Genomic DNA, 230,686 nt, shown 5'->3' on the forward strand with positions numbered 1-230,686 from the left:
GTTTGTGGGTCAAGGGATTACGGGCGTGCGGGATTTATATGAAATTGCGTTTTATGCCAATGGGGGGTAAATGCCCTCAATTCTCACTCCGTTGCAGGGCTTTTAATTGAGTCTGAACATCAAGGGCAATTTGTACGGCATTGCTGAGATAGTCTTCAATATCAGTGGCTTGGGCTTCGAGTTGGAGGGTTTGCAGCGAGGTGAGGGCAGGGATGAAGAGTTCCGACGGATTGAGGGCCAGTTGATCCACTAAGTCCCGGTTTTCGCGCAGAATGCGTTCAGTTTGGATTGCTTGCCTCAGATCTTGGCGCAGCAGTTTTAAGGCAGCAAGGAGACGTTGGCGGGTGGGGGGTGCGAGACCGGGATTGCCGACGGCTTGGAGTTGGTCGTTGAGGTGGAGCGATCGCACCATCGTATTAAAATTTTCCACCTCCGCCGTGAGCGCGTCCAAACTCTCCCGCGCCATCGGGTCAAGCTCTAAATATTGCACCTGTCCCGCCGTCCAACTCCAACCCACAGTCTCCCCCAAAATTCGCACCCCCACCACCCCCAAGGGCAATAGCCCCAAGCCAATATCTAAAAGGGGCTGCCGGATCACCGTTTCCGCGAGAAAAAACACTCCAAAGGCGGCAAGGACGGAACCGAGGAGCGATCGCACTCGCCTCCCTTCCCCCGCCGCAATCTGTCCCGCCGGAAACACCACCCCCGACCATTGGGCCAAATCCTTCGGGGTAATGCGCAGTTGCTGTAAATCTCGCCGCATCGGGAGGTTGGGTCTATTCATCCGGCAATGATGCGCCCCCAAAACGAGTCACCTTTAACGGCTGGGCATCCCCAGGCTCAAACTGTGACCACGTATCGAGGTCTAAGGTCACGGGATAGTCTCGCCCATTGTCACCTTGGAACAGGATGGTATAGGTGGCGGTGCGATCGCCTTCCCGTTCTGGATCGCCTAACTCCAGGGTCGGCCATTGGGGATTTTGATCTAGCCCCGAAACCGTCGGAGTGCGATTCACCACCCAGCGATCGATCTCGTAGGTGTATTCCGTATCATAAACGGGTTCATCACGATAGATCGGCTCCTCGTAGGTTTCCGTGTGGGTGCGCGTTTCATAGACCGGACGAGTGCAGATTTCATCTTCAAAATACCCATTGCCTAAATCCACCGTGCCGCAGGTGTAGGACTCACTCCCCACCTGCACCTCTTCGGAAACCTCGCGGGTGCGGGTTTCATATCCTTCTAAAACTTGTTCATAGGACCGAATCGCCTCCTGTTGGCTGAGCACCCGTCCCCCGGCTGGCACATCCCAGCCCGTTTCGGTAAAGGTGGTGAGGCGTTCGACTGCGATCGATCGCTGCCAACTCATTTGGGTCACCGTGGCATCGATCTGCATCGGCAGCAGCCCAATCACCACCACCAAGATCACACTCACCAAGCCACTCCAAAACGCCCACCGCAGCACGCCCAAGCGACGATGAAACCGGACGAGGAGATGGGGTGATCGTGGGGATTGGGCGCGATCGCGCCGGGATGGCGTGGGCAGTTGAGGCGTTGAGGGGGCCGCTTGAGGCGTTGAGGTGGGCGGCTGAGGATAGGTTTGCACGGCTTGGCGTTGTTCCCCTGGGGGCGCACCACATTCAACGCATTCAGGTTCTGGGGCGCGGTTGCTAGCACCGCAATAGTCACAAATCCAATCGGCTCCGGCTTTGGCGATCGCAATCTGCTCCGCCGCCTGCACCACCGCCGCATTTTCGGGTAAATAAAACCGAATGCCTTCCGGGCGGGGTGCGCCACAATTATCACATTCGCGATCGCGCCCCAGCAACCCCTTCACCCCACAAGTGGGACAATCCCAACGCCCTTCCCGAATCGCCATAGTCTCTTGTTAATTCTGCCTAAAGTTTGGTTATAGCAAGTCTTGGACCTCATTCCAGGCCAACGTCAGCAACGCATTAATAATCGCTGCCGCCACCGGTGATCCCCCCTTGCGTCCCTGGGTGTAAATGGAGAGAATCCCCGACTCGATCAGACGTTGTTTCGCTTCCACCACCTGGACAAACCCCACCGGCACACCAATCACCAAGGGCGGCATTTGTCCCGTTTTTGCCACCGCATCACAGAGGGCTAACAAGGCCGTTGGTGCGTTACCAATCCCATAAATTGCGTGGGGATATTGCTCAAAACAGCGTAATAATCCGGTTTCGGTGCGGGTTTTTCCAGGTAACGCTTCCGTTGCAAAATCTAACGCCGTCAGAATCGGATTTTGGAAGGTTTGCGCCACTTTACGTAAAATTCCCTGCCGTACCATCGTCACATCCACCACCAAGGGCCGCCCCCCGATCAGGGCCTGGATTCCGGAGGCGATCGCCCCTTCACTCCACCGCACCAACTCCAAAAACTCAAAATCCGCCGTACTATGAATCACCCGCCGCACAATTTCATATTCCGCCGCACTCAGATCATGCACCCCCACCTCTTGATCAATCAGGGCGAAACTTTCATAGACAATCGGATGGTCAAGCAGTATCGTCATCGGGTTCTAGCACTAAAAACAGACCGGGCGGCTTTAGCCCCTTGCTCCTAGAGTAAGCCGAGATCAGGCCGTTACTCCAGAAAATCACAAGCACAGACAAGGCCGCTTCAGTCCCTGGCTCAAAAAGATGAGACAGGATTTCATCATGAGGGTTAAGATGCGATCGCGCTTAAATGCTCCAAATCCACCCCCGCGAGTTTTTCCTGAATATAGGCTTGCTCTTCCTCTGAAAACAGGGTAAAAAACTTCGTCGCATTGGCATTTTGAATCTGTTCCGTCACCGCTGGTTCACAGTTTTCATAGCGGTTTTTCATCAGCGGCTTGGCCGTCACCTTGTAATCTTCGAGCATCGTTGGTTCAAAGGGAATCGCTAAAAAGTCACAGAGATCCCGCATCGACTGTTCCGGATTCGCCACCAAAGACTCATACCGCACCAGCGTATGGTTCGGCTTGGCTAAATACTGCTGTGTCACCTGAATATCCGTCAGCCACCGCTGCACACATTGCTCAATCGTACCGTGTTCATAGCCCCACTTTTGCGGATATTTCCGCGCTGCATCATAGAGCGAAGCCACTACATCCGTCCCACTGCGCACCAGATGGATAATTTTTACATCCGGCACATAACGTTCAACATACTTTAAATAATGGAGATGTTTCGGGCTTTTTTCGAGCCAAATATGATGTCCAGTTTGGCGAGTAATCGTGTCGAGATCATGAACAAATTTTTCTGCTTGCCAGGCGATGGGAAGGGGATATTTTGACCAACTTGAGGCTAATTCCGGATGTCCCATATCCTCGCAAAACTGAGTAATCCAAGGATGAAATTGCTGCGAGGTGAGACCAAACATTAAGCGGCGCGGTTCATGGGTGGGAATGAGATATTGAAAAAACTTTGATTCTGGGACAGAAAAGATATCGGAATGGGCGGCAATTAAGCATTGTAATAACGTGGTTCCCGATCGCCCACAGCCGACGAGAAAAATACGTTGTTTAACAGAGGTAATCGTCATTTAACTTCTGGGGATGTAGGTCTATGAACAATAAATGCCTGTCCAAGATGATCTTGATGGGATGTAATTCGGGATTTAAAATTATTCCTGGATAGTGTGACAGATTAAAAACTGGCCGACTCAAATCACGAAAATCATCGCATTTTCCTGCTTTTCCTCCGCGCTTTTGGAACTTATTGGAGCAATTTTGGTTCTGACAAGATAACGCCATTGGTTTCAGTTCCTCTCATTGCTCAATACTCAGCCATGTTTAACCTTTTTCAAACCACTCAAGGACAATCTCCATTACGTCAACGTCTACAAAATTGGTGTGGAGAAGCGATTGTGGAGCGGGCGATCGCACCTCGCCAACAGGGTCGGGTTAAGTTTCGCGGCAGCTATTGGTTTGCTCAATGTATTGATGGTAGCAGCTTCAATCCTGGCATGATTGTATATGTAACGGGACGCGAAGAACTCACCTTATTCGTGACGGCTAGCACCCAGTAATGGCGATGGATTGACCTAACTCGAATTATTTCGTAAGCGAGCGCGGGCTGCTTTGTTCTGGCGCAGCAGTTCTTCGGCTTCCCGTGCCTCTGCTTTTAATTTCTCCTGTTCTTGGGCATCAATATTCGGTAAGTTAAACATTACCCCAATAAAAAACCAGTAATAAACCGCCACAGGGTCAGTGTCGAGGGGATACCAATAGGGGAAAAAGCTAATAATCAAAATAAAGACCCAAAAACTAGAGGCGAAATTGCGCACGCTGGGGGTTTTGAGCGATCGCGTAATTCGATGGGTCACCCAAGTAATATTACCCGTGAACAGAATGAAGGCAAGCAGTCCCGGATACCCCATCTCATAGAGCAATTTCGGGTGAAAGGTTTCCACGAGGGCCGTTTCGCCAAAGATGCGGGTGGAATTGGTGGCTTTGCCCAAACCGCGACCCAAGAAGCCCCGCTGTTCCTCCGTGGCCCAGCGGAACTGCTCCATGATGAACGCCTGAGGGGGTGAGGCTTCGGCACGGCTTTGGAAACTGTCGATCCGTTCTTGGATTAACTCCGGGTTAGAGGCGATCGCCACACTCAGCACCAGCGCCAAGCCAATCCCAATTGGTAAAAACCGCTTCACATTCGCCAATTGACCCGTCAGCACCAACAAAATCACCGTCACCACCGGCACCAACGCCAAGGCAATCCGCTGCCCCGAAATCACCGCATTGACAAACACCAACCCCATCCCCGCTAGCCCCCCCAGCCGCCACCACAGCGAGGTATCACAAAACGTCGTCGTGAACGTCAGGGCACTATTAGAAATCAAAAACCACGACCAATGCCACGGCGAGGCAAACGTCCCCGGCAGCCGAATAAAATTCTGTGATGGACTATAGCCCAGCGATCCCCCTACCAAACATTTCGCTTCGACGCTGGCTTTAAACAACGCATCCCCCACCTCATTGCGTGTCCCCTCACAGCTACCACTTTCCAGCATCAAATACTGCAACACCCCCAGCCCACAGCAGATCAACGCCAAAATCAAATGCACCCGACAGAGCCACAACAGGCCTTTTTTGTCGCGGACAAAATAGTACGCACAAAAAATCAGAGGGATATAGCCCATCAAGACTTTCAAGCCTAGAACCCCCTGGGCGAGGGGAATTCCTTCTTTACAGAGCATCCCCCGGCCGCGTCGGGGCAAACTCGAACACATGGGCAAAATAAACTGCATCGAGCCGTTGACCGCAATCAAGGTCAAGCAAGCACAGAGGGTCAAAATTCCCAGGGTGGCCATGATTTCTGATTTCACGAAAATCGGCTTTTTCTCCCGTTTACATTTCAAAACCAAGGCAATCAACGCTGGGATGAAAAACGCATCTTTGGCCAGGTTAAACAGCGCATTGCCCCCCACCACCTGATAAATCACCGTGCCGCTAAAGGGCATATAAACCAGAAACAGCCATAGGGCACTGCGGGGATATTGATACGACCAATACATGACGGGTACGCCTGCCCCCAGGGCCAGCCCAATTTTTTCGTTAATCAGGATCAGGGGTAGCCCCACGACGAGGAGAAAGGCGATGCAGATCCCATTAACCTGAATTAATTTTTGGCGGTGTTCTTTGGCTTGCCGTTTTTGGGCGGCTAGTTCTTTGGGGGTAAGGGGGGGAGCGGTGGCGGCGGCGTTTTTTTTGTTGGTTTTGCGGCGCTTGGATTTAACCATGAAGAGGTGCAGAAATTAGCGGTCGAGACGATGCCCTGGCGAATGAGGGGGGAGCGATCGCGCTCCATCCGTTTCCCTAATAATTAATAATTGTGGCATTTTCCCCCGCCCCGTCACCCCGCCATAAAATTTATTTAGGCGGTAGGATTGACAGACGAAAAACCCTTTGCTACGATAAAGAACCGTGCGCAAATAAAGAAATTATTCCAAGCACAGGGGTCGCTAGCTCAATGGTAGAGTACTCGGCTTTTAACCGATTTGTTCTGGGTTCGAGTCCCAGGCGACCCATAAACATCTATGAATCGCAACTCAAATTAACAAAAGTTCTTAGGAGTCTGATAGACTAACTTAAGATTCTGATCACGATTGAACTGCGACCCATCCGAATGATGGTACGTGGACTGACAACATTAAAGAAAACGATAGGAGGATGATTTATGGCGCTCGTACCCATGCGGCTACTGTTGGATCACGCCGCTGAAAACGGCTATGGCATTCCTGCATACAACGTCAACAACATGGAACAGATCTTGTCGATCATGCAGGCTGCGGATGAAACCAACAGCCCGGTGATTCTTCAAGCGTCCCGTGGTGCTCGCTCCTACGCAGGTGAAAACTTCTTGCGTCACCTTGTCTTGGCTGCGGTCGAAACCTATCCTCACATTCCCGTGGTCATGCACCAAGACCATGGCAACAGCCCAGCCACTTGCTATTCAGCAATTCGCAACGGCTTCACCAGTGTCATGATGGATGGTTCCTTGGAAGCGGATGCGAAAACCCCCGCCAGCTTTGAATACAATGCCAGCGTCACCGCTGAAGTGGTGAAAGTGGCTCACTCCGTTGGGGCCAGTGTTGAAGGTGAACTCGGCTGCCTCGGTTCGTTGGAAACTGGAGCCGGTGAAGCGGAAGATGGTCATGGTTTTGAAGGAACCTTGAGCAAAGATCAGTTGCTCACTGATCCCGATGAGGCCGTGGCATTTGTGGAGCAAACCCAAGTAGATGCGCTCGCGGTGGCGATCGGCACCAGCCATGGGGCTTACAAGTTCACCCGCAAACCGACGGGCGAAGTGTTGGCCATTAGCCGCATTGAAGAAATTCACAACCGCCTGCCCAACACCCACTTGGTGATGCACGGATCTTCTTCCGTTCCCCAAGAATGGTTGGACATGATCAACCAGTACGGCGGTAAGATTCCTGAAACCTATGGTGTTCCCGTTGAGGAAATCCAAAAGGGAATCAAGAGCGGTGTGCGCAAAGTGAACATCGACACGGATAACCGTTTGGCAATCACGGCGGCGATTCGTGAAGCGGCGATGAAAGATCCGTCCAACTTTGACCCCCGCCACTTCATGAAGCCCTCGATCAAGTACATGAAGCAAGTGTGCTCCGATCGCTACCAACAATTTGGTGCCGCGGGCAACGCCACCAAGATTAAGCAAATCCCCTTGGATGAATTTGCGAAGAAATACGCATCGGGTGAACTCAGCGCCAAGACCAAAGGCGCAGTGGCTGTTTAATTAAACGTTAATTCAAACGCCTGGTGCGATCGCACCTTCTACCCCGAAGGACGATCAGCGCAATAAAGCGGAGACTCGCTTACAGAGTCTCCGCTTGTTTTTTGGAAAAAAATTGATTCTTTTACCGCTCAACCCCGCAGAGAGACACGCCAGATCCTAAAATAGCGAAGGATACGATCGCAAAAGAATCAGGAGAAGGCGGCGTGACAACGCGAGTAATCATCGTGCGACATGGGCAAAGTACCTACAACGCCCAGAAACGCATTCAGGGCCGGTGTGATGAATCTGTTTTGACGGAACGGGGGCAACAGGAAGCGGCGAAAGTTGCAGCGGCATTGCAAGGCATTCAATTAACAGCGGTTTACCATAGCCCCTTAAAACGGGCTGCCCAAACGGCGCAAATCATCACCCAAACCCTTGAATTAGATGATCCACCGATCGCATCGCCCCAGTTGCTCGAAGTGGATTTACCCCTCTGGGAAGGGATGAAGCGGGACGAGGTGCGCGATCGCTTCCCCACTGAATATCACCAATGGCATGAGCAGCCGGCTGAATTTTCCATGGAGGTCAACGGCAAGGCTCATTACCCGGTGCGATCGCTCTACCGCCAAGCCCAAGAATTTTGGCAAAGTTTCCTCCCCCACCACGACGGTCAAACGGTGCTGATCGTCGCCCATAACGGCATTAACCGCTGTTTGTTAATGAGTGCGTTGGGGATGGATTGCAGCCGTTATCAATCCTTGCAGCAGTCCAATTGTTGTATTAATGTCTTGAACTTCACCGGGGGCTGGGGTGATCCGGTGCAGGCGGAATCCCTCAATCAGGTGTCTCACATGGGGATAGTGCTGCCCTCGCCGCGACCGCCCCATAATCAACTGCGGATGTTGTTGGTGCGCCATGGTGAGACCGATTGGAACCGGGAGGGGCGTTTCCAAGGTATTAAAGATATTCCCTTGAACGATCGCGGCCGGGAACAGGCCGGAAAAGCCGCCGCCTATTTGCAAGGGGTGCAGATTGACAACGCCGTCAGCAGCCCGATGTTGCGCCCCAAGGAAACTGCTGAAATCATCCTCCAACACCATCCCCAGATCACCCTCGAAACGGACCCGGAACTCTGCGAAATTGGTCACGGTCTTTGGGAAGGGAAGTTAGAGACGGAAATTGAGACGGCCTATCCGGGGTTGTTGGCTCAGTGGAAGGTTGCGCCGGAGACGGTGCAAATGCCGGAAGGGGAAAATTTACAGCAGGTGTGGGATCGGGCGGTGGCGGCCTGGACTGCGATCGCCGCCCGCTTCAGCAGCGGTGAGCCGAAAACCGTCCTTGTGGTGGCCCATGATGCGGTGAATAAAGTAATTCTTTGTTCTCTGCTGGGCTTGGAACCCAAGGATATTTGGGACATTAAGCAGGGAAATGGCGCGGTTACGGTGATTGACTATCCCCACGGGGCCGACAGTCAGCCCATCCTCCAAACTCTGAACCTGACCACCTATCTAAGTGCGGGGATTTTGGATCAAACGGCGGCTGGGGCCTTGTAGCACCACGGCAGGGCTAGAACGGGAGCGAAAGCGTTACATTGAGGGGAAAGATTGGAGCTTCAGTGACGGAGGATAACGGTTTGGATGAACTGCGTGCGGCCCTGGATCTCGCGACGGATGAGGAATTAGGACAACTGACCCATATTTTGTTTTGTCGGCGGTTTAATCCTCTGGACTATTTTCAGACCCCAGCGGTGGCTGAGGTGCAGCAATGCGATCGCACCACCCAACTGGCGATGCTACAACAGCGGTTTTTCTTCCTCGCTGCCGATGGCATGACGGTGCTCCGGGGTCGTAGCCACGCGATCAGTTATCACCAAGTCCTGATCCAAGTCTGCCGCTATTTAAAAATCCCTCATGCAGCTTCCCTGTCCACGCTGGATCTAGAGGCGGAAATCTTTCTGCACCTCATGGGCCAAGCGTGGCAGAAACTCCCAGCGGCTGAACAAAATTCCCTCACGGTGAAGATTCAGCGATCGCTCACCCGCACCGACTTTGCCGAACCCCTCCCGGCTCAACTACAACACAACCCGATGCAGTTTTTGCTCAAAGGGGGCGGTGTCGTGGCAATTAGTGCCGTGGTGCGGTCTTTGGTGTTGAACCATATCGCCCGCCAATTTACCCTCCATTTTGCCCAGTACCAAGCCACCCAGGCCATCCTCCGCCGGGGCGGTGCGATCGCCGCCGGTCAACTCCAGCATCAGATCGCCCTCCAAGCCGCCCGCCGAGGCATGGTCACCACCGCCGCCCGCCATGGGGCCGCCCGGACTCTCTTCGCCGCCCTGGGGCCGATTCTCTGGGCTACCTTTTTGGCGGATCTTGGCTGGCGGGCCATTGCGACGAATTACGGGCGAATCATTCCGATCATTTTTGCGATCGCGCAAATCCGCCTCACCCGTGCCGCCATCTGGGAACCCGTCCTGTCGTAGTTTGTGATCTCCGCCCGCCCCGACTAATCTCGCGCCAACGCTGGAAACTGTTCGCGATCGCGCAGACTGTCAAAATCAGGATTCGTTTTGGCTCGTTCCGCGTAGCTGGTTTGCAGCGCGATCGCCCGCGTTAGGTTTTCAAGGGCGCGATCGGGTTGATTGCTGCGGGCGTAGGCCGTGGCCCGGTTGTACCAGGCTGAGGCATAATTGGGTCGGATGCGGATCGCTTGGTCATAGGCGGCGATCGCCTTGGCATAGTCTTCCTGTTGCTGGAAGGTTGTGCCGAGATTGTTATGGGCGGGATGGTATTCCGGTCGGAGGTTAATCACCTGCTCAAACGTGGCGATCGCTTGGGCGCTCTTGCCCAAAGCCTGCTGAGCTAAGCCCAGATTATTGATCGCCGGGTAATAATCCTCTTTGGTATCGATCGCATCTTGATAGGCAGCGATCGCCTCTTCATAGCGCTGCAATTGAAACAGCGCATTTCCCTTGCTGTACCAGGCGAGGGTATTGTCATCGCGCAGCGCCAAAACTTGATGATAGGCCGCGATCGCCTCCTCATACCGCTCCAAATTGTAGAGCGCACTGCCCCGCCCATACCAAGGCTCCGGGCGATCCGGCTCTAAGGGAATCGCCTCATCATAGGCGGCGAGAGCGTCTTCGTATTGTTGTAACTCAAAAAACTGGTTACCTCGCTCCAGCCAGGTTTGAGCGGTGGCGTTTTCTAACTCACTCCGCGTGGCCAGATAATCCCGATACAGAGCAACGGGAATCGCCCATTCGCGATCCGCCTCCACCGTTGCCTCTGCAATCTTGCCCTGATGAATCCCCAATAATTTACCCTGCCGATTCACCACCGGACTACCCGACAGAATCTCTAACGGCGACTCATACCCCAACAGATAAACCCCCGGCAAGGATGAATAGCGCACGTTGGCGATCGCCACGGTTTCGAGGGGAGCGGTCATAAAATTATCTAGGGTTTCTGGGGTGGTGGCTTGCAGATACACCCAATCGTCCGAGCGCAGATCATCAGGCTCACCCAAGGCCAACTGCGGATAGGAGCATTGGGGATTGTTTTGTTTGAGTTTCAAAAGCACCATGGCACTTTTCGGCAAGGCTTCCACGATATCCACGGGCCGGGGGGGGGATTGGCGCAGGGAGATGGTGACATTTTCGCCGCCGGCGATCGCCGCCTCCGTCGTCAAAATCGTGCAGGCATAGGGTTCCCCCTCCACCACGACCCCCACCCATTGCTGAGCATTGTCCGGTGCTTGAATCACCACCGTACTCGCTTGCACCGTGGCACTCACTTGATCCAAAGAGGCTTGGAAGAGTCCGAGCGATCGCGCCCCGACCACTGCCATCCCTGCTACCCCCAGCACGCCCGCGCCACCCGCGATCAGTTGCACCGTGCGGCGGGACAGGGCGAAACGACGACGCTTGACAGTGGCGGCAGTAGGGGGGCGATCGTGCAGGGTCGCCGAGTTGAGGTCTAAATGCTTAAACGCCGCCAGGGCCGGAATCGCCGACTCAAAACGCTGCCGGAAGTCATAACAAACCATCCGATCCAAAAACGCCTTGAAACCCGGCGTGAGCTTCACCAAATGATGCCATTGCAATTCGCCGCTTGTCGGATCATCGGGAATATGTTCCGGATCGAGGCCGGTCAGGGCTTGGAGCGCGATCATCCCCACGGCGTAGATATCACTGCTCAACTTCGGCCGGCCTTGGGTTTGCTCACTCGGTGCGTATCCTGTTGTGCCAATGGCCACCGTCACTTTGGTTTTGCCATCAAGGGAGGTTTGCTTACTGATCTGCTTCACGGCCCCAAAGTCAATCAAGACGAGCCTGCGATCGCTCACCCGCCGTCGGATATTCGCCGGCTTCAAATCCCGGTGAATAATCCCTTGGGCATGGATCACACTCAGCACCTCTAGCATTTCATACACAAGCTGCCGCACCGCTGCTTCCGGGAGTTTCTTCCCCGGCGGTAATTCCGTTTCCAGATCATGGCCGTCAATAAATTCTTCGACTAAATAAAACTCTTGATCTTCTTCAAAATGAGCCAAAAGCTGCGGAATCTGAGCATGTTGCCCCAAACGACTCAGCACATCCGCTTCCCGTTTAAACAGGTGTTTCGCAATTTTGTAGGTTTTATCGGTGTGTTCTTTGAGCTTGAGCTTTTTGACAATGCAAGTGGGTTGGCCGGGAAATTGCTCATCAATGGCAATATAGGTTTCTCCAAATCCCCCCCGGCTGAGGGGACGCACCACCCGATAGCGATGGGCTAAATACAGCGCGGTGGGGCTGGATTCTGGCGGTTGAGCCGTGAACAGCGGCGGACTCTGAGCCGCTTCGCCATCCCACTCCGTCACAATCCGGGAATGCTCAATCTCACTGTCTAGGGTTGCATTGGTGATGATGGCCAAGTTCTGATCGGGAGGGCCGTCAAGGTCAGGGTCACACTCGCTGTGTCGTTGGCCTAAGCCGGCAACGGCTGAGGGGGCGGTGTCTGAGGTGGCCATGTCGAGCCAGTCATGGAGTTCTGTGGCGGAGGAAAAATACTGGGTAATGATGAGGTTGATCAGATGGGCGAGGCGATCGCTAACGACGGTCGTTTTGCGCCAATCTTGGGTGAGATTCACCGGCTCAATCCCCGTCAGGCCATGGAGAATCGTCACCCCCAAACAGTAAAGATCGCCCCCCACCGTCGGCGGCACGATCGCATCGGGTGGTAAATAGCCAGCCGCCGCGATCGCCGCCTGGCCCGCCGGAATCCGCTCATGGGCATAGGTTGCCCCAAAATGGGTCAGCCACCAACGCCCCGCCTCGGCACTGTAGAAAAAACTGTGGGGCTGAAGATTGCCGTGGATCATGCCGCGATCGTGGATCGTGGTGAGCGTCGGTAAAATATCCTGGAGCAGTTGTACCATATCCTGCTCGGACATCTGTCGCCCTGCTTGCAAATGTTGATTTAGGCCATACCCATCGCCGCCCCCATAGACCCAGCAGAGATCGCCCCCATCTACGCACACAGCGTCAAGGGGTTGCAATGCCGTGTCGCGCTGGAGTTCCAGTAACGTGGTTTGGGTTGTTTGAACCTGGGGCGACAGAGACAGGGCGATCGCCTCTGTTCCGTTGACGCGATGCAGCCACAGCGACCCCTTTTCCCCTTGGTGAAGATCCTCGACCCGAAACGTCTGGCTGAGGGCATCCTGAGCCAGGCATTCAACAATTTGATATCGTCCTTGCACACAGTCTCTGCTCATCCTGCCAACCCCTATTCCCCCTCAACCCTGTGCCCAGACCTTAACAACACGACTGAATTGAATCCCCTGGCTTTGCAATGACAACGACAATCTCCCCGGTTGTGTGACCGTTGCGATCGCGGTCATGTTCCCATCTTTGGGGGACACTTTACACATTGTCACATCTGGGTCAGGCGATGCTACTTGTTATTGTAGGAAATTTTGGGGGTTAACTCTGCTAAATGCCTGGGCGCGATCGCCGTCCCGTTACGATTGCCATCCCCGATGAGCCTGAGGCCTAACCCATCAACACAATCCACGACACTAGCGAGGTCTCGCCCACGAGCAACGCGGTCACGAAAAGCCCACAACTACCAAAATTCTGCCCTGGCCAAGGCTCTAAAACTTTCCTCATCCCTTAGGGTAAGAAGATGGGGGGGGAAACCCCTCGTTCACCACCCCTGATCGGGGACTGTGCTGCAATTGCGATCGCCACAGTCTCGACCGCTCTTAATACCGTCATCCGGCACAATACAATCACACGATCCACACACCATCCATGCTCATGACTGTTGCCCTCGGACTTAGCACCATGCTTGGCGTTTATCTACTCATTTGTCTGGCGTTGCGACAATGGCAAACCCGCCTCACCTTCCTCCCCTCGCGCCGAATTAAATACACCCCGGATCACTACGAAATGCCCTACGAAGAGGTGTGGATTCCGGTGGATGCCGACAGCCAAGCGCAATTAAACGGCTGGTGGATTCCGGTAGAGGGAGCCACCCAAGCGGTCTTGTTGCTCCATGGCAATGGGTTTAACATTGGCGCGAATTTACCGCAAGCCCAGGTGTTTTATCGGTTGGGCTACCCTGTGTTGCTGATCGATTATCAGGGCTATGGCAAGAGTATCGGTCGCTTTCCCACGGAAACCCAGATCTATGGGGATGCACAGGTGGGACTGAACTATTTGCGATCGCAGCGGGGCTTTAGTCCAGAGCAAATTATTGTGTTTGGGCATTCCTTAGGCGGCGCGATCGCCATTCATCTCGCCAGCCAAAACCCCCACCTCGCCGCCTTAATCATTCAAGGCTCATTCACCAACATTCGGGACATGGCCGAGCATGACGGCTTTGCCGCAGTGCTGCCCATTAACTGGATTTTGCGCCAATCCTTTGATTCGATGGCGCTGCTGCCTACCCTGAGGATGCCGATTTTCTTTGTCCATGGGGAGTGCGATCGCCGCGTCCCCGCCTGGATGAGCCAAGCCCTCTACGCCAGGGCCACCACCGATCACAAAGACCTGTACCTCCTGCCCGAAGGCGATCACAACCATGTCCCGGAAATTGGCGGCCAGGCCTATCAAGCTGCGATCGCGCAATTCCTCGCCACCATGTCCCACACCGCCCAAGCCACGGCCCCATCCTAAAATAATCAAATTCGCCCCGATGATTCGGCTTCGTCCCTGGTTTAGCTTAATCGGCGGGAAGCCCCGCACTCTACGCGAAGCGTGAGTGTCGGGATGAAAACCGAGGCGATGGAGTGGAACGGAGTCGCCATACTCCTTCGCTATTTTCTAGGGAACCAATCGTCTTCCCAAAGCTAAACTAGGAACATGCTTGTATTGACCTACTCATACCGGATTTATCCAGACCTTGAACAGGAACTCCAGATGCTTAATTGGCTGGAAACTTGTCGCAAGGTCTACAACTATGCGGTCGGGGAGCGCAAAGACTGGATCAACAGTCGGAAGTGCCCGGTCAATGCTTGCAGTCTCCAGAAGGAGTACATCATCCCAGCCGACACCCCCTATCCCGATTACTATCGCCAAAAGAAGGCGCTAACTGAAGCCAAGAAAACCAACCCTGAACTCAAAGCGGTTCATTCTCAGGTGCTTCAGGATGTAATTGGGAGAGTCGATGCTGCTTTCGTCGCTTTCCACCAACAGCGAATCGGGTTCCCTCGGTTCAAGAAATTTGGCCGGATGCGGTCGTTTCTATTTCCGCAGATGAAGGGCGAAGCGATTGATGGTAACACCATTAAGCTACCCAAGCTCGGCCCAGTGCTCATCAATCTGCATCGCCCCATCCCTGAAGACTTCGACCTGAAGGCTGTTCGGGTCGTGCGGAAACATTCTGGATGGTACGTCATGCTGACGCTAAAAGCTGACGTTGATGTGCCCGACATCCCACCAGAAGGCCATGCCCTGGGACTGGATGTTGGTCTGGAGTATTTTCTATCCACCTCTGATGGTGAGCAGGTTTCTCGTCCTCGTTTCTTCAATAGGCTGCACCGCAAGCTTAAATCGCTGCAACGTAGGCTAAAAGGGAAGCAGAAGGGGTCGAAAAACTGGCTCAAGTTAATCAAGCGGATCGGTCGAGTTCACGAAAACATTGCGAATTACCGTCTGGACTGGCAGTTCAAGCTAGCCCATCATCTCTGCAACCAAGCCGGGATGATTTTTGTGGAAGACTTGGACTTCAGGACACTCGCCAAAGGCTTTCTCGGCAAACACATGGTTGATGCTGGACTGGGTCAGTTCGTCAACATTGTGTTGCCGTGGGTGTGCTGGAAGCGTGGGGTTTGCTACGGAAAGGTCAACCCTAGGGGCACCAGTCAGGAATGCCCTGACTGTGGGACTGAAGTCCTTGACACTCCCCGGCCTAAAGGCACGGGGATTCTTGGCTCACCGAGTCCACTTACCTAGGATTCCTTGCGAAGTCCTACATAGAGGTGGTTCTCTCCCCAAGCGTTACTTTCGGTGTGCCCCACCGTAGTTGGATTGCTCCAAAGTTTGTTTGGATTGGCAGCAATATTTGCCAAAAACTGATTCGTCTAGTCCCTGTGAATCTTTTATCTACTTGCAGGGAGGTCTAGAACAATGAAGTAGAACCCCATAGATTCAATTGCCAAGGTTCAGTAGCTACGAGTTAGGTAGCATCGGGTTTTTAAAGCGGTTGATTACCCTATCCGCTATGCTAATCATAAACCATAAAAAGCCGTCCTGGAAGGACGGGGCTTTAGACCCATGAATTTTGGTAAAGAATTAAAAGACCGCATTCACCATTGCGGTGAATGCGGTTCAATTAAGCCCAGAGATGTTGCCAGCGGTCAAGTTATTCGCAATCGTGGCCTCTCAGCCGTGGGTCTCACGACTGATGAAATCGCCTGTGGACGGGTTCTGTCGGGGGCTTTGCCTAGACAAGACCGAACGAAGCAGGTAGTCGCTGGAGCAATCTAGTGAAGCCCGCGCTGTACCGTTGGCGAAGCCTGCGCGAAGCGCATAGGTCAGCGTCGGGAGAACGTCACCATGGAATAACCCTTGATCCCCTCTGCACCGTGGAGCAATCACCGTGGCACTTCCTTCTATTTCTGTAATCATCCCCACCTACGGGCGCGAAGACCCCCTTAAAGACTCCATCGAGGATGTTCTTCAGCAAGACTATCCGGGAGATGTGGAAATCATCGTCGTTGACCAAACCGCCCACCACACCCCCGCCGTAGAGCAATACCTCACCCAGCAAGCCGCCGCCGAAACAATTCAATGGTGGCGCGTCCAATGGGCGAGCTTACCCGGAGCGCGAAACTATGGGGTACGGCGGGCCACGGGGGAAATTGTCCTGTTTATTGATGACGATGTGCAGTTACCACCGGGCTACCTCGTCGCCCATGGGAAAAACTACGATCGCGCCGACATTGGAGCCGTCGCCGGTCGCGTCTTCGACCGGATGAAACTCGCCGATGCCAAACCCGGCTTAGAAATTGAAGACCTCCCCCCCCAAGCCAGTGATCCGGGGATTGCCTGGTATCATCTCGATCTCGTCCACACGGTGAAACCCCAGCCGATTATCTCAGCACGGGGGTGTAATATGTCCTACCGCCGCGAGGTGTTTACCACCTACGGGGTTTGGTTTGATGAGCGGTTTCGGGGTTCGGCGGTGCGGGAAGAGTCGGATTTTTGCCTGCGGTTACGACGCACGGGCTATCAGATTTGGTATGACCCCGCCGCGCATTTGGTGCATCTGGGCGAAGAAACCGGGGGCTGTCATGATATCAGCACGCGATCGCTCAGTTATCAAGTCACCTTCTACCACAATCATTTCCTGATGGCTCAAAAAAACCTCACATTGGGCCAACAACTACGCCTCTACGCGAAACTTTTTGATTGCCATGTGCTCGGCCATCCCCCTTGTTACAAAAGTGGTTCCCCGATCAAAGTCCTATCGCGGGGCGTGTTCTACACCATCGGATTTTTTGATGCGATCAAATCCCGCCTTATGACCCTGTGGAATGATGGCCAAACTCAGACCCAAACCGATGAAATCCTCCAACCCTAACCCCGGTGTGAGGTAGCGATCGCTCACCCCCACCCCACCCACTTGAAATCCATGATCAGCCCTTAACCCTGATGCGAATTCTGATTGCTAGCCACTCCTATATTGTGGATCTCAACTGCGAAAAACTGCGTCAATTAGCCCGCCTTCGACCCGACATTGAAGTGACCGTGATTGTGCCCCAACGTTGGCGACCCGGTGGCGTTCAAAATCGCATCATTGAAGCCCCCCCATGGCAGGATCATCGCTTTCGTCGGATTCCCCTACCGAGCTTGAGTGAAAATAACCAAGGTCTCCTCACCTTTGGCGGGTCAATCATTCAACTGTTGCGTCAATTCAAACCCCACATTATCCACGTCGAACAGGGCGCAAAATCCCTCGGCTATGCCCAACTGATTCTACTCAATAAACTCCTCGGTTTACGGGCCAAAAATTGTTTTTTCACCTGGTGGAATTTGCCCTATCACAATAAATTTCCGATCAATCTTTTAGAGGCATTTAATTTACGGAATACCCAGGGATTGATTTCAGGAAATCAGGATGGGGTGGATATTTTACGCGAGCATGGCTATCGCAATGCGGCGACGGTGATTCCACAATTGGGCGTGGATGAGCAGTTATTTAAACCGGAACCCCAGCCCAAACTCCGGGCCGAGTTGCAGATTCCGGCAGATCATTGTGTGATTGGGTTTGTGGGGCGGTTTGTGCCGGAAAAGGGGATGATGACGTTGTTGGCGGCGTTGGCATTGCTGGGCGATCGCCCCTGGACTTTGCTTCTCCTCGGACGGGGAGAGTTGCAAGGGGAGATTGAAGCCCAGGCAGCAGCGGCGGGATTGCGTGATCGCCTCCGGATCGTAGCATCCGTTCCCCATGCCGATGTGCCCCGCTACATCAACGTGATGGATGTGTTGGTGTTGCCGTCGGAAACCAGTGGGCAGTTTAAAACCCTGACTGCGGTGGGGTGGAAGGAGCAGTTTGGCCATGTGTTGATTGAGGCGATGGCCTGTGGTGTGCCGGTGGTGGGGTCAGATTCGGGGGAGATTCCCCATGTGATTGGGGCGGCGGGGTTGGTGTTCCCGGAAGGGGATGCGGCGGCGCTGCGCGATCGCCTTGCGACCTTGATCGATTCCCCGGCTGAACGGGAACAATGGGCCGAACTCGGCTATCAGCGAGCGATGGAGCGGTACACAAATCTCGCCCTGGCGCGGCAACAGTTGCAGTTTTACGAGTCGCTGCTCTCGCCCTGAGCCACAAGCGGTTTCACCAATAGAAAATCATCCATCACAAAACCGCCCCCGATATCCGTGACGATCGCATCTTCCACCTTGAACCCCAATTTTTGATAGATCGCGAGGGTTAACGTGTTGTGTTTATTGACGGTTAAGGTGATGCGATCGCAACCCTGTTCCGGGGCGATCCGTTCAATTTCTGCCATGATCTGCCGTCCGTAGCCCTGACCCCGCTGCCCCGCCAGGACATAAAACTTACTCAAAAATAATGATTCGCCTTGGGGCTGGACGGCAAAATAGCCGATCTCGCCTGCGGCTCCCGTCACGAGGCGATAGTGATACCCCTCTTGGATCTGGGCAGCGATCGCCCTTGGGGATTGGAACCGATCCAGCATATAGTCCACCTGCGCCGTGCCGATGATGGCGGTGTAGTGGTGTCGCCAAATGCGATCGGCAAGGGCTGCGATCGCGGCACAGTCCGCCTCAGTGTAAACAGGGTGAAAGGTCAGCATTCTAGAGTCTAAGCCTCTTATATAAAGTTTATTGGCCAAAATATAACGATTCACAACGCGATCGCTGCAAAACGCCGATATTCCACAGATTGTTAGAGAAATACTGAAACATCATCCACACGTACCGCAGGGGAATCCCATGGCTGACAGCATTATTCAATGGGTTGAGACCTTACCCGCCGATAACATTACGGTTAAAGTGCTCAAGGCGATCGACTTTATCACGCCCGGCCAATGGGAAAATGTGACGGATTTTGATGCCATGATCGCCACTGTCACGGGGGAAAGCAATCCGCGCACCATCGCCCGCATCCGCGATCGCGCCCAACGCCTTGCCCTCGACCCCCAACAGCCCTATCAACGCACCCTCACCCTCTACAAAACCATCGATAAAGCAGACGGGGCCCTCGCTGCCGCTGCCTTAGCGAATAAGGTGGGAGAAAAAATCAGCTTTCTCGGCTTCCTCAACACCATTACCCCCAAACCCGACACCGTCCAAAGCATCGATCTCCTCCTCAAAGTTGCCGTCGAACTGATCGCCTACTGCCAACTGAACGGCCTACAGCCCAACCCGGTGCAATTTGCCCAATCCTTAGGCGAAAACTATCAAGATGCCGCCCTGATGCGGATGAAAGCACTGGTTTGTATTGATGCTCTCCTACCCTTGGGCACTGATTTTCTCACCAAAATCCATCAGGTAATCCAAGGAACCGACACCAGCGGCATCACCCAAAACCCGGTATTTTTAGCCGTGAATCAATACCTCCCTGGCAATAATCCTCAGGATAAGGTGGGATTTCTCAGCCAGAGTTTTACGGCGGTGGAAGGGTGGATGTCGGGGTTTGTGGCAAAAACAGGAATTACGCCCGAAAGCATTGCCCAAAGTTTAGGGAATTTTATCCAGATGGCCGATGGCAAACTCGATGTGATTGCGGCGTTGTTGGATCAAACCACTAACTATTACGAACATACGGGAATTCAAACCGTGGCGCGGGCGGTGATTCTCGCGGCCCATGGGCAGATCAAAGCCGAACCGGAGGAAGCGATCGCCGCAATGCAGTCCCCCGAATCAGCAGCATCTGAGGGCGATTATCAAGTCGGTCACAGCGTGGAGGTGTGGGATGAGGACGAGGAAGAATGGTTTGAGGCAAAAATCATTAAAGAACGTCTCAAGAAAAATGTGACGCAATATAAAGTTCACTACGTGGGCTATGACGAAGATGAGGATGAATGGGTGGATGGGGATGAGTTGCGATCGCCCGTGGCTGGCCCCCTCGACGATCACGGATATGGCATTGGTCAAACGGTGAAAGTGTGGGACGACGACGAAGAAGAATGGTACACCGCTGTGATTCGCCAAGGCCGTGAGGAAGAGTATTTTGTCCATTATGTGGGTTACGGTTCTTCGGAGGATGAATGGGTTGATCTCGATGAAATCGCCTAGGGCGATCGCGATGCCAATGGGGGTAAGGTCTTGGCCCATCGTTGACGAGATCATTGCCCTTGTTTTTGGAGTACCGTATACCCCTAAAAATTCCTGATGAACTCAGCCATTTTATCGATCAATTGCAGAATTCTGAGCAGGGGCGATCGCCCCGAAAAAGCGGTGCTACAATGGGCAGGTGAGTATAAGAGAATCGGTAAATTCAGCTTGCTTTCAACTTGACAGGTTTTCCCCCGGCTTTTGATAAGCGTCGCTCCGCAATCTTGGCTCTCTACATTTCACTTGATCTAGGAGATAGTTTCTCAATGTCCATTTATGTTGGTAATCTTGCCTACCAAGCAACAAAGGAAGGGATTACCGAAGTCTTTAGTGACTATGGCACGGTAACGCGAGTACATCTTCCCACTGATCGCGAAACCGGCCGGATACGCGGGTTTGCCTTCGTTGAAATGCAGAACGAATCAGAAGAAGCCAAAGCAATTGCTGAGCTTGATGGTGCAGAGTGGATGGGTCGTCAGTTAAAAGTCAATCCGGCCCGACCCCGTACCTAGACTGATGTACCGATGCTCCCCAGGGGAGTAGGGTTAATGATTAACGGTGATCCTCACTAGCGATCGCAAAAAATGCACAGGATACACCTCTTTTTTGGGCGGTGCTGCCTGTGCATTTTCATCATGTTGAGACGTTAAATGATGCTGTTTCGTTTGCGAATACACTGGCTCGGACTTTTGTTCCTAGGCGGCTTGATCCTTAGTTTTGGGCTACGAATGAATGCTCCTGTTTTCAGCACCTCTTCCCCAGAAATTCTGTGGGATACGTGGGGTGTCCCGCATATCTACAGTCAAACCCGGACAGAATTGGGCCATGGCTTTGGGTATGCCCAAATGCAGAGCCACGGTAATTTAATCCTGAGACTATACGGCCAAGCGCGGGGCCGGGGGGCGGAATATTGGGGCGAAGACTATCTCGCGGGCGATCGCCTCACCCATACCATGGGTATCCCGGCTCGTGCCCAAGCCTGGGAAGCAGATCAAACCCCGAAAATGCGCGATTACCTCACGGCGTTTGTGGCCGGCATGAATACCTACGCTACGGAACACCCCGACGCGATTTCGCCCCAATATCGCCCGGTGCTGCCGGTGACGGTGACCGATGTGCTGGCCCACCTCAACCGGGCGATTCACTTTCATTTTGTGGTGGGGCCCTCGGTGGCGGGGTCGAATGGCTGGGCGATCGCACCCTCGCGCTCGGAATCGGGCCATAGTTTGCTTTTGTCCAATACCCATCTGCCTTGGGGTGGGCTGTTTTTGTGGTACGAAGCGGATCTACACCTGCCGGATCTGAACCTGTACGGGGCGGCGTTGGTGGGGATGCCGATGTTGGCGGTGGGGTTTAATGATCATCTGGGGTGGACGGCCACAGTCAACACCTATAAAGGCTGGACAGACTATGATCTTTCCCTCGCAACAGGGGGCTACCGTTGGGATGATGCGATTCAGCCCTTTGATGCCGAGGACATCATCCTGAAGGTGAAACAGGCCGATGGGACACTCCGGGATGAACCGTTGACTGTGGAGCGATCGCGCCATGGCCCGATCATTCAGAAAACCGAGAACAGGGCTACGGCGCTACGGGTGGCAGGCTTGGAAAAGGCGCGGATGCTCGATCAACTGTGGGCGATGGGGACAGCAGGCGATCGCGCCGAATTTGAAGCCGCCCTCGCCCAACAGCAACTGCCCATGTTTAATTTTTTGACGGCAGACCGCAACGGCGAGATTTTCTATATTTTTAACGGGTTAGTTCCCGTGCGCGACGGGGGCAATTGGCGCGACCATCAACAGCCACAACCCGGCAACACCGCCGCCACCCTCTGGACGGACTACCACCCCTACGCTGACCTGCCGAAGGTGGCCAACCCGGCTAATGGTTGGCTCCAAAACACGAACGATCCCCCCTGGACGACGACGATCCCCGCCACCTTAGACCCGGAGGATTTCCCCGCCTACATTGCCCCGCCGGATCTGACGGGGGCGTTTAATCTGTTGCGGACACAGCGATCGCTCCACCTGATCCAATCCCAAGACCGCTGGAGTTTGGCCGAACTCGCCCAGGCTAAATTTTCGACTCGGATTGAATTGGGCGATCGCCTCGTCGATGCCCTGATTGCCGCCCTCCCCACCGACCCCGATCCCCTCCTCCAAACCGCCGCCACCGTCCTCCAAGGCTGGGATCATCATGCCAACGCCGACAGTCGCGGCATGGCCCTCTTTGCCCAATGGTGGGCGGCCATGCCCCCGGATGCCTTCGCCGTCCCTTGGGATGCAGCACAACCGTTAACCACCCCGGCAGGCTTGGCAGACCCAGCCACCGCCCTGGCGACACTCCGGGATGTTGCCCAAGCCATGCAATCCCATTGGGGGCGGCTGGATGTACCCTGGGGAGAGTTTATGCAGCTTCGAGTGGGGGATCGGGTGCAGCCGGGCCGTGGGGCAGCGGGAGCCGTGGGGAGTTTTGCGGTGATTGATAGCATTCCGGGGTCGCAGCCGGGTGAGCCGTGGCGGGCGGTGGGGGGTGATAGTTTCATTGCGGCGGTGGAATTCAGTGACCCGGTGCGGGCATTGGTGTTGAACCCCTACGGCAACGCAACCCAGCCAAATTCTCCCCATCGTGGCGATCAGTTGGCCCACTATCATCACGGGAAATTGCGGGAAGCTTGGCGCGATCGCCCCACCATCGAAGCCCACCTCGCCCGCCGCACTGTCCTCGATTCACCCTCTCCAATGCCCTGATGTTTCTCTTTCTCTCGAAATTACTGCCGGTTTTCGTTTATCCCTTGGGGTTGGCCTGTGTGCTGATGGTGGTGTCGTTGGGGCTGGCCTGGTGGCGATCACGCTGGACGGCGCTGCCAATTGTCCTGGCCCTCGGCATCCTCGTCATCGCCACCAATCCGGGAGTCAACACCGCCCTGCTTAAATCCTTGGAATGGCACTATGTGCCGGAAGGACGATTACCCAAAGCTGAAGCGATCGTCATCTTGGGGGGCGCGTTGAAGTTCCAAGAAGCCCCCCGCCGTACTTTGGAAGTGACGGAGCGGGGCGATCGCATCCTCTACGCCGCCACCCTCTACCACGACGATCGCGCCCCCCTGATCATCGCCAGCGGCGGGCGTATCGGTTGGCATGGCGACGAACCTCCCGAATCCGAAGATATGGCGATCCTTCTGCGTCGCTTGGATGTCCCTCAAGGCGCGATTATCGAAGAACCCCGCTCCCTCAACACCTACCAAAATGCCCTCTACACCAAAGCCATCCTCGACAAAAAAGGGCTGAATCGGATTCTCCTCGTCACCTCTGCGTTCCACATGCCGCGCTCGGTGGCTATCTTTGAAAAGCTCGGCATTGACGTGATCCCCGCCCCCACAGATTTTTACATCACCGATGGCAGCGTCACCGGAACTCAACGCACCCTCGTCGGCAACATCCTCGATCTCGTTCCGGAAACGGGCCGCCTCGCCTCCACCACCGAAGCGATTAAGGAATACATCGGGATTTTGATCTATCGTCTGCGGGGTTGGGCGTAGGATTGAGGCCTTGGAGACGATTACGGGGGCGGGGGTTGGAGTTCTTCGAGGATGGTGAACCGAACATGGTTAATCGCCAAATCGCCGATGGAAAGCTGCTCTTTCGTTGTCGCAATGTCGTTGATATAGAGTTTCTCGAAGGGAACGCCTTTCCCCATTTCGGCGTGATACCAGGCTAAACCCATGAAAAAGCGCGTGGGATAGGGGCCGCCTTCCACCACATCATCGGGGTTTGATTCCATCGGTAGCCAGCCGTAGCCCGGTAGATAGAACTCCATCCACACATGGTTAAAGTCCGGTTCGAGGAGTTGGCCCCGTTCGAGGGCTTTGGCGGGGCATTTATAGCGGCCCACGGTGCGGCAGGCGATGCCGTTGAGGCGGGCGAGGGCCAGCAACACCCCTAGATATTCACCACAGGAGCCAACCCCCCGCGCTAGGGCCACGTCGGGGGTATCAATATGGGGTTTGATGCCGTAGGAGAGGCGATCGTAAACATAGTTACGGATGTTGTACATTTTCCGCAGCAGGTTCGTTTCGTTGCCGATCGCTTCCTTGGCGGCCCGTTGAATAATCTCCTTATCCATGGCCAGATTGTCGTTGTCCACCAAATACCGGGTTTGGAATGCTTCGGAGAGTTCGGGCACGTTTTCACCATCTTGGGGGCCAAACTGGTATTTGATGCCCCAGACTTCGAGGGTGGCTTTCCAACCGAAGATATAGCGTTCGCTGGATTTGAGGGTGTCAAATTTAAACACCGCGAGGCGTTGGCCGTCGAGTTCCCGTTCTTCAAAGGGCAGGCCGACGGCTTCGATCGAGCGAATTTTTTGGCGGGGGGTTTCGGCGGGGAGGGCCATGCGCCACTCTAAATCCTGCACTTCTACGGGGTCGAGGGGGGATAGTTCCTCCACGTAGGACATTTCCACGAGATAACCGTTGGAGAGGGCGAGGTTTTGATCGGGATAGTAGGCGAAGTAGAGGGGATGGATGAAGGTGCGATCGCGGTATTGTAGTTCGTGGTTGGGGTTGGCGTTGGGGTTGTCGCGCAGATAGGGTTCCTCTTGGGCGTAAGCCACGTAGAGGACATCCTCGTTAAACGCCAGGCCGGACGGGGCATCAAAGGGGGTCAGGACATTGAATTTCATTTCCCCCGTGGCCCGGTCTAAGCAATAGACACTTTGTTCGATATTGTCCGTGAGCCAGAGTTCCTCGCCATGGACGGTGATGTTTTCAAGACCAATGCCGGGGGCGTAAAAGCGAGTAATTTCGCGGCGCGTTTCCCGACTAAAAATGAGAATGTGGCCTGTACGTTGACAGGTGACGTAGATTGTCGATTCCCACACAGCAATGCCGTTGAGGGGATAATACAGACTCAAGAAGCGATGGGGATGGAAGCGATCGGCATCGTCTAAGGAACAAAAATAGATATCTTCTCCTCTGGTAAACCAAAGGGTGTCATGGGCGATCGCCAATCCCGTTGCACCTACAAAATCTTGCCAACTGTGGGGATTGATAATCCGAGTGTTGTGGGTGTGGGCTTGAATCTCCAAGAGATACCCTGTCGTGGAATCCAGGGCGTATAACACATCTTTGTGAAAGGCAATGCCATGGATGGACGCTGCTGCAAGAGGATGAATCGTCTGAGAAGACGGAGCAGACGCTGCCAAAGTAGAAAGGGACGAATCGGGAATCATGCTCAGTGGGCGTGAAGAAACAGCAGTAGATTCACTGTCAGAAAGTGACGTTGACGGTAAACCCCCAAGTTAGCAGATACTCCCACGCTCTCACTGCTTAAAGTGAACTTTCTCTCGTTGGACGTTTATTCTCCAGTTCAGTTACAACAAGACTAGAGAACGATCAGGGTGCTATGAGCGTAGGATTCACGAGTCCACTTTATTTTTTCTGTCTGATTCCGATACTTTATAGGGACAAACATAGGTCATGCCGTATTTAAACCGTACATCGCGCCGAATTTCACGGGCTATTCTCGGAGGTAGTGTTGCCCTGATGACCCTAATCGCTCCGGTGGTTGTTGCCTCCGAGGGCGCGATCGCTCAAAACTTACCCAGCCTAGAACAATGGCAAGAAGCCGGGTTCACCCCCGCCGTCGATACTTCTCCCCAACGCAGTGATGTGGGCGGCACACGCGGTGGCCCCACAGAAACTGCTACCCCTGCCACAGAGGCCACCGATTTGATGGCCCTTGTGCCCAACTACAATCGGTTCGGCGTGACGGTACTTGATAATCCGCACCTCTTGGTCTATCTACCGAAGGCCAGCACCAATCGGATTGTGCGCCTTGAAATCGAAGCCGTCACCGTTGCAGACTCCGAAAATGGTGGCACCACCCAACATCAATTTGTTCATGCCCAAGAATGGGAAGTGGGGCAAAACGGCGGCATTATGGATTTGAGTTTGCCCTCCTCCATTCCCCATGCAGAGCATCCCCAAGCTCAGCGATCGCTCCTCCAACCCAACACAGACTATCGTTGGGTCGTCTTGGTTTACGACAACACCGACGCGATTACCGGTAAAGTAGAAGGCTACATTCGCCAAATTGAAGTAGACCAAGTCCCATGGCGCAATGCAGACCCTAACACCCCAGTTATTGCCGACTACCTCAGCAGCCTATCCCCCCACGACCAAGGCACATTCCTGTTTCAGAATTTTGTGTGGTATGACGCAGTGAAGGCCCTAGCCAACGCCTACCAAGATGATCCAGTCGCCACCGAAGCCGATTGGAAGCAAGTCTTGAAATTGACCGGCTTAACGGATGCCCAAATCAACACCGTACTCACACAAATGTCCCAAAATCGCGACTTCATCCAAGGAGATGCTCTCCTGTGATTTAAAAGTCCCCCGTTCTGAAGCCGGGGGATTTTTAGCTAATCGGTGGGAAGCCCCGCGCTGTACCGACAAGGTCAGTGTCGGATGGCTGTGGAATCATTGCTTGGCTGTGATGACGGAAACGTACAAAACGACTGGCCAGGGTGTTTCTGCGTTCACGATGAAGAAACAAATTCCTCTGCTCAAAGCGGAGTAAGTAGCTCAGGCAAGAAAGAGTGAACTATGTAACAGAATATTGAGGTTGTCGCAGATTGACATATTCAGTGGAGTGAGCGTTTTGTTGTGCCCGAGCATCAAGTCCAAAAATGACCTCACAAGCCAACTCCTTCTCTGACTCAAACATCTGACCAACCAACTCATCTCGCTTGAGATGCTGCCACTCCAACTCAATAGGATTCATCTCTGAACAGTAGGGGGGCAGGAAGAAAAGATAAAGCCCCTGAGCTTGCCAAGTAGCAATCTGGGCTTGAACAAGCTTGCTGGTATGAATGGAGCCGTTGTCCAGCACAATGACCCTTATCCGTCCGGTTTTCGAGAGGATGTCAGCGGCACTCTGGGCTTGCTGGTTCATCAAGGCGATGAAGTCATCGCTCTTAAAGCTGCCTAAAACCAGAGAGTAGATGAAGGTGACCAATGGCTGCCACAAACCGATGATGCTGAGCCTCTTGCCTCGCTTGCGAGTCTGCTCCTGTCGTTTTTGCTCACCTCGGAAGTAATCGCTGTAACTGGCGGCACTCCATAAACAACTGCCGGATTCGTCGCCGTAGAGCAAGTCAATCTCCCCTGCTGCCGCAGAGAGTTCGAGCATCTCTAAGTCTGCTTGCTTAATCGCCCGCGTTGCTGGGTCTTGGCGCTCTCGGTGACTCTGACGTGTCCGCTTCCATATCACCCCCTTTTTTTGAGCACCTGACGCAGATGGTCTGGGCTCAAGGTAATGCCTCTGTATCGTTTGAGTTTCTTGGCTAACTGTACGCTGTTATAGGTTCGCTTTTCTTCACGCAAACAGGTTTCTAGGTACACCATGTCGGCTTCTGTCCAGGTGCTCTTTTTTCCTCTTCCTGGTGCATCCCAGAGTCCGCCTAAGCCCTTTTCCTGCCAACGTTTGAACGTTTTCCTCACTGTCCCTACATTCCAGTGCAAGTGTTGGGCTATCTTTTCGACGTACCATCCTTGATGGCTGAGTCTCAGAGCTTCTGCACGGTCTTTGACTCTCTGTATTACTGTGGTTGCTTTCCTTAGCTCCCACAGGGTTCTTTCTTCCTCTGGGCTTAGAAATACTCTCATCCTTGCTCCCATAAGTACACCTGTTCTTTATACTCACTCTTTACATCTCTCAATCTACCTCTCTTTTTCTACCCTGGCCTACTTATGAATGGCTGAAAGCATGCTATTCGCAATGTTTGCAGCAGTCGGTAAGCTAATCGGCATCTAAATTGCACCCTAGTTTTTCTAAGCCCCTTTGTACAAGGGTTTCAGCGTAACTGGCACAATGTAGTTTGAATGCCGATCAGCTTACTGAATCTGTCTCAGGCATTCCAACACTTCTTTGTCGGCAGAGCACAGTATCCCAATTTCAAATCTAAGCATCGTCGGCAGTCAATTCAGTTTCCTCAAAACGTATTATTGGTGTCTGATGCCGCCATTAAATTCCCCGGTTCGCTCGGTGTTGTTGTGGCCAAGATTCACCGACCGATTGAGGGGACGTTGAAGACTGTCACGGTGTCCAGGTATCCAGATGGGAAATACTTTGCATCGCTGCTGGTCGAAGATGGTACAGCCAAGCCGGAGTTGTCTAGCACGGGTAAGGTGATTGGACTTGACTTGGGATTAACAGACTTCGCGATCGCGTCTGATGGTTCCAAGTTTCCTCATCCACGTCCTCTCAACAAGTATGAACGCAACCTAAAACGGAAGCAACGTAAACTTGCCAGACGCAAGAAAGGCAGCCAGAACCGGCACAAAGCACGCTTAAAGGTTGCCAAGGTTCACTCTAAAATCGCCAGAGTCAGGGAAGACTTTCATCACAAACTATCCCGCAAGATAGTGAACGAAAACCAAGCCATTGTGGTAGAAGATCTAGCCGTTAAGAATAGGGTCAAGAATCACAATCTAGCCCAAGCAATCAGCGATGTTGGTTGGGGTCAGTTCTGCACCATGCTCAAATACAAGCAGAGTTTGAAGGTAAGGTGTACCTGGAGATTGGGCGATTCTTCCCCTCTTCCCACCTCTGCTCAAACAGGCTGCTACCGCTAGAAAAGATGGATCTTTCGGTGCGCTCGTTTGTCTGCCCTTACTGTCAGGAACGGCATGATCGAGACATCAATGCGGCAATTAAGATTCAGACAGGAAGGCTTGCGGATTTTGGCCTCAGGAAGTGGGGCTTCTGCTCTAGGACGCGATGTCAGACCACAGGGAGGGAGGCGCAAGTCTACCCTCTCCGAGGCTGTCGCGGTTGATTAGAGAAGCCCGCGCTGTATGCAGAGCATCAGCGTCGGGTACTTCACCCCAGCCCCCTCGAATCAATGCAGCCAGATTGGGATGAATGCGATCGCCCCCGCTGGCTTCAGTTTAAAACTTTTGGTGAAAAAGACAGTTTCTCCCACCGTCTCACCCTATGCTTAACAAGATTACGGGGTTTAGCCCCGTTGCTTCGTCATCATGAGGAACAACAATGCTCGATAAACTTGAAGCGGTTATTGAAGAGATCAACGCCAGAGAAATCCTCGATTCTCGCGGTCGCCCCACCATCGAAGCCGAAGTCCTGCTCGACAGCGGAGCCTTCGGCCTCGCCCAAGTTCCGAGCGGTGCGTCCACCGGCAGCTTTGAAGCCCACGAACTCCGGGATGGAGAGAGCCGTTACGGTGGCAAAGGTGTCCTTAAAGCCGTACGCAACGTCAACGAAAAAATCGCCGACGAATTACGCGGCATGGATGCCCTAGACCAAGTGGCGATCGACCACTGCATGATCAGCCGTGACGGCTCCCCCACCAAATCCAACCTCGGAGCGAACGCCATTCTTGCCGTCTCCCTCGCCACCGCCAAAGCTGGCGCAGATCACCTCGGCATTCCCCTCTACCGCTACCTGGGTGGCCCCCTCGCCAACATCCTCCCCATCCCCTTCATGAACGTGATTAACGGCGGATCGCACGCCAATAACAACGTTGATTTTCAAGAATTCATGATCGTTCCCGTCGGAGCGCCCACCTTCGCCGAAGCCCTGCGCTGGGGCGCGGAAGTCTTCGCCTGCTTGAGCGATGTGCTGAAAAAAGATGGGTTACTCTCTGGGGTGGGGGATGAAGGGGGCTACGCGCCGAACCTCGCCTCCAACAAAGCCGCTTTGGATTTACTCGTGGCAGCGATCGAACAAGCCGGATACAAACCCGGCACTGAAATCGCCCTGGCCATGGATGTCGCCGCCAGTGAATTCTACAAAGATGGTCAATACATCTACGACGGCACACCCCACAGCCCCGCCGAATTCATTGACTACCTAGCTGAGTTAGTGGCGCAATATCCGATCATTTCCATTGAAGATGGCCTCCACGAAGACGATTGGGCTAGTTGGAAAACCTTGACGGAAAAACTCGGCGACAAAGTGCAACTCGTCGGCGATGACCTCTTCGTCACCAACCCCACCCGTTTACAAAAAGGGATCGACGAAAATGCCGCCAACTCGATTTTGATCAAACTCAATCAAATCGGCTCCCTGACGGAAACCCTCGAAGCGATCGAACTGGCCCACCGTAACCAATACGCCTGCATGATTTCCCACCGTTCTGGGGAAACCGAAGACACAACGATCGCCGATCTCGCTGTCGCCACCCGTGCGGGCCAGATTAAGACAGGCTCCCTCTGTCGCAGCGAGCGGGTTGCGAAGTATAATCGCCTCTTGCGCATCGAGGAAGAATTGGGCGATCGCGCTCAATACGCTGGTGCGATCGGTATGGCCCCTGGTGCATAGCCCCAAAAACAACACCCATCGTGATCTGCACCATGATCATTAAAACAAGGGGCTTAGTCCCCTTGTTTTCCCATCTTCATCTTTGTATTGATCAACTCGCCTGATTGCCCACAACACCATGATTCAAAATGACATCTGGATTAAACAAAAAGCTGCCGAAGGATTAATTCAACCCTTTGAAGCCACTTTAATCCGCAAAGTCGATCAACTCCCTGTCATTTCCTACGGACTCAGTAGCTACGGCTATGATATCCGCCTCAGTCCCAACGAATTCCGCGTTTTTCGTCATATTCCCGGCACAGTTGTTGATCCGAAATATTTCAACCCCCACAACCTTGAACCGGTGGAATTACATCATGATAAAAACGGCAATTTTTTCATCCTCCCTGCCCATTCCTACGGCTTGGGCGTTGCCCTAGAAAAGATCAACGTTCCGGATTATATTTCCGTATTATGTATTGGAAAATCAACCTACGCACGTTGCGGAATCATTGCAAATCTTACCCCCGCTGAAGCCGGTTGGCGCGGACATTTAACCCTCGAATTCTCTAATTCTTCTAGTGCAGATTGCCGAATCTATGCAAATGAAGGAGTAGTACAGCTACTCTTTTTAGAGGGTGAAGAATGTGAAACGAGCTACAACAAACGTCAGGGAAAGTATCAAGATCAGCCCGAACAAGTGATTGTTTCACGGGTTTAGAGCGTAACTCCTATTCTTTCATCATTGTTTGAAATCCACAATAATTTCTAGATTGTACGCTTGGCATCATGGATAAATTTCGAATTGAATTACTCGCTGCAACACCTAACCCTCAGCAACTCATTTGGGCAGCGATGCACCAAGATTACAGCGAAGACTGTGTCTACGATCAGCAGGATAAATTCCCCAGCGAAGAAAAAGCAGGCGCATTAATTATCAAATATTTATTAGCAGGAAATAAGGGACATTTTGGCCCCCTTGAACATCCTCAAATCACCGTCAATGCTTGTGCATTTCCTCATTCTATGATGCAGCAGGTGCGGACTCATCGCGTCGGCATCAGTTTTGACTGTCAGTCAAATCGGTATACGGGGCAGCGCATTCTAGATGTGGTCACCGGAAAACGAACGGTTGAAGATGTGTTTTATCTGCGTCCGGTGGGGAATTATACGAACCGACAAGGGAAGAAGTATTTCTATTCCGAAGAACAGCGCAATACAGATTTAGAGTGGTGTTTTGCAGCGTGTCAGCGATATGCAGACCAGTTAGCAGCGGGGATGTCGGAAGAACATGCGCGGGGGACAATTCCGTTTGATGTGCGGCAACATTTTGTGTTGAGTTGTAATGTGCGATCGCTGATGCATCTCCTCGATTTACGGTGGAAAAAAGATGCCCAACTCGAAGCGCAACAATTTGCCGAATTGCTCTTTAAGCAGTTTGAACAATGGTGTCCCGCGATCGCGCAATGGTATCTAGAAAACCGTGCCCAAAAAGCAAGACTCTCTCCTTAAACTATGTGATCGAATGGTAAGGATTCAGGTGGGGGGGGGTTGACAAATCAGAAAAAACAGCTAAGTTAGCACAATGAAGCCCATCGAGATTCCCCCAGCCGTCGAACGAGAGCAACTGAGACAAGCATCATCAGAGGTGCTGGTGGAACTGGTGTTGCGGCAACAAGAGATTATTCAGCAACTAGTGTCCAGTCAACAATCAATTGACGGATAGAGATGTTGTAATTTCAGCCTGGCATCAGCCGTTGTAAATCGCCAATCAATCCATGTTTCCTGATGATTGCGCTCGTCTTGCCAGGCATCCACTTCACGCTTGAGTGTCTCCTGATCAGGAATCCGGCGACTTAAGCACTGACGACTCAAAACACTCAGTTCAATCTCGGCCATATTCAGCCAACTGCCATGTTTGGGGGTATGGCAGAATTCCAATCGACTCAAGATGCGTTGTGCTTCTGCCGGTTCAAAGGCTTTGTAGAGTGAGGCCGGGGAATGAGTATTGAGATTATCCTGAATGACAATGATTTTTTGGGGTTGGGGCGTAATCGATATCCACTAACGTTTTGAGCAAGTGGGCATAATCTACTGCGGTGCGACGCTCTGTGACCGTCACGCGCCGCCACCCAATCATCGGTTCACAGACCATAAACAGGTTGGCTGTCCCGTTGCGCTCATATTCATAATCCACCCGTTCGGGCTGCCCCGGTTGAGCCGGAATGGGTAGGCGGGTTTCTTTGACTAACTGTTTGCCCGCTTCATCAATGCAAATCACAGGCATGTTTGGGGTGTAATCCGTCTGATAGACCGTCAAGACTGCCTCCATATACCAGACAAACTCTGCGCTTTGGCTCGGTGGAATTACCCAACAGCTTTGTCGCCAGGGTTGGAGTTCGTTTTTTTTAGTCAGTTGCCGCACGCTTTCATGGCTGATGTCATCGACATAGTCCAACTCCACCATCTGCTGTGCTAACAAACGTAACGTCCATCGCCCCTGACCTGCGGGCGGTTCACTACAGCACAACGCCACTAAGTGTGCCTCCGTTGTGCCATCCAACTTTCGGGGGCGACGGGGATGGGGGCGAGGGCTTAAGGCTGCCTCTAGCCCCTCTTCGACAAATCGTTTCCGCACTCGCTCAATAGTTCTCAGGCTAATATCAAGGGCTTCTTTTATATCCTGATCTCGCCAACCGGGGGATTGCTGGCAAATCGGCTTTGAGGAGAATTCGGGCATGATTGATCAGAGCCGCAGCTCGTTTCCCCGTGGTGACAATTTCCTGGAGGTCTTGTCGTTCTTCGTCACTTAAGCGCACAACGTATTTTTTGACCATGTCAGCCTTGGTTTGAACACTGACTTCATCTTACTCTTCTCACTCGGCACTATCTCTTTGACTAAGCACTAGTCTGGGAAATAGAGCGGCTCAAGAACAACGCCAACAGCGATAGCGAGAGTTCATCGAAACCCCCATCAAGCGACATCCACAAACGCTCAGAACACCAACCCCCAGAAAAAGAGCCACCAAGCCAAGGAAAACGTAAACCCGGTGGGCAACCCGGTCATCAGGGAAAAACTCGCAAAGGGTTTGGCAGAATAGACCGCTACGAAATGGTGCGAGCACAAGTGTGTGGGTACTGTGGGAGCCAAGAGTTGAGCCTAGTCCCCCGAAAAACGCGCCGCCATGAAGTAGCCGAGTTAATCCAACCCGCCATAGAAGTAGTGGAGTATGAGCAGCAGTGCTGCTGTTGTAGCCGATGCGGACAGGAAACATGGGGAGAGTTACCGCCGCAAGTGCTGGGAGGTCAAAGCTTAGGAGTCGGGCTGCAATCCCTGTTGGTGTGGTTGGGGAACTACGCTCACATGAGCTATGAAAAGCAGCAGGAATTCCTAGAGGAACTGGGGAATATCACCGTGGGAGTAGGGACATTACAAGCGACCAACGAAAGGGCATCCCAAAGCGTTAAGCCGACAGTAGAGGAACTGGGAAACTGGGTGAAACACCAAGACTACGCCCAAGTGGATGAAACACCATGGCTAGTCAAGGGAGTGAAAGAGTGGATGTGGGTAGTGTGTGGGGTGGGTTTTTGCCTCTTCCACGCCGCTGATACTCGTTCAAGGGCGGAATTAGAGACCCTATTAGGTCGAAGCTTTGATGGTGTACTCGTCTCTGATGACTTCAGTGTGTACAACGGTTATGAGGTGAAAGCCCAGCAGAAGTGCTTGGCTCATCTAAGGCGGCACTTCAAGAAAGTCTGCAAGCTCAGGCATGGAAAAAATCCAGAGTTGGCGAAGGCATTCCTGGATTTGATTGACACAGCCTTTGAGCAGCATCGTCAGTGGCGTGAAACCGAGGATGGGGCTGCCTATCATCAATGGGCGGCGGGCTTTATCTATGAGGTGAAGGCGGCTGTGGAGCATTGGCTCCCCCTGGCTGGGCATGAGGCGGGCTTGTTATTGCGCTCTCTACGCGATAAGGCAAATCAGTGGTGGTATTTCCTGTCCCATCCAGAAATTCCCCCGGATAATAATCGTGCGGAACGCTCGTTGCGGTTGGCTGTAACCAAGCGTAAGGTTTGTGGTGGCTCGCGTTCGATGGCAGGTTTTGCCCAGACGGCAAGGTTACTGAGTGTGATTCAGACTTGTCGGACTCAAGGGCGTTCGGTGTTGAGTTTCTTGAAACAAGCTTTGATGGCGACGGCTTCTCCTGAGCAAGTCTCCATGCCTTCCCTCATCCCTGCTACCTGAATCCTTACATCGAATGTAATCATTTATCGCAAAATGTAAGGAATTCAATCCAATCGTAACAACCGGATCAAGGTGTCTCACCTGACTTTTAAAATCAGAGTGAAATGATTGAAGGTATGGGCTATGAGTCAGGTTTTAATTCGGGGTGGGCGGATTGTGACGGCGGTGGATGATTACCATGGGGATCTGTTGATTGAGAATGGGCGAATTGAAGCGATCGCACGCCATCTTGACGTTCCCGACGCAGAAATTCATGATGCCACCGGGTTGCTCGTGATGCCCGGTGGGATTGATGTGCATACCCACATGGAAGGCGAGCAAGGCCCCGCCATGAATTGTGATACCTACGCTAGCGGAACAGTTTCGGCGGCCTTTGGGGGAACAACGACCATTGTTGATTTTGCCTATCAAAATAAAGGGGATGGGGCAAAGAAAACCGTTGAAGAACGGTTAGCATTAGCTGACCCGCAGGTTTGTATTGACTATAGTTTTCATCTGATTTTAACCGATGTCAATCCTGATACCTTGGCCGAACTTCCTGATCTGATTAATACCGAGGGAATTTCGAGCTTTAAAATGTTCATGGCGTATCCGGATATTTTGATGGTCGATGATGCGTCAATTTATCGCACCATGAGCCGAGTGCGGGATCATGGCGGCATGGTGAATTTGCACGCGGAAAACGGGGCAGTGATTCAGGTCTTGATTGAGGAGGCCTTAGCCGAAGGCCGCACCGATCCTAAATATCACGGTTATACCCGACCGCGTCTCATGGAAGCCGAAGCCACCCATCGGGCGATTCGCTTGGCAGAATTGGCAGAAATTCCGGTGTATATTGTCCATCTGTCGGCTCCTGAAGCGTTGGAAATGGTCGTGCAAGCCCGCGATCGCGGCGTTCATGCCTTCGCTGAAACCTGTCCCCATTACCTCTTTTTAGACAAAACTGAATACGATCGCCCCGGTTTTGATGCCGCCAAATATGTGATGACTCCGCCCTTACGCGAGCATGATTGTCAACATCATCTCTGGCGGGGTTTACGGTTTGATGATCTGCAATTAGTCGCGACGGATCACTGTCCGTTTTGCTTTAATGAACAACCCCTCGGTTTGAAGTATTCCAAACGCATTGGAGCCGACGACTTTTCCAAAATTCCCAACGGTGCGCCGGGGGTCGAATTACGCCTTGTTTTGCTCTATGATGGCGGCGTAAAAACCGGCAAAATCAACCTCAATCGCTTTGTTCAACTCACCGCCACCGCTCCGGCTAAAATGTTTGGCTTATTTCCCCAAAAAGGAACCATTGCTGTGGGCAGTGATGCCGATCTCGTCCTGTTTAATCCGGAGAAAAAACAGGTTTTGAGTGCAGCGACTCATCATTCTCAAGTGGATTACAGCCTTTTTGAAGGGCGAGAAGTAACGGGAAAAGTCGAGAAAGTCTTTTCACGGGGTCGGTTAATTGTGGACGGCGATCGCTTCCTCGGCCAGGCCGGCCAAGGACAATTCTTAAAGCGAGGCGCATCGGGGCGCATTCTTTAAAATTGTGTACTTCGCTCAACTGTTTCGCGCTTAATCTGGATCGGCAAAAGCACTTTAAAGGTACTTCCTTCCCCAGGCACAGACTCCACTTCTAGCCTGCCACCATGCTTATCCACAATAATTTGATAGCTAATGGATAACCCTAAACCCGTGCCCTGACCCACGGGTTTTGTCGTGAAAAAGGGTGTAAAGAGTTTCGTTTGGATGGCTGCATCCATGCCATGGCCATTATCAGTAATGGCGATCATTACCGTTTGATCATCCACCCAGTCAGTCGTGATCGTTAAACACGGTTCCAAGGGTTGATGATCATCAATGGCATCAATGGCATTCGCCAAAAAATTCATCAAGACTTGATTGATTTGACCAGCGTAACATTCCACTTGAGGTAAATCACCATAGTTTTTGATGACTTTAATATCTGGACGGTGGTTCTTTGACTTGAGACGATTATTTAAAATCATCATTGTACTGTCTAAACCATCATGAAGATTGACCGCTTTAATTTCAGATTCATCAAGACGCGAGAAACTGCGCAAGGATGTCACAATTCCACGAATCCGCTCTGCTCCCACATGCATTGACTTGAGTAGCTTAGGCAGATCTTTAATGAGAAAGTCAAGATCCACATTTTCGACCAATTCTTCTAAATCACCTGTGATGTTTGGATAGTGTTGCTGATAAGCATGAATTACTTCGAGTAAATTTTCGGTGTATTCATTGGCATAGCGCAGATTACCATAAATGAAGTTAACAGGATTATTAATTTCGTGAGCAATCCCGGCTACTAATTGGCCTAAACTTGACATTTTTTCACTCTGAATCAATTGATTCTGGGTGTGATGAAGTTCAGTTAGTGTTTTTTCTAGGTTATTGGTATAGTCACGTAGTTTAGCTTCAACATGAATGCGCTCTGTCATGTCAACGGCTAACCCGACTAAGCCAGTGACTTCGCCCTCTTGGTTTTTTAAGCGAATTTTTAATGTTTCAAGATGATGTAAATTCCCGTCTACAAAGGGGAAGACTTCCGGTGTAATGTATACCTCATCTTGCTGGAGACAAATGGCATCAGAGACGAGACAATTGCGCACGGCTTCTTCGCCAAAGGCTTCTTTGTAATGCCCCACATTGTAAACGGCATCGGGGGTAATGCCGAGGTCTCGACAAAAGGTGCGGTTAATGAAGTGCATATGTCCGTTAACATCTGTTTTCCAAATCCAAATCGGGGCATTTTCCACGATCGCCATTAACATTTGTTCGCGATCGGCCAGGGTTTTGGCTGCTTGTTTTTGGGCAGTGATATCACGGACAATGGCTTGAAGACAATCAACCCCGGCTAGATGAACTCGAAATAACGAGACTTCCGCTTCAAACAGAGTGCCATCACACCGTTGATGAAGCCATTCAAAACTGACGTTGCCGTCTGTTAAAGCGGCTTGAATGTAGTGGTTGGCGAGTTGATCGGAGGGTTCTTGATTGGTTTGCTGGGGAGGTGAAAGTTGACTGGGATGGTAGGCACAAAATTGATCGCGATCGCTACACCGAAAAAGCTGCAATGTGGCTTGATTACAATCTAAAAATCCTTGGGCATCGAGGAACATCACCGCCGCTGGATTGAATTCATAAATGGCACGTAATGCAGGCTCATCAAAATGCAGTGTGTGGCGCAGGTTGAGCCGAGGCTGAGTGGGGGAGGTCGCCGCAGCGGGGGAATGTTGCGCCATAATCATCCCGTCCCAAAGGGTAGCACCGTCGGTTTGGCGTTCTGGGTGGGCGGAAACCCAAACATCACAACGACCTTGGGGCGTTTGGAGCCACCCTGACCAGGTTAAGTGGGTGTGATGGGTGGCGGAATATGCGATCGCAGCGTGCCAAGACCGCAATTGCTCACCCTGCCAGGCGGCTAACCATTGATCCCCCTCCCAGGACTCACATCCCAGTAGCCGCACACTATTCCCCACCAGCGATCGCAGGGATAACTGCCCGGTTGGTGTGCGGTGCAGTTGAAACAGACAACCAGGGAGGTGCTCATACCAACGGTGCTGATGTGCCTCAAATTGCGCAAACTGTTGCGGTAATGGATCTGGGGCAATGGCGGGGTGGAGCGACGTGCTTAAATCAGATTGTGGTGATTGGAGTGTCATAACCGTTTGATTACCAATGGACAGGATGCAATCGTTACGCAAGTCGAGAGAAGCGCTGCAATAGTTTTATTCTAATCGAAGTTTTTTAGGTGTCTCGGCCCTATGCGGTGGAGTAGGAAGCTCCCACCACAACGCACCGTGCCCTAGCACAATCGCGCCAAGGTTAATTCTGGTATTCATCGCCTCAGAATATCGATTGTGAGGTCGCAGACTTCACGATTAATCCTGCCTATCTGCTCCTATAGCGATCCTAAATCAATCGGAGATCTTATCTCCTCATCCATAAGGGGCTTAAGCCCCTTGCCTGTTCATAAATCAAATAGGATTGCTATCGTATTACAATATTTTTCTGTAAAAAGGGCATTGTTGAGTAGCGATCGCCCCCATTTTTTCAGCACAATGATACAGCCAAAGAGCCGTATTATTTAAACAGTAATTCTGCTCAAATTTGATAGCAAAATCACCGTTTGGTGCAATGTCGATCTATTCAGTGAGAATCTGAATTTTGAATTACGATTGAGCACCCTGCAAAGATTCAGCGGTTTTAAGCTGAGTCGGTAATGTAATCAAAAATGTAGTGCCAGCACCCACCTCAGATTCACAGGTGATTTGACCCGAATGCTTATCCACAACAATTTGATAACTAATGGATAAGCCTAGTCCTGTTCCTTTGCCAATGGGTTTTGTGGTGAAAAATGGGGTGAACAGTTTTTGGCGAGTTTCAGGGTTCATTCCTTTGCCTGTATCTGCGATCGCGATCGTCACGTTTTGATCCGCAGTCGATTGTGTGGTGATTGTAATCTGACTGGGGTGAGCTGCCATTTCTGCCGCAGTGCGATCGTGATCATACTCTTCAATAGCATCAATAGCATTCGCCAAAAAATTCATAAAAACTTGATTAATTTGCCCCACATAGCACTCTGTTAACGGTAAATCTCCATAGTTTTTAATTACCTTAATCTCTGGGCGTGTTGGCTTTGCTTTGAGTCGATTATTAAGAATCAAGAGTGTGTTATCAATCCCCTCATGGAGATCCACAGCTTTTAGCTCCGCTTCATCCAAACGAGAAAAATTACGTAACGAAAGCACAATATCTCGAATCCGATTCGCACCAATCTTCATCGAGTTAAACAGCTTAGGTAAATCCTCTTGTAGAAACTCAAAATCGATTTCATCCACTCGATTTTCGATTTCGAGATCGTGATCAGGATAACGCTCTTGATAGAGAGTGATCAGATCGAGCAAATCATTTGTATAACCCTGGGCATGCACTAAATTACCATAGATAAAATTCACCGGATTATTGATTTCATGGGCAACCCCTGCAACTAACTGCCCCAGGCTAGACATTTTTTCACTCTGAATCAATTGACTTTGAGCTTGTTGGAAATTGTGCAAGGCTTGCTCTGCATTTTTTCGCTCTAATTTTGCAACTTTCAAGAGGTCTTGCACCTGTTGAATCATTTGATTAAACGCTTGGGCGAGGACACCTAATTCATTTTTCGCCTTAACCTGCACGGTGGTATTAAGATTGCCTGCACTAATTGCGATCGCTGCATTAGTTAACCGTTGTAAAGGAGAGACAATAGACCGAGCAATGAGTAGCCCGATCACACCACCGATCAAGGTAATCATTAACAAAACAACTCCCCCAACCCCAATAGAGCGACGGAGAGGTTGATAGATCTCCGTAATAGGAAGTTCAACAACCACATACCAATTCGTACTCGCAATGTGGGTAGCATCACCTAAGACAGACTCTGTATTAAGTCCTTGATAGGTAAACAAATGATCCGCTTGAATGGCTAACTCAATTTCTGAAAATAACGCCTCATTATCGAGAGGCTGAAGATTGAAGTTCTCAACCGTGATACCTGTTCTTGTGATCAGATTTTGATCATCATCAACAACATAAATGTAACCAGACTGCCCCACATTAATTTGAGATAAAATAAACCACAAAAATGAAAGATTAATATCTGCAATTAATACCCCTGCTACATTGTTTTGAGCATCCCGGATAGGGGTAGCAAGGGTTGTCATGGGTCGCAAGGTTTGGGAATGAGAACTCACCGGAGAGGTGTAGTCTTCCTGCTGTTTGAAGGCGCGGTTAAACAAAGGCGTATCCGCAATGGATTCTAGATCTACTGTTTCATAGGGAGAAACAGAGGTTATGATAGCGCCGGTTTGGTCTGCGATCGCAACATATTCATAGGCATCATTATGCTGTGTCAAGCCCAACAGTAATTGTTGCTGCACTGCCTGATCCATTTCCACCAAACCTTGCACCCGCGCTAAATAGCCTAGCTTTCGCTGTAAATCATCAAGATATAAATTAATAGATTCTGCTGCATTATTGGCACGAGCCTGTTGTAATTCTTTGATTTGGACAATATACTGTTGCCAACTGAGATAAATCTGAATACCTCCTGACAGCATCACACTAGAAAATGCAAGCAGGACGAATCCTAGTCGCAATCGAGTAATCAGTGAAGTATGTTGATTATTTTTTTTATCTTTGCTTTTTTTAAGTAACATTTAACTTACTCTAAACACAAATATCGTGCAACGATATTGATTGTGAAAAAACTCAAGAATCAGGAAAACATTCACTGTATAAGTTCAAACAATGGTGCTCGTGAAAGATCACCCTATCTTTCACGAGTCATCACATTCAAGATGCTGAATTAAAAATGATCATGAATAATCCAAACCACAAAATCTAAAATCTAAGGAGAAATGTCAATATCACCACTGATAACCTCTGCTTTTAACTGATTGAACTGATCTTCTATTTTAGACGGTACTGAATCACGGAACGGAGCAAAATCATAAATTTTTTCTTGTAAGCCAAACTTATACAGTTTACCTTCCCAACGACCCTGTTGTGTCAGAGTGGCAGAATTAAGCACGAGGGCTGGGATATCTTGTAAAACGCTGGTGAGGATCTGATCCGGTGCAAGTTCATATTGATCACTAGTCCAGCCGATGATCTTCACCTCTGGATGCTCTGTTAGGACTTCAATGGCGGCAACTCCTGCCTCATCTGCATTAATCGCAATCACATCAACGCCTTGCTCTAACATATCTTGCACAACGTCGATCGCTACTTTACCATCTGTCCATGTCCCTAAAAATTTAGTGAAAACTTCAACCGCATCATTGGTTTCGGTAGCACCCCGTCGGAATAGGGTTTCTTCTTCCTGATAGACTGGGTAGTCATTTCCTACAATGTAGCCCACTTTATTAGAGGTTGTTGTTAATGCGGCTAATGCACCGGTCAAGTAGCCCACTTCACCAGAACGAAATGCAACAGCACCCAAGTTTTTATTATTGCCGCTATAGGTTGTTACGACTGCAAATTTAGTGCGAGGAAATTCACTGGCAACGATTTCCGATGCTTCAATAAAAGAACCACTGTGGGCAATGATCAATTCATAATCTTGATTGGCATATTGACGCATTACATCTTCTGCTTCTTCATCACTCACATATTCTGTGAATTCGACTTCTGCGTTATATTCTTTTTCAATCTGTATTAATCCTTCATACCCCCCTTGGCTCCAACTTTTATCTTCATGAGATCCCGTCAAAACAAGTGCAACTTTTAGACCACTGGATGTTGCTGTTTCAGGGGCTGAGTCGGTGTCTATATTCGGTTGAGCTTGACAAGCGATCATGAGAGAAAAGCTCATGAAGCTGAGTAAAAGGGTCTGCAAGAAGGAACGATGTTTGATCATGATTTTTAGATTTTTTCCTGAATGTTAATCCTGTTTTTGATGCTGCCTGCTTGATTGAATGAGTTGAGCTTTACTCAAGACTGCAAAGTAAAATAGCGATCTTCAATCAATCGTAAATCTATAATCCCCGCCAACAAGGGGCTTAAGCCCCTTGCCTGTTCATGAATCAAATAGGATTCCTAGAGTAGCTACAGCATAACCAAATAAGAGAGACTAAATTACTGGTGAAACATGATAAAATTTGAAGGATAAAAAACTTTAATTGGCTATGAATTATACCAAAGTGACTTATCGCGGTTTTCATGAAATTAAGGTAAAAAGATCTCCCTCAAAAAGGGGTGGCGTTCTCATCTTTTCGCAATCTGCTATATTATAACTTTGATGTGTCTCACTCATTTATGGGATTAATGAATATTTAAAAAGATATTTTTGATGTTCCTCACGGTTTTAATACTTTTTTAATAATTTTTTTGGATTTTGATTGCTGAAATAGTCCAATGACATTGGAAGCATGAGATTGTTGGTCTACAGAAACAAGGTGAGATGTTTCGCGATCTATGTTTGCAAATGTGTCTATTCTGAATTATGGCCATGATGTTATTCCTAGGTTGGTATTCTGGGCTTGGGATCTGATTTCGGGAGAAAAGAGGATGAGTTATCAAGGCTTACGGCGTGGGTGTTGGATGATGACCTTGGGAAGCGTGCTGATGTTTCCGGGGCTGAGGGCTGAGACGCTAAGTCTGATGTCTGTGTGTTATGCGGATGCGTATCCGATGTATGAGATGGAGGCGAATGAGAATACGCGGGTGGCGGTGCGAGAGGTGGCGGTGTATTTTGCGACGGGAACGACGTTTACTTGTGCTCAGGCGCGGGGGGCGGATCATGGGGTGGGGACGGGGGAGGCGAATTTTTTTGCGGGGCTGGAGGTGGTGGGTTTGTCGGGGGTGGAGGCGGTGGAGCGTTTGGTGGAGCGGTTTCCGGTGTATGAGTTGGAGATGCGACAAATGGAGCCGGATGAGTTTTGGGTGTTTTTTTGGGCGGGGTTGATGGAATATCGGTTGCAGGTGCGGCAGGGTCGGGTGGTGGCGTTGCGGTACGGGACATCGGGGCCCTAGTGGCACGATCGCACGCCATTTTCGCGACATCTAAAAAGATTCTGAGCAATGGTGGGGCTGGGGTGCGATCGCCTCTAGCCTGGGGGTATGGATGCAATCCCTAGGGAAGTGATGACCCAGCTTGTGATTGGCTATGGTAATACGTTGCGTTGTGATGATGGCGTGGGGCAGTCTGTGGCGGCGGCGGTGGCGGCGTGGGCGTTGCCGGCGGTGGTGGTGCGATCGTGCCATCAACTTACCCCGGAACTCGCAGCGGAGATTGCCGAGGTGGAGCGCGTTATTTTTATTGATGTGTTTCCCGTCCATAACGAAATGCCCACTGAACCTCTGCGAGTTCTGCCCATCGAACCGGAGGAGGGGACAGGGGCGATGGGTCATCACCTCACTCCGCAACGTTTGCTTGCGTTGACCCAGGCGCTCTATGGTTGCTGTCCTGCTGCGCTGTGGGTGTTGGTTCCGGGGATGAATTTTGAATTTGGCGAAACCTTCTCACCCTTGGCGGCGAGCCGTCACACTGAAGCGATCGCAATTCTGAAGCCTTTGTTAATGCCATAACCGGAGCGATCGCGCCTCTCTACCCCCCTCAATCTCACCATGCACGAACTCAGTCTCATTGAACAGACCCTCGAAATCGCTCTCCGCAACGCCCAGCAGCAAAACGCCACCCGGATTCACCGTCTCACGATGCGGATCGGGGCGGCCTCTGGTGTTGTCCCCGATGCGCTCCATTTCGCGTTTGATGTGGCAACCCAAGGCACGATCGCCCAAAATGCCCAATTCACGATCGAAACCGTCCCCGTTTCCTGTTGCTGCCCTCAATGCCACACCACGTTTCATCCTCCCGACTGGATCTATGAATGCCCCACCTGTCACACCTTTGTCAGTCAAGTTCTGACCGGCCGGGAAATTGAACTCACGTCCCTAGAAGTGTCCTAGGCATTCCAAAAAATCTGCCCCTAGACTCCTCTGGCCGTGGTTGCTCGACGCAATCTTTCGATAAGATATGGGGTGATTGTTTGAGATAGAAAAAGTTATGCAAGGTGTAGCGGGTTTTGTGATTGGTGCAGCGATCGCCAGTGCTGTGGGTGTGGGGCTACAGCGTCGGAAGCTCGAAATAGTCCAGGCGGCCCATACAACGGAATTGAGCACCCTCCGGAAAACATTGGAACAGGACTATGAGCGACAGTTGAAAACGGCTACAGATGCGCTGAATGTTGGGCAACAGCGCCAAACCATCGCCCTAGACCAGGTGAACCAAGAGATGCAGCAACAGTTCGCCTACGAGCAAGAAAACGCAGTGCAGGCGGTGCGATCGCACTACGAAACCCAACTCGCGGCCATGACCGCCCAACATCGTGCCGAACTCGCAGCCCTGCGCCAAACCCTCACGCCAACGGTTGCCCCATCCCTAGCTGACCTCGCAAAAACGGCAGCGATCGCGATCGATCGAACCCAAGCCCTCAACCACCCCGACCCCCTCTATCGTTGCCACGCCGCCCAAGAACTCCACGCCCTCGTTCGCGCCCAACCTGTTCGCGCGGCGGCTGAACCCTGGCTTGCGGATTTAGCCTGTCTCAGTCAAGATCCAGAACCGGCCGTGCGTCAGTCAGCGATCGCCGCGATCGCTGACGTAAAGAGCGATCGGGTCATCCCCTGGCTAGAACAAGCCCTCCGCGACCCCGATCCCCACGTCATCCAAACCGCCGCCCACGCCCTCAATGCCTTCAAAACCTACACCCTTCAACCCTCCCAACCCCTGCCCAAAAACGCCGCCTACAACCCCGAATAATACGTTTTCAAAACCAAGCAACACCAGTCTCACTGACAATCAGCCAACATTCATCAACATCCCAAAAAACATCCCTGAACACCTTCATTTTTTCCATTCATCTTCATGTCTACCTCATTCCCGCCCGCTCTCGATAAAATCGTCCAACGCTTTCAACGGCGCACCGACCCCAAGCAACGCTATCAACAACTCCTCTGGTACGCCAACAAACTCGAAGCCATGCCCGACACTGCCAAAACCCCAGAAAATCAAGTCAAAGGCTGCGTTTCTTTGGTCTACATTACCGCCGACCTTGACGACGGCAAAGTCACCTATCGAGGCGATGCCGACGCTCAACTCGTCAAAGGACTAGTCGCCCTCTTAATCGCTGGATTAAACAATCTCACTCCCGCCGAAATTCTCGCCGTTGAACCGAATTTCATCGAAATGATGGGCTTAAACGCCAGCCTCACCCCCTCCCGCGCTAATGGTTTTTTCAACATCTTTCAAATGATGAAAAACAAAGCCCTCGCGTTCCAACTCGCCGCCAGCGGTGAATCATAGCAAATTTCATCCATGTCCAGGGCAAACAGCCCAGGTTTGCCGAAACACTACCAAATTCCTGGAATCAGTTGCTTGGTGTTTGTGCTGTATTCAGGATAATCAGCATATTTTTCCTGCATAGGAACTCGTTTTTCTTTGATTCGGAATAAATACATGATAAAAATAAGCCCTGGAAGAATATAACTCCAGAGCGAACCCGAAATAATCGCAAAACTCAGATAACGCATGAGATCACCAAAGTAGTTGATATTTTGGGAAATACGCCAAATCTCATCCTTGACTAGACCTGAGTTGTATTTTTTTGCAGTGAGTTTTTGAATGTCGGCGGTTGCATTGATTAAACTACCAATCATAAAAAGTGGAATGGAGAATGCGATCGCTAAGTAGCTAACGACAGTCGTATTGATGCATGCTAAATAGCCAGGCAATGAATAGATACCCCCTACAAACATCAAAATGCTCAATAACGTCACCCAATCCACCTGATCTTGAAAAATCTGCTGACGGCGACTAGGAAATAACCATTGTTCAATTAACCACCAAACACAGTACGTGATGTGAAGGCACAGGTAAATTATTTGTCGAACACCATTGATTCCAAAATAGAGCGCATAGCTGATCAGCAATACAATGGTTAGAGCTTTCGCGATATTGATCGCATCTAATTGGGTTAGGGGAAGTTTCTGTGTAATTTGATGATCCTGGGTCATAATTATTAGTCTAAAGCTTCAGATTTCTGCATGATATAGCGTTTTCGCGACTCATGAGAACCCTACTTCCCCCTTTTTAAGGGGTATTGAGGGGGATCTCTGGGGGATCTCTGTACCGCATGGCTCTAGAAATTGCTATATCAAAATCTGAATTAGGGCAGAGGAAACGTCGATCACCCAATATAGAAAGCCGCCCATCGGGGCGGCTTTCTTAAACTCGTTGTCTAGAGAATTTTGTTGAGGGCGGCTAATTAACCGTTAATCGCAGGAGCGGTCAAAGCCACAGGCGCAGACTCAGCAGAAGCTAAATCTAAGGGGAAGTTGTGGGCATTGCGTTCGTGCATCACTTCAAAACCGAGGTTAGCGCGGTTCAGGATGTCCGCCCAGGTGTTGATGACGCGACCTTGGCTATCCAACACAGATTGGTTGAAGTTGAACCCGTTCAGGTTGAATGCCATCGTGGACACACCCAAGGCGGTGAACCAAATCCCAATCACGGGCCATGCACCTAAGAAGAAGTGCAGAGCGCGGGAGTTGTTGAAGGAAGCATATTGGAAGATGAGGCGACCGAAGTAGCCGTGGGCTGCAACGATGTTGTAGGTTTCTTCTTCTTGTCCGAATTTGTAGCCGTAGTTTTGGCTTTCGATTTCGGTGGTTTCCCGCACTAGGGAGGAAGTCACCAAGGAACCGTGCATGGCGGAGAACAAAGCACCACCGAAGACACCAGCCACACCGAGCATGTGGAAGGGGTGCATCAGGATGTTGTGCTCGGCTTGGAACACCAACATGAAGTTAAAGGTTCCGGAGATACCCAAAGGCATACCGTCGGAGAAGGACCCTTGACCCATGGGGTAGATGAGGAACACGGCGGATGCGGCGGAAACGGGTGCAGAGTATGCAACACAAATCCAAGGACGCATACCGAGGCGGTAGCTCAATTCCCACTGACGACCCATGTAGCAGAAGATGCCGATCAGGAAGTGGAAAATCACCAGTTGGTAGGGACCACCGTTGTACAGCCACTCATCGAGGGAAGCGGCTTCCCAGATCGGGTAGAAGTGCAAGCCGATCGCATTCGAGGAAGGCACAACAGCACCGGAGATGATGTTGTTGCCGTAGAGCAAGGAACCGGCCACGGGTTCACGGATGCCGTCGATGTCCACGGGGGGAGCAGCGATGAAGGCGATGATGAAGCAGGTGGTGGCGGTCAAGAGGGTGGGGATCATCAAGACACCAAACCAGCCCACGTAGAGGCGGTTGTTGGTGCTGGTGACCCATTGGCAAAAGCGTTCCCAAACGGAACCGCCTTGTTGGGTTTGAACTGTGGTAGTCATCTTTGAAATAATTGCGACTAAATGAATATCTGCAAATGCATTACATCTCAGTATATTCACACTTCTTAGAGATCACCGGTGTTTTTGATTGGTTTTGCTGAACTATGTGTTCAGGTTTAGTTATTTGTGGGGAGACGGTTGGGCAATTTACGATCGCACCTGCCTAATTTTGGTAGATTTCACTATAATTAGAGCACTATTGCTGACCTACCCCCGGATCACTGCCGTGTTTACTGCTGCTGCGCCTTCTGCCCCAACGTCCCTGATACCGAATGATCTATTTAGTGCGATCGCTGATCTCAAGCACGACCTCAATGCCATTGTCCTCGCCCATTACTACCAAGAAGGGGACATTCAAGATTGTGCGGACTACGTGGGGGATTCCCTCGGCTTGGCACGGCAAGCCGCCGCAACAGATGCTGAGATAATTGTCTTCGCTGGCGTTCACTTCATGGCGGAAACAGCCAAGATTCTCAACCCCCATAAACAGGTGCTGTTGCCGGATTTAGACGCAGGTTGCTCCCTAGCAGACAGTTGCCCCCCGGATCAATTCGCCCAGTTTAAGGCCCAGCATCCCGACCATTTGGTGATTTCCTACATCAATTGCACGGCGGCAATCAAAGCCATGAGTGACATCATTTGCACCAGTTCCAACGCCGTGCAAATCGTCGAGCAAATTCCCCCAGAACAGCCTATTTTGTTTGCCCCCGATCGCAACTTAGGCCGCTACGTGATCGAACAAACCGGCCGCGAGATGGTGTTGTGGCAAGGTAGTTGCATTGTCCATGAAACCTTTTCAGAGAAAAAACTCGTGCAGTTGCGGGTTGAACATCCCGACGCTGAAATCATTGCCCACCCTGAATGTGAGCCGCAAATTTTACGCCATGCAGACTTCATTGGCTCTACCACTGCCCTGCTCAACTATGCCCAAACGAGTCAAGCCCCTAGCCTGATCGTCGCCACAGAGCCGGGCATCTTGCACCAAATGCAAAAAAGTTGCCCGCGTCAACGCCTGATTCCTGCGCCCCCACTGAATAATTGCGCCTGCAATGAATGTCCTCACATGCGCCTTAACACCTTGGAAAAACTCTACCAAGCCATGCAAACGCGGCAACCAGAAATTACGTTACCTCTGGAAACTTGTGCGGCTGCCCTCAAACCGATTGAGCGGATGTTGGCGATGAGTCATTAAGGGTAGGGAAGACTTTGGCAAAATTCAGACGGGGGATCGGACGGTGCTCCTCTAAAATTATTGAGGCATTATTAAGCCCGTTAAATCCATGACTGAACTGATCAAACAGGTGCGAGTCCTTGACCCGGAGAGCGAAACGGATATTGTGGCGGATGTGCGCCTGGATTCTGGCCAGATTGCCGCGATCGCACCCCAACTATCGGATCGGAGCGAAGATCTAACCATCACCGACGGCCAAGGGCAGATCCTCGCCCCCGGCCTCGTTGACCTCTACAGCAGCAGTGATGAACCGGGCTACGAAGACCGTGAAACCCTGGCCAGCCTCACCGCTGCCGCCGCTGCGGGAGGGTTTACCCGTCTTGCCCTGTTGCCGAACACCAATCCCCCCCTTGATAATTTGCCCAGTGTGCAAACTCAGCAGCGCCGCTACTCAGGATTGCCGGTGCGCTGCGCAACTTGGGGGGCAATAACACCGCAACTCGCCGGCAAGGGGATGGTGGAATATCAAGAGCTAGCCCCCCAAGTGGTGGGGTTTAGCGACGGAACCGCCATGCCGCCTCTCGATCTGTTGCGCCGTATTTTGGAATATCTGCAACCGTTGGGCAAGCCGATCGCGATCGCGCCGGTTTTGCCGCAATTGCGAGGCAACGGTGTGATGCGCGAGGGGGATTGGTCAATTCAATTGGGACTACCCGGTGATCCAAGCTACTCGGAAACCGCCGCCCTCGCCGCCTTGCTCGAATTGGTTGCCGCCGTGCCCACCCCCATCCACCTCATGCGCATCTCCACGGCGAAAAGTGTAGACTTGATCGCCACCGCCAAAGCCCAGGGATTACCGATCACAGCGAGTACCACCTGGCTACATCTGCTCTACGACACCCGCGCCCTGACCTCCTACGATCCCACCTTGCATCTGGCAACTCCCTTGGGCAACCCGGCGGATTGCGAGGCGTTGCGGGCGGGGGTAAAAGCGGGCGTGATTGATGCGATCGCCGTGGATCACACCCCAATCAGTTATGAAGATAAAACCGTCAGCTTTGCCGAATCCCCGCCAGGGGCGATCGGGCTACAAACGGCCCTGCCCTGTCTGTGGCAACAATTGGTGATCAGCGGTCATCTTACAGCCCTTGAATTGTGGAACGCCATCAGCACGCAACCCGCCCGTTGCCTCAGGCAAGCGCCGCCCCGCTGTGCTGTGGGTGCTGCCGCTGAACTGACCTTATTTGATCCGCAGCGGGTTTGGACTGCCGATGCCCCAGGATTGCGATCGCTCAGCACCAACAGTCCTCTGTTTGAGCAGCAAATTGTCGGGCAAGTTGTAACAACGTATTCACAACATCACAACCAAATCGTTTAAAGTTTGCTTTAATCAACGAAAATTTGACCCATTTATTGTCATTAACCGTAACCACGTAGTAATACCCCATGATTCAACGTCGTCGATTTTTAATTACCCTCACCTGCTGTGCATCACTGATTTTGAGTCTTGGCGCAGGGTGTAGCTCCACTCCCTCGGAAACCGATAGCGCCAGCGAAGACAGTGCTGCGGATAGAACCCTAGTGATGGCCACCTCTGCCGACTATCCCCCCTACGAATTCTATGAAACCGCACGGGGGGAAGGAGAACCCATTGGGTTTGACATTGACATTGCCAATGCGATCGCTGAAAAACTAGGGTACGAGATTGAAATCAGTGATATGGATTTCAACGGCATTATTCCCGCCCTCCAATCGGGCCGCGCTGATTTTGCCATGGCCGGCATGACCCCCACCGAAGAGCGCAAAGAAAATGTATCGTTCTCAGAAATTTATTACGATGCCAAAAACACCATTGTTACCGCTACCGATTCAGGCTTTAAAACCTACGACGATTTAGAAGGTAAGACTGTAGGAGTACAACTCGGCTCCATTCAAGAAGAAGAAGTCAAAACCAAAGTGGAAGAAGGGGCATCTTTTACCATTGAATCTCGGAATAAAATCAGCGAGTTGATCCAAGAAATCAAAGCGGGTCGGATCGATGCTGCCATCATTGAAGATACCGTTGCCAAAGGATATATCAACGCCAACGAGGATTTAGAATTCACAGAACTTGAATCCGATGAAGCCGCCGGTTCTGCGATCGCCTTCCCCAAAGATTCCCCCCTCGTTGATGAATTTGACGAAGCCCTCACCGAATTAAAAGAAAGCGGTGAACTGGATGCCCTGATCACCAAATGGTTTGAAGACTATTACAACGAACAAGCTGCTGAAGAATAATAGTGGAAGGGTGACACACCTGACAGCCTATTTCATCTACTGCGATCGTCAGAATGTTTAAAAAGCACATTGAAAATTAATCTGAGCAAAAGGCTTGGTTGACTGACAAAATTAGCCAGATCCCGGAAAGCCCTCACCCTAGTTCTCTCCCTAGGGGAGAGGGAACTAGAAAAATGGATCGGCTCCCCAACCCCTCTAGGAGAAGGGTTAGGGGTGAGGGCTATCAAGTCAGTCAACTAGGCAAAAGGCTATAGCGAACTGTGAAAAGATGAAAACGCCACCTCTCCCTTTTTAAGGGGGATTAATGGGAATCTTTTCACCTCATGCTGATGAAAACTGCTATCAAGCCATCCTATTTTCTCAGGGTTATGACTTCAATTCAGCCTTTAAACATTATCAGACCACAGAGTACTAGAAAATCAAGATCCTCACCCGATCTTGATTTTCATACGTTCAATAGTGCATCTTGTTCCATTCATATCCTCAGCCCATAACCGCAATGAATTCCCTCAGCCTCGACTTTGAAAGTATTACACCCTCAATTCCGTTTATTTTAGGAGGCATTGCTGTCACCTTAAAATTCACGGCATTATCTGCCGTTATTGGTTTTATTTTCGGGGTATTACTCTCCTTTTGTAAGATTTCCAGTTTTAAACCGCTGTATTGGTTTGGGATGGCCTACACGTCTGTTTTTCGGGGTACACCCTTACTGGTTACGCTATCCTTGATTTACTTTGCAACTCCTCAACTGACGGGGTATGATATTTCCGGATTTCAAGCCGGGATTATTACCTTTTCCCTCAACTCTGCGGCCTATATTTCGGAAGTGATTCGGGCGGGAATTTTAGCCGTCGATCGTGGTCAAACCGAAGCGGCGCAGTCTTTAGGGGTTCGCTATCAACCGATGATGTTAGATATTATTCTGCCCCAAGCAATTAAAAATATCTTGCCAGCCTTGGTGAATGAAAGTATCGCCCTCTTGAAAGATTCCACCTTAGTATCAACCATTGGCGCACAGGATTTACTCCGTCGAGCGCAAATTGTTGGGGCTGAAAAATATGTTTACTTTGAACCGTTATTAATTGTGACGGTGATTTATTACGCCATGGTGATGATCCTGACGATCACCTCAACATTCCTAGAACAACGCCTGCGTAAGAGTAGCTAATTCCCAGTTTAAATGCCTTAGTCCATTCACCATTGGAAGTCTCAGAAACCATGCAAGATTTAGTCAAACAACCGAAGCCCGTTGCTGTCAAAATTGACCGTCTTTATAAGTCGTTTGGCGAGTTGAAAGTGCTGCGGGATATTACCACAGAAATTTATCAGGGGGAAGTGGTGGCGATGATTGGCCCCTCTGGTTCGGGAAAATCAACATTTTTACGATGTTTAAATCTCCTGGAAATGCCTACATCGGGCACGATTATGATTCAGGGGGTGGAAATGACAGACCCCAAAACTGATGTGATGGCAATGCGGCAGCATGTGGGGATGGTGTTTCAACATTTCCATTTGTTTCCCCATATGACGGTGCTGAAAAATATTATGTATGCGCCGATTAAGGTGAAGAAAATGCCGGAGGCGGAGGCGGAAAATAAGGCGCGGGATCTGTTGGCGCGGGTCGGTTTAGCAGAAAAAGCAGATGTGTACCCGTCGAAGCTTTCCGGGGGGCAAAAACAACGGATTGCGATCGCTCGCGCCTTGGCTATGGAACCGCAATTGATGCTCTTTGATGAACCCACGTCCGCCCTTGACCCGGAAATGGTGAAAGAGGTGCTCGATGTGATGAAGGTGGTGTCAGAATCGGGGATGACGATGGCGGTGGTGACCCATGAGATGGGGTTTGCGCGAGAGGTGGCCGATCGCATCTTTTTCTTGGATGGGGGGCGGATTGCCGAAGAAGCGACCCCGGATGAGTTTTTTAAGCAACCGAAAAGCGATCGCGCCCAGCAATTTCTCGCCAAAATGCTTTAATCAATCAAAATATCATCGGCATTATCGTCCATATCCCATTCAAGATTGGGCATGGTTAAAAAGGCATGGCGCAGGGATTCTTCCCACAATTTGCGCATCTTCGCCAGGTAGGGCGAACCGAGGCGCAATTGGAGACGATGACGGACGGTAAAGGTATCCCGTTCGTACATAATTAAGTTAATCGGCGGGCCCACGGATAGATTGGATTTCATTGTGGAATCGATGGATAGTAATGCACATTTGGCCACCGCATCAAGGTCGGTTTCAAAGCGGAGAGTACGGTCTAAAATGGGTTTGCCATATTTGGTTTCGCCAATTTGCAAAAAGGGTGTTTCGGGGGTGGCTTGAATGCAATTTCCCTGGGCATAGACAAGATAGAGTTGTGGTGCTTCACCTTTGATTTGACCGCCCACGAGGAAGTTACATTGAAAATCAATGCCATCTCGTTCGAGCCAGGTGCGATCGCGGTCTTGCACTTGGCGAATTTTATCGCCGATGTAACAGGCGGTATCATAGAGGGTTTTTTGAGTGTGAAGATTGACCGCAAAGCCCTCTTTGATTTCCCGCTCAATGATGGTCAAAATACTTTGAGTCACGGCTAAATTTCCCGACGTGCAGAGAATGACAGCGCGTTCACCGGGTAGGGAAAAGTCGAAGAGTTTGCGATAGGCGGAAATATAATCAACGCCCGCATTGGTACGAGAATCCGCCGCAATGACTAACCCGGAACGGTTAATCACGCCTAAACAATAGGTCATAACAGGCTGAGATGAAGAATAATGAGCTTTGTGATTTTACCCTGGTAGACGCGCTTAGGTGGTGAGGGATTGGCCGCAGGCGCGACAGAAGCGATCGCCCCCTTGGCTTTTGTGACCACATTGGGGACAAAATTGCGCGGCTTGGGATGCGGGAGACCCAGGGGAGGGGGTGGCGTTGTCCATGCGCAGTTCCATGTTGCCCATTTTCATCTGCATCGGGTTCATCGTCATATTACCCATGGTCATGGGTTCCATGGGTTGCATGGGTTCCATGGGGGGCATCGGGGCAGGATCGGCGCGGCGTTGGAGGGGAATCACATCCGCATTGGGCAAGGGGGGCAAACGGTCGAGGGGGGCGATCGCTTGCCCCTGGAGGTGCAAAATTAACGGGGTGTCGCTTTCGATGCGGAGGATGACGCGATCGCCGTCGCGCCACAGGGTCGGGGGCGTTAACCAAGGCCCTGTGGTGTAGCTGGCGGATTGGGCTTGTTGTTGGCTGCTGTGGCTATTGGTCAGGGTGATCACGGTTTGGCGATCGCGGTTGATCAGTTCAATCTCTTGATGGGGCGTGAGGCGGGCAAAGTAAGCCATAGGTGCAAATAAAAGTTACCAGGGTTCTCTCTTCAGCCTATCGAGTTTTGCGGTGGAATGACCGGAGGGGAGGGCGCGATCGCGGGGGTCGTTGGGATCGTGGGATGGGGTGAGATCGCGCTGCCGGGCCGGGCTGAATCCCTTGGCGTCTCGTGCCGTGTGATCCTGCATCGGGTGGCTGGGCAATGTTGGCATTGTTTGGGCAAATGGTGACAATGGGGGCCGATGAAACCAAGCGCGATCATGTAAATTCTTAAGAAAGGTTTCAAAAACGTTTTATAACTTATGGATTACACGCTTTGGCCCGGCCAATCCTATCCGCTGGGTGCAACATGGGATGGTGCAGGTACGAACTTCGCACTGTTTAGTGAGCATGCCACAGGAGTGGATCTCTGTCTCTTTGATGCACAGGATCATGAAACCCGCATTCCTCTTGTCGAGCGCAATCACTTTGTGTGGCATGGCTATCTTCCCGATGTGGGGCCCGGTCAACGCTATGCCTATCGCGTTTATGGCGGCTTTCTCCCCACCCAGGGCCATCGCTTCAACGTCAATAAGTTGTTAATTGATCCCTACGCCCAAGCGATCGCCGGCGATATCATCCACGACGAAGCGATCTACAGTTATCCCTGGCATACCGACGATGAAGACCTCGGCTTCAATGACCTCGACAGTGCCCCCTACATTCCCAAATGCGTTGTTGTTGACCAGGAATTTGACTGGGAGGGCGATCGCCTCCTCCGCACTCCCGCCCACGAATCAGTCATTTACGAAATCCACGTCAAAGGCTTCACCAAAGCCCACCCCGACATCCCCCCCGCCCTGCGCGGCACCTACGCCGGACTCGCCCACCCCGCCGCGATCGCCTATCTTAAATCCCTCGGCATCACCGCCGTCGAACTGCTCCCCATTCATCACATCTACATCCACCAAGGCCACCTCGTTGACAAAGACCTCCACAACTACTGGGGCTACGACAACATCAACTACTTCGCCCCCTACTCCGGCTACAGTGCCAGCGGCATCGCCGGAGAACAGGTCAAGGAATTTAAAACCATGGTGAAGGCCCTCCACGCCGCCGGTTTAGAAGTGATCCTCGATGTGGTTTATAACCACACCGGCGAAGGCAACCACATGGGGCCCACCCTCTCCCTGCGTGGCATTGATAACTTCTCCTACTACCGCACCCTCGAAGACGACCCCCGCTATTACATGGACTTCACCGGCTGCGGCAACTCCCTCAACGTCCGCCATCCCCAGGTGTTGAAACTAATCACCGACAGTCTCCGCTATTGGGTGGAAGAAATGCACGTTGACGGCTTTCGCTTTGACCTCGCTTCGGCCCTGGCGCGGGAACTCTACGATGTGAATAATCTCTCGGCATTCTTTAACATCATTCACCAAGACCCGGTACTCTCCACCGTGAAGCTAATCGCCGAACCCTGGGACATTGGCGAGGGTGGCTATCAAGTGGGCAACTTCCCGCTGCTCTGGTCGGAATGGAATGGGAAATATCGCGACACGATGCGGGACTTTTGGATCGGGATGGAAAGCAGTGTGGGAGAGTTCGCGTTCCGGTTTACCGGGAGTTCCGATCTCTACGAACTGAGTGGCCGAAAACCCAGTGCGAGCATCAACTTTATCACCGCCCATGATGGGTTTACCCTCAATGATTTGGTGAGCTACAACGAGAAACATAACGAGGATAATGGCGAAGAGAATCGAGACGGGGATGACCATAACCGCTCCTGGAATTGTGGGGCAGAAGGGCCGACGGATGACCCGGAAATTTTGGCTTTGCGGGAACGGCAGCGGCGGAATCTCCTCGTGACCTTGATGTTGTCCCAAGGGGTTCCGATGCTGCTGGGGGGCGATGAGTTGGGGCGTACCCAGGGGGGGAATAATAATGCCTATTGCCAAGATAATGAGATTTCTTGGTTTGATTGGTCGCTGACTCAGGGGAATCAAGATCTGCTGGAGTTTACGAAAACCCTGATTGCGTTTCACCATGATAATCCGGTGTTTCAACGCCGTCAGTGGTTCCAAGGGCGGGCGATCCATGGTTCGGGTGTCCGGGATATTGGCTGGTTTAACCCCGATGGCTTGGAGATGACCGATGAGCAATGGACTCATGGCTATATTAAGACGTTGGCGATTTTCCTGAATGGGGAAGAACTGGGCAAGGTGAATGAGCAGGGCGATCGCATCGTCGGGGATAGTTTTTTCCTGTTGCTCAATGCCCACCATGAGCCATTGATCTTTGCAATTCCTGAAATGCTCCAGCCGTGGCAATGGCAGGTGGTGATTGATACCACTCAACCGCAGTTTTTGATGGCGGGCACGATCTACCAACATGATGATGAAATCGAGTTGTCCGATCGCTCCCTCTTGCTCTTACGGCGGGGTGAATCCGTACCGCCCCAGCCGCCGAAACCCCAGAAAAGTGCGATCGCACCTTCCCCCAAACTATCCAATTAACGCCCCAGGGCTATAGCACATCTTGATTAGTGGATTAGACGGCTTAAAATCCTGCCATCACTGCAATCTAGTCATCCGCCGTAACCCACCGATCAACGTATGTCACGCCCCTAGGACTCCTCGCGCCGCCGATACTCCTCTGGCAGTTCAATAAAGACCCGCTCCCCTTCCTCTAAACCACTGATAATCTGCGTCTGATCCTCCAGGCTGCTGCCGAGGGTCACCGGGCGAAATTCCGGTTTATTGTTCGCATCGGGAACCATCACCCCCGTTTCCCCATCCTCGGTGACGATCGCCACCGTCGGCACCACCACCGTCCGCGCCAACTGCTCACCGAGGAACGTGAGATCCACATTCATCCCCGGTAACAGGGCCTCGATCGCCTTCGGTTCCAACAAAATCCGCACCTCAAAGGAGGTGACATTTTGCTCGACGATCGCTTCCGGGGCAATCAAGCGCACCCGACCCCGAAACGACTCCTCCGGATAGGCATCGGCGATCAGTTCGACAAATTGGCCCGGCTCCAGGTCGGGAATATCAATTTCCGGGACTTTCGCCACCACTTCTAAGCCTTCCGCGAGGGCAAGGATCGAAGTGGCCGACGAGGAGGCCGACGTGGAACCGGAGGTGGTGGGGGTCACAAACGCGCCCGGTGTGGCGAAGCGTTGGGTGATGATGCCCTCAAAAGGGGCGGTGATCAAGGTGTTTTCAAACTGGACGCGCACTTCTTCGACGGCAGCGCGGGAGGCTTCCACGGCAGCCTGTTGGCTGGCGATTTCCGCTTGGCTGCTGCGCTCGGCTTGGGCGAGGGCGGCTTGGGCTTCGGCGAAGCTGGCTTCGAGTTCTTGAATTTCGGGGCGGGCGGTTTGGGCTTCGCGGCGTAGGGCTTCCTCGGCTTGGCGCACATCGGCCTGGGCCCGGCGCAGGTCAACGAGGGCATCATCATAGGCATTGCTCGAAATCGCCCCTTGTTCCGTGGGGATGGTGTAGCGTTCGACGCGGGCTTGGGCGCGATCGCGCCGCTCCATCGCCGCCCGCACCTCTGCCTTTGCCTGTTCAAATTCCGTCGGGACGCGGGCCCGCGCCGCCTCAAGACGAGATTGGGCTGCGATCGCCCGCGCCCGCGCCTGTTGGATCGCCGTTGGAGCGCGTAATTCCGCCTCTCGTAAATTCGCCACCGCCTGTTTAAACCGGGCTTCAGCTTGGGCTCCCTGGGTGAAAATGGCCTCATTATCCATCACCGCCAAACGTTGCCCTTGTTCGACCCGCATCCCCTGATCAACCAGTAACTGCTTCAGTTCTCCGGCTTGGTTAGGGCTAATATTGACGCTCCGAATCGGCACGACCGTACCACTGGCGGACACCTGTTGGCGGAGGGATTGGGACTCAGCCAGCACAGTGTATTCTTCCAGGAAGGTGGCAGCAGGGCCGAGCATCGCGTTGTAGGTAGACACGCCGATCAACAGAATGCCACCACCCGCCAGGCCAACGATCCAGGGTAATGGGTTTCGGGGGTTGAGAAAGGAGGGCAAGGCCATAGCAGGTAATTACTGAGAACACATTAAAAATTACGGACAGAGAAAATCACAATGGCGGCAAACATTTTCAACAATACTCGTCAATCCTCCCGTTTCGATTAGATTATAGATAGAATCACTGACGAAATCTCGATATACGATTGTGCCCAAGCGAAACTGGATCTTCTCAATTTTAGCGATCACCGGACTGTGCCAACTGAGCTTACCCGCTCAGGCCCAGGCACTCCTTCCCTACCGTCTCAATCTCAACAGCGAGGATTTTGAAGAACAGGGTTTAGGCATCTTACAAGATGCCGTGCAGCTCACCCGGTTTGAGCAATACGATTTAGCCTTTCCTCGGGCCAAGCTAGCGGCTCAACTCGTGCCCCAGGAATTTCGAGCCTGGTTTCTCTTAGGCAGTTTACAGCTTCAAAACCAAGACTACTCAGGCGCGATCGACTCGTTGGAAACGGCTCAAACCTTGATGCCGTCTGCCGAAGAACTCCCGGAGCGTTCGGGTCTATTGTTTATGTTGGGGTCGGCGTATTTCCAAAATGAGCAGTATGTCGAGGCGAAACAGGTGTTTAAGACCGGCCTGACAGAAGATGACGAGTCGATCGAAGCCTGGTTTGATTTGGGCAATACCCATTACAAACTGGCGGAGTACGGTGATGCGATCGCCGCCTATCGCAAAGCCCTCGCCCTGGAAGCCGACTTTTGGCCCGCCATTAACAATATTGGGCTAGTGGTTTATGAACAGGGAGACAGCAAAGCAGCCCTAGAGGCCTGGCAAGAAGCGCTCAAAATTGACGAGAATGCCGTTGAGCCGATGCTCGCGATCGCCGTCGCCCGCTACGCACAAAACCCCTCTGAAGAAGCCATCCGCCTCGGTCAACTGGCCCTATCCCTCGATCCGGCCTACGGTGATCTTGATTTTCTGATCCTCAATCTTTGGGGCGATCGCCTCATCGCAGACACACAGCAATTCTTCGCCCTCCCCGCCATTCAAGATCAACTCAGTCAATTTCCTTAACCTCTATCTCACGCCACCCCCACTTCAAAAGGGCTGGTCAAGCAGCCCTTTTGAAGTGGGAAGTCGTTAGGGTTGAGCGATCTAAGGATTGTGTGGGTTAACTATCTGCATCGATGGGACTGGGTTCAGGCAAGTTTGATGCAGAAGCTTGCACACCTTGGGTGAGATAGTGATTAATTTGCAGCACAAAATCATGATGGTCTACCACGGGTTTGGGAATGTAACCATCGGCTCCGCTTTGCTTCAGGTAGCGATCGCGATCGCCCGGCATATTAAACGCCGTCACCAACACCACCGGCAAATGCGCCGTCTCCGGGTTCGCCTTCAAAAGCTGGGTAATCTGCACCCCATTGACCGCCTTGCCTTGGTAATAACTATTGGGCAAACCAATATCCATCAACACAATATCCACATTCCCCGCCTTGGCCGTGTCGAGCACATCATCCACGTCCTCCGTACACCGCACCTCAAACTGACCCCGCTTCGTTAAGACACGCGAAAATACCAAGCGGTTCATGGGATCATCTTCAACAATTAAAACCTTTGACATAATCTTCGGGGGCAAATGACGGAAGTATCGATGGAGCAGTCTGTACTATCAACACACCACACAAATCACGGTACACTGTCCTCTTGGTAAGACGAGACAAGCCCAGAGCACCATCACTGCAATACTCTAAACACAGCATACCTAGAGATCTTCACCCCAAGGAAACCAAAATCAGTGACTTAATTGCATCACTCTCTTTTTCCATTTTGACATCCTCCCCAACCCAAATGCGTGGGGATTCCCAGTCCAGCGAGCCAAATAACCCACTTCCCAACAAATAGGCCGCTCCATGTGGAGTCTGACACACTCTCCCTGCCCATTTGCAGCGCGACCCCGCCTCGGCGCAAGACACACTCACGTAGCCTGTGCGAAACACATCAGAACGCACACCAAGACAAACGCCGTAGGTTTGCCCAACTCCGACGGATTCGATATTCTTTGCGCTATTCTATCGAAAGTCACCCTAGAAGGGCGAAGCTTATAACCCGTGTCCCTGCGACAGCTTACCCATGATTAGTCCTTCCCACTGGGCGCAGTAAGACGAGTCGAGGGAACCAGAACCTTAATCCCCCTGCCTTCATACACAAAAGAAGGATTGACCGGAACTTTATGTCAGTCTTTTTACTATTGTTTAGGAGATTTCATCTCGTTTTTATAGAGTTATTAAAAGGAGAAATAGATGAAAGCCTCAGTCTTTTCGATCATGGCTGGCATTCTTATTTTTGCAGCCTGGTATGTATTTTTTGGGATAGAGTCATACTTTTTTCTTTGGCCGTCTATCGATACACAATATTCAGAAATTTATAATGAAGAGAATTTCAATAAAATTACAATAGGTATGTCTAAAAATGATGTAGACCAACTGATGGGGGAACCGTTGAGCATCTATCAAATCGAAAATGGCACTGTCACCTACTCTTATTCATCAGATGCACGATTGAAGATATTAGATTTTGCTTGGTTTGGGAGATCGGTCACATTCAGAGACGACAAAGTGATCGCAATTGAGAAAGAAATTTATTACGACTAAGTTGGTGGGCTGTATTAAATGTGAGATTGGGTAACTTGTGTATTCTAGTCCTATTCACTTATTTTGGCCCCAACGATTCAGTAACGATTCAGCAATGATTCAGCCGCCACAGTTGTATTGTGGGGCTTGATCTGAAGTGCGATCGCGCTCTTACCGGTCCATTGAAGGGAGTGGTAAAGAAGTAGTGAATTACTTTATCAAGTAGCATCAATAATCGCATTATGATAGTATATGAAATACCATAATACTCCTTCATAATTGAAGAACTTCTTAGAATAAGATAATCCTTTTCTCACCAACCGTGAGCATCTTTGCCTCAGCGTATTGTTGAATCTCTCGATGTGATTAGTCTCACCCTTCTCTTTGGTCTTCGGTTGATGAATCTCTTTGGGAATTACTTCACAATATGACTCTAAACCATCCGTGTAGACCACACTACTTCTTTGCCAACTTTCGGGGATCGATTCCCATAACTTCTTCGCACTCTCTCTACTTCTATTCCCAATGTAAGCCCCCACAATTCTTCGGCTTTTTCTCTCCAGAGCTAACCAAATCCATTCCTGATTTTCTTTGCTCTTTGCGTAAGACCATAGCTCATCACATTCTAGGATAATTTCTGCTCCGGGAGGTGCTTCGATACTGATTTGGCATGGAGTTGACACTAAAACACTATTCACAAAACTTTGGGGTCACGTCTTTGAAACCTTCAACACTCTTGCTATACCAGCTAGTGAAATACGTTCAAGTAGTAGATCTTTGACGGTGGTCTTTTGCTCTTCAGATATGATTTTCTTTTGAGGATTCTCGATGAACTGACGGCGACAGTCTTTACAGAGAAACTTTTACTTTTGCCCTCGCTGCTCATCCATCGTGACCCCCCTCGAACCAAAACGATTGGCCCTGTTCTAACATCGCATCGGCTCCACCCCCCATCGACGATCTGAGAGCTTAAGATTTCGGGGCGGGTGTGACCCATTCTTGATAGAGGTGTTCTAAGCCGATCGCTTCCCGGTGGAGACCTTCGAGACTGAGGCCGGAAAAGCGATCGCACAATGTGGAGAAATCCGGATCATCAGGAAGCCACACCAGAAACTCGCGGGGGGTTTCGTGGTAGTGATAGCCGAGGGTTTGGCAATAATGGGCGGCAGCAGCGCGATCGCACGGGTAAAGACGGACAACACTTTGCGCCCCGCTGCGTTGGCGCAACTCTGCGAGGGTTCCCGATGCCACCAATCGCCCCTGTTGCAAAATGCCGAGGCGATCGCAAACCCGTTCCGCCTCATGGAGGAGATGGGTGGTGAGGAGGATCGTCATCCCCTCGGCTTGGAGGGTTTGCACTGTTGCCCAGAGACGTTGACGGGCGGCGAAATCGAGGCCGACGGTGGGTTCATCAAGGATTAACAGTTGCGGGCGATGGATGAGGGCGATCGCTAAATTGAGCCGCTGTTTCATCCCGCCACTAAGACCTTGCACCGGTTGGGTCGCGACCTCCGTCAACCCCACCAATTCTAGACAGGTTGCCACCCGTTGCCGTCGTTGCGATCGCCCCAATCCATAGAGCCGCCCGAAAAACTGTAAATGCTCCCGACCGGAGAGCGACGGATAGAGTAACTGACCTTGGGGTGCAACACCGATCACCCGGCGGGCAACCTGGGCAATGGGTTGACCTTGCCATTCAATTCGCCCCTGTTCCGGGACGAGCAGATGGCAGATCAGATTAATTAAGGTGGTTTTCCCTGCTCCATTCGGCCCCAGCAGGCCGTAGATTTCTCCAGGATTGAGGGTGAGGGTGACGGCATCCACTGCGAGGCGATCGCCGTAGCGTTTCGTCACCTCGGTTAAGGTCAACATCAGGGCTTAATTGTGGCTGGGAGCGTCGCGCAACAACACACCATCTTCGAGATAGGAGATGCGATCCGCCACATCGGTAATTCGGGGATCATGGGTGACCATCACCACCGTTGCACCTTCGTCTTTGGCAAGGCGGCGCAGGATGTCGATCACGGCGTGACCGCTTTTAGAATCAAGGGAGGCGGTGGGTTCGTCTGCCATGATCAAACAGGGATGACCGACGAGCGATCGCGCGATCGCCACCCGTTGCTGTTGTCCACCGGACAGATCGCGGGGGAAGCTGTGAATCTTATGGCCGAGGCCGACTTTATCGAGAAGTTCGGCGGCTTCGGCGTGCCGGGCTTTGCTGTTGGGCTGCGTGCCTTTCATTTTGAGGGCGAGTTCCACATTTTCCACGGCGGTGAGGGCGGGAAAGAGGTTGAACCCTTGGAAAATGAAGCCAATTTGATGCAGACGAAACTGCGACAATTGCGATCGCGTCATCTTCGTGATGTCATGACCCAACAGCATCACTTGTCCGGCGGTCGGGGTCAGCAGTCCAGCGAGAATCGTAAGGAGGGTAGTTTTGCCTGACCCCGATGGCCCCATCAGGAGTTGAATATCACCCCGTTTGACGGTGATATCAATGCCATGCAACACCTGAACATGCTGGGAACCACTCTGAAAAATCATCTCGATACCCCTGCAAGCGATCGCTTCCTCTGTGGAAAGCTGCGTGCAAAGGGGAGTTTGGATCGAGGAGCGTTGCAATTTTAAACGAGACGTGACCATGCCAAGGGCGTGTTAAACGTAGGTAATGCCATTATCTTAACGGCAGTCCGTAGAATCGCGGTATCGAGTAGGTCACTTTTTCGGTTGCCATACTCATGTTGGGCTGGGTATGGATCTTGATAGGGATAACCTACCTATCTTTGATTCCACCGGCAGCGAAGCCTGCTGATTAAGACAGGATTAAGACAGCGCACCCTAATTTTAGAATGTGGAGCGGGGTGAATCCCGTTGATAAAGCCAGGCAAGATCGGAGTCTTCCATCTCATGGGCGGGACGGTCAAACCCGATCGTACCCGATCGCATCCCTAAAATGCGATCACTGAATTCCCGCGCCAGTTCCACCTGATGCAGATTGCACAAGACCGTGATGCCGTCGGTTTTGCAGAGCGATCGCAGCAGATGCAACACCGATCGCGCCGTGGTGGGATCAAGGCTGGCCACGGGTTCATCGGCGAGGATGAGGCGGGCGCGTTGGGTGAGGGCGCGGGCGATCGCCACCCGTTGCTGTTGACCGCCGGAAAGTTGATCCGCCCGTTGAAAGGCATGATCGAGTAATTGCACCCGTTCCAAGGCCGCGAGGGCCTCCCGTTGGAGCGCACGGGGAAATTGATTCGTCAGACACCGCCAGAGGGGGAGTTCCGACAAACGGCCACCGAGACAGTTTTCTAGGGCGGTGCGGCGGCGGACGAGGTTGAACTGTTGGGCGATGGGGGCAATATGCGATCGCGCCCGTCGTAACTCCTGGGAGGAACAGCGGGTCAAGTCTTGATCGTCCAGCAGCACCGTACCGCGATCAGCCGAAGTGAGGCGGAGAATACAGCGAAACAGCGTCGTTTTTCCCGCCCCACTGGCCCCTAGAATCGTCGTAAAACTGCACGGTTCCAAGGCAAAATCTACCCCCCGCAACACCGATACCGCCCCATAGGTTTTATCCAGTTGACGCACCGTTAGCATCAGACACCCTCAAGGAGAACCTAACCGTTGTAGCAATTGGCGGAGGTGGTGGCAGCCGCGCCGATCTGCTGGATCGGGTTCCAGTTGACCCAGCAAAGGGATCACCTCCGTATCAAAAGCCGGGCGAAACCGCGCCATCGGCCACACCACATCCGGGCAATCGTTCACCGGATACACCACTTCATCCTGCACCAACACCGTAGGCCGTACCCAGCAGGTTTGCCGTTGGGGGATGACTTGGATGATTTCCGCGTAGAGTTGAGCGCGATCGTCTTCGAGGCAGACGATCTGATGGGCGTGGAGGGGGTGAGACGATGCCTTATCCATCCTGCAATCCTGCTAACTAGCGGTGGCGGTGGCCTCGGAACTGACCATTTCCCGGAACCGGATCACATCATGGCGCGGATCGGCGGCGCTGACTTGAACCCCAAGGCGATCGCCCAAGGCAATGGAACGATTAAAGCGATGGGGCAATTCTAACCCCAAATCTTCAAGCAAAATTAACCCCAACTGCTCATCTTCCCGCAGCCAGCGTAAAAGCTGCACTTCCCACACCGTATCGGCATTGCGGCGCAGATATTCCAGTGTCCAATAGCGGTTGGTTTGGCGTTCGACGAGGATCGCTTCCTGGGCGGAGGCGGTGACGCTGAAGATGATCGCCTGGAGTTGATCCGGGGGGAGGGGTGGGGTTTCGCCGCGTAAAAAGGCTTTGATTTGAAAATGGGTGAGGAGGTCAGTGTAGCGGCGGATTGGCGAGGTGGCTTGGGTGTAGACGGGCAAGCCAAGACCGGCATGGGGGGCGGGGGTGATGCCCATTTCACTGCGGGGCATACAGCGGCGCATCGCGCAGTAGCGCACGGGGCCGGCGGGGAGTTTCATTAACTCTTCGTCGGGGGGGAGTTCGGGCTGGGGTTGGCCGCGGAAGGGGACGGGGATATTGTTGGCTTGGGCAAAACGGCCGGTAACTTCCCCGGCGAGGATCATCATTTCGGCGACGAGTTGGCGCGATCGCGCCTCGTACAGCACCTCAATACTGATATCCTCTTCACTTTTGACCTTGATCGAGGGTTCCGGCATCCGAATTTCAATGGAGCCTTGGGAGCGTCGCCACAGGCGGCGCAGTTGGGCCGCTTCGTTGAGGGCGGTGATTTCCGGCTCGGCTTGGATCGCCAATTCCAGCATTTCATCTACATCAAGATAGGTGAGGCGATAGGTGGGTTTAATCCGGCTGGCATGGATGCTGAAGTCAGCGATCGCGCCCACCTCATCCAAAATCACCCCAAAACTCAACGCCCCGCATTCCTGCCCCTGCACCAAACTCATCGGCCCCACGGCCAACTCCTTCGGAAACATCGGGATCATCCCCGTGGGCAGATACATCGTCGTGCTGCGGCGACGGGCTTCAAGGTCAAGCTCATCGTTGAGGGTGACGAAGCGCGTCGGGTCGGCAATGTGAATCCAGAGTTTGATGCGCCCATCGGGGAGAATTTCCACACTCAGACCATCATCAATTTCCTCGGTGCTTTCATCATCAATGGTGTAGACCTTTAGATGGGTGAGATCGAGGCGATCGCGATCGCGATCGGGGGGGAAGGAGTAGAGACGAGATTGGGCCACATCGATTACCTTTTGGGAAAATTGGACAGGGTAAGAACTGCGCCGGAGAGATAGGTTTTCATGGCTCGACCACCAACCCACCTGCACCAACAACTCAAAGGCCTCTTCCGGGGTTGTGGGACGCTGAAGCGAACTTAAGAGATCCTGAGCCGCTTTGTGGGTCTGCTCCGGGTAAAGAACGTATTTTTCCAAGGCTTCGAGCCGGGGGCGATCGCTGTCCTGCCACTCCACCTCACCCGCCGCCAGGGCCGCCTGAAGCCGCGCCAAAAATGCGTCCCGCTCCTGTTCTCGCTGGGCGGCGACGGCGATTTGATGTTTCAATTCCTCCACTTGGCTGCTGGGGCGGGGTTCATAGACCTCGCCTTTTTTCTTGAAATAGAGGCGATCATCGGCGAGGAGCATATGGGCGGCATAGCAGACGGGCGGCTCTTGGCTCTCATAGAGCAGTTGCGCCAAGTCTGCCGGGGTGACCGCTTCGCCCGCTTCCACGAGCAATTCCCAGGCTACCTCTAGATTAGAGGGGTCGAGATAGTCTTGAATCGAATCGAGAAATGCCGGAATCTCTGTAGCGTCGTATCCCGGTGCGATTTCGTAGTCGATGCGTTGGGGCTTGAGCGTGTGGGATTGGCCCCGCTCATCGATGAAGACCCAATTTTTTTTCCCTTCGGGACGTTCGGCTACCGCGAGTTTGCGATCGCCTTGGACCCTAAATTCCACTAATCTACCCTTTTCCACCCGGCCCGCCTGATCCCAATCGCTGCATCTGTTCACTACCGTAGCATAGGTTGCTCAACCGCTCGCAACGTCAATTACTACAGGGGGGAGGAGAGGCGCGATGCTGAGACTGCGCCTAGTCCTAGCCTGTGTTGTGATGGGCATGCTGCGCAGAGTTTAGTCAGCGTTGACGTAGGGCAGCAGCGCCACGTAGCGCGAATGCTTGATCGCGGTGGTTAAGTCCCGTTGTTGCTTGGCGGTGAGGTTGGTGATCCGGCGGGGCAAAATCTTGCCGCGTTCGGTGATGAACTTGCGCAACAGTTCGGTGTCCTTGTAGTCAATCGGGTCGCCGGGTTTAATCGGAGAGAGTCGCTTACGGAAATAGCTCATGGTTTCGGTGAAATTCGTTAACTAAACTTAAAGGTGAGATCGATACAGGGGCGAGGCACAGGGAGTGCGATCGCTACTTGGTTTCTTTATGAATCGTGTGGGTATTGCAATGGGTGCAGAACTTTTTCAGTTCCATCCGGCCGGTGGTGTTGCGCCGATTTTTCATTGTGGTGTAGCGCGAAACGCCCGCCGACCGCTTGTCGGGGTTGCTGCGACACTCGGTGCATTCGAGAGTGATGATGATTCTAACGCCCTTTTTACTTGCCATGATTGTGAGGTTGCCCCTCCATCCAAAATAAAGACACAATTAGTCATCTTCGCACACGGCGGCGGACTTCATCAAGGCCACGGCGGATCAGAATGTCAAGGGAACAGCCGCGCTTGGTTTGGATCATCACCGTATCAAAGAGGCGATCGTGAACGGCTTGGTTGTATTGTTCATCGGTGTAGGCGATCGCGCAATCCGCCACCAAGGGCGACACCAGCAACAGCGTACTAAAGGGATTGATGAAAAATGCGTTAAACCCCGCCATCGCCAACACGGCCCCAAACCCGATCACCCCTTCCCGTTTCGCCAAGGTATAGACATCGGGCACTCGCCGAAACCGTAGGGCAATCACTTTAATATCCATACACCACATCCCCAAACTCTGCCCCTGGTTGCGATCCACCACCACCACCCGCACCACCAGCCACAATAAAAAAAACACAATCCCCTGCACCAACCCCGTCCCTGCGAAGCTACTCCCCAGCCAGACGGTGACAAAATCAATCAAGAAGGCATAAAAGCGACGCTCAAAGGGAACGCGAGGAAAGCTTTTCGGGACGGGGCGATAGTCGGGCGATCGCATGGTGTCAACTCAGTTAAACGGGTGTTCCCATATTGTACGGGAGCAACTCACCTCCCTCTACTCTTCTTCTAGCGGCGCGATCGCACCTTTGGCCTGTTGTTGCCAGGCGATCGCATTCAGAATCAGTTGACCGTGGCCCGTACATTGGGCTTGATAGTCCTCCTGGGACGCGATCACGGCTCCCATCCGTTCGATCACTTTGCCGTATTTGCGTTCTTTGGCGAGTTCGCGCTCTTCCGGGGTGAGGGGACGAGTCCGAGCCAGGACGGCTTCAATGATTGGGATGTAGGGGGCGGCTTCGTCGGCAGCATCTTGGGCTTCGAGTTGCAGTTTCGTGAGTTGGATGATTTCCTGTGCGCCTTGGACGATGGGGGAAAGTGTGGCGGGGTTGAGGGGTTCGGGATTGTCGTCAGGAACGTAAAAAAGATTATCTTGGGTCACACCATCGGGAAAATGCTCGGCAGCAATTTCGCCATCTTCCCACATCCGATTCACCAATTCGAGGGCTTTTTCCCGATTGGTGGCAGTGTCGCCGCCCCGGCCTTCGACGGTGACGAGGATGCCTTCTTGATCGGTGGCAGGTTTGGTAATATCGCTCACGGCAACAAAGTTTACGGTGGATTTACGCCGTCCCATGTCGGAGGTTCCTTGGGTTCAAAAACACTACTTTTCTAGTGTAATTCGGTGAGGGATGAATGGATTGTCGGATCTGGTTCAGGGGATTCAACAAGGAGCGAGACGATCTTGAACTGCTAGGGAGCGAGACGCTCCCACTCCATCCATAATCCAAGGATTTAAGGAGTGCGGGCATCTTGCCCGCTAGAACAACTCTTGAACTGCTAGGGAGCGAGACGCTCCCACTCCATCCATAATCCAAGGATTTAAGGAGTGCGGGCATCTTGTCTGCTAGAACAACTCTTGAACTGCTAGGGAGCGAGACGCTCCCACTCCATCCATATCCAAGGATTTAAGGAGTGCGGGCATCTTGTCTGCTAGAACAACTCTTGAACTGCTAGGGAGCGAGACGCTCCCACTCCATCCATAATCCAAGGATTTAAGGAGTGCGGGCATCTTGTCTGCTAGAACAACTCTTGAACTGCTAGGGAGCGAGACGCTCCCACTCCATCCAATCCAAGGATTTAAGGAGTGCGGGCATCTTGCCCGCTAGAACAACTCTTGAACTGCTAGGGAGCGAGACGCTCCCACTCCATCCAATCCAAGGATTTAAGGAGTGCGGGCATCTTGCCCGCTAGAACAACTCTTGAACTGCTAGGGAGCGAGACGCTCCCACTCCATCCAATCCAAGGATTTAAGGAGTGCGGGCATCTTGCCCGCTAGAACAACTCTTGAACTGCTAGCTGTACCGCAACGCTTAGAGGGGGTTGGGGTGGGCGATCGCTCCCAATCCTGTTTTGGTTCGGCTAAACTTATATTTTGTCAACCCCCAAAAACCGTACTTGATCATTCGGTCACACGGAGTTTACAACACTACAGTTTTGAAAAAATGGTTTCGCTAAAATACCGCCCAAGCGAACTGTTGCTGATTCGTCTTGTTTGTGAGTGAAATTGCCATGAGCTATACCTTCGATATTGTTGGGATTGCGCCGATTTTGACCGCCTTTGAATATCAATACAGGGCGGCGGAAAAACCCCGTCCCAGCAAAGCGTATCTCAATAGCCCCCATTGCACCCTTGATAGCTTGATTCAGTCCACGGAGTTGATCCCCAGTAAGCCCCACTGGAATTGGGATGAGGTGGTGGCTCGGATTGTGAATTTTTGGCTGAAGCATGAAGATCGGGTCACCTATTGGCAGCAGAAGCTAGCGATCGCAGAACAAGACACTGTGATCGTCGCCCGTGTGGCCAATGTGGAAACTCTCCGCTCTGAATTTGAAATCCTGCTCGGCGGTCATTCCTAACGGATCAACGGATCACCCGACCTGCGATCGCCACATGCCACGGGGCTGAAGCGAAAGGATCGGGTTAGGATGGGAGAACATTTCACACCCTGGACTCAAGCGAGCACAGCATAGTTATGAACGGGAACGGCTTTAACCACAATCAAGACTCAAATCAAGCCGGACGCACGGGCAAATTTGTCACCCTGCCGCCGCTCCCGTCCACCCAAGACCCTAGCCCCTCCTCCTCCGCCCTCGTTCCCCAACGCGCCCCGGAACAGTCCACCGCCCTGGTCTACCCAGAATTTGATCAGCCGGTGGTGTTGCGCCAATCGCCGCGCTGGTCGCGGATGATTATTTGGACGGTGGTGGGGGTGGTGACCTTTGGCGTGGGCTGGGCCTGTATTGCAGAAATTGAACAGGTGGCCTCTGCCACGGGACAACTGAAGCCGGAAGACGCGGTAAAAGAAGTACAAGCCCCGGTGGAAGGGGTGGTGCAGCAGGTGTTTGTGGAGGAGGGCGATCGCGTCGAACCGGGGGATCTGTTGGTGCGGTTTGATTCCGGGGATGCGGTGGCAGAGTTGCAGTCTTCGGTGAAAGTGCGTCAATCCCTCCTTGAGGAAAATCGCCTCTATCGTAGTGTGCTCGCCGAGGGCAATTCGGCGCAATTGGTGCAGTCCATTGTTAAGTTAAACCTGCCGCCGGATGTGCTGCAATTGACCCGCAATCGGGAAGCGGTGCTGGCGGAAAATCGGTTTTATCAAGCGGAACTCAGCGGCAACGGGGCGGGTTTAGGAGCGTTGGATCAGGCGCGGTTACAAACGGCCAATGCTGAGTTGCGATCGCGCTCCAATGCCTCCCAACTGGCCACCGCCCAAATCCGCCAAGAACTCGAACAAACCCAACTTCGTCTCCAGGACACCCGCGCCGCCCTCACGACGGATCAGCGCGTCCTCCAGGAAATCCAAGCCCGCAACCGCAGCGCGATCGCCCAAGCCCAAGAATCTCTGCAACTCGAAGAGGGCATCCTCGCCAACATGGCCCCCTTGGCGAATCAAGCGATCGCCAATGTCCAAGTGGAGCAACAGCGGCAACGGGTGAATGATCGCCGCGCCACCCTCCAAGACCTTCAGCGCAACGATCGCATCGAAGTCCAAGAACAACAGCAGCAGATCGCCACCCGTCGCTCCGAAATCGACCAACTCCAAGAAGAACTCCGCCGCCTCCAACTCGATATCGCCCAAGGTCGCGAAGAATCCGCCAACACCACCATCGCCACCCAAAAAAATGTCCGAGATGCGATCGCCACCAACAACAAACGCCTCGCCGACATTGACAGTCAACTGACCCAATCCGTCCTCAATGTCATCGTTGAAAATGAAAAACAAGTGGCGGAAATTGACAGCCGCATCGCCCAAATTCGCCAACGGCTCCGCTACCAAGAAGTCCGCGCCGCCGTCGCAGGCACTGTCTTTGATCTCCAAGCCTTCAACGGCTTTGTGGCGAATTCGAGCGAACTTTTACTCTCCATTGTTCCTGAAGATAATCTCGTCGCGGAAGTCTTTGTCACTAACCAAGATATCGGCTTTGTCCGCGACAATATGCGGGCTGATATTCGGATTGATTCGTTTCCCTTTAGTGAATTTGGGGATATTAAAGGTGATGTCATGTCCATCAGTTCTGATGCGTTACCGCCCGATGAAATTTATCAATATTTTCGTTTTCCGGTGACGGTGCGCCTCGATCAACAGATGCTATCGGTGGCAGATCGTGACATTCCCCTTAAGTCCGGGATGGCGGTCAGTGTGAACATTAAAGTCCGCGAAAATCGTAAAGTGATTAGTCTGTTTGTTGAACTCTTCACCGATAAAGTTGAAAGTCTCAAACAGGTGCGTTAAGGCTGGTTGACTGACAACATTAGCCAGATCCCGAAAAGCCCTCTCCCTAGGCTAATTCTGTAGGGGTTTGGGGTGAGGGTAATGAGTGAACAGGCTGCCAATCAATCACAGCATCTACCACGGGCTACCAATCAGGGTGAAGGCACTCCAATAAAACGGATGGGTAAAGTCCACATCGCCCAGTGCGGCAAGTTGTGGGGTTAAGGGGATGATGCGATCGCCGCTGATCAGAGTACCGTCGCGGAAGATAATGTCACCGTTGAGCATGGCTAATTGGGTTTGGCGGAGGGCTTCGGCTTTGATGGGGGCTTGGTGCAGTTGCGGGTAAAATTGGCTCATCATGCCGAGGGTTCCGGCATCACTGACATACCACAAACTCCCCAACACGGATTTAGCCCCGGCCTGCACGGCCAAACCACCAAACCCTAATTCTGCGGATTCATCTCCTAAGGCAGTTTGGCAGGCACTCAACACGAGGAGTTCTAGGGGCGGATTGTTAAAGCCGAGGGTACGGATTTGATCGAGGGTGATGCGATCGCGCCCCATCGCCAGGAAAGAATTTTGCGCCGTGCCCCCTTGAAATTCGCCATGGGTTCCTAAATGAACGACTTGATAGTCTTGACGATGCTGGCGCAGGTTCTGCATGGTAAAGGCATCATTTAAAAACATTTCGCCGCCTTGGGACGTGGTGATCAATTCAAGTTCTAGGGGGACAGCGGGGAGGTCTGCCAAGCCGTCAAAGTGGGACGCTCCCATGGCGAGCACGTCGCTGTTTTGAATGTTTTGATAATCAGTATTGGTGAGGGAAACGCTGGGCATTAACCCCAGGCTGTAGCGTTCGACGAGGAAGGTTTCGCCATCATAAAGAGCGGCAAAGGGCAGCGATCGCAGTCCCGCATCGGCAATAATCGCCAGGTTATCAATGCCGCGATCATTCAAATCCGCCTCCAAGGGCGCGATCAACCATTCATTTAACTGCTGGGCGGCTGACCAATAGGCATTGTCCTGACGGGTAATGCTCCGGGTCAACCGACGAGTGATCGCAAGGACTTGCGATCGCGTCACCCCTCGCACCCGTTTAAAAATCGGTTCTCCCGTCGCCGTCACCACCACCAACTGCAACTCATCCGATTGCGATCGGTTTTGAGCCGCCATCGGGGCCAATTCCGGCCCAAGCCCCGCTAGGCGCGTACTGGCTAGGAGCGATCGCGCCATCACATCGGCATCACTGTCATCAACCGCTATGGGCGTAAAGGTGAAATACACCACCGCCGGATCTTGCCCCGTGGCGGCGGCAATGGTTTGTAGCGTTGCCTGAATCTCACCTAAACTCGGAGCGCTGACCTCACCCAAATTGTAATACCCGGCATAGTCTTGGCTCACCTTACTATCCAATTCCTCCACCACCGGATCGAGTAAACTGGTCCCCTCGCTCGGTTCAGAGGTCAGCATGTCAGGATTAATCAGCCGCTCTGCATCTTGATCCTCACAGTAGGGCGGACACCCATCGGGTTGCGGGGCGGACGGGAGGGGGGCAGGGGGCGGGGTCGGGGTCACTTGCAATTCAAACGCCCCCAGATCAACGCGGCTATTACTAATTCGTGGATTGCCTAACTGATCCGTTGTGACCGTAGTTAAATCGTTGTTCCCGGCATCGAGGGCGGGACTATTGGCGGGGAGGGCGTGGGTTTGGGTGGGGCCGCCGTTGTTTTGTAGGGGGCCAAGGAGGGGGTTGATTCCGATTAAGTTTGTGTTGGAGAATGCCCCGGCTCCTGATGCCAAACCAATTAAGTTAGATTCGATCGTGCTTTGGGCAAAGATGGCCGGTGTGAGGGCTAAGTCTGCGCCGACGGGAGCGATATTTTGCGAAATAATCGAGTTGGTGGCGGTGAGAACAGCGGCGGCATTGTCGAGATAAATCCCACCCCCAGCGGCAGTGGCTTGATTGAAGGCGATCGTGCTGTTGCGGACGGTGAAATTATTGGTGACGGATGCGCCGCCGCCGCTGGTCGCAACATTACCGGAGAGGGTGCTATTGATCAGTGTGGCATTTTGGGCTGAGAGTCCGCCGCCGCTGGCATTGCTGCGGTTGTTGTTCAGGGTGGAATTAATGATCGTGACGGCATTGGCGGCGGTGTTTTCCGAGATAATCCCCCCGCCATTTCCCACCGCAATATTATTGGCGATCGCACTATTCCGCACAGTCATCACCGATGTTGCATCACCAAAAATCCCCCCGCCTTGCTGGGCCACAGTATTGTTGGCAATTTGCGAATTTTCCAAAATCAGCGTGCTATTGTTGCGCAGGCGGACACCCCCGCCAGACTGAGCGCCGACAATCCTAGCGTTTTGGAGCGTGATGTTTTGGAGGGTTAGATTGCTACTGCTGAGATCAAAAATCGAATTTTGTTGGTTGCCGTCGAGGGTAATTTGATTGCCGCCATCAATGGTGAGCGTTCTGTCTTCGATGATCAGGGAGCTGGCATCAGCACCGACAAAGGGAAAGTCAAGGATGATGGTTCCGGCTACACCAAAGACGATGGAATCCCCCGATGCGGCGACATTATCGATGATGTCACGTAAGGAACCCGTGCCGGTGTTGGCGAGGGTGGTGACGGTTTGGGTGGCGAGTTTGCCGTCCCAGGTGGTGAGGGTGTCGGCGCGGAAGGGGGTGCGGGGTTGGATCGGTTGGGTTTGATACTCCAAGTTCCAATCACCGCCATAGTTGGCGCTGCCGGTGGCATTGGTCGAAGCCGCGATCGCTGTTCCTGTGGACGTTGCGATCGCATTGACAAAGGCTTCACCCGTCGCCCCCAAGGCCGTAAAACAGCTATACAACAACAAACTCGCTTCCGGGGTCAACGCTTCCCCCCATTGCTGTAACTGAGCGTGATAGTCCCCCACATTGGCCGCCGTGATCCAGGTATCGCCCAGCCAAATATTGCCCTGATTGCCTTCCGTGACCAGGTTGAGTTGATCCACCGGGTCAGGAACGCGATTGAGGGTGGTTTGGACGGCATCGAGGCCAGAGCGATCGCGCCCCACCATGCGGCTAATCGTGCCCGCCGTTCCCCCGTATAGCAGTGCGTAGGGATCATCCACCCGTACATCAATCATTGACACCGCCCAAGGATCACCCAACTTTTCCGGAAATAGGGCCACGGTGGGATAATAGCCATCCTCCGTGATGATCAACTCAGGATCGAGGGTTGAAACCCGCGTGGCAGCCATCAGATCAACGGTTTGGCCGCGAATCTGGCCCGTATTCTCCACCGTCCCCGCTGCACCCGTCAGCCATTGCGCCATATCCACCGATCGAATCAGCCCTGAAGCCGCGATCGCATCCCGCTCCAGTTCCACACTCAACAACATCCCCGGCTCCGACAAGCGCACCCGACTCGTTCCCGGCACTGCCGCGATCGTCACCTGCTGGCCGGCGATCGCGCCTTGGTTCGCCACCGTCCCCCCCAAAAGTTGCACAGTCCCCGGTGCGCTTAGGGTTCCCAGGTTAACAATGCCCCCCGGTTCCGTCTGCAAAAAGGAAAATTGCTTGGGATTTCCCGTCAACGCCCCGTAATCATTCGTCCCCGTCGCGTTAAACCAACCCCCCGCAAACCCGATCCGATCCGCCGTCGTCGCGGTAAAACTCCCCGGCACATCCAGCCGCGCCCCCGCCCCAAACACAATCCCCGCCGGATTGAGCAGATATAAATTCGCACCACTGCCCACCACTTGCAGCAGGCCATCAATGCGGGACAGTTCGCCTCCAGTGACGCGCCCCAAAATATTTGTGATCTCACTGGTGCTGAGAAATTGCGCGATCGCCCCCGCATCCAACCCCAGCCGCTGAAAACTATGGAACAGATTCGCCCCGGCTTGGGTTCCCCCCAGGATTTGGTAGGTTTGCCCGTTCTGCTGCACCACCGTCCCCGTCCCGTCTGGAGTCGCGGTGATCGTCTGGGCGGCAACGGGCAAGGGGAGCGCGATCGCCAGTCCCAACGACGCGATCAACCAGGGTCTGAGGTGCGATCGTAAATCGATTAGGGATAGATTCGCGTCCATGAAAAGTCCCGATAACAACTAGCAACACAACGATGTCACTCTCTTCTGATCCATTCAGTTCACGTTCAATTCACAAGTAGACCAGATGTGTCTACGAAAATTGTAAGTCTGCACCAAACGAACAGCAGGATACCCTCACTATTCTTTGCACATCTCCATCACAGCAACGGTGGATTGAGGGGCAAACAGACGGTAAACGTTGTGCCTTGGTTGAGATGGCTTTCACAGCTAATCGTGCCGTGATGCAAATCTACAGCTCGCTTGACGATCGCCAATCCTAACCCTGTCCCCGGAATATCACCAACATTTTTGGCCCGGTGAAACGGTTCAAATAAATGAGGTATCGCCTCAGGAGGAATCCCAATTCCTTGGTCTGAAATAACCAGTTGTAAATGATGCTCAGTGATCGTTACAGTTAGCGTCACTGGCTGATGATTAGTCGCATATTTAAACGCATTACTCATCAAATTCACCAAGATATGGCGTAAAAGGCCTTGATCGACGGGGGCATAAACAGAGCCATCAAATTGCAGTATGAACGGAGGAGTCTCACGAATTAAACTCAAAAGATCGCGACTAATAGTTTCGCAAAATTCTTTAACATTGAAACACTGAGGCACAGCATTCAAGGCATCAGCATCGGCTTGGCTAAAGACTAAAATATCCTCAAGGAGAGATAGAATCCGCTGACTATTGCGTAAAATTCGCTCGTATTGTTCCCGCCGTTGCTCCGCATTGAAGCGATGCTCAAACTGGTGCATCAGTTTTGTCGCTGCGATGATCACCGTTAAGGGGGTGCGAAACTCATGGGATGCGATGGTGATAAATTCAGATTTAAGGTCAAGGAGTTCTTTTTCTTTCGCGATCGCATTGAGCATATTTTGTTCGTCACGCTTACGATCGGTGATGTTTCGACCGATGCCAATAATACCTAAAACATCACCATTTTTGTCCATAAAAGGCGTTTTGATGATGTCTAGTAACAATTGTGTATGTGTGTTATCGCGATATATTGCCCATTCTTCATAATGTTGGGTCGTTCGCGTTTGTAAAACCTGTTGATCTCGTTCTTGGAATCGTTGAGCCGTGGCATCCGAAAAAAAGTCTTGGTCAACACAGTTCAAAATCTTGTCTTTTGGGTGATTCAAATAGTCGGCAAAGGCTTGATTACAGCCTAAATAGCGGCTCTCTCGATCCTTGTAAAAAATCAAGTCGGGGATGGAATCCATCAAACATTGCAAAAAAGCCCGCTCTTGGGCGAGAATATTGCGATCGCGAACGCGATCGCTCACATCCCGAATAATTATCAAAACTTCATCATCACCGCACACAACAATCTGCGCTTCTTCATGACAAACTTTTCCCGATGGTAGTTGCAGGCTATAGTCATACCTTTGCATTTCGCCTGTGTCCAAGGCTCGATGAATGTAGAAAAGTCGCTCCTCCGCTGCCTCTAATGGAAGAACTTCATGGGGAGTTTTTCCCTTTAATTGCTGGATGGGACACACGAGTTCAAGACTGCTACTATTCACCACATCTAAAATAATGCCTTCCCGATTCATGTGAATCAATAAATCTGGTAGCACATTGACCAGGGCCTGTAGTTTTGTTGTGCTCTGTTGCAAGGCGTGGCTTTGATGATGAATCTGAAGTTCTAGGGCTTGGATTTGTTGGTAGAGTTTGAGATCTGCCGTGGCCCATTGGTTGGACTCCTCAGACCACAAAAGCATTGTGGTGTTGGCGGATTCCGCTGGCACATTATCTTGAATCAGGGCAAACAGGGCGTTCTGGGGAATGATGCTCGTGAGTCGAGAGGCTGCGTCTACAATCGGCACACTGGGGAGATCGTGGGTGCTGAACCAGCGGGCGAGGGCAGCGGGGGTTTGGGCTTCGGTGGCAGTCAAGGCTGGCGGGGGCTTGGCCATAAGCGCGGCAACGGGGGTGGTGGCGATCGCTGTCATATCGGGCTGTTGTAGTAGCCACTCTAGAATGATCCGCTCGGAAATCATCCCAATCAGTTGGTGTTCAGGCGTGGTTACCCAGAGTAATGGGTGATGTAATTGATGCATGGTTGCGATCGCCTCTGCTACGGAGCAATCAGGCGCAAAAGTTGGAGGGGCAGGGTGCAATAATGAATCGACAAACATTAAACCTTGGTTCAGCCACAATGATTAGCTCACTCTATCTACGTTAATTCATGAACCCTGAAATGTGGTAAATTCAAGCATAATGGATAAGTCTTTTCAAGATTAGAAATAATACTCAAATTGTTTCATGAAGAGAGATAATCGAAGAATTTGCCAACAGTCCTAATTCTCGTGAGAAGCAGGAGCTAGGGAGTGGGGGGATGTGCCTCAATTAGGCTGTCCTCATTTTTGAGACTGTGCGCTTTGGGCTACTGCTTATCCACAACTTTTCACTGTTGACCTAGTCTGCCCTTGATCCCTCTCTCCATCAGGGTAGCGAGCGAGACGCTCGCACGACATTGGATTCCAGGTAGGGTAGTGTCAGCCTCTGGCTCACGCCTCTCAACCCAAGACTCGCTCCGTGGGCTAGGGGAATTGGGGGTGAGGACAATGGGTTAAGCCACGGGTGAACAAGCTGTAACGTTTCGTGTCATTTAATTTTGCCAAACGTAACAAATTCCAAACACTAGGTGATCAAGGTTAGGGTTCAGTTTTACACTGAATATGTAGCCAAAAGAACAGAAATTATTTTCAAATAAGGGTCAGTCTTCATTTCGGTTCTGCTGGTCTATGGTACCCATGCGTAGAAGGAGTTTATTTGTGACAACTCGTTTCAGCATTTTTCGATGATATTCGCGTTGATCGCACCGTTCGGTCGAATGCAACGATTGGTTTTAAATGTTGCACTTTAGCGATCGCTGGGTATGATCCGCAGTCCAGAATCCGCTTCAACATTCTTGGGATGTTCTGCTTGTTTCGATGGATTCTGGTGTGATTCGTTGAGTTGCGATCGCAACCTGATATGTTGCTATCTGCTCAAGTTTGGCTGGTCACCAGACTCGTTTTCGTTCTCTCTGTTGTAATTTTTTAGTTTACGAATACTCAAATTAACCCATTACTTGAAATAGTTGGATTGGTTCTGCTGGAGCTAGGCAGCGATCGCTATTTCGAGTTCCATCGGGGTTGTGACAGATTGGGTCTGACCTGCTCAGACTGCAATTGTGGGATTCTTCGTCTGTTTTGAGACGATCATTGCAACCCCAATAATCTTCATTCACTCACCATTCCTGTCAGGAGTTGTTATGGTACATTCTGTAGACCAAGTCCCCCAAGCCTCCCGCGATCAAGCTCTGATTCTCTGGTTTGATGAAGTCGGTACCGCAGATGTCGGCTTAGTCGGCGGTAAAAACTCATCGTTGGGTGAAATGATCCAACAGTTGCAACCCAAAGGCGTGAACGTGCCTACCGGTTTTGCCACCACGGCCTATGCCTATCGCTACTACATCAAGCAAGCGGGTTTAGAAACGCAGTTACGGCGCTTGTTTTCTGACCTGGATGTCAACGATATGCGGAACTTGCAAGAACGGGGCAAACAGGCGCGGACGTTGATTCTTCATACGCCGTTCCCCCAAGACTTGCAAGATGCGATCGCCCTCGCCTATAGCAAACTCTGCCAACGCTATGGTTGCAGTCCGTCCCTCTGTGAACGCTTCGACCCCGAATATCGCGATATCTGCGTCAGTCAAACCCAAGATACCGATGTGGCGGTGCGATCGAGTGCCACCGCCGAAGACCTCCCCGAAGCCAGTTTCGCCGGTCAACAGGAAACCTACCTCAACGTCCAAAGTGTGAAAGGTGTCCTCGAAGCCTGCCACAAATGCTTCGCCTCCCTCTTCACCGATCGCGCCATTTCCTACCGCCAACACAACGGCTTTGATCACTTCACCGTCGCCCTTTCCGTGGGGGTGCAAAAAATGGTGCGTTCCGACGTGGCAACCTCCGGCGTGATGTTCTCCATCGACACGGAAACCGGCTTTAAAAATGCCGCCCTGATCACCGCTGCCTATGGGTTAGGGGAAAACGTGGTGCAAGGTGCGGTCAACCCCGATGAATACTTGGTGTTTAAACCCACCCTCAAAGATGGTTTTACTCCGATCCTGGAAAAACGCCTCGGCACCAAAGCGATCAAGATGGTCTACGATGTGGGCGGTTCCAAACTGACGAAAAACGTGGAAGTGCCCGAACCCGAACGGCAAAAGTTCTGTATTTCCGATGGGGAAATTCTGCAACTGGCGAAATGGGCGGTGCAAATTGAAGACCACTATTCCGCAGTGCGTGGCCAATATACCCCCATGGATATTGAATGGGCGAAAGATGGCTGCACCGGTGAACTCTTCATCGTTCAAGCTCGCCCGGAAACGGTGCAATCCCAAAAAGCGGCGAACATCCTCGAAAGTTATGAACTCAAGGATCACGGCGCGGTGCTTACCGTGGGGCGCAGTGTGGGGGCAGCGATCGGGCAAGGCAAGGCCCGCGTCATTCATAACGTCTCGAATATTAACCAGTTCAAATCGGGTGAAGTGTTGATCACCAACCGCACCGACCCGGATTGGGAACCGATTATGAAACAGGCGAGTGCGATCGTCACCAACCAAGGCGGGCGCACCTGTCACGCGGCGATTATTGCGCGGGAAATGGGCATTCCTGCGATCGTTGGTTGCGGTGATGCGACGGAATTGGTCAAGAGTGGTCAAGAGGTGACGGTGTCCTGTTGTGAAGGGGAAGAAGGCCGGGTCTACCAAGGTCTGCTGCCCTTTGAGGTGCATAAAACCCATCTCGACAACTTGCCCACGACCCGCACCCAAATCTTGATGAATATCGGCAACCCGGAACAAGCGTTCTCCTTAGCGGGGATTCCGGCGGCGGGGGTTGGCTTGGCTCGGTTGGAATTCATCATCGCCAACAACATCAAAGCCCACCCGATGGCGTTGATTAAATACGACGAACTCGAAGATGACCTCGTCAAAGCCGAAATCGATCGCCTCACCCAAGGCTACGATCGCAAACCGGAATTCTTCGTCGATAAATTGGCGCGGGGGATTGGCACGATCGCAGCGGCGTTCTATCCCAAACCGGTGATCGTGCGGATGTCGGATTTCAAATCCAATGAATACGCCAACCTCCTCGGCGGTCGTCAGTTTGAACCCCATGAGGAAAATCCGATGATCGGCTGGCGGGGTGCGTCGCGTTACTACGACCCCAACTACCGCGAAGCCTACGCCCTCGAATGCCAAGCCTTCAAACGGGTACGTGATGACATGGGGTTAACCAACGTGATCCCGATGGTGCCGTTCTGCCGTACTCCTGAAGAAGGCCAGCGCGTCTTGGCGGAAATGGGCAAACAAGGCCTAAAACGGGGCATCAATGGCTTGCAAGTCTATGTGATGTGCGAGTTGCCCAGTAATGTGATCTTGGCGGATCAGTTTGCCGAGGTGTTTGATGGCTTCTCGATTGGGTCGAATGACTTGACGCAACTCACCTTGGGCTTGGATCGGGATTCGTCCTTGGTGGCGCACCTGTTCGATGAACGCAATGAAGGCGTGAAACGAATGGTTAAAGAAGCGATCGCCACTGCCAAAGCCACCGGTCGCAAGATCGGCATCTGTGGTCAAGCGCCGAGTGATTACCCTGAATTCGCCCAATTCCTGGTCGAACTCGGCATCGACTCGATCAGCCTGAACCCGGATTCTGTGCTCAAAACGATGTTGATGGTGGCGGAGGTGGAAAAAACCCAAGCCTAATCGCAATGCTCCCAGGTGTTTAAGTTGTCCTCCTTGAGAGAACGATCCCCACGAACCGACCCAGTTCGTGGGGTTTCTTCATGACTTCGACGGGGGAATTAATTTTTTAGCGGCTGAGGTGGTGCTGCCCATCGGGGCGAGTTCCTTGGCGCTGGGGGATGGAGGGGATGGGGGCGGGGTGACGTTGCGATCGCCCCCTTGGCTCGGATAGCTCACCCCCGCTTCCTTCGCGAGATTAGCGATCGCCCCCAATACCGGCGTATTCGCCACCGCCAACTCATAGAGCGACTGTTCCAACGCCGACCGTTTCACCGTGCCCAAGCCCGCCACCAACAGCAAACCATCACTATGGGCAGCCAACAAATGAGCATCGGCCAGACCCGCCAAGGGTGGCGCATCATAGATCACCAAATCAAACTGCTCCCGCAGCGATCGCATCAACTCCTGCATCTTCTGGGACGAAATCAAGCGAATCGGGTCGGGCGGCAACATCCCCGCCGTCAGCACAAATAAATTCTCATCCAACACCGAAGCCTGAATCGCATCCTCCGCCAAGAGATCCCCCGACAGCACATCCGTTAAACCATCCCCATTCACCAAGCCCAACCGCTGATGAATTTGCGGACGGCGCAAATCCGTATCCACCACCAACACCCGCCGATTCATCCGCGCCACCGCCTGGGCCAGATAGGCTGCGATCGTCGTCTTCCCTTCCCCCGCCGTCGCCGACGAAATCACCACCGCCCGCACCGGATCATCCGCATCCAACAGTCGCACATTCGCCGCCAACGCATGAAACGCCTCACTAAACACCGAACGGCTCGAAGCTTCTACCTCATGAGTGCCATTAGACTGCACCAAATGCGCAAAGGGTGTTCCCTTTAAGCCCCACCCCAGGAGATCCCGCACCGGGTCAAGCCATGATCCCGCTACCGTCGGCAAGTCCAGCACATTATCCTGGGCGGCAGTCTGCTCTACATAGGCATGGGTCAAGGAAAACGGCGCAAGATCCACCGCTGGTGCAAAATCGCTTAAATCCCGTTTGCGCGGAATAATCCCCAATAGAGATAACTGGGTGATTTTTTTCACTTCCTTCGGGGTATGGAGCACATTACTGAGGCTATCTAGGGCCAAGGCTGCCCCACAGCCGAGCATGAAACCAACGATCGCCCCCAACACTAAATTACGGGCCGCGCTCGCGGTGGAGGGTTTCGGCTCTGCCACGGGTTCGAGGAGTCGCCACGGCACTTGGCGTTGGGCGATTTCAATGCGCAGTGCCTCCCGTTTGGTGAGAAATTGGTTGAGGTTTTCCGTCGCAATTTGCAGTTCCCGTTCAATATCTGTGAACGAACGATTCACCACCGACAGCTCCTTCACTCGGTCTTGAAACTGATTCAGCGTGCCGCCTAAGGCGACATCGCGACGCTCGATTTCTTGGATTTGGGTGTCCAGTTCTCGGATCGTGCGCTGCACTTCTTGGGCGAGGAGGGGCAGGAGGCGATCGCGCTGCTCATTGAGCAATTTTATTTCAGGACTTGCTTCGAGTAATAACACCGAATCCCGCGCAATTTGACTATCAAGGGTCTGCAGTTGATTCAGCAATGCTTGATAGTGAGGATTATTTTTGAGAGCCGATGACGAGACATTTTCCGGCGATTGGGTGGCGAGTTCGTCCCGCAGTTCATCCCGCAGGGCGAGAATTTCATTCCGTTGAATCTGGGTCTCTAGTTGCTGTTCTTGAACTGTGCTGATTTGGGTGGACAACTGTTCCCCGGTGGTGGTGGGGTCAATGAGGTTATACCGTTGGCGTAGGGCTTGCAGTCGTTCTTGTAACTCTTCGACCTGGGCGTTGAGTTCGGGCAATTGGTCGTCCACAAAATCAAGCCCCTGCTGAATATCGGCCTTGCGCTCGTTCAAACTGTAGTTGAGATACACCTCAGACACCGTGGACAACAGATCAGCCACCAGGGCTTGATTGGGGTTTTGAAAGGACACCTCAAGCACATTAGTTTGACTGGCTTTAATCCCCAGACCATATTTCAGCAGGTCGTAGGTGAGTTCTGGGTAGTCGCGTTGGAGGATTTCCACCGCCGGATCTAGCACTTCGGGGCTGCGCAGGACTTTGATTTTGGTTTCATCGAGGGTGAAGGTATCGGCTTCGTTGGCGCTCACACTATCGGCAACGGAAGAAATAACCTGGGTTTCTACGGTCACGGGTTCGGTGAGTATTTCAAACTTTGACGCATAGATCGGGCGATCGGTGACGGCTTTGTACGTGCCGGCTCCGGCCATTAGAAAAGTTAAGCCCGCGATCAGAAAAATCTGCCGATACAGAGCTTCAATAACCCGGCCGAGTTCTAGCCCCCCTTCATCTTCAGGGAGTTTAATATTATGGTGATCCGAAGCTGATGATTGTGGAATGGGTCCAACGTGCATATTGAGTTTCCGCTGGGCTGCTGAGGTAAGACTCTCAGAATTTTTTCAATTGTGCCACATCCCTTTTGAAGCTGCCTAAGACCAAAGGGCTGGAGGTGCGATCGCCCTCCGATCTCCCCCCATCTTTGTGATGATCCCAAGGGCATTGAGGGATTGTTCAAAGCGGCCAGTCTAGAAGGGTCGCCACCTGTGCAGCGAATTGGAGCGGTTCGATCAGCTTTGACAGCACGCCTTGCACGTCATAGCCTTGGAAGACCTCGTATTCGGTGGGGTCTTTGGCGGTGAGGAAAATAACCGGGACGGTTTGGGTTTGGGGCTGTTGGCGCAGACGTTCCAGGGTGGCGATGCCATCGAGATCGGGCATCATCACATCGAGCAAAATCGCATCAAAGGGATGGTGGGCAGCGATCGCGCATCCTTCCATCCCAGAACTGGCCGCTTGGACAAACCAGTCTTGGCTCATTTCCAGGCATAATTTAACAACGCTTCTAACATCTGCATCATCGTCAATGAGAAGAATTCGCCGCTTCATCGTAAATTTAGGGTCACAGTCTATGTAGGGATGGGTCGTGTTTTAGTGTAGCGAGTCTGGGCGAAATTCCCCTGGGCTGTGTGGCGGGAATGCTTGGAAGATTGCCGCGAATCTTCTAGGATTGCTGTTATCGTCACCTTCAACGCTCTTGAGGCTCAAGTAAGACCATGACCGATGCTGGGGTTCCGGAAACAACGATAGGGTTGACGCTCCAACGGGGCGGGGAAGAATTAATGTTGCTCAAGGTGGGCGATCGCTTCACCGTGCAACTCACCGCCCCCGATGCCCCACTCCCGGATAGCCTTAGCCGTCTCAATCGCCATCTGTTGCCCCAAACGGCCCTGTGGGAATTCATCATCGCTCCGGCCAGCTTAGAAACCGCCATGACCGCTGCTCGGCAGTCGGACTCGGTCACCTTTGCTAGCCATGTGTATCAGTTGCAAAACAGCCCCGAAACCTTGGCCTATTTGACGGAGGAGTTGACGGTGCAGTTTGCCGCCGGTCTGAGGGAGACGGAACAGAAGGCCTTGACGCAGCCCCTGGGGTTAGAGTGCGATCGCCCCCTCGCCGGGATTCCCGACACCTATATCTATCACCTCACCCCCGCCGCCACCGAAAACCCGATCAAGGTCGCCAATCGGCTCATGGCCCATACTGCCGTGCTGACGGCTGAACCCAATATTATCTTTCTGCGCGAATCCTTCTATCGCCCCCAAGATACCCACTACGACCAGCAATGGTACTTAAACCACAACGGGGGCCATCAACTGGCCCCCACCTCCCATCTTGACTGCGAAAAGGCATGGGATCTACAACGGGGGACGCGATCGGTCGTCGTGGCGATTATGGATGATGCCATTGACATCAACCACCCTGATTTTCAAGGCGCAGGCAAGATTGTCGCCCCCTATGATTTTCGCGATCGCGACTTTGCCCCCCTCCCCACCAACACCCAAGAAAGCCACGGCACCGCCTGCGCTGGGGTCGCCGTCGCTGAAGAAAACGGCCAGGGGGTCGTTGGGGTCGCTCCCGGCTGTGCCCTGATGCCCCTGCGCACCACCGGCTACCTGGATGACCGTTCCATTGAAAGCCTGTTTAATTGGGCGATCGATAAAGGAGCCAGCGTCATTTCCTGTAGTTGGGGCGCGGCTTCGGTGCATTTTCCCCTTTCCCTGCGGCAACGGGCCGTGATTCACCGCGCCGCCACCGAGGGCCGAGGCGGTAAGGGCTGCGTGGTGGTGTTTGCCGCCGGAAATGCCAATCGCCCGGTACAAGGCACGATCTACGAACGGGGTTGGCCCAATGATCTCCTCAGCGGGCCGACGGATTGGCTCAGTGGCTTTGGAACCCATCCCGATGTGATCACCGTGTCCGCCTGCACCAGCCTCGGCACCAAGTCCAGCTACAGCAATTGGGGGACGCATATTTCCGTCTGTGCGCCCAGTAATAACGCGCCGCCGGGGATGTGGTTCCCGAAAACCGGCTTCGCCCAAACCGCCCCGACGATTAACTACCGCTTGCCGGGGTTGGGGATTTTTACGACGGATCAACTGGGAAGTTTGGGCTATGACCGGGGCGATTTTACCCGTGATTTTGGCGGGACTTCTAGTGCTTGTCCGGTGGTGGCGGGGGTGGCGGCGTTGGTGCTGTCGGCGAATCCTAATTTAACGGCGGTGGAGGTGAAGGAGGTGTTGCAACAGACGGCGGATAAGATTGTGGATCGCGATCGCGATCCGCAACTGGGGTTACAGTTGGGAACCTATGACAGCAAAGGCCATTCCCAATGGTTCGGCTACGGCAAGGTGAACGCCTACGCAGCAGTTAAGGAAGCCCAGCGCCGCCTGCCCCAACGCAATACCCCCGTCCCCACCCGGCAGAAAATTTCCCGCCGCAGCAGTACCGCCGCCCCGATTCCCGACCATAATCCCCAGGGTCTGTTGAGTAGTTTGGAAGTGTCCCAAGCGGGCGCGATCGCTGCCCTCACCATCACCATTGATCTGGTCCATGAGTTTCTCGGTGATCTGGAAATCAAACTCCGCAGTCCCCACGGCATCACGGTCTTACTCCAAGGGCGCACCCTCGGCAGCCTCACCCACCTAAAACGTACCTATACCCCTGCGATCGCCCCCGTCCTGCAATCCTTCCTCCAACAACCCGCCCAAGGGACTTGGCAACTGTGGGTCATCGATCGCGTCTTGGGCGATACCGGCACGCTCCAAGGCTGGGGCTTAGATCTCGACATTCTCGCACCCTAAGGTGGGTTACGGCGGATGGACGGATTGCAGTGATGGCAGGGGTTTAAGCCGCCTAACCCACCCTACGGAGTTACTAGACGCGATTGAACCGGAGCGAAACGCGATTGAACCGCTAGGGAGCGAGACGCTCCCACTCCAGTCACATCCAAGGATTTAAGGAGTGCGGGCATCTTGCCCGCTGCTTGTTATCCCCATCTTGCCCGCTGCTTGTTATCCCCATCTTGCCCGCTGCTTGTTATCCCCATCTTGCCCGCCAGTAGAGCGAGACGCGATTGAACCGCTAGGGAGCGAGACGCTCCCACTCCAGTCATATCCAAGGATTTAAGGAGTGCGGGCATCTTGCCCGCTGCTTGTTATTCCCATCTTGCCCGCTGCTCATTATCCCCATCTTGCCCGCCAGTAGGGTGCTGTTAGCGCAGCGTAACGCACCGTCCCATTGAGCTATTGTTGACTCTGCACGAGGATCAGCCTGGGGTTCTGCCTTGGTTTTCCCGTTGTTTAATTAACTCAGCACTGCGGGACGTACCCAGACGGGTGGCTCCGGCCAGAATCAGCGCGATCGCATCATCAGCGGTACGAATTCCCCCCGATGCCTTAATCCCCGCACTGCCCCGCGTCACCTCCCGCAACAGGCTCACCTGTTCCACCGTCGCCCCCCCAAACCAGCCCGTGCTCGTTTTTAAAAACGCCGCCCCCGCATCGAGGCAAACCGTCGCCGCCAAACGTTGCTCCTCTGGGGTTAACAGGCCCATCTCCAAAATCGTTTTAATCGGTTGTCCCGTTTCTTCGACAATTTGGGCGATTTCCTGGGCGATCGCATTCGCATTCCCTGCCTTCACCCACCCCAGATTAATCACCACATCTAATTCCGTCGCGCCATGGCTAACGGCTTCTTGGGCTTCGTAGAGTTTGGTGGCCGTAGTGCTCGCGCCGCTGGGAAAACCAATCACGGCACAGACTTGGGGGCGTTGATTGTGCAGCAATTCTGTGGCGGTACGCACTGCGTGGGGATAGACACAAACAGCGGGCAGATTGTAGCGGTTGGCCACTTGGCAGCCCGCTTTCACCTCGTCGAGGGTGGCGGTAGGGTGCAAAATAGCATGGTCAAGGTAGCGGGCGAGGTCAATTTCAGCGGGGTCCATGGGGTATTTTCAGGAGAGAAATGGGAAGCGCGATCGCCAAACATCAGATCACGGTGATGTCTTTTTGTTCAGCATGGGTCAGGGCTTGATACTGATCTTCATCGATCCGAGCCGCCGCATAGAGGGTTTCCGTAATATCCGACAGAGTTAAGACCGCATGGGTCCGGTAGCCAGCAGCGGCGATCCGATCCGACACACCCTGCTCATGGTCAATAAACACCACAATATCATTGACCACCAGCCCGGCAGAGGTCAGTTTTTCCGTACCTTCGATCGCACTCTTGCCGCTGATCAGCACATCATCAACCACCACCACCGTTTCCCCCGGCTCAAAATGCCCTTCAATCACCCGCCGCGTCCCGTGGGCTTTCACTTCCTTGCGCGGGAAAATCATCGGTCGGCCCAGGATCATCGATAACCCCGTTGCGGTGGGCAATGCCCCGTAGGGCAGGCCAGCAATGCGGTCAAAGGTGAGGGGTGTGAGCAGTTCCGCATAGGCGTTGAGCATTTGGTGAAAGACTTGGGGATTGGAAATGACCTTCCGCAGATCAATGTAGTAGGAAAACGTCGCCCCCGACGCTTGGACATAGTCTCCAAACAAAATACATTCGAGGTCAAACAGTTGCAAAATCAGGTCTTGCTGGGGGTGTTGTTCTAGGAGGCAAACGTTCGTAGTCCAGAGTTGACAGTGGTGGTGGGGTTGATTTTGCTGGTGTTGGTAACAGTGGTGGTTAATTTCTTGGTTGAGGGCGGCGATCGCGGTTACCGGATCGTCGTAACTGAGATAGTCTTGGGGCACAGGCAACAGCAGACCGCTCCCGTTAGCGTTTAACCCCGCGTTAATAATCGCCGCCAGGCTTTCTTGATGCTCCCAAATACTCCGAGCCAGGATTAAGCGTTCGGGGGCCAGGTTGCGCACCTTGGCTAAAACTTCCGGGTTACTCGTGCCAATTTCTAAACACACCTGCTCCGGCGGCCCCCAGGCGGACACTTCCGTCACCAGATGCAGATACAGGGGCGCATCGGGCATCGGGTAATCTTGGATCGCGATCGCCCCCGGATTCGAGGTGCGACAGACCATAAAGGCCGCTTTATCGGGATAGACCAAAAAGGGCGCGGCCTGGTCATGGCCAGCAAATGGGGTGAGGGTGACCGCATCCACTTGCCATTGTTCAAAGAGGGTGCGAGCTAAAAAGCTACTGCTGTTGAGGTCGCTATGCTTCACATCCAAAATGATTGGAATATGGGACGGAATCGACAGCAACACCTGTTCAAGGAGTTCAATCCCCGGCGCACCCAAGGATTGATAGAAGCCGAAACTGGGTTTATAGGCACAGACGTGATCCACTGTGGCTGAGATTAAGTGATTGAGCCAATCGCCGAGTTCATCGGTGAGTTGGCTATGGCTCGCGGCATATTGGGCCGGGAGCATTTCAGGATTGGGGTCAAGCCCCAACACGAGAATGCTATTGTTGCGATCGCAGGCAGCATCCAGTTTGGTTAAAAAGCTCATGGTGTGGGGCTGACAATGGTTGAAAACATGAAAGGCTCTCGCTGATCAAAAAATAATCGCCAACAAGGACACCTCATCCTTTTTATAGTACGACCTAGGTTCTATCGGTGGAGCAGAGTCTGGATTTGACAGGAGTGAGCCAGAGGCTCACACTACCCTGCCTAGAATCCTTTGGAGTGCGAGCTTCTAGCTCGCTGCCTTGACTAACTAGCTCGCTGCCTTGACTAACTAGCTCGCTGCCTTGACCAGGGGGATCAAATACTGACATATCACCCAAGTTGCGAGTCTGGATTTGACAGGAGTGAGCCAGAGGCTCACACTACCCTACCTAGAATCCTTTGGAGTGCGAGCTTCTAGCTCGCTACCTTGACTAACTAGCTCGCTGCCTTGACTAACTAGCTCGCTGCCCTGACTAACTAGCTCGCTGCCCTGATCAGGGGGATCAAACACAGGCTCGGTCAACATTTGCACGTTATGCATCGGCAGTAGTAGTTGGGTGGAGGGTAACGGGACTTTATAATTAAGCTCACAAAGCTTAAACCTTAAACGCATGACAGCCTATATCGAATTTGCCCGAGGAATTACCGAAGAAGCCGTTCCCGATGTGCGCGTCACCCGCTCCAAAAGTGGCAACAGCGGCACCGCGACCTTCTACTTTCAAGAACCCAAAGCCCTGATGGACAACAGCATCGCCAATGACATCACGGGGATGTACTTGATCGATGACGAAGGGGAACTGATGACGCGGGAGGTGAACGCTCGCTTCGTCAATGGCCAAGCCGCCGGGATTGAAGCCGTGCTCATCATGCAAACCGCCGCAGAATGGGAGCGGTTTATTCGCTTCATGAATCGCTATGCTGAGTCTGCGGGCTTAGAACTGAATCGGAACGACTAATCCCATTGCACCGCCAGGACTCCGGTGCGATCTGGCTCCATGACCCTCGCCCCCTCTCCGGATCGGTCGATCCTTGCCTGTTATGGATTAGCGGGAGCCGCTCGGCCTGGGAGTTGATCGCCCTGCTCCAGGTAGCACGGGGACGCAACGGCGATCGCTTGAGATTCAAACGGGCCACATTTCGATGCAATTCTTCATGTTTCACCATGCACCCCCATCCTGATTCCCGGATCATTACGGCTCGTTGTGCGGTTTTGACGGTGAGTGATACGCGCACGATCGCCACCGATCGCAGTGGTCAATTGTTACAAAGTCTGCTCGATCAGGCTTACCACACCGTGGCCGCCTACGCCCTTTGCCCCGATGACCCGGCCCAGATTCGTCACCACCTTGAACAGTGGGGGCAAGATCCGGCAATTGATCTGGTGATCACGTCGGGGGGGACGGGGATCGCGCCCCGCGACACCACCTATGAGGCGATCGCGGCTCTGCTCCAGCCGACGTTGCCGGGGTTTGGGGAATTGTTTCGGATGTTGAGTTTTGAGGAGATTGGGTCGCGGGCGATGGCATCACGGGCGATCGCGGGAGTCTATCACCAAACCTGGGTGTTTGCCCTGCCGGGTTCAAGCAACGGGGTACGGTTGGCGATGGAGCGCTTAATTTTGCCGGAACTTAATCATTTGCTGACCCAGTTGCGCCCAGATTTTCCTGCCGCGCCAACAGTACCGCCCCCGTAGCCGCATCGGCCTGGGGCGGGACGAGGTGCGATCGCATCTCATCCCCTAGATACGGTTCCAGGGAGGAAGCCAGGCCGCCGAGGAGACTACAGGGAAGGGGCTGCTGTTGTTTCGCCACCAAGGCCCGCCAAATTTTTTCGATTTCCTGCCCCGCTGCGGTCATCAGGGCGATCGCACTTTCATCCCCCGCTGCCGCCGCCGTGATCACCACCGGGGCCAGTTCGGCAAACTGTTGCGACCCCGCCCCATTGGCCCAGAGAATGAGGCGATCGCCGTCTTGGTCAAACCGTGCCATCACGCCCCGAATCAGCGGGGTCACCGCCCGGCGACCATCCCACCATTGCAATGTGTGCTGAATCGCCGCCAGCCCCAGCCATGCGCCGCTGCCCTCATCCCCCTGGGGAAACCCCCAGCCGCTGACCCGCGTCACCCGTTCGCCCTCAATTTGATAGGCCACTACCCCCGTTCCGATCGCAATCACCGCGCCATCTTGGCCCCGATGGGCCCCTAGGCAGGAAATATAACCATCGGAATGGAGGTGCAGCCGGGTGAAGCGATGACCGAGGGCGAGAAAGCGATCGCAGGCCGCCGGGACCTGGGTTCCCGCCAAGCCTGCCCCCCCATACCAGCGATAGCCTGCCACCTCCGAGGGAATGGCAAACTCCGCTAAGGCCTGGGCGATCGCTGCCCGAATCGACCGCCACGCCCCCACCGGATCAAGGCGAATATTCGCCGGGCCAGCTTTCCCGACCCCCAACAGTTGACCCTGGGCATTTTCAACGCGGGCGATGGTTTTCGTTGCGCCCCCATCAATGCCCACAAATAGCTCCCGACCTACCACCCGATCAGCCATATTCCTTTACAATGCGTAATGAAAAGAGGAGTAACGACATATTGCGCTACTCCTACCCCAAATGAACGGAAACCTGCAACAAGGCTGTCTAGTACGCCAATCCCATACTGCGGGTGGTTTCGGCTCCTAGATAGACTCGAACGCTGAGGAAATCCGTAGGGCAAGCCGTTTCGCAACGTTTGCAACCCACACAATCCTCGGTACGCGGTGATGATGCGATTTGAGATGCTTTGCAGCCATCCCAAGGCACCATTTCGAGTACGTCTAGGGGACAAGCCCGTACACATTGAGTACAGCCAATGCAGGTGTCGTAAATTTTTACGCTATGAGACATTGAGTGATCGACTCCTTAGCGAGCGTGTTTTATTGGTTAATTAGAGTTCTGTTGACTCAAGGCATAGTTTACCCTAGCGACTTCGTCCCACTCGAAAAACGGTAACGAAGCTTCAAATTCTGTAACACTTTTGCCGCAATCTCTCAGATGTGCGATCGCATCTGAGACCCATAAAGCACCCATAACTGATCGAAAAAAAAGGCATTGGGGTCTTATTGTGTACTTCGTGCGCCGGAGGATCACCCGTATGAATACCACCTCGATCCCTGTGTCGTGCGAGCGTCTCGCTCGCTGATCTAAAACTCCGTGCGCCAGAGGATCACCCGCATGAATACCACCTCGATCCCTGTGTCGTGCGAGCGTCTTGCTCGCTGATCTAAAACTAAGCCTGCATTATTCATGACCCCCATCACAATTTTTGACATTCTCGGATTTTATTCAGTACCGAGCAAGATGCCCGCACTACGGCTCAGAACATAGCCATAGAACAATTTGGGACGGTTAGGCTTGGGGTCAACACGAGCCACACAGCACGGTGATCCAGCCGGTGTGCGTCGGCACGTATCGACAAAAGACTCGACTTTTGGAGAATAGAGAAATCCGGTCAGGTTCGCTACAGTAGAAACTCCCCTGACCCTCGCGCCACCATGCCTAAATCGTCCCTTGCTCATATTGGCACTAGCCCCGCCTTTCCCCTTTCCTGTACCGTTCAGGGCGGCTTGCAGATGAGCCGCCAAGATCACAACGTGGCGGAGTCGATTCGGTTGATTTTGGGGACTCGCCACGGTGAGCGGGTGTATCGCCCTAACTTTGGGTCGCGTCTTTCGGAATTGGTGTTTGCGCCGATGAATAGCCAAACCCTCCTCCTGACGCGGCTCTATGTGGAAGAGGCGATTCGCCAATGGGAGCCCCGAATTGAACTGGATGGGGTGTTTACCCAACCCGATCCCGTGCGGGGACGGCTAGACATTATCATTCAATATCATTTCAAAGACACCCACGATTCCCGTAGTCTAGTGTATCCGTTCTATTTGACCCCTCCGAGTTAATCGGTCTGCCCTTTTCCGGAAGCTGTTATGGAATTCGATTTCCTGCCCCAACTGCCTAAATCCAACCTCGACGATCGCAAGTTTGAAGACCTCGTCGAAGAATGTTTGCTGCGGATTCCGCGCTACTGCCCAGAGTGGACGAACTTCAACCCCAGTGATCCGGGGGTGACGATGATTGAGCTATTTGCCTGGCTCTCGGATCAGATGTTGATGCGGTTTAATCGGGTTCCGGAGCGCAACTACATTACCTTTTTAGAACTCTTGGGGATTCGGCTCCAGGCTCCGCGTCCGGCCCAAACCCACGTCACGTTTTATCTCAGTGCATCCCTGCCGGAACCCTACACGATCGCAGCCGGGGTGGAAACCGCCACCAATCGCACCGAAGCCGAAGAAGCGATCGTCTTTAGCACGGATCATCCCCTTACCATTGGTGTGCCTCGGATTCGCCACCTCCTGACGGCGGATAGCGTGGAAGAACGGCCCCAAATTTTGCGCGATCGCTTCAGTGGCACTTGGACGATGCTACCTAGTGGCGATTGGGAAGGGCGCGATCTAGAACTGTTTAGCGAACAACCCAGCGAAGGGAATTGTTTTTATCTGGTGTTTGATCCCCAACAGGAGATCAGCGGCAATGTGGTGGCGGTGAACTTTCGGGGTGAAGCGGCCACCGCCACCGGGATTAACCCCGAACACCCCCCCCGCTCTTGGGAAGCCTGGACAGGAACCCATTGGCAATCGGTGCTGTTGCGGCCCCAGGATGACCATACCGAAGGGTTTAGTTTTAGCGAAGTGACCCGCAACGGTGGCAACCCCCTCCAAGGGGAGGATGTGATTTTTCACTGTCCGCGCCAATGGCCGGTGGAAACCTTCGGCACCTATAACGGACGCTGGTTACGGTGTACCTATCGCAAGGTCACGGTAGACCAACCGGGGTATTTAAATTCGCCGCGCATTGTGGGGATGGGCTGCCGGGCCTTGGGGGGAACGGTGAGCGCGACGCAATCGATCGCGATCGCCAACGAAATTCTCGGCGAAAGTGATGGTATGCCTGGTCAACAGTTCCGTCTCCAAGGTGCGCCGATTTTACCCCGCAGCGAGGGGGAATATCTGCGCGTTACACCGCCGGGGGGCTTGCCACAGCGGTGGCAGGAAGTGGAAGATTTTGCCGATTCGGGGGCAGAGGATTTACACTACACCCTCGATTCGCGCACGGGCGAACTTCAGCTTGGCCCGTTGATCCGTGAATCGGCTCAATTGTTAGATCAAATGGATCAATGGCGACAGCCGCAACTCACCGCTACAGCTCCCGATCCGACGGCGATCGCCCGCAAAACGGGAGAGCGTCAGTATGGGGCCGTGCCGCCGAGGGGGGCAATGTTAACGATGGTGTCGTACCGGACGGGGGGCGGTCAGCAGGGGAATGTGCAGCGCGATACGATCCGGATTGTTAAATCTGCCGTGCCCTATGTGGCTCAGGTGACGAACCATGAACCGGCTCGCCATGGGTCCGATGGGGAAACCTTAGAAGGGGCGGTGTTGCGGGTTCCGAAGTTGCTGCGCACCCGCGATCGCGCCGTCACCACCGAAGACTTTGAAACCCTCGCCCTCCAAGGGGGGCAAGGGGCGATCGCCCGCGCTCGCTGTCTCCCTACCGTCAACAAAGAACAGGCCGGCACAGTGGAACTCGTCCTCGTCCCCCAACTCGCCATCCAACGGATTACCGAAGGCTACGGCACATCCCCCGCCGAACTCAGCCTCACCCCTGCCTTAATTGAATCCACCCTGGCCTACCTTGACGATCGTCGCCTCCTGGGGGTGGAAGTCCGCTGCCGCGAACCGGACTATGTGGGGGTTTCCGTCCATATCGAAGTTGCCCTTGAACCGGAGTATCGCGAACCCCTGGCCCAGCAACATATCCGCACCAGTTTAGAATCCCAACTCTATCGCTTTCTCAACCCGGTGATTGGGGGGCTAGAGGGCCAAGGATGGGAGTTTGGCCGGCCTGTGTATGCTTCGGACATCATTAATTTGTTTCAGGCGCAGGTGGGGGTGCGGTATCTCGGTACGATCCAACTGTTCCGCCTGACCCGCACCGCTGATGGGTGGGAGCGCACCCTTGCCCAGGAGTCCCATGTGGCACCGGGAGCTTTGGGGTTAATCTGTTCTTGGCGGGATGAGATGTTGCGTTCTAGCCATGTGATTAGCGTCATTTAGCCGGTGATTGTCTTGTGTTTTGCCCTATGGATTGATTGGTTATGACCCAAACCCGTGATACATTTCCCATCCGGATGCAACTGACGGCGATGAAATTGCCGGAGGGTCGTCATCAAGCGATCGCCGCCAGTCATGATCAACGGTCTCAAATCACCCTAGCCGCCCCCACGGAAGAGACCACCCCCCAAGCTTGCACCTTGGTCATCTATCCCGGCGAACCCAGTGAACTCCTCGTGCGTCTCGAAAACCTCACGGCAGACCCCCTCCGAGTTGCCCTAGATGTGCTCGGAAATTTTCCGGCCCACTGGTGTCAGGTGGGGGGCGAAGGCAATGAAATTCCCCCCGCTGGCCGGATGGAGGTGGTGCTGTATTTTCAGGTGGAGGCGGATTTTTTTGAGTCGCCCCTGGGGCCTCCAGCCGGAACCCCCTTACAATTGGACTACGCGGGTCAGTTTGTCGCCACCTACACCACCACCACCGGGGGACAACCGACCCAGCAGGCGGCGGAGTTTCAAGTGTTGGTGCGGCCGCGGAGCTTGTATTTAGATTTCTTGCCCGATGTCTACCGGGAGGTGGATTTTGTCGGCCGGTTTCTCAAGATTTTTGAGCAGGCTTTTGAGCCGGATGTGCAGATCCTCAATAGTTTGTGGGCGTATTTACATCCCCGCACAGCACCGGATGCGTTGATTCCGTTTTTGGCCTATTGGGTGGGGTGGCCGTTGACCCCCCAACTTTCCCTGGCCACCCAGCGACGGTTGATTGCGGGGGCTTTGCAGTTGTACCGCTGGCGGGGAACGCGGCGGGGTCTCAAGTATGCGATTCACCTGTTTACCGACTTGCCGTTCGAGGGGAATGGGGGGGAAGATCCCGCGATTCAAATTACAGAGATCGGAGGGCGGGGCTTTGTGCTGGGGGAAACGCGCTTGGGTCGGGGGGCGACAATGGGGGGAGGACAGCCCTATCATTTTGTGGTGGAGTTGCGATCGCCTTCCGCTAACCCGATCGATCCTGACCTCGTTCGTAAAGTTATCGAACAAGAAAAACCAGCTTTCTGTAGTTATGAACTATACATAATAAGTGAAGATACGGAGGCTTAACTGGATTTGTATGGGTCGAACAAATGCAGGGTGAGGATCAAGGCAGAGCAACAGTGAACAAATATATCAGTGGTGATTGCCCCAGGTTTGTGTTGGAGAAAAAGGTATGATTTCGGATTGGTTTCCCCCACCCCTACAACCGTTTCAGCGGTTACAGGTCACCGATGGCTTGCTGATGAATGCGGAGCGATGGCAACTTGCCCACCGTTACCATCGCCAAAGCCATAGTTTTCACTATCAATCGCTGTATCAAGCCGGGATTGTCTATGGTCTGGGGGTGCGGGTGATCGTGGCTCCGACGGAGGTGCGATCGCAATATCAAGATGGTCGTTGGCTCGAAATTCAGCCGGGGATGGCGATCGATCTTCACGGTAATTTTGTTGTCGTCACGGAACCGATTTCCTTCCGCCTCGCCTCGGAAAACTTCACCCCCACGCCCCTACCGGTCTATCTCACCATCCGCCATGTAGACCCCGATTCCCTGACCCGGAAATCGGTTTCCCCCCTGGTCAAAGAAACCTTCCGCATTGATGAAAAAACCACCGCCCCCCAAGCCAACGAGATCGAACTCTGTCGGCTCCTCTTGCCATCGAGTGGGCAAACGGTGACGCTGCAAAATGCCCCGGATGTGTTTCGTCCCCAGATTAACCAACCCAACTTGCTCCATCGGGTGTTAGTGCGGGCCCGCCCCCACGGGAGTGTAGTCCTGGGCCGGGGGGAGCAGACCCCTGATCCTGATTTCCAGGCGTTTGGGGATTTTCTCGCCAGTGCCGTTTACCAATACCCCCACCTCAACGGCCATCTAGATGATGCTCCCCACCCCCTCCACCCCGACCATCCTCCCACCTGTGATTTTCTCTATGTCCGCAATCCAAACCCCTGGAGTGAATTAGAGATCGGGGGACTGAGTCGGCATTTGGAAGCGGGTAAGTTGCTCTGTGCGGAGTTGACGCAGTGGGATGATGACTTGAGCGCGTTGATGGGGCTTTACGGGGAATTGCAGCGGGCGATCGCCGAAGCGGAACAAGACCCCAGCTTAACCTCCGTCCGTCACGAACTGGCCACGGAATTTCAGGCGATCCAACACCAAATCCTCGCCCAGCTTCAGGTCAGCTATCCGGTGGTGGCGGATCTCGCGGCCCAATTTCACACCCCCGTCCAGGCCATCTTGAGCACCGCCCATCCACTCCGGTGTGAACCGTTTACCTTTGCACTTCTGCCCACAATTGAGGGTCAGCCGATCTTCATGGCGGCCGGGGGTGGAATTGTGATTATTCTGGGGGATCTGACCTCTGCTTGGCGGCGCGATCGCACCTTCCCCCTGAGCACAGCCACCCTCCGCGAAACCCAAGAACTCGGCATCAACCTACTCCACTTCGCCTGGCGACGACAGCAACTGATGGAATGGCAACAGCACTTCAACGTCTCCGTGCCTCCTGCTCTGACTCAAGATGCGATCAACCCCCTCCTCGCTAGCCTTGAAAAAATCACGGAGTAATTTGAGCCTGACCCTATGCCTGTTCTTTCCATTCGTCGCACCTTACCGATCCTGATCGTGACCCCGATTCTCGTCACGATCGTTTTGAGTGGCTTTCTCTCCTATGTCAATAGCCGCAAAGCCGTGGAAACGCTGGCGCTCAAAATTAGCCAGGGGACAACCGACTCCATCAAGGAATATCTTCGGGCTGTTATGGATAAACCCCAATCGGCCCTCAAGGCTTCCACCGCAGCCCTGACCTCGGAGCAGTTTCAAACCCCCGATTTAATTATCCAACGCCTGTGGGATGTGACGAACCAACCTAATCTTGTGGATAATTTGTATGTGGGTCAAAGTAACGGTAACTTTTTAGGGATTTTTCCCTGGTCGGATGGCAGTCCTTCCCTCGAAGTCCGAACCCAGGATACGGCACCGCAGTTGACGGTCTATCGTCTCAATGCGCTTGGGGAACCGGCAGATCTCCTTGAAACTCGGAACTACGACCCCCGTGAGCGTCCGTGGTATCAGGCCGCCTTACAGTTAGAGGCAGGCACGACGGGATGGAGTGAGGTGTATCCCTATGCTGCTACGGCAGAACTGGGCATCACGGCGATCGCACCGCTGTACGACGAAAATCGTTCGCTCTATGCCGTCTTTGCCATTGATGTCAGCCTGTCGGATATCCAAGGGTTTCTGCAAACGTTAGATATTAGCCCGTCGGGGGAAGCGTTCGTGATCGATCGCGATGGCCAGATTATTGCCACCTCAACGGAGCAATCCACGGCGCTGGAAACCGGCGATGAGCTTGAACGGGTCTCAGCTCTTGAGTTGAATGATCCCAATCATATCGGTCTGATGTCGCAACTTCAGGCACATCTAGAGGAGGACTGGTCGAATGCTGAGACGGCGGAGTATTTTCCCTTAATGGTCAATGGGGTCAAGCAGTTTGTGGGCATCGTTCCCTTTCAGGACGAGCAAGGGTTGGATTGGCTGATGGTGGTGGCAATTCCGGAGACGGATTTTCAGGATATTATTTTGGCGAATACCCGATCCACTGTTTTGATTGGGTCGATTATTGCGGTGTTGGCGATCGCCCTCGGACTCGTGGTGGCGCGTTGGCTTGTCGTTCCCATTGAACGCCTCAACAATGCGGCCCTGTCGATCGAAAATAACACCTTTCAAAGTTTTACCCTGGATGCGATCACCAAGCGTCAAGATGAACTGGGGACTTTAAGCCAAGTGTTTCAACGCATGGGCCAAGTGATTATGTCCAGTCAGGCCAGTTTGCGCGAACAGATGGACGAACTTGAAGCGGAGGTGGCGAAGGCGAAGTATCAAGACAAAACGAAGCCGGGTGCTTTTAGCCTGGGGACGGTGGAGGGTTTATTGGCGCGATCGCGTCAGCACCGCGCCACGATCAGCCAAAATCAAGACATTGACCTCCCGGCACTCTTGAAAAATGTCCCCTACTTTCACCATCTTGAGGCCGCCGATATCAACACCCTAATCACCCTGGGGGAGCGTCAAACCCTACCAGCCAAAACGGTCATTTTCCGCGAAAATGAACCCGGCGATGCCTTTTTCGTGATTCTGTCCGGCGAAGTAGAAATCTATGTCGAAGCCCTCGATAAATTTCTCACCACCCTTGCCCGTGGTACCTTTTTCGGTGAACTGTCCCTCCTGCTTGGTATTCCCCGCACCGCCACCGTGCGCACCACCCAAGAAACCACCATGTTCATCTTGAAACAAACCGGACTACGCTACCTGTTGCAGAAACATCCCGAAATCAACGAACAGATTATCCAAGCTCTCCATACCCACAAAGCAGAGTTGGAATCCCGCAAGGATCTGTTGATGACCGATGAAAACGATGCTGCCAACTTTACCGCCAATCCCATGACCTGGATTCGCGATCGCATGCACCGCATTTTTGGCTCCTCCTCGACCCCATCCTCCTAAACCATGGCAGAAAATTTAATTGATACCTACATTTTCCCCAAGGAAATTGACTTTCAGCCCGGTGGTCCGCCCTCCGGATTTGATGTGGAAGTGGTCAATGACAGTGCCGTCTTTGCGGGCTTTCAACTCGAAGTGCAAGCAGCGGGCGCAATCAGCAATCGCCGTCCCGATTGGTATCAAATTTCCCCCGAAGTCAGTTCCAAAACGCCCCCAGGGGATGCGACTCGGTTCCATATCACCCTCATTGACAGTCCGGTGCCGGGATTTGTAGGGTTGATGAACATTACGGTGCGGGTGTTTTCCTTGGAGTTACCCGATGAAGACCGGGAGGTGATTCGGGTCAATGTGCAGCAGGGCAATATCCCGATTCCGTTGCAATTGAGCCTTCCCATTCAGGACTTTCGCACTGATCCGGGGGAACAGATCGAAATTCCGGTGAAGGTGTATAACCCCAGTCAACTCACGACCCTGGCGACGGTGCGTCTTCAGGGGCTAAATGCCAGTTGGTTACGCCAAGGCAGTGAACGACAGGTGGACATTGGCGCGGGTCAAGCAGGGACGGTGACGTTTATTTGTCAGTTGCCCGACACGGTGCAGACGGTCAGCCGGGACTATCCCCTCACGTTTACGGCTACCCATAGCCAAGGGCCACCAGCAGAAGCGATCGCCACCCTCGATGTGAGCCCCTCTGGAAAACTCCTCTTTCGCACCACCCCTGAGGAGCGACTCGTGCCGGCGAAGTGGGGATGGCTGCCGGGTTGGTATGCGCCATCGGTGCAATATCAACTCGAATGGCAGAACAGCAGTAATTTAAAACAGGACGTGCGGGTGCAGTGGCACAACAGCAGCGAATTTAAAGGAATTCGTTGCCAGATGACCCCGGAATTGTTAGCGATCGCCCCCGGTGAAAAAGGCACGATCACCCTTGAGGTCAAAGCTCGCCGTCCCCTCCTGGGCTTGAAACGCCTCCGCAATCTCGAAATCGGCACCCTCCTGTCTGACCAACGCTTAGGCACCTCCACCCCCGGCCGCAAATACATCAAACTGCGAATCACCCCGATGATTCCGCTTTGGACATTTCTCGGAGCCATTCCGCTGCTGATTTATCTCCTCTGGGCGCTGTCGTGGTTAAATCCGAATAATACCCGCTACGGCCATCAGGCTGCGGTCAATACCGTTGCCCTCGACGGCCTGGGGAATAAAGTGATCAGCGGCTCGACGGATCAAGATATTCGCCTCTGGCGAGTGCCGGGCTTTCTCTTGCCCTGGATTCGTCAGGATATGGGCAAACTGGGGGAAACAACGAAAGCGGTGCGGGTGGTGAAATATCGCCCGGTGGATAATAACCAGGTGGTGGCGGGCTTAGAAAATGGAGATATTCAAATTTGGGATGTCTTGGCTGTGGGCGACCGACTGGATAGTTTTTTCTATCGCAAAGATGACCGGGTGTTGGCGTTGCAATATAGCCAGGACTCGCGCTGGCTCTACAGTGGCCATGGCAGTGGCTTGGTGTTGCAGTGGGATGTGGATCATGATTGGGCGGAGTTTGCTCGCCTGGAGCCGGGGTTCCGGGAGCCGGAGCGATCGCGCCAATTTGACTTTGCCGTGTATGGATTGAGTTTTGTTGATCAGGCAGATGACCAATTAGCTGTGGCCGGTCGGTTTAATCAACTGGTTTTGTGGGATTTGACCACGGACGACCTCAAAACCCTGCCCTACCGGGAAGGGGGCAAGGACGACTATATTCTCAGCATCGACAGTGCCGAATTCCGCCCCACGCTCCTCGCCACCGCAGACAATCAAGGCTGGATCACCCTCTGGGATCTAGAGACCTGCCAGACGAGCGATCGCCCCTGCGAAATCATTGATCAATGGCCCGACGGCCATGGCGGCAAAGCCGTGCAGAGCGTTGCCTTGAGCGACAATGCCTGTTACCTTGTCAGCGGCGGGGCCGACGGTCGCGTCATGCTCTGGCCCCTCAACCCCAACGGCACTCGCGCCAATCAATACAACCAAGGCCTCGAAATCGATCGCTCCCTTCCCACCCGCCAAGGCAACCGCTTTTGGGGCGAAAAACTCTATCCCACGGTGCGCGGGGTGGCGATTCAACGATTGCAGTACTCCTTACTGGTGGCCAGTGGCAGTGAAGATACCCAAGTTCGCGTCAGTGAAACAGAGCACATGCCCCAACTCGGCTGTGATCTTCTGCCGCACTCGGCAGGAGAAGACCAGTCATGACCATGGAAGACCTCACCGAACAGCGGCGGAACCACCTCAACACGATCGGCGGCCCCTTTGGGATTATTCTCAACCCGTCCGGGGACATTGTCGCCATGGCAGGCGGGACTTGTACCCTGAGTGTGACGCTGATTAATGAAGGGGGCAGCAATCCCTTGGTCAATGTCATGATTGACGAAACCTCCCAACCGGTGCGGCAATGGTGTGTGAATCCGGAACAGCGGTTGGCCTTGGGCGATCGCCAAAGTAGCGAGATCATCTTTGACATTCAACTCCCCCTCACGATCGCGCCGGGCTATTATACCTACGTCCTCGTCATCGATGCCCCCGATCACTACCCCGAAGATACCCCGATTCTGATCGACGGGCGCATCCAAGTGCAGCCCTACGTCCAGGAAGTCCACCTCGCCAGTGATCCCACCTTTCTGATTCAGCCGTCCACCTCCGCGATCAAGCCGGTTCCCCTCCAACCCGGCCAGAGTCTAGAGGTGCTGGTCTTGGTGCAAAATCGTTCCGATCGCGTCGATCGCTTTCGCCTAGTCTGTCCGGATCTCGACCCATCCTGGTACGAGATTGAATATGAAGAGGGTGTGTCCGTGGGGGGCATCATCAGCACCGAAAGCAGCCTCGAACTCAACCCCAATGATCACGGGGAAATTCGCTTGATCATTACACCGTCATCCGACACCAAGGCGGGGGTCTATGCACCGACAGTCTATATCCGCTCGGCCAATCAACCGGATTTAGCCCTCCTCGATGTGATCTATTTCCGGGTGTTGCCAGTGTATCTGCTCACCACTGAGTTAGTGGTGATTGTGGGCAATATCAGCAAAATGAATGGGCAATATGTGCTGTTCCTCAGTAATGAAGGCAACACCGATCGCACCATTCGCACCCAGATCAGCAGTGTCAAAGATGAGGCGGTCTGCACCTTTACCCTGTCGCCGGAACAGGTCTTTCTGCCGCCGGGCGGGTCAGCGGCGATCACCCTAGAAATTGAACCGAAATACCGCTGGAAACAGCCGTTTTATGGCCGGGTGATTGATTTTGCCCTGGAGCTTGAAGACCTCAATGAGCATCCCCTGCTAAACGATCGCTTTGCTGGAACGTTGGTGTGGGATGGTCGGCCCTGGTGGCAGTTTTTATTGGTGATCCTGACGGGGTTGGGGCTGTTGGGGGTTTTGATCTTTACGATTTGGCTGCTCTTACCCCGGCCGCCGCGATCGCCCGATATTCTCGACTTCTATCCCCAACGCAACTACTACAGCGAAGAAGACAACAAAGCCGTGCGCCTCAACTGGCAGATTGCCAACCCCGAACGCTTGATGACGATCCAAGTCGAGGGAGCATCCCCCGATGGCTTAATTCTCAGCCGCGCCGTCACCTACAACTTCACCGCCGGGATTCCGGAAGCCCTCACAGACTACTGCACCCTAGAAGAAGTTTTGCTCTGCGCCAATGTGCCCACCGATGCCCGCGCCGCCGGTGACTATATTTTTGAATTGACCGCCACCCCCATTCCCCAACGGCGACGGAGCTTACTCAGTCGGATCTGGCGCACCACGCTCCAGGCCGCCAAAGAGCAAACCAATGTGATCCGCATTACCGGCATTCCCATTCCCCGCGTCATTCAGTTTGGGGCAACGGCGACGAATTATACTGCGATCGCCCAACCCCCAACCCGTCCGAACACCGCCCCATCGCCCGACGACCCCCCGGCGGAGAGTCCCATTAACTTCAGAACCCCAATCTTCAGCATTCAACCCCCCCGCAATGCCAACGGCGACCCCAACGTCATCGTCAATCCCCCAGAACCCGCCCCCCCCACCGCCAATTCCCCCGACCCCCCGGATGATCCGCCGCCCCCCTTCGATGGCATTCGGCTCAATTGGTCGATCACCGCTCCCCGCTACATTAAAGAACTCCGCCTCGTGGGTCGTGATGGGGAAGGCGTGCCCGTGACGGACTCGATCACCTACGATTTTCGAGACGGTATCCCCGCCGCCCTCACCGATGTCTGTGGGTTCACCACGCCCCCCCCCGATCCCGCTGTCCCCAATCAACCCGCCGCCGCTCAATTAGTCTGCCAATCCGTCCCCACCGCCGTCCGCAAGCCGGGAACCTACACCTTTGAACTCACCGTCATTTCCACCCAACCCACCCCAGACCCCCCCCAACCCACGGTGACCGATCCGATTCAAGTCCTAGCCGCTCCGATTACGATTGCTGCCTTGACGATCAACGGTGAAGAAGCGCTGCCGAAATATGTGCTGGCGTTGCGGGCCGGTCAGCCGCTCCTCCTCACGATTGGGTGGGAAGTAATCGGCAGTGAAGATATTGCCGTCGAACTTTTGCCCTCGCCGGGCAGTGTGCCCAATGTGGGGGCGATCGCCTATCCCCTCAGTCAGGAGCCGGGTACAGAGGTGATTACCCTCCAGGCCACCAATGGGGCGGGGGATGCCGTGAGTCGCACCGTCACTATTGAAAAAACCTTGGTCGAAGCGGCTCCCGGTGAATTGCCGGGTGCACCGGGCGCACCGGGCGCACCTGCGGGAGCACCCGCGCCGGGAGCGCCCCCGGCTGCACCGGGCGCACCGGGTGGGGGCCCACCCACACCGCCATCGGATGAAGCGCCGCCGTTGCCCACACCCCGGACGGGTTCGCCGCCAGTCCCCCCCGGTCGGAATGCGCCGCCGCCGTCGGAACTTCCCCCCACCCTATATTGAGGAGCTTGGAGTCCCCTATGTTGCGCCGCTTACGATCGCTGTTTTTGTTTAGCCTCACTGCCCTGCTGATCCTGTTTTGCCACAGTGCTGCCAGTTGGGCCTATAAAAAATCCCACCTCGCCCAGGTGATCGACACGAAAAGCTGTATTGGCTGTGATCTGAGATCGGCTCCCTTGGGGGGGCGGGATCTGCGGGGCGGTGATTTGGAAGATGCGGATCTGCGCCAAGCCGATTTGAAAGGGGCCAAGCTCGAAGGCATTAACCTCTTGGGGGCGAATCTGTTGAGGGCTGATTTTCGCAATTCCAACCTGGGGGCGGCCAATTTGGCAGGGGCGGATCTGACCGAGGCCCTGCTGCCGGGGGTGTATATGTACCGGGCGGATCTGGAAAATGCCACCCTTGACCGGGCGGACTTGGAGCGGGTGAATCTGACCGGCGGAAATTTGCAATCCGTGGATGCGATCGCCACCAACCTCGAAGACAGCACCCTGAAAAACACCGACCTAACCCGCGCCAACCTCCCCGAAGCCAACTTACGCAACGCCAATCTCGAAGGAGCCAATGCCACGGGTGCAAATTTTGTCGAGGCCGATCTCAGTAACACCACCTTCAAAGATGCCACCCTCAACGGCGCATTCTTCGGACAAGCCACCCTCTTTCGCACCAATCTCAAAGGTTCCACGCTCAACAGTGAAACTGTCCTCGACAGTAAACATCTTTTAATTTGGGAACTGGTGAACGATCGCATCCTCGGCCGCGATTTGGCCCGTGTTGATCTCAGCGGCGCAAATCTAGAAGGAATCAACTTAGTCGGGGCTGATCTCACCGCCACCGACTTTTCTACGGCCTATCTCTTCATCGTCAACGCCCAAGCCGCCCAAGCCCCTGAATCCCAATGGTCCGAAACCTCCCTCAACTACGTGGATTTGCAAAATGCAGCGTTACAAAATAGCAACTTTTTCGGTGCGGAAATGCGCAACTCGGATCTGCGCGGAGCGAATCTGCGGGGAAGTGATTTGAGCAATGTCCGCTTCACTGCCACGGATTTGCGGGGGGCAAAACTGGAACTTGTGAACCTGAGGGGGGTGAACTTTGAACCCGGAACCTTGGTGGATGCGAAATGGCAAACGGTGGCGGATTTGGTCAGTCGTGGAGCGGAAGGTCGTAGCATCCAAGACCTGGATCTGAGCGAGGCGAATCTCGCGGGGATGAACTTTCGCGGTGCGCTCCTGAATCGATCCAATTTGCGCGGGGCGAATCTCCAAGGGGCAGATTTCACCAATGCTCGCCTCACGGATGTGGACTTAACGGGAGCGGATTGGCAGGGGGCTGTGTTGAAGAACACCTTTGTCTGTCGGACGCGCTTACCGGATGGTGTCGAAACCCCTTGTGAAGCTCGAACATTGACGATTCCGATGGACGAGGCAGAGTAGAGTTGAGACGCATGAGGAGAGGGACGATGAGAGCAAGCTATGGTTTGGGGGCTGGTGTGGTGGCGATCGCACTTCAGGGCATGACCCTGATCGGGATCGCCCTCCCCACGAATGCCCAAGAAAAGCTTGTGGACTTTGACTATTGGGCCAGCCTCTGCCAGACCCTGCGCGTCTCAGCGGACTACGAAGACGCGCTCGCAGCCTGCGATCAGGCCGTGGGACTCTTTCCCGAAGACCCCGAAGCCTGGAACGATCGCGGCGATGTCCTCTTTGCCCTGAATCGCTTTCCCGAAGCCCTCGTTTCCTATGAACAGGCCCTGCGCCAAAGCCCGACGGACTCCCTGATTTTGGCCAAACGCTGCGCCACCCTGACGGCCCTGAACCGCAACGATGATGCGATTACCGCCTGTGAAAATGGGCTAGAAATTGATGGGGATTGGCGGGACGAAACCCCGGCGATCGCCTGGTACCATCGCGGCGTTGCCCTCAGTCAGTCCGGGAAAATCGCCGAAGCCCTCGAATCCTACGATTGGGCCCTGCGCAGTGACCCCGCCTATTCCCCCGCCCTCGCGGGCCGCTGTCTCGCCCTCGGCAAGCTCAAGCGTTTTGAATCCGCCCTCGCCGCCTGCGATCAATCCCTCCAAGCCAATCGCTGGGGCACAGAAAGCCCGGCCTTGGGGTGGCTGAATCGGGGGCGCGTCTTAGCAGAAATGGGGCAATTACAAGGGGCCCTCGATGCCTATAATGATGCCCTCGCCCTTGACCCGGATAATGAGTGGGCTTGGACAGAGCAGGGGGTCGTGTTGGGGCGTTTGGGACGGCAGACGGAATCCCTCGCGTCCCATGATTGGGCCCTGGGCATTGCCGAAAACCATGCCTACGCGCTGACGAATAAATGCACGAGCATGAATCGGTTGGGGCAATATGAAGAGGCGTTGGCGGTGTGTGACCAAGCCTTGCAGGCGGGCGATCGCCAATGGGGTGAAGACGGCCCCGCCCTGGCCTGGAATCAACGGGGCAACTCCCTCGCCGGTCTCGCCCGGTACGAAGAAGCCCTCGCCTCCGTCAATCGCGCCATCTCCCTCCGAGCCGACTATACCGAGGCTTGGATTAACCGGGCCGTGATCCTCTGGCTGTTGCAACGCTATCCCGATGCCCTCGCCGCCACTCAATACGCCGTCCAACTCGATCCCCAATCCTCCCGCGCCTGGTACAATCAGGGGCGCATTTTGGTATCCCTGGAATCCTTCGGGGAGGCCGCCGCCGCCTATCGCGCTGCCTTGGTGGGGGATGTGGCCCTTGGGGGGCAACCCCAGGCCGAAGATATTTGGGTGAACTTGAGCGCGGTGCTGTGGCGGTTGGGGAATTATGGGGAAGCGATTAGTGCGGCGGATGCGGCGATCGCCCTCGACCCAGAATCCGCCCTCGGCTGGTACAACAAAGCCCTCGCCCTGATGTCTAGCCGTCAATACGATGCCGCCATTGATGCCTATCAGCAAGCTCTCCAGTTCAACCCCAACGATGCGAATCTCTGGGCGGGGATTGGCATTACCTGGCGACTGTTGGGGCAATATCCCGAAGCGATGGTGGCCCTCCAAAAAGCCCTCGAATTAAATCCCAACCACGACCCAGCCCAAGCTAATCTTGAGGCCGTCATGGAGGCGATCGCCGCCGCCCAAAATCAAGCCACCACCCCCTAACCATGACCGGAACCCTCTACCTTGTCGGCACACCCATCGGCAACCTCGATGACATCACCTTCCGGGCCGTGCAAACCTTGCAAACCGTGGACTGCATCGCCGCCGAAGACACCCGCCACACCGGTAAACTTCTCAAACATTTTCAGATCACCACCCCGCAAATTAGCTACCACGAACACAACCGCCACCACCGCACCCCAGCATTAATCGAACGGCTCCAAGGCGGAGAGGCGATCGCCCTCGTCAGTGATGCCGGGATGCCGGGCATTTCCGATCCGGGCTATGAATTGGTGGCGGCCTGTGTGGCGGCGCAGCTTCCCGTCGTGCCGATTCCGGGGGTAACGGCGGCGATCACGGCGTTGGCGGTGTCGGGGTTGCCCACGGATCAGTTTGTGTTTGCGGGTTTTTTACCCAGTAAGTCCAAGGCGCGGCGCGATCGCCTTGCTGCGATCGCCCCAGAACCCCGCACCCTGATTTTCTACGAATCCCCCCACCGCCTTCTCGCCACCCTGACGGAGATGGCGCAGAGTTTCGGCGCAGATCGCGAGGTAGCGATCGCCCGTGAACTCACCAAGCTCCACGAAGAATTTTGGCGCGGCTCACTCAAGGATGCGATCGGGCAATTTACCACCCATCCCCCTCGCGGTGAATTCACCCTGATCGTCGCCGGAGCCACCGCCACCCCCCTCCCCAGCACCGACACCGAACTCACCGCCGAACTCCACGACCTGATCACCCAAGGCATGACCCCCTCCCAAGCCAGCCGCCACCTCGCCCACCTCACCCACCACCCCCGCCGCCACCTCTACCAACTCGCCCTCACCCTCAAAAGCCCTCAATAAAGTAAGTAAGCTTGATTATGAATCTTGGGCGAAAAGTCAAAGATTTAAGGTCAGTTGTTTAGGTTGCGATAAAAAATTTTCGTTTACAATCGATTGAAACATCTCGATTTCAGTTACATCTAGATATTTATAGCTTTGCGGTGGACGAAATTTTTCAATATCTTTCTTGATGACTTCGAGATGTATTGGGTTTGTGAATTTTTGAGGATTACGAATAAAAATTCCAACTCCTAACAAAGCACCTTGATAATAATCTAAGAACTGCTTTCGGTTTATCCCTGACTTATCCTTTACTTGTTTCCAGAAATCATTTAACTCACTGGGTAATTGCTTGATTTCTGTTCCTTCAACCTCAAAATAACCTACTAGACTTTTTAGAGGTGATGAAACGTAAACAAGCACTAAATCGCCCTTTTCTAATCGAGTACGAATACGGCGAAGCTCTACGGTTTTTTTGCCATCAAAAATTAACTTTGCATACTCTGGTTTAATGGATATCAGTAGAACATTTTGGCACATCATGAAAAACTATATTTTCTACTCCAAACATTAATTCTAAGGTCTATCTTTACCTGATTTTTTTCATTTTCCCTCTTGATATATTATCTTGAAATTTGTATTTAATATTTCTAGAGAGCTTTGCATAGTTACATTTTTTTGTAGAATCTCTTGTACTTTTCGCAATGAAACTGGATCTTCAAAAAGCTCAGTATTTCTGAACCGTAATGCCATAATTTCACGATCAGGATTATTTCCAGCAACTTTCAAGAGATCTTCATAGCCATATACTCCAAGATTTTTGAAAGATTGATAGAGATTTCCAGGTTTATCAGTTTTTATTTCTACTAACTGAGAACAAGCACGGACTGAACACAGATCGGAGTAACCATGATCTTTGTCATTACTGACATACCATAATATCCGGCCGCTATTTCCCGGCTTCATTCTTTTTGGAGATTGTGTTGACTTATAGTAGACAGCTTCTGTATTTAATGCCAACTCGCCACGCCCAAAAAGATTTTCATTTGCTAAATTTTCATCAAATAAATGTTTAGCCCATTCAGGCTTAATAGGAATGATGAAATTGAGTAAGCATGAGTCTATTACTTTTACAGGAAAAAATGAATTTTCAATTTCCAAAGTATTCTGTTTTGTTAACTCAGCAGCATTATCTAGAACATCAATAAGTTGACTATATTGAATAGGAATAAGATTACTTAATTTGTTTTGATCTTGGAGCTTCTTACTTAATTCGCTAGATGTTCCAATTTCATCAATAATCACTCTCAACCAAGATGAATCTGTCTGAATCCAGGAAGATTCACTACGAAGAATATTGATTACAGATTCTTGCAAATATTTTTTAGATAATTCAATGTATTTTTTACCATTTTTTCGTGCTTCGACAACTATTTTAAACAATAAGTGATTAAAGATAATTGTAGAGTATGGAGAATTATCTAAACGAATTAGAGGTATAGTCAAGCAATTTTTATTTTTCCAATCACAGAAAAATAAAATTAGTGAATTGCCATTTTCATCACAAATTTCTTGCCAGTCCATAAAATCATTAATGAACTGATTGATATAGTTTATGATGCTTTTATCAATAAGATCTTCAGTCTTTAAAAACTTATTTTCAATATTTTTAATATGTTTTTTGACTGACGTTTGTGTGATTTTTTGAATACCAGATAACTTTTTAGGTTGGTAAGAGTCTTGAACAGTATCAGTGCTCAATTCTAAGATGAGTTCATCTGGTTTTTTGACGAAAATCGAAAATTCTTCATAAATATTATCTCGCAATTCCAAAAGATCAGAATTCTGAGTGATGAAATATTGTATTTCTGGCAACAAAACTGCTCTAGAAAAGTGTTTTAATTGCAAATCTTTTAAAATTACTTGGTGAAATTCAAAAAAGCTTATAAATGCTGCTATTTTATCACTGATCTCATTGCCCAATGGCATACATTGAATAAATTGCGTGGCAATTTTTCTATATTTTTCGCGCTCTTTAGAATCTTGGAAATTATTATTGATTACGCTTAAAATTTCGTCAGTTATATGAACTTCAACAGTTATATCCCAATCATCATGGCAGATAGAAATTACTTGATCGCAGTCTTCTGAGTTTACTTTTCTATCAAGCAATAAGAACAAATCTATATCAAGAATAAGTTTGATTGACGTATTGTATTGATTTTCGGAAAGCCAAGAAAACAGTGGTCTTTTATGGGCATACCACCATATTGTATTTACTTTTCCCTTTGTTCTTGCATTTTCTTCATAAAGAGGTGAGAACCCAAAGCTAGACCACATTTTTTCTAGACCATAGTCGCGTCTACATTTGATCCGAATCCCATTATATTGAGTTGTTATCTTTTTTAATTTTTCAATTAGTGATTTTGCGATTCCCATTCCTCGACACTGAGGATAAATGCATAACTGATGAAGTGTAACTTGATTTTTTCGAGAAGAAGTTCGATATAGTAAATATCCAAGTAAATCATCATCTTGTGTGAGCGCAATCAATATTGTTCCCAGTCTTGCATGTTTTAAGTATATACACTTTGCCCAGTGGCTAAATATTTTACGATGCTGATCGCCTAATTCTATGACTGAATTCAAATGGGGAGAACTTTCATGAAGAGTAACAATTTTAATATTAGTTGGTCGAGACATTGAATAATAAATCCACAAATACGTAAGGATTCAGGTACTTGAAACGCAGTCACAGCAAGGCTTTCAAAATCGAGGTGAGTTCTAAACTAACAGTTCATTCTCAATAATTACGCAAGACTAGGGGTTACAGCCTTATTTATTGAGAATAACAAAATAGCTCAAAATAGCTGAAACCCATACTGAGCAGTGCTTACAGCCAAATCCTCATGACCTGAATGCTTACACAAATACAACAGTGTTGAGCCAACCTTAGTATACTAGATTGACATATTGATGTCAGTACGTATGAACTTTTCAGAGAATAACTAGTCTTTCGGGGGGGTGCGGATTTGGCCGAGTTGTCTGAGGGCCCATTTGGCGGTGGCTTGCACATCGGGGTCGGGGTCGTCGGTGGCGCAGTAGATCAGTTGGCTGAGTTGGGCGACGAGTTCGTAGATGCGGGTGAGGTCGCGGATGGCGTTTTTGCGGACTTGGGCGTTGTCGTCTTGGAGGGAAAGGGCGAGGGCACGGTTCATGGGTTTGAGGGTGCGCACGCCGATTTGGGAGAGGGCTTCGAGGACGAGGCTTTGCTGCTGGGAATCGGATTCGAGGAGGAGATTCACCAAGGGTTGAACGGCTCGCGAATCGGCGCGTTGGGCGAGGTTCCAGATCACTTGCCGACGTTTTTCGCCGCTGCTGGTTTGTAAATCCCGAATTAATTCTTCGACCACATCGGCTTTGGGGAGGCTGGAGGTGGAGATGGGGAGGGAGGATCGCGGTTGGTAATGGCGGGGGGCGGCGATGTTGGGGAGGACGGGGGAGGGTTGGGAGGGGGGTAATGAGGGCAGGGTTTCTACGTCGTCATCATCCCAAAACTCATCGTCGAGGAGGGGGTCGGGAAGGGGGTCGGGATCGGGGTCAAGATGGGGGAGTGGTTTGGTGGTCGGGGGGTTGAGATTTTCTGGTTCGGGGAGAGGAGCGAGGGGGGGTTTGTGGAGGGGAATGGCGGTCGAGGGGGGAGCGTCGGGGGGGTCGAGGTTGATGGTGTTGATGTTGATGAATTTGGCGCTGCCGTTTTGGGTGGGGGGCGCGATCGCAGGGGATGAGGTGGTGACGAGGGGGTGAGGGGGTGGGGTTGCTTCGGTGGGGTCAGAATCGGCGGGGCCATTGACAAACCGCCAGAGCAGATAGACAATGCCGCCAAATCCTGATAGTCCGACAATCCCCACGGCGAGGATTAAAAGGCGGGTGCGGTGTTTGGCGAAAAATCCGGGAGAGTCCGGCTTTTCGCTGCTGGTGTTTTCTTGTTGGGCTTTGAGGGCTTCAAAGGTATTGAGATCGAAAATTCCGGTGGGTTCGAGGTCGTTTTCGGCTTGAAAGGCTTGGACGGCGGTTTCGGTGGCGGCATCGTAAGACCCGGAAATTTCCCCGTCGTAATAGCCAAAGTCTGTGAGGCGTTCTTGTAGTTCTTTGACCACATCGCCTTCGGAACCGCGTTGCAGTTGGCGACTGTTGGGATCGGGATTTGGGGGCGTTGCAGGGTCGGATTCAGGGGGATCGTCGGCTTGGGCGATCAAGGGGGTGGCGATCGCAGCGTCAGGCAGAACACAATGCAGGGGCAACCCGGTGACATCACTCCAGAGGGCTAGACCGGCGATCGCGCCAACCCACCCACCGCGTTTCAACACAAGGGAAAGCTTTAACATCAGAAACTACAACGGGCTGTGGTGAAAAGTGGACGGAGTCCAAGCATGATGCACCGTTTGACTCACCCTGATCCGGAAGGAGGGCAAAACCAGGGTGAATTGCGGGCCAGAACAGATCATGCAACCAAGCAGAGTTTAGTGATCTTAGGGGCTGTCTCCTTCAACTTTAGCAGGGACTTGGGACGGCTGTTCTGACCGGGTCGGCGCGAACTTCGTTGCAGTCCACTGGGCCAGTCCATCGCGTTGATTGATCAACGTGATACTCACCAAGGTTAACACCACGCCCCACCATTGCACGGGGTTGAGCACTTCGGTTAATAGTAGGTGGCTAAACACCAAGGCAAACACTGGGGTTAAGAAGGTGAGGGAGGTAAAGCTGGTGAGGTTGCCGCTAGAGGCGATCCAAAAAAAGAGGGCGTAGGCGATCGCACTTCCGAACACCGTGGCATAGGCCAACGCGCCCCAATCGGGTCCCGTCAACGCCGCCCATTGCTCCGTTTCCCACAGCCCCGACATTACAAACAGCGGCACACCGCCGAGGATCATATGCCAGCCGGTGGCCACCACGGGGTCTACATGGCGACTGACATAACGAATGCTCACCGTCCCTAGAGCCATCGACAGGGAGGCGAGGAACATCAACCATTGGCCATTGTTAAATAAGGCACTCCACTGAAAGGCGATCGCACTCGGTTCCGCACGGAGCAACACCGCCCACCCATCCGCCGGTAAACCAATCAACGTAATCCCTAGCACCCCAATCCCCAAACCGAGCCACCCCCACAGGCCGATCAACTCCCCAAACAACCAACTGGACAACAGCGCGATCACAATCGGCTGTGAATCAATCATCACCGACCCTAACCCCGCTCCCGTGCGTAACAAACCCTCGGCCAAAAAGCCCTGGAACATCAAGCCATCGAGGAGGGCAAACAGGGCAATCCAAGCCCAGGCTTTTCCAGTTTTCGGCTGTTCTAAGTTCAAAACGACGGTTAAGCCCAAGACCAGCAAGCCAGCAGGCACGAGGCGCACCCCCGCCACAAACAGCGGGGTTGTGTGGAGCATGATCCCCTTCATCGCAACCATGGCGGTTCCCCAGAGGAAAAAGGGGGCGATGAGAACGAGGGGAACGAGGGTAGACGGTGCAGCGGGGAGGGATTTCACGGACATGGGAAGTATTGATGGAGCATCTAAGCGTCGTCCCCATTTTGACACTCCCCGCGCTAAAGCGACGGGGATTCTGGGTTCATCGACCGGACTTAACTCAGCAGGATTGCTCCAACTCAGCCAGAGGCCCAATCTCCCCAAGCGTATAACTTCCCGTGTGCCCCACGGTAGTGAGTCCAAGGCGCAGGATGTTGATGGCAGCATTCACATCTCGGTCAGCCTCATAGCCGCAATGCGGACAGCGATGGGTTCTGACTGAGAGTGCCTTATTGACTCGTTCGCCGCAGTTTGAGCAATCCTGGCTCGTATAGTGGGGAGGAACGGCCACCGTTGCCTTCCCATATTTCCTGCCAAAATACTCCAACCAACGGCGAAACGTTGACCATCCCGCATCACTAATCGACTTAGCCAGATGCCGATTGCGAACCAACCCTTTCACATTCAAGTCTATGCACTTCGTGCAGGCTTCGCCAACATAGGCCACCAAATCGTTAGATTGGATGACGCAGTAGGCGATGCTCTTCGCCCACTCATTACGCTGCCTACTTACCCTTAAATGCTTCCGGGCGTATCGGTTCCTGGCCTTGTGATAGTTCCTTGACTGTGGTTTTGCCCCCTTACGGTACTTTCTGGACTTCTGCCGATTGGCTCTGTTTAACCGCTTTTCGGCCTGGCGATAGAACTGCGGCGTTTCCACCACAGTGCCATCACTGGCAGCGATGAAATGCCGCAAACCGAGGTCGAGGCCAACAGCTTTTTGACTCGGCTCACTCTGCACCTGAACATTAACCTGGATGCAGAACTGAACATAGTAGCCATCGGCACGACGAACGAGGCGAACTCGCTTAATTAGGGATTCGTCATAGCGGGCCAGATCGTAGGTTCCGATTAACCGCAATTCCCCAATCCCGAAGCCATCGGTGAATTTGATGCGCTTCGGCCCCAGCAGTTTCCAGCCGGAGGTTTTGTACTCCACCGAGCGGGAATGCTTCTTGAACTTGGGGAATCCTACGGGCTTAATACCCTTCTTGCAGTTGTCGTAGAAGCGACTGATGGAACTCCAGGCCCGTTCTGCTGCTGCTTGACGGGACATAGAGTTGAGTTTCTTAGCAAAGGGAAACTCCCCAGCCAACGCTTTGCAGAGCTTGCTAAGGTCGTATTTGCCGACATCTTGGCTATCCATCCAATAGCGCAACGCCTTATTACGGACAAACTGAGATGTCCGGATAGCGTCGTCTATAGTGGTAGCCTGGTCAGGCTTTACCCGTGCTTTGAACTCAAGTACAATCATTCCCTTGTACTAGCATATCTGGCGTAAGAATGCGGCTAAAGCCGCCGTTGCTTTTCATCCCTGGGCTAAAGCCACAGGGCTTTCAAGCTATCGTCTATTCCGGTAATCATTTATGTAGTTTTGTTAACGAAATGGCGGGCGGGGGGGAATGATCCGCTGTGCGATCGCCGTTACGTCCAAAGACTGAGGGGTATAATAAACGTCCATATCGACGATTCACCACGAGCAACGCACTATGATCTGGCCGTTTAAGCCGAACAAGCGCAAACAAATTGCGCGAATTGAAATCACGGGTGCGATCGCTTCAGAAACCCGGAAACGAGTTTTAAAAGCGCTGAAAACCGTAGAAGACGAAAAATATCCCGCCCTCCTGCTGCGCATCGACTCCCCTGGCGGCACAGTGGGCGATTCTCAGGAAATCTATCACGCCCTCAAACAGATTCGTAGTCAGGGGGTGAAGGTGATCGCCAGTTTTGGCAATATTTCTGCCTCCGGGGGGGTCTATATCGGAGTGGGGGCAGATCATATCGTGGCCAATCCTGGCACGATTACCGGCAGTATTGGCGTGATTTTGCGGGGCAACAATCTTGAACGGCTGTTGGATAAAATCGGCGTGTCGTTTAAAACGGTGAAATCGGGCCCTTATAAAGATATTCTCGCCTTTGACCGGGAATCGACCCCGGAAGAAATGCAAATTTTGCAGGATCTCATTGATACAAGTTATCAACAGTTTGTGATGACGGTGGCGGAGGGTCGTAATCTGGATGCAGAGGTCGTCCGATCCTTTGCCGATGGGCGTGTGTTTACTGGGCAACAAGCGTTGGAATTGGGACTGGTCGATCGCTTGGGTACAGAAGAAGAGGCCCGCTGTTGGTTGGCGGAATGGGCAGAGCTTGACCCGGATAAGGCGAAAGTGGTCACCATTGAAGAGAAGAAGCCCCTCCTCACCCGTCTTTTGTCGGGACAAACGAACCGCCCGAAGTCTCGGATCGGGACATCCCTAGATTGGGTAGAATTTGAACTGGCTACAGCGGGACAAGCGCTTTGGCTTTATCGGCCGTAAGCTGAACTGCGATCGTAATCTGGAGGAAATCAATCGTGGAGTGGAAAGTGCGGGCAATTCGGGGGGCAACCACCGCCGAACACAACACAGTGGATGCCATTCGGGCAGCGGTGCGGGAATTGATTGATGAAATCGAAGCCCGGAACCAGCTTGATCCCGACGAAACGATCAGCGCCATTTTCACGATGACCCGTGATCTTGATGCGATTTTTCCGGCGGCGATCGCTCGTGAACGCTCCACCTGGGATCATGTGGCGCTCTTGGATGTGCAGCAACTCCATATTGCAGGCAGTTTAGAGCGTTGCATTCGGGTGTTGATTCATGTCAACACGCTCCAACCCCAACGGGCGATGCAGCACGTCTATCTCGGCCGCGCCCGTAACCTTCGCCCCGATTGGAACTTAACGCCCCTCAGTTCCCACCCCGACACGGCTCGATAAACCTTCAATACCTAGGCAAGGGGCTTAAGCCCCTTGTTTCTCAGCGGATCACCCTAAGATTTCCCGGTAAACGGTGTTGATGCGGTGGACTTTTTGCGACCAGGTGTATTCAGATTTGATCCGATCGCGCCCTCCCTGACCGAGGCGATCGCGTAAGGTGCGATCGCTGACAATCTCCCCCATCGCGGCGGCTAAATCCTGAATCACCTGCTCTGGATGCTGGGCCGCAATTTTAAACCCCGTTGCGGCGGTGACTTCCGTGGCGGGCCCCCCCAAATCCAGACAGAGGACGGGCAGACCGGCCGCCATGGCTTCTAAACAGGCCCAGCCGCCGGAATCATGGAGGCTGGGATGGACAAAGGCATAGCTGCTGGTGAGAAGGTCGAGGACGTGCGATCGCGGCTGTCGGCCCAGAAGTTGGACGCGATCGCCCACCCCCAACCGATCAATCAGGCCCTGAAGGGTCGCCGTTTCTGGCCCCGTCCCCAAAAGCCAATAGTCACAATCGCCTAACTGCGCCGCTGCAAAGGCTGCAATGCTGAGGTGATACCCTTTCCAATGCAAGAGCCGCCCCACACTGAGGAAGCGGGGACGAGCAGCGGGGGGGCGGGGTTGGAGGGTGTCGAGTTCAGCGGCGGACAGAGCGGCCTCAGCGAGGATCTGCGTCCGGGGTGCGCCGAGGGTGGTGAGGCGTTGCTCTGTTTCCGGGGTGGTGGCGAAGGCGATCGCACTGCGGCGCACCGTGAGACGGGTAAAGGGGTCTTGTTCGCCGATCCAGCGGGTGAGCGATCGCGCCCATTCATAGAGCCGCGCCTTAAAGCTAAACGCTCGCCAAAACGGGGGCGGAGCCGATTCACCGCCCCCCACCGGGCCGAAGAAAAAGGGCACAGGCAGCAGGGCCAAAAAGCTGGGTGTGGAATATTTAACAAAGGTGATATGGTGGATCGCGTCGAATTTCACAGTGCGCAATAGACGGCGGGCGGTGAAATAGGCCTGAAGTTGCCAAAAATAATAATGAATTTGCATCGCGCCACCACTGCCCCAACGCCACAGCCCCCCGATCAGCGGCGTAGTGCAATAGACAAAATGTAGATTCGGGTTCGGATGCCGGGCGAGTTCTGCGTCAATGTGGGGGCCGCTTTCGTCCGGTCGGGTCAGCACCCACACGTGATGATGGCGAGCCAATTCTACGGCCATATTCCACCCTACCCCCGGCTCCGAACCGCGATGGGGTTCACAGGAATAGGCCGAAACGAGAATAGTGAGCGATCGCATTTCACCCTCCGACAGTGCCTACTCTGCAATTATCGGCTGCTACGCACGCAAAGTACCAACGCAACAACCACCAATCACCCCCCCGCCAAAACCACTAGGTATACCAATGCGTTAAGTCCCGATTGAGCATTGCACCGAGTTTGATAATATCGGGGCGACATTGCGCTTTTAACCGGGCTGCCAACTCTGGAGCTAACGCCTCGCGCCCTTGGGGTTTGGAATTGATGCGATCAAGCCAGTTAATCAGGCGCAATCGGAATTCAGCGGAGAGTAACGCCCGCGTCGGTGCTGCAAATAAACGCTTTAACCAGAGGTGGAGTCGCCAGTTGCGTCGGACTTTCGGTGGATTGATCGGGTTAAATTCAGGGTGAAACTCCTCTAACTCCAGAAAATCAAGGATTTTTCGGTACACAGTGGCGGGGTCAGCCTTAAAGTCATCGTAGAGCACCACATGAATTTGCTCAGGGACAAACACATCCCGATAGCGTTGCAATTGTTCGGCGTAGCGCATCATATCTCGATAAAACAAAAGTTGCGGACAACAGCTACTCACCCCCGCACTGGGCAACCGCTGCCCTTGTTTGCGATCGGCCTCCGCATCAAGGGCAGCAGCAAAATTTTGAATCGGTTCATTGGCCGTAAACACCATTTGCCCGTGCCAGGAATACATTGCTTCCACCGGATTGCGCAAAATCATTAAAATTTTGGCATTGTCTACATACTGGGCAATAGACGCTGCGGCGGTGTGGGAATACAGGGATAAAATCGAGCCGTCCATTAGAAATTTCGTCTCCGGGGTGGGGTCGAACAGTCCCAAATATTCGGCTTCGGTTTTCGGGCCGGGCATGTCGAGATCACGACAGTGAAAATTCGGTTCCTTGATCCGGCAGAGACTAATCTGCGGATGTTGTGCCAAAAAATGACCCAAAGCAGAACTCCCCGCTTTAGGAGCACCCACCAAATATAAGCGAGGCTTTGTCAAGGCATCTAAAGTCATATCTCCACCTTTCCCAAGGTATTATTTTTCTCAGTACGGGACAAAAAATCCGGTTTGGGCTGCAACCCTGATGATTTTGTAGGTAGTGCGGGCATCTTGCCCGCTGGTGTCAGTCAAAATTAGGGAGGGTGTCAGTCAAAATTAGGGAGGGTGTCAGTCAAAATCAGGGAGGGTGTCAGTCAAAATTAGGGAGGGTGTCAGTCAAAATAGGGAGGGTGTCAGTCAAAATCAGGGAGGGTGTCAGTCAAAATCAGGGAGGGTGTCAGTCAAAATAGGGATCAAGATGCTCCCACTCCATCAAAATTAATATTCCTTCAACTTTTGTCCTGTACTGAGATTATTTTTATTCCCAGCGTGGCGTTGATCCCTAGATACTCGTAACCTCGATCTTCTCCACAATCTCAAAAACCGCCACCAAACTATTTCGATGGCTTCCCTAGATAATTTCGCCATGACGATCATTTTCAATGCTTCCGGTCACGTTAACATGCCGCGCTGAGCTTGTCGAAGAGTTGTTTTTAGGGCATCATGCAAGCAATACCAATGCTGCCCTAGGAGGGCAGGGTTTGAACCCATGGCTTGGGTAACGGTTCTTTTAGCTGATGCGATCGCAATGTCTCAAGATCACCCTCGTTCCGCCGCCCCGGCTGAGACCACCACTCCAGAAACGACGGATACAGCCGAAAAAATTCTGTGTCCCCATTGCCGCCGCACGGCCACCAATGGCATTAAATGCAAAGGAATTTGTGTCACCGATAGTGACTATTAAGCGTGATTGTCAAGGGACTCGCGCCCGCTGAATATGTCACTTCAAGTCTTCGAGGCGAATACGCGGATCAACGGCTTGCAGCATCAAATCCGCGAGGAGATTACCCACGATTAACATGGTGGCCCCCATCATCAGACTCGCCATCACAAGGTAGAGATCTTGAGTCATCACGGCCCGCAGAATCAGTTGACCTAAGCCGGGCCAGTTAAAAAAGACTTCTGCGATGAATGAGCCGCTGAGGAGGCTGGCGAATTCAAACCCTAGGATGGTGATCAGGGGGTTGATGGCGTTGCGGAGGGCGTGGACGTAGATAACGCGGTTTTCCGGGAGGCCTTTGGCGCGGGCGGTTTGGATGTAGTCTTGGCGGAGCACGTCGAGGAGTGCGCCACGGGTGAGGCGTTGGAGTCCGGCGAAACTGGTGATGCTGAGGGCGAGGGTGGGCAGGATCATGTGCCAACCGAGGTCGAGGAGTTTGCCGAGGGGGGGGAGGGTGTCATGGCCGATGCTGGTCATGCCGCCGATGGGAAAGAGGGGGGCGAGGTTTTGGGCGAGGATGAGGAGGAGCAGGGCGGTGATGAAGCTGGGGAAGCCTTGGCCGATGTAGCTCAGGACGCGCAGAATCCGATCGCTCCATTGATTTTGCTGCACTGCGCCAAGGATACCGAGGGGAATTGCGATCGCCCAAGTGATAATAATTGACGAAATGGCGAGGAGTAAGGTGGCTAACATCCGCTCGATCAGCAGGTCAGTGACCGGACGGTTATAGACAAAACTTTGGCCAAAATCAAACCGGGTCAACACGCCACCGAGCCAGCGGAAATATTGCACATAGCCGGGTTGATCGAGGCCGAATTGGATGCGGTATTGGTTGAGGGTGTCTGCGGAGATGCTGGGGTCTTCCCGGAGGGTGTCGAGGTAGTTACCGGGGGCGAGTTGGATGATGATGAAGCTGAGGGCGGAGGTGAGCAGCAGGGTGAGGACGGCTTGCAGGAGCCGTTTTAGGATGTAGAGAACTGTTTCGCTGGTGACAAACTGCCGCAGAGTTTGCCAGGGGTGAATGCGATCGCGCAGGGGAAGATTGGCCACAGGATTCCTTTCAAAACAACATCACAACAAGGCAAAGCCCCTTTTTTTAATACTGCACCAAACTCAAAATAGGGGCATCTCCCAGCTTATCCCGACCGTTCAAAAAGAGCAGTTCCACAATAAAGGCGTAGCCGATTAACGTACCGCCTCCCTGGTGGACTAACTGGGCGGCGGCTTGGGCCGTGCCTCCGGTGGCGATTAGATCATCCACGATTAACACCGTTTGACCGGATGCGATCGCATCTTGATGCATTTCGAGGCGATCGGTTCCGTACTCCAAGGCATACTCGGCACTAAAGATCGCCGCTGGCAGTTTCCCCGGTTTGCGCACCGGAATAAACCCCGCCCCCAATTGATAGGCTAAGGTCGGGCCAAAAATAAACCCCCGCGACTCCATCCCCAGCACCAAATCCGGTTTGAGGCCGGCCGCCTCACAGTGGGCAGTGAGTTGTTCGACGGTAGCCTTGAGGCCTTGGGGATCACGCAGCAGGGTGGTAATGTCCCGAAACAAGATCCCCGGTTTGGGAAAATCAGGAATGTCGCGAATGAGTGATTTAATATCCATGGGAATCTATAGTTGTGGCCGTGCGCTATCTTGTCTGGACAAACTGAAAAAATAGTACACTAGAAACCTAACAATACTGCGATGTTAGGGCGATTGGGCTGAGTCCATCCCACCTACGTTTAGTGAACTGATTCTGTAGCAACTGCTCTCAAACCGTCTTTGTCTGCGTCCTACATCCCTGTTGAGCAACCCCCTTTGGCATGAGTCAATCTGCAAGTTTACCCTCTGATTATCAACTTCCCTCCCGTCCAAATCCGCTAATTTTGGACTCGCTTCCCGATCTTCCGAATGTGGATGGCTGTTCGCCCCGCATTCACCAACGGATTGACCTGTTGTTATTGGCGATCGAAGCCTTGGAACTGGGGGGATCTGAATATATGCTGGCGACGGCGAAGGATTTAGAACTCCATAGCATCATTGATAATCGGGTGACGCTGTGGCGCTTGCGCTGTACGAACCCCTGGCGACGCTCCTACACCCGCAGTGGTTTGACGATTCCCCAGGCGAAGGCGTTGGTGGTGATTATCAGCGATCGCGCCCGCCGTCTGACCATGCTCATTCGCCAACTCCTCACCGCCTACAACGACACCCAAGCCAAAGGCCTACCCCTTGAGCAACATTTCCGCCTCTCGGAATATATCGAACGATTCCGCACCCATTTCCGCAGCCGGATGAACCCCCGCCGCGCCAAAGTGGCATTGTATTTAGACCAAGAAGACCTGCTCAATCAATTGGCGATCGCGCTTTTGACCCAACTGCTCTTTTGCACCGGGGTTGCCGGTCGTCAACGTCTCTGGATTAGTCTGTTTGATGGAGAAGTGCTATGAGCATTAAACGGCAATACAACCTCCCCAATGTGCGCCTCCAGCTTGACGGGATGAACCCCAGCATGATCATCTCAGACAGTGCCGCCACGGGTCAGCGTCCCCTGATGTCGATTGTGACCAATGTGGAATGTCATTTCAGCAATTCCGAGCAGTTCCTCAGCGGCGGGCGGGAGTTTCTCGATAGTTTGGTACGGGCGGTGAGTCAGTACGGCCAAGAGGTCTTAAGCGGCATTCCTCACCCGTTGGCCCATGAACCGGCGATCGTGCGGCTGATGAAGGGCGACAAGCCCGATCGCCACCTGTTGGTCAGCGAAACTCCCGACGGCCAAACCGTTAATATTCACCTCAACACCTTGGAACTGTTCGACCTCGTGGATGTGGTGGATCAGTTTTGCTCGGATATGCGCACTCTGCCGGATTTACAATTGACCCTAGAACCCATCAGCCGCCGCCATCGCCTGGCGGATGTGCCCGCCCATGAGCGGGCGATGCCGTTAATGAGTGGAGTGGGGTCGTTAGCGATCGCCGCTGTGCTCCTCTTCTTCCTGCCGGTGCCTGAGGTGACGATTCCGGAAGATCGCCCCGCTGAATCCACGGAACAAACCGACGGCGAGGATCTCGCCACGGACGATCCGCCCTTAACGCCAGAGGACGAGGCCGACGAGGAAGCCGCCGACGAGGAAACCGATGAACTCGCCGCGACGGATGCGGAAGATCCCCCGGCCCAACCCACGGGCGATCGCATCTCCCGCCGTGAACTCGAAGCCCTGCTTACTGATGCCGAACCCATTGAAGACCCTACGGAATTAGATTTCATTCAGCGGTATCTCTTCCGGGAAATTAGCGGTAATTGGGACGATCGCGATGCGGTGACGGCAGATTTAGCCTTTCGAGTCTCCGCCACCATTGACGGCTCGATTGTGGCCTACGAGGCGGTGGACGATACTCCCGCCTCGGCCGATGAGCTCACGCCCCTGCCGGATTTGGAATTTGCCCCCACCCAGGCGGCGATTGAAGCACGGGAAGCGATCGCCGACTACAAAGTCGTTTTCACCCGCAATGGGGTGCTGCAAATCAATCCCTGGGCAGGCTACCAAGGTCGGCCCGGCTACGGCGAAACCATCGACGACCCTGACACCCTGGCTCAAATTCAAGACGACCTGATCGACACCCTCCGCGATGTGTGGGATGAAGACGGGGAAACCTTGGGGAATGACTTAATCTTCCGGGTTGGGGTGACGGAATCAGGCGCGATCGCGGATTATCAACCCCAAAACAACGCCGCCTTTCAACTCGAAGGCAACACCCCCCTGCCGGATCTTCTCACCCCCGAAGCCGCTGGCATCGCTCGTGAGCGAGGCAGCGTGATTCCCTCTGAACCGATGGGACAGTTTCAGGTGATCTTTAAAGAGGGGGGCAGGGTGGAAGTCAGTCCGTTTTAAGCAGCGTGATGGGCGATCGCACTTCCTCTGCTCTATCCCATCAAAATGAATCTCTACCCAAGGATAGGGACACACATCTCCCCTGAGCTAGACGCATCGAGGGGAGGTCTCAGGGTAAGGTGAGTGGCATGTATTCCAGACACCAAGGATTTTTTATGCCCGTCGAGTTTCTAACTCAGTCCTTTTTTAACAATACCCTCGCCGCCTACGGGCTGGCGATCGCCACCCTCGTCGGTGGATTTTTTTTGATTCATGCCGTTCGTGCCGTAGTGATCAGTACCCTGAAGCGGCTCAATCAACGCAGTCAGAAAACCCTTGACTCCCGCCTCGTCCAAATTTTTAGCCGCCCCCTCGTGCGCCTCGCCTACGTGGGAGTGAGCTACATTGCCATTACCAACCTCAACCTCCATCCCATCCTGACCCAGATCCTCCAGTCCCTCGCGGTGATCTGCACCACCGTGATCGGGATTTTGTTCTTGTCACAACTCGCGGAATATCTGGTGCGTTCCTATCTCCTCAAGCGTGGGGATGTGGAACTAGAACAGAGCTTTAGTGCGCTACTGCCGATTTTGCGAGCGGTGTTTTGGGCCGTGGGTGCGGTGTTCTTGCTCGATAACTTGGGCTTTGATATTTCCGCCGTGGTCGCCAGTTTGGGGATTGGGGGGTTAGCGATCGCCTTCGCCGCCCAAGGAGTCCTGCAAGACCTCTTTAGTTACGAATGTAAAGCGTAAAGCCCCCGTTTTCCAAACGGGGGATATAAGCGAAGGGCTGAATTTATTCAGCCGTGATAAGCTAATCGGCATCCAAATCACATATAATAGTACAAAAACAATACCATATTGATATGCCGATTAAAAACTATATAACCACGGAAGAGAAAAAAATATTGCAGCATGAACTCAAGTATCAGGAGAATCCAGATATTCGAGAAAGAATCTTGATGCTCTTATTAAGAAATGATGGCAAAAAATATCAAGAGATTGCCGATTTTTTGGGTTGCTCATTAAGAAAAGTTGCCTACTGGTGTACTCATGGAGATCCGAATAATTTGAAAAGCCTGGTTGACGAAAGAATGAAAGGGAATTTCCATAAAGCTACACCTGAGTATATAGAATTATTGATAGAAATCATCGACAAAGAACCGAAAGAATTTGGGTATGAATATGGAAGGTGGACAGCAGAGAGATTAGCAAAGCATTTAGAGCAAGAGACTGGAATTGAATTGAGTTCTAGTCAAGTCAGAAGGATTCTAAAAAAAACAAATTTGTGTACATTTGGTCAAAATACAGCTTAGAAGATCAGCAAAATCCAGAGAAAAGAGCATTATTTAGAACAAAGTTGAATGAATATGTAAAAATAGCAAAAGAATCGCCAGAACGTCTCCAGATATGGTTTTGGGATGAAGCTGGCTTTGGATTGAAACCAATTAGGGGAAAAAACTGGACAAAGAAAGGAAAGCGAAAAAAGGTATCAGGAAAACGGAGAAAAGGGAGAATCAATGTGATGGGGGGTTTACGCTTGTCTGATAAGAAACGGTATGTAGACTTTCTAAAAAAAGGGACAGGAGAAAACTTTTATCATGTACTAAAACAGTTTTATGAACATCTAAAATATGAATGGGCTGGGGAAGATAAAAATGCAGAAGACTTTGAAAAAGATGGCTGTAAAATTGTTCTTATTTTAGACAATGCAAGTATTCATAAAACAAAAGAGTTTTTAGAAAAAATAAAAAAAGAGATGCCGAATTTAATTATCGAGTTCTTACCAGAGTACAGTCCAGACTACAACTTGATAGAACTGGTGTGGCATTCAGCGAAAGAATTTATCGCGAACCGATTTTTTGATTCGATTCAAGAGTTAGAGATTTTGTTACATAAATTACTAAATGAAGGAGAACTAGTGATTAAGTGGCATCGGAATATCAAAAATAAAGGAAACTCAGTCAATGCAATTTAGATGCTGATCAGCTTACCGAGGTATCATAGCAACCATGAAAACGCTCAAGTTCAAGCTCTACCAGCATAAGCGGAATAGATACCTCAAGCGGACAATCAATGCCGCAGGGCGTATCTACAACCATTGTGTTGCCCTCCACAAACGGTACTACCGAATGTGGGGCAAGCACTTGAACTGTGCCCGACTACAAAACACATCGCCAAGCTCCGTAAACGGAACCCCTGGTGGTTGCAAGTGGGTTCGTCAAGCCGTACAGGATATCTGTCAACGGATTGAGAAAGCCTATCAACTCTTCTTCAAGCACAACCAAAAAGGCGTTCGCCTGCCAAACTTTAAGAAGACCCGAAAGTACAAATCCTTCACCCTCAAGCAAGCCGGGTACAAATTCCTCGGTGGCAACCGGGTCAGGATTGGGAACAAAGTCTATCAATATTGGAACTCTCGCCCCATTGAGGGCAAGGTCAAGACCGTGACGATTAAACGAACTCCCTTGGGAGAACTGTTCATGATTGTCACGGTAGATACCCTGTCAGAACCCCAAGTCAAAACCGAGACAGGTAACATTGCTGGTTTTGATTTTGGACTCAAGACGTTTCTGACCTGTTCTGAGGGGTTCAATATTGATGCCCCCTTGTTCTTCAAGCAGTCACTCAATGCAGTTCGCAAAGCAAGTCGAGAATTATCTCGCAAGCAAAAGGGTTCAGCGAATCGAGAACGTGCCCGATTGAACTTAGCCCGCAAGCATGAAGATATTGCCCATCGACGGCGGGACTGGTTCTGGAAGTTGGCTCACCGCCTGACGAATCAGTTTGATGTGCTGTGTTTTGAAACCTTGAACCTCAAGGCGATGCAGCGGCTTTGGGGGCGTAAGGTGAGTGATTTGGCGTTTCGGGAGTTTCTGCAAATCCTGGAGTGGGTGGCGACGAAGAAGGGGAAGCGGGTGATCTATGTTGACCGCTGGTTCCCTTCGAGCAAGACCTGTTCAAGTTGTGGTCATATTTTGGAGCATCTGGATTTAGAGACTCGCCATTGGCGGTGTCCCAGTTGCTCGGCAGAGAATGACCGGGATGAGAATGCGGCGATGAATATTAAAGTGGCTGGGGCTTCAGCCATTGGGTTAGGTGATGTCAGACAGGCGTTGCCTGCTATTGCTGTTTGATCCCAGAATCCCCCGTTTTCTAAACGGGGGAGTAAGTCAATTCTCCATCGTGCTGGATCGCCCCTTCGGCATTGGTGACTTTATTATCGTCGATGATTTTGTCGGCACTGTTGAACAGATCGGGATTAAAACCACCCGCCTCAAAAGCCTCAGCGGTGAAGCCCTCGTCATCGCCAACACCGACATCACCAACTCCCGTATCCGCAACTTCAGCCCCATGAAACGCCGCCGCGTTGCCTTTACCCTCGGTGTCACCTACGAAACCCCACAAGAAAAGCTCGAAGTCATCCCAACCATCATTCGCGATATCATCAACCACCAAGAGCAGATCACCTTCGATCGCGCCCACTTTGCCAGCTACGGCGATTTCAGCCTCAACTATGAAGTGGTGTACTACGTGGAAAGCAGTGACTACACCCTCGCCATGGATCTCCAACAGGGGATCAACCTCGCCCTGTTTGAAGCCTTTGCCCAACGCGAGATTGAATTCGCCTATCCCACCCAAGTCACCTACCTACAATCCACCCAACCCAATCCACCGACTCCTATGGACACCATGACCCACACGAGCTAAGCGTGCCCAGGCTTGATCCACTCAAGCAGCGATCGCTCATCCCCAAGGGCCAGGGCTTAACCGCCTGGCCCTTTGCCAGATTTAAACCTTTGACTCTGGGACAAATGCAGGATAATGGAGCTAAACCAAAGCCGATTCAGCCCGTTCATGCGATCGCCCCCGCAGCATTGTTTGCTGTAGGTTCTTAAATCCCTGATGCTGTTCAGCGTTTCACGGGATCTTGACCGTGAGCTTACCCAGAATTGCCTACAATGCTAATGATTGAGGAGCAATTTCACTGTTTTTGCAGTCATTCTGGATCTAAATTCCGAAAAATCTCGCTTTTCGCTCATCCGAGAATTTGTTATCACAAACTGTAGTGCCCACCCAACGCAAACCGGAGTAATGGCAATCATGTCTACCCTAAACCCATCCACCCCCAACTGTCGCCAACCCTACCACCCCCCCCAACTCCATCACTATGGCGATATCAAAACCTTGACCCAGAACGTACCGGGCACAGGTGCGTTAGATGGTGCGGGCATGGGTGGGGGTGAATTTGCAGCCAATAAGACGGCGTAATGTATGGGTATCGCCTGTATGGATTGACCGTCACGAGCAATGTTGCGATCGCCGGTCTCACCGCCACGGCTGCCCCATCCCCCGACCTGCACATCCACCTAGAAGCAGAGACAGAACCCTTTCCCCCTCTGCCCCCAGCCAACCCGTATTATCAAAGTCCCGCCCATGATCACAACGGCCAGCCCACTTTAACCGTTTGGACGAATGCGTCCGAATCTGAATATTGGTTTCGCTATGGTGATGGGACTACCTTTTGGCTCACCCTATCCCCCCCACAGATCCGAGCCACTTGGCCCGCGCCGCTAACCCTAGAGGATACGGTGACCTATCTGGTGGGGCCAGTGTTGGCCTTCTGGTTGCGCTGGCAGGGGATTTTATGTCTTCATGGCAGTGTGGTGCAGATGGGCGCAGGTGCGATCGCCTTTGTCGGTGCTGCTGGTGCAGGAAAATCCACCACCGCCGCCTTTTTGTCCCAGGCCGGTTATCCAGTGCTCAGTGATGATGTGGTGGTGATTCATCAGCCCCAATCGCCCCACGTTGCACCGGGTTACCCTCGCCTCCGCCTCTGGCGTTCCTCCGTCGAACTGCTCTACGGTACACCCGACGCTCTGCCCCGCATTGTCCCCACTCACCCCACCTGGGACAAACAATATCTTGATCTCAGCCAGTCCTCACAACAATTTCAACCAGAGCCGATTCCTTTGCGACGAATTTACATCCTAGGGCCGCGATCGCCGCTCCATTCCACCCTCACCCCCATCACACCCGCCGCCGCAGTCCTCGCCCTCACACCCCATTCTTCCGTGCCCTATCTCCTCAACAAAACCATGCGCCGCCAAGAATTTCTAGCCTTAAGTCAGGTCATCCGCCAAACAACTTGCGCCATACTCTCCGTTGCCAGCAATCTCCATAATTCAGAGCAGTTGATGACCTTGATTTCAGACCCGTTCCCCCAGTAGATCAAGGCTCCACGGATCACAATCCCCCTAAAACCAACGAAAACCCACTAAGACTTAATTTGGTGTGATTTGCGGAATAATTGTTCACCCTGTCCAGAACCCCGTTGGGCTAATAATTGTTCTTCGAGCGCCGCAATCCGGTTATAGGCGGCGGTGACTTGGGCCGTTAACCGACGAACCTGTAATTCGGGTGACAGGGCTTGTTCCGTCGTGTTGTAGTCCGGCACATGTTCCCAACCCTGGGTATCCGGCAACACATCTTTATGACTGAGGAGCGAAGCATCAAGACTGTCGGGATCATAAGCCACGGTGTCAGACGTTTCACCCAAAGGCGGGGGAGTCGCAGCGGGTTGATCTATGCCCAACTTTAGCAGATCCGTGGGTACGTTCAACAGAGCAATATTAAGGCGATGACTCAACTGTTCAACGAGCTGATGTAACGCATCAACTTTGCGATCCAAGGCGATTAATTGCTGTTGCAATATATCCATATATATCCCAATCTTCCGTAATAATTTTTCGTACTTTTATCCTATTCTCGTTCGTTGCATTTGCCGGTGATATGCTGATTCATTTAACGATTGCAAAGCCGATGCATCGATTTGCATTCCCTCATCCCTAACGACCTAAATCTGAAACCTAGCTCCTTAGCTCTGACAACTCAGCCCAAACCCTCTACATCGAAGCTCTCAACGGCACAGCCCAGGAAAAACCATGGGTGCATCCCAATTACGCAATCCCTCACCCAACCCTCTCCCGCAGGAGAGAGCTTTTGGCTCCTTTCTCCTGTGGGAGAAGCGATGCCTTGAGCGATGTCGAAGGGGGCTGGGGGTGCTCCCTGGCGAGCCGTGTGAATCTGCAAAAGTGGGATGTACCCAAACCACGGGCTTGGGCTGCATTTTTGAGAAGTTGCGGTTAAATGAGGGGGATGAGACGAGACCGGATCAAACTGGTCGGCAGATGTTGCTGATCCTCGTGGGGGGGAGCCTGAAGGCGATCGCACCCGATTGCACTGTTCGCGGGCTGGGCATCAGTTTGATTTTGCTCATGTTTCGTGCAATTGGCCCTTACCATTCCTAGGTATTTTTGCCATGCTAGAGGCATAATCTAAAAAAAATGTTAAATTCGCATCAGACTAGCGTTCCTGCTCTGCGGTACGGATAAAAATGACCCATGTTTAAGTCATTGAGCTTGCTTTAATGATCCAAAATCTCTTCCTTGACGATAAAGCTGACGGCGATCGAGGGAGATGACATCTCAAAGATCAATCGTTCAAACTCAATCAACCCTCCCAGTTTAGTTATTTACGCTCAAACCCGGTGATGTCATGCTTTATTCTTCAAACTCTCGCCAAGCGATCGCGCTCCTTGCCCTTGCCAGTCCTGAACCCATTCTGCCCGTTGCGGCCGTTCTCGATCAACTCGGCTGGCAAGTGGATATTTTTACCTACAGCACTGATCAGGAGCCGCCCCACTGCATTGTCGAGCATCAGACCTGTCGGGTGGTGATGTTGCCGGAAGCACAGTTTGTTGATACATTCTGTCAGTTTCAGGTGAAACAGGGAACCCATTACCCGCTGATTCACAGCGTTGATGATGCCTCGATTCCGGCGGGCCACGCTCTCCAAGTGGCCACGGGGGCGAAGTGGGTGCATGGTTTAGCGGAGATTGAGTCGCTGGCCACTGAGCGGCCCGGAGCAGACTACGTTATGGGTGACTTTCCCACCCCATTTTTCCCCACCCCCCATCAGCCTGTTCCCCATCGCCAACGCCCGATTCACCTCGACACGAAAACGGCTCGGCAGCAGTTGGGCTTACCCGTGGATGAGCGGATTGCGCTGTTTGTGGGGTCGTTAGCGATTCGTCATGGGGTGGATGTGCTGTTGCAGGCTTGGGCCCGGTTGGGACGATCGCCCCATGTCCCGAAACGCTTAATTTTGGTGGACAATGGCCAAAGCTCAGAGCGCGATCGCCGCCGCATCGAACAGGCCCGCAGCACCCTCACCCTGATCGAAACCGTCGAACTGCTCCCCTACACCAGTCCGGCTCACCTGGCCCTCTATTACCTCGCGGCGGATGTTTGCGTCATTCCCAGCATTAACGAAGCCTTTGGGCAAGTGGCGATCGAGGCGACAGCTTGGGGTACGCCGGTGATTGCCTCGGATGTGGGGGGCTTGCGCTTTAGTGTTGTGCCAGGGGAAACGGGCAGTTTGGTGCCGCCGAATGATGTGGAGGCTCTCTGTCAAGCCTTGGGTCAAGGTTTAACCGATGAACTGCAAGCCCGGCGCTGTTATCTGCCGACTTCGACGGTACAACTGGGCTTGCAATTGAGCGATCGCTACCGGCGACTCTTGGTGTTGTCTCTCTTGAGCCATGCCCTACCCGAACCGAATTGGGTTGTTCCCTGGCAAGTCACGATCCCAGACCCCATTCAGCAGGCTTCATAATCTCTCCGGCTGTTCATCCGCATCCCGCTCTGGCCAGGGTGGGATGTTTACCATCTCGGCACGGAGGCGCACCTGTTGCTGGCCGGCGCTGCGGGCGGCGAAGGTGATCAGATCAAGGGGGGTATTGACGGCATCGAGCCAGCGGCCGCGCAGCAGGGCGGGGGGGAGTTCTTTGGCGGCCCAGCGACTGAGGCGATAGAGGGCTTCGCGGGGGGTGAGCGATCGCATCAACGGCACGCCATGCAATTCATGGAGATAGCGATTCGAGCGGCCATAGCGTCGCCATTGTTGTCGTAGTTCTGCTAGGGTGCAGCGGTGCCGATGTTTGACCACCGCCATCGGTGCAAACTCCCATCGGCACTGGGTTTGTGCCAACAGTCGCCAACAGAGATCCGCATCGCCCCCCGTGCTTAAATAGGGCCGAAACAGACCAATTTCAACCAATAGATCCCGCCGCACACCCAGATTAGCGGTTTGACCGTAGGGGCGAAAGGGATGATTGAGGGTATGGCGTTGGGAGAGGGTTTCATTGCGATCGGCGTAGCGTTCGAGGAGGGAATTCCCCGGCAGGGCGACGACTTCCCCCGCCACTAGGCCCACGTCAGGATCAGCAAAGGGCGCGACTAAATTCGCCAACCAGTCCGGTTCTGGGCGACAGTCGGCATCGGTAAAGGCCAAAATTTCCCCCTGGGCGGCCAAAATCCCAGCATTCCGGGCCGCGTAGGAACTTTGAATCTCAAACTCTTGGAGCGATCGCAACGTCATCCCGTGGGCGGCGAACTCTTGGACGGCCTGCGGCAAGATGACCGATGTGTGATCCTGGCTGTGGTTATCCACGAGGAGATATTCAACGGCGGTGCGATCGTAGGTTTGCGATCGCAGACCCGCCAATAAATCCGGTAAATCCTCAGCCCCGTTATAAATCGGAATAATCACCGAAACCTTCATCACGCCTCCAGGCTGCCGTTGAATCACCCCGTCGCAATCCACAGGGATAATCTTCATTGTGCAATAGATGCGATCGCACCGCTGCGATCCGGGCCATTAATGGGTCAGAGGTTGTTTAAAAAGCGTCTTGAATAGAAAGGCAAGGGGCTTAGGCTCCTTGTTTTCATCTCTCAGGATCACGATTTCGGTTGATAGTCACTGTATTGATCTTGGTTGTAGAAATAGAGGGTACGGATCGGGTAAGGGATGGTGATATTCGCACGATCAAATTCGGCTTTGATCGCCAACATCACCCGCGTTTGAGTGCGCCGCACCGACCCCTGATCCGACGGTGTCCAGTAGCGCAGTAAAAAGTTAATCGAACTATCGCCAAATTCCACAATATCAATCTCCGGCACGGGATGGTCTAAGACCCCTTCAACATTGGTTAAGAGCGTTTGCAGAAGTGCGATCGCTTCCGACAGCGGCGTATTGTAATCCACCCCCACCGCCAAATCAGTTCGGCGGCGATCGAAGGCTGTGCGCACCTGCACCGCGCTGGTGAACACATCAGAATTAGGAAGGAGGATTTCTTCGCCTTGATAGGTGCGAATCGTAGTGGTGCGAATATCAACACGCTCCACTGTGCCTTCATAGTCTCCCACAATAATTTGATCACCTAATTTAAACGGTTCTTGAATCAGGAGTAATGTACCGGCCAAAAAATTCTTAAAAATATCTTGAAATGCAAACCCAATTGCCACGGAACTCAGACCCAACGTGGCAATAATATCCCCTAAGTTCAACCCCGGAAATGCCACCACCGCCGCAAATAATGTCCCCACCACCCACGTTGTAATACTCGTGACTTTGATCACCAAAAGCCGCAGTGAGCGACTTTTAAGGGTTTGATCTCCGATTTTTTGGGCAATATTTCCCGTTGCCTGGGCGAGGTAGCGAGTTAATAAAAGAATGATCACCGCTGTGAGAAAAGCGGGGATCAGCTTGATTCCACCTCCGACTAACTCCTGTAGGCTGTTAATGGCGGTGTCAATGAGTCGATTCATAATCACGATGAGTGCAGTCCAACACGCTGGGGTTGGTGACAATATACCGAATTTTCAGGGAGGGGACGGGTCAGGGGAGAAGGCGCGATCGCACTCTTTCCCTTGACCCATCCCCCCCCCAATGGGGCGAAATCAGCCGAGGCACTCAGACGATTCACCCCGGCTCACTCTCGATATTATTGGAACTTCTCGCCGGCCCGATTCACGGCCTGTTCGAGTTCGCTCCAAGCATTCTCAAACCCGCTTTGTAGATCTTGCCAGGCAGATTCACTCGATTGCTGGATTTCGCCAAGTTTTTGGGATACAGCATCGCGCTTGCTGTTGAGTTCGCTCAACGTGTCATTGTATTGTAGTTTCGCGTCGGCTTTGGCTTGGTCGGCCTTGGCTTTTAGCTCGTCAATTTGAGCGTTGAGCTTATCGAGTTGCGTTTGGACTTTGTTTTCGTAGTCTTGCTTGGACAGGTTTTGCAGTTGTTGGGTCGTCATCAATGAAGACCTCCTAAATGAATGTTTGCAATTGAATCATTTCAATCTGCTTACACTGTAGCGATCGCGCCCCCCTCCCTCACTCCATCATTGGAGGGAACTCCAGATCAGACCTCTTCCCTCAAAAGAGGGACATCCCGCACTCGATTCTAGCCAGTAGCGGGCAAGATGCCCGCACTACGGCTCGGAACTATTACCGTAGTGCAGGCATCTCGCCTGCTTGATGAATCATTGAAGCTAGTCGCTGCCGGGCCAAGGCTCCACCGTTCCGCCCAATGCTGTCGCGATCGCCTCCGTATTCGCCACCAGCATTTTGATATAGCTGTCGCCGTTGCTGCCCGGTGCGCCAATCGAGTCAGAATATAAGGGTTGATCTGCGAGGGTGACTTGGGCTTCCGTGGCGACGGCTTGGATCAGGGAATCATTGATCGTCGTTTCCGCGAAAATAGCCGGCACACCCGCCGCCCGGATCGCATCGGAGAGAGTTTTCACCGTTTGGGCGCTGGGCTGCTCTTCGGTGCTGATCCCGATTAATGTCCCCAACATCGTCAAATCATAGGCCGCCACATAATAGGCAAAGGCATCATGGGTCGTCACCAGTTGGCGGTGTTCCGGGGGAATTGTGGCAATTTGGGCGGTGATCCAAGCGTCGAGGGCTTGGAGTTGAGCGATCAGGTCTGCCGCGTTGGCGGTGAACAGATCGGCATCAGCGGGGGACAGTGTGATCAATTGATCGCGAATCGCTGCCACCATGGCGATCGCATTTTCCGCATCGCCCCACACATGGGGATCGGGAACCCGTTGCCCCTCATAGTCCAAAGCCAACGGCTCCACCACTTCCCCCACCGCAAATCTTGGGACCTGCGCCCCCACTCCTTCGATCAAGCGAATCAAGGCCGGTTCTAGTTGATAGCCGTTATAGAGAATCAAATCCGCCTCTTCGAGGGCCACGGTATCGCGGGGCACGGGTTCATAAATATGGGGATCATCCCCCGGCTGCAAAATACTGATTAATTCAATCTCATCCCCCCCCACCTCAGCGGTCAAATCCGCCAGGATTGTACTCGTCGCCACCACCTGGGGGAGGGAGGAATCAACGGGAACTACAGGGGTACAGCCCCAGAGGAGGGCGATCGCAGCCGCCCATGAACATCGGCTCAGACTCCACTGCATCATTCTTTTCATATTCTTTTCATTATTTCTATCATATTCTTTTCATTTTTTGATAGGCTGAACCATAACCCCCTCGTTAACGTAGCGATATATCGTTGTTTGCCAAACTCCCTATGGATCACGCCTTACCCCTCCCAACCGCCGATCGCACCCTATCCATTCAGCACCTCGCTGTCCGCTATCGCAGCGTCGAAGCCCTCCGAGACATTACCCTTGATGTGCTCCCCGGCCGAGTTACCGGCATCATCGGCCCCAACGGAGCCGGGAAAAGTAGTCTCCTCAAAGCCATGCTCGGCCTGATTCCCACCAGTTCCGGACGGATTGACTACAACGGCAAACCCTTAAAACAGCAACTCGCCCACGTGGCCTATGTGCCCCAACGGAGCCAAATTGATTGGAGCTATCCCGTGACCGTGTGGGATGTGGTGTTGATGGGACGGGTGCGGCAAACGGGCTGGTTTCAGCGGTTTTCGCCCGTCAGTCGCCAAGCGGCGCGGGCAGCCCTCGAACGGGTGGATCTGCTTAAGTTGCGCGATCGCCCCCTCGGACAACTCTCCGGCGGACAGCAACAGCGGGTGTTTTTAGCGCGATCGCTCGCCCAAGCCGCCGCTATTTTTTGTTTTGATGAACCCTTTGTGGGCGTGGATCAAAAGACTGAAACGATTATTTTTGAAATTTTCGCCGAACTCGCCGCCGCCGGTAAAACGGTGCTCGTGGTCAATCATGATCTAGGCGAATCCATTACAGAATTTAATGATTTAATCATCCTCAATCGGGACTTAATCGCCGCTGGCCCCCGCCCCCAAGTGTTTAATGATCAAACCCTGAAGCGGGCTTACAGTGGCCAAGTGATGTTTTTCGATGGGGCGCAACCCTTCGCGGCGTAAGTCTGATCGTTCCGCATTAAATCCACCTTAACCGTGATGCGATCGCGCTCCCTCCCTACACCCTGTAACGCTGACCCTCTGAATCCCGTGGGCAATGCCCACCCTACGAAATCTCCATCTATGCAACCGTTTTTTGAAGCCCTCTGGCTGCCCCTCACCTATGGATTTATGCAGCGATCGCTAATTGTGGCGGTGATTGTCGGAATTATCTGCGCGATCGTCGGCAGTTACTTGATGGTGCAGCGGTTAGCCCTGCTGGGGGATGCGATTAGTCATTCCGTATTGCCGGGGTTAGCGATCGCCTTTTGGTTAGGGGTAAATTTGTTCATTGGAGCCTTCATTGCTGGGGTACTCAGTACCGTATTAATCAATCTGATTCGGACGCGATCGCAAATCAAAGAAGATGCCGCCATGGGGATCGTTCTTTCCGCCTTTTTCGCCCTCGGCATCACCCTAATTACCCTCATTCAAAAAAACAACAAAATCGACCTTAATCATTTCCTATTTGGTAATATTCTCGGTGTAACCAGTGCCGATGTACGCGATACCTTAATCATTGCCATTTTAGTGATCATCAGTGTCGTTTTACTTTACAAAGAATTACTCTTTTACACCTTTGATAAATTGGGCGCTCAAGCCGTCGGGTTGCCCGTGAAATTCCTCGACTTTAGCCTCATGGTGCTTATCGGCATGACCATTGTTGCCAGCCTCAAAGCCGTAGGGGTGATCATGGTTTTGGCCTTGTTAATTACCCCGCCTGCAACGGCCTATCTCCTCGTCACTCGCCTCCATCACATGATGTTTTTGGGGGTTGGATTGGGCATTTTTTCGAGCATTAGCGGTATGTATTTAAGTTACTTTTATAACCTCCCCTCTGGGCCTGCGATCGTGCTGGTGGCCACGGGTCTCTTTTTCCTCGCCTTTCTCTTTAGCCCCAGTCAAGGTCTGCTCACCGGCCATCGGGCGTAAGGTTCACGCGGGTGCGATCGCTGCCCTTCACGGCGTGATCATGCCAGCACCTGATCCCTGCCGTTTGCAAGAAGAACGCTTACACTTGGGAAGAGAGTTTGGCACGATGGTGAACATTGTTGGTTCTGCACTGTTCTGAACTGTAGCTCTCGATTCATAGCCCACGTTTTCTACAGTCGAGCGATCGCCCTCTTCCCCATGTTTAAATTTCCCATCGATCGAAAACGTCTAAAACTCAGTTCAAAATTCACAATCATTCTCGGATTAATTTTTTTATGCGGGAGCGTGTTGAGTTATGGCGTACTGTCTCACCTGCAAAGCCAAAGTGCGCAGCGGATGGTCACAGAACAATCTGTGACGTTAATTAACACCCTCAATGCCCTGCGTGATGAATACGCCGATAATATTCGTCCCCTCCTCAAAGAGGAACTCGACACCACCCCGGAATTCACACCAGAAACCGTACCGAGTTATGTGGTGCGCCAAGTGTTTGAATCCTTTCGAGAACAGGAAGCCTTTAAAGACTACCTCTACAAAGATGCTGCCCCCAACCCCACCAATCCTCGCGACCAAGCCGATGAATTTGAAACAGCACTGGTGAGTACGTTTGAACAAAATCCAGACTTGGTAGAATTACATGGATTTCGGGAGCTAAATGACCAGTCCTTATACTATGTGGCGCATCCTTTAAAACTGACCAATCCTAACTGTTTAATCTGCCATAGTACGCCAGATGTTGCCCCAAAAAATTTAATTAAAACCTACGGCCCGGAGCGCGGTTTTTTTTGGGAATTGGGGGATATTATTGCCACTCAAATCATCTATGTTCCAGCGCAACAAGTACTATGGGAAGCACAGCGAAATACCTTGGTCACGATCTTGATTTTCATGGTGATTTTCGGGATCACATTGCTGATTTTAAATCGTCTTTTAAGGCAGTTGGTGTTAGAACCAATTCGACCAATGGCACGGGTGGCGACTCAGTTAAGCCAGCCGGATCTTGTTTCGAGTTCTGAACTGGTGCAAGCTCAGGATTTAGTCAGCCTCGATCGCATCTCTGGGAGTGGTGATGAGTTGGGGCAGTTGGCGCGGATTTTTCAACGGATGGCGCGGGTGATTGCCTCACGGGAGCAGGATTTATTGGTGCAACTCCAAAACAGCATTAACCAGGTAGAGCCGTCTGCAACAAGGGGGGGGTTAAGCCTCGATGCGGTGAAGCGGTTAATTCTGCGATCGCAGAATTAACCGCCAAACACCGCCGGACTCAGACCCGGATTAAATCACCCCAATCGCGATTATTACCCCCAAAAATATAAATTCTTTATGAAAGATCGTTAAATTTTGTTACTCTAGATACCAAAGATTTGCACCGTCACTTAGAGGAAGAGCCACACCATGACTCAAAAACAAACTGTTGTTTCCCCGTCCATTCTGTCCGCTGACTTTGGCCGTCTCGGCGAGGAAATCCGCGCCGTTGATGCGGCTGGGGCTGACTGGATTCATGTTGATGTCATGGATGGTCGGTTCGTTCCCAATATTACGATTGGCCCGCTGATCGTCGAAGCGGTGCGCCCCCACACCGAAAAGCCCTTAGATGTGCATTTGATGATCGTCGAGCCGGAAAAATATGTGGCGGACTTCGCCAAAGCGGGCGCGGATATCATTTCCGTCCACGCTGAGCACAACGCCTCGCCCCACCTCCACCGCACTCTCGGCCAAATCCGCGAATTGGGTAAGCAAGCCGGTGTAGTGCTGAATCCTTCTACGCCGTTGGTGCTGATTGAGCATGTGCTCGAACTCTGCGATTTGGTGCTGATCATGAGCGTTAACCCTGGGTTTGGCGGTCAGAGCTTCATTCCTGCGGTGTTGCCGAAAATTCGCGATCTGCGCAAAATGTGCGATGAGCGCGGTCTTGACCCCTGGATTGAAGTGGATGGCGGTCTGAAGCCGAACAACACCTGGCAGGTGCTCGAAGCGGGGGCGAATGCGATCGTGGCGGGTTCTGCGGTTTTCAAAGCTCCGGATTATGCAGCGGCGATCGAAGGGGTGCGCAACAGCAAGCGCCCGGCGGGTACTCCGGAACTCGTCACTGCCTAGGGTTTAAGAATTTCACGATAGGACATCACTCTAAACGAAATGCAAGGGGCGCGATCGCGCTCCTTTTTCTGTGGCGGCACGGCTCTAACCTAGATTATTCATAACGCTGATTTAAAAATTGCGAAAAAGCACGATAAAAAGCTCAATTTCATCCCATAGCGGGCAAGATGTCCGCACTACCGAGCATAACGAGGAATACCGTAGTGCAAGCGTTTCGCCTGCCTGATGAATAATCTAGGCTAAAACAAGCGGCGAACTCGGCGTTTGACTTGCTCAACCCACGAAGGGGGAGGCGGTGGGGGGGGATCGGCGGGGATCGCATCGCTGTGGAGATAGCGGTAATGTTTCCAAATTCGCCAATAGGGACAGCCGGGCGTGATCCGAATCCCCGCCCAGTGGAGATATTGCAAGCGTTGACCGTCGCAGTTGGGATCGGCGAGGGCATCATCACCGAGGGGGACAAATTGGGGACTTCCCGCCCAACTGCCGGGCGCACCGCCGGGACGATTGACGAGGTTAAAGCGTCGTTCTGGGGGGATTCGTTTGAGGATCATGTAGTTGATGATCGGCTGGTCGGAAGTTTTTTGGGAAAAGTCGAAATAGTCCGGATGGGCGGCACATTCGGCAAAGGTGTCGTAGAGATCCTGCTCAGAGAGAAGATTTTTTTTCGCGGCCCACCAACCGCCATTGAAAAGACTGGCGCGATCGCGCTCTACCAGCACCCCATCGCTGAATATTTTTGGCGAAAAAACATTACCAATGCCGCCCCGATGTTGATAGTCACAACAGAGAAAGTCGTAGGTTTGCAATGCGTCTAAATTTTGGGCAATGGCTTCAAAAACGACAATATCTGTATCGATGTAGAGAAATTCATCATATTCGCCAAACCAACAGGCTTGTTTCCGAAATTGATTCGGTCGGGCGAAAAAACCTGCCCCAAAAATGTCATAGAGTTTTTGTGATAGCCGCTCAATAAAGGCGAGATCAGCATAGACCTTCACGCCATACTGTTCCTTTAAAAGGGCCGCTACCTCGTGATAGTTTTCGTCGTAGGGAATCAGGGTAATCGACACATCGGGATCATAGTGACGAATACTGTTGAGGAGCGCGATCGCTTGTTCGGTGAATTTATCGTTGGCTGTAATATAAATACCGCGCATTGTTGCTTGTGGTGAGGGTGACGATTAAGCGTTTAAGGGAGTTGATGCACTCGTTTACTGTTCGGTCAAATATTGATAGATTGAGAAGGTGATCCGGAGGTTTAGATCAGCCCCAATATCCTACAATCCGAGCTTCTGGGCAACTCGTTTAAATAGACTCGGTGAGGGATTGAGGGGTTTAGGTTTGCCGCGAAACTGGGGGCGCTGGTCAGGATGATGAAGAAAGCGATAGGTTAAAAAAGTGTCACGATAGGGGCAATCGAGATTTTCCCCGGCACAGAGACGCGCAAACGTAGACGCACCCACGCCGATGTAGTGCAAAAACGTGAGGCAATTGCCGTGATCAAACACGAGGCGATCGCGCTCCTCAAAATGGGTTGAAGTCACTGCGCAACCTGTACTTTGTTCTGTTGGTAATTCCCGCGCAAAATTGTAGATTGATTTGCGCGATCGCATCATCATGTAGTTCAACAGCGACTGATTCGGGGCGCGGGGATAGAGTACCTCCGCGTCTCCCGTGGCTAATTGCTCGACAATCCAGGCTCGTTCCTCGGCAGCAAAAAAGCCCCGATGGGAGGCAAAAAAGCCCGAACAAAAAATCTCATACTCCAACCGCTCCGGGCTGAACAATTCCGTTAATTTCGGTGATTCAACGGTGTAAATATGGGTTGGATCTTTAAATTGAAAATCGTAAATCACCGTATCGCTATGATCCAACTGCTGGAAAATGAAATCCACGGAATTGAGCACCACCACATCCGCATCAAAATAAATAAACCGCTCAAACGGAGCCGCCTCATCAAACGCCGCATAGCGATGATTCGCCCCCAAACGTCGCACCCCTTTGATCCCTTGCTGCCGCCACTGGGCCAACGCGGTCGGATGAGTCTGCCACACCGCCAACGAAAACGTTTCCCACGCCTCGAACAACGCCGGATCATCCAAGAGGGTCACGTTGGGACGGTGGGCAATTTCCGCCGCCACTTGTGCTGTGTTGTCGTCGTAGGCGAACACCGCAACGGGATAGTCGCCCGCGTTGGCTTCCACACTATTGAGAAATGCGATCAATTGATCCAAAACCGCATCATTGGCCAAGGTGTAAATCCCGTCAGTCATGGTAATTTCGGGTGGCGTACGGTTTTCAGTGTACGCGATCGCACTCTTTCCCTTGACAGGGAGGCGTGCATTTCGTCGGCTAGGTCGAGTCATCGCGAACCCCAACAGGCTCCACCAAAATTCATCTTCTGTAGTGCGGGCATCTTGCCCGCTGGGATTTAGACAAGCTTGCCCGCTGGGATTTAGACAAGCTTGCCCGCTGGGATTTAGAAAAATACAGGGAGCAGGATGCTCCCACTCCCTTCAACATTCATTTTCTGTCGTGCGGGCATCTTGCCCGCTGGGATTCAGACTTCAGATTTTGTCGTAATTGCAACCTTTGTCCTGTACTCAAGGCCACAACCATCAATCCGGTTCAATCCAAACAGGTTACAGCCTGATTGACTGACAAAAGATCATGTTTGAATCCCGAAACCCCTTACCAGGAAAGGGGTTTAGCGTTAGAGAATTGGATGCCCCTGATCTTGAGCCATCTCGGTGTTGAGTACAGATCGGCAAAAGCCTTACCAGTCCTTGGTTATGCTTGCTTGCTAGGGTGATCGCTGAAACACCCAGGGGGTAAGGATTTCCAAAGTTTTGTCAGTCAATCAGGGTTACAGCTTGTTCATCCATGGCTTAACCCATTGCCCCCACCCTAAAATTCTCTCCCCAACGCAGGCGAGGGACGTTGAAGGCCGATCCGCCGATTCGATTATTTCTGAATCGGCTGCACCATCCAGAAACAAAATAGTTAAGAAACGATTCAAGTGTTTGTGAAATCTTACAATGGTGATTTTGAATTCTTGAACTATCATAGGGTACAGTCATTTCCCTATTAGCAAGATGAATTAGTATACTTTGCTACACAATACTCCAATCATTCTTTTTTTCAGAGTATGAACACCGCATCGTCCACCCGTCGAATTGTTAAAGAACGGCGCGACTACAATACTTGGGTCGCCAATGAAACCCTAGAAGACTATTCCCTCCGTTATGCGCCGAAATCTTTTCGGAAATGGTCGGAACTCTTAGTCGCCAATACGGCATTGGGGGGGATTTCATTTCTCGCCCTCGAAGCGATCGGCGGATCTTTGGCGATTAATTATGGGTTTTCTAATTCATTTTGGGCGATTCTTGTCGTCGGAGCGTTGATCTTTTTGGCGGGAATTCCCATCGCCTATTACGCGGCGAAATACAACATTGACATGGATTTACTGACGCGGGGGGCGGGGTTTGGCTATATCGGCTCCACGATTACCTCGCTGATTTATGCGTCGTTTACCTTTATCTTTTTTGCCCTCGAAGCGGCGATTATGGCCCAGGCGATTCAGTTATATTTTGGGCTGCCATTATGGCTAGGATATATTCTCTGTTCAGTTATTATTATTCCCCTCGTTTTTTATGGGGTGACGCTGATTAATCAATTGCAGTTGTGGACGCAACCGCTCTGGTTATTTTTGATGATCGCGCCCTACGGATTTGTGTTGGCGAAAGAGCCGGACGCATTGACGAATTGGATACATTTTGCGGGGAATTCACCGAGTGGGGCGGGGTTCGATCCGCTGTTGTTTGGGGCGGCGGCGACGGTGTCGTTTTCGTTGATTGCCCAGTTGGGGGAGCAGGTGGATTATCTCCGGTTTTTGCCGGATCAGGGGGAGAATAATCGGGTGCAGTGGTGGCTGGCGGTGATTACGGCGGGGCCGGGTTGGATTGTCTTGGGGGTGGGCAAGCAGTTGGGCGGGGCGTTTCTCGCGTCATTGGCGATTTCCCAGGGGATTGCGATCGCTCAAGCCAAAGAACCCGTCCAAATGTACCTCGCCGGGTTTCACTATATGTTTGACAATCCGGCGGTGGTGCTGACGGTGGGCACGGTGTTCGTGATTGTGTCGCAGATTAAAATCAACGTCACCAATGCCTACGCGGGATCGTTGGCTTGGTCGAATTTTTTCTCGCGCTTGACCCATTCCCATCCGGGGCGGGTGGTGTGGTTGGTGTTCAACGTGGCGATCGCCCTGATGCTGATGGAGTTGGGCGTGTTTTCCACCCTAGAGGCGGTTTTGGGGCTGTATTCCAATGTGGCGATCGCCTGGGTGGGCGCTCTCGTGGCGGATCTCGTGATCAATAAACCCCTCAAACTCAGCCCCTCCTATATCGAATTCAAACGGGCCTATCTCTACAACATCAACCCCGTCGGCTTTGGCTCGACCGCGATCGCATCCCTGATTTCCATCCTTGCCTTTGTGGGCGCGTTTGGCCCCTTCGCCCGCGCCTTCGCACCCTTCCTCGCCCTAGGCATTGCCTTCACCCTCGCGCCGATCATTGCCTGGCTCACCAAAGGCCGCTACTACATCGCCCGCGAAAACACGATCCGCCTCAACACCGTCTCCGATGCTCTGCTGGAATGTATCGTTTGCAGCCAAGAGTATGAAGTGGCCGACACGGCCTTTTGTCCGGTCTATGACGGGCCGATCTGTTCCCTCTGTTGTAGCCTCGATGCCCATTGCCACGATGCCTGCAAAACTCCCGACCACGGCCACGCCAACTGGACTCACCAGATTGCAGAGATCGCGTTTCGGGGCAAGATCCAGCCTCAGCTTGGGGTGCGGATTGTGCGCTTTGTGGGAATTTTTACCCTCCTCGGTGGCAGTATCGGCACGATCATGGGGTTGGTCTATGTGTTTGTGGCTCCGAACCCGGCGACTAGCGTGGGTCATGCCTTTGTGAATGCGTTTATGCTGCTGCTGGTGGTGGCGGGGATGGGGGCTTGGTGGCTGGTGTTGAGTGAGGAAAGTCGGGAACTGGCCGAAGCGGAATTAGACAAGCAAAACGAACAACTCCAGGGCGAAATTCGCGATCGCCAAACCGCCCAAGCCCAACTCCAAAAGCTCACCCACGATCTCGAAATGCGCGTTGAACAACGCACCGCCGAACTTTCCGAAGCCCTCCGCACCCTCCAGCGGGCCCAGGGTCAACTCGTCCAAACGGAAAAAATGTCCAGCCTGGGTCAACTCGTCGCCGGGGTTGCCCACGAGATCAACAATCCGGTGAACTTCATCCACGGCAACATCAGCCACGCCCACACCTATGTTTCCGATCTCCTCGAACTGATCGACCTCTATCAACAGGAATTTCCCCAAGGCAGCCCCGCCATTGCCGACCTCATCGACTCCATCGAATTAGACTTTATTCAAGACGACCTGCCCAAGCTTTTAACCTCGATGCAAGTGGGAACCGATCGCATCCGTCAGATCGTCCTCTCGCTGCGGGTCTTCTCACGGGTGGATGAATCCGACTGTAAGCCAGTGAATATTCATGAAGGCATCGACAGCACCCTGATGATTTTGGGGAATCGACTCAAAGCCACCGCCGACCGTCCCGTCATTGCCGTGGTGCGCAATTATGGCTCATTGCCGCCGGTGGAATGCTACGCCGGGCAGATGAATCAGGTGTTTATGAATCTCTTCGCCAATGCTCTCGATGCCTTTGAAGAAACCCAGGGCGATCGCACCTATGCCGATCTCGCCAAAAACCCCCAGACGATCACAATTACCACCCAAGTCATCGCCCCCCACTGGATTCGCATCGAAATCAGCGATAACGGTGTCGGCATTCCCAAAACCATTCAGGATCAACTGTTCAATGCCTTTTTTACCACCAAGGGCGTGGGCAAAGGCACAGGTCTCGGACTCTCGATCAGCTATCAAATCGTCGTCGAAAAACATGGCGGCCACCTCTGGTGTCAATCTGAACCCGGCCAAGGAACCACCTTTGTGATTGAAATTCCCACCCATCCCCAAAACACCGCCCAACCCCAGGCGCTGCAATCGTCAGGACTGGCCGCGTCCTAAGGGTGCGATCGCTGATACCCGCCTGATCCTGGGCAGGTCAGAGGGGACATTTATCACACTAGCCAGAGCAGTTAGGACATTCAGAGACTCTGGAACAAGGGGCTTAAGCCCCTTGCCTGTCCTAATGCCCTTGTTGATTGCTATATTAACTACTCGTGAGGCGCGTCCAGTAGCGATCGTACAGTTCGCTGGTGGTGTCATCCACGGGGATTAATCCCTCGCAGCGACCGATCGCCGGATCGGGGGGAAACAGGCTTTGATTGTCCCTGAGTTTGGCGGGGAGCATCTCGAAGGCGACTTCGTTGGGGACAGCAAAACTGAGGCGTTTGCAGATTTCAGCGGCCACATCGGGCTGGAGCATGAAATTAATCCAGGCGTAGGCTCCGGGAACGTTGGGGGCGGTGCGGGGGATGGCGAGGGTATCGATGAAGAGACTCGACCCACTCAGGGGGAGGACATATTCAAGATCCGGATTTTCCGCCATGACTTCATTGGCATCGGAGGAGTAGCACATGGCGGCGAGGAGATCTCCGGTGAGCATTTGATTGCGCCAGGCATCGGAACTAAAGGCGGCGATCGCAGGCTTGAGTTGCTGTAATTTTTCGTAGGCGGCGCGAAGTTCGGCCGGATTGCTGGAATTGTAGGAAAAACCGAGCGATCGCAACGTCGCCCCCATCACCTCCCGCGCATCATTCAGCAGGGTGATCCGTTTATGTAACTGGTCTTGATGCGTCCAAAAATAGTCCCAATCCTGGGGATGGTCATCCAGGAGGGCGCGATTGTAGATAATCCCGGAAGTTCCCCAACTCAGGGGCACACTGTGGCGATTGCTGGGATCATAGCGGGGATCTTGGAAGCGGTCAAACAGGCGGTTCATCCCGATCAATTGGCTGGGGTCGAGGGCTTGGAGAAAATCCAACTCCACCATTTTTTGCACCATATAGTCCGAGGGATAAATAATGCTGTAGCCACCGCCGCCGCTGGCCTGGAGCCGGGCGAGCATTGCCTCGTTGGAGTCGAACACATCCGCCACGGCCCGAATCCCCGTGATTTCCTGGAAGCGATCAAGCAGGTCATCATCGGTATAGCCCGCCCAGGTGTAGAGGTAGAGTTCATCGGTGGCGGTGGACACTGGTTTGGCGTTGACACTGGCGAGCGTCCAACCACAGCCAGAGAGGGCCAAACTCGACAGCGTAGCCGCTGAGGTGGAGAGAAATTGACGGCGCGACGTGGGCATAGGGGTCAGGGGAACGGCGGCGATTAATTTAACTATTCAACTAAGGCGAGACAGTCGGCCGCTGTCCATCCCAAATAAATGGGTGTATCCAATTGCAGATCAAGGCCGGTGCTGTTGGGTTGGAGCACACGCAGGCGATCGCCCGTCTGGTCGAGTTCGATCACCACTTGGACATGGGTGCCGAGATACATCACATGGCGAAGACGACCGCTGAAGGCATTGTCCACCGCTAAGGGGGTGGGGCTGAGGTGAATTTTTTCTGGGCGGATGCAGAGGGTTTGGGTGTCGGGGCTGCCGTAACTGTGGAGGGTGAGGCCGGTGGGGGTTTGGAGCGTGATGCGATCGCCCTCCACCTGTTGCCCATCGCCCTGAAAAAAATTCGTATCCCCGATAAAATCCGCCACAAACGTTGTCCGGGGCCGTTCGTAAATCTCGCTCGGTGTCCCCACCTGCTCAATTTGCCCCGCTCGTACCACCGCGATGCGATCGGACAGCGACAGGGCCTCCTCTTGGTCATGGGTCACCATCACAAAGGTTAACCCCACCTCTTGATGCAAGCGGGACAATTCCACCTGCATTTCCTTGCGCAGTTTCAAATCCAACGCCCCCAAGGGTTCATCGAGCAAAATCACCGTCGGCTCGTTCACCAACGCCCGCGCTAGGGCCACCCGTTGCCGTTGACCGCCGGATAATTGCTGGGGATAGCGTGTCGCAAAGCCTTCCATCCGTACCCCTTGCAGGGCCGTGGCAACGCGATCGCGCACCTCATCCTTGGGCAGCCGTTTCACCCGCAACCCAAAGGCCACATTATCCGCCACCGTCAAATGATTAAACAGAGCATAACTCTGAAACACCGTATTCACCGGGCGACGATAGGGCGGCACACGGTTCATCACCTGCCCCTGAATCACCACCTCGCCCCCCGTCGGCGTTTCAAACCCCGCCAACAGCCTCAGCAGCGTCGTTTTGCCACAGCCCGACGGCCCCAAAATACAGAAAAACTCCCCCGGCCGAATCTGCAAATCCACCCCATTAATCACCACCTCGCGGTCAAATTGCTTGGTCAGTTGCCGCAGTTCAATGTCGTAGGGGTGGGACTGGGGGGATGCAGCGATCGCATCGGCAGAGGTGAGGACGGGAGCGGTCATAGTTGATAATCCGTCGCAGGGTTGTGACTGTTCGCTATTGTAGCAAGCTCTCCCCGCAGGCTCGTAGAGACAGGGATGACGGGGTTGATCCACCGATGCCGATTGTTAATAGACGTAGCTGGTGGGTTGGTTGGGGTCGGGGGCGAAGGCGAGCCAGAGGGGGAATTGCAAGAGGGCGAGGTTGATCACATCTTCGGTTTCGTCGATGACGATCAAGGGGAGTTGCTTCATTTCCACGAGGCGTTCGGCTTTTTGAATCAGGGCTTCGGGGGCTTCAAAGAGGGCCACGCCCCGCGTTGGACCGTAGTCGCTGCGGGAGATGCCGAGGCAGTCTTGCAGGCCTCTGCGCCATTCGCCGAGGCGTTCGGGGGTGTTGGCGAGGACGAGAATTTGGAGGCGATCGCCGTACAGTTGGCGCAGAATAGCGATCGCCGCCGATGCGACCAAAACATTTTGTAACCGACTCCCCAGGGAGCGAATCACACCGCGGCCGCCCTGCTTGAAAAACCAATCCTGGAGGCGATCGGCGTGGATCGGCTCAAAGGTACGGCGCAGTTGCCACGGCGGCCCGTAGTAGTCGGGCATGGTGCGGTATTGGTCGAGAATGCTGGTGATGCGGCGGCGTTGGTCTTGGTAGCGTTGTTTGGTGAATTGGGGGGTGGGGGCTTCGGTGTCGGCGGGTCGGGTTTCGGCGGGGGGAGTGGGGACGCGCACCACCTTCGGCTCTGGCAAATCAATCTGCTCCGTGGCGGCGGCTAGGTCTTGGAGACTGCCCATCAGGTAATTTTTAAACCCTTGGAGGCGGATGGCGATTTCTTCGGATGTGCCGGTGAAGGTTTTGCGCATTTCGGTGTTGATGCGATCGCGCCGCTGCTCCAACTTCGCCACCTCAGCGGTTAACTGCTCTTTTTGAGTGGCTAAATTGCCCAAGGTGTCCTGCACCAGCGCCATCAACAATTCCGGCACGCTCTTGTCTGCATCGGCTAAACGGGCATCGCGGCGGGCTTCGAGATCGCTCACCTCCTGGGTCAACGCGGCGATCTGGCTCTGGAGATTGTCGGCTTGGGCGGTGAGTTCAGTGACGCGGGCTTCGGCGGCAGCGATCGCTTCGGGGTGAGCGTCTTGGGAATCGTCGCTGTCCTCATACATCGCTTCGAGGGCCACCGATGGCGTTTCAGGGTCTTCCGGGGGGGCGGAGTCGCCCCGGTTCGACGGGTCAGATTCTGCCGTCGAGGTGGGGCGATCGCTCAAATTGGGCAGGGGTTTCGCGCCCCCAGGGGTCAATTCTGGCAGGGGTTGCAAATCACGGGAATCTTCGGAGTTTGCGGGCAAATTCGGGTCAGAAATGGGCGTTTCGTCAGCAGTCATGGTTGGGTTCAAACAAAAGGGGCAGCCGTTGCAGCACAGCACGTTAAAACATTGGTTGAGAGCACGGCTGAGGCGATCGCCGGTTCAGTCCCGTGCCAATGTCGCTCAATCCACTCTCGGTAATGGTTCTAAGCAGCGTAAGAGTTGCTCTGGATTAAAGAGCATCGGCAAAAAGTGAATACTGTTCACTTCCCGAAAGTAAAACAAAATGGGCAATCCTGGCCAAAAAACCCGCCAATTTTGCCAATCGGCATAGGGAAAATTCCGGATCAACGTCCCCGAACGATACACATCCAAGGCGATCGCAGTAAATCGGAGGCGAATCGTGGCGGCTTGGATGATCAAGAACAGGCTAAAGACTTCCACAATTCCCCCCGCCCACAGTGAGACAAAGTACAGGGGAATCGCACCAAGAAAAATGGCGATCGGCAAGGCATAGCTGGGGGTGAGTTCAAGATCGGGGCGAGTGGGGATGGAGGTTTGGGTCATTGGGGCCAAGGAAATGTGATCAGCAGATCGCGTTTGGGTGAAGTTGTGATTTATTGTAGCGGTTCGCGATCGCCTCCCCTGCGATTTGCCGCGATCGCCCCTCATCGCATCACACACGGGCTACACAGTGGGCATCAGCCCACTTTCGCTCTGAGCCAAGAACTGAAGTTCCTGGCGGATCTTGAGCCGCCTAACCCACCCTGCTGGACTGTTTTAACTAAGGTGATGCAATAGAATTTTGATGTTTTTTTGCATTGTAGAGGATTTCAGCGATTTTCTAATCCACAGCTTTAGCTGAAACAGTCCACTACCATCAAGCCTTGTTTTGGCTGTGTTACGGCACTAGGCGGAGGATTGGGAGGGTTGGGGGTCGAGGGCGGCTTTCGGGTAGGCGATGCGTTGGTGGTTGTACTGTTGCCAAACACGCACAAACACTTCTGCGATCGTCGGCAGTTCTTCCCAGCGCAGCCCCGATTCATCCAGTTGATGATCTTGCCAGCGGGCCCGGAAAATTTTCTTCACCATGCTGAGGGCGGTTTCTGGGGTGGCATCTTTGAGCGATCGCAACGCCGCTTCGCAGGCATCGGCCAGCATCACGATCCCCGTTTCCCGCGATTGGGGGATCGGCCCCGCATAGCGAAATTGGGCTTCTTCTACATCGATGCCTTCACTTTGGGCCCGTTGCTTGGCTTGAAAGTAAAAATACGAGATCAAAATCGTGCCTTGGTGTTCCGGGATGAAGTCTTGCAGGGCTTCGGGGAGATTGTAGCGACGGGCGATCGCTAACCCTTCGCTGACGTGTTTTTTAATAATCGTGGCACTACACCAGGGATCATTAATTTCATCGTGCTTATTGGGGCCACCCATCTGGTTTTCAATAAAACCGAGGGGATCGTGCATTTTCCCGATGTCATGGTAAAGCGTCCCCGCCCGCACCAATTCCACATTGCAATGCAGTTCACGGGCCGCCGCTTCGGCGAGGGTCGCCACAAACAGCGTGTGCTGGAATGTGCCGGGGGCCTCGGTGGACAGACGTTTCAAGAGGGGGCGATTGGGGTTCGAGAGTTCCGCCAAACGAATGGGGGTAACGAGGTCAAAAAGGCGTTCGAGATAGGGCGACAGACCGAGGGCAACGATGCACCAGGCCAACCCTGAGAGGCCAAAAATAGCCGCAGCCGGCAAAATCACCGACCAAATCACCCCAGCGGTGGAACTCCACATCAAGGTGACCACAAAGTAAACCGTGCCTTGGGTGAGGCCGACAGCACCGCCGAGGAGGGCCAGTTCTTCGCGCGATCGCAACCGACCCGCCACCACAGCCGCCACAATCCCCCCCGCTGCCCCAGCTAAAATCGATTCCCAGGACATCAACGCCGCTGTTGTCCAAGGGGTGGCGCTGAAAATGGATAACCCTGTCATCAGGGTAATGTGGGTGACCGCCAGGGCCGGACTAAAGAAACTACTGCCCAACAGCCCCACGGCCGCGAGATTATTCTGCTGCAAATGCATCATTAAAGGCGTACTGAGGCTGAGCAAACAGAGGAGAATGCGATCGCGACAGCGAAGCCGCACCCCAAACCGCCGCTTCGCCAGCCAGAAAATCCCCATACTACCCACCACGAGGCCGCCCGTTTGCGCCAAGCCCTGCCAATCAACGCCGCGCCGACTCTCGTTAAATTCATCAAGCAAGACAAACTCACGCCGTGTAATCTCCTGGCCCGCCCGCACAATCAATTCCCCCTGCGCCACCATATACACCACCGGCTCCACCGCTTCGGCGGCTTGTTCAGCGAGGCGTTTGGTTTCCCCTTTATCCGTGGTCAAGTTGGGTTTAATCATCTCCGCCAGCAGCGCCGTGGCCAGGGGTAACGTGCCATCGGGCAGCATTGTTTGGGACTGCACCATAATGGCGTTTTGTTTCAATTCCGCCGGCAGGCCGGGGGGAAGGCCTTGGGCCAGCATCCGATTAACAATGATGCGAAGTCCGTCTTGGGTTTCCACCCAGGCTTGATCGCGCATATCGAGGAGGGTCACCTGATAGTCGTATTGAACAGAATCGACTTCATTGCTTTGGAGGCGATTTTGGGCTTGGCGATAGCTATCGCGCACCACTGCAATGGTTTTCAGCAGGGTTTCGATCGGTTGATCGCCCTCCTGTTGGCGGTAGAGGTCGAGTTCAGCGATCGCTTGCTGCATCGCTAAACTCCGCGAGGCATTGCTCGGCGCTAGGGCCGCTTGGGGTTGAGGCATTGACTCACCCGCACTCAAGGAAAGCACCTGACGCAGGCGCGGTAAGGCCGGGCTGGGGCTGGAAACCGGTTCAGCTATGGCTTCTGCTTCGGTCTCGGTGGACTGGGTGACGGAGGACAGCACCATCTGCCAATCCACCGCACTACTCGCCCGTAAAAACCGTTGGGTTGGCAAGGACAGAACATCCTCTTCCACAAAGGGAAACGCGCCCGCCGTGGCCCGCAAGGTTTCCACCTCGGTCAAGAACTTTTCGAGGGCGGTCTGAATCTCTTGGTTGACGGCAGGATCAATCTGTAGCACTTGGACTAACCCAGCTTGGGCGGCTTTGCGCTGTTCATCGGTCAATTCTTGATCCACCACTTCGGCATCATGGCTGGCCCAAACACTTTTGGGGGCGCGGGTTCCTTCTTTGAGTTGCGGCTGGTTGTAGAAGCGATACCCCAGCACACTGGTGAGGGAAATGCCAATGAAAAGCACCATGATCGAGTGGGGAATGGTGGGTTTCGATTCCAGTCGCCGGGCGGGGTGGGGCGGGTGTAACCAGTGGGTGAGACGTTGTTGAAGACTGTGTAGTGGGTTCATGGGGACTACTAAAACCTCAGTAGGATGATAGTTCAGGGGCGATGGATGGGAAGAGGTCTGGGTCTCGAACGTCTTCAGGATTAAACGGTCTTACGCTCCATCCGACGGAAAGGGGCGACGATGTTGATTGTGTAAGCAACCGGCCGGGGCGATCGCTCCCCACTCCCAGCGCTCATGCCATTGCCCCTGGGGGTCTAACCCTGCCCACTGAGCAAAGAGTTGTTGAATTATAGACCACAGGGGATGCTCCTTTGCATGGGGGGCGATCGCTTGCCCGTGGTACAGCCCCATTAAGGTTGCTGTTAACGCGGCGGTGAGGGGGCCGTGATGTTGAGCACGGCTGAGGCTGAGGCTCACATCTTCCGGGGTAGACCAGGCACAGTAGAGGGCCATGGGGAGGGCTAGGCTGGGGCTGGTGGCGAGGTGGACTGCCAGTTGCTGGCGGCTCCACCCCTGGGTCATGCCGGTGATCAGAGGGGTGAGGATGGCATAGTCTTGGGCGAGGGAGGTTTGCCATTGACGGCTCGGCCATTGTCCTTGTAGGCCTTGGTGAACGGCGATCGCCCACACCCACAGCCAATCGAGGGCGATCGCCTCATCCCCCACCCATTGGCTGATCGCAGCCGGCACAACGGCCTGCGCCCCATGGAATCGACAGAGCAACGGCATCATCGCCCAAGCCAACCCGGCGACGGAGGGCGATCGCATCCCAGGGGAAATCTCCGGCGGCAACAACGCAACCAACGCACCATCGGACTGTAGCGAGGCTTCTGGTGTCTGGATTAAATACAGCAAGATTGACTGTTTTACCCGGTCCCACCGCCCAAAATCACCATGACTGGAATCTGCGATCGTCCGGATCACACTTCCAAGTAAACCACCCTGAAACCGACTCAAAAGGGAATATGCCATTACATCGACTTGGCCAAGCCCACCTGAACAACACCAACGGCTCAAGGATCACAGCATCTGATTCAGAGATAGACCGTTGGACGACGAAAGATTAAGGATCTTCCTGGTAACCATCTTACGAAAATAGTGCGGGAGTCTGAAAGCCCCGTCACTTTATTGCGGGGATGAAAGACGACACGAGCGACGTTAGTCGCCTTAGTCTAGGATCGGCATCAGGCTGAGTCGATAGTGAAGCGGGTTTGCATCCTGCGCCTTGGACTAACTACCGTGGGGCACAGGGGAAGTTATCCGCTTGGGGAGATTAGACCTCTGGCGGGGTTGGAGTAATCCGGCTCGGTTAAGTCCGGTCGATGAACCAAGACTCCCCGTCGCTGTCTTCGCGGGGAGTGTCAAGCGACAAAAATTAGAATCACCAACCGGAACTGAGTAGCGGGATGGGGGGCGAAGGACTTCAGCTTGAGGCGATCGCACTCCTCACCCTGCGTCTAGGGTCGCCAAAATCCACTCACTCGCCGCCACGCCAGAGGCGATCGCCGCCTCACTCTGCGCCCCCAAACACCAATCCCCACAACAGACCAACGGCAACGGCAACCGTTGCCCCACACAGGCCACCCCCAGGGCCTGAGCCGTGAACCCATAGCGCCAGCGATGCCCTTGGCTCCAGAGGGGCATCTGGAACTTCGGGCCGGCTTGGGCGATCCAATGCTGGATCAGCGTCGGAATCGCCGCGTCCCAATCGTGACGGTCTACATATTGGTGGGCAAACTCCGGCGTGCTGTGTAAACACAGGGTCAACTGTGCCGGGTTCTGGCGCTTGCTGCTATCTTCAATCACCCTCCGCAACGGTGCATTGCCCTCCGCCACTAAACCCCGGCGGGGCAGTTGCTCGCTCAACGGCAACGGATACCCCACCATCACCGTAATACAAGGCTCAAAACTCACCCGGTCGAGGCGTTGCAATAAGTCCTGGGGTGACTGACTGGCAATGAGGGTGGCCAGGAGGGCGATCGCTTGCGGTGCAGGAATCGCCATCACTAAACTGCGGGCCCGCACGACTGCTGTATCAGAGGCTGCGCCCCGAATATCCCAACCCTCGCGGTTTTGATGGAGTTCTGTCACACAGAAATGGGTTTGAACGTCCAACGCCATCGCCAACTGTTTGATGACGGCGGTATTGCCCAAAGGAGACACCCAACCCTCTGCCCAGGGTTGCAATGTTGCCTGTATGGCCTCATCCTGCAACAGCTTTGCGGTGTGGGGCCCCTGGATCGTAAAAGACACCAGCCCATGATCAATCCGAGTCTCGTAGAGGCGGCGCGTTGCCACTCGTCCCCCCACTCCCCGCGATTTATCTAACACGATCACCCGTTTGCCCTGATCCTGGAGCCGTTTCGCGCAGGATAATCCGGCTAATCCGGCTCCAACTACGGCTACATCAAACCCATCTAAGCTCTGCTCTGTCATGACCACACCTCAACTGTACCAATGTCTGCAATGCCTCGCTGCGCCCCCAAGGTCGAGCCTGGTGGCAGTATGAGCCACAATCTATAGCACTAGCTAGAGCGGTTAGGACATTCAGAGACTCTGAGAGCAAGGGGCTTAAGCCCCTTGCCTGTCCTAATGCCCTTGTTGATTGCTATACAGTAAAACGCCTGGGTGGAGGGGCTATGGTGCGATCGCCACGGGATTTTCCAGGTTGCCGATGCCTTCGATTTCGATGCGAATGCGATCGCCCACCATCACCGGCCCCACACCCTCCGGCGTTCCCGTCAAGACCACATCCCCCGGCAACAGGGTCATCACCTGGGAAATATAGGACACCAGTTGAGCCGGAGACACCACCATCTGATCCACGATCGCACTTTGGCGCGGTTCCGGTTCGTCATTCACAAAGGTTTGCAGTTTCGCTTCGGTGCTCAGTTCTCGGACAATCCACGGCCCCAGGGGGCAAAAGGTGTTAAACCCTTTCGCCCGCGTCCATTGACCATCACGCCGCTGGAGGTCTCGCGCTGTGACATCATTGGCGATCGTGTAGCCCCAAATTTTTGGGGCGGCTTGTTCGGGGCTACATTGGTAGGTGCGATCGCCAATCACCAACGCCAACTCCCCCTCATACTCCACCTGCTCCGATTGCGACGGATAGACAATCGGCTGACGAGCCGCAATCACCGTCGTCGGTGGCTTCATAAATAACAATGGCTCTTTGGGCACTGGCGTACCCATTTCCGCCGCATGGGCAGCGTAGTTTTTGCCAATGGCAATAATTTTTGAAGGTGAGCAGGGAGCCAGCAGCGTATATTGTTCCGCTGTTAAGGTTAAATCTGTCGGCTGCCCCGTTAACCAGGGCGGCGCATCAAGAACTTGAAGAGTGCGATCGGGATGGAGCAATCCATAATAGATTTGCCCTTGAACATCAACAACACGGACATAGCGATAGGCCATAAGTCACGAATAGCAGAAGCGCGTAGTTTAAAATAGTAAGGCTATGGCTTTGGTGAAACAGACACAAACCGTAGTAAGATTCTAAAGCCTTGCTTCTCGATTGCTAGAACTTTCTCGCGGAACGAGTCTAGACCCAATCAGAAGCCGAGTGACCACAAGGAGCCAATTAATAATGAGCCGCAATTACGAAATGATGTACATTCTGCGCCCTGATCTCTCAGAAGATCAAGTCAGCGCAGCCGTGACCAAGTATCAAGATCTACTCACTGAATACGGTGCAACGGAAATCACCAATGATGTGTGGGGCCGTCGTCGCCTTGCCTATCCGATTCAAAAATTCAACGATGGCATCTACGTGCTCGTCCACTACAGTGGTGACGGTAAGCAAGTGGCTGCCGTTGAACGGATGATGCGCTTAAGTGAAGATGTGCTGCGCTTCTTGTCCCTGAAACAAGAAATCCCCGCTGTGGCAGAAGCAGCCGAACCCGTAGCCGCCGAAGCCTAATCCCCCACATCAGGGATGCATCCATCTATTATTGAAGAGAAGATCGTCTTTGGAGGGTCTTCTCTTATCGCTGTTAGCCTGCATTTGATCTCCCTCATCCGAGGAGCGATTCAGGGTAGCGAGCTAGAAGCTCGCACTACAGAGGATGATAGCAATGGTAGTGTGAGCCTCTGGGTCACTTCTCCTATGGAAAATAACAGCAGCGATTCAGGGCAGCGATCGCCTGTCAGATCGCCTGCATTTGATCTCCCTCATCCGAGGAGCGATTCAGGGTAGCGAGCTAGAAGCTCGCACTACAGAGGATGATAGCAATGGTAGTGTGAGCCTCTGGGTCACTTCTCCTATGGAAAATAACAGCAGCGATTCAGGGCAGCGATCGCCTGTCAGATCACCTGCATTTGATCTCCCTCATCCGAGGAGCGATTCAGGGTAGCGAGCTAGAAGCTCGCACTACAGAGGATGATAGCAATGGTAGTGTGAGCCTCTGGGTCACTTCTCCTATGGAAAATAACAGCAGCGATTCAGGGCAGCGATCGCCTGTCAGATCGCTTTATGCTCTCATGCTGAAACATTTAGACTGGTTCTGGGGTCAACAGATCGCACCTCTCCCCTTGCTTAACGATGGCCTTTCGTTCCCGACACCGTGCTACTCCTGCCCCGACGGTTAACCTCGTCCCGATGTTGGATGTGTTGATGTCGGTGCTGACGTTTTTTATTGTGATGGCGATGACGTTAACCGGGTCGCGCTTGGATCGCATTGCCTTGCCCGGTGCGGGAGGGGGTGAGGGCGCGATCGCTCTCCCGCACAATACGCCGCAGTTGGTGATTGGCCTGACGGCAGCCCAAGAGATTGTGATTCAGGGGGAGGTGGTGGATGAGGCGGAATTGGCGACGGTGATGGGGGCGTTTTTAGCGGCGGAACCGGAGGGGATTGTGATTCTTAATGCCGATCGCAGCCTGGACTATGCTGAAATCACTGAACTGCTGACGTTAATGGGCAATGTGGGGGGCGATCGCGTCTCCCTCGCCCTGCAAAATTAACCCCCAAACCCCGATGCGTTTTCGTGCCCGCCGTGACCCTGAAATCCCCACCATTGACCTCACCCCGATGCTCAATGTGATGATGGCGGTGTTGGCGTTTTTTGTGGCGATCGCGATGACCTTGGGGGATAGTCCGGCGGGGGTGGAGGTGACTTTACCCGATACCGAGGCCGATCGCCCGGTTGAACCGAACAGCGATCGCACCCTGATTATCTCCCTCGACACCGCCGACCAAGCCACCGTCAACGGCCAACCCCTCACCCCCGCCGCCACCATTGCCACCGTCGCCCAATACCTCACCGCCCAACCGGACGATGCTGTAGTGCTCCTCGCCGCCCCCACCGTCGCCTATGACGACGTGATCCGCTGGTTAGTGGTGCTGCGGGAACAGGGGGGCGATCGCGTCACCCTCGGCATCCCATCCCCACCTACGCCATCAAACGATCGCTAGAGGAGCAAAACGGAGTTTGGGTCAACCTCAGCGGCACGGCGGTTCATGGGTGGGAACCGTGAAATAAAAGGTGCTGCCCTGGCCCACCACACTCTCAACCCAAATTTGGCCGCCGTGTTGTTCGATAATCTGCTGACAGATCGCCAACCCTAACCCGGTTCCTCCCTTTTGGCGGGAGTCAGAGCCATCCACTTGGCGGAACCGTTCAAAAATATGGGTAAACTGCTCCTCTGGAATGCCCCGGCCGTGATCTTGAATGCTGATTTCTACCATCGAGGCGGCGTTGAGGTGTCCCGTCAGGGTAATCGTGCTCTCCGGAGGTGAAAATTTCACCGCGTTGCTGATCAGGTTGGTGAGCACTTGGGCTAGGTAGTCCGGATCACCCCAGAGGGTGAGATCCGCCGGCGGGGAATTGACCTCAAAGCGGAGGTTTTGGGCGTTGGCGAGGCCCTGCATGGCGGCGATCGCATCCTGTAACAACTGCGCCACCGAATAGTTAACCATCATCAACGTAGACTGACCCGCCTCCAACCGTTGCAAATCCAGAATGTCATTCACCAACCGACAGAGACGCTCCGTATTGGCCACGGCAATATCCAGCATCCGTTCCCCTTGGGCGGTAAGTTGCCCCAGTTTGCCTGTGAGGATCAGCTTTAACGCAGCTTGGAGAGAGGTCATTGGGGTGCGAAGTTCATGGCTAATCACTGAAATTAGCTCATCTTTCATTTGCTCCATCTGTTTGCGATCGCTAATATCCATGTGAGTCCCGGTCATCCGCAGAGGTCTCCCCGCCTCATCCCAGTCAAACACCTTGCCATGGGACGCAATCCACACCCAATGCCCCAACCGATGGCGCATCCGAAACTCTGCCTGATACACCGTCGTTTGGCCCGTAATATGGCGCTCTAGTTGAGTCTGCACCTGGGGCAAATCATCCGGGTGAACCAGGTTATGCCAGGCCTGCCAATCCGTAAATTGATTCTGAAGAGGATAGCCCAGCATGTTCCAATACTGGGCATTATGCACCACCTGTTGACGGCCATAGTCAAAATCCCACAGCCCCAAATTACTGCCCTCTAGGGCCAATTGCAGACGCTCTTCACTGCGTTGCCGTTGGTCTTCTGCTTGGAGCCGCTCCAACTCCGCCCCGGCTCGCGTTGCAAACAGTTGCAAGATCAAGAGGGGTAAGTCTTGCTGCACCATCGGCTGGGTATCCATGATGGCTAAATACCCAAACATTTGACCCTGGGAGTTTTTCAGGGGAACCCCAGCATAACTTTGGATCTGCTCGGTCTGGAGATAATGATCGTGGGGAAACTGCTCTTGCAGATGGTCTGGGTAAAAAGACACGTTTTCCTCTTGGAACAGTGTTTCACAGGGTGTTCCGACCAGGTCGTAGTCAAAATTGTCTTGGAAGTCATTCTGGGCAAACAGGGCGAGGGTGCGGGCACGGGTCGGGGGATGATCGAGGCTGACCGCCACAAACGCATAGCTAACATTGAGCACGGTGGCCAGGTGCTTCACGAGGGAACGAAAGAAGGCAGTGCCAAGTTTGGCGGCGGTATTTTTGAGCAGGACTTGGATGGCGGCTTCGGTGAATTTGCGGGTGCTGATGTCTTCGGCAATGCCGGTAATCCGGTAGACTTCACCGGCAGCATTTTCAATCGGGAAGGCGCGATCGCGAATCCAGCGCACCTCACCATCGGGCCGAATGATCCGATATTCCAGTTCGCTGGGCCCCTTTGCTTGGTGCGCAAGAAACGCATCCATGGCGGCGCGATCGTCGGGATGAATGGCCTCTAGATAGTCACGGGAATTGCGATAGAGTTCAGCACAGGATCGCCCCCAAATCGAGGCATAGGGCGGCGAAATATAGAGGACTTGCTTCATCTCTGGATCAACCATCCAAAACACCGATTGAATATTTTCCGCCAATTGACGAAAGCGGGATTCACTTTCACTCAAGGCCAATTCCGTGCGCATCCGCTGCATGGCATTGGCAAAAATTTCCCCCACCAAGCGCAACAGCAGCACATCTTCTTCTTGCCAGCAGCGGGGCTGTTCAATGGAGTCAAACCCCACAAACCCCATTAAGTCCCCATTGGCCACCATCGGCACCAAGATCAAGGCGTGAATCTGTTGGCTTTGCCAGTAGTCCTGCTCTAGGGTCGCCTCTGGGGGGAGATCGGCAACGGCAGGGATGGAGAGGACTTCGAGGTTAACCAGGTTGTTCAGTAACCAGGGCAACTCGTTAATATTCAGCGTTGTACAGATGGGCCGACCGTATGAAATCACCGGGTTTTGCCATACGTGAGTGTGGTTTAAAATTTCGTTGTTAATGAGGCAAACATAGCTGCGATCGACGTTCGTAAATTTTCCGATTTTGCCGAGGGCACTTTCGATTTCAGGATCAATGTCCGCCCAATCGAGATTGATAAATTGGGTGGAAATGCTGGTGATCAATTGTTCTAAGGTAAAGCGATTACTGAGGCGATGCTCGACCTGTTTTTGACGGGTTATATCCAAAGCAGTGCCAAACAGCCGCACCACTTGGCCGTAAAGACTAACGACGGGTTGTCCCCGCACGAGTAGATAGCGAATGTCTTGGTCGGGGCGGATGATGCGGTATTCCAGTTCATAGGCTTGGCCAGTTTGGATCGCGGTTTGCATGGCGGTTTCGACGCGATCGCGATCATCGGGGTGGATGAATTCCCGGTACTGATCGCGGAGGACAAAGGCGGAGGATTGCAGGGTGTTCGTGGGGGTGGGTTCATCGTCCGGATTGATGCCAAAAATGTGAAAGAGTTGGCGCGACCAGGTGATGCGACCGGTGATTAAGTCGAGTTCCCAATCGCCAACATTGGCGAGGTCTTGGGCGGCTTCAAGGCGTTGTTGGCTTTCTTGCTGGATCAATTCGGCTTCTTTTTGCTGGGTAATGTCACGGGCGATCGCATAGATCACCTGATCATCCTGATTAGCAATGGAATTCCACGCCAGCCAACGATAGGTCCCATCACGACACCGGTAGCGATTTTGAAACGACCAGAGGCCCTGTCCCTGGGCCAGTTGAGCGGCGGCTTGCTGGGTCGAGGCTTGGTCATCCGGATGCACAAGGTCAAGATAGGGTTGATTGAGGAGTTCATCGGCCGGATAGCCCGTGAGGGCCAGCCAGGCCGGATTGATCTGTTTAAAGTACCCGTCAAACCCGGCGATACAACAGGGATCAGCAGACTGGGTAAAGAAATGATCGCTAAATGAGGTGGGGTCTGTGGGGCAGTCTGGCAGGGTATAGATTTGGGACAGGCGCAGGGTGATGGCCTGGGTGGCAAGGTGTAGGAGGGTGAGACAGTCTTCGCTCCAGGGGTATTCCGTGGGCGCAGGGGTGGGGGAATGATCCCAGGGGCGCTGGAGGCGATCGCATCGCAGATACCCCAAGCATTGCTCTTGCATGACGAGGGGTAAGATGAGACTCGCTTGCTGGTGTGGATCTTGGAAACTCAGCGGGAACTTTTGGAGGCTGGCTAATGTCAACGGTAGGGGGGATGTGTCCCAATGGTGGGTTTGATAGGGTTCAGGCCAGGCCGCTACAGATTCATGGGGAGCGGGGAGGGCGATCGCCGCTGTTGTCGCCCATTGAGACTGGAGGTGAAAGAGAAGAGGTTGAGCCGCTTCACCTTGCCATTCAAACCAGCAAACCCGGTCAACGTCAGCAATCTTGCCAATGAGCATTAAGATTTCGTCTAAACAATCATCAACATTGCTGCGAGTTAAAAGTAATTGTTGAATCTCAAGTAATGCATTAAGAGCCATGGTGATGGGCACAGGAGAATAGAGTAGCCCTACTTCCCATTGTAGGTCTAGCGTTTTGGGCAATGATGAAGCTTTGATAATGTCTCCCCAGAATTGTCTGAATTTTCGGAGAAGCTGCGGCGTTTCTGGCGACTGTCCGAAATTTCAAAAAGCGATCGCGTATCCTGAAAAAATACTGATCTCCTTGCGTTGACTCATGAAAGTTGGATTACAACCGCTCCTTAATGATTCCCACGTTGATGCTCATCAAGCGAGTAGCCAACGGCAACTCTCTATTGCTTTAGCTGCGATCGCGGAACACCGGGACAATGCCATTCCCTTAAATCTCTGTCTTGTCCTTGATCATAGCGGTTCAATGAATGGTGCACCCCTCAAAACCGTCAAGAAAGCGGCCCTGGAGTTGGTGGATCGCCTCAAACCGAGCGATCGCCTCGCCATCGTTGCCTTTGATCACAAAGCCAAAATTCTCGTGCCCAATCAAGCCGTTGAAGACCTAGACACGATTAAAACCTGTCTGGAACGTCTCAGCCCTGCAGGGGGAACCGCCATCGATGAAGGGATGAAACTCGGCATCGAAGAAGCCGCCAAAGGGAAACAAGACCGAGCCTCCCAGATTTTTCTCCTCACCGATGGTGAAAACGAGCACGGCGATAACGATCGCTGCCTCAAACTCGCCAAACTCGCCTCGGACTACACCATTACCCTCAATACCCTCGGATTCGGGGCCCATTGGAACCAAGACGTACTCGAACAGATTGCGGATACTGCCGGGGGAACGATGGTCTATATCGAAAGCCCAGAGCAGGCCGGGGAAGAGTTCAACCGTCTGTTTAAGCGGGCCCAGTCCGTGGGGTTGACCAATGCCTCGTTAATCTTAGAACTCGCCCCCGGTGTCCGCCTCGCGGAGTTGAAACCCATTGCCCAGGTTGCGCCGGAAACGGTGGAATTAATCGTGGAGCAGGATGACGCGCAAACCTACCGGGTGCGGTTGGGGGATTTGATGACGGCAGAGCGGATTGTGTTGGCGAATTTGTATATCAGTCAGTTGCCCCCTGGTAGTCAGGCGATCGCCTCGGTGCAGGTGCAGTACGACGACCCCACCACCGGCCAAGCAGCCCAACTCTCCGAGCGGGTTCCGGTCTATGCCGAAGTGCAAGACACCTACGCCGCCCAGCCTAACGACACCGTTCAAAAGTCAATTTTGGCTCTGGCAAAATATCGTCAAACCCAAATTGCCGAAACCAAGCTGCAACAGGGCGATCGCGCAGCGGCGGCCACCATGCTCCAAACTGCGGCCAAAACCGCATTGCAACTAGGCGATCAAAATGCGGCCACGGTCTTGCAAAAAAGTGCCACCTGTTTGCAGTCGGGAGCGGAACTATCAGAAAGCGATCGCAAGAAAACCCGGATTGTCTCCAAAACGGTTTTACAGGAATAATGCCCACGGGATTGTTGTCGCCGCCGGGGGAGACTCTCGCCCTCGGAATGTTGCCGGGTTAAGATTGTCGGGCTGCTCTGGGGGGTGTGAGCCTAGGGGGCGAATCTGTGCGATCGTAGCCCAGCATACAATACAAGCGATCCCCGAAGGGTACTATCAGAATTTAACGTCATCATGAGTCAACCTTTACATTCACACTGTAAATTACATTCAGATTGTTAAGTTTTGAGGTCACGTCTCAACCTTCCGTAGGTATGGAAATGGAACACGCCGCCCTAATTTTTGTCATCCAAGACCACCTAGATGACCTTTGTACTCTTTCTCAGGTTTTGCAAGCTGGCGGATATCGCGTTTTGATTGCAAGTGATGGGGAGAGTGCCTTTGAAAAATTGGCCAATGTCGTTCCGGATTTAATTTTGGTCGATCGGGCGATCGCCGCTTCCCCAGGGGTCGAGATTTGTCAGATGTTGACTCGCAACGTCAACACCTTGGACATTCCGGTTTTGTTGCTCATGGCCCCAGATGATGTGAATGAGCAAGGGTTACCGGCGGAAGTGGTGGACGTGATCACCAAGCCCTATCATCCAAACACTGTCCTCAATCGGATCAAACTGCATTTACAATTGCGATCGCTCAATCTCACCCTCCAGGCCCAACACCAACAACTGAGCCAAGAAATCACCGCCCGTCGCCTGATCGAAGCCGACCTCCAAAAACTGAATAACAACCTTGAAACCCACATCCACGAGCGCACCGAAACCCTCCATCAAGCCCTCCACCGCCTCAAAGAACAGGACGAAGAACTGCGCTACAAAGCCTATCATGATGACCTCACCGGCTTGCATAATCGCAACGGTCTGATTCAATACCTTGATCAATGTCTCGCCCATCAGCAGCCGAAAACTGTCTTTTTCCTCGACCTCGATCGCTTCAAACGGATCAATGATCGCTTTGGCTATGGCGTGGGGGATATCCTCTTGCAAGGTGTGGCCGAACGGCTGCAATCGTTCATCGGCACAAATGCGATCGTAGGTCGGTTGGGCGGGGATGAATTTTTGGTCGTGACTGATGTACAACCCCACCACGGCAAAGCGATCGCCCAACAACTGATCGAACACCTCCGATTTCCCTTCCAACTGATGCAAGGGTCGCTCCAAATTGGCACCTGCATCGGCATTATCCCTGACACCCTCTCCTACAGAAACGCCACAGAGATTCTCCGCGATGCAGACATTGCCCTCCATCAAGCCAAACGCATCGGCACGAATATCATCATGCCCTTGACCCCCCAGATGCAAGAGGCAGCCATGGCCCGCATCACCCTCGAAGACGACATTCGCGCCGGGATCGAGCAGGATCAATTCATGCTCCACTATCAGCCCCTCATCTCCCTCAAAAGTCGTCAAATCATTGGGTTTGAAGCCCTGATCCGTTGGAATCATCCCACCCGTGGCTTCATTCCCCCCAGTCAGTTCATCCCCCTCGCTGAAGAAACCGGACTCATCCAGGCTCTTGATTTTTGGGTGCTGAAAGCGGTGGCGCGTCAATGGCACGCCTGGCAATATCAAGGCATTGACCTCAACACGATTACGATTAATGTCAACCTAGCCACCATTCACTTCCAACAGCGCGACTTTTTGCGGCAACTGGATACTCTGTTATCCCATATCAACGTGCCGCCCCGTGCCCTCAAATTAGAAATTACGGAAAGTTTATTTCTTGACTCGTCTTCTCTGACTCTTTACGCCTTGGAACATCTCACCCGGAAAGGTTATTTTCTCTGCATTGATGACTTTGGGACGGGCTATTCGTCCCTCAGTCGTCTTCATACCTTTCCGATCCAAGGATTGAAAATTGATCGGTCTTTTGTCAGTGCGATGAGTGAAGATTCCAGTGCGATTGTGCAGACGATTATTGCCTTAGCCCATCATTTGAATTTGAATGTGGTGGCGGAGGGGATTGAGACCGCTGAACAGGGGGATCAACTCCAGCGGCTAGGCTGTGATGTGGGGCAGGGCTTTTGGTTCGCTCGCCCGTTGCCGCCTGCGATCGCGACCCAACATCTCAGCACCAACGACCCCCTACGGATGTGTAGTTAAGGGTGGATTATCCCTAGGCTTGAAAGAGAAGGGCGATCCCGGCGATCGCAATCCCCACTCCCAGCACCGATCGTGGGGTAATGGTTTCACCCCAGAGGGCCGCCAGGGGTAAGACAAAGAGGGGACTGGTGGCGAGGAGGGTTTGGGCTGTGCCCGTGGCGGTGTATTTCAGGGCGATCTGTTGGAGCCAAATGGCGAGATAGGTTCCCCCAACGGCTGCGATCACGATCGCGGCTCCTATCCGGCGGGTCAGGGTCGGCAGGGTGTTGCGGATCTGTGCCCTCCGACCAAGGAGCAACAGCAGTACAATCACCTCACCGCCCCCCAGTCGGATCACGGTACTCCACAGCGGCGGCATCGCGGAATCCACCAACGCCGCCCGTGACATCACCGCCCCCGTTGCCTGGGCGAATTCGGCGAGTAACCCCCACAGCAGGCCCTGTTTTAACGGTGCGATCGCTGTCTCTATGGTCGGCGTGCGTTCACTAATTACCCAGGCCACGCCGAGTAAGGTGAGGGCAATCCCCGCCCATGACCCTAGGGTGAGGGTTTCGCCCAAGGTTCCCCAGGCGAGGATCGCCGAGAGGGGCGGGGCGAGGGTTTCCAGCAAGAGGGCGCGGCGGGCCCCCAAGGTGCGGAGGGCGTTGAGGTAGGCGGTGTCACCGAGGCCAATACCGATCATGCCACTGAGGGCGAGGAGCCACACCACCGAGGGCGCAACATCGGGCAGGGGCGATCGCCCCAGAATCAGCGTCAGGAGAATCAGGGTAATGGCGATCGCGCCCTTGCTGAAATTCAACACCAGCGCCGGAATTCGCTGCCCCATCCGCCCATAGATCACCGATGCGATCGCCCAGAGCAACGCCCCCCCCAACGCCGCCAATTCCCCCTGAACTGCTGTTAATTGCACCATATCTCCATAGTTTGCCAAACCCTGGTCGGGTTGATTCGCTCTGAGCTTGAGTCCCGAACACCAACCCACAAAAAACCCGCAATTCATGAGGATGAATTGCGAGTTTGCAACACCATTCAAGCATTCAATTTAATGATGTTGTCGGTGTGACAAGGTGTTTCCCTACTGGAGAGGGTGAAACAACAAATCAGGATAAAAACGATTGATTTCAATCAGCAAGCCTGCTGTGAAGGTCAATAGCGCCATGATTAGCACGGGCGCAGTCGAAAGAAATTTTGCCATGACGGTTCTCCCAATATGTATCTATGCAAACAAACTTCAACGGCTCAATTCCCATCCCTAGCGGGGGGAAATGGGGACATCGCTGTCCGCTACCGCCATTTTGCCGGAGGTTAATTCACCAAACGCCGCCAGGGGCCAAGCGAAACCGCCCAACATGAGTTTGAAGGCGAGAGGTACATCGATGATAATTTCTTTCATCTCTGCATCTTTATCGTCACGAATGGCGATCAGATAGGCACGACCCACCCAACCAATCCAACCCGCAGCATAGAGAAACATTAAACCGGGAATGGTGAAGTCACCCACGTGATCCCAACGACCATCCACAATTAAGTGAGGATAGCCTTCCGGGCCACAGAGGGCTTCGGAATAACGCTCGGCACGTTTTTGACCGGATTGAGGATCGGCGGTGGTATTCAAAAAGGATTTTGATTTTTGAAGATACGCAGCCGATTCGCTACAGGGGACGAGGCCATAGTCATCTGCTGAAGCGGCGGGGGCAAAGTTAAGCCACAACGTCGCAACCAAGATTAAAGCCAACAACTTCCGCATAGAAATGTTACCTTTTGTTACGAAATACTACAAAGTATGTACCGTTGATTCAAAAAATCAGGTGTACAATCGATGCAATCTTACTCTGAGGCGTTAACCCAGTAAAGATTACGTTACGAAATGTGATGCAGCGTCTTGGAATTCCCATATTTACTGGGGAAGTGTCCTGATCTGGCGCGGCTCAGAATAGGCTCGCCGTCGAGATGATTCATTATTTAGAATGCGGGAGAATGTGGGGATTCGTGTTGACGCGATAATGTTGTCCTGAATGATCTTGGGTGGGCTATGGCGACCGTGTTAGCGATTGAAACGAGTTGTGATGAAACGGCGGTGGCGGTGGTGCGCGATCGCACCCTGCTCAGTAATGTGGTCGCATCCCAAATTGACCTCCATCGTCAGTACGGGGGCGTTGTGCCAGAACTGGCTTCGCGGCAGCACCTCGAAGCGGTGAACCCCTGTCTTGCCACCGCCTTAGCTGAATCAGGGTTAGGCTGGGCGGAGATTGATGCGATCGCTGCCACCTGTGCCCCCGGTCTCGTCGGTGCGTTGCTTGTGGGCATCACCGCCGCGAAAACCCTCGCCCTCCTCCATGGGAAACCCTTTTTAGGCGTGCATCACCTCGAAGGTCATCTCTACGCCACCTACCTCAGCCAACCGGAACTAGAGCCGCCGTTTCTCTGTTTACTCGTCTCCGGGGGCCATACGAGTTTGATCCAGGTCAACGCCTGCGGCTACTATACGCAACGGGGCAGCACCCGCGACGATGCGGCCGGGGAAGCCTTTGATAAAGTGGCGCGGCTTTTGGGTTTGGGCTATCCGGGCGGCCCGGCGATTGATCGCATCGCCAAAACCGGTAACCCCCACGCCTACCCCCTCCCTGAAGGGCGCGTTTCCCTGCCCAACAATGGCGGTTTTCATCCCTATGATTCCAGTTTTAGCGGCCTCAAAACGGCTGTGCTGCGCCTTGTGCAGCGTCTTCAGGCTGAGTCGGATCAATTACCGATCGCAGATCTGGCCGCGAGTTTTCAATACACGGTGGCGAAAGCCCTAACGAAACGAGCGATCGCCTGCGCCCTCGATCATCACCTGCCGTTTATTGCCGTCGGTGGCGGTGTGGCAGCCAATAGTGAACTGCGATCGCAACTCACCACCGCCGCCCAAACCCACAGCCTCGGCGTTTATTTTCCCCCCTTAAAATTTTGCACCGACAACGCCGCCATGATTGCCTGTGCCGCCGCTGAACATGTCCGCTTGGGTCACTATTCCCCCCTGAACCTCGGCGTTCAATCTCGCTGTAACATCACCCAGGTCATGGACCTGTACCCGTCTGAATTACGTCGCAGTGCTGAATATTCTTAAATATTTTTGTACAGAAAAAAGCGATGAACTCATTTAAAATAGTTAAGAGTTAGTCTTAGAAATGATGTGTTATTGCTTAACAGACAGGTCAAAATATTCTGTGGTAAGGTTGAGCAATAGTGGATCAATGGACTGTCTGGATGACATTACATTTTCAAGCTCAAATAGGATTGCCATATAGATCTTTTATTTAACGTTGATGAGGAGTTGTGATTCAACAGCTTAAACTTCGCTTTAACTCTATTTCTCTTCGGATGATGCTGGGCGGAATTTGTGCGACTCAGTTGTTAATTATTGATTAATTATTTTAAATTCTGTTGATTAAAATCCATGATTAATCTCTGTAGGAACCAATTTAATTCGATCTCGCTCCGAATCCTGCTGAGCGGTATTTTTGTCACACAGTTAGTCATTACATCGGGGTTAATTATTTATTTTTCGTACCATGAGCGACAAAAAACAATTGACACATTAGTGAGTCAAATCATAGTCAAAATTGAGCAAAATACTGAACTTTATATCCAGTCGATTCTGGCAACGCCTGAGCAAATTAATCGAATCAACCGTCAAGATGTTGAGCAAGGCCGTCTTGATTTAGAGGATCTGGCAGCGGTTGAAGAGATGATGTATGAACGGATTCAACAGTTTGATACGGTTGCGACCCTTTTGTTTGGCCGTCCCAATGGTGAGTTTCGGTCTATGCATCAAAGTACCCTTGTGCCCGGCATGATTGAAGGGGGGCGATCCGATCCGAATCAACCTCAACGGTTCGTGGTGAATTTTTTAGATCCATCGGGGCAGCCAGAGGCTGAGGTGATTGTCCTTGATCCGTTTCCGGTACACACGCGCCCCTGGTATCAACAGGCGGTGCAAAGGCGGCGGGCGGGTTGGACAGATCCGTTTCAGGTGGGTGCATCTCCGGAACTCGTGATTAGTGCTTATCTCCCGCTTTTGGATGATCAAGATGCACTCCAAGGGGTGTTTGCGGTCAATCTCAATTTACGCCGCTTGCAAACGTTTGTGCAGTCTGCTCCGTTGTGTGATGGCTGTGTGATGGTGATTGTGGATGATCAAGACTACGTGATTGCAACGTCTAGCGATGATCCATTGTTTCAGCTGACTGAGCCTTACCGTAATGTGACCAAGGGCAGCGGGTCGCCAGGCTATCGGGGGGAGTTTAAGCGGTTAAGGCTTCAGGATTTAAGCTCGGCGGCATTGCAGAGGGCGGTTGCGGAAATGTCTACGGCTCGGTCTAAGGCTCGCCCTTTAGCCATGTCTTGGCAACGGCAGTTTTCTGCCCAAAAACAACAGTATTGGCTGCAAGTGAGTGATTTGAATGAGGCTGCTCCGGGTCTGAACTGGTCTTTGATGATTGTGGTGCCACAGTCTACCTTTACGGCAGGGGTTACGATGCGTCGCTCTGAGGTTTTGCTGTGGCTGGGGAGTCTGTTGGCGATTGTGGTGGCGGCAAGTATGGGGATTGCGGCTTGGATGACGAAGCCACTGTTGAAGTTGCAGCGTAATGCGGAGGCGATCGCCGCCGGAACCCTAGATATTCCGATGGACCCGATGGGGATAGGTAGCATCTACCGCCTCAGCCAAACCTTTATTGATATGCAGCAACAGTTACGTCAATCCTTTGAGATGATTACGGAGAACGAGGACCAACTTGAGGCAATTATCAATAATATGCCGATGGGGGTGGGGGTGTTTGATCCCTCTGGGCGTTTGGTGTTGATCAATCAGCGGGGGCAGGAGTTGCTTGGCCACCGTACTCCCGATGCGGCTCCGGAGGAGATGAGCCAACGGTATCAGGTATATCAAGCGGGGACAGATCAGCACTATCCGACGGAATGCTTGCCGATTATCCAGGCCTTGGCGGGCCAATCGTCCCAGGTGGACGATATCGAAGTAGAGATCGATGGGCGACGTGTGCCCCTTGAGGTCTATGCGGCTCCGATTTTAGACCAGCGGGGCGAGGTGGTCTATGGGATCAATGTTTTCCAGGATATTAGCGATCGCAAACAGGCCGAAGCCCTCCTCAATCGCTACAATGCCGAACTTGAAGCCGCGATCGCCCAGCGCACCCACGACCTCCAAGCCTCCGAATCCCTCTTTCGGGGTATCTTTCTCTATTCCGCTGTGGGCACGGTGTTAGTCAACGCCTCTCGGTACATTGTTCAAGCCAATGCCGCTTTCTGCACCATGCTCGGCTACAGTGAAGCCGAACTCACTCAATGCTGCATCGACGACATTACCCACCCCGATGATGTAGCCCTGAGCCTGAGCCGGGTTCAAGACCTGATCGATGGAGAGCCTGCCATCTACAACCTCGAAAAACGCTATTTAAATCGCCAGGGACAGATCGTGTGGGGGCTGCTCTCCGTTGCCCTCATCCGCGATCGCGACGACACCCCCCGCCATTTCATTGCCCAAGTGCAAAATATTACCCAACGCAAAGCCCTCGAAGCCAAACTACAACAGGCCAAAGAAAACGCAGAAATTGCCAACCAAGGCAAGAGCAATTTTCTCGCCAACATGAGCCACGAACTGCGCACCCCCCTCAATGCCATCTTGGGCTATCCGCAGTTATTAATGTCCAGCCCGAACCTGTCGGATCAAGATCGGATGTTTTTACAAACCATTACTAACAGTGGTGAATATTTACTGAATCTGATCAATCAAATTCTCGACCTTTCTAAAATTGAGGCGGGTCGAATGATCTTGAACATTAGCACCACTAATTTACATGATTTATTGCACAATCTAAACACGATGCTCGCGCCGAAGGCAACGAAAAAGGGACTTAACTTCAGCGTTGAACACGATAAAAATGTACCCTGTTTGATCCAAACCGATGGTGTAAAATTACAGCAAATTTTAATCAATTTACTCAATAATGCGATTAAGTTTACCGCCACTGGAGCAGTGGCTTTGCGGGTGAGTGTGGAGGGTGAAGGCGATCGCTGTACCTTGGATAACTGTCGATTGCGCTTTACGGTCACGGATACGGGGGTGGGGATTGATGCGGCCGAATTGGATTCTCTATTTGAAATGTTCATGCAAACCCAAAGCGGTCAGCAACAGCGGGAGGGAACCGGGTTAGGCTTGGCCCTCAGTTACAAATTTGTGGAACTGTTTGGGGGGATTTTGACGGTCAATAGTGAAGTGGGGCAGGGTACTGAGTTTCAGTTCACAATTAATGTACAACGGCAAGAGGAGTCATCCCCAACCCAGACTCAGCAATCTCTGACCATGACGTTGCTGCCGGGTCAACCCCAGTACAAAATTTTGGTGGCGGAAGATAATCCGGTGAATCGGTTATTGCTGGGAAGTTTGTTGAAAAATTGGGGATTTCAGGTGATTGAGGCGGTGGATGGGGAAGCGGCGATCGCCCAATGGCACGCCCATCGCCCGGACTTGATTTTTATGGATATTCGGATGCCAAAATTAGACGGCGATCGCGCCCTCCAAGCCATTTACAGCCAAGCCCCAGACCCCCCGCCCCTCGCCATTGCCGTCACGGCTAGCGCCTTTGAGCAAGACCGCGACCTCTTACTGACCCAAGGCTTTCAAGCCGTGCTGAGTAAACCCTTCCGGGGCGAAGACCTGATCCAACTGCTTCAGCAATACCTCGGCGCTCAATTTTCCTCATCGTCCCCCTCACTGCCCCCGGTTCTGGATTCCCCACAACTCACCCCAGCCGCGTTACGCGCTTTACCCCCATCCTGGTGCAACCAATTCTATGAGGCGGTACAAGTGGGACGTGCGGAAGAGATGAAAGCCCTGATCGCGGCGTTGGAACCGGAACATGATGCGATCGCGCAATCCCTCTTACACCGCGTCGATGCCTACGAATTTGGCGAACTCTTTGATCTCTTTGATGCCCTTCGTTAACTCGATATCAGTCATCCCCTAGTCATAAACAGGGGCTACCCTCCCCCAGAGCGTACCCACCCACGAAAAGAGACGTTCACCGGAACGTCTCTTTTCGTGATAAATGCACGTTGGAACAAGGAGCGTGTTAGAGCGCCACCCCTAAATGGGCGGGAATCATCAATGTGCCGAGGCTTTCCCGTTCCACCTTGCCACCTTCGATCGCTTGAGTGAGCGATCGCAGCGCTTGGAGATCGGTCGGTTGGCAACTGTGATGCATCAAAAGCTGTAGAATCAAGCTTTCTGAGGCAACACTAATACACCCTGTTTCAAATGCAGACTTGACCAGTGAGTGGATCATAGGACAAGCACCCTGAGTAGTTTCCTGTACAGATTCAGCATATCCGGATTTTTCCCTCGTGAGATTGATATCAGGATTTTGCCAGGGTGATTGTGATCACAAGTTTTAAAAAAGGACGGCCAAAGATCCCAGGTCAATGACAAAATGGGATCACCCCAAACCGTCAACTGAAAACCCAATCTCGTTTTCAGCCGAAGTCCCAGGCTGGGGGCGGTGTCCATCGCTGTGTTGTGTGTGAGGAACAAAAAACGCCATGTTTACCATTGCGCTGAAACAAGAGTTATATCCCACCTATATTTTGTCGGATCAATCGGCCCAAGCCCGCTTAGAAGTGGTGCCTGAACGGGGCGGAATTATTACAGCATGGCGGATTCAGGGGCAAAACTTTCTCTATTTCGATCGCGATCGCTTTGCCGATCCGAGCCTCAGCATTCGCGGTGGCATCCCGATTCTGTTCCCCATCTGTGGCAATTTACCCAACGATCTCTACGTCCACAAAAGTAAGTCTTATCACCTCAAGCAGCATGGCTTTGCCCGTGATCTGTCCTGGGACGTGAGCGATCGTATTACCTCCGACGGCGCAGGACTCGTCCTCATCCTCCGCAGCACCGAGCAAACCCGCGCCCAATACCCCTTTGATTTTGAACTCCAATTCACCTACCTCCTCAAAGGCAATTCCCTCAAAATCAATCAACTCTTTATCAATCATTCCGATGATGTGATGCCCTTCGCCACCGGCCTACATCCCTACTTTGAAGTGAAAGATAAAAAACGACTCAGCTTCGACATTCCCGCCCCCCAAAAACAAGACCACATCACCCAAACCATGGGCAGTTTTTCCGGCAGTTTTGACGTTGATGCCGACGAAGTCGATATGGCGCTTTTCCCCGTCCAACGCCCCACAGCAAGCATGACCAACCATCGGCATAACGTCAAATTAACAATGCGCTATTCCGATATCTATTCCACCCTCGTCTTTTGGACGGTTAAGGGTAAAGACTACTGCTGCCTCGAACCCTGGAGTGCCCCCCGCAACGCCCTCAACAGCAAAGACAAGCTCGTCTACCTCGACCCCGGCCAATCCTGCCAAGCCTCCGTCGAGTTCACCGTCAGCTATCTCAAACCCCCCGAACCTGCCGCGAAATAATGTCAGCCTCTAACCACCTAGCGGGCAAGATGTTTGCACTACGGAATGCTGGTTGACTGACAAAAGTTGAAGGTGAGAGTCGGAGTGCCCTGCTGTGCGGTAATTTCGGAGCTTGCAAGGAAAAAAGCAGGGTGATTTCATTTCAGGGGAGAAAACCCTTGCAATGGGTGTTTTAGGTGGCGGGCGTGGGGGTGATGTCGTTGACGGTGTCGATCAGGAGTTGGGGGTTAGCTTGGTCGGGGGAGATGACGTTAATGGTTCCGGTGGCGGTGAGGGTGATGTTGGGGTTGCTCAGGGAGTTACGATCGCGCTGGGCGGTGTCGGCTTGGGCGTCCCAGAGTTGGGCGAGTCGTTCGCGTAGGGCGGTGAAGGTGTCCATGTCGCTGAAGTTGATCAGGGTGAAGATGCGGTGGATGTCGTCGGTGGCGACATCGAGGCCGTAGACATCAAATTTGAGTTGGGGGCTTTGGGGAAATTTGACGAGAGAGCCGGTGAGGGTGGCGAGTTGACCGTGTTTGGCGGCGATCGCATCTACCACTTCTACGGGGGCAGCGACGGCAGGATCAAGCCGTAGATGGGGCGGCTGGTTGGGCTGGGCTTGGATTTGATAATGGACGCGGATGATGTCGCCGCGATAGAGATCTGCTGTCCATTGGGGGTCAGTGACGACGAGGGGCGCGATCGCATCCCCAAAGCCCATCACCAAAATTTTTCCACCGGCTGCGATCGCATGGACAATCCCCACCTGTTCGGTCGTGTCGCGCAGTAAGGCGGGCAAGTCCATCTCATACTCATAGTCTTCTTCTGCGGCTAACCCGTCCCAGGTTCCCAACACCTGCACCTGCTCAACGCGGATATGGGGCTGAGGGCTGGGGTTTTTGAGGGCGGTTCCTTGGAGGCACACCCGGTCATGGCGATGGAGTGCATTCAATTGGGTTTGTACGGTGTCATTGGCGGCAACCACGGAAAATTCTTGATGGCTGAAAAAGTTTTCCGGCTCCCGCACCGATAGCACGGCCATATTCAGGGGGGAGTTCACGCCGTGGATTTCGCCGATTAGGCCGCGGGTTTCGAGTTCGCGGCTGAGGCTGTCAGGATTGAGGCCGACATAGGCGGCGGGGTCATATTCACAGGGGGCGGCGATCGCTTCACTCCCCGATTTCGTCAGGACATTGAAACCCAGGGCAATCAGCAGGCCAACGCCCGCTAGGGCTAACAGAATTTTGTGGTGAAGACGCATAGGACTACAACGAGGAGGCGAGGGGCAAACCAGTCGCTCTCCATTTTAAAAGGAATCACCACGTTCGGGCCGGATACGGAATGGGGAGCGATCGCACTGAGGAACTGTTTTAATGCTGCATTGTCTGGTTCACTATGCCCAACTCTTCTGCTATTCGCACCGATGGACTCACGAAACGCTTTGATCGCCATGTGGCTGTTAATGAAGTAGACCTCGACATCAACGCGGGGGACGTGTACGGGTTGATCGGCCCCAATGGAGCCGGGAAAACGACGCTGATTCGGATGTTGGCGGCGGCCGAAGCCCCGACGAAAGGAGAGATTTTTATTGATGGCGATCGCCTCCAACTCAACCACGATAACCCCATCCTCAAACAACGGATCGGCTACCTCCCCGATGATTTCCCCGTCTACGATGACCTCACCGTCTGGGACTACCTCGACTATTTCGCCCGCCTCTACAACCTCCGCGCCACCCCCCGCCGCCGTCGCCTCTACGAAGTCCTTGAACTCGTCCAACTCCACACCAAACGCCACAGCCGCATCGCCACCCTCTCGCGGGGGATGAAACAACGCCTCAGCCTCGCCCGGACAATCATCCATGAACCGCTGATCCTGTTTCTGGATGAACCCGTGTCCGGCCTTGACCCGATCGCCCGGCGGCAATTCCGTTCGAGTATTAAAACCCTGCAAGCCGCCGGGATGACGATCGTGATTTCTTCCCATGTATTGAGTGATTTGGCCGAACTCTGTACCTCGATTGGGGTGATGGAATTGGGCTGTTTAGTGGAAAGTGCGTCCTTGGCGGATCTGTATCACCGTCTGGGCCATCAGCAGCTTGTGATTGCCACCCAGCGCGATCGCGCCGCCTTGATCGCCGCTATTCGTGACCATCCCCAGGTCGTGCGGTGGGAATTAGAATCGGATGAACGGGCCCTGCGGGTGGACTTTTCCGGCAATCCCGACGATGCGGCGGCACTGCTGCGCGACCTCGTGCAACACGGCCTGCCGATCAGCACCTTTACCCCCACCCAAGACAGCCTCGAAAGTCTCTTTTTCAAACTGGGTCATCAACAGGTGTCCTAAACCCTTGCGGGATGTATCGCCACTATAAGCAACAAGGGGTTTAATCCCCTTGCCCCCTAGTCCTTCACCCATTAACACCATGACCTTAAGCACCCTCCTTGATACCGCCATTGACCGCATCGGGGACACCAACCCCCAACTGTTCCGGGAATTGAAAGGCCGGTTAACGGTGCGATCGCTCCTCACGATCGCCGGTTTCCTGATCTTCGCCCAAGCCCTGACCCTGATCGCCCTGATCGGCATGGCACCGAGCTATATTCTCACCACGTCAATTTATTGCCCCATGCCCGCTGATTTTCCCCCCTCGCAGATCATCGATGATCAATGCCCAGAACAGTGGATTGACCTGTCGCAATGGTGGCTTCAGGCGAATCAATTAACCTTTTTGTGGATTGCGGTGGGGATTATGTTTCTGCTCATCGGTGGCGGCATGTATCTGTTGATCAGCGATTTAGCGAAAGAAAAACGCCAAGGTACAATCAACTTTATTCTCTTCAGCCCCCAATCCACCCGCACCATCGTTTGGGGAAAAATCCTCGGCGTGCCCAGCTTGCTCTATGGGGCGATCGCGCTTAATTTTCCCTTTCATCTCTGGTTTGCACTTCAGGGACACCTTGGGATCAAAGCGATCGTCAGTTTTTACCTCGCCCTCGCCCTGCTCACCGCCGTCTACTTCCACATCGCCCTCCTGGCCATCACCCTCAGTAACACCCTCACCGGCCTCGAAGCTTGGCTCGTCAGTGGTGTCAGTTGCGCCCTGCTTGCCTTTCTGAACTATGTTCCCGTTGAATACGATGCCCCGACCCTGATGCGGTGGATCAAATTCTGGTGTCCATCGACCATCCTGCCCTTCATCTTGAACCGGCAAGGTACAGAGCAAAACCAACTCCTAGACCGCATTCCCTTCCACCACGGCCCTCTCTTAGATTGGACGTGGTTTGGCCTCCCCATTGGCCAGGTTGAGACCCTTTTTCTGGGGCTGATGTTGCTCCATGCCGGATTTTGCCTCTATTGGTGCGATCGCGCCCTCATTCGTCGCGTTCGCAACCCCAGCACCACCGTTTGGACAAAGACCCAAGCCTATGGCATCTTTGCCGGTTTTAACCTGATCTGGCTTGGCTTCTGCTGGTCAGAGTTTACCCAATCCTCCCCCTTCAACCGCCAAGCACAACTGTGGTGTTGGATGGTCTATGTTGTTGCCCTAATGCTGATCGTCATGGGGTCCACCTGTCCCCAACGCCAACCCCTGATCGACTGGGCGCGATATCGTCATGAGTTCGAGCATCGCCGCTCCTTAATCCGAGATTTACTGATCGGCGAACATAGTCCCAACCTCATGGTTGTTCTCGCCATGGGCAGCCTCCTCGTTCTCGTGCCTGTCCTCGCCACCCAGTTCGATTCTGCCGACCTAGAGGACATCCTTATCGCTGCTACCATGACGACCCTGTGGCTGTTTACCTATACCCTGCTCTCCTACGTCACCTTACTATGGCCCACGTCCCTTAAAAATCCCCTCGCGGTGAATCTCCTCATCTTTTTTGGCACCTGCCCACTCACAATCATGCTGGGCCTGGGGCTGATCAGTGCGTTAACGTCTCAATATGGGCAAGAAGAACTGTATCTGATTGCGATCGTGGTGCTGGATAGTATCGCGTTTTGCATCGGTGCAATATCCATGAGTCGTCAATTGCGGTTTTGGGGCCAATCCGACTGGCAAGCCGTCTTCACCCTCGATGCCGCCACCCCTCAACCCCGTCACCGTCTCCGAGGACGTACCTCAACCGCAACGGATGTGGATCTGCACACCACCCGGAGGGGTGGGGTATCCTGAAAGACATCAACGGGTGTCGAACCTGGGCGTGTTGATCGTTTTTTGAAGGGTGCTTCTACCCTGTCCCCATCCTGTTTTGTGATCTATGACCGTAACTTCTCCTGACGAAAAAACCGGCCTCGGTACCTTTGGCGGTGTCTATACTCCCTCGATTTTGACGATTCTGGGGGTGATTATGTACCTCCGGTTTGGTTGGGTGGTGGGGAATGTGGGCCTGCTGGGGACGTTGCTGATCGTGACGCTATCGACGGGGATTACTTTTATTACGGCGCTGTCAGTGAGTGCGATCGCCACCGATCGCGTCATTCGGGTGGGCGGAGCTTACTATATGATTAGCCGCTCGTTGGGGATTGAAACCGGCGGCGCAGTGGGCATTCCCCTCTACTTTGCCCAGGCCCTCTCCGTCGCTCTCTACACCCTCGGTTTTGCCGAAAGCCTCGCCCAAACCTTTCCATTTCTCAATCAAACCTATGTGGCGCTGATCACGACGATTTTAGTGGCGGTTTTGGCCTTAACCTCCGCCAGCATTGCGATTCGGGCCCAATATTTCATCATGGCAGCGATCGTGCTGTCCCTGATTTCCTTTGGGTTTGGCCATGCGGTCGAACCGACGACAGTGGAACTGTGGAATCGGAACGGGGAACCCTTTTGGGTGGTGTTTGCGGTGTTTTTTCCGGCGGTGACGGGGATTATGGCCGGGGTGAGTATGTCGGGGGATTTAAAAGATCCGACGCGCTCGATTCCGTTGGGAACCTTGGCCGCTGTGGGGACGGGCTATGTGATCTATATGGGATTGCCGCTGATTTTGGCCTTTCGCGCCGATAGCCAGACCTTGATTGAGAACCCCTTGATCATGCAGCAGATGGCGTTTTGGGGGCCAGCGATTCTGTTGGGGGTGTGGGGGGCGACGTTGAGTAGTGCGATCGGGAGTATTTTAGGAGCGCCGAGGGTGCTGCAAGCGATCGCCCGCGATGGTGTGTTACCCCATTGGCTCAATGCCCTCGGCCATGGCAGCGGCAAAGAAGACGAACCGCGCATCGGTACAGCGGTGACCCTCGGTGTAGCGGTGGCGGCGGTTTGTGTGGGAGATCTCAACTTGATCGCCCCAATCCTGACGATGTTTTTCCTCACCACCTATGCGATCCTCAACGTGGCGGCGGGCATTGAAGGTTTTTTACAAAGTCCCTCCTTTCGTCCCGCCTTTCGGGTTCCTTGGCTGCTGTCGATGGTGGGGGCCTTGGGGTGTTTGGTGGTGATGTTTTTGATCAATGCGGTGGCAACGGCGATCGCAGCCTTGATCGTGCTAGGGATTTACGTCTGGTTACAACAGCGGGAATTGATGACCACCTGGGGCGATGTGCGGCGGGGGATGTGGATGGCATTGCTGCGGGAAGGGATTTTTCAAATGGGGCAGCAGGAAGACCCGAAAAACTGGCGACCCCATGCCCTCGTCCTGTCAGGCATTCCGAGCAAACGCTGGTCGTTGATTGAACTAGCCGATGGCTTCACCCACAAACGCGGCTTAATCACCGTGGCGAGTATTCTCCCCAGTGGCTCGCGGGATATGGCCCAACAAATTGAAATTGAAGACCGGCTACAGGATTATCTCGAACGCCAGGGTGTGCAGGCCCTTGTTCGTTTGATCACCGCTGATAACCCGTTTGACGGGGCGAAGCAATTGGTGGAAGCCTACGGGTTAGGTTCAATCATGCCCAATACGGTGATTTTAGGTGATAGCGAGGCCGTGGAACGACGGGAGGCCTATTGTGAAATGCTGCGGGCGATTCACTTGGCAAAACGGAGTTTGATTATTTTGCGGGAGAATCGCGATCGCAGCTTTGGGCAACGGCAACGCATTGATGTGTGGTGGGGGGGGCTGCAAGCGAACGGCAGTTTGATGCTCTTGCTGGCCTATCTGCTGCGCAGTAATGTGAATTGGCGTGATGCGGATATTTACGTAAACCTCGTGGTTCCGGATCATGATGCGGCCAAGGCTGCCCATGAAAACCTGGATAATCTCTTGGCGGGTCTGCGATTGGGGGCAATTCCGCAAATCTTGATTGCTGAGGGGCGATCGTTCCCGGAAATTCTCCATGCGTCTTCCCAAGAGACCGATCTGATCTTTCTCGGCATGGCCAAGCCCACCAAACAATCATTCACGACCTATTACGAAAGCCTCCAAGCCCGCACCATCGGCCTCCCTACTACTCTTTTTGTCCTCGCTGCTCCCGATTTTGCCTTTGAGGAAATCCTGACAGAAAGCATATGTTGACACTCCCCGCGAAGACAGCGACGGGGATTCTTGGTTCATCGACCGGACTTAACCGAGCCGGATTGCTCTAACCCCGCCAGAGGTCTAATCTCCCCAAGCGGATAACTTCCCCTGTGCCCCACGGTAGTTAGTCCAAGGCGCAGCATACAAAACCGCTTCACTATCGACTCAGCCCGATGCCGATTTCATCCCCGCAATCAATTGACGGGGCTTTCAGACTCCCGCACTATTTTCGGAATTCAGGGTACGGCCACGACAAAAGAATGCTGGGGAGAGCAGTCTCCCCAGCATAATGGTGATGATTTTTATCGTTCGACTCTTGAAGAAACGGGTTTATTTGATGAAGAGCATTTCTTCATAGGTGGGCAGGGGCCAGAAGCTATCGGCCACCAGTCCTTCTAAGGAATCGGCACATTCACGCACTTGATCCATCAGGGGACGAATGGTGGTGGCGCAATATTGCATGTGCTCTTCGGTGGAGCCGATGTCATGCTTGGCGAGAGCGGTGCTCAACTCTTCCACGGCGGCCATCATGGAGTTGGTGAGGGTGGCGATCGCCTCTGCACTGCCTTTGTCTAGGGTGATGCCGAGACTGGTTAAGTTCGTCATCGTTGTGGACAACTGAGAAAGATAGTCCAACGCCGCCGGGTAGATGCGGGTTTTGGCTATGTCAATCACCAGTTTTGCTTCCACTTCAATGGACAGAATGTATTGCTCGGCATAGACCTCAAAGCGGCTTTCCAGTTCCACGGGAGTCAGCACCCCTGTTTTAGCAAACAGATCCTGCACAAACTCAGCGCGGAGGTAGGGGAGAGCGTCGGCGGTGGTGGGCAGGTTGGCGAGGCCCCGCTCTTCGACGGCCATTTTATGCCACTCTTCTGAATATCCGTTACCGCCAAAAATCACAGAGCCATGGGCTTCCATCACATCTTTGAGGACGGTGATGATGGCCGTGCTTAAGTCCATGCCGGTGGAGAGTTCGCTTTCAAGGCGATTCCCGATCCAGTCTAAGGATTCGGCCAACATCGTATTGAGGACGACGAGGGGGCCGGACACGGATTGATTGGAGCCGACGGCGCGGAATTCAAAGCGGTTGCCGGTGAAGGCGAAGGGGGAGGTGCGGTTGCGATCGCCCGCATCCTTACTCAAGGGAGGCACGACGGCAATCCCCAGATCCATCACCCCTTTATGCTTCGATTCCGTCACCGTTCCGGTTTTGATTTGCTCAAACACCTCTTCGAGTTGGGAGCCGAGATAAACGGACATGATCGCCGGGGGAGCTTCATTCGCCCCTAAGCGGTGGTCATTGCTAGCCGTTGCGATCGCCGCCCGCATCAGCGGCCCGTACTTATGCACCCCACGGATCACCGCCCCACAGAACACCAAAAACTGCGCATTTTCATGGGGAGAATCGCCCGGATCAAGCAAATTCCCTTGGGTAGCATTACCCACCGACCAGTTGACGTGCTTCCCAGAGCCGTTAATCCCCGCAAAGGGTTTTTCATGGAGCAGACACATGAACCCATGCTTTTTCGCCGTCTGCTTCAGGATCGTCATCGTCAGTTGTTGATGATCGCTCGCCACGTTCGCCGCTTCAAAAAAGGGCGCGATCTCAAACTGGCCCGGCGCAACCTCGTTATGGCGCGTTTTCGCCGGAATCCCCAGCTTATACATTTTCTCTTCCACATCCTGCATGAAGACCTGAACGCGATTGGGAATCGCTCCAAAGTAATGGTCATCAAACTCTTGCCCCTTCGCCGGCGGTTTCCCGAATAAGGTTCGACCCGCCAAGAGCAGATCCGGGCGTTGGCTGGCAAAATTCGCATCCACGAGGAAATATTCTTGTTCCGCCCCGCAGCTAGAGTTGACATGAGCCACCTGATCACAGCCCAACAGCTTCAACACTTTTCGCGCTGCTTTATCCATGGCGGCAATGGAGCGCAGCAGCGGCACTTTCTTATCGAGGGCTTCCCCCGTCCAAGAGACAAAAACCGTGGGGATGCAGAGCGTTGCCCCGTTATCCGTTTCCATCACATAGGCCGGACTGGTGACATCCCAAGCGGTATAGCCCCGTGCTTCAAAGGTGCCGCGAATCCCCCCGTTCGGGAACGAGGAACCATCGGGTTCCCCTTGCACTAACACTTTGCCGGAGAATTCGGAAATGACTTTGCCGTCCCCTTGCACCGAGATGAAGCCGTCGTGCTTTTCGGCGGTCAAGTTGGTCATGGGATAGAAAACGTGGGCATAGTAGAGTGCTCCGCGTGCTAAGGCCCAATCCCGCATCGCGGTGGCCACGGTGTCGGCAATGGAGGGGTCTAACTTTTCTCCCGTCACAATGGTGTTTTTAATGGATTTAAACACCACCTTCGGTAAGGTTGCCTGCATTTTAGTCAGGTCAAACACGTTCTCAGCCCAAATGTCTTCCAGGCGTTCTGGGGGTTTAGAGGGCAGGGGGGTGCGATTGGTGATTTGATGGATGGCTTGGGCCCGAACTGTATTTCCGCTCATAAATCTTGTTACCTGGAGAGACTAGTGCAGTAGATGGTACTAAAAGCGGTTGTGTAAAACGGGCATTAGAGATACAAAATGCGGGGGGATGCTGCGACCCTATCGATCAAACGCCTGAGGTGATGGGGGTGTGGCAATTCTTGAAGAATCACGAACGGCTATGATGATCGGGGGTTGGTTGTGGTGATCCTGTGACGTTGAGGGGTGAACCGAATCATGCGGGGGGTGGGCTGCCCGATGACGTGACGATCGCACCCCCCCCGGATTTGAGAACAGAATTGAGGGTAACTATGGGGTTAATTTTATTGTGGCATCGGCGTGATTTGCGGTTGAGTGACCATCTGGGTTTGCAGGTGGCGCGGCAGAGGAGCCGTCAGGTTGTGGGGCTGTTTTGTTTTGATCCGGGGATTTTGGGGCGGGATGATGTGGCTCCGGCGCGGGTGGCGTATTTGGTGGGGTGTTTGGCGGCGTTGGCGCAACGCTATCAGGCGGTGGGGAGTCAGTTGCTGATTTTGCGGGAGTCGCCCCAGACGGCGGTGGTGCGGTTGGCGGTGACGTTGGGGGCGGCGGGGGTGGTGTGGACGGAGGAGGTGGAACCTGATGGGAGGGAGCGCGATCGCACCCTCCGCCAGGCCCTGGCCGCTGCCAATATTCCGGTGCAAACGGTGTGGGATCACCTCCTTTGTGAACCAGGTCAAGTGCTCACCAAGGCGGGCAGCCCCTATACGGTCTATGGCCCGTTTTGGAAAACTTGGCGATCGCAGCCCAAGGCCGAACCCTGCCCGACAGTGACGGATCTCCAGGGACTCACGGCGGCCGAGGATGCGATCGCCACCGCTGCCGGAGTCGTTCCCCTGCCCACCGCTGCTGAATTAGGGTTTATCTGGGAGAACGGTTTTCCCGTGGAACCGGGGGAAACAGCGGCCCTGGAGCGGTTGGAGGAATTTTGCGATCGCGCCCTGGCCAGCTACGACGAACGCCGCAACTATCCCGCCGATCCCGGTACATCCCAACTCAGCGCCGCCCTCAAATTCGGCGCGATCGGCATTCGCACCATCTGGCACGCTACCCAAACGCAGTACGCTGCCGCCCGCTCCGACGAACACCGTACCAACATCCAAACCTGGCAACAGGAACTTGCCTGGCGGGAATTCTATCACCACGCCCTTTACTTCTTCCCCGAACTCGCCGAAGGGCCCTATCGCGCCCCATTTCGCGATTTTCCCTGGCAAAATAACCGCGAGCAGTTTCAAGCCTGGTGTGAGGGGCGAACCGGCTATCCGATTGTGGATGCAGCGATGCGACAGTTAAATCAAACCGGCTGGATGCACAACCGCTGTCGGATGATTGTCGCCAGTTTTCTCACCAAAGACCTGATCATTGATTGGCGTTGGGGCGAAAAATACTTTATGCAAACCTTAGTGGATGGAGATTTAGCCTCCAATAACGGCGGGTGGCAGTGGAGCGCATCCAGTGGGATGGACCCGAAACCGTTACGGATTTTCAACCCCAGCAGTCAAGCGAAAAAGTTCGATCCCGACGGGGACTATGTGCGGCAATGGGTGGAGGAGTTGCGATCGCTCGATCCCGAACCCCTAATCACAGGTCAGATCTCGCCCTTAGAACGCCTCGCCTGTGGCTATCCATCACCCATCGTGGATCATGCCATTCAGCAACGCACCTTCAAACACCTGTATAAAACGGCCAAACAATCCAGCGAATCCCCTTAAGAATCCTGCTGAACCGAGCAATAACGAGGATGAATGGTGCGATGTTTACGCCGCAAATGGTAAAAAATTCGGTCAACCATGACACGGGCTTCTTCGCTGAGGGTATCTTCTTGACGCAGATGCTGAAGAATTGCCGCTTGTTCAGGCGTAATCTCACCAATATCTGCAATGCGATGATAAAGATCATGCAGCAGTTCAAGATGTTGCAGGCGTTGATTGAGTTCCGGGGAATTGATGGTGTGCAACATAAGAAACCCTTGGCAAGAAAAATTGCGACAATCTCACTGTAAAAATAAGCTGTGAAAAACCTGTGAAGAAATAGGGCCACTCTCCTTAAGACAATATGAAAAAAAACAAGCCGAACTCTGAGGACTCAGGGTTCGGCTTGCCAAGACAAGGAAACATGCACAGGCTATGCGCTACGCCTGCACCGCCAAGGCTTCTGACTTCAAAAGAGCCGCCTTATCGGTTTTTTCCCAGGGCAGATCAAGATCCGTCCGCCCCAAATGACCATAGGCCGCCACATCTTGATAGAACCGTCCGCCCCGTTGGGCCGGTAGTTGTCGCAGGTTAAAGGTTTGGATAATTCCCGCCGGACGCAGTTCAAAATGGCGTTTCACCAAGTCCAACAGAATATCCTCATCCACTTTCCCCGTCCCAAACGTTTCTACTAAGATACTCACGGGCCGCGCCACCCCGATCGCATAACTCACTTGAACTTCACATTTTTCCGCCAAACCCGCCGCGACGATATTTTTCGCCACATAACGACAGGCATAGGCCGCCGAGCGGTCCACCTTGGTCGGGTCTTTGCCGGAAAACGCCCCGCCGCCATGACGGGAATAGCCGCCGTAGGTATCGACGATAATTTTGCGCCCAGTGAGGCCGGAATCCCCTTGGGGGCCCCCAATGACAAACTTGCCCGTGGGATTGACGAGATAGCGGGTTTCTTCCGTGGGTTTAACGGCAATATCCGCAAACACGGGTTGGATGACGCTTTCAATCAAGTCGGCTCTGATTTTGGCTTGAATGGCATCGTTATCGGTTAACTCACCGATGGTTTCGGTGTGCTGTGTCGAGATTAAAATTGTGTCAATCCCAACGGGCTTGCCATCTTCGTAGGTGACACTGACTTGGGTTTTGCCGTCGGGGCCGAGGTAGGGCAGTTGACCACTTTTACGGACAGCGGTGAGTTGACGGGAAATCCGGTGCGCGAGGCTAATCGGCATCGGCATCAGTTCGGGGGTTTCGTTGCAGGCATAGCCAAACATCAACCCCTGATCACCGGCTCCGATCGCATCAAGTTCGTCTTCGCTGAGTTCGTCCCGTTGTTCTTGGGCGGAGGTCACGCCTTGGGCAATGTCGGGGGACTGTTCATCAAGGGCGATTAGCACAGAGCAGCTATTGGCGGAGAAGCCGTTGTTGGCATCGGTGTAGCCAATTTCTGCGATTTTCTGGCGAGCGAGGTCAATGTAGTTGACATTCGCTTGGGATGAGATTTCCCCTGTGATCAAGACAAGTCCGGTATTGACGACCACTTCGGCAGCCACGCGGCTGCGTTCATCTTGGGTCAAGAGGGCATCTAAAATCGTGTCAGAGATTTGATCACAGATTTTGTCGGGATGCCCTTCGGTGACAGATTCTGAAGTAAATAAATAACGACGAGCCAACGTGGTTTCCTTCTCCTGCGACTGATTGCAATTTATCTTAACCTTTGCAGGGTCAGGGGACTAGATAATGTCCCCTAGATTGAGGCTATTTCCAGCCGGCTTTGTCCATGAGTTGGACGGCTTTGGGGTTGAGTTCGCCGTATTGTTCGACGTTGAGGTCGGAGGCTTTGAAGTCGCCGAGGTTGCGAACGACTTCGTTGGCGGTGACGGATTCAACGACGGGATATTCATTGTTGCCGTCGGCGAAGAGTTGTTGGGCTTCGGGGGTGACGAGGAATTCAAGGAAGGCGATCGCATTCTCTTTGTTCGGCGCGTTCACCGCCACCCCTGCGCCGCTGATATTGACATGGGCCCCGCCGCTCTCTTGGTTGGGGAAGAAAACAGCGATATTGCTCACCACGTCTTGATCGGCGGGGTCTTCAGATCGCATCAAACGGCCCACATAGTAGGTGTTGGCGATCGCCACATCACAGACCCCCGATGCTACGGCTTGAATTTGGGCGGTGTCGTTGCCTTCCGGTTCACGGGCAAAATTCGCCACCACGCCTTCAATCCATGCCAGGGTTTTGTCTTCTCCGAGTTCGGCAATTTTAGCGGCTACTAAGGATTGATTGTAGATATTGCTTGAACTGCGAATACAGACCCGGCCCGCCCATTCCGGTGCGGCGAGGGCTTCATAGGTGGACAGTTCCGAGGGATCAACCTCGTCAGGGTTGTAGATGATCACCCGTGCCCGTTTGGTGAGGGCAAACCATTCGTTGGCATCATCGCGGAAGTTGGTGGGAATGGCAGTGGTGAGGGCTTCGGATTCGATGGGCTGGAGAATCCCGGCTTCTTGGGCCCGCCAGAGGTTGCCCACATCCACGGTCATCAGCACATCGGCGGGGCTGTTGTCCCCTTCACTTTTGATCCGTTCAATGAGTTCTTCTTCTTTGCCTTCGATCAGATTCACTTCGATGCCGGTTTCTTCGGTAAAGGCGGCATAGAGTTCGTCATCGCTGTCGTAGTGGCGCGAGGAGTAGAGGTTAACAACGGCTTCAGTGCTGTCGCCGGAGTCGGCGGCATCCGTTGAATTGGTGGTGTCTTGGCTGGTGGTGGGGGAGCAGGCGGCGATCGCCCCCATAGCAATGGCTGATAAGGCAACCGCAACGGACGAACGAGAACAGAATTTCATACTAGGGTAATAAACGAATGGGAACGAGAATTCATTGTAGCGTTAATGATACTAATTCTCAATTAATCACTGAAAATTTTTCTCACACTGTCTGAGGGGAACAATGGCGCAAGAACAGGAACGGATGTATTGGCTGGCGTGGTCACGGGTGCGGGGAGTCGGGCCGCTGCTGGTGCAACGCCTGCAAACGGAGTTTGGCTCGTTGGGGGAGGCGTGGCGGGCCCAAAGTGCGGCATTGCAAGCCGTGCAGGGGGTTGGACCCAAGCTCTTGGAGAGTATCACCACGGCGCGGGCCCAGCTTGAACCGGAACAACTGCTGGAAGACTGCGATCGCGCCCAGGTGAAGTTTTGGACACCCGCCGATCCAGATTACCCCTACCTATTGCAAGAGATTCCGAATTTACCCCCGGTCTTATATTATCGTGGTCAGGTGAATAGGCTCGAAAATCAGGGCCGCAAACCCGCGATCGCGATCGTCGGCACCCGCAACATCACCGACTACGGCCACCGCTGGACAGCCCGGATCAGCCGCGCCCTCACCTGCCGAGGCTTTACCATCGTGTCGGGTCTCGCGCTGGGGGTGGATGCGGTGGCCCATGAAGCCTGTCTCAACGCTGGCGGTCGAACGATCGCCGTCCTCGGCACGGGCATTGATGTGATCTATCCCCGTCAAAACACCGCCCTCTACCATCGCATCGCTGAACAGGGGTTAATCCTCAGCGACTATCCCCCCGGCACGCGCCCCGAAGCCCATAATTTCCCGCCCCGCAATCGAATCATTGCCGGGTTGAGTCGGGCGGTGTTGGTGATGGAAGCCGCCCAGCGATCGGGGGCATTGATTACGGCGCGGTATGCGATCGAATACAATCGAGATGTCTACACCCTGCCCGGTTCCCTAGACAATCCCCAAGCCCTCGGCTGTTTGGAATTGGTGAACACCGGGGCGCAGTTGATTTTAGGGGAACGAGCGTTGTTAGATCAGTTGGGTGATATTCCGCCGCTGGATTCTCCTCAAGATCATCAACTAACGCTGGATTTCTCCCCGCCTGACTCGCCCCCCGTCGTGGCCCCTCGCCCGACGCTGCCGCCGGATTTATCCCCCAACTGTTACCGAGCCTTTGAGGTGATTGGCACAGAACCGACCTCCCTCGATCGGATTATGGAACAGAGTGGGTTAACGGCGAGTGAGGCCCTGGTGGCGCTGAGTCTGTTGGAAATGTTGGAACTGATTACGGGCTTACCGGGGCAGCAATACCGCCAGCGGTGATCCGGGAGTGCGATCGCTCAATATCGCTCAATATCGCCCAATCATTTTGGCTGGCAACAGTAGCGTTAACGACCCCAAACCTGTCAAGATCAATGGTCTTGATTCCCCTGTTTTTGAATGTTTCCCGATCCCCAGTCATCACGATCTACAGTTAACGTTCAATGACCCCCACCTGGCATCCGCTGAGGTGGGGGAGTGACCGGAGATAACCCGGTCGTAGCTGCGAATAGGCCACCAAGGTTAGTACGGCAACACTTCCGGTTGCTTCTCTAAATCGGATTATTTGTAAGGCCCTGGAATCTCAGGGAGTGGGTTCAGCCCAGAAACACCGTACTCACTGGCTGAAGAGACCTGTAGTTTTGGAATTATCTTCCATGCAACGCATCCCAGTCCAAAACCCTGATGGTACTCCCGCTATGCCCACCAAGAGTAGTCGCGCTCAACGGTGGGTAGCGCAGGGCAAGGCCCAATGGGTGAAAACCAATCTACGGATCAAGGTAGTGCGCCTAAAAGCGGAGCCATCGGGTCGTAATACCCAGCCCATCGTGGTCGGGGTCGATCCCGGCAAACTCTATTCAGGGATTGCCGTTCAATCCGCTCAAGCGACATTATTCCAGTCCCACCTAGAACTCCCCTACCCCAGGGTGCGTGAACGGATGGATCATCGCAGAATGCTACGGCGTTCTCGCCGCAGTCGGCGGATTAATCGAGAGTTACCCTTCCAGCTACGAAATCATCGCCAAAAGCGATTTAACAACCGTAAACAGCAGAAAGTGCCCCCCAGTATCCGAGCTAACCGAGACCTAGAGTTTCGAGTTGTTCAGGGAGTTGTCCCAACTATTCCCCATTGCCACCATTGGCTACGAGAAAGTTCGCGCCGACGTGGACTTAACCTCAGGTCGAAAGGGAGCAAAAATCTGGGCAAGGTTTCTCTCCGGTCATGGTGGGGCAAGCCTACGCCATTGAGAAAATGGAGCAAATTGCCCCCGTCTACACTCGCTACGGGTGGCAGCAGGATGGCAATGGCACCGCTCAACTTCGCTCTACCCTGGGATTGAAGAAGTCTCAGGACAAAGCAGAACAAATTCCCCAAACCCATGCGGTAGATGGTATCGCTTTAGCCTGTGGATACTTCATCGAGTATCGTCCCTTCCACCGGAAACGCAGTCACGGTTATCTTTGGTTTGGAGAGGTTAAGATTACATCTGCCCCATTTGTGGTGATTAAACGGCCACCCATCAGTCGCAGGCAACTGCACCTCATGGTTCCCAGTCAGAAGGGTCTACGCCGCAAATATGGAGGCACAGTAACTCGCCATGGATTCCGGAAGGGGGATCTAGTGCGGGTTGAGATGGCAGGTCGCGTCTCGGTGGGCTATGTGAGTGGGGATACAACTCGGCAAGTTTCTGTTTCTGGGTTCACTTGGAAGCGTATTGGGCAGTTTAGTGCTGCCAAGGTTGAGCTACTCTATCGCGCCACGGGTATTTTAGTCAGTTGCCCGCAGAGATTGTCAGTCAGTGGGGTATTTAACCCCGCTGCCTGACGCTTGTTTCCTCCCCCACCTGCGGTGCGAGGTGGGGGTTTCCACAAGGAGTTTTTGATGAATTCCCCTACAACGCAAAAACGCGCCGTCGTCTTAGTCTCAGGAGGGCTAGATTCGGCCACCACCGCCGCCCAGGCCCAAGCCGATGGCTATGAGGCGATCGCCCTTTCCTGTCGCTACGGCCAACGCCACGATCGCGAACTCCTCGCAGCCCAGGCCGTGGTTGAGTATTTGGGGATTACGGAGCATTTTGTGATTGATGTGAATTTGGGGCAATGGGGCGGCTCATCCTTGACGGATCTTGATACGCCCCTGGCTCAGGACGGCAGCGATCGCGCCCCCCATCCCCGCCACCTATGTTCCTGGGCGTAACACCGTCTTCATCGCCCTCGCCCTCTCCCTCGCCGAAGCCAAGGGAGCCGAGGCGATCTATCTGGGGATTAATGCGGTGGACTATTCCGGCTATCCCGATTGCCGCCCGGACTACCTCGCCGCCTATCAAGACCTGGCGCGGCTCTCCTCGAAAGTGGGGGTTGAGGGGCGACCGATTCAGCTTGTGGCCCCGTTGGTGGAAGATACCAAGGTGGATATTGTGCGGCGGGCGGTGCGGTTGGGCGTGCCGATTCCCTTAACCTGGTCTTGCTATGCCGGGGGAGAAACGCCCTGCGGCCGGTGCGATTCCTGCCAAATTCGCGATCGCGCCCTGATCGATGCCGGTTACGCCCAGTGGGCCAGCACGGCAAAAGTTCAGTGATTCTACGGAATCGACTTCATTACAAATGACTAAAACTAGTGGTTTCTCTGAATTTACATTAACAATCATGATGGTAAGGTAGCATTCTCCGCTATGCTGCAAAAATAGAATCTGAAACACAACTATGGATGTTATCCCGGCAATTGATCTCCTTGATGGTCAATGTGTGCGCTTATACCAAGGGGATTACACACGATCTGAAGTCTTTAGTGACAGTCCCCTAGAAATTGCCCAGCGTTGGGAAGCGGCCGGGGCGACTCGTTTACACGTGGTGGATCTCGATGGTGCGAAAACCGGAGCCACCGTCAATCATGAGGCGATCGCCACCATCGTCCAAGCCTTAAACATTCCCGTCGAAGTGGGGGGCGGTCTGCGCGATCGCGCCACGATCCAACGCATTTTTGATCTCGGCGTGCAATGGGCGATCGTCGGCACGCTAGCCGTGGAAAACCCTCAACTTGTCCAAGACCTCTGCACCGAATTTCCCGGCCGCATCATCGTCGGCATTGATGCCCGCAACGGCAAAGTTGCAACACGAGGCTGGCTCGAAACCTCCACCATTGACGCGATCGATCTGGCCCAACGGATGGCGATCGCCGGAGCCGCCGCCATCATCTACACCGACATTCACCGCGACGGAACCATGAGCGGCCCCAACACCACCGCCCTGCGCGAACTCGCCCACCAAATCGAACTCCCGATCATCGCCTCCGGTGGTGTCAGTTCCCTCACCGATGTCTTAAGCCTCCTTGCCCTCGAACCCGACGGCGTGACCGGCATGATCATCGGTCGCGCCATCTACACCGGAGACATTGACCTCAAAGAAGCCGTTCAAGCCGTGGGCCCCGGCCGTTTACAAGATGTTCCCCCCCAAGGTGGCCATTTTTCCACCTTTGCCTAAGCGAAATGGGTCCGTTTTGGATATTGGTAAATGATACGCATGGATCTTGTGCAAGCGAGTCATAATTCAAGCCTGCATATTCTCTTTTGCACTTCGTTCTTTGATGCTCAGTTGTGCCCAAGCTAATCGATGAAAATCTCATGGCGACCTAATCGAAACCAGCGAACTCTTGCTATTACCGGTCTAGCCTTGGGTTACTATGCCTTATCAGCCCTCTGTCGTTATGCCGCATCCACGCCAGAATCCATCACGCCAATTTGGTTTCCCGACGGTCTAGGCGTGGGCATGGTCTTGCTCTTTGGTTATTGGATCTTGCCAGGGGTAACGATAGGTTCAATTCTGGCCAACTGGTCAGCCTTTGTGCATGGCCACACCCTAGGAATCTGGGTATTAGATCTACTCCAAGTGGGTCTCATTGCCACAGGAACGACCGCCGGAACCTATTTCGGCGTGCAATGGTTACGTCATACCATCGGTCGCCGGAACCCCCTGAACCAGACCAGCGATATTTTTGTGTTTGTGGTCTTCACCGCCATCCTCAGCACCTTGCTCAATGCCACTGTCGGGATCTTCGCCCTGAGCTTGGATCACACTGTGGCCGTCCAAAACAGCCTCAATGCCTGGATGATGTGGTGGATTTCTAATGTGACGGGGATTTTACTGGTCACGCCCCTTTGTCTATCTGGATCAGATGCGATCCGCTGGCTACGGGCGACTCGCTACAATCGAACCGCCAAAACCCGACGCTGGCTGAGTGAGCAACTGCGGCTCGCCATTGAACAACCGATTCAAAATGCTCAGCAATGGTTTTTCGAGGGTGTTGTTTTGCTCGGAGTGACCCTAGGCATTAGCTATGGGGCTTTTTTGTTAAGCTATCCGATTGATTATTTATTAATTCCCTGTTTAATTGTGGCGGCCTTTCGTTTGGGACAAATTGGAGTGTCCGGTTTTACGCTGTTGATTTCGATCATTGCCATTTATGGCACCGTAAACCCATTGACCTCAAACCAACTGACCTCGTTGTCTCCGGATAACTTACAGGTTTCCCTCATGATGCTGCAATGTTTTCTGAGCATTTTGGTGATTACGGCTCTTGCCTTGTCAGCGACGTTGATTGAAAAACAACGGGTTGTTAGATATCTCCAGCATTCTCAAGCCCAACTTCAGCTACAAAAGACACAACTGATCACGCAAAATGAAGATTTACTGATGGCGAAACAGGCGGCGGAAGATGCGAACCGCGCTAAGAGTGAGTTTTTGGCGAATATGAGCCATGAAATCCGGACACCGCTGAATATTATTTTGGGGTTTTGTCAGTTGATGAACCAGGATGCGACAAGTCTTAATCATCAGACAATTCGGGAAAATTTGACGTTGATGGAGCGTAGTGGGGAAACGTTGCTGCGGTTGTTGAATGATGTGTTGGACTTGGCCAAAATTGAGGCGAATCGGCTGCAATTAAGGGAGGATGTGATTACGGTGCGATCGCTGATTCGGGATATTCACCGCATTTTTGCCGCCACAGCCCACCAGAAAAACATCACGTTTGATTACCACGTGGGGGCCAATGTCCCGGAACAGATTCGGTTTGATGCGGCCCGGTTGCGCCAAATTTTGTTTAATCTGATCGGCAACAGCATTAAATTCACGAAAAAAGGGACGGTGCAACTGATTGTGCAACGTTCGCGGGCTGCTGACGATCCTCAAGTGATCCAACTGGAATTGATCGTGCAGGATACCGGCATTGGGATTCCCCCTGATCAGCAGGACATTATTTTCGATGCCTTCCGTCAACTTGAAGGCCACCACAGTCGCCGCTACGGTGGTACGGGTTTGGGGTTAGCCCTGACTCAACGCCTCACCCAAATGCTCGGTGGGCAGATTTACCTCACCAGTGAATTGGGCGTGGGCAGTACCTTCACGATTGTGTTTCCCCAGGTTTCCCTCGTGCTGCCAGCCCCTGAAAACCTCGTTCAAGATCTAGCGTCAGAACCGATGCTAGATCCCCTGAATAGGCCGGCAGGGGATACCCAGGACACCCTAGTGATGGCGATGCCGGAAAAAATTCCGCCGAGCTTGGCGATCGCGCAGGATCTGTTCCTCTGTAAGCTCTATGAACTAGAGGCGACCACTTGGCTGCATGTTTCGCGCACGTTGATCATGAGTGATATTCGGGATTTTTCTGAAAGTTTGCAGGGTTTGGGGGCGGAGTATGATTGTCAACTGTTGTGTGACTATGCCCAGGATTTGAGTTGTCATGTGGCGGAGTTTGACATTGAGACCCTCCAAACGGCGATCGCAGATTTTCCCAAGCTGTGCCGCATCATTGAACGCTGGTTAGGTGGGGTGGAGCCTGGTGTGAATTGAGAGGCTCTTGACGCGATGGGTTTGATCTGATTTGAGATGGGGGTGCTGGGGGTGCGATCGCACCAAACCGGGCGAGGATAACTCGCCCGGTTGCAGCTTCTATCTTTGCCTGCTCTTGCAGATTGTGTCTTACAGATTGTGTCTTAATATTCAGCCTTGAGTTCCCGTTCCATTAAGGCTTGTACTGCCTCCATGGGGCTGATTTCATGATCCAACAGGCGGCACACTTGGCGGGCAATGGGAACCGGGATACGGTGAGTGCGGGCCATTTCCACAAGGACACGGGTAGTGTTCACCCCTTCGGCGGTGCTTTGCAGTTCAATCAAGACGGTTTCGAGGTCTTTCCCCTCGGCGAGGCCAAACCCAACGCGATAGTTCCGGGAAAGCGCCCCGTCACAGGTGGCGAGGAGATCCCCTAAACCGGATAAGCCGAAGAAGGTTTCGCTCGATGCACCCATGTGCGTCCCAATCCGCATCATTTCGGGGAGGGCGCGGGTAAGGAGTCCGGCTTTGGCGTTGGTTCCTAGGTTCAGACCATCACAAACACCGGCGGCGATCGCCATGATGTTTTTCAGGGTTCCCCCTAATTCAGTCCCCAGGGGATCGGTGTTGATATAGACGCGGAAGGTTTCGGATGAAAAGATGTCTTGTACAACTTTAGCCGCAGCTTCGTCTTGACTAGCCACAACGGTGGTCGCCGGTAAACCCATTTCAATTTCCCGTGAGAGATTCGGGCCCGACAGCACGGCGACAGGATTATCTGGAAAGGCGGCTTGCCACATTTGGGACGGGGTTTGCTTCGTCGCAGGGTCTAGGCCCTTTGTGGCGGTGAGAATAATTTTTGTTTTGGGCAAGTTACACGCTTTGATCTGCTCAATCACGCTGGGCACGCCTTTCATTGAGACGGCACAGAGTAGCACATCTGCCTCTGCGATCGCACTTGCCAAGGGTTCACTTTGGCGACGAGACCACAGCTTGACAGCGTGATTGTTGCGCATCGCCACCGTCGCTAATGCAGACCCCCACGCACCTGCACCGATCACTGTTAACCGTGGCTCAGCGGCGGTTTTACTATAGAACGGTGCTAGGGTGTTCGTCAGACGAGTCTGTTGAACAGCGAGAGAACCTTTAGAAGGTAGGGTGTTAACCATTGCTTTTTGGCGTAATTATTGAAGAGAACAGTTGAATCGTGGTTGAATCGTGGTTGAATCGTGAAGATTGCCCGTTCTTCATTAGTTCTACAGCACGCACTCACGCCAATGTTTCATTCATGGGACATAAATTCAGCGATCGCGCCATCTCGCGATTTATCCCTTTAGATAGATGCGAAGCCGTTTGGTGCGATCGGTCTTGATCGCTAATCGGTGAGTTACGGCGGATTGCTGAATCGCAGTGATGGCGGGGTTTGAAGCCGCCCAACCCACCTACAATTGACTACGATTTACGATCAGGACTGATTCTAATTGCGCAATTACCAGCCTACGGATGGGAGAGCCTACGGATGGGAGTTTCTTTGATCTATTCACAAGATTTTCACAAGTACCGTTTATTTTGGATGCAAAGGAATTTCAGTGTTGCAACTGTGTTCTTAATATTTTTAATACCGGATATTTTTAATACCGGCTCCCACTGAAGCCAGCCTTCATCATTCAGAACCGGGTAGGGATCAAGGTGTAGTACAAAAAACAACGAAAAACAAAGGCTTTGAACTCCCTGATTTCACTACTGGGCTACCACAACCCACCATCGCTAGATGACTGATCATGCTTAGGGGATGGCCTCTCTGAGAGGCTGTTTGAAACGTCAAACTCAGATCCAAATCATGAGCTTCACTCAATGAAAACAAGGGGCTTAAGCCCCTTGCCTTGCTATTCAAGACACGTTTTAAACAAGCTCTGATGCAATGATTCAGAGTCCACTTGTTTCGCCTAACGCTGTCCTCCACTCTGGGCCTTAACCACCATGGACTTAAACACCATGTCAACACACCCTAAACACATTCTCATTATTGATGATGAAGCCGATATCCGTGAGGTTGCCGCGCTCAGTTTACAAGTCATGATGGATTGGACTGTGACAGCGGCGGCTTCGGGGGTCGCCGGTATTGATGTGGCGATCGCTGAACGCCCCGATGCCATTTTGCTCGATGTAATGATGCCGGAAATGAATGGGTTTGTCACCCGACAATACCTCGCCCAACACCCCGACACCTGGGATATTCCGGTCATTTTCCTCACCGCCAAACTTCAATTCCAAGAACACCGCCACGATCGCGATCTGAACGTGGCGGCCATTTTGCATAAACCGTTTGATCCGACGGAACTCGGTCTTCAGATTTCCCAAGCGGCGGGCTGGAACCAATCAGCAGACTTGAGCAATGCGGTTCATCTGCCGATCGCTGCCTCAGCCTTTGCCTCGCGGGCTTAACGGTAGAGCAACAAGCCACCGAGGAGGATCAAGAGAATGCTAAGACCCCGCTCAAACTGTTGGGGGTGGATGTGGCGATTGATCCACTGGCCACAGTACAACGCAACGATGGTGCTGGGGATGGTGGTGAGGTAAAGCTGACCAACGGTGGCTGTCCATAGACCGCTGAAGCCTTGGGTGAGGGCGATCGCGATGCCTGTGGGCAAAAAATAGCCCTGGAGTGTGGCGCGAAAGCGTTGGGGCGGCCAATGGTTCATGATGCCGTAAAGAACAATCGGGGGGCCGTTGGTGTTGTACGCGCCGCCCAAAATCCCGGCACAAATGCCAAAGGGATAGGCCCAATGGGAGGATTTGAGGGTGGGGAGGGGCCAGCGAATCAGGCGATAGAGGCCAAAGAGGATTAAAAAGAGACTGAGTCCGGTGGTGATCCAGGGGGTGGGGGCGATCGCAACCATCCCCACCCCCAGAGGAATCCCGATCCAAGTTGCCACCACTAAGCGCCACACCGCCTGAATGTCGATGGCTTGCCACCCTTGGAGGACGATAACGCTATTGATGGTGAGGGCAACCAGGGCAAAAAGAGGCGAGGCGGTTTTGAGATCGAGCACGAGGGAGAGTAGGGGCATCGCCACCAGAGCACTTCCAAAGCCAAAGCTGGACTGCATCAGGATGGCGATGAAAAAAATCGTGGCGATGGTCATTCGGGCTGAAGGGCGATCGCAAAACCTTGGCGATTGTGAAAATCAGGAATGGGAGCCGGATGGGTCAAGGCCCAATAGGAACAGGTTCCATCCTGGGTTTGCAGAACGGTGGTGATGCCGAGGTGAATCGGTTGATGGGCCGGTAAGAGATGGGCTAAATCGAGGGTGAAGGTGAGGAGAAAACTCTGATCTTGGCGATGGCTTTGGCTGACGGGTGGGGCGATTTGAGGCTCAGGGCTGATGCTGGCGCGGTAGTTGGTGAGATGGTAAAGATTCCAATGGCCGGCGGGGGATAGATTGAATTCCCAATAGTTATCGTGCTCCGGGCGGCTAAAAAAGGCTTCAAAACAGGTGGATTCCCAAAGGCGATCGCGCCGCTGCGGATCATGGTGGGGAGAGGGCAGAGATACTGTTTTTAAATCCCCTTGGAGATGGTAGGTAATCGAGAGTTGACGCGCACGGTAGGAAACAGTGCCATTGAGGCTCAAGGGTCGGGGGCAAGGGTCAAAGGGATGGAGGGTAAAAAACTGGGTCATAGGAGGGACTGAATTAGCGTCGAAACGTGACGAATTTGGGCTTCAATACTGGCGGTGAGTTGGAATTGCACCAAGGCTCGCCGTAGATTGTGGGTTGAGTCAAGGGCTTTAAAATAGCGATTTCCGGCTAGGTAGTCCGTAAAAAAGCGCAGACCGAGTTCAAAGGCAATCAGCCGCATTGCATCATAAAGATAATGGCAATCAGCGGGGGTGAGGCTGTCGTGGGCAATGTCGAGATAGCCTTGGAGAATGATTTGGGCGCGATCGCAATCAAACTCCACCGTTTCCCAGGCTGCGGTTTCTTCCCCCAATGGGTTACAGCCCGATCGCAAACAATCCCCTAGATCGTAATGAATTAAGCCCGGTTTTACCGTATCGAGATCCACGAGGGTAATCGCTTGGCCTGTCGTCGGATCGAGGAGGAGATTATTCACCTTCGGGTCACCGTGAATCGGTCGGAGGGTCAATTCGCCGCGAGCTTTGGCGGTTTCGAGGATGGGTGCGATCGCCCGGTGTTTCGCAATGAAACGATGGCAATAGTCCAATTCCGGCGACCGGGGCGGGGCATTGTGGGCGGCCACTTGGTCATAGGTGGCCAAATACAGCGGCGTGATGTGAAAACCGGGCAAGGTATCGGCCAAGCGATCGGGCGGCACAGCCTGGATGAGGCGATGAAATTGCCCCAACCCGTAGCCCACTTCATAGGCTTCGGTGGGGGTTTCGATGCAGTCTTTAGCGATACCGTCGATGAAGGCGATCGCTCGCCACACTGACCCCTGAGCATCTTGATAATAATCCCCGCCGCTTTGGGTCGGCAGCACATGGGGCACTTCCCAGCGTCGCCCTGGGGGCAAGGTTTCACCCTGTAACGCCGTGGCCATCGCTGCGGTGCAGATGCGCATATTCGCCATCACCGCCGCCGGCTGCTGAAACACCCGCGTATTCAACCGCTGCAAAATAAAGTGATCCGCCTGGGGATGCTGCAAGCGCACTAAAAACGTGTCGTTGACATTGCCACTGCCAAAGGGACAGACCGACTCAATCGCGCCGGGGGCTTGGAATTGATGAGCCGCAGCATCGGCAGGGGCGATCGCATCGGACACAGGGACACACTCCAAAAAAATCAAAGATGTTCAGCATTGTCCCACAGCCACGGTTTATCCTGACCGCAGCCCAAGAAAACACCCTCCAAGCATCAGGCGTGCAGGGTGTTCCGAAGGAGAGGATTGAGAATGCTTCAGAGCAGCGATCGCGCCTTTAGAAACTAAACTGAGCGCGGAGGTTCGCCACATAAACATCAGGATTAGACCCAAAATTATTCGGGTTATTAATCCAGAAGAACGACGGAACCAGGGCGATATTATTCGTCACCGGATAGAAGTAGTTCGCTTCAAATTCGTATTGAATCCCGCCATCCCCTGCACCAGAAACGATGAACTCACGCCCATCGAGCACAGAAAAGGGAATCAAATAGGAGAAAGTGAGCAATGAACCTTCTTTGCCCAGGTCAGGGAAGGCGAGACCGGCTTGCACCGCTTGGCCAATGATGTGACCATCGTTGATCGTCGGGTTGGCGGGGGTGACGTGGACTTTCCCATAGGTATAGCGGCCAAAGAGTCCGAGCCAATCCAGGGGTTGCCAGTCGAAGTTAAAGCTGTAGGTGTCAGCATTGCCATCGTTGACATTGCCGTCCGCACCATCATCAGCTAACCCGTACAAGGGTTCACTCTGACCCCCTACGCCGAGAAGACCTCCCACCGCATTGAGGCGCGATCGCGTATACAAAAACCGTAAATTCAGGTCATCCAGCGGCGAATAGGTCAACTCCCCGCTAATCGTATAGGTCCCCGCAAACAGCCCCTCATTGGCATTAGCCGCCGTATTGAAATTCGGGCCCGATAAAAACTCCGTACTTTCGCCCAAATAGCCCACATTAAACTTCAGCTTGTCGCTCAAGTTCAACAACGCCACAGCACCCGCCCCACGATCGAGGGTATTAATCAAAGAGCCGCCGCCAGAGTTAAAACTATCCGCACCTTTGAAAATATTGCTGTAGCGGTTGCCATCAAAATAGCGATACCAGTTGATCCGTGGCCCCACCACCAAGTGCAGCTTGTCGTTAACCGGGAATTGGTAGAACAATTCACGAATCCGAACTTCATTATCATTGCCGCTATTTTGGTCAGTGAACGTGACCCCCCAGGTATTAAACAGCCCCGCCGAAACAAAGTTATTCGCCGGCCCGCGACCATTCCCCACCGCCAACTGCATCGCGAGGTTGTCTTTCCCAGTGAAGGAAGTACTAAAGTTCAACCAGGTCAAGTATTGGAAGGTCAGTTCTGGATCATCGGTGATCGTGCGGCGTGTGGTTGCGCCCGTCGCATCCCGTGAAGCATTAAAAGGGCTGGTTCCTTCGGCGAGAATATTCCCCCCAGACCATGCATTATTCAGGTGCATGAAGACATTACCACGCAACTTTGTAGTGGTGGAGAATTGATTGTCTTCGAGGAATTCAACGCGGGATTCCAGATTATCAACCTTGGTGCTGAGCATGGCGAGTTCGGCTTCAAACTCCGCCATTAATCGCTCGACGGTTTCGAGATCGGCGCGAGTGACAAAATCTGCGCTGGTTTCCGCGATCAGGCGCTCAATCTGTTGCAAGCAGGCATTTAAACCGGCGGCAAACTCGTAGCGGGAGAGGGAGCGGTTACCCCGAAACGTCCCATTCGGATAGCCAGCGATACAGTTGTAACGCTCAATCAAGTCACTCAAGGCAGAATAGGCCCAATCCGTTGGCGAAACATCACTCAGTTCCGAAACACCTCGCACCTGGGACATTGCAGAGGTTTGGTTGAGCGCTTCGATATCCGCTAGGACATGACTCGGATTCGCGTGAGCAGCGCTATTGTCTAGCATGGCGAAGGAGAGGGTAGTTGCGACCCCCAACAAGCCAGATAGCAGTCCATAGCTTGGAGCTTTGTTCATCATCTCACACCATTAACAGGAGTATCAAAAAATACTGAGGCGTAAGCAAATTAACAAAGATTTCTAGTAGCTAATGTAGTCTGGAATACAGGTTTAATTTTGAAGATGTCAAGCCTTGATGATTTTTATGAAAAATTTGCATACTTGGGGCGATGCGGGTAAACGGTAGAATGATGCAGAAATGAGGTGCTGATTTGGGTGAGAGTAGGGCTAGGACATTGACTGAACGCCAACGCTTCTAGGGGCCTTTGTGATTTGTCCATTTGGCTGTGCATTCTGATTGCATTGAGTCCGGTTTTAGGGTATGTCGAACGATGGGATTCGCCTCGATCGCTTGGGCGATTTTGGGTGTGCCCTGGAGCACAATTTCTTCATACTGTGCTTGACTATGGCAATCCTATTTGATTTATGAACAGGCAAGGGGCTTAAGTCCCTTGTTGATAAAGTGGGATGCTCCCCCCTAAAAATCTATAGTTTGTCGTGCGGGCATCTTGCCCGTTGGGATCAGAAAAAATAGGGAGCAGGCTGCTCCCACCCCATCAAAATCAAGATTCTGCTGTACATTTCAACGTTTGTCCTGTACTCAGATTGGTGAGTTTTGAGGAGATGGCGATTGATATTTAATTGATATTTAGTTGATATTTATCATAACAATGAGGGGGGGGATGGGTTGATTCTCAGCTATTGGGAGGGCGATCGCGTCACGTTGGCCAGTATTACCAGTATTAATTTCTAGTGGGGCGATCGAGGAATTTTACGAAGAGATTATTTTCGAGCCATCCCCTGATCCGGTTGTATGATCAGAAAAAACTCACGGGACTTGTCATGACCGCCACCCCTGAATCGCTTCAGACGTTTGTCAAATTCTGCGAAGACTACATCACCGGACGAGAGCGCGGCGAAGCCCAGACATTCCTAAACGAATTTTTTCGAGCGTTTGGCCATGAGGGCGCACGGCAAGCCGGAGCGACTTTTGAGGAAGCGATCGCATCTGGTAGCAAGAAAGGAAACACCGGGTTTGCAGACTTGATGTGGAAGCCGAAGGTGTTGATCGAGATGAAAAGCCGAGGGGTGAATCTCAAAGAACACTTTGCCCAAGCCCGCGAATATTGGGTGCAAGCCGTTCCCAACCGACCCCGCTACGTCATCCTCTGCAACTTTGACGAGTTTTGGATCTACGACTTTGACCAGCAAGTGAGTGAACCGATGGATCGTGTGCCATTGGTAGAGCTACCGCAGCGGAGCGGTGCATTCACGTTCATGGAATATGGCCAGGGATTAGCTCCCGTTTTTGGCAATAACCAAGTTTTAGTGACGGAGAAAGCAGGCAAGCGGATGGGGGAACTGTTCATTGCCCTAGCCGAACGGGGAGAGCGCACGAAGCAGTTTGACCGCCTGACCGCCCAACGGTTTACATTGCAATGTGTGATGGCGATGTTTGCCGAAGACCGGGGACTACTGCCCACCAATATGTTTGTGTCCTGTGTGCAGGAATGTCAGGATGGCGGCAGTTCTTACGATGTGATTGGTGGCCTATTTCGGGAGATGAACACCCCCGGCATCACCCCAGCCGGACGCTATCAAGGGGTGGACTATTTCAACGGTGGACTGTTCTCAACGATTCATCCGATTGAGTTGGAGCAGAAAGAGCTTTCAATTCTGCGTGACGCAGCACGGGAGGATTGGGGAAAAGTCAGACCCGCCATTTTCGGCAGCATCTTTGAGAACACCGCCAACGCCGAAGAACGCCACGCCCACGGGATGCACTTCACATCCGAGGGCGACATCATGAAAATTGTCGGCCCCACCATCAACCAATATTGGGAAGACCAAATCGACGCGGCGAACAGCTTGGAGCAGTTGGAACAGATTGCGATCGCACTCTCGGAGTATCGCGTCCTCGACCCCGCCTGTGGCTCTGGTAATTTTCTCTACATGGCCTATCAGGAGTTGAAGCGTATCGAGTTTGAGTTGGGGCAGAAGATTAAGGGGTTTGGCGGTATGCCTCGCGAGGGATTGGTGACACCGCTGCAATTCTATGGCATCGACATCAACCCGTTTGGGGTGGAGTTGGCGCGGGTGACGTTGATGATTGCGCGAAAGATGGCGATTGATGAGTGGGGGATGGGGGAAGATGCTTTACCGTTGAGCCAGTTGGATCAGAATATTGTTTGTGCTGATGCGTTGTTTACGGAGTGGCCGGCAGCGGATGCGGTGATTGGAAATCCGCCGTTTTTGGGTGGGAAAAATGTCCGCATGACGTTAAATGATGACTATATAGACCAAGTATTTCGGGCTTTCCCTGATGTTAAAGATTCTGTTGATTTTTGCTCCTATTGGTTTCGTTTAGCGCATGACCATATCTCTACTAAGGGCCGTGCAGGTTTAGTCGGGACGAACTCAATTAGTCAAGGAAAAAGCCGAACTGCATCTCTGGAGTACATTGCCACCAACGATGGTTATATTCACAACGCTATTTCTACCCAGGAGTGGAGTGGGGCTGCTGCTGTTCATGTGAGCTTGGTGAATTGGGTCAAACAAGAGCCAGACGAATATCGACTGGATCAGAAAGTCGTGCAACGGATTAACACTTCACTCACAACCTGCATTGATGTCACGGGGGCAGCACGGCTTAAAAGCAATCAAAATTATTCTTTTCAAGGAGTGATTCCAGTCGGTAAAGCTTTTTACATCAAACCCAAACAGGCAGAAGCATGGATAAAAGCTGATTCAAAAAACAAAGATGTTTTGAAGCCCTCAGTATCAGCTAGTGATTTAACAGATTGTATTAATGGCAGTCCTAAGCGTATGATCATTGATTTTAATGATATGTCGATAGAAGATGCAAGATTTTACAAAGCTCCATTTGAGCATATTAAAACTTATGTAAAGCCAGAACGCGATAAGAATCGTAGAATTGTAACTCGTGAAAATTGGTGGAAATTTGGTGAAAAGCGGCCAGCTATGCGAGAAGCGATCGCGCCACTCTCTTGCTACTTTGCAATTCCAAGACATTCTAAATGGTTTATTTTTTTACCTTGTCACACTGATTGGCTTCCGGCTGATTCCACAACAGTAGTAGCTTCTGATGATTTCTACATCTTGGGCATTCTTACCTCAGATATTCACCGCCAATGGGTCAAAGCCCAAAGCTCTACCCTGAAGGGCGATACCCGCTACACTCACAACACTTGCTTTGAAACCTTCCCCTTTCCCCAGACCGCCACAGTCAAATTAACCGAAAAAATCCGACAGGCTGCGATCGCACTCCACGAGTACCGCAGTGATCGTATGGAAAAAGAGAAGTGTGGCATCACCACGCTCTATAACAACTACTTTCATGAACCCACCAGCAAACTCTCAAAACATCACAAAAAGCTCGATGCACTGGTGATGAAAGCCTACGGCTTCACCCCCAACGACGACATCCTAGAAAAACTCCTCACCCTCAATCTAGAACTCGCCGCCAAAGAACAACAGAAAGAACCCATTATCGGGCCATGGGCAAGCGATCGCCCCCCCGTGAAACAAGGGGCCTAAGCCCCTTGCCTAGTTTAGCCTTGCCCGTGCTAACGATTTAACTCGTAGGAGCGAGGCGTTTACGCATCGATTCGGCGCGTTTTTTGGCGATCGCATTATCGGGGTCAAACCCTAGCACCTGTTCGTACACATTGAGAGCTTGGGCGACGAGTTTTTTCTTTTCGTAGACATTTCCTAAATTATTCAGGGCGATCACATAGTCCGGGTAGAGTTTGATCGCTTCCTTGTAGTTGCGAATGGCGAGATCATATTGCTCTTGGGCAAAGTAGGCAAACCCCATCGCGTTGTACATCAGGGCGATATTTTCGGATTCCACCTCTTCTTTTTCCGCAGCTTTTAAGCCCCGTTGAAAGACTAAAACTGATTGGACATAGAGTTTTTTGTCTAGGCATAGGCTGCCGAATTCGTAATAGTCTTTGGTGGTGCAGTCGGCTTTCGTGAGGGCTTGCTGGAGGGTTTCAAAGCGGCGTTCTTGCTGACGAGTGCGCCAAATTTGGCGAAAGACAAAAATGGCTGCACCGCTGACTAAGACAAACAAAATCAGAATATAAAGAGTGGGTAAAAATTCGTTCATGGTCACAGTAAAGGGGAGTTCATTATAGGGGTTTTATGGGGGGTTAGCGGCAATGGGTGGGCTAACGCTCGTCGCGGCGCGATCGGGGTCGAATGGCGCGATCGCGCATGGGGGGACGACGGCGATCGGGGGGTGGGGGAGCTTGGCGGCGGAGGTCGGCGCTGAGGCTGAGGAAAAAGTCCCGGCGCAAACAGGGATATTCGCCCACCCAGAGGTTTTGACTGGGAATATGCAGATCGCTCACCTCTTTGATTTCGCTGAGGTCGGCTTGATTGGAAAAGACGAGACATTCCACCTTTTGCCCCGGTTTGAGCAGTTTATGGCTGCGTCGGAGGGGGGCTTGGACAAGGGTACGGAAGCCGCTGCGATCGCCAATGTCCAGGTTAATCCGCCGCTCGCGATTTTCCACAATCACCAACTCGCCGCGCTGGTTAAAGGTTTCCTCTTCCCGAATCAGGTCTTCGGAGATAAACACATCCAAAATCCGACCGCGCCAAAAGCCGCTATATTTCCAGCGGCGATACTTGCTGTTGCGCAGGCTGGCCCAATAGACCGGGGCCCAGAGCCAATACAGCCCAGCGATGATCCCCAGGAAAAATTTCAAGCCCCCCGCCCCGCCTTGAAACAGGACATTCAATAGCAGCAACGCCACCATCCCAATCACCGAAATCAAGACCCGCCGCACGATGTCTTGAATGCTGCCCCACACGGCGGCATATTGGGCCCCGGTGGCGATCGCAGGCACGAGTTGCTCAAATTTTTCGCGGGTGATGGGGACTAGCATGGGCTAACGATTAGAGGACTTTTTCTAGGCCGTAGACCAAGGTTTTCAATTCCGTCACCTTCCGAATCGCCAAGATCACACCGGGCATGAAGGAGGCGCGATCGGTGGTGTCGTGGCGGAGGGTGTAGAGTTGGCCCGGTGAGCCGAAGAGGATTTCTTGGTGGGCGATGAGGCCGGGGAGGCGGACGCTATGGATGCGGATATTTTCGTCGGCACAACTGCCCCGCGCTCCGGTGAGGTGTTCTGTTTCCTTGACACTGGCGGGGTTGTAGGGTTTGCCCAGTTCGGCGAGCATTTGGGCGGTTTTGATCGCGGTGCCGCTGGGGGCATCGGCTTTTTGGTTGTGGTGGAGTTCGATGATTTCCACATGGTCGAAATATTTGGCGGCTTGGAGGGCGGCCTGTTGCATCAGGATCACGCCGATGGAGAAGTTGGGGGCGACGATCGCGCCCGTACTGGCTTTTTCCGCGAAGGCGGCGAGGTCGTTGAGTTGCTCCGGGCTGAGGCCGGTGGTGCCCACGACGGGACGGACACCATAGGCGATCGCACTGCGCACATTTTCATACACACCATCGGGATGGGTAAAGTCCACCATCACCCCTTGCACCGGCTCTTGGGTCGCCAACACCAGCACACTTTGCAGATCATTTAAAATCGGCACTTCCACCGGCCCACAACCGGCCACAATTCCGGCATCTTCGCCCACCACATCGGGGGAACGATCCACCGCCCCAACGAGGTGCATCCCGTCCGCTGCCATGACGGCCTTGAGCACTTCGCGGCCCATTTTGCCCGCGACACCATTAATTACCACCGGAATTGAAGCTTCAGAGGTCATAGAAGATACGACTCAGTTAATCTGCAAGATTCCATTGTACAGGGGGGCGGCTAGCTATGAATTCGGGGTTCGGGGTGGAGGGTGCTGAGGATCTCACTTTCGGCGATCGCTAATTCTGATAATCGTGACTGCACCACCTCGCGATCAAAATAAGTGTCAGCTAACACCCAATAAATCCCATAATGGCGAGCCTCGGAAGCCATTAAACTCCGGTAAAATTCAGCCAGTTCAGGGTCGGGGCAATGGTCGCCCAAAAGGCCGAGGCGTTCATGCGATCGCGCTTCGATCAAACAGGACACCAGCAGAAAATCCAGCATCCGATCCGGTTCGTTGCGACGAATCAGCGATCGCAACGCTGCGCCATAGGGGGGCGCATTCAACGGCGCGAGGGGAATATTACGGCGATCCAGCCATTGATTGACGAGGGCAAAATGATCCAACTCTTCTTTAGCGATCGCGGTCAGCTTATCTAACAACACCCGGCTGGAGGGGTAGCGAAACATTAAATTCAACGCCGCTGAAGCTGCTTTGCGCTCACAATGGGAGTGGTCGAGTAAAATGGTGTCAAGGTTAGCAATGGCTTGGTCTAGCCAGGCTGTCGATGTTGGGTGCTGAAGAATTTGAATCGTGGTCACGAGGGTTACCGCTGATGCGATGGAGACGGAACGAAAAAGCGACAAAATTCGCGTTTCATTCCAACATAGAGGAATTTTGATAATTTTTGCGATCGTGGACTTAAAAAGAATTCTTCTGTCCTGTGGATGTCGTCAACGTTGTGAACAGAGCCTAAAAATATCAGATGCTCTTGAGTGAATAACCCTTTAAACTTGACAGCACTTGTGTTCCTACTGCCTGCACGGTACTCCCAACGCTTCAAATTCATGTCTCAGGTTGATCTATCGTCATTCCTTGCCCCATCGCTCGAAAATCTATGACCTTTCATCGCCCCAGTTCTGAATCCGAATCCCAACAGCGCCGCATCTTTATCGGAGATGTCCATGGCCATTACGATGCACTGATGATCCTGTTGGAGGCGATCGCGCCTAGCCGCACGGATCAGGTGTATTTTGTGGGGGATTTGGTGGATCGGGGGCCAAAAAGTGCCCAAGTGGTGGAATTTGTGAAATCCAACCGCTATCACTGCCTCTTGGGGAATCATGAACAAATGCTCCTCGATGTGGTAGATGCACGGGGCAACCAAGAGCATTCCCGCCAAGCCTGGCTCTATAGCGGCGGCAACATGACCCTCAACAGCTACGGCTCCAAAGGCGTTTTGCCGGAACATCTAGACTGGATGCGATCGCTCCCCACCCACCTCGACCTCGGCGATGTGTGGCTCGTCCATGCCGGCGTTGATCCCCGCATCCCCATTGAACAACACACCGCCGACCAATTCTGCTGGATTCGCGACGAATTTCACAGCAGCAAAGAACCCTTCTTTAAAAACAAACTGATCATCACCGGCCACACGATCACCTTCACCCTCCCCGGCGTGATGCCCGGCAAACTCGCCCAAGGCCCCGGCTGGCTCGACATCGACACCGGAGCCTATCACCGGCAAAGCGGCTGGCTCACGGGCCTCGACCTCACCCGCGAGCGCGTCTACCAAGTCAACGCCCGCCAACACCGCCTCCGCACCCTCGACCTCGCCGAAGCCACCACCACCATCAACCCCAACCGCATCTTCCCCCGCCGCATGATGATGCGTTGAGCGCTGCAACGATTAACGGGTCTGGTGGGGGCACTGATGGTGTCGGAATTTTATCAAGCCATTCTTGAAGAGGGTCGCCAAGTCCCGCCTGGGGTTTCAACCCCAGGCTAATCGCTGAAGTCGGCTAGAGCTTACGAAAATAGTGCGGGAGTTTTTCCTCTCCGTCAATTGATTGCGGGGATGAAAGACGACACGAGCGACTTGAGTCGCCCTCCTTGGGCGAGTGTCTTGTCTAGCTTAAAAAGGTGAGTTGTTATCCAGAGGAGTGAGCAGAGTCGAACCCCGGAGCACCAGACTTCGACTTCCCTCAGTCTTCAAGTTACTTGCCATCTGAGGCTAGACAGTCCACTAGTCATATCCAAGGATTTAAGGAGTGCGGGCATCTTGCCTGCTGCTCGTGATCCCCATTTTGCCCGCCAGTGGAGGGCGATCGCCCATCAATCCCGGTCAACCCGCACGAATCCCCCGGCGAGGCCCCGTTCTGGAACCCGTAGCCGGATATTTTGATTGGTGAGTTGATAGGTACAGGGGAGCGGTGCATCCCAACATAAACTCTGACCATCTGCCGGGACGAAATACGTCACATCGTTGCTGTGGCGCATGTCCAGATTCCTAAAATCATAATCCTCACTCAAGGCGGGGGGAACGAGCCAATTCAGTTGAATCGCGTGATTGAGCAGGGTATAGGTGGCGCGATAGTGTCGCCCCATCACCCCAAAGGACACCACCACCAAGGCCGCAAAGAAGATCAGCCGCGATCGCCGCTGGGCATGGAAAAATAACCACAGGGCGAAGAGTCCCGTGACGACGGCGATCGCTAAAAATGAAGACGACTGCGGCGCGAGCCAAGCGTTAGCGGTTCCGGCAACGACGATCACGGTGAGCGACCACCAGCGGGATGGTTGTTCGCAGTGACGCGCCAGATAGAATGCCGGTAAGAGGCTGCCATAGGCGGCTCCAAATCGCCAACTGGGTGCAGACGAATAGACATAGACCAACCCCAAAACCCCCAACAGCATGAGGTAGGGTTTGCCGGGAATGGGATACTGACGAGGGTGAGCGAGGAGCAGCCCCAGGGCGATCGCTGCACAGAGGGTTAAAAATATGAATTGACCTTCAAAATCCGTCCAAGGTAGCACCCAATCCCAGGGCTGGGCATCGATGGCGCGATCGCCGATCCAAAAATGCCATTGTTGAATGCTTTGATATTCCCAGAGGGCGATCGCTTTGCCCACACCCCAGGGCAGGTCAAAACAGAGGGCAGGGGAGGGGTAAAGGAGGCAGCCCGATGTAGTGAGGTTGAAGGCGAAAAGGGGCAAGACGAGCAGCGTCGGCAGGGCAACACCTCGGATGATTCGGGTGCGCCAGGGCGATCGCCCCTGACCGAGGTGGAACAGAAACGCCACAAACGCCAAGGGCAGCGCACTGGGTTTGAGGGCGATCGCCAACGCCATGATCAACAGCAGCAGCAGGGACGATTGATCCGCTGGGTGGGCAGGTTGGCGGGCAATCACCAAGATTAGCCAGGCCAGGATGAGGGTGAGAAAGAGCACCGGCTGATCGGGAGAGTTGCCAAAGGGAAGGGTTGACCAAAACAGGGTTGGAATCACGCAGCAAAAGGCGAGGCATAAAAACCAGTCGGTGAAGTGGCTGGTTTGGTTCATGATCCGACGAACAGTGATGGCGATGTGGCAGAGACCCCAACAGAGGACAAACCCGCCGGTGACTGTGCCCATTCGTTCGGTGAAGGGGCCGAAATGAAAAGGGGCAGCAAGGGCATACCAGGAGGAGTTGAGTCCAAAGCGGCTGTGAATCAGTGCAGTGCCGGGGACGGTTCCATAGTCGGAAAACCAGCGGATGATTTGGTAATGGTAGAGGCCGGTATCAAACCAAATGATGGTTTGGGAGGCGAAGAAGGCAACGATCGCACCAAGGCTGAGCAGACCCAGCCGCCACGGCCAGGGGAGGGCGATGATCCGGCACAGAGCCTGGCGCAGTTCCGCACGGCTGGGGGGATGGCGCAGGGCGATCGCCGCCCCCAACAACAGCACGATCGCCCCCACCCAAGGCGTGAGGGGCATCAGCAGGGAGAGGGTGAGCAACAGCCACGGGAGGATCAATAACCCGATCCAGAGGGCGAGGATGAAGCGATCGCCCCGTCGGGGAATCCGCACAATGGTAAAACCGTTCAACACCCTCACCCCAATGCTACTCGCCCCAAACCCTAAAATCAGCCAAGCCAGGAGAAGCGCAACCATAACACAATCAAACCGGGTGAGCGAAAGAGTCCGCCCTTAAGCATATCGTCTCATCTTGGCGGAATGGGCCGAATGGTGCGATCGCATTGTCCTAGGGATCGGTGTGGTGAGGGTCTGTCGTTGTTCACACGTTCCATGGGATACAGCTTGTTTAGAAATCATCACGTCCAGATCAGAAGCCCCTCGCCCAGTGGGAGCTAATCCTGTAGGGGTTTGGGGTGAGGGGAATGAACGAACAAGCTGTATTAAAATGACCCTCCGCATAAAATTTGAGAACGTGACCTAGATAATAAAGCGGTAGCCTCATTGTTTGGGCAGACACCCGCTTTGCTTAACCTGAATGGGTGAGCGGAAGACGAGGAACCCAAAACGATAGGGCATAGGATCGGGGAATGGGGCTAAAAAATCCCTCTTGATTCAGTTTAGTGTTCTAGTTGATAGGGAGTTTAAATGTCTGTGAGCCATGATCGTGAGCTTCCTTGGCCACCTCCTAAGCGTCAAGAGGATTTTGTGACTCAGTTTTCAGAATGTTTGTTTTTTGTGGAGCAAAACAATCGCACGGTTAGTCAATGGGGTGTGGAACTGCGGCTGAAACGAAACATGGTGAAGTTGAGTGCTCAGTATCCGAACTATGGCCGAGTAGATTGGCTCATTTATTTTATTCAGCGGGTGATCTCCAAAACAATGTCGTTCGGGGAACAGTCCCAAGCCCTACGGCATTTATGCTGTTTTTATCAGGTTGATTTTTATTATTTGGCGAAGCAGTGGTGGTTTAAAACGAAATGCCCCCAAGGGGTTTATGCCTGGACGGATTTGTTTGATGCGATCGCAACCCCATTTACAAACTTAGAAAAAGCACAAGTCTCCCTCAAGGACTTTGACCCCAAATACACGACCAAAAGCTATATCAATAAAATCTGTTATCGAGTGGGTCGAGACTGGCTGCGGCAAAAGTTTGGCGCACAGTTTGAAGCACAATTGGGTGCAGTGCAGTTGTTAGGGGATGCACAATCTCCGTCTGACGATGACCGGGCGTGGGCTGTACACCATAAAGCCGAGGAGTTGGCGTTAAAAGAACAGGCTATCCAAGCTGAAATGACTCAGTATAAAGTTGAGCAGCATCGTATTTGGCAGCGTGTTATTCAAAGTCTAGCGAACCTGGAGCAACAGCATCAGGCTCAACAGTTAAAAACCCTGCATCCTAGTCAGTTAACGCTGTGGGATGTGATGTCTATTGGGTATGGATTCAATATCGGCCAGTCCGGTGTGGATCAAATTCTGGCCGGTAATCATCAACGGGTGACCCAAAGCACAATTTGTCGCCGCCTGACATCCTTTAAAACACAACTTTTTTTAGAATGCCTCCATGAGTTTTCCCAGGAAATACAAGAAGGGCTTGGTCATTGTCTACCCAATGATGAAACTCATCCTGATTTTCAAAAAATTGCCAAAGCACAGCATAAAAAACTAGAGCCACTCTTAAGAACCTATTATCAGGACTGGATCTACTCAACTCTAATTAAGCCGAGCCTAACGAACGACTACACTGCAAGTATAACAGTAGAAATCATTACAGAAATAACGGTTGTTTTAAGTCACTGGTTGCAAAAAGAATTTGAACTGGTATTGAATCCAAGCTATTTAAGTAATGGGATGTGCAAAAAAATGCAGGCTGTTCTTGAGCTTTGGGCGCAAAAAATTCGGCAAGAGAATGGGTGATGCCCTTGTACTCGTCTAATTGTCTATGTGATATCAAGGAGATCAGAATGCTTCAACTTCAACACCCTATGACCTCTCAACCTGAACCGCTGGTTTTGGAGATTCCGCCGACGGCGATCGCCCATGCTGAGACGATGCTTGCTCAACAGTCCCACACCGCAGCAGCGTGGAGAGCCTATCGTCATCATGTGGTTCTGGTCACCCTGTGCCAATGGCTACAGTCCCATGGCCAAGAGGAGATCAGCCCCTGCTTGTCCCCAGAGCAACGGGCGGCCGTTTGGGAAGAGATTCCGGGGGTTGCTTTCGATTGGGGGGAAATTCGGTTCGTGCTCCTGGCGACCGAACGATTGCAGGCAGAACGGTTTGTGATTCCACGGGAATGGGTGGATCTACCGGATTTTGCGGGGGATTACTATCTGAATGTTGAATTGGATATCTACCCTGGGGAGAGTTGGTTAACCGTGACGGGTTATGCCACTCATCAAACGCTTCGCGAGCGGGGTCAGTTGAATGAGCCAGATTGTGTCTATGAACTGAAGCCGGAGGATTTGGTGACGGATCTGACGCTGCTGCTCTGCGCTCAACTGCTTTTTGGGAAGCGTCGCGCCCCTCTTGCGACCCTTCCTCTGTTGTCGCCGGAGGTGCAGGCTGATCGGCTCCAACTCTGTGGGGGTCAGTCTGAACCTCGCCTCAGTTTGCCTTTTGCCGAGTGGGGGGCTTTGTTTGTGCAGCCTCAGTGGCGATCGCAACTCTACCGCGCCCGGATGCAAGGATCTGACCCCGCCGTTGCCGGGACTCCTCTGCGCCAATGGTTCGGCGCGGTTGAAGCGAAGGTCAAGCAAGCCGTTACGCAAAGCTGGCAAACCTTAGAGGTGCTCGCGGCCGATTGGCACAGTACCCAACCGACCTTAGCCTATCGTTTTGGGGGGGACTATCGCCGCAATACCAGCACTCGATTTCCGGACGCGGTTCCGGGCGTATTGGATGTGCTCCGCACCTCGCCCGATAAGGAAACTCAACTTTCGGCGATCTATCTCTTAGGGCAAATCGGCCAAGGGGATCGGGAGGCGATCGCGACCCTGGCCACCCTCCAGCACACCGCCTCCGACATCGAGTTACGCCGTCAGGCTGCCGTTAGCCTGGGCAAGATTGAACCCACCCATCCCAATGCCGGTGTGCGGCGCGGCAAAATTCTTGATCTGGGGCTGCGTTTGGATGAAACCCCGATTCTGTTAGTGCTAACCTTGTTGCCAGAAGCCGAGGAGACCAATATTCAAGTGCAGGTGCGCTCCGTCCGTGATGGCGAGAGTTTGCCTGTGAATTTGCAACTTGTCATTACCGATCCGGCGGGAACTGTGTTTCGAGAGGAGCGATCGCGCCAACACACCCAACGCTTGCAAATTGCCTTCACAGCACAAACAAACGACCAGTTTGGAGTCCAAATCATCCTCGACGATCAGCACGTCAGCGAACTGTTTACGGTCTAGGGAACAAAACCTCATGCTTGATTCCACACAACAGGTCATCTTCCGATTCAGCACCGGTACTCTCGATCAGCAAGGATTCAGCATCAACGCCGAAATCCACACAGCCAGCGAGCACCTCGAAACCGATGCCACCCTCCCCCCCCACCCCGCCTTACAATCCGCCTATGAGCAACTACGAGAGCGTTACCAACAGCAATGTTGCGGCCCTGCCGCAAGTTTTCGCAGCCTGAAATTCCTCAATGAACCGACCCATCTGTCGATTCGAGACACCTGTAACGATCTCACCCAACACCTTGATACATGGCTAGAGTCCCCAGAATTTAAACCGATCCGCGAAGACCTATTGCACCATCTGAATCCTGCCCAGCCAGTACGCTTCTTGATCCGAACCAACAACGCAACCCTGCAATGGCTCCCCTGGCACTTTTGTCATTTATTGAATCGCTATCAATATGGAGGCATTGCCCTATGTCTCCCGCAGCGATCGCACCACATCCCCCCCCAAAACCTCAAACCCTTCGTCCGCGTTCTCCCGATCCTCGGCGACAGCACCGGCATCGACATCCAAGCCGACCTTGAACTCCTCAAAGACAAACTCCCCCATGACGCACAAATCCTCGACCCCCTCATCGGCATCACCTGCGCTGAATTAGGCGAAAAACTCTGGCAAGCCGAAGCCGACATCCTCTTCTTTGCCGGACACAGTTCCAGCACAAACCCCAGAGGAGTGGGCGAACTTTATCTCAATAAAACCGATCGCGTCACCATCAGTGAACTCCGGAACGCCCTCACCAAAGCCATTCAGAAAGGCTTAAAACTCGCCATCTTTAACTCCTGTGATGGCCTCAAACTCGCCGCCGACCTCGCTGACCTCAATCTCCCCGCCACCATCGTCATGCGAGAACCCATCCCGGACACAGCCGCCCAATTTTTCCTAGAAGCCTTTCTCACATCCTTCGCCGACCCAGCACACCCCAAACCCATCTCCCTCGCCGTCCGTGAAGCCCAAGAACGTCTCCAACACCTAGAACAAGACTTTCCCTTTGCCAGTGGTTTACCCGTATTGTGCCAACAAACCGATTCCCCCGATCTAACCTGGCAAGACTTGCGAATTAACAAACTAGAGACTCAAACTAAACCAGCTCAACCGGCACAGACATTCACCGTGTCAGGCATTAGATTAAGGTACGCTCTAATCAGTATTCTGAGCATTTTGATGGGTTGTTTATATGGGTTTGTTCTCAGTCCACAGCTTTCTAGCTATTTTTCTCGACAAAGTTCTCGATGTATCAATCAAGAAGATTTGAATTGTGCAATAAAAAGCTTGAATTTTGCCCTATTTTTTAACAAATATAACCCTGAAGCTTTAGTTAATATGGCTTATTACTATGCACTTGTGCAGCAACCCGATAAAGTAGATCATTATCTCGATTTGGCGATCGATCAAGGCAGTTCGGTCGCTTGCAATAACAAAGCATTTCGGTTAATGGAAACAAAGCAGTATGATCACGCTGAGTCACTTCTATATACTTGCCAAGAGATGAAGAGTGAGTCCATCTTACTTGATTATGCGATTCACAAAAATCTGGGATGGATTAACTTGCTACAAGGCCAACATGATGAGGCTAGACAATATCTCTTGGGTGCGCTCTCTCAATACGAGAGTGGGGTCGCCGCTCACTGCTTGTTAGCACAAGTTGAAGATGCACAGCAGATCTCTCATTTAACCGAGCGAGCGATTGAGTATTGGGAGTATTGTCGAGATCATGCTGATCCTAAATACCCAGAAGAGTTAGAGTGGAAAAAAATGTCTGAAGAACGTCTTAGCAGCAGCTTAAAGTGATTCACGGGCTAACTGAATTCACCGATTGATTTTGTCCATGCTTCAATAATAAAATACATAATAGAGTTCATGAAAAAGATCAATTTTTTTCTTATTTTTTTATTTGCGATCGCAGCAACTATATTCAATACACCTGAGAATATTTTTTCACAACAATCCTTTACTTTGGCTCAACCTGAAAATCAAAAACGCTGTGAAGAAACGATAGGCTGTCCTAGAGGGGATAAACCTAGTATTGTCAGTCCACGCAATGGATTGATTTTAGATCATCACCATTTTGTGATTTTTTGGCATGCCGTCGATGGGGCAACCCATTACACCTTAAAAATTCCAGAATTGAACATTCTAGAACGATTAGAAACTACCTCATTCACACATTCAACAGAGCAGTTGGAACCGGATGAACGATATGAAATTAGAGTAATAGCTCATGTTATTCAAGGGAATCAAAGCTTACAATTTGAAGATCGGATTCTGTTTGGAATCATTTCCCCAGAACAACAGACACAAGTTCAGGGACAAATTGAAGCAATTACACAGCAAAATCTAGACTCAAAAGCCACCGTATTAGCCACTGCTCAGGTTTATCAATCAGCATTACTATACAACGATGCAATCAATATTCTCACCCAATATGTGAAAAATGTAGGTGCAGATGCCCAGATTTATCATAAACTCGCTGAACTGTATGATATCATCCGCCTCCCAGAAACAGCGATATATTACACAGAGTTGGCTAACACATTAGAGCCAATTACCCAGTAAAATAAACGGCGACCAATAATAAGGGGATAAGTACCCTAATTCCCTGATATATTGCTGGGCTATTTTCAGGGCATACGCTTTGCCTTGCTCTGGCTCAGTTTTTAGTATTTCGTAGAACTTAATCATGAGTTGTGCTGTTGCCAAATCATTCACATTCCATAAACTCGCAACGGTACTTCGTGCCCCGGAGCGAAGTGCAATACCCGCCATCCCTAAAGCTGCACGGTTATTACCTTGAGCCGTTTGACAAGCACTCAAAACTAAGATTTCAAGATCCTGTTTCCAATATAAGGTGGCTTCTTGAAAGATGTCGGCTAACTCGTTTAAGTTGAGTTGGCTGTCATAGGTAATCAACGATGTCTGATTAGGGTTAGAGCTAAAAGTTCCATGGGTTGCAATGTGAACGATGGGAAATATTTTAGAAATCATCATTTTCTGGAGAGTGACAGTTGTGAAGTTTTCATTACGCAAATCAGTAACAGAAAAGAGTTGATGTATTCCATCAATTTCTTTGTCTACATTTTTAAGATTTGGCCAACGTGTTTCATACTTCTGATTGTAATATTCAAAGTTGGATAGACCGATGCTTAACACTTGTTTCTGGATGTCTTGAGTTCGATGAGGAGGAAAGATACGAGTACTTGGTACGACAGAGATTGTGTAGTCTTTTTCTAGTAAATATTCTTTGTGTTGGTCTTGGAGTGCGGAGAGAGGAATACCTCGCAGCACATCATCAAGAGAGAAAATGAGATTTTTAGGTCTTTGTTGTTCGATAACAGCCTCAAAGGGTTTGAGTAACCAATCATAAATTTGGAAACCATAATCAATGGATGTGTCCAAAAATAAATTAGGATTACGTCCATCTTCTTGGGTGAGCGCAACACGAAATTCTTTGACAACTTTGGTGATGGTAAATTGTGTCAGATTAGGAGATGAATGATACAGTAAATTTTGATTTTTAAAATCAACAATCACTGCTAAGCGATCGCGCAACAAAATTGTAAAAAAGAATGCTGCCTTTTCATCCACGTCACCCACATCGGTATTGGCAAACTGGGTGCAGTCATCTTGAAAGAAATTATCTAATTCTGCCAGTTGTAAGGCTTCAATTACGTCCCGTGCTTGTTTGAGTTCGTCTTGTGTTGGGGTTTCTGGGGCATTGATCGATTTGCCTGGGGCGGTCTCTCCGGGTGGCAACAATAGATCCACATATTCCCGATAGAGTGGCTCAACGCGATCGCGAAAATCGTACTGTATCTCCTGATTGAAGGCTACGAGGTTGTTGCGGAGATTTTCGAGATTTTTGTATGCCGAGCGGTAGATGGGAAGCAGTTGAGCGCGGGGGTGGTTTTGCTGTTTGAGAATTCGTCCTTTTTGCCAGAGCCACTGATATTTTAAATGGGGAAAATCACGACTTAAGGATAGGGCTTGCTCTGTCGCTTCTAGAGCAGGTTGTAACGCACCTTTTTGTTCCTGAAAACGTCCTAGATATCCCCAGGCGTAGGACTCAATTTGAACATTGCCTTGGCTCTGAGCGATCGCTGCTAAATGCATCACTAACGCAATGGCTTGATCGGTATATTGAGTCGCATTGACGATGTCCGGTGAGTGAGCAGATTGCACATCAACACAATGCAGAGCTTGGGCGTATTGTAATCGTGTTAATGGCCAGTTTAGATCGGTTTTTTGCGGATTGTTCAGGGCTTCGGATGGAATGGTGTTGATAAGTTCTATCGCGCTTGAAATATTGCCTCGGAGTAGCTCTAAGTTGACTTGGTAAATCTGCGATCGCAACTTTAAACCCGGCTCACTTTCGCTCTGGTTTGTGAGGTGTTGATAGTCTTGCCATGCTTCGATATAAAACTTAGACTGAAACGGGCTAGGACAAAATTTTGGATCAAACTGAATTCCGTCTTCAGACTCTTGTTGGGCCCGTTCTTGATCGCCTTGCGATCGCGCTAAATTGGCTTGAGTTAAGATGATCTGGGGGTTATGGGGCTGTTGCTGGGCGAGCTTTTCTAGGATGTTCTGTGCATTGGTAAATTGACCAACTTTGCGCCAAAGGTCTGCAAGTTCTAGTAGGCTTTCGGTCTCACGTTCGCTAGGCGAACTAAACTGGGTTAAAAGTCCTTGCAGATCATCAATAGTGCCTTTTGCATCACATATGAGGGGATCGGATTGGTTGAGGCTGCTTAACAGGAGTTGACAGCTTTGAGTGATGCGCCCTAAATGTTGTTGGGCTTGGTTTTGTTTGATTAAATTACGGTGACGATAGGCGGCCCATTCAGGTGTCTGATCATAAAGGGGTTGGATACGTTCCCAGACTTCAAGGGCGGCTTGAAAGTGGCTTTGGGTGAAGTATAAATCGCCGAGGATGTTAAGACTATTGGCGAGGGCTTGTTCTTGATGGGTTGTTGTTGGTGGATTCAGGAAAGTTAGGCTGTTTTGAATGGTTGCGATCGCTTCTCGAATATTGCCATTTTCCTGCTGTTCTATTGCTTGATTTTGCAGATGAATCACGGTGCTTAAGGGGTCAGAAGGTTGAGACTGTGCCGGGAGTGATCGCCCGCCGATGACCAGCAACAGTGTGAAAATTCCTAACAGTAGCCAACGGATAATTCCCATGGTTTGCAACATCACTAATGCGTTTAAAATGCGATTTCTGATTGAATGACAAAATGGAGGCCGTTTTCTTGCAGTGTGTTGTTACGACTATCCACTTCGATGAGTGGTAAGCCCCAATAGAGTCGTGCTGATAGGTCTGTTCTCACTTGCCAGACGAAGCCAAGACCCAAGGATACAAGGGTTTGCCAGGTTTGCTCATCCCGCCCATCATCCTGCCAGGCGATGCCCCAATCAATAAACGGCGCGAGCCAGAGTTTGCCGCCGGGCTTGTTGATTGCGCCAATCAGGGGGTATTGATATTCCAGGGAGAGGGCTGCGCCATTGTCGCGAGAAACCACGTCTTGGCGATAGCCGCGCACGGTTCCCAGGCCGCCGAGGCTGAATTGTTCTTGGGCGAGGAGGGGGCGATCGCTCCATTGCAACCCGCCTTGTACCAAAATTTGAGCGTCATTGCGGAAGCGTTGCAACCATGTGCCTTGACCGTGCCAATGGAAAAATTGGGAGTCTGGAGCGGTGTCGTTGCGGGTGGCGGCGAACCAATCGAGACCGAGGGTGAATTGGGAGCGGAGGCCCAGGTAGGAGCGATCGCCCCGCTGCATCCAATCCTGGCCAAACTGGAGGCGGGTCACCCGAATTCGCCCGTCTGAGTCTGCCCCCTCCGACAGGGGAAAGTTAAAGCCTAAAATCGAGGTTTGGCTAAACCGATGGCCTAAGCTGAGATCCACCGCCACTTCATGGGCTGCTGAACGGTGGAGGGGTTGCCGCCACGTTAAGCCCCAGTGGTTAGAGTCACCGTGTAAATCAAGGTAGTCAAAGGGGTCTTCAATGACGGTGCTTTCCCCTTGGCCGATGGAGAGGGTAAGCTGGCCACTGCGGGCATTGAGGGGTAGGGTGTAGCTGCCTTCCAGGCTGGTGCTGCCAGTGGTGGTGCTGAAGATGGCGGTGAGGCGATCGCCCATTCCCAATAGATTGCCCTCCGAGATTTGCACCAGTTGCCGCTGAGTGCCCACACTGGGCGGTCGGGCATTGTCAAAACCGGCCCGCACGATCAGGCTTTTGGCTTCTTTGAGTTCCACGGTCAGGATGTTGCGATGTAGGGCTGACCCTGGGATCAGTTCCGCGTTGATCTGCTCAATGAGCGGATTGAGTTGTAACTGGCGCAGTACATCAAGCAACTCATTAATATTCAGTGGTTGAGCGGCCAGAGCGAGGCGATCGCAAAGATACCCATCATTCAAACGACGGCGGGCATTGGTGCGCCGCAGTTGAATCCGCTCTAATCCCCCTTCCACAACCACCAGGATCACCACACCATCGTCCCCCACCACTTGGGGCGGAATCGTGACATAACTATTCACATAACCGTCCTCATTCAGATTCTGAGTTAAGTCTTGGACAACCTCAAATAGGTCTGCAAAGGTGTATTGGGTCTGATCGCCAACCCGCTGATCAATATGCGTTTGCAAACTCCCCGCACTGATGGCTGAATTCCCTAAAAACCGAAAACCTGTGATGGCTGCCGTGCCTGGAATCGTGTCAAGCTCGGCAGGGGTGGGGGGTGGCATATTGGCGGCTAAGGTGGTGAGCGATACCGCTGTGTTCACGTCACAAATACTGGTGGGGTCTAGAGTCGGTTCATTGTTACGGTTAAACCCTGGCTCAGGTTGCTCCTCTAAGTCAGCAGGAAGAGAGTGAGGGAATTCGCGATCCTGATCATTCAACGGGGGGGAAGTCTGGGCAGAAGCGATCGGAACAGCTTCCACCAGCATCAACCCCCCCAGCAGTAAACCGGGTAATCCCCTGCTCAGCACCGCTCTCACCCGTAAACCCTGACCCCCCACTCTATCCACAACGCACCGCACTCACCAACATACCCTGCACCGGATCAGCCGTGGGTTCAGCGGTAAACACCAATTGACCTTGGGCATTTTTACCCCAGCCTTGAGCAATTAGGGGGTTTGTGGTTTGGGGTGGGGGCGGTGTCGCGGTGATGAGGGCCGCTCGGATCGGTTTGTTTGTACCGACAAAGGGTGCGATCGCCCCTACTCCAGATTCACTCAAACTCGACGAAACCCCCTGCGGCCCCGTAGGAACGGCCAACCCAGACACCGCAAATTGTCCCGTAGTTTGCTGATCTGTGCCAGGGCGAACGGTACAGACCCGCTCCACCACCTCCGGCGACTCCACCACCGGGATTTCAATCAACGCCTGGGTCGGGTCAATATCCGGCGTATTCAGCACCACCTCGCCATTGAGTTCTGGATTCACCAACGAAATCGCCGTAATGTCATTCTCCGCCGTCCGCACTAACCGAAACTCCAGCCCAAAAATCCCCTGGGCCGTAATCACAATCCGACCCCCCCGACCCTGAAACGAATTCGAGGCAATATCACTATTAAACAATCCCGTCACCGTCGCCGCTGCGATCGTAATATTCCCCCCATCCCCCGGCTGGTTCGCTGTCCCCGCCGTCGTCGCAATTTCGCTGTCAAACAGCATCACAATATGGTCAGCCGAGAGGGTTAAATTGCCACCTTGCCCAGAGGTGGTGGAGCCAGTGATACTCGCGTTGTTGTTGAGACGGATATAGCGAGCGTTGACCGTGAGGTTACCCGCGTTGCCGCTAGGGCCATTGGGGTTGAAGCCTTCCACGGTGATTGTGCCTGAATCACTAATGTTCAGGGTGGTTGCTTTGATGCTGAGGTTGCCTGCATTTTGATCTGTACGGGTGCGAGCTGCGATCGCGCTTGGGAGAAGGCTTCCTTCACCTTGAACCGTAATGGTGTCATCCACTTCAACAATTAAGCTACCACCTGCACCATTACCAGCCGTTCCTGCCGTCAAATTACCTCCATTGCTAAGGAATAAGGTAGCTGCTTTAACCGTGAGTTGACCGCCTTGTCCTACTGCACCAACATTCACCTGTGTTGAAATGCCACTTTGAACAACATCACCACCATCTACGCCTTCGCCAATAACCCGGATCGAATCAGAAGCTGTGATATCCACATTACCGCCTAAACCTGTCCCAAATACACCCGCAGAAATCTGTGAGCCGCCTAAAACTTGAAGCTGGCCGGTATTAATTTCGACACTTCCGCCTGAACCTGTTGCGCCGGCATCGATTTGTGAGGTAATACGGCTCACATCATCCAAGTTAATTTGGTTGGCATTGAGGCGAACCGTACCTGCATCACCCGAAAGGAATGCTGTCGTGGCAATTTCACTACGATTACTGAGGGTAATGTGATCAGCGATCGCTTCCACTCTGCCAGCATTTCCTGCACCCAGGGAATCTGAGACGATTCGACCATCATCAAGACTAAGTCGTTTCGTATTGATAAAAGCATTTCCAGCTTGACCTGAACTAAAAAAAGTACTTGCTGATATTGTTCCACCAGATTGAATTGTAGTTGAGTCACTGATATTGAGATCAACATTGCCAGCAGTCCCTACATCTGTTGTTTCCGCAGCGATAATACCGTCATCAAACAGGGTCAATCTAGTTCCGTTAACCGTAATATCCCCTCCCTGATTACCGTTATCAACTTTTGCGTAGAGGCCACTCGGCCCCATGAAGGTCACACCAGTACCACTAATGTCTAGTGTGTCAGTGTTAACCGTGATATCACCAGGGCTATCCCCAAAGAAGAATGTACCAGTCAGTACTTGCGCCCCATTTTGAATAGTGACTTGAGGAGCTGAAAGTAGGATGTCACCACTACTCCCCGTTGCTGCTGCACTAAAACCACTTTTAGTCGCGATTAATGTAGGACGTAAATTACTAAACCCAGTGAGTTGAATGCGTTCTAAACCTGTGACAGTAATATCTTGTCCTGCACCAGCACCTTGAGTGATTGACAAAATCACAGAGCCATCTTCTAGGTTCACTTGTCGTCCCTGGACATTAATTGCGCCACCAGCCATGCTACTTGCATCAATCGATGCTCGACCCGTTAACTCAACATCTAGAAAATTTTGCACTCCTGAGTAGTCAAATGCCAGATCAGAAGATAAATTGACTGTTGCCCCTTCTGCTACACTGCCAATTTCAATTCGGCCTTGATCTGTACGGACATTGCCACCTTGGAACTGAATTCCACCCCCGATAAGCGCCACTGTTTGATTGGGAGAAGACTGAATTCCGGTGCTGGTTGCAGAATCTAGTTCATCATGGAGCGAACCGGTGAGCGTGTGCCCCGTACCCTCAATCCGGATCTGACCGGGTGAACCCGTGAAACGCAGAGCTGTAGGAGCCTGGACAGATAATGTCCCACCCAGACTTGTATCTGATGCATCAAAAATACCATCTGGAAACTGCACCTGAGTTGCTGTGCTCCCAACAAAAGAAACATCTGTTGCCAATTGGGCATTTTGCCCCAAGTGAATACCTGCGGGATTGATCAGAAAAATTTGCACAGGGGTACTGTTAGCTGAGATGGTGCTGTTGATCCATGAAGTTGAACCATTGATCACACGCCCAAAAATTCGTTTGACAGTACCTGTGTTGTTGAAGCGAACGGGTGTGTTGCCAGGGCTAAACTCAGTAAAGCTGTGGAAGAGATTTTCCTGACCTGAGGGATGATCCCCACCATCAATTGTGATGGTCGTACCAGGAGTAACAATTGTGCTAGAGCCTGGAAATTTATTGATCTGGGCATTACTAGGAATAGCAAAAGAGGCGAAGAGGATTACTGCTCCGCTCCAAGAGGACAATGTTCTGTTCATCAAATCAACTGCTAGAGGGCTAGTGTAGGGTCACTCATGAGGAGGGATTACAGGAACGACGCTTAAACAAGCGAGTCAGTGCTAGTAGTCCAATGATGAGAAGTGGTAGAACTTGTGATGGTTCAGGTATTTCTACTTGCTCACATCCAGAAACACATTCGACGGAAGTATCCAGCATTTGATGCAGAGTGTATCGATTAAATTGATCTCTCAGTGCAATTTCAACATTGTATTCGTCTGTGGCAATTTCTTGGTAAGTTTGGGTGTCTGAGGTTGGGTTGGGGCTAGTTGAAATTCGTTGGGGTGCTAGTTCACCGTTAAATGGATTAGATTGCCAGTCAAAGTCAAAGAATGGATCATCGATAATCTCTGGCAAGATCATCCAGTAGGTTTCTGTTGAGTTGTTTACAGTGCGGGTGAAGCGGGCGAAGTTTAATACATCAACGCCAGTTACGGTGTCGGTGCTTTCTGTCGGTATACCGAGTTCGCCAAAGACACTGTAAGTACTGCTCTGGGGGATATCAAGCTGTCGCCACCAAAGGTTGGGAGCCTGAATAGTGTAGTCCGGATCATCTTTTTTGATGTAAGTCGCGTCACCACTGACGGTATTTTTTAGGTCAAAGCGGAATCCGAGCAGGGGTTGGTAGTCGAACATTTCGACGTTCCAAGTTACATCTGGCATTTTGGGGTGTGCTCCGTGATGAATATCAGCAGGTTGATCAAGGTGAGGGGCAAGTAAGGCGGGCAACAAGAACCGCTTATAACCCCTATGGTGATGCGGTAAATTGTTATGCAGTCACCCGGTGATGAAATTGAGCAGACAGCGTCTGCCATTTTGAGATTGTGAAGAATTTAACCGTATTGAATGTGATCTACCTCCCAGCCGTTGGCATCGTTGGTTGAAATTTTTACGGAGGCGATGCCTTTGTTGTTGGAGATGCCGAGGAATTCGTCGGCGGCGTTGGTGAAGGTTTGGGCATCGCTCTGACCGAGGCTCACGCCTTGGCGATCAAAGGCTTCAATGGTGGCGGTGCTGCTGGGGTCGATGTCGGTGATCACGAGGCCGACATGGGTAAAGTCTTGGGCAAACTCAAGAGTGAGGTCGGTGCTATTCACTTGGAGAGCTTTGCTACCATTCGTGAGGTTGTTCTCTTGCGCCAGTCCACCGCTGATGATGTTGGCGTTGGTGTGATTTTGAATCGTGAGGGCGGGGCCATTGATCAGGTTGTCTTGGAAGTCTCCAATGTGGAGGGTGGGGAGGTTAGCGGTTTGGAAGGGGCTATCGGTGGAGGTGGTGTAGGGAGTGGAGGGGCGATAGTGGGTGGTGAGGCTAGGAAGGGGAGTGGCTTTGCCGAAAACGACATAACTTTCATCAGCGTTATAAGTACCAATAATTAGATCATCAAATCCATCTCCATTAATATCACCTGCTCCCCTTACCATGTACCCCGAATAATCACGTTCATTTATTCCATTCAGCCAAAAACCATTGTTACCATCCAGAGTGTCCACTTCAACCTCTCCATCATTACCTACTTGTTGTCCACCAAATACGAGATAGCTTCGTCCTGCATTATCATTGGGGTAGGTATGCGCAACAAGAAAATCATCAATTTCATCACCATTAAAATCACCTACTTCACTAACAAGATTACCTGGTTGGTGATATTGATGAACACCCCGTACTTCAACACCGCTGATCACAAAACCGTTCTCTCCATCTAAACCATAAGGTGATCGCCCAATACTCTTGACTTGACTATTTCCGAACACAACACTGCCGCCTCCATAAGAGCCAAAAAGTAAATCATCAACACCATCCGCATTGAAGTCACCTGCACCACCTATAGCAAATCCTCCAGAGAAGACAAATCCAGTGTCATCGTCAATCTCTGATAACTCGAAGCTCCCATTTTTGCCAATATCTTCATTCCCAAAAATGACATATTGACTAAAATTCTGTATATACCCAGAGTCAATCATAAAGTCGTCAATACCATCTGCATTGACATCTCCTGCCGCCCTTACAGATTGTCCGAATCCTGATTCATAGAAAAGTCCATCAATAAAAAATCCCTGATTACTATTGAGGTTACTTAGTTCAATAAGACCATCATTCGCAACATCAGAACCCCCGAAAATCAAATAGCTTCTTCCAGCTTCTCTAAGATCGCCTTGTCCAAACCCAGGTGTACCAATGAGTATGTCATCAAAACCATCATTATTCACATCTCCAGCACTACTTACAGAAAAGCCTGTCTGATCATTTTGATTGATTCCTTGTATAGCGAAGCCATTATTACTATCTAAATTTGCCAATTCAATGTTACCGCTACTACCAACATCACTGTTACCAAAAATTATGTAGCTACCACCTTTACCTTCAAATGCTTCTGGTGCTCCAATAATTAGGTCATTGATTCCATCTCCGTTCACATCTCCAGCGCTACTTACAGATGCATCAGCACTGAAATAGCCTTCGATCGTAAAGCCATTATTTCCATTGAGATCTGCTATATCAGCATTCCCACTATTGCCAATCTGATTGTTTCCAAATAGAACGTAACTTTTCCCAAATTGCTGAGACCCAAGGATTAGATCGTCAATGCCATCGTCATTCACATCACCTGCATTACTTACGGCTAATGAGCTTCCCCTGATCACAAATCCATTACTGCCATCCAAATCGCTCAAATTAAACACCGCCGGAAATGCCTCAGGCGTAACCCCGTGAGCCACATCAAACGCCACATCTACTCGTCCACTCGCAGCCCCCAACTCATCCACCGCACTGACCTGAAAACCTAACACATCATCCCCTGCCAGATTCGAGACCCACTGCAACGCATCACCAGGGCGAACCAACGTCTGCCCCACCGTCACTGCTTGGCCATTGAGTGTCAACACTCCATCGCCCACGCCCTCAATCCGGAAGCTCATCACATCCCCATTCGCATCCGTCGCATCCGAAGCCACCAACAGATCTGCATACGTGATCGTCTGCACCTGGAACTGAGTCGCTCCCGTCAAGGTATCAATTTGAGTCAACGTCGGTGCAGAATTAAACGCCGTCACCGAAACTTCGACCAAGCCGTAGGTTCCCCGATAAGCCCCACTCTTCTCAGCCAAGCTCAAATCATTCCAACGATCAGTTCCTGCATGGAATTGATGGGCAAAATCTTCCCCACCGACAAAATCCTGAGCATTATTTGGCTCCGTGCTATACCAGCGACTGTACGTTGAGGGGCTACCATCAGCCCAGGCAAAATTTCCTTCGGTTTGACCCAATACCTCGCTATCCGTCAAACCAAGCCAGAAAGTACCAGTACTGCTAAATGTATCTAAAACCCACTGCTGCTCACTCGCATCATTAATCGTGATCAAATTGCCACCGAATGATAGTGCCTGCTCCTGCGCCCCCAGCCAAGTATCCGGAGCTGTCAAAAAATAATAGTTGCCCGTATCAGCGTTGAAATAAACCGGATTCGGTGCATTAATCAAATTCGCATCACTGATTCCGGCTAACGTTTGGCTCATTTCTGAGAGCGTTGTGCCACTTTCGATCTGACTCCGCCAGCTTGTAATTTCATCAGGTGTTGCACTACGACCTAACGCCTGTTGATAAAGAGCATCGATAGTCGTTGCGACTTGATAGTTACCTTGACCATCGATCGCAGATTCAATAATGTCACGACGCAAACTGTCAATCGATTCTCCGGCATCAAAACGAGCCTGCCAATCTTCAAATAAAGAGACATCCCGACCGATCGCATCTCGTGCAATTTGGTTAATGGGGTGCAACTCCTCAATCCAGACTTGCCCCGTGCGATGTAGCCCCAAGTCATACGCCCCCGTATCCTTGAGCGTAATGGTGACATCCTCAAGACCATCCGCCTCAAAGTCACCCAAGGGGTTAATCCCCACTGTGGCAATAAGCTGACCCGCCTCAAATGTCACCGAGCCAGACAACGCCTTGAAATCAGTACCATTGATTGCACTCCCACCCACGGTATATTCCACCGTCAAAGCTTGGGAAATATCCCCCACACGAGTAAAGATGACCTGACCCGAATTACCATCCTCATCTGCACCGTAGTCCGTGACCTCCACATTGACAATCGGCTTGGCGAGCTGGTCTGGATCAATCTCAATCAAACCCGTAAGCGAGTGTCCCATCTGGGCAACAACATCATTCCAAAGCCCACGTTCGCGAATGGGGGTGCTACCCGTGGGGATATAGACAACCGTACCCACCGGAATAGCGTACTGTGTGCCATCCGCATAGCTTGAACCATCCGCTTTTTGGATTTCACCCCAACGGAAGCCAGACCCAAGATATTGCTGCGCAATACTCCACAGCGAGTCACCAGGCTGGAATCTGTAAGACTGTCGGGTTTGTTGCGAACCATTGGTTAGCTCAGCCGTAACGAATTCACTGAAATCCTCTCTTACACCACCGATCAGAACATTATTAGGTTCTCCCGATCGCCAATTACTAAAACTAACTGCCTCACCATTGACCCATTGGAAACTCCCCTCCGATGCACCGTAGAACTCACTATCGGTCATCCCCAACCAAAATGTTGTGTCTCGGAAGGTGTTCACTAACCAATCACTTTCGGCTTGGTCATTAATCGTCACCAAATTGCCGCCGAGGGCTTCAGCTTGCGCTTGCGCCCCATGCCAACTGTCGATTTCACTCACTACATATTGATGACCATTAGCGGGGTTGATCTGGACAAACGGGCCATAATTCCACTGGCGAGTGCTGTTAGCAATAGTCGCTGTGCTACTCGCTTGGCTACCCACTACATAGCCAGTACCATTGGCTAAACTGATCACCACCGATTCATCACCTTCCGTGAAGTCGGTGTCATAGAAGGCCGAAACCCCAAATGTTGCACCCTTCTCCCCTGCGGCGATCAACACTGATCCGGTTAGCGGTAGATCACTGCCATCTACCCCCGCACCACTCAGAGAATAATTCACTGTTAAGTCTTGGCTGGTGTCTCCATCCCGTTCCACATAGAACACCGCCGCATCCCCATCTTCCGAAGCGATCTGATCCAACGCTTGTAAGGTCACTTCTGCTGAGGGAGGCTCAGGATCATTATCTGCAATGTTGATGGTATGAGCCGCCAGCACATTACTGGTGACATATCCTGCACCTGCTGCCAACTCAACAATCAGTGTCTCAGTTCCCTCATAAATCGAGTCATCGGTCGGCTGTACTGTGATGAACCGTGAGACCTCACCCGCCGCAAACGTGATTGAGTTCGGTAAATCATAATCTTGACCATTCTCAGCCGTGCCAGAGAGCGTGTAATTCACAGTCAAGGGCTGTGAAAGATCACCTCCGGAGCGAATAACCGTAAATGACCCTTCTGCCCCATCTTCAGAAGCAGCAAATGCACCGGGGGTGAGCATTACTTCCGCAGGTGGAAGCTCGGTTACTGCTGCTGTGATATTTATCGGTACAGCATCATCCTGCCCATCACTAGCAATAATCGTAAATGCAGGAATGCTGTTCCCCACTGCATCCGGTGTCCATTCCAGCGTTTGACCAGGACTCAACTCAATCGTCCCAGCCACAACCTGACCATTCTGGGTTAGGCTGCCGGACTGTAAAGCATCGACCGTAAAGGTGATAGCATCACCTTCAACATCCGTTGCACCCGTCACATTGACTAAATCTTGATAAGAAATGGTGAATGGCTGGCCCAGGGTTAACCCAGTGAGTAAGCCATCAGTCAAACGAGGTGCATCGTTCACTGCAATGCCGTTGAGTTCAATGACATCTGCGATCGGCGTAGCAATCCGACCATCATCGGCTGAGATTTGCAGTTGAACTGTGCCATTGAAATCGGTGGCGGGGGTGAATTGGAGATCTTGCAGAGCAGCTTCAACTTCTGCGGGTGTGCCGTTAAACTCCCAAACGCCTGCTGCCTCTGAAGTCTTACCACCGCCGGTGAGTACACCAACCCCATCAGGCACAGTGATCAGCACGGAGAGATTATCACCATTCGCATCGGTGACGACAATATCAGTCAGTGTAAGGGGTTGATCTTCTGTATAGGTTAGGGGTTGGGGAACGTTGAGGACTGGTGGGGTGTTGACCGTGGGATCAGTGCCATAAACCTGAAACTGCCACGAATCCAGATGCCCCTGATATGGTAGGGAAGAGGTATCTAGATAGTCTGTTTTATCCCGGATTGTTACCGTCCAAGTTCCCTGCGAGGATACTCCCCAATGTCGTAGAGATGAGAAAGTCCAATTCAGTGCTGTTGCTTGCACTTGCGGGTCACTA

172 protein-coding genes, 1 tRNA gene and 8 pseudogenes (2 of these 181 cut by a window edge) are annotated in these 230,686 nt (G+C 52.9%); 93 read left to right on the forward strand and 88 right to left on the reverse strand.

Annotated elements, in window-relative coordinates; translation table 11 throughout:
• On the forward strand, nucleotides 1–70 hold the final stretch of the coding sequence (locus tag SPI6313_RS01720; protein ID WP_072619442.1) for a DUF4079 domain-containing protein. Its footprint begins 590 nt before the window's first position; the window shows 70 of its 660 coding nt (coding positions 591–660); its start codon lies off the left edge, out of view; its stop codon occupies nucleotides 68–70.
• 6 nt (nucleotides 71–76) lie between these two features.
• Here the strand turns inward: SPI6313_RS01720 and SPI6313_RS01725 are convergent, their stop codons facing one another.
• The 4 genes from SPI6313_RS01725 to SPI6313_RS01740 all read right to left on the reverse strand — a co-directional run bounded on the left by SPI6313_RS01725 (nucleotide 77) and on the right by SPI6313_RS01740 (nucleotide 3,547).
• Entirely contained in the window at nucleotides 77–784 is a 708-nt protein-coding gene (locus SPI6313_RS01725) for a hypothetical protein (RefSeq protein ID WP_139276440.1), read from the reverse strand.
• Nucleotides 777–1,877, reverse strand: a complete 1,101-nt coding sequence (locus tag SPI6313_RS01730; protein ID WP_072619444.1) for a zinc finger protein — start codon at nucleotides 1,875–1,877, stop codon at nucleotides 777–779. The genes SPI6313_RS01725 and SPI6313_RS01730 overlap by 8 nt, the downstream gene beginning before the upstream one ends.
• A gap of 30 nt (nucleotides 1,878–1,907) precedes the next feature.
• A complete protein-coding gene (locus SPI6313_RS01735) occupies nucleotides 1,908–2,534 on the reverse strand; it encodes a precorrin-8X methylmutase (RefSeq protein WP_072619445.1) in 627 nt (208 codons plus the stop codon).
• A gap of 152 nt (nucleotides 2,535–2,686) precedes the next feature.
• Entirely contained in the window at nucleotides 2,687–3,547 is an 861-nt protein-coding gene (locus SPI6313_RS01740) for a sulfotransferase family protein (RefSeq protein WP_072619446.1), read from the reverse strand.
• Nucleotides 3,548–3,793: 246 nt separating this feature from the next.
• Between SPI6313_RS01740 and SPI6313_RS01745 the strand changes: the two genes are divergently transcribed.
• Nucleotides 3,794–4,033 carry an NfeD family protein gene (locus SPI6313_RS01745; RefSeq protein WP_084668842.1) on the forward strand — a complete coding sequence of 80 codons (240 nt, stop codon included), beginning with the start codon at nucleotides 3,794–3,796 and terminating at the stop codon, nucleotides 4,031–4,033.
• Nucleotides 4,034–4,048: 15 nt separating this feature from the next.
• Here SPI6313_RS01745 and hpsL read toward each other — a convergent pair whose 3' ends face one another.
• Nucleotides 4,049–5,746 (reverse strand): hormogonium polysaccharide biosynthesis protein HpsL, encoded by a 1,698-nt coding sequence (gene hpsL, locus SPI6313_RS01750; protein WP_072619447.1) that lies wholly within the window; start codon nucleotides 5,744–5,746, stop codon nucleotides 4,049–4,051.
• Nucleotides 5,747–5,962: 216 nt separating this feature from the next.
• Here hpsL and SPI6313_RS01755 point away from each other — a divergent pair.
• From SPI6313_RS01755 to SPI6313_RS01770, 4 genes are all read left to right on the forward strand, one after another.
• Nucleotides 5,963–6,034, forward strand: a tRNA-Lys gene (locus SPI6313_RS01755).
• 149 nt (nucleotides 6,035–6,183) lie between these two features.
• Nucleotides 6,184–7,263, forward strand: a complete 1,080-nt coding sequence (gene fba / locus SPI6313_RS01760; RefSeq protein ID WP_072619448.1) for a class II fructose-bisphosphate aldolase — start codon at nucleotides 6,184–6,186, stop codon at nucleotides 7,261–7,263.
• A gap of 203 nt (nucleotides 7,264–7,466) precedes the next feature.
• The gene (locus SPI6313_RS01765; protein ID WP_072619449.1) at nucleotides 7,467–8,798 is read left to right on the forward strand and encodes a histidine phosphatase family protein; all 1,332 of its coding nucleotides are present in this window, start codon (nucleotides 7,467–7,469) and stop codon (nucleotides 8,796–8,798) included.
• 80 nt (nucleotides 8,799–8,878) lie between these two features.
• Nucleotides 8,879–9,727: a YaaW family protein gene (locus tag SPI6313_RS01770; RefSeq protein WP_072622951.1), complete on the forward strand. Its 849-nt coding sequence runs from the start codon at nucleotides 8,879–8,881 to the stop codon at nucleotides 9,725–9,727.
• 23 nt (nucleotides 9,728–9,750) lie between these two features.
• On the opposite strand, the gene SPI6313_RS01775 is transcribed toward SPI6313_RS01770, so the two are convergent.
• The gene (locus SPI6313_RS01775) at nucleotides 9,751–12,984 is read right to left on the reverse strand and encodes a protein kinase domain-containing protein (protein ID WP_072619450.1); all 3,234 of its coding nucleotides are present in this window, start codon (nucleotides 12,982–12,984) and stop codon (nucleotides 9,751–9,753) included.
• A 553-nt stretch (nucleotides 12,985–13,537) separates the two neighbouring features.
• Here SPI6313_RS01775 and SPI6313_RS01780 point away from each other — a divergent pair.
• The 4 genes from SPI6313_RS01780 to hpsO all read left to right on the forward strand — a co-directional run bounded on the left by SPI6313_RS01780 (nucleotide 13,538) and on the right by hpsO (nucleotide 18,556).
• Entirely contained in the window at nucleotides 13,538–14,404 is an 867-nt protein-coding gene (locus SPI6313_RS01780; protein WP_072619451.1) for an alpha/beta hydrolase, read from the forward strand.
• A 186-nt stretch (nucleotides 14,405–14,590) separates the two neighbouring features.
• On the forward strand, nucleotides 14,591–15,682 hold the full coding sequence (locus tag SPI6313_RS01785) for an RNA-guided endonuclease InsQ/TnpB family protein (protein WP_217650466.1): 1,092 nt from the start codon (nucleotides 14,591–14,593) through the stop codon (nucleotides 15,680–15,682).
• A gap of 646 nt (nucleotides 15,683–16,328) precedes the next feature.
• Nucleotides 16,329–17,312 carry a hormogonium polysaccharide biosynthesis glycosyltransferase HpsN gene (gene hpsN / locus SPI6313_RS01790; RefSeq protein ID WP_072619452.1) on the forward strand — a complete coding sequence of 328 codons (984 nt, stop codon included), beginning with the start codon at nucleotides 16,329–16,331 and terminating at the stop codon, nucleotides 17,310–17,312.
• A gap of 71 nt (nucleotides 17,313–17,383) precedes the next feature.
• Nucleotides 17,384–18,556, forward strand: coding sequence for a hormogonium polysaccharide biosynthesis glycosyltransferase HpsO (gene hpsO, locus SPI6313_RS01795; protein WP_072619453.1), 1,173 nt, complete (start codon nucleotides 17,384–17,386; stop codon nucleotides 18,554–18,556).
• Here hpsO and SPI6313_RS01800 read toward each other — a convergent pair.
• Nucleotides 18,532–19,050 (reverse strand): GNAT family N-acetyltransferase, encoded by a 519-nt coding sequence (locus tag SPI6313_RS01800; RefSeq protein WP_072619454.1) that lies wholly within the window; start codon nucleotides 19,048–19,050, stop codon nucleotides 18,532–18,534. The two genes, hpsO and SPI6313_RS01800, sit on opposite strands and share 25 nt — an antisense overlap.
• A 139-nt stretch (nucleotides 19,051–19,189) precedes the next feature.
• Here SPI6313_RS01800 and SPI6313_RS01805 point away from each other — a divergent pair, with 139 nt between their 5' ends.
• From SPI6313_RS01805 to SPI6313_RS01820, 4 genes are all read left to right on the forward strand, one after another.
• On the forward strand, nucleotides 19,190–20,494 hold the full coding sequence (locus tag SPI6313_RS01805; protein ID WP_072619455.1) for a Tudor-knot domain-containing protein: 1,305 nt from the start codon (nucleotides 19,190–19,192) through the stop codon (nucleotides 20,492–20,494).
• A gap of 305 nt (nucleotides 20,495–20,799) precedes the next feature.
• Nucleotides 20,800–21,045 (forward strand): RNA recognition motif domain-containing protein, encoded by a 246-nt coding sequence (locus SPI6313_RS01810; RefSeq protein WP_072619456.1) that lies wholly within the window; start codon nucleotides 20,800–20,802, stop codon nucleotides 21,043–21,045.
• Nucleotides 21,046–21,261: 216 nt separating this feature from the next.
• A complete protein-coding gene (locus SPI6313_RS01815; protein ID WP_072619457.1) occupies nucleotides 21,262–23,283 on the forward strand; it encodes an acylase in 2,022 nt (673 codons plus the stop codon).
• Nucleotides 23,283–24,074 (forward strand): YdcF family protein, encoded by a 792-nt coding sequence (locus SPI6313_RS01820; RefSeq protein WP_072619458.1) that lies wholly within the window; start codon nucleotides 23,283–23,285, stop codon nucleotides 24,072–24,074. Before SPI6313_RS01815 ends, SPI6313_RS01820 begins: the two co-directional genes overlap by 1 nt.
• Before the next feature lie 20 nt (nucleotides 24,075–24,094).
• On the opposite strand, the gene SPI6313_RS01825 is transcribed toward SPI6313_RS01820, so the two are convergent.
• A complete protein-coding gene (locus SPI6313_RS01825; protein WP_072619459.1) occupies nucleotides 24,095–25,765 on the reverse strand; it encodes a transglutaminase domain-containing protein in 1,671 nt (556 codons plus the stop codon).
• 313 nt (nucleotides 25,766–26,078) lie between these two features.
• Between SPI6313_RS01825 and SPI6313_RS01830 the strand changes: the two genes are divergently transcribed.
• Nucleotides 26,079–26,918 (forward strand): DUF928 domain-containing protein, encoded by an 840-nt coding sequence (locus SPI6313_RS01830; RefSeq protein ID WP_072619460.1) that lies wholly within the window; start codon nucleotides 26,079–26,081, stop codon nucleotides 26,916–26,918.
• Between the two features lie 220 nt (nucleotides 26,919–27,138).
• On the opposite strand, the pseudogene SPI6313_RS22145 reads toward SPI6313_RS01830, so the two are convergent.
• Nucleotides 27,139–28,214, reverse strand: a pseudogene (locus tag SPI6313_RS22145) (IS630 family transposase).
• A gap of 219 nt (nucleotides 28,215–28,433) precedes the next feature.
• On the opposite strand from SPI6313_RS22145, the pseudogene SPI6313_RS01850 reads away from it, so the two are divergent.
• From SPI6313_RS01850 to SPI6313_RS23255, 6 genes and pseudogenes are all read left to right on the forward strand, one after another.
• A pseudogene (locus SPI6313_RS01850) lies at nucleotides 28,434–29,378 on the forward strand (RNA-guided endonuclease InsQ/TnpB family protein); the annotation flags it as partial.
• A gap of 15 nt (nucleotides 29,379–29,393) precedes the next feature.
• Nucleotides 29,394–29,540: a hypothetical protein gene (locus tag SPI6313_RS23250; RefSeq protein ID WP_175551039.1), complete on the forward strand. Its 147-nt coding sequence runs from the start codon at nucleotides 29,394–29,396 to the stop codon at nucleotides 29,538–29,540.
• Nucleotides 29,541–29,589: 49 nt separating this feature from the next.
• Entirely contained in the window at nucleotides 29,590–30,879 is a 1,290-nt protein-coding gene (eno, locus tag SPI6313_RS01855; RefSeq protein ID WP_072619464.1) for a phosphopyruvate hydratase, read from the forward strand.
• 118 nt (nucleotides 30,880–30,997) lie between these two features.
• Nucleotides 30,998–31,579 (forward strand): dCTP deaminase, encoded by a 582-nt coding sequence (gene dcd, locus SPI6313_RS01860; RefSeq protein WP_072619465.1) that lies wholly within the window; start codon nucleotides 30,998–31,000, stop codon nucleotides 31,577–31,579.
• 68 nt (nucleotides 31,580–31,647) lie between these two features.
• Nucleotides 31,648–32,370 carry an FAD-dependent thymidylate synthase gene (gene thyX, locus SPI6313_RS01865; RefSeq protein WP_072619466.1) on the forward strand — a complete coding sequence of 241 codons (723 nt, stop codon included), beginning with the start codon at nucleotides 31,648–31,650 and terminating at the stop codon, nucleotides 32,368–32,370.
• Between the two features lie 73 nt (nucleotides 32,371–32,443).
• Nucleotides 32,444–32,584 carry a hypothetical protein gene (locus SPI6313_RS23255; protein WP_175551040.1) on the forward strand — a complete coding sequence of 47 codons (141 nt, stop codon included), beginning with the start codon at nucleotides 32,444–32,446 and terminating at the stop codon, nucleotides 32,582–32,584.
• Here SPI6313_RS23255 and SPI6313_RS22645 read toward each other — a convergent pair.
• A pseudogene (locus SPI6313_RS22645) lies at nucleotides 32,563–33,695 on the reverse strand (IS630 family transposase). The gene SPI6313_RS23255 and the pseudogene SPI6313_RS22645 sit on opposite strands and share 22 nt — an antisense overlap.
• A gap of 146 nt (nucleotides 33,696–33,841) precedes the next feature.
• On the opposite strand from SPI6313_RS22645, the gene tnpC reads away from it, so the two are divergent.
• Together tnpC and hydA are read left to right on the forward strand one after the other, a co-directional pair.
• On the forward strand, nucleotides 33,842–35,107 hold the full coding sequence (tnpC, locus tag SPI6313_RS01880) for an IS66 family transposase (protein ID WP_281248448.1): 1,266 nt from the start codon (nucleotides 33,842–33,844) through the stop codon (nucleotides 35,105–35,107).
• 123 nt (nucleotides 35,108–35,230) lie between these two features.
• On the forward strand, nucleotides 35,231–36,643 hold the full coding sequence (hydA, locus tag SPI6313_RS01885; RefSeq protein ID WP_072619467.1) for a dihydropyrimidinase: 1,413 nt from the start codon (nucleotides 35,231–35,233) through the stop codon (nucleotides 36,641–36,643).
• On the opposite strand, the gene SPI6313_RS01890 is transcribed toward hydA, so the two are convergent.
• The 3 genes from SPI6313_RS01890 to SPI6313_RS01900 form a co-directional block, all read right to left on the reverse strand.
• Complete coding sequence (locus SPI6313_RS01890; protein WP_072619468.1) at nucleotides 36,640–38,787, reverse strand: PAS domain-containing sensor histidine kinase; 2,148 nt, start codon at nucleotides 38,785–38,787, stop codon at nucleotides 36,640–36,642. The genes hydA and SPI6313_RS01890 overlap by 4 nt on opposite strands.
• 510 nt (nucleotides 38,788–39,297) lie before the next feature.
• Nucleotides 39,298–41,325 (reverse strand): sensor histidine kinase, encoded by a 2,028-nt coding sequence (locus SPI6313_RS01895; RefSeq protein WP_084668847.1) that lies wholly within the window; start codon nucleotides 41,323–41,325, stop codon nucleotides 39,298–39,300.
• Nucleotides 41,326–41,516: 191 nt separating this feature from the next.
• Nucleotides 41,517–42,527: a BMP family protein gene (locus SPI6313_RS01900; RefSeq protein ID WP_217650467.1), complete on the reverse strand. Its 1,011-nt coding sequence runs from the start codon at nucleotides 42,525–42,527 to the stop codon at nucleotides 41,517–41,519.
• 743 nt (nucleotides 42,528–43,270) lie between these two features.
• Here SPI6313_RS01900 and SPI6313_RS23260 point away from each other — a divergent pair.
• The 5 genes from SPI6313_RS23260 (at nucleotide 43,271) to SPI6313_RS01925 (ending at nucleotide 45,974) form a co-directional block, all read left to right on the forward strand.
• Nucleotides 43,271–43,642 (forward strand): hypothetical protein, encoded by a 372-nt coding sequence (locus tag SPI6313_RS23260; protein ID WP_072619470.1) that lies wholly within the window; start codon nucleotides 43,271–43,273, stop codon nucleotides 43,640–43,642.
• A gap of 87 nt (nucleotides 43,643–43,729) precedes the next feature.
• The gene (locus SPI6313_RS01910; protein ID WP_072619471.1) at nucleotides 43,730–44,197 is read left to right on the forward strand and encodes a hydrogenase maturation protease; all 468 of its coding nucleotides are present in this window, start codon (nucleotides 43,730–43,732) and stop codon (nucleotides 44,195–44,197) included.
• A 39-nt stretch (nucleotides 44,198–44,236) separates the two neighbouring features.
• Nucleotides 44,237–44,578 (forward strand): hydrogenase maturation nickel metallochaperone HypA, encoded by a 342-nt coding sequence (gene hypA, locus SPI6313_RS01915; protein WP_072619472.1) that lies wholly within the window; start codon nucleotides 44,237–44,239, stop codon nucleotides 44,576–44,578.
• Between the two features lie 97 nt (nucleotides 44,579–44,675).
• Nucleotides 44,676–45,431 carry a HEAT repeat domain-containing protein gene (locus tag SPI6313_RS01920; protein WP_072619473.1) on the forward strand — a complete coding sequence of 252 codons (756 nt, stop codon included), beginning with the start codon at nucleotides 44,676–44,678 and terminating at the stop codon, nucleotides 45,429–45,431.
• 105 nt (nucleotides 45,432–45,536) lie between these two features.
• Nucleotides 45,537–45,974, forward strand: coding sequence for a SufE family protein (locus SPI6313_RS01925; protein WP_072619474.1), 438 nt, complete (start codon nucleotides 45,537–45,539; stop codon nucleotides 45,972–45,974).
• A gap of 47 nt (nucleotides 45,975–46,021) precedes the next feature.
• Here SPI6313_RS01925 and SPI6313_RS01930 read toward each other — a convergent pair whose 3' ends face one another.
• Nucleotides 46,022–46,684 (reverse strand): DUF1295 domain-containing protein, encoded by a 663-nt coding sequence (locus tag SPI6313_RS01930; RefSeq protein ID WP_072619475.1) that lies wholly within the window; start codon nucleotides 46,682–46,684, stop codon nucleotides 46,022–46,024.
• A 251-nt stretch (nucleotides 46,685–46,935) separates the two neighbouring features.
• Nucleotides 46,936–48,018: a photosystem II q(b) protein gene (gene psbA, locus SPI6313_RS01935; protein WP_072619476.1), complete on the reverse strand. Its 1,083-nt coding sequence runs from the start codon at nucleotides 48,016–48,018 to the stop codon at nucleotides 46,936–46,938.
• A 226-nt stretch (nucleotides 48,019–48,244) separates the two neighbouring features.
• On the opposite strand from psbA, the gene nadA reads away from it, so the two are divergent.
• The 5 genes and pseudogenes from nadA (at nucleotide 48,245) to SPI6313_RS01960 (ending at nucleotide 53,440) form a co-directional block, all read left to right on the forward strand.
• Nucleotides 48,245–49,210 (forward strand): quinolinate synthase NadA, encoded by a 966-nt coding sequence (nadA, locus tag SPI6313_RS01940; RefSeq protein WP_072622954.1) that lies wholly within the window; start codon nucleotides 48,245–48,247, stop codon nucleotides 49,208–49,210.
• Nucleotides 49,211–49,298: 88 nt separating this feature from the next.
• Nucleotides 49,299–50,567: a dihydroorotase gene (locus tag SPI6313_RS01945; RefSeq protein ID WP_072619477.1), complete on the forward strand. Its 1,269-nt coding sequence runs from the start codon at nucleotides 49,299–49,301 to the stop codon at nucleotides 50,565–50,567.
• 68 nt (nucleotides 50,568–50,635) lie between these two features.
• Nucleotides 50,636–51,466 (forward strand): transporter substrate-binding domain-containing protein, encoded by an 831-nt coding sequence (locus SPI6313_RS01950; protein WP_139276452.1) that lies wholly within the window; start codon nucleotides 50,636–50,638, stop codon nucleotides 51,464–51,466.
• A 496-nt stretch (nucleotides 51,467–51,962) separates the two neighbouring features.
• Nucleotides 51,963–52,634 (forward strand): annotated as a pseudogene (locus SPI6313_RS01955) (amino acid ABC transporter permease); the annotation flags it as partial.
• Between the two features lie 50 nt (nucleotides 52,635–52,684).
• Nucleotides 52,685–53,440 (forward strand): amino acid ABC transporter ATP-binding protein, encoded by a 756-nt coding sequence (locus SPI6313_RS01960; RefSeq protein ID WP_072619479.1) that lies wholly within the window; start codon nucleotides 52,685–52,687, stop codon nucleotides 53,438–53,440.
• Here the strand turns inward: SPI6313_RS01960 and SPI6313_RS01965 are convergent.
• From SPI6313_RS01965 to SPI6313_RS22655, 3 genes are read right to left on the reverse strand one after another with little or no spacing between them, the layout of a single operon-like run.
• Nucleotides 53,437–54,198 (reverse strand): proteasome-type protease, encoded by a 762-nt coding sequence (locus SPI6313_RS01965; protein WP_072619480.1) that lies wholly within the window; start codon nucleotides 54,196–54,198, stop codon nucleotides 53,437–53,439. The two genes, SPI6313_RS01960 and SPI6313_RS01965, sit on opposite strands and share 4 nt — an antisense overlap.
• 54 nt (nucleotides 54,199–54,252) lie before the next feature.
• The gene (locus tag SPI6313_RS01970) at nucleotides 54,253–54,789 is read right to left on the reverse strand and encodes a zinc ribbon domain-containing protein (protein ID WP_072619481.1); all 537 of its coding nucleotides are present in this window, start codon (nucleotides 54,787–54,789) and stop codon (nucleotides 54,253–54,255) included.
• 15 nt (nucleotides 54,790–54,804) lie between these two features.
• Entirely contained in the window at nucleotides 54,805–54,984 is a 180-nt protein-coding gene (locus SPI6313_RS22655; protein ID WP_139276454.1) for a hypothetical protein, read from the reverse strand.
• A 90-nt stretch (nucleotides 54,985–55,074) separates the two neighbouring features.
• Between SPI6313_RS22655 and glgX the strand changes: the two genes are divergently transcribed.
• Nucleotides 55,075–57,267, forward strand: a complete 2,193-nt coding sequence (glgX, locus tag SPI6313_RS01975) for a glycogen debranching protein GlgX (RefSeq protein ID WP_084668849.1) — start codon at nucleotides 55,075–55,077, stop codon at nucleotides 57,265–57,267.
• Nucleotides 57,268–57,377: 110 nt separating this feature from the next.
• On the opposite strand, the gene SPI6313_RS01980 is transcribed toward glgX, so the two are convergent.
• Nucleotides 57,378–58,805 carry an efflux RND transporter periplasmic adaptor subunit gene (locus tag SPI6313_RS01980; protein WP_072619482.1) on the reverse strand — a complete coding sequence of 476 codons (1,428 nt, stop codon included), beginning with the start codon at nucleotides 58,803–58,805 and terminating at the stop codon, nucleotides 57,378–57,380.
• 142 nt (nucleotides 58,806–58,947) lie between these two features.
• Between SPI6313_RS01980 and SPI6313_RS01985 the strand changes: the two genes are divergently transcribed.
• A complete protein-coding gene (locus SPI6313_RS01985; RefSeq protein WP_084668850.1) occupies nucleotides 58,948–59,817 on the forward strand; it encodes a tetratricopeptide repeat protein in 870 nt (289 codons plus the stop codon).
• A gap of 97 nt (nucleotides 59,818–59,914) precedes the next feature.
• Here the strand turns inward: SPI6313_RS01985 and SPI6313_RS01990 are convergent, their stop codons facing one another.
• Nucleotides 59,915–60,367 (reverse strand): response regulator, encoded by a 453-nt coding sequence (locus SPI6313_RS01990; RefSeq protein ID WP_072619484.1) that lies wholly within the window; start codon nucleotides 60,365–60,367, stop codon nucleotides 59,915–59,917.
• A 679-nt stretch (nucleotides 60,368–61,046) separates the two neighbouring features.
• Here SPI6313_RS01990 and bamE point away from each other — a divergent pair.
• On the forward strand, nucleotides 61,047–61,397 hold the full coding sequence (gene bamE, locus SPI6313_RS01995) for an outer membrane protein assembly factor BamE domain-containing protein (protein WP_072619485.1): 351 nt from the start codon (nucleotides 61,047–61,049) through the stop codon (nucleotides 61,395–61,397).
• A 197-nt stretch (nucleotides 61,398–61,594) separates the two neighbouring features.
• Here bamE and SPI6313_RS25315 read toward each other — a convergent pair whose 3' ends face one another.
• From SPI6313_RS25315 to SPI6313_RS02045, 10 genes are all read right to left on the reverse strand, one after another.
• A complete protein-coding gene (locus SPI6313_RS25315) occupies nucleotides 61,595–62,074 on the reverse strand; it encodes an IS1 family transposase (RefSeq protein ID WP_084668851.1) in 480 nt (159 codons plus the stop codon).
• Nucleotides 62,075–62,345: 271 nt separating this feature from the next.
• Nucleotides 62,346–63,248, reverse strand: a complete 903-nt coding sequence (locus SPI6313_RS02005) for an ABC transporter ATP-binding protein (RefSeq protein WP_072619486.1) — start codon at nucleotides 63,246–63,248, stop codon at nucleotides 62,346–62,348.
• A gap of 6 nt (nucleotides 63,249–63,254) precedes the next feature.
• Nucleotides 63,255–64,019, reverse strand: coding sequence for an ABC transporter ATP-binding protein (locus tag SPI6313_RS02010; protein WP_072619487.1), 765 nt, complete (start codon nucleotides 64,017–64,019; stop codon nucleotides 63,255–63,257).
• Nucleotides 64,020–64,220: 201 nt separating this feature from the next.
• Nucleotides 64,221–64,973 carry a phosphonate ABC transporter ATP-binding protein gene (gene phnC, locus SPI6313_RS02015; protein WP_072619488.1) on the reverse strand — a complete coding sequence of 251 codons (753 nt, stop codon included), beginning with the start codon at nucleotides 64,971–64,973 and terminating at the stop codon, nucleotides 64,221–64,223.
• Between the two features lie 9 nt (nucleotides 64,974–64,982).
• The gene (locus tag SPI6313_RS02020) at nucleotides 64,983–65,300 is read right to left on the reverse strand and encodes a hypothetical protein (RefSeq protein WP_072619489.1); all 318 of its coding nucleotides are present in this window, start codon (nucleotides 65,298–65,300) and stop codon (nucleotides 64,983–64,985) included.
• A gap of 12 nt (nucleotides 65,301–65,312) precedes the next feature.
• A complete protein-coding gene (locus tag SPI6313_RS02025) occupies nucleotides 65,313–67,325 on the reverse strand; it encodes an RNB domain-containing ribonuclease (RefSeq protein WP_072619490.1) in 2,013 nt (670 codons plus the stop codon).
• Nucleotides 67,326–67,481: 156 nt separating this feature from the next.
• A complete protein-coding gene (gene rpsR / locus SPI6313_RS02030) occupies nucleotides 67,482–67,694 on the reverse strand; it encodes a 30S ribosomal protein S18 (RefSeq protein ID WP_072619491.1) in 213 nt (70 codons plus the stop codon).
• A gap of 73 nt (nucleotides 67,695–67,767) precedes the next feature.
• On the reverse strand, nucleotides 67,768–67,962 hold the full coding sequence (gene rpmG / locus SPI6313_RS02035; RefSeq protein WP_072619492.1) for a 50S ribosomal protein L33: 195 nt from the start codon (nucleotides 67,960–67,962) through the stop codon (nucleotides 67,768–67,770).
• 43 nt (nucleotides 67,963–68,005) lie between these two features.
• The gene (locus SPI6313_RS02040; protein ID WP_072619493.1) at nucleotides 68,006–68,545 is read right to left on the reverse strand and encodes an RDD family protein; all 540 of its coding nucleotides are present in this window, start codon (nucleotides 68,543–68,545) and stop codon (nucleotides 68,006–68,008) included.
• Nucleotides 68,546–68,602: 57 nt separating this feature from the next.
• On the reverse strand, nucleotides 68,603–69,181 hold the full coding sequence (locus SPI6313_RS02045; protein WP_072619494.1) for a hypothetical protein: 579 nt from the start codon (nucleotides 69,179–69,181) through the stop codon (nucleotides 68,603–68,605).
• Nucleotides 69,182–70,116: 935 nt separating this feature from the next.
• On the opposite strand from SPI6313_RS02045, the gene SPI6313_RS02050 reads away from it, so the two are divergent.
• Nucleotides 70,117–70,464: a hypothetical protein gene (locus SPI6313_RS02050; RefSeq protein WP_072622957.1), complete on the forward strand. Its 348-nt coding sequence runs from the start codon at nucleotides 70,117–70,119 to the stop codon at nucleotides 70,462–70,464.
• Nucleotides 70,465–70,580: 116 nt separating this feature from the next.
• On the forward strand, nucleotides 70,581–72,341 hold the full coding sequence (locus tag SPI6313_RS02055; RefSeq protein ID WP_084668852.1) for a beta-barrel domain-containing protein: 1,761 nt from the start codon (nucleotides 70,581–70,583) through the stop codon (nucleotides 72,339–72,341).
• A gap of 114 nt (nucleotides 72,342–72,455) precedes the next feature.
• Here the strand turns inward: SPI6313_RS02055 and SPI6313_RS02060 are convergent, their stop codons facing one another.
• Together SPI6313_RS02060 and SPI6313_RS02065 are read right to left on the reverse strand one after the other, a co-directional pair.
• Complete coding sequence (locus tag SPI6313_RS02060; protein ID WP_072619495.1) at nucleotides 72,456–76,403, reverse strand: CHAT domain-containing protein; 3,948 nt, start codon at nucleotides 76,401–76,403, stop codon at nucleotides 72,456–72,458.
• Between the two features lie 158 nt (nucleotides 76,404–76,561).
• A complete protein-coding gene (locus SPI6313_RS02065) occupies nucleotides 76,562–78,550 on the reverse strand; it encodes an ATP-binding protein (protein ID WP_072619496.1) in 1,989 nt (662 codons plus the stop codon).
• Between the two features lie 1,121 nt (nucleotides 78,551–79,671).
• Between SPI6313_RS02065 and ppsA the strand changes: the two genes are divergently transcribed.
• The gene (gene ppsA, locus SPI6313_RS02070; RefSeq protein ID WP_072619497.1) at nucleotides 79,672–82,170 is read left to right on the forward strand and encodes a phosphoenolpyruvate synthase; all 2,499 of its coding nucleotides are present in this window, start codon (nucleotides 79,672–79,674) and stop codon (nucleotides 82,168–82,170) included.
• Nucleotides 82,171–82,248: 78 nt separating this feature from the next.
• Here ppsA and SPI6313_RS02075 read toward each other — a convergent pair whose 3' ends face one another.
• Both SPI6313_RS02075 and SPI6313_RS02080 read right to left on the reverse strand, forming a co-directional pair.
• Nucleotides 82,249–84,606, reverse strand: a complete 2,358-nt coding sequence (locus SPI6313_RS02075) for a GumC family protein (RefSeq protein WP_072619498.1) — start codon at nucleotides 84,604–84,606, stop codon at nucleotides 82,249–82,251.
• 157 nt (nucleotides 84,607–84,763) lie between these two features.
• On the reverse strand, nucleotides 84,764–85,138 hold the full coding sequence (locus tag SPI6313_RS02080) for a response regulator (RefSeq protein ID WP_072619499.1): 375 nt from the start codon (nucleotides 85,136–85,138) through the stop codon (nucleotides 84,764–84,766).
• 167 nt (nucleotides 85,139–85,305) lie between these two features.
• Between SPI6313_RS02080 and SPI6313_RS02085 the strand changes: the two genes are divergently transcribed.
• Nucleotides 85,306–87,393 carry a S8 family serine peptidase gene (locus SPI6313_RS02085; RefSeq protein ID WP_072619500.1) on the forward strand — a complete coding sequence of 696 codons (2,088 nt, stop codon included), beginning with the start codon at nucleotides 85,306–85,308 and terminating at the stop codon, nucleotides 87,391–87,393.
• A 464-nt stretch (nucleotides 87,394–87,857) separates the two neighbouring features.
• Here SPI6313_RS02085 and deoC read toward each other — a convergent pair whose 3' ends face one another.
• Complete coding sequence (gene deoC / locus SPI6313_RS02090) at nucleotides 87,858–88,535, reverse strand: deoxyribose-phosphate aldolase (RefSeq protein ID WP_072619501.1); 678 nt, start codon at nucleotides 88,533–88,535, stop codon at nucleotides 87,858–87,860.
• 43 nt (nucleotides 88,536–88,578) lie between these two features.
• Nucleotides 88,579–90,048, reverse strand: a complete 1,470-nt coding sequence (locus tag SPI6313_RS02095; RefSeq protein ID WP_072619502.1) for a bifunctional orotidine-5'-phosphate decarboxylase/orotate phosphoribosyltransferase — start codon at nucleotides 90,046–90,048, stop codon at nucleotides 88,579–88,581.
• A 550-nt stretch (nucleotides 90,049–90,598) separates the two neighbouring features.
• Between SPI6313_RS02095 and psb28 the strand changes: the two genes are divergently transcribed.
• Together psb28 and SPI6313_RS02110 are read left to right on the forward strand one after the other, a co-directional pair.
• Nucleotides 90,599–90,943: a photosystem II reaction center protein Psb28 gene (gene psb28 / locus SPI6313_RS02105; protein WP_072619504.1), complete on the forward strand. Its 345-nt coding sequence runs from the start codon at nucleotides 90,599–90,601 to the stop codon at nucleotides 90,941–90,943.
• 206 nt (nucleotides 90,944–91,149) lie between these two features.
• Entirely contained in the window at nucleotides 91,150–91,680 is a 531-nt protein-coding gene (locus SPI6313_RS02110; protein ID WP_072622959.1) for a MogA/MoaB family molybdenum cofactor biosynthesis protein, read from the forward strand.
• Here the strand turns inward: SPI6313_RS02110 and SPI6313_RS02115 are convergent.
• Complete coding sequence (locus SPI6313_RS02115) at nucleotides 91,616–92,533, reverse strand: glucosamine kinase nucleotide-binding domain-containing protein (RefSeq protein WP_072619505.1); 918 nt, start codon at nucleotides 92,531–92,533, stop codon at nucleotides 91,616–91,618. The genes SPI6313_RS02110 and SPI6313_RS02115 overlap by 65 nt on opposite strands.
• A gap of 88 nt (nucleotides 92,534–92,621) precedes the next feature.
• Nucleotides 92,622–92,867 carry a photosystem I iron-sulfur center protein PsaC gene (psaC, locus tag SPI6313_RS02120; protein WP_072619506.1) on the reverse strand — a complete coding sequence of 82 codons (246 nt, stop codon included), beginning with the start codon at nucleotides 92,865–92,867 and terminating at the stop codon, nucleotides 92,622–92,624.
• 647 nt (nucleotides 92,868–93,514) lie between these two features.
• Between psaC and SPI6313_RS02125 the strand changes: the two genes are divergently transcribed.
• From SPI6313_RS02125 to rsmI, 10 genes are all read left to right on the forward strand, one after another.
• Nucleotides 93,515–93,916 (forward strand): GPW/gp25 family protein, encoded by a 402-nt coding sequence (locus tag SPI6313_RS02125; protein ID WP_072619507.1) that lies wholly within the window; start codon nucleotides 93,515–93,517, stop codon nucleotides 93,914–93,916.
• Nucleotides 93,917–93,943: 27 nt separating this feature from the next.
• Nucleotides 93,944–96,130 (forward strand): putative baseplate assembly protein, encoded by a 2,187-nt coding sequence (locus SPI6313_RS02130; RefSeq protein WP_072619508.1) that lies wholly within the window; start codon nucleotides 93,944–93,946, stop codon nucleotides 96,128–96,130.
• A 41-nt stretch (nucleotides 96,131–96,171) separates the two neighbouring features.
• Nucleotides 96,172–97,227, forward strand: coding sequence for a phage tail protein (locus SPI6313_RS02135; protein ID WP_072619509.1), 1,056 nt, complete (start codon nucleotides 96,172–96,174; stop codon nucleotides 97,225–97,227).
• A gap of 106 nt (nucleotides 97,228–97,333) precedes the next feature.
• Complete coding sequence (locus tag SPI6313_RS02140; protein WP_072619510.1) at nucleotides 97,334–98,725, forward strand: hypothetical protein; 1,392 nt, start codon at nucleotides 97,334–97,336, stop codon at nucleotides 98,723–98,725.
• A gap of 15 nt (nucleotides 98,726–98,740) precedes the next feature.
• Nucleotides 98,741–100,663 carry a cyclic nucleotide-binding domain-containing protein gene (locus SPI6313_RS02145; protein ID WP_072619511.1) on the forward strand — a complete coding sequence of 641 codons (1,923 nt, stop codon included), beginning with the start codon at nucleotides 98,741–98,743 and terminating at the stop codon, nucleotides 100,661–100,663.
• Nucleotides 100,664–100,666: 3 nt separating this feature from the next.
• Nucleotides 100,667–102,901, forward strand: a complete 2,235-nt coding sequence (locus tag SPI6313_RS02150) for a WD40 repeat domain-containing protein (RefSeq protein ID WP_072619512.1) — start codon at nucleotides 100,667–100,669, stop codon at nucleotides 102,899–102,901.
• Entirely contained in the window at nucleotides 102,898–105,627 is a 2,730-nt protein-coding gene (locus SPI6313_RS23265; RefSeq protein WP_072619513.1) for a COG1470 family protein, read from the forward strand. Before SPI6313_RS02150 ends, SPI6313_RS23265 begins: the two co-directional genes overlap by 4 nt.
• A gap of 17 nt (nucleotides 105,628–105,644) precedes the next feature.
• Nucleotides 105,645–107,060, forward strand: coding sequence for a pentapeptide repeat-containing protein (locus tag SPI6313_RS02160; protein ID WP_072619514.1), 1,416 nt, complete (start codon nucleotides 105,645–105,647; stop codon nucleotides 107,058–107,060).
• 26 nt (nucleotides 107,061–107,086) lie between these two features.
• Nucleotides 107,087–108,760 carry a tetratricopeptide repeat protein gene (locus SPI6313_RS02165; RefSeq protein ID WP_175551041.1) on the forward strand — a complete coding sequence of 558 codons (1,674 nt, stop codon included), beginning with the start codon at nucleotides 107,087–107,089 and terminating at the stop codon, nucleotides 108,758–108,760.
• Nucleotides 108,761–108,762: 2 nt separating this feature from the next.
• Complete coding sequence (rsmI, locus tag SPI6313_RS02170) at nucleotides 108,763–109,602, forward strand: 16S rRNA (cytidine(1402)-2'-O)-methyltransferase (protein ID WP_072619515.1); 840 nt, start codon at nucleotides 108,763–108,765, stop codon at nucleotides 109,600–109,602.
• A gap of 36 nt (nucleotides 109,603–109,638) precedes the next feature.
• Here rsmI and SPI6313_RS02175 read toward each other — a convergent pair whose 3' ends face one another.
• The 5 genes from SPI6313_RS02175 to SPI6313_RS02195 form a co-directional block, all read right to left on the reverse strand.
• Entirely contained in the window at nucleotides 109,639–110,124 is a 486-nt protein-coding gene (locus SPI6313_RS02175; protein WP_217650469.1) for an ASCH domain-containing protein, read from the reverse strand.
• Between the two features lie 60 nt (nucleotides 110,125–110,184).
• A complete protein-coding gene (locus tag SPI6313_RS02180; protein WP_072619516.1) occupies nucleotides 110,185–112,284 on the reverse strand; it encodes a GNAT family N-acetyltransferase in 2,100 nt (699 codons plus the stop codon).
• Between the two features lie 305 nt (nucleotides 112,285–112,589).
• Nucleotides 112,590–113,969: a peptidoglycan-binding protein gene (locus SPI6313_RS24655; RefSeq protein ID WP_072619517.1), complete on the reverse strand. Its 1,380-nt coding sequence runs from the start codon at nucleotides 113,967–113,969 to the stop codon at nucleotides 112,590–112,592.
• A gap of 144 nt (nucleotides 113,970–114,113) precedes the next feature.
• Entirely contained in the window at nucleotides 114,114–115,139 is a 1,026-nt protein-coding gene (locus SPI6313_RS02190) for a DMT family transporter (RefSeq protein ID WP_072619518.1), read from the reverse strand.
• A gap of 94 nt (nucleotides 115,140–115,233) precedes the next feature.
• Entirely contained in the window at nucleotides 115,234–116,427 is a 1,194-nt protein-coding gene (locus SPI6313_RS02195; protein ID WP_139276456.1) for an RNA-guided endonuclease InsQ/TnpB family protein, read from the reverse strand.
• Nucleotides 116,428–116,662: 235 nt separating this feature from the next.
• On the opposite strand from SPI6313_RS02195, the gene sppA reads away from it, so the two are divergent.
• Both sppA and aroH read left to right on the forward strand, forming a co-directional pair.
• Nucleotides 116,663–117,490, forward strand: coding sequence for a signal peptide peptidase SppA (gene sppA, locus SPI6313_RS02200; protein WP_072619519.1), 828 nt, complete (start codon nucleotides 116,663–116,665; stop codon nucleotides 117,488–117,490).
• Between the two features lie 35 nt (nucleotides 117,491–117,525).
• Nucleotides 117,526–117,930, forward strand: a complete 405-nt coding sequence (aroH, locus tag SPI6313_RS02205; RefSeq protein WP_175551042.1) for a chorismate mutase — start codon at nucleotides 117,526–117,528, stop codon at nucleotides 117,928–117,930.
• Between the two features lie 48 nt (nucleotides 117,931–117,978).
• Here the strand turns inward: aroH and SPI6313_RS02210 are convergent, their stop codons facing one another.
• Together SPI6313_RS02210 and SPI6313_RS02215 are read right to left on the reverse strand one after the other, a co-directional pair.
• Nucleotides 117,979–119,205, reverse strand: coding sequence for a glycosyltransferase family 4 protein (locus SPI6313_RS02210; RefSeq protein WP_072619521.1), 1,227 nt, complete (start codon nucleotides 119,203–119,205; stop codon nucleotides 117,979–117,981).
• Between the two features lie 94 nt (nucleotides 119,206–119,299).
• A complete protein-coding gene (locus SPI6313_RS02215; RefSeq protein ID WP_072619522.1) occupies nucleotides 119,300–120,202 on the reverse strand; it encodes a sulfotransferase in 903 nt (300 codons plus the stop codon).
• A gap of 574 nt (nucleotides 120,203–120,776) precedes the next feature.
• Here SPI6313_RS02215 and SPI6313_RS02220 point away from each other — a divergent pair.
• Complete coding sequence (locus SPI6313_RS02220; protein WP_072619523.1) at nucleotides 120,777–120,971, forward strand: hypothetical protein; 195 nt, start codon at nucleotides 120,777–120,779, stop codon at nucleotides 120,969–120,971.
• A 36-nt stretch (nucleotides 120,972–121,007) separates the two neighbouring features.
• Here the strand turns inward: SPI6313_RS02220 and SPI6313_RS02225 are convergent, their stop codons facing one another.
• Together SPI6313_RS02225 and SPI6313_RS02230 are read right to left on the reverse strand one after the other, a co-directional pair.
• Entirely contained in the window at nucleotides 121,008–122,057 is a 1,050-nt protein-coding gene (locus SPI6313_RS02225; RefSeq protein ID WP_072619524.1) for an ABC transporter permease, read from the reverse strand.
• 46 nt (nucleotides 122,058–122,103) lie between these two features.
• Nucleotides 122,104–122,622 (reverse strand): adenine phosphoribosyltransferase, encoded by a 519-nt coding sequence (locus SPI6313_RS02230; protein ID WP_072619525.1) that lies wholly within the window; start codon nucleotides 122,620–122,622, stop codon nucleotides 122,104–122,106.
• Between the two features lie 200 nt (nucleotides 122,623–122,822).
• Between SPI6313_RS02230 and SPI6313_RS02235 the strand changes: the two genes are divergently transcribed.
• The 8 genes and pseudogenes from SPI6313_RS02235 (at nucleotide 122,823) to SPI6313_RS02265 (ending at nucleotide 130,100) form a co-directional block, all read left to right on the forward strand.
• The gene (locus tag SPI6313_RS02235) at nucleotides 122,823–123,449 is read left to right on the forward strand and encodes a DUF3038 domain-containing protein (RefSeq protein ID WP_072619526.1); all 627 of its coding nucleotides are present in this window, start codon (nucleotides 122,823–122,825) and stop codon (nucleotides 123,447–123,449) included.
• On the forward strand, nucleotides 123,446–124,891 hold the full coding sequence (locus tag SPI6313_RS02240; protein WP_072619527.1) for a DUF4335 domain-containing protein: 1,446 nt from the start codon (nucleotides 123,446–123,448) through the stop codon (nucleotides 124,889–124,891). Before SPI6313_RS02235 ends, SPI6313_RS02240 begins: the two co-directional genes overlap by 4 nt.
• Before the next feature lie 155 nt (nucleotides 124,892–125,046).
• A complete protein-coding gene (locus SPI6313_RS02245) occupies nucleotides 125,047–125,622 on the forward strand; it encodes a mechanosensitive ion channel family protein (RefSeq protein ID WP_072619528.1) in 576 nt (191 codons plus the stop codon).
• A 113-nt stretch (nucleotides 125,623–125,735) separates the two neighbouring features.
• A pseudogene (locus tag SPI6313_RS02250) lies at nucleotides 125,736–126,847 on the forward strand (IS630 family transposase).
• Between the two features lie 34 nt (nucleotides 126,848–126,881).
• Nucleotides 126,882–128,006 carry an RNA-guided endonuclease InsQ/TnpB family protein gene (locus SPI6313_RS02255; RefSeq protein ID WP_217650470.1) on the forward strand — a complete coding sequence of 375 codons (1,125 nt, stop codon included), beginning with the start codon at nucleotides 126,882–126,884 and terminating at the stop codon, nucleotides 128,004–128,006.
• Nucleotides 127,972–128,580, forward strand: coding sequence for a mechanosensitive ion channel family protein (locus tag SPI6313_RS02260; RefSeq protein WP_084668855.1), 609 nt, complete (start codon nucleotides 127,972–127,974; stop codon nucleotides 128,578–128,580). Before SPI6313_RS02255 ends, SPI6313_RS02260 begins: the two co-directional genes overlap by 35 nt.
• A 393-nt stretch (nucleotides 128,581–128,973) precedes the next feature.
• Entirely contained in the window at nucleotides 128,974–129,141 is a 168-nt protein-coding gene (locus SPI6313_RS23270; protein WP_175551043.1) for a hypothetical protein, read from the forward strand.
• Nucleotides 129,141–130,100, forward strand: coding sequence for a phosphoenolpyruvate carboxykinase (ATP) (locus SPI6313_RS02265; RefSeq protein ID WP_072619529.1), 960 nt, complete (start codon nucleotides 129,141–129,143; stop codon nucleotides 130,098–130,100). The genes SPI6313_RS23270 and SPI6313_RS02265 overlap by 1 nt, the downstream gene beginning before the upstream one ends.
• A gap of 47 nt (nucleotides 130,101–130,147) precedes the next feature.
• Here the strand turns inward: SPI6313_RS02265 and SPI6313_RS02270 are convergent, their stop codons facing one another.
• Entirely contained in the window at nucleotides 130,148–130,591 is a 444-nt protein-coding gene (locus tag SPI6313_RS02270; protein ID WP_072619530.1) for a hypothetical protein, read from the reverse strand.
• A gap of 836 nt (nucleotides 130,592–131,427) precedes the next feature.
• Here SPI6313_RS02270 and SPI6313_RS02280 point away from each other — a divergent pair.
• Entirely contained in the window at nucleotides 131,428–132,546 is a 1,119-nt protein-coding gene (locus SPI6313_RS02280; protein ID WP_072619532.1) for a glycosyltransferase, read from the forward strand.
• On the opposite strand, the gene SPI6313_RS02285 is transcribed toward SPI6313_RS02280, so the two are convergent.
• From SPI6313_RS02285 to SPI6313_RS02300, 4 genes are all read right to left on the reverse strand, one after another.
• Nucleotides 132,541–133,494, reverse strand: coding sequence for a glycosyltransferase family 2 protein (locus SPI6313_RS02285; RefSeq protein WP_084669167.1), 954 nt, complete (start codon nucleotides 133,492–133,494; stop codon nucleotides 132,541–132,543). The genes SPI6313_RS02280 and SPI6313_RS02285 overlap by 6 nt on opposite strands.
• Nucleotides 133,495–133,670: 176 nt before the next feature.
• On the reverse strand, nucleotides 133,671–134,540 hold the full coding sequence (locus SPI6313_RS02290; RefSeq protein WP_072619533.1) for a mechanosensitive ion channel family protein: 870 nt from the start codon (nucleotides 134,538–134,540) through the stop codon (nucleotides 133,671–133,673).
• 176 nt (nucleotides 134,541–134,716) lie between these two features.
• Nucleotides 134,717–135,025 carry a sll1863 family stress response protein gene (locus tag SPI6313_RS02295; RefSeq protein ID WP_072619534.1) on the reverse strand — a complete coding sequence of 103 codons (309 nt, stop codon included), beginning with the start codon at nucleotides 135,023–135,025 and terminating at the stop codon, nucleotides 134,717–134,719.
• A 237-nt stretch (nucleotides 135,026–135,262) separates the two neighbouring features.
• The gene (locus tag SPI6313_RS02300) at nucleotides 135,263–136,210 is read right to left on the reverse strand and encodes a metal ABC transporter solute-binding protein, Zn/Mn family (protein WP_072619535.1); all 948 of its coding nucleotides are present in this window, start codon (nucleotides 136,208–136,210) and stop codon (nucleotides 135,263–135,265) included.
• A 101-nt stretch (nucleotides 136,211–136,311) separates the two neighbouring features.
• On the opposite strand from SPI6313_RS02300, the gene SPI6313_RS02305 reads away from it, so the two are divergent.
• The 4 genes from SPI6313_RS02305 to rpe all read left to right on the forward strand — a co-directional run bounded on the left by SPI6313_RS02305 (nucleotide 136,312) and on the right by rpe (nucleotide 140,151).
• Complete coding sequence (locus tag SPI6313_RS02305) at nucleotides 136,312–137,085, forward strand: metal ABC transporter ATP-binding protein (RefSeq protein WP_072622963.1); 774 nt, start codon at nucleotides 136,312–136,314, stop codon at nucleotides 137,083–137,085.
• Between the two features lie 120 nt (nucleotides 137,086–137,205).
• Nucleotides 137,206–138,054, forward strand: a complete 849-nt coding sequence (locus tag SPI6313_RS02310; protein WP_072619536.1) for a metal ABC transporter permease — start codon at nucleotides 137,206–137,208, stop codon at nucleotides 138,052–138,054.
• A 198-nt stretch (nucleotides 138,055–138,252) separates the two neighbouring features.
• On the forward strand, nucleotides 138,253–139,299 hold the full coding sequence (locus SPI6313_RS02315) for a c-type heme family protein (RefSeq protein ID WP_072619537.1): 1,047 nt from the start codon (nucleotides 138,253–138,255) through the stop codon (nucleotides 139,297–139,299).
• A gap of 150 nt (nucleotides 139,300–139,449) precedes the next feature.
• Nucleotides 139,450–140,151 (forward strand): ribulose-phosphate 3-epimerase, encoded by a 702-nt coding sequence (gene rpe, locus SPI6313_RS02320; RefSeq protein WP_072619538.1) that lies wholly within the window; start codon nucleotides 139,450–139,452, stop codon nucleotides 140,149–140,151.
• A gap of 239 nt (nucleotides 140,152–140,390) precedes the next feature.
• Here rpe and SPI6313_RS02325 read toward each other — a convergent pair whose 3' ends face one another.
• Both SPI6313_RS02325 and SPI6313_RS02330 read right to left on the reverse strand, forming a co-directional pair.
• Nucleotides 140,391–141,311 (reverse strand): Npun_R2821/Npun_R2822 family protein, encoded by a 921-nt coding sequence (locus tag SPI6313_RS02325; protein ID WP_072619539.1) that lies wholly within the window; start codon nucleotides 141,309–141,311, stop codon nucleotides 140,391–140,393.
• A 120-nt stretch (nucleotides 141,312–141,431) separates the two neighbouring features.
• Nucleotides 141,432–142,427, reverse strand: coding sequence for an Npun_R2821/Npun_R2822 family protein (locus SPI6313_RS02330; RefSeq protein ID WP_072619540.1), 996 nt, complete (start codon nucleotides 142,425–142,427; stop codon nucleotides 141,432–141,434).
• A gap of 875 nt (nucleotides 142,428–143,302) precedes the next feature.
• Here SPI6313_RS02330 and SPI6313_RS02340 point away from each other — a divergent pair.
• The gene (locus SPI6313_RS02340) at nucleotides 143,303–146,254 is read left to right on the forward strand and encodes an ATP-binding protein (protein ID WP_084668856.1); all 2,952 of its coding nucleotides are present in this window, start codon (nucleotides 143,303–143,305) and stop codon (nucleotides 146,252–146,254) included.
• Between the two features lie 145 nt (nucleotides 146,255–146,399).
• On the opposite strand, the gene SPI6313_RS02345 is transcribed toward SPI6313_RS02340, so the two are convergent.
• The 8 genes from SPI6313_RS02345 to SPI6313_RS02380 all read right to left on the reverse strand — a co-directional run bounded on the left by SPI6313_RS02345 (nucleotide 146,400) and on the right by SPI6313_RS02380 (nucleotide 156,682).
• The gene (locus SPI6313_RS02345; protein ID WP_072619542.1) at nucleotides 146,400–147,491 is read right to left on the reverse strand and encodes an ABC transporter substrate-binding protein; all 1,092 of its coding nucleotides are present in this window, start codon (nucleotides 147,489–147,491) and stop codon (nucleotides 146,400–146,402) included.
• Nucleotides 147,492–147,523: 32 nt separating this feature from the next.
• Entirely contained in the window at nucleotides 147,524–148,639 is a 1,116-nt protein-coding gene (locus tag SPI6313_RS02350; protein WP_072619543.1) for an ABC transporter ATP-binding protein, read from the reverse strand.
• 105 nt (nucleotides 148,640–148,744) lie between these two features.
• The gene (locus tag SPI6313_RS02355; RefSeq protein ID WP_072619544.1) at nucleotides 148,745–150,007 is read right to left on the reverse strand and encodes a DUF3086 domain-containing protein; all 1,263 of its coding nucleotides are present in this window, start codon (nucleotides 150,005–150,007) and stop codon (nucleotides 148,745–148,747) included.
• A 105-nt stretch (nucleotides 150,008–150,112) separates the two neighbouring features.
• Complete coding sequence (locus tag SPI6313_RS02360; protein ID WP_072619545.1) at nucleotides 150,113–150,496, reverse strand: DUF3119 family protein; 384 nt, start codon at nucleotides 150,494–150,496, stop codon at nucleotides 150,113–150,115.
• 342 nt (nucleotides 150,497–150,838) lie between these two features.
• On the reverse strand, nucleotides 150,839–153,328 hold the full coding sequence (locus SPI6313_RS02365) for an HD family phosphohydrolase (RefSeq protein ID WP_245788542.1): 2,490 nt from the start codon (nucleotides 153,326–153,328) through the stop codon (nucleotides 150,839–150,841).
• A gap of 90 nt (nucleotides 153,329–153,418) precedes the next feature.
• On the reverse strand, nucleotides 153,419–154,240 hold the full coding sequence (locus SPI6313_RS02370; RefSeq protein WP_072619546.1) for a hypothetical protein: 822 nt from the start codon (nucleotides 154,238–154,240) through the stop codon (nucleotides 153,419–153,421).
• 474 nt (nucleotides 154,241–154,714) lie between these two features.
• Nucleotides 154,715–155,704, reverse strand: a complete 990-nt coding sequence (locus tag SPI6313_RS02375; RefSeq protein ID WP_072619547.1) for an NAD(P)/FAD-dependent oxidoreductase — start codon at nucleotides 155,702–155,704, stop codon at nucleotides 154,715–154,717.
• A gap of 201 nt (nucleotides 155,705–155,905) precedes the next feature.
• Nucleotides 155,906–156,682, reverse strand: coding sequence for a fumarylacetoacetate hydrolase family protein (locus SPI6313_RS02380; protein WP_072619548.1), 777 nt, complete (start codon nucleotides 156,680–156,682; stop codon nucleotides 155,906–155,908).
• Nucleotides 156,683–156,854: 172 nt separating this feature from the next.
• On the opposite strand from SPI6313_RS02380, the gene rpsF reads away from it, so the two are divergent.
• The 3 genes from rpsF to SPI6313_RS02395 all read left to right on the forward strand — a co-directional run bounded on the left by rpsF (nucleotide 156,855) and on the right by SPI6313_RS02395 (nucleotide 158,679).
• On the forward strand, nucleotides 156,855–157,187 hold the full coding sequence (rpsF, locus tag SPI6313_RS02385; protein ID WP_072619549.1) for a 30S ribosomal protein S6: 333 nt from the start codon (nucleotides 156,855–156,857) through the stop codon (nucleotides 157,185–157,187).
• A gap of 621 nt (nucleotides 157,188–157,808) precedes the next feature.
• Entirely contained in the window at nucleotides 157,809–158,228 is a 420-nt protein-coding gene (locus tag SPI6313_RS02390; RefSeq protein WP_072619550.1) for an ExbD/TolR family protein, read from the forward strand.
• A gap of 13 nt (nucleotides 158,229–158,241) precedes the next feature.
• A complete protein-coding gene (locus tag SPI6313_RS02395) occupies nucleotides 158,242–158,679 on the forward strand; it encodes an ExbD/TolR family protein (RefSeq protein ID WP_072622965.1) in 438 nt (145 codons plus the stop codon).
• Between the two features lie 27 nt (nucleotides 158,680–158,706).
• On the opposite strand, the gene SPI6313_RS02400 is transcribed toward SPI6313_RS02395, so the two are convergent.
• Nucleotides 158,707–162,489, reverse strand: coding sequence for a PAS domain-containing protein (locus SPI6313_RS02400; RefSeq protein ID WP_072619551.1), 3,783 nt, complete (start codon nucleotides 162,487–162,489; stop codon nucleotides 158,707–158,709).
• Between the two features lie 196 nt (nucleotides 162,490–162,685).
• Here SPI6313_RS02400 and SPI6313_RS02405 point away from each other — a divergent pair, with 196 nt between their 5' ends.
• A complete protein-coding gene (locus SPI6313_RS02405) occupies nucleotides 162,686–163,927 on the forward strand; it encodes a vWA domain-containing protein (protein WP_072619552.1) in 1,242 nt (413 codons plus the stop codon).
• Nucleotides 163,928–164,181: 254 nt separating this feature from the next.
• Nucleotides 164,182–166,026 (forward strand): putative bifunctional diguanylate cyclase/phosphodiesterase, encoded by a 1,845-nt coding sequence (locus SPI6313_RS02410; RefSeq protein WP_072619553.1) that lies wholly within the window; start codon nucleotides 164,182–164,184, stop codon nucleotides 166,024–166,026.
• A 13-nt stretch (nucleotides 166,027–166,039) separates the two neighbouring features.
• Here the strand turns inward: SPI6313_RS02410 and SPI6313_RS02415 are convergent, their stop codons facing one another.
• The 3 genes from SPI6313_RS02415 to SPI6313_RS02425 form a co-directional block, all read right to left on the reverse strand.
• Complete coding sequence (locus SPI6313_RS02415; RefSeq protein WP_072622966.1) at nucleotides 166,040–166,939, reverse strand: DMT family transporter; 900 nt, start codon at nucleotides 166,937–166,939, stop codon at nucleotides 166,040–166,042.
• 162 nt (nucleotides 166,940–167,101) lie between these two features.
• On the reverse strand, nucleotides 167,102–167,221 hold the full coding sequence (gene psaJ, locus SPI6313_RS02420) for a photosystem I reaction center subunit IX (RefSeq protein ID WP_072619554.1): 120 nt from the start codon (nucleotides 167,219–167,221) through the stop codon (nucleotides 167,102–167,104).
• 57 nt (nucleotides 167,222–167,278) lie between these two features.
• A complete protein-coding gene (locus SPI6313_RS02425; RefSeq protein WP_072619555.1) occupies nucleotides 167,279–167,773 on the reverse strand; it encodes a Photosystem I reaction center subunit III in 495 nt (164 codons plus the stop codon).
• 285 nt (nucleotides 167,774–168,058) lie between these two features.
• Between SPI6313_RS02425 and tsaD the strand changes: the two genes are divergently transcribed.
• The gene (gene tsaD / locus SPI6313_RS02430) at nucleotides 168,059–169,132 is read left to right on the forward strand and encodes a tRNA (adenosine(37)-N6)-threonylcarbamoyltransferase complex transferase subunit TsaD (protein WP_072619556.1); all 1,074 of its coding nucleotides are present in this window, start codon (nucleotides 168,059–168,061) and stop codon (nucleotides 169,130–169,132) included.
• Nucleotides 169,133–169,606: 474 nt separating this feature from the next.
• Nucleotides 169,607–173,029, forward strand: coding sequence for a PAS domain S-box protein (locus SPI6313_RS02435; RefSeq protein ID WP_175551045.1), 3,423 nt, complete (start codon nucleotides 169,607–169,609; stop codon nucleotides 173,027–173,029).
• Between the two features lie 127 nt (nucleotides 173,030–173,156).
• On the opposite strand, the gene SPI6313_RS02440 is transcribed toward SPI6313_RS02435, so the two are convergent.
• On the reverse strand, nucleotides 173,157–173,306 hold the full coding sequence (locus SPI6313_RS02440) for a hypothetical protein (RefSeq protein WP_217650472.1): 150 nt from the start codon (nucleotides 173,304–173,306) through the stop codon (nucleotides 173,157–173,159).
• 316 nt (nucleotides 173,307–173,622) lie between these two features.
• On the opposite strand from SPI6313_RS02440, the gene SPI6313_RS02445 reads away from it, so the two are divergent.
• Complete coding sequence (locus SPI6313_RS02445) at nucleotides 173,623–174,516, forward strand: aldose epimerase family protein (protein ID WP_072619559.1); 894 nt, start codon at nucleotides 173,623–173,625, stop codon at nucleotides 174,514–174,516.
• A gap of 172 nt (nucleotides 174,517–174,688) precedes the next feature.
• On the opposite strand, the gene SPI6313_RS02450 is transcribed toward SPI6313_RS02445, so the two are convergent.
• Nucleotides 174,689–175,756: a hypothetical protein gene (locus SPI6313_RS02450; RefSeq protein ID WP_072619560.1), complete on the reverse strand. Its 1,068-nt coding sequence runs from the start codon at nucleotides 175,754–175,756 to the stop codon at nucleotides 174,689–174,691.
• Between the two features lie 134 nt (nucleotides 175,757–175,890).
• Between SPI6313_RS02450 and SPI6313_RS02455 the strand changes: the two genes are divergently transcribed.
• The 3 genes from SPI6313_RS02455 (at nucleotide 175,891) to SPI6313_RS02465 (ending at nucleotide 180,944) form a co-directional block, all read left to right on the forward strand.
• Complete coding sequence (locus tag SPI6313_RS02455) at nucleotides 175,891–176,841, forward strand: ABC transporter ATP-binding protein (RefSeq protein WP_072619561.1); 951 nt, start codon at nucleotides 175,891–175,893, stop codon at nucleotides 176,839–176,841.
• Nucleotides 176,842–176,920: 79 nt separating this feature from the next.
• On the forward strand, nucleotides 176,921–178,672 hold the full coding sequence (locus tag SPI6313_RS02460; protein WP_072619562.1) for an ABC transporter permease family protein: 1,752 nt from the start codon (nucleotides 176,921–176,923) through the stop codon (nucleotides 178,670–178,672).
• Nucleotides 178,673–178,757: 85 nt separating this feature from the next.
• Entirely contained in the window at nucleotides 178,758–180,944 is a 2,187-nt protein-coding gene (locus SPI6313_RS02465) for an APC family permease (protein ID WP_072619563.1), read from the forward strand.
• 333 nt (nucleotides 180,945–181,277) lie between these two features.
• Here SPI6313_RS02465 and SPI6313_RS02470 read toward each other — a convergent pair whose 3' ends face one another.
• The gene (locus tag SPI6313_RS02470) at nucleotides 181,278–183,452 is read right to left on the reverse strand and encodes a glutamine synthetase III family protein (protein ID WP_072619564.1); all 2,175 of its coding nucleotides are present in this window, start codon (nucleotides 183,450–183,452) and stop codon (nucleotides 181,278–181,280) included.
• Between the two features lie 290 nt (nucleotides 183,453–183,742).
• Between SPI6313_RS02470 and SPI6313_RS02475 the strand changes: the two genes are divergently transcribed.
• A complete protein-coding gene (locus SPI6313_RS02475) occupies nucleotides 183,743–185,182 on the forward strand; it encodes an FAD-binding domain-containing protein (protein ID WP_072619565.1) in 1,440 nt (479 codons plus the stop codon).
• On the opposite strand, the gene SPI6313_RS02480 is transcribed toward SPI6313_RS02475, so the two are convergent.
• The 3 genes from SPI6313_RS02480 to SPI6313_RS02490 all read right to left on the reverse strand — a co-directional run bounded on the left by SPI6313_RS02480 (nucleotide 185,179) and on the right by SPI6313_RS02490 (nucleotide 188,026).
• Entirely contained in the window at nucleotides 185,179–185,430 is a 252-nt protein-coding gene (locus SPI6313_RS02480) for a hypothetical protein (protein WP_072619566.1), read from the reverse strand. The genes SPI6313_RS02475 and SPI6313_RS02480 overlap by 4 nt on opposite strands.
• A 171-nt stretch (nucleotides 185,431–185,601) precedes the next feature.
• A complete protein-coding gene (gene metK, locus SPI6313_RS02485; protein ID WP_072619567.1) occupies nucleotides 185,602–186,852 on the reverse strand; it encodes a methionine adenosyltransferase in 1,251 nt (416 codons plus the stop codon).
• An 85-nt stretch (nucleotides 186,853–186,937) separates the two neighbouring features.
• Nucleotides 186,938–188,026 carry a Fe(3+) ABC transporter substrate-binding protein gene (locus SPI6313_RS02490; RefSeq protein WP_072619568.1) on the reverse strand — a complete coding sequence of 363 codons (1,089 nt, stop codon included), beginning with the start codon at nucleotides 188,024–188,026 and terminating at the stop codon, nucleotides 186,938–186,940.
• Nucleotides 188,027–188,129: 103 nt separating this feature from the next.
• On the opposite strand from SPI6313_RS02490, the gene dprA reads away from it, so the two are divergent.
• The 5 genes and pseudogenes from dprA to SPI6313_RS02520 all read left to right on the forward strand — a co-directional run bounded on the left by dprA (nucleotide 188,130) and on the right by SPI6313_RS02520 (nucleotide 194,858).
• Entirely contained in the window at nucleotides 188,130–189,293 is a 1,164-nt protein-coding gene (dprA, locus tag SPI6313_RS02495; protein WP_072619569.1) for a DNA-processing protein DprA, read from the forward strand.
• Nucleotides 189,294–189,667: 374 nt separating this feature from the next.
• Nucleotides 189,668–190,836 (forward strand): annotated as a pseudogene (locus SPI6313_RS24970) (RRXRR domain-containing protein).
• A 57-nt stretch (nucleotides 190,837–190,893) separates the two neighbouring features.
• Nucleotides 190,894–191,590: pseudogene (gene queC / locus SPI6313_RS24975) on the forward strand (7-cyano-7-deazaguanine synthase QueC).
• A 124-nt stretch (nucleotides 191,591–191,714) separates the two neighbouring features.
• Complete coding sequence (hisA, locus tag SPI6313_RS02515; protein ID WP_072619571.1) at nucleotides 191,715–192,491, forward strand: 1-(5-phosphoribosyl)-5-[(5-phosphoribosylamino)methylideneamino]imidazole-4-carboxamide isomerase; 777 nt, start codon at nucleotides 191,715–191,717, stop codon at nucleotides 192,489–192,491.
• Between the two features lie 129 nt (nucleotides 192,492–192,620).
• Nucleotides 192,621–194,858 (forward strand): MASE1 domain-containing protein, encoded by a 2,238-nt coding sequence (locus tag SPI6313_RS02520; RefSeq protein ID WP_072619572.1) that lies wholly within the window; start codon nucleotides 192,621–192,623, stop codon nucleotides 194,856–194,858.
• Between the two features lie 143 nt (nucleotides 194,859–195,001).
• Here the strand turns inward: SPI6313_RS02520 and SPI6313_RS02525 are convergent, their stop codons facing one another.
• Entirely contained in the window at nucleotides 195,002–196,009 is a 1,008-nt protein-coding gene (locus SPI6313_RS02525; protein ID WP_084668858.1) for an NAD(P)H-dependent glycerol-3-phosphate dehydrogenase, read from the reverse strand.
• Nucleotides 196,010–196,835: 826 nt separating this feature from the next.
• On the opposite strand from SPI6313_RS02525, the gene SPI6313_RS02530 reads away from it, so the two are divergent.
• Nucleotides 196,836–197,285, forward strand: a complete 450-nt coding sequence (locus SPI6313_RS02530; protein ID WP_217650476.1) for a response regulator — start codon at nucleotides 196,836–196,838, stop codon at nucleotides 197,283–197,285.
• Here the strand turns inward: SPI6313_RS02530 and SPI6313_RS02535 are convergent.
• From SPI6313_RS02535 to SPI6313_RS02550, 4 genes are all read right to left on the reverse strand, one after another.
• Nucleotides 197,282–197,986: a sulfite exporter TauE/SafE family protein gene (locus SPI6313_RS02535; RefSeq protein WP_072619574.1), complete on the reverse strand. Its 705-nt coding sequence runs from the start codon at nucleotides 197,984–197,986 to the stop codon at nucleotides 197,282–197,284. The two genes, SPI6313_RS02530 and SPI6313_RS02535, sit on opposite strands and share 4 nt — an antisense overlap.
• Nucleotides 197,983–198,522 carry a DOMON-like domain-containing protein gene (locus SPI6313_RS02540; protein ID WP_072619575.1) on the reverse strand — a complete coding sequence of 180 codons (540 nt, stop codon included), beginning with the start codon at nucleotides 198,520–198,522 and terminating at the stop codon, nucleotides 197,983–197,985. The genes SPI6313_RS02535 and SPI6313_RS02540 overlap by 4 nt, the downstream gene beginning before the upstream one ends.
• Nucleotides 198,519–199,649, reverse strand: coding sequence for a phosphotransferase enzyme family protein (locus tag SPI6313_RS02545; RefSeq protein WP_217650477.1), 1,131 nt, complete (start codon nucleotides 199,647–199,649; stop codon nucleotides 198,519–198,521). The genes SPI6313_RS02540 and SPI6313_RS02545 overlap by 4 nt, the downstream gene beginning before the upstream one ends.
• Before the next feature lie 130 nt (nucleotides 199,650–199,779).
• Nucleotides 199,780–201,438 carry an iron uptake porin gene (locus SPI6313_RS02550; protein WP_175551047.1) on the reverse strand — a complete coding sequence of 553 codons (1,659 nt, stop codon included), beginning with the start codon at nucleotides 201,436–201,438 and terminating at the stop codon, nucleotides 199,780–199,782.
• A gap of 894 nt (nucleotides 201,439–202,332) precedes the next feature.
• Between SPI6313_RS02550 and SPI6313_RS02555 the strand changes: the two genes are divergently transcribed.
• A complete protein-coding gene (locus SPI6313_RS02555; protein ID WP_072619577.1) occupies nucleotides 202,333–205,047 on the forward strand; it encodes a DNA methyltransferase in 2,715 nt (904 codons plus the stop codon).
• A 37-nt stretch (nucleotides 205,048–205,084) separates the two neighbouring features.
• On the opposite strand, the gene SPI6313_RS02560 is transcribed toward SPI6313_RS02555, so the two are convergent.
• The 4 genes from SPI6313_RS02560 to SPI6313_RS02575 all read right to left on the reverse strand — a co-directional run bounded on the left by SPI6313_RS02560 (nucleotide 205,085) and on the right by SPI6313_RS02575 (nucleotide 207,878).
• Nucleotides 205,085–205,621 carry a tetratricopeptide repeat protein gene (locus SPI6313_RS02560; protein WP_072619578.1) on the reverse strand — a complete coding sequence of 179 codons (537 nt, stop codon included), beginning with the start codon at nucleotides 205,619–205,621 and terminating at the stop codon, nucleotides 205,085–205,087.
• 61 nt (nucleotides 205,622–205,682) lie between these two features.
• Nucleotides 205,683–206,405, reverse strand: a complete 723-nt coding sequence (locus SPI6313_RS02565) for a phosphate ABC transporter permease (protein WP_072619579.1) — start codon at nucleotides 206,403–206,405, stop codon at nucleotides 205,683–205,685.
• Nucleotides 206,406–206,415: 10 nt separating this feature from the next.
• A complete protein-coding gene (gene dapB, locus SPI6313_RS02570) occupies nucleotides 206,416–207,243 on the reverse strand; it encodes a 4-hydroxy-tetrahydrodipicolinate reductase (RefSeq protein ID WP_072619580.1) in 828 nt (275 codons plus the stop codon).
• 50 nt (nucleotides 207,244–207,293) lie between these two features.
• Complete coding sequence (locus SPI6313_RS02575; RefSeq protein ID WP_217650478.1) at nucleotides 207,294–207,878, reverse strand: MiaE family protein; 585 nt, start codon at nucleotides 207,876–207,878, stop codon at nucleotides 207,294–207,296.
• A gap of 296 nt (nucleotides 207,879–208,174) precedes the next feature.
• Here SPI6313_RS02575 and SPI6313_RS02580 point away from each other — a divergent pair, with 296 nt between their 5' ends.
• A complete protein-coding gene (locus SPI6313_RS02580; protein WP_072619581.1) occupies nucleotides 208,175–208,954 on the forward strand; it encodes a metallophosphoesterase family protein in 780 nt (259 codons plus the stop codon).
• Nucleotides 208,955–209,391: 437 nt separating this feature from the next.
• Here the strand turns inward: SPI6313_RS02580 and SPI6313_RS02585 are convergent, their stop codons facing one another.
• Nucleotides 209,392–211,212, reverse strand: coding sequence for a DUF8201 family protein (locus tag SPI6313_RS02585; RefSeq protein ID WP_072619582.1), 1,821 nt, complete (start codon nucleotides 211,210–211,212; stop codon nucleotides 209,392–209,394).
• A 450-nt stretch (nucleotides 211,213–211,662) separates the two neighbouring features.
• On the opposite strand from SPI6313_RS02585, the gene SPI6313_RS02590 reads away from it, so the two are divergent.
• From SPI6313_RS02590 to SPI6313_RS02605, 4 genes are all read left to right on the forward strand, one after another.
• Complete coding sequence (locus tag SPI6313_RS02590; RefSeq protein WP_139276462.1) at nucleotides 211,663–212,931, forward strand: hypothetical protein; 1,269 nt, start codon at nucleotides 211,663–211,665, stop codon at nucleotides 212,929–212,931.
• A gap of 68 nt (nucleotides 212,932–212,999) precedes the next feature.
• Nucleotides 213,000–214,418, forward strand: coding sequence for a DUF1822 family protein (locus SPI6313_RS02595; RefSeq protein WP_072619584.1), 1,419 nt, complete (start codon nucleotides 213,000–213,002; stop codon nucleotides 214,416–214,418).
• A gap of 13 nt (nucleotides 214,419–214,431) precedes the next feature.
• Nucleotides 214,432–216,261, forward strand: coding sequence for a CHAT domain-containing tetratricopeptide repeat protein (locus SPI6313_RS02600; RefSeq protein WP_072619585.1), 1,830 nt, complete (start codon nucleotides 214,432–214,434; stop codon nucleotides 216,259–216,261).
• Between the two features lie 69 nt (nucleotides 216,262–216,330).
• Complete coding sequence (locus SPI6313_RS02605; protein WP_072619586.1) at nucleotides 216,331–217,026, forward strand: hypothetical protein; 696 nt, start codon at nucleotides 216,331–216,333, stop codon at nucleotides 217,024–217,026.
• Here SPI6313_RS02605 and SPI6313_RS02610 read toward each other — a convergent pair.
• From SPI6313_RS02610 to SPI6313_RS02630, 6 genes and pseudogenes are all read right to left on the reverse strand, one after another.
• Nucleotides 217,006–219,651 carry a CHAT domain-containing protein gene (locus SPI6313_RS02610; protein WP_217650479.1) on the reverse strand — a complete coding sequence of 882 codons (2,646 nt, stop codon included), beginning with the start codon at nucleotides 219,649–219,651 and terminating at the stop codon, nucleotides 217,006–217,008. The two genes, SPI6313_RS02605 and SPI6313_RS02610, sit on opposite strands and share 21 nt — an antisense overlap.
• A gap of 23 nt (nucleotides 219,652–219,674) precedes the next feature.
• Nucleotides 219,675–221,501, reverse strand: a complete 1,827-nt coding sequence (locus tag SPI6313_RS02615; RefSeq protein ID WP_139276464.1) for a ShlB/FhaC/HecB family hemolysin secretion/activation protein — start codon at nucleotides 221,499–221,501, stop codon at nucleotides 219,675–219,677.
• Complete coding sequence (locus SPI6313_RS24310) at nucleotides 221,494–222,918, reverse strand: autotransporter outer membrane beta-barrel domain-containing protein (protein WP_245788547.1); 1,425 nt, start codon at nucleotides 222,916–222,918, stop codon at nucleotides 221,494–221,496. Before SPI6313_RS24310 ends, SPI6313_RS02615 begins: the two co-directional genes overlap by 8 nt.
• A gap of 651 nt (nucleotides 222,919–223,569) precedes the next feature.
• Nucleotides 223,570–224,379: pseudogene (locus tag SPI6313_RS25320) on the reverse strand (two-partner secretion domain-containing protein); the annotation flags it as partial.
• Between the two features lie 34 nt (nucleotides 224,380–224,413).
• A complete protein-coding gene (locus SPI6313_RS02625; protein ID WP_175551048.1) occupies nucleotides 224,414–225,130 on the reverse strand; it encodes a hypothetical protein in 717 nt (238 codons plus the stop codon).
• 101 nt (nucleotides 225,131–225,231) lie between these two features.
• Nucleotides 225,232–230,686, reverse strand: the 3' portion of a protein-coding gene (locus tag SPI6313_RS02630) for a S8 family serine peptidase (RefSeq protein ID WP_217650480.1). 2,930 nt of this gene lie beyond the right edge of the window; the window shows 5,455 of its 8,385 coding nt (coding positions 2,931–8,385); its start codon lies off the right edge, out of view — the gene reads right to left on this strand; it ends in the stop codon at nucleotides 225,232–225,234.

It is taken from the genome of Spirulina major PCC 6313, from assembly GCF_001890765.1.
Classification (GTDB): domain Bacteria; phylum Cyanobacteriota; class Cyanobacteriia; order Cyanobacteriales; family Spirulinaceae; genus Spirulina; species Spirulina major.

Coding starts and splice junctions, on each gene's coding strand:
- SPI6313_RS01725 (WP_139276440.1), bottom strand. CDS start 784: ATGAATAGACCCAACCTCCCGATGCGGCGAGATTTACAGCAACTGCGC.
- SPI6313_RS01730 (WP_072619444.1), bottom strand. CDS start 1,877: ATGGCGATTCGGGAAGGGCGTTGGGATTGTCCCACTTGTGGGGTGAAG.
- SPI6313_RS01735 (WP_072619445.1), bottom strand. CDS start 2,534: ATGACGATACTGCTTGACCATCCGATTGTCTATGAAAGTTTCGCCCTG.
- SPI6313_RS01740 (WP_072619446.1), bottom strand. CDS start 3,547: ATGACGATTACCTCTGTTAAACAACGTATTTTTCTCGTCGGCTGTGGG.
- SPI6313_RS01745 (WP_084668842.1), top strand. CDS start 3,794: ATGTTTAACCTTTTTCAAACCACTCAAGGACAATCTCCATTACGTCAA.
- hpsL (WP_072619447.1), bottom strand. CDS start 5,746: ATGGTTAAATCCAAGCGCCGCAAAACCAACAAAAAAAACGCCGCCGCC.
- fba (WP_072619448.1), top strand. CDS start 6,184: ATGGCGCTCGTACCCATGCGGCTACTGTTGGATCACGCCGCTGAAAAC.
- SPI6313_RS01780 (WP_072619451.1), top strand. CDS start 13,538: ATGCTCATGACTGTTGCCCTCGGACTTAGCACCATGCTTGGCGTTTAT.
- SPI6313_RS01785 (WP_217650466.1), top strand. CDS start 14,591: ATGCTTGTATTGACCTACTCATACCGGATTTATCCAGACCTTGAACAG.
- hpsO (WP_072619453.1), top strand. CDS start 17,384: ATGCGAATTCTGATTGCTAGCCACTCCTATATTGTGGATCTCAACTGC.
- SPI6313_RS01800 (WP_072619454.1), bottom strand. CDS start 19,050: ATGCTGACCTTTCACCCTGTTTACACTGAGGCGGACTGTGCCGCGATC.
- SPI6313_RS01805 (WP_072619455.1), top strand. CDS start 19,190: ATGGCTGACAGCATTATTCAATGGGTTGAGACCTTACCCGCCGATAAC.
- SPI6313_RS01810 (WP_072619456.1), top strand. CDS start 20,800: ATGTCCATTTATGTTGGTAATCTTGCCTACCAAGCAACAAAGGAAGGG.
- SPI6313_RS01815 (WP_072619457.1), top strand. CDS start 21,262: ATGAATGCTCCTGTTTTCAGCACCTCTTCCCCAGAAATTCTGTGGGAT.
- SPI6313_RS01820 (WP_072619458.1), top strand. CDS start 23,283: ATGTTTCTCTTTCTCTCGAAATTACTGCCGGTTTTCGTTTATCCCTTG.
- SPI6313_RS01825 (WP_072619459.1), bottom strand. CDS start 25,765: ATGATTCCCGATTCGTCCCTTTCTACTTTGGCAGCGTCTGCTCCGTCT.
- SPI6313_RS01830 (WP_072619460.1), top strand. CDS start 26,079: ATGACCCTAATCGCTCCGGTGGTTGTTGCCTCCGAGGGCGCGATCGCT.
- SPI6313_RS23250 (WP_175551039.1), top strand. CDS start 29,394: ATGCAGAGCATCAGCGTCGGGTACTTCACCCCAGCCCCCTCGAATCAA.
- eno (WP_072619464.1), top strand. CDS start 29,590: ATGCTCGATAAACTTGAAGCGGTTATTGAAGAGATCAACGCCAGAGAA.
- dcd (WP_072619465.1), top strand. CDS start 30,998: ATGATTCAAAATGACATCTGGATTAAACAAAAAGCTGCCGAAGGATTA.
- thyX (WP_072619466.1), top strand. CDS start 31,648: ATGGATAAATTTCGAATTGAATTACTCGCTGCAACACCTAACCCTCAG.
- SPI6313_RS23255 (WP_175551040.1), top strand. CDS start 32,444: ATGAAGCCCATCGAGATTCCCCCAGCCGTCGAACGAGAGCAACTGAGA.
- hydA (WP_072619467.1), top strand. CDS start 35,231: ATGAGTCAGGTTTTAATTCGGGGTGGGCGGATTGTGACGGCGGTGGAT.
- SPI6313_RS01890 (WP_072619468.1), bottom strand. CDS start 38,787: ATGACACTCCAATCACCACAATCTGATTTAAGCACGTCGCTCCACCCC.
- SPI6313_RS01895 (WP_084668847.1), bottom strand. CDS start 41,325: ATGTTACTTAAAAAAAGCAAAGATAAAAAAAATAATCAACATACTTCA.
- SPI6313_RS01900 (WP_217650467.1), bottom strand. CDS start 42,527: ATGATCAAACATCGTTCCTTCTTGCAGACCCTTTTACTCAGCTTCATG.
- SPI6313_RS23260 (WP_072619470.1), top strand. CDS start 43,271: ATGTCTGTGTGTTATGCGGATGCGTATCCGATGTATGAGATGGAGGCG.
- SPI6313_RS01910 (WP_072619471.1), top strand. CDS start 43,730: ATGGATGCAATCCCTAGGGAAGTGATGACCCAGCTTGTGATTGGCTAT.
- hypA (WP_072619472.1), top strand. CDS start 44,237: ATGCACGAACTCAGTCTCATTGAACAGACCCTCGAAATCGCTCTCCGC.
- SPI6313_RS01920 (WP_072619473.1), top strand. CDS start 44,676: ATGCAAGGTGTAGCGGGTTTTGTGATTGGTGCAGCGATCGCCAGTGCT.
- SPI6313_RS01925 (WP_072619474.1), top strand. CDS start 45,537: ATGTCTACCTCATTCCCGCCCGCTCTCGATAAAATCGTCCAACGCTTT.
- SPI6313_RS01930 (WP_072619475.1), bottom strand. CDS start 46,684: ATGACCCAGGATCATCAAATTACACAGAAACTTCCCCTAACCCAATTA.
- psbA (WP_072619476.1), bottom strand. CDS start 48,018: ATGACTACCACAGTTCAAACCCAACAAGGCGGTTCCGTTTGGGAACGC.
- SPI6313_RS01945 (WP_072619477.1), top strand. CDS start 49,299: ATGACTGAACTGATCAAACAGGTGCGAGTCCTTGACCCGGAGAGCGAA.
- SPI6313_RS01950 (WP_139276452.1), top strand. CDS start 50,636: ATGATTCAACGTCGTCGATTTTTAATTACCCTCACCTGCTGTGCATCA.
- SPI6313_RS01960 (WP_072619479.1), top strand. CDS start 52,685: ATGCAAGATTTAGTCAAACAACCGAAGCCCGTTGCTGTCAAAATTGAC.
- SPI6313_RS01965 (WP_072619480.1), bottom strand. CDS start 54,198: ATGACCTATTGTTTAGGCGTGATTAACCGTTCCGGGTTAGTCATTGCG.
- SPI6313_RS01970 (WP_072619481.1), bottom strand. CDS start 54,789: ATGGCTTACTTTGCCCGCCTCACGCCCCATCAAGAGATTGAACTGATC.
- SPI6313_RS22655 (WP_139276454.1), bottom strand. CDS start 54,984: ATGCCAACATTGCCCAGCCACCCGATGCAGGATCACACGGCACGAGAC.
- glgX (WP_084668849.1), top strand. CDS start 55,075: ATGGATTACACGCTTTGGCCCGGCCAATCCTATCCGCTGGGTGCAACA.
- SPI6313_RS01980 (WP_072619482.1), bottom strand. CDS start 58,805: ATGGCCTTGCCCTCCTTTCTCAACCCCCGAAACCCATTACCCTGGATC.
- SPI6313_RS01990 (WP_072619484.1), bottom strand. CDS start 60,367: ATGTCAAAGGTTTTAATTGTTGAAGATGATCCCATGAACCGCTTGGTA.
- bamE (WP_072619485.1), top strand. CDS start 61,047: ATGAAAGCCTCAGTCTTTTCGATCATGGCTGGCATTCTTATTTTTGCA.
- SPI6313_RS02005 (WP_072619486.1), bottom strand. CDS start 63,248: ATGTTGACCTTAACCGAGGTGACGAAACGCTACGGCGATCGCCTCGCA.
- SPI6313_RS02010 (WP_072619487.1), bottom strand. CDS start 64,019: ATGGTCACGTCTCGTTTAAAATTGCAACGCTCCTCGATCCAAACTCCC.
- phnC (WP_072619488.1), bottom strand. CDS start 64,973: ATGCTAACGGTGCGTCAACTGGATAAAACCTATGGGGCGGTATCGGTG.
- SPI6313_RS02020 (WP_072619489.1), bottom strand. CDS start 65,300: ATGGATAAGGCATCGTCTCACCCCCTCCACGCCCATCAGATCGTCTGC.
- rpsR (WP_072619491.1), bottom strand. CDS start 67,694: ATGAGCTATTTCCGTAAGCGACTCTCTCCGATTAAACCCGGCGACCCG.
- rpmG (WP_072619492.1), bottom strand. CDS start 67,962: ATGGCAAGTAAAAAGGGCGTTAGAATCATCATCACTCTCGAATGCACC.
- SPI6313_RS02040 (WP_072619493.1), bottom strand. CDS start 68,545: ATGCGATCGCCCGACTATCGCCCCGTCCCGAAAAGCTTTCCTCGCGTT.
- SPI6313_RS02045 (WP_072619494.1), bottom strand. CDS start 69,181: ATGGGACGGCGTAAATCCACCGTAAACTTTGTTGCCGTGAGCGATATT.
- SPI6313_RS02050 (WP_072622957.1), top strand. CDS start 70,117: ATGAGCTATACCTTCGATATTGTTGGGATTGCGCCGATTTTGACCGCC.
- SPI6313_RS02055 (WP_084668852.1), top strand. CDS start 70,581: ATGAACGGGAACGGCTTTAACCACAATCAAGACTCAAATCAAGCCGGA.
- SPI6313_RS02060 (WP_072619495.1), bottom strand. CDS start 76,403: ATGGACGCGAATCTATCCCTAATCGATTTACGATCGCACCTCAGACCC.
- SPI6313_RS02065 (WP_072619496.1), bottom strand. CDS start 78,550: ATGTTTGTCGATTCATTATTGCACCCTGCCCCTCCAACTTTTGCGCCT.
- ppsA (WP_072619497.1), top strand. CDS start 79,672: ATGGTACATTCTGTAGACCAAGTCCCCCAAGCCTCCCGCGATCAAGCT.
- SPI6313_RS02075 (WP_072619498.1), bottom strand. CDS start 84,606: ATGCACGTTGGACCCATTCCACAATCATCAGCTTCGGATCACCATAAT.
- SPI6313_RS02080 (WP_072619499.1), bottom strand. CDS start 85,138: ATGAAGCGGCGAATTCTTCTCATTGACGATGATGCAGATGTTAGAAGC.
- SPI6313_RS02085 (WP_072619500.1), top strand. CDS start 85,306: ATGACCGATGCTGGGGTTCCGGAAACAACGATAGGGTTGACGCTCCAA.
- deoC (WP_072619501.1), bottom strand. CDS start 88,535: ATGGACCCCGCTGAAATTGACCTCGCCCGCTACCTTGACCATGCTATT.
- SPI6313_RS02095 (WP_072619502.1), bottom strand. CDS start 90,048: ATGAGCTTTTTAACCAAACTGGATGCTGCCTGCGATCGCAACAATAGC.
- psb28 (WP_072619504.1), top strand. CDS start 90,599: ATGACAGCCTATATCGAATTTGCCCGAGGAATTACCGAAGAAGCCGTT.
- SPI6313_RS02110 (WP_072622959.1), top strand. CDS start 91,150: ATGCACCCCCATCCTGATTCCCGGATCATTACGGCTCGTTGTGCGGTT.
- SPI6313_RS02115 (WP_072619505.1), bottom strand. CDS start 92,533: ATGGCTGATCGGGTGGTAGGTCGGGAGCTATTTGTGGGCATTGATGGG.
- psaC (WP_072619506.1), bottom strand. CDS start 92,867: ATGTCTCATAGCGTAAAAATTTACGACACCTGCATTGGCTGTACTCAA.
- SPI6313_RS02125 (WP_072619507.1), top strand. CDS start 93,515: ATGCCTAAATCGTCCCTTGCTCATATTGGCACTAGCCCCGCCTTTCCC.
- SPI6313_RS02130 (WP_072619508.1), top strand. CDS start 93,944: ATGGAATTCGATTTCCTGCCCCAACTGCCTAAATCCAACCTCGACGAT.
- SPI6313_RS02135 (WP_072619509.1), top strand. CDS start 96,172: ATGACCCAAACCCGTGATACATTTCCCATCCGGATGCAACTGACGGCG.
- SPI6313_RS02140 (WP_072619510.1), top strand. CDS start 97,334: ATGATTTCGGATTGGTTTCCCCCACCCCTACAACCGTTTCAGCGGTTA.
- SPI6313_RS02145 (WP_072619511.1), top strand. CDS start 98,741: ATGCCTGTTCTTTCCATTCGTCGCACCTTACCGATCCTGATCGTGACC.
- SPI6313_RS02150 (WP_072619512.1), top strand. CDS start 100,667: ATGGCAGAAAATTTAATTGATACCTACATTTTCCCCAAGGAAATTGAC.
- SPI6313_RS23265 (WP_072619513.1), top strand. CDS start 102,898: ATGACCATGGAAGACCTCACCGAACAGCGGCGGAACCACCTCAACACG.
- SPI6313_RS02160 (WP_072619514.1), top strand. CDS start 105,645: ATGTTGCGCCGCTTACGATCGCTGTTTTTGTTTAGCCTCACTGCCCTG.
- SPI6313_RS02165 (WP_175551041.1), top strand. CDS start 107,087: ATGAGAGCAAGCTATGGTTTGGGGGCTGGTGTGGTGGCGATCGCACTT.
- rsmI (WP_072619515.1), top strand. CDS start 108,763: ATGACCGGAACCCTCTACCTTGTCGGCACACCCATCGGCAACCTCGAT.
- SPI6313_RS02175 (WP_217650469.1), bottom strand. CDS start 110,124: ATGATGTGCCAAAATGTTCTACTGATATCCATTAAACCAGAGTATGCA.
- SPI6313_RS02180 (WP_072619516.1), bottom strand. CDS start 112,284: ATGTCTCGACCAACTAATATTAAAATTGTTACTCTTCATGAAAGTTCT.
- SPI6313_RS24655 (WP_072619517.1), bottom strand. CDS start 113,969: ATGTTAAAGCTTTCCCTTGTGTTGAAACGCGGTGGGTGGGTTGGCGCG.
- SPI6313_RS02190 (WP_072619518.1), bottom strand. CDS start 115,139: ATGTCCGTGAAATCCCTCCCCGCTGCACCGTCTACCCTCGTTCCCCTC.
- SPI6313_RS02195 (WP_139276456.1), bottom strand. CDS start 116,427: ATGATTGTACTTGAGTTCAAAGCACGGGTAAAGCCTGACCAGGCTACC.
- sppA (WP_072619519.1), top strand. CDS start 116,663: ATGATCTGGCCGTTTAAGCCGAACAAGCGCAAACAAATTGCGCGAATT.
- SPI6313_RS02210 (WP_072619521.1), bottom strand. CDS start 119,205: ATGCGATCGCTCACTATTCTCGTTTCGGCCTATTCCTGTGAACCCCAT.
- SPI6313_RS02215 (WP_072619522.1), bottom strand. CDS start 120,202: ATGACTTTAGATGCCTTGACAAAGCCTCGCTTATATTTGGTGGGTGCT.
- SPI6313_RS02220 (WP_072619523.1), top strand. CDS start 120,777: ATGGCTTGGGTAACGGTTCTTTTAGCTGATGCGATCGCAATGTCTCAA.
- SPI6313_RS02230 (WP_072619525.1), bottom strand. CDS start 122,622: ATGGATATTAAATCACTCATTCGCGACATTCCTGATTTTCCCAAACCG.
- SPI6313_RS02235 (WP_072619526.1), top strand. CDS start 122,823: ATGAGTCAATCTGCAAGTTTACCCTCTGATTATCAACTTCCCTCCCGT.
- SPI6313_RS02240 (WP_072619527.1), top strand. CDS start 123,446: ATGAGCATTAAACGGCAATACAACCTCCCCAATGTGCGCCTCCAGCTT.
- SPI6313_RS02245 (WP_072619528.1), top strand. CDS start 125,047: ATGCCCGTCGAGTTTCTAACTCAGTCCTTTTTTAACAATACCCTCGCC.
- SPI6313_RS02255 (WP_217650470.1), top strand. CDS start 126,882: ATGAAAACGCTCAAGTTCAAGCTCTACCAGCATAAGCGGAATAGATAC.
- SPI6313_RS02260 (WP_084668855.1), top strand. CDS start 127,972: ATGTCAGACAGGCGTTGCCTGCTATTGCTGTTTGATCCCAGAATCCCC.
- SPI6313_RS23270 (WP_175551043.1), top strand. CDS start 128,974: ATGTCTACCCTAAACCCATCCACCCCCAACTGTCGCCAACCCTACCAC.
- SPI6313_RS02265 (WP_072619529.1), top strand. CDS start 129,141: ATGTATGGGTATCGCCTGTATGGATTGACCGTCACGAGCAATGTTGCG.
- SPI6313_RS02270 (WP_072619530.1), bottom strand. CDS start 130,591: ATGGATATATTGCAACAGCAATTAATCGCCTTGGATCGCAAAGTTGAT.
- SPI6313_RS02280 (WP_072619532.1), top strand. CDS start 131,428: ATGCTTTATTCTTCAAACTCTCGCCAAGCGATCGCGCTCCTTGCCCTT.
- SPI6313_RS02285 (WP_084669167.1), bottom strand. CDS start 133,494: ATGAAGGTTTCGGTGATTATTCCGATTTATAACGGGGCTGAGGATTTA.
- SPI6313_RS02290 (WP_072619533.1), bottom strand. CDS start 134,540: ATGAATCGACTCATTGACACCGCCATTAACAGCCTACAGGAGTTAGTC.
- SPI6313_RS02295 (WP_072619534.1), bottom strand. CDS start 135,025: ATGACGACCCAACAACTGCAAAACCTGTCCAAGCAAGACTACGAAAAC.
- SPI6313_RS02300 (WP_072619535.1), bottom strand. CDS start 136,210: ATGAAAAGAATGATGCAGTGGAGTCTGAGCCGATGTTCATGGGCGGCT.
- SPI6313_RS02305 (WP_072622963.1), top strand. CDS start 136,312: ATGGATCACGCCTTACCCCTCCCAACCGCCGATCGCACCCTATCCATT.
- SPI6313_RS02310 (WP_072619536.1), top strand. CDS start 137,206: ATGCAACCGTTTTTTGAAGCCCTCTGGCTGCCCCTCACCTATGGATTT.
- SPI6313_RS02315 (WP_072619537.1), top strand. CDS start 138,253: ATGTTTAAATTTCCCATCGATCGAAAACGTCTAAAACTCAGTTCAAAA.
- rpe (WP_072619538.1), top strand. CDS start 139,450: ATGACTCAAAAACAAACTGTTGTTTCCCCGTCCATTCTGTCCGCTGAC.
- SPI6313_RS02325 (WP_072619539.1), bottom strand. CDS start 141,311: ATGCGCGGTATTTATATTACAGCCAACGATAAATTCACCGAACAAGCG.
- SPI6313_RS02330 (WP_072619540.1), bottom strand. CDS start 142,427: ATGACTGACGGGATTTACACCTTGGCCAATGATGCGGTTTTGGATCAA.
- SPI6313_RS02340 (WP_084668856.1), top strand. CDS start 143,303: ATGAACACCGCATCGTCCACCCGTCGAATTGTTAAAGAACGGCGCGAC.
- SPI6313_RS02345 (WP_072619542.1), bottom strand. CDS start 147,491: ATGCCCACGTCGCGCCGTCAATTTCTCTCCACCTCAGCGGCTACGCTG.
- SPI6313_RS02350 (WP_072619543.1), bottom strand. CDS start 148,639: ATGACCGCTCCCGTCCTCACCTCTGCCGATGCGATCGCTGCATCCCCC.
- SPI6313_RS02355 (WP_072619544.1), bottom strand. CDS start 150,007: ATGACTGCTGACGAAACGCCCATTTCTGACCCGAATTTGCCCGCAAAC.
- SPI6313_RS02360 (WP_072619545.1), bottom strand. CDS start 150,496: ATGACCCAAACCTCCATCCCCACTCGCCCCGATCTTGAACTCACCCCC.
- SPI6313_RS02365 (WP_245788542.1), bottom strand. CDS start 153,328: ATGAACCCACTACACAGTCTTCAACAACGTCTCACCCACTGGTTACAC.
- SPI6313_RS02370 (WP_072619546.1), bottom strand. CDS start 154,240: ATGGCATATTCCCTTTTGAGTCGGTTTCAGGGTGGTTTACTTGGAAGT.
- SPI6313_RS02375 (WP_072619547.1), bottom strand. CDS start 155,704: ATGACAGAGCAGAGCTTAGATGGGTTTGATGTAGCCGTAGTTGGAGCC.
- SPI6313_RS02380 (WP_072619548.1), bottom strand. CDS start 156,682: ATGGCCTATCGCTATGTCCGTGTTGTTGATGTTCAAGGGCAAATCTAT.
- rpsF (WP_072619549.1), top strand. CDS start 156,855: ATGAGCCGCAATTACGAAATGATGTACATTCTGCGCCCTGATCTCTCA.
- SPI6313_RS02390 (WP_072619550.1), top strand. CDS start 157,809: ATGGCCTTTCGTTCCCGACACCGTGCTACTCCTGCCCCGACGGTTAAC.
- SPI6313_RS02395 (WP_072622965.1), top strand. CDS start 158,242: ATGCGTTTTCGTGCCCGCCGTGACCCTGAAATCCCCACCATTGACCTC.
- SPI6313_RS02400 (WP_072619551.1), bottom strand. CDS start 162,489: ATGGCTCTTAATGCATTACTTGAGATTCAACAATTACTTTTAACTCGC.
- SPI6313_RS02405 (WP_072619552.1), top strand. CDS start 162,686: ATGAAAGTTGGATTACAACCGCTCCTTAATGATTCCCACGTTGATGCT.
- SPI6313_RS02410 (WP_072619553.1), top strand. CDS start 164,182: ATGGAAATGGAACACGCCGCCCTAATTTTTGTCATCCAAGACCACCTA.
- SPI6313_RS02415 (WP_072622966.1), bottom strand. CDS start 166,939: ATGGTGCAATTAACAGCAGTTCAGGGGGAATTGGCGGCGTTGGGGGGG.
- psaJ (WP_072619554.1), bottom strand. CDS start 167,221: ATGGCAAAATTTCTTTCGACTGCGCCCGTGCTAATCATGGCGCTATTG.
- SPI6313_RS02425 (WP_072619555.1), bottom strand. CDS start 167,773: ATGCGGAAGTTGTTGGCTTTAATCTTGGTTGCGACGTTGTGGCTTAAC.
- tsaD (WP_072619556.1), top strand. CDS start 168,059: ATGGCGACCGTGTTAGCGATTGAAACGAGTTGTGATGAAACGGCGGTG.
- SPI6313_RS02445 (WP_072619559.1), top strand. CDS start 173,623: ATGTTTACCATTGCGCTGAAACAAGAGTTATATCCCACCTATATTTTG.
- SPI6313_RS02450 (WP_072619560.1), bottom strand. CDS start 175,756: ATGCGTCTTCACCACAAAATTCTGTTAGCCCTAGCGGGCGTTGGCCTG.
- SPI6313_RS02455 (WP_072619561.1), top strand. CDS start 175,891: ATGCCCAACTCTTCTGCTATTCGCACCGATGGACTCACGAAACGCTTT.
- SPI6313_RS02460 (WP_072619562.1), top strand. CDS start 176,921: ATGACCTTAAGCACCCTCCTTGATACCGCCATTGACCGCATCGGGGAC.
- SPI6313_RS02465 (WP_072619563.1), top strand. CDS start 178,758: ATGACCGTAACTTCTCCTGACGAAAAAACCGGCCTCGGTACCTTTGGC.
- SPI6313_RS02470 (WP_072619564.1), bottom strand. CDS start 183,452: ATGAGCGGAAATACAGTTCGGGCCCAAGCCATCCATCAAATCACCAAT.
- SPI6313_RS02475 (WP_072619565.1), top strand. CDS start 183,743: ATGGGGTTAATTTTATTGTGGCATCGGCGTGATTTGCGGTTGAGTGAC.
- SPI6313_RS02480 (WP_072619566.1), bottom strand. CDS start 185,430: ATGTTGCACACCATCAATTCCCCGGAACTCAATCAACGCCTGCAACAT.
- SPI6313_RS02490 (WP_072619568.1), bottom strand. CDS start 188,026: ATGAAATTCTGTTCTCGTTCGTCCGTTGCGGTTGCCTTATCAGCCATT.
- dprA (WP_072619569.1), top strand. CDS start 188,130: ATGGCGCAAGAACAGGAACGGATGTATTGGCTGGCGTGGTCACGGGTG.
- hisA (WP_072619571.1), top strand. CDS start 191,715: ATGGATGTTATCCCGGCAATTGATCTCCTTGATGGTCAATGTGTGCGC.
- SPI6313_RS02520 (WP_072619572.1), top strand. CDS start 192,621: ATGAAAATCTCATGGCGACCTAATCGAAACCAGCGAACTCTTGCTATT.
- SPI6313_RS02525 (WP_084668858.1), bottom strand. CDS start 196,009: ATGGTTAACACCCTACCTTCTAAAGGTTCTCTCGCTGTTCAACAGACT.
- SPI6313_RS02530 (WP_217650476.1), top strand. CDS start 196,836: ATGTCAACACACCCTAAACACATTCTCATTATTGATGATGAAGCCGAT.
- SPI6313_RS02535 (WP_072619574.1), bottom strand. CDS start 197,986: ATGACCATCGCCACGATTTTTTTCATCGCCATCCTGATGCAGTCCAGC.
- SPI6313_RS02540 (WP_072619575.1), bottom strand. CDS start 198,522: ATGACCCAGTTTTTTACCCTCCATCCCTTTGACCCTTGCCCCCGACCC.
- SPI6313_RS02550 (WP_175551047.1), bottom strand. CDS start 201,438: ATGCTAGACAATAGCGCTGCTCACGCGAATCCGAGTCATGTCCTAGCG.
- SPI6313_RS02555 (WP_072619577.1), top strand. CDS start 202,333: ATGACCGCCACCCCTGAATCGCTTCAGACGTTTGTCAAATTCTGCGAA.
- SPI6313_RS02560 (WP_072619578.1), bottom strand. CDS start 205,621: ATGAACGAATTTTTACCCACTCTTTATATTCTGATTTTGTTTGTCTTA.
- SPI6313_RS02565 (WP_072619579.1), bottom strand. CDS start 206,405: ATGCTAGTCCCCATCACCCGCGAAAAATTTGAGCAACTCGTGCCTGCG.
- dapB (WP_072619580.1), bottom strand. CDS start 207,243: ATGACCTCTGAAGCTTCAATTCCGGTGGTAATTAATGGTGTCGCGGGC.
- SPI6313_RS02580 (WP_072619581.1), top strand. CDS start 208,175: ATGACCTTTCATCGCCCCAGTTCTGAATCCGAATCCCAACAGCGCCGC.
- SPI6313_RS02585 (WP_072619582.1), bottom strand. CDS start 211,212: ATGGTTGCGCTTCTCCTGGCTTGGCTGATTTTAGGGTTTGGGGCGAGT.
- SPI6313_RS02590 (WP_139276462.1), top strand. CDS start 211,663: ATGTCTGTGAGCCATGATCGTGAGCTTCCTTGGCCACCTCCTAAGCGT.
- SPI6313_RS02595 (WP_072619584.1), top strand. CDS start 213,000: ATGACCTCTCAACCTGAACCGCTGGTTTTGGAGATTCCGCCGACGGCG.
- SPI6313_RS02600 (WP_072619585.1), top strand. CDS start 214,432: ATGCTTGATTCCACACAACAGGTCATCTTCCGATTCAGCACCGGTACT.
- SPI6313_RS02605 (WP_072619586.1), top strand. CDS start 216,331: ATGAAAAAGATCAATTTTTTTCTTATTTTTTTATTTGCGATCGCAGCA.
- SPI6313_RS02610 (WP_217650479.1), bottom strand. CDS start 219,651: ATGGGAATTATCCGTTGGCTACTGTTAGGAATTTTCACACTGTTGCTG.